Origin of the sequence: Acinetobacter wanghuae (assembly GCF_009557235.1) — a bacterium.
In the GTDB taxonomy this organism is placed as follows: Bacteria; Pseudomonadota; Gammaproteobacteria; order Pseudomonadales; family Moraxellaceae; genus Acinetobacter; species Acinetobacter wanghuae.
This window is the reverse complement of sequence record NZ_CP045650.1, coordinates 692,057-922,742: the sequence shown is the minus strand read 5'-3', so window position 1 is coordinate 922,742 and position 230,686 is coordinate 692,057. Positions and strand designations below refer to the sequence as shown.

Here is a 230,686-nt window from a genome sequence, read left to right as displayed (position 1 = left end):
ACCTGCTGCTGAATCTTCAAACACTACACATTGCTCAAGCGGGATATGAAGTAGCTTCGCCCCGTTTAAATAACCTTCGGGATTGGGTTTCCCCTGAACAATATCTTCCGCTGCGACCACATATTCTGGCATCGGTAAATCTGCTGCTTGCATACGTGCAAAAATCAACTCGCGTTCAGAAGAACTGACCACTGCCCAAGGTACATGATGTTGATTTAAAACCTGAATAAATGTTGCAGCAGCTTGAATGGCTTGCGTATGAACTGATGCTGCTAAAAATTTCTCGGTTAACTTTTGATAATGCAACGAACAAGATTCATCGTGAATAAAGTTCGCCACAATATCTTGAGTCCGCTTGCCATGCGAAAAGTTCAATACAGCGTCAGCATCTAAACCTTGCTCAACCGCCCAGTGCGATAAAATATCTCTAATGAGCCCTGTTGATTCAACCAAAGTACCATCTAAATCAAATAACACCGCTTGAAATTCAATTTTCTCAAACGGCTGATCTTGAATTAAAATCTGCATTATTCACCAATGTCTTTTAACAAGGGCAAGAGCAACTTCGCGGTATATTCTGCTTCTTCAATCAGAGGCCAGCCCGACATAATTAAGGCGCTTAAACCGGCTTCTTTATGATAAGTTTCGACTTGTGCTGCGATATTTTCAGGGCTACCGACCAAATATGCTGCTGAAGATGCAAACCCGAAAATGTCCAACGATGACCAAGCACTCATGCCGGCAAATAAATTATCTTCTAAACGTAACGATTCAAGCGGTGGCAACTGACCTTTACGGATGTAATCCACCCATTCTTGGCGCTGCGCATCGGGTGCTTTAAAGTCATGAATACTTTGCTCACCACCCGTTTTACGTTTGATGGATACATCTAATTTTTGCTTCAACAATTCAGCGCCAGTTTTTTCAAAAATTTGATAGAACTGTTTTTCAGCTTCAGCTTGTGATGTACGTACAGTGACACTGGTCAATGCACCCAAGTCACTAAATGTACGACCATTATCTTTGGCTGCCGCAACAGCACGTGAGAATTGATCTTTCACACGATGCAATTCACGAATCATCAGTAAGTATACGTTGACCACTTGCCCTGCATGTTGAATACCTGCTGCGGAATCTCCTGTGCCCCAAAGCGGAATACCATTTGGTGTTGTCGGTTCAATGGTAAAATCTGTGTTCGGGAACAGTGATTTATTGCCTTTGTTATAATGGGTTTGGAATTCTTCCCAGTAACTTTGACCGAGTGCATAACGCGTCTCAGGTGTTAAGTCGACCCCATAGGTACCAATACGCTGTGGCGTACCATTAATATGATTAAACAACAAACGGCTGCCATGGAATTTCTCAAAGGTCAGGGCTTGTTCTGCTAAAAGTTTAGCGGGGGTTAACCCTGCATATTCAGCCACCAAAAACTTCATATTTTCGGTAGAACCCGCGACAGACGATGCCGAGGTTAAAGGATCGTTCGGCCATGTTGCAACCAAAGCACCATAAAATCCGCCTTGATCAATGGTCTGAGCTAATTTTTTATAGCGCTGAAAATCAACTGGATAAAACCCTTCAGACATCCACGGGTATTGCCCATCCGCAGTGCTCAAATACCATAATGCTTTAATCGCCATAACATGTTCCTACTTTTTCACACCATTATTTGAAGGGGTAAATCGGGATCTGCACTCCACTCTGACATCGAACCATCATAAATTTTAATGGATGTTGCCTGAGCCTGACGCAAAGCCAATGCGGCTCCGCTTGCAGTAATCCCACTGCCACAATAGACAATGATTTCTCGGTTTAAATCGAGCCCAAATTGGGCAACAAAATTGAAAATTGACGCTTTAAATTTGCCGTTTTCATCTAAAAATTGGGCAAATGGAATATTGATACTTTTCGGGATATGCCCTGCACGCGAGTAGCGCAATTCATCACCACGAAAAACTTCTGCTCTTAATACATTTAAGAGTTGTACATTCGAATGCCCTACAACGACATTTTTGACATCATTAATGTCTGCAAAATAAGTCGAATCAAATGTCAACGCTGCGACATTGAAAGATGCGATTGGCTTTTTGATCTGATCAGATACGCTTAAGTTCTGTTGTTGCCATGCCTTAAATCCACCGTGTAAGACCTGAACTTGCGGATGCCCAAATGCTTTCAAAATCCAAAACAGTCGCGCTGCCCAAATATGATTTTCTCGGTCATAAATCACGATGGGCTTGTGCCAATCCACCTGAAACTTTTTCAGTGAATCCAACATCTCGGTTTTATTCGGATATTGATATTCAAGCGCTGTTCTTAAATTGCAAAAGTCTTGGTTTAAATCCACATACTGTGCGGTTGGAATATGGGCGTGTTTATACAAGGCGCTTGCCTTTTCAGCTTGAATAGGTTGCGCAGTTTTAGCACCAACTTCAAAAATCTGCACAGTATTCAGTTGTCTTAATAGCGTTTCTGGCTGGATTAAATCGTTCATGCGACATCGAGTTCTTCAATACTGAATTCTAAATACGTCTCAAAATCTTCCGCAGTCACTTTATATAATTCATTTAAAAATTCACGTTGAAAATCACCCGGTGCATCGACTTTTAAATGCGCTTTTTTACCTGCCACCGCATAGTGCGCATGGGCACTGACCACTGCATTAAATGGGTTGGTCACTGCTGTATAAGCTGCCACCAAAGCACCGAGCGAACAGCCTGATGCCGTTACTAAGGGGAAGAAGAAACTGCCGCCTTTAATCTTAGCCAGCCAATATTTTTCTTTATCATTAACTTGGGTTTTGGCAACAATATGATCGACTTCTCCCGATGCTGAAACCACATGAGTATGCTCAAGCAAAGACCGTGCTGCACCAACTGCATGGGCAGGGTCATTCGAGCTATCAAACCCTTTGCTATTCGAACCTAAGCCTGCCAAACCAATAATTTCTGAAGCATTACCACGCACAACTGTTGGCTTTGATTTTAAGAACTCTGCTGCCAACTGACCACGCCAAGACAATGCACCTGCTGCAATCGGATCAAGTACCCAAGGCTTTTGAATGCTATTGGCTTCCTGAATCGCAAGTTTCATCGCTTCTACTAAAGCACTGGTCGGTGTTCCCAAATTTACGACCACGCTATTTGCAAAATGCACAAATTCAGCTGCTTCTTCAGGATTATCGACCATTGCGGGTGACGCTCCTGCACTCAACAGTACATTCGCCATAAAATTCACAGAGACACTATTGGTAATACATTGCACCAAAGGTTTAGATTGTTTAAGTGACTGATGTGCTTGAATAATTGAGGCGATTGTCGGAATTTGATTGGTGCTCGTCATGGCAACATTACGACCCTATTAATTACTTGATTATTCACATTATTGTGCAATTCCATTTTCGACAAAAATAACTAAATCCACAATGTTTATTCTTTTTTTATATTTAACAAAAATTGCTAAGCTTTGCTGTTTATTCGCTATTCCAATAGCTACAGTCATATCATGCTAAAAGCTAATTCATCATGAATATATCATCCATGTCTAACTATCAAAATCATAAGACGAAAAAAATGGTGCATTAAGCACCATTTTTTTATTTAGCTTAAATTAATAAATAATTTGACCATTTGCAATTAACAGATTGAGAAGATCATCATTCGATGTGAATACTACATCCGCATTCTGTTTCTTAAAGTCCGTTAGAGTAACTAGATCAGTTTGTTCATATCCAGTCCCTGCACCATCTCGGTCAATAGATACAGTTACTGCATCCTTTTGATAATCATAACGTACTTCAATAAAGTCATTAATATTAGCAACTGTTTGATCAATGAGTAATTCTTGCACATTAATCGCATCAGCATCATCTTCTATGACATTACCTACTGCAAAATCAGTCCAAATATCTTGACCATTACCACCAGTTACACTTGCTTCATTCAATAATTTGTAAACTAAGGTATCTGAACCACCATTACCATGAATTACATTATTGAATTCGTTAGCTACCAACATTTCGCTATTGGCTGTACCTTCTAAAAGGATGTCAGTTTCACCAGCAGGTTTGATCACAGCACCTATACCACCAATATTAATAGTCAGTGTTGCCTCTTTCATTTGTCCTGTGAGATCTGTAAATGCATAGTCAAATTTATCTGACTGACCAATTGCATTAATGCCAATTTTGTTTACATCAGGTGTATAGATATAGTAACCATTTGACCAAAGTTGAAGTTGACCAAACTCACCTTGAACAGTTGTTACACCATCAGTAGTTGACAGCGGAACCGTGTTCACACGCTGCATTTCACCGTTCACTTCAATTTGAAGCTTAACGGTTCTTACATCGTATTTATCATTAGCGAGCAATACACCTTTGGCTTGAGTATAGGTCCCTTCTTCTTTAAGAATACTAAACTCATATTGATTAACGGCTTTACTAACAACTGATAGTGTTTGGATATCTTTATCAAATTCTAATCGATAAATACCACTACTTAGATATTCACTTTTGCCTTTGTTATCCCATTCAAAAATATTTAAACCATCTAAGTCCTTAACAACTCCAGAACTAAGTTTAGTTTCAATACCGTTGACATTCTTGTAAAGTGTCCAATTCGTTGAAGAATTAGTAAGAATTGTATCAATATCAACTTGCTGAATTTCAATTACACCATACTCGTTTGGATTTAAATCAAAATTAAAGTTAAATGATTTGTAAGATTTTAGGTCAACCTCTGAGTGAATTACTTGTGAAATTAATTCTTTATCAAAATTTACCTTGAAGTCAGGTGTTGAAGAACCATTGTACATAATGACTTCATAATCCCCACCACTTAAAATTAAATTTTTACCAAAGCTTTGTTTGTCCTCAATCACTCCTTGATCAACAATTTCAAACACAGTCTCACTTGTATTAAGTTGATTTAATTTATAAATAACGTAGCTATATGGCTTACTGTCTAGAGATGTAATTTCAAAAGTGGGATTACTTAATTTTTCAAGTGTATGATCTTTGACAGTAAATTTAAAACCATGCGCATCACTTGAGTAAGCTACTGTCGAATACTGCTTATCTTGAGTATACGATCCAATTTGTTTTTTAGATTCAAGTAAATTAGCGCTATCGTGTACATCAGTAGAATAATTATTACCTAATGCAACATCTACTTGATTTACATCATCTAGCGCATAAGTGGTTCCAACAGGAATTTCATTTTTGTTCCACTCATAGTCCATATCTGGGCTATCAATCCCCACCGTTAATTGAATACCACCTGTAATTACTTTAGTCCCATTTTGGTCAGCTTTGCCATCATGGTCACGATCATTACCATACACTAATGTAAATGGTTCATCATATAGACCTAAACCCTTCGCTTCTGCTTTCGCTTGGTAATAATAATCACCATTTGCAGCAACGAATAATGATCCGTACTGACCTACTACTTCAGTATAACCTTCTTCTGCCACTACAGTTAAATTAGGATTTTCTTTACCGAAGTAGACCTTGGTAATGGTAAGCCCGTTATTATTTGTAGGATTGAAGTTTAGATCATTCGTCTTTTCTAATAAATCAAGGAAAGCATTACCTGTATACGCTAAAGCCTCATATATATTTGACGCAGGATCTGTCCAAGTTTCTACTTCAATATTTTTCATTTCTGTAGAAATCGCACCAAGAACACTAATTCCTGCTTTACCTGTACCTGCGACTAACTTATAGGTACCCGAAGTCAAATTAGAAATGTGAAGAGTTTCTGTAGACCCAATCCATAGACCGCCACCGACAACACCGCCACCGACAGTTTCAGATACCCAAGAGATTGTTCCATCTGCATTCACTTGCTCTTTATAAAGCACAACGTTGATTGCGCTGACACCTAATAAGCTATGCAAGGTATAATCGAAGTCGAAACTCCACGTTTTACCCTCTTCGATATTGAAATCAATACCATTAAGCGTTTGAATTACATCAGCAGATAGAACACCACCCAAGGTGAGTCCAACAACTTTAGCCTCTAAGTTTTTGTATGGATTATCACCTGAAATAAAGAGTGGACTAGACTGTGGTGTGATGTCTACTCGTGCAAATATTTCATGTTCAAGAATATCTGTTGGATATGAAGATAGTATTTCATAACTTAAGTTATCTAACTGATAATCTTGTGTGCTATTTCCTGATGTTTCAGTGACTGAAATAACAACTGGCAAGCTACCATCTTGCTTCATGATCAAGTCACTTGGTAATGTAACTGTCCATTTACCATAAATATCACCGTAGTTGGTCGCCTGAACTCCACCAACAAAGACTTTAACTTGTTGAGAATCCAATGGTAAGTTAAGTAACTCAAACTCTACGACTTGATTTGCAAGCGTATCATCGTAAATAGATAAATTAGTTTCATCAACTAGTACAAACTCAACTTCATTCAAGTCTGGATCTATATTATCTGTATAGACTGCAGTATTAGTTGCTGTATTACCTTTAATATCTTCATAAGATAAAGTGATTTGATTACCGTTTAGCAATGCTTTATCTAATACAATATTAACTGTGCCATCTTTGCTCATTACACCATGACCGATAAGTTTACCCTCATGTTTAATTTCTACAGAAGCACCCGGTTCACCTTGTACTAATACTGATTTACCATCATCGGCGATAATCGTCTCTCCAACAACAACCGCACCATCTTCATAGATAAGATCTGTTGTTCCTAGAACTTCTTTACCGTTTAACTCTGTAACTATTACTTCTTGACCATCTACAAGTGGTGCGGTCAATATGATATTGAAACGACCATCATCAAGATTACTCGTTACAACTTGTGAATTGCCCTCATATTCAATGACTACTTTACTACCCGGTGTCAATTGACCAGATATTGACAATCCATCATCCGCAATGGTTACATCACCAAGATAAGGATTAGAAATATTCGATAGTAATGTTTCTAAGTTTTTAGAGGCACTTTGAATTTCTTCAACTGTTGACGAATTAGCTTCCAGTAGTTGTTGCGCTAAAGCTGTTTCAACTATTAGCTTATCTCGATCCATTTCTAATGTTGAATCATCTAAAGCTAAAACTGCTTTTGCCAATAGTTGTTGTAATTGAGCTTTTGCTAATGCTAAATCTTCCGCAGATTCAGCATTCACTGCATCTTCTACAACTTTATTTAATGTATCTGCTGCAGTTTTTAATTGCGCTGCAGTTAAAGCTTCATTTTCAAATGCCACTTCAGCTTTGGCTTTTTCAATCAACACAGCTTTAAGTTCATCGCCATCCAATTGTGGCTTAGCTGTTGTACTTAACGCATCTTCTGCAGCTTGAATTGCTTTACCCAATGCTGCTTTCGCTGCTTCTAGTGCTTCTGATTCCGCTTTTGCTGCTGCTTCAGCTTGTGCTTGTGCCTCTGCTGCATCTTCCACAGATTCAGCATTCACTGCATCTTCTACAACTTTATTTAATGTATCTGCTGCAGTTTTTAATTGCGCTGCAGTTAAAGCTTCATTTTCAAATGCCACTTCAGCTTTGGCTTTTTCAATCAACACAGCTTTAAGTTCATCACCATCCAATTGTGGCTTAGCTGTTGTACTTAACGCATCTTCTGCAGCTTGAATTGCTTTACCCAATGCTGCTTTCGCTGCTTCTAGTGCTTCTGATTCCGCTTTTGCTGCTGCTTCAGCTTGTGCTTGTGCCTCTGCTGCATCTTCCACAGATTCAGCATTCACTGCATCTTCTACAACTTTATTTAATGTATCTGCTGCAGTTTTTAATTGCGCTGCAGTTAAAGCTTCATTTTCAAATGCCACTTCAGCTTTGGCTTTTTCAATCAACACAGCTTTAAGTTCATCACCATCCAATTGTGGCTTAGCTGTTGTACTTAACGCATCTTCTGCAGCTTGAATTGCTTTACCCAATGCTGCTTTCGCTGCTTCTAGTGCTTCTGATTCCGCTTTTGCTGCTGCTTCAGCTTGTGCTGTGCCTCTGCTGCATCTTCCACAGATTCAGCATTCACTGCATCTTCTACAACTTTATTTAATGTATCTGCTGCAGTTTTTAATTGCGCTGCAGTTAAAGCTTCATTTTCAAATGCCACTTCAGCTTTGGCTTTTTCAATCAACACAGCTTTAAGTTCATCACCATCCAATTGTGGCTTAGCTGTTGTACTTAACGCATCTTCTGCAGCTTGAATTGCTTTACCCAATGCTGCTTTCGCTGCTTCTAGTGCTTCTGATTCCGCTTTTGCTGCTGCTTCAGCTTGTGCTTGTGCCTCTGCTGCATCTTCCACAGATTCAGCATTCACTGCATCTTCTACAACTTTATTTAATGTATCTGCTGCAGTTTTTAATTGCGCTGCAGTTAAAGCTTCATTTTCAAATGCCACTTCAGCTTTGGCTTTTTCAATCAACACAGCTTTAAGTTCATCGCCATCCAATTGTGGCTTAGCTGTTGTACTTAACGCATCTTCTGCAGCTTGAATTGCTTTACCCAATGCTGCTTTCGCTGCTTCTAGTGCTTCTGATTCCGCTTTTGCTGCTGCTTCAGCTTGTGCTTGTGCCTCTGCTGCATCTTCCACAGATTCAGCATTCACTGCATCTTCTACAACTTTAACTAATGTATCTGCCGCAACTTGCAATTCATCCGCAGTTAAAGACGCATTGTCTAATGCCGCTTCAGCTTTTGCTTTCTCTGCAATTACAGCTTCACGTTCTGCACCATCTAATCTTGGTAATTCTGAAGTTAATGCTGCATCTGCTTTCGCAATCGCATCAGTTAATGCTGCTTTTGCTTCAGCTAAGGCTTGTGCTTCTTCTGCTGCTAATTTATCTGCTGCTGCAGCCGCTTCTGCTGCATCTTCCACAGATTCAGCATTCACTGCATCTTCTACAACTTTAACTAATGTATCTGCCGCAACTTGCAATTCATCCGCAGTTAAAGACGCATTGTCTAATGCCGCTTCAGCTTTTGCTTTCTCTGCAATTACAGCTTCACGTTCTGCACCATCTAATCTTGGTAATTCTGAAGTTAATGCTGCATCTGCTTTCGCAATCGCATCAGTTAATGCTGCTTTTGCTTCAGCTAAGGCTTGTGCTTCTTCTGCTGCTAATTTATCTGCTGCTGCAGCCGCTTCTGCTGCATCTTCAACTTGCTCAGCTTTAACAGCATCTTCTACAACTTTAACTAATGTATCTGCCGCAACCTGCAATTCATCCGCAGTTAAAGATGCATTATCTAATGCCGCTTCAGCTTTTGCTTTCTCAACTAATACGGCTTCACGTTCTGTACCATCTAATCTTGGTAATTCTGAAGTTAATGCTGCATCTGCTTTCGCAATCGCATCAGTTAATGCTGCTTTTGCTTCAGCTAAGGCTTGTGCTTCTTCTGCTGCTAATTTATCTGCTGCTGCAGCCGCTTCTGCTGCATCTTCAACTTGCTCAGCTTTAACAGCATCTTCTACAACTTTAACTAATGTATCTGCCGCAACCTGCAATTCATCCGCAGTTAAAGACGCATTATCTAATGCCGCTTCAGCTTTTGCTTTCTCTGCAATTACAGCTTCACGTTCTGCACCATCTAATCTTGGTAATTCTGAAGTTAATGCTGCATCTGCTTTCGCAATCGCATCAGTTAATGCTGCTTTTGCTTCAGCTAAGGCTTGTGCTTCTTCTGCTGCTAATTTATCTGCTGCTGCATCTTCAACTTGCTCAGCTTTAACAGCATCTTCTACAACTTTAACTAATGTATCTGCCGCAACCTGCAATTCATCCGCAGTTAAAGACGCATTATCTAATGCCGCTTCAGCTTTTGCTTTCTCAACTAATACGGCTTCACGTTCTGCACCATCTAATCTTGGTAATTCTGAAGTTAATGCTGCATCTGCTTTCGCATCGCATCAGTTAATGCTTTTGCTTCAGCTAAGGCTTGTGCTTCTTGCTGCTAATTTATCTGTGCTGCAGCCGCTTCTGCTGCATCTTCAACTTGCTCAGCTTTAACAGCATCTTCTACAACTTTAACTAATGTATCTGCCGCAACCTGCAATTCATCCGCAGTTAAAGACGCATTATCTAATCCGCTTCAGCTTTGCTTTCTCTGCAATTACAGCTTCACGTTCTGCACCATCTAATCTTGGTAATTCTGAAGTTAATGCTGCATCTGCTTTCGCAATCGCATCAGTTAATGCTACTTTTGCTTCAGCTAAGGCTTGTGCTTCTTCTGCTGCTAATTTATCTGCTGCTGCAGCCGCTTCTGCTGCATCTTCAACTTGCTCAGCTTTAACAGCATCTTCTACAACTTAACTAATGTATCTGCCGCAACTTGCAATTCATCCGCAGTTAAAGACGCATTATCCAATGCCGCTTCAGCTTTTGCTTTCTCTGCAATTACAGCTTCACGTTCTGCACCATCTAATCTTGGTAATTCTGAAGTTAATGCTGCATCTGCTTTCGCAATCGCATCAGTTAATGCTTTGCTTCAGCTAAGGCTTGTGCTTCTTCTGCTGCTAATTTATCTGCTGCTGCATCTTCAACTTGCTCAGCTTTAACAGCATCTTCTACAACTTTAACTAATGTATCTGCCGCAACCTGCAATTCATCCGCAGTTAAAGACGCATTATCTAATGCCGCTTCAGCTTTTGCTTTCTCAACTAATACGGCTTCACGTTCTGTACCATCTAATCTTGGTAATTCTGAAGTTAATGCTGCATCTGCTTTCGCAATCGCATCAGTTAATGCTGCTTTTGCTTCAGCTAAGGCTTGTGCTTCTTCTGCTGCTAATTTATCTGCTGCTGCAGCCGCTTCTGCTGCATCTTCAACTTGCTCAGCTTTAACAGCATCTTCTACAACTTTAACTAATGTATCTGCCGCAACCTGCAATTCATCCGCAGTTAAAGACGCATTATCTAATGCCGCTTCAGCTTTTGCTTTCTCTGCAATTACAGCTTCACGTTCTGCACCATCTAATCTTGGTAATTCTGAAGTTAATGCTGCATCTGCTTTCGCAATCGCATCAGTTAATGCTGCTTTTGCTTCAGCTAAGGCTTGTGCTTCTTCTGCTGCTAATTTATCTGCTGCTGCATCTTCAACTTGCTCAGCTTTAACAGCATCTTCTACAACTTTAACTAATGTATCTGCCGCAACCTGCAATTCATCCGCAGTTAAAGACGCATTATCTAATGCCGCTTCAGCTTTTGCTTTCTCAACTAATACGGCTTCACGTTCTGCACCATCTAATCTTGGTAATTCTGAAGTTAATGCTGCATCTGCTTTCGCAATCGCATCAGTTAATGCTGCTTTTGCTTCAGCTAAGGCTGTGTCTTCTCTGCTGCTAATTTATCTGCTGCTGCAGCCGCTTCTGCTGCATCTTCAACTTGCTCAGCTTAACAGCATCTTCTACAACTTTAACTAATGTATCTGCCGCAACCTGCAATTCATCCGCAGTTAAAGACGCATTATCTAATGCGCTTCAGCTTTTGCTTCTCTGCAATTACAGCTTCACGTTCTGCACCATCTAATCTTGGTAATTCTGAAGTTAATGCTGCATCTGCTTTCGCAATCGCATCAGTTATGCTGCTTTTGCTTCAGCTAAGTGGCTTCTTCTGCTGCTAATTTATCTGCTGCTGCAGCCGCTTCTGCTGCATCTTCAACTTGCTCAGCTTAACAGCATCTTCTACAACTTTAACTAATGTATCTGCCGCAACCTGCAATTCATCCGCAGTTAAAGACGCATTATCTAATGCCGCTTCAGCTTTGCTTTCTCTGCAATTACAGCTTCACGTTCTGCACCATCTAATCTGGTAATTCTGAAGTTAATGCTGCATCTGCTTTCGCAATCGCATCAGTTAATGCTGCTTTTGCTTCAGCTAAGGCTTGTGCTTCTTCTGCTGCTAATTATCTGCTGCTGCAGCCGCTTCTGCTGCATCTTCAACTTGCTCAGCTTTAACAGCATCTTCTACAACTTAACTAATGTATCTGCCGCAACTTGCAATTCATCCGCAGTTAAAGACGCATTATCTAATGCCGCTTCAGCTTTTGCTTTCTCAACTAATACGGCTTCACGTTCTGCACCATCTAATCTTGGTAATTCTGAAGTTAATGCTGCATCTGCTTTCGCAATCGCATCAGTTAATGCTGCTTTTGCTTCAGCTAAGGCTTGTGCTTCTTCTGCTGCTAATTTATCTGCTGCTGCAGCCGCTTCTGCTGCATCTTCAACTTGCTCAGCTTTACAGCATCTTCTACAACTTTAACTAATGTATCTGCCGCAACCTGCAATTCATCCGCAGTTAAAGACGCATTATCTAACTGCCGCTTCAGCTTTTGCTTTCTCTGCAATTACAGCTTCACGTTCTGCACCATCTAATCTTGGTAATTCTGAAGTTAATGCTGCATCTGCTTTCGCAATCGATCAGTTAATGCTGCTTTTGCTTCAGCTAAGGCTTGTGCTTCTTCTGCTGCTAATTATCTGCTGCTGCAGCCGCTTCTGCTGCATCTTCAACTTGCTCAGCTTTAACAGCATCTTCTACAACTTTAACTAATGTATCTGCCGCAACCTGCAATTCATCCGCAGTTAAAGACGCATTATCTAATGCCGCTTCAGCTTTTGCTTTCTCTGCAATTACAGCTTCACGTTCTGCACCATCTAATCTTGGTAATTCTGAAGTTAATGCTGCATCTGCTTTCGCAATCGCATCAGTTAATGCTGCTTTTGCTTCAGCTAAGGCTTGTGCTTCTTCTGCTGCTAATTTATCTGCTGCTGCAGCCGCTTCTGCTGCATCTTCAACTTGCTCAGCGTTTAACAGCATCTTCTACAACTTAACTAATGTATCTGCCGCAACTTGCAATTCATCCGCAGTTAAAGACGCATTATCCAATGCCGCTTCAGCTTTTGCTTTCTCAACTAATACGGCTTCACGTTCTGTACCATCTAATCTTGGTAATTCTGAAGTTAATGCTGCATCTGCTTTCGCAATCGCATCAGTTAATGCTACTTTTGCTTCAGCTAAGGCTTGTGCTTCTTCTGCTGCTAATTTATCTGCTGCTGCAGCCGCTTCTGCTGCATCTTCAACTTGCTCAGCTTTAACAGCATCTTCTACAACTTTAACTAATGTATCTGCCGCAACTTGCAATTCATCCGCAGTTAAAGACGCATTATCCAATGCCGCTTCAGCTTTTGCTTTCTCTGCAATTACAGCTTCACGTTCTGCACCATCTAATCTTGGTAATTCTGAAGTTAATGCTGCATCTGCTTTCGCAATCGCATCAGTTAATGCTGCTTTTGCTTCAGCTAAGGCTGTGCTTCTTCTGCTGCTAATATCTGCTGCTGCATCTTCAACTTGCTCAGCTTTAACAGCATCTTCTACAACTTTAACTAATGTATCTGCCGCAACCTGCAATTCATCCGCAGTTAAAGACGCATTATCTAATGCCGCTTCAGCTTTTGCCTTTCTCAAACTAATACGGCTCACGTTGTACCATCTAATCTTGGTAATTCTGAAGTTAATGCTGCATCTGCTTTCGCAATCGTCAGTTAATGCTGCTTTTGCTTCAGCTAAGGCTTGTGTCTTCTGCTGCTAATTTATCTGCTGCTGCAGCCGCTTCTGCTGCATCTTCAACTTGCTCAGCTTAACAGCATCTTCTACAACTTTAACTAATGTATCTGCCGCAACCTGCAATTCATCCGCAGTAAAGACGCATATCTAATGCGCTTCAGCTTTTGCTTTCTCGCAATTACAGCTTCACGTTCTGCACCATCTAATCTTGGTAATTCTGAAGTTAATGCTGCATCTGCTTTCGCAATCGCATCAGTTAATGCTGCTTTTGCTTCAGCTAAGGCTTGTGCTTCTTCTGCTGCATCTTCAACTTGCTCAGCTTTAACAGCATCTTCTACAACTTTAACTAATGTATCTGCCGCAACCTGCAATTCATCCGCAGTTAAAGACGCATTATCTAATGCCGCTTCAGCTTTTGCTTTCTCTGCAATTACAGCTTCACGTTCTGCACCATCTAATCTTGGTAATTCTGAAGTTAATGCTGCATCTGCTTTCGCAATCGCTTGTTCAAGCGCGCCTTTTGCTTCTTCTTTATCAGCTTGTGCTGTTTCAGCTTCTTTGATTGCTACGTCAAGGTCTTTTTGAGCTTGTGCTAGATCTTCAGCTGTTGCTGTTTCGTCTGCCAATGCATTTTGTGCATCTTCAATCGCTTGCTCTGCTGCACCTTTTTCTGCACCAGTTAAGCTGTCAAGTGTTGATTCAGCATCGACAATCGCTTGTTCTAGCGCATCTTTTGCTTCATCTAATGCTTGTTCTGCTTCCACTTGCGCAGTGTCTTTATCAGCTTGTGCTGTTTCAGCATCTTTGATCGCTGATTCAAGCTCAGTTTGTGCTGGCTCTAGGCTATCTACGGTTGCATCTTCTGCTGTTAAGGCATCTGTTGCATCTGCAATCGCTTGCTCTGCTGCATCTTTTTCTGCACCAGTTAAGCTGTCAAGTTGTGATTCAGCATCAGTAATTGCTTGTTCTAGCGCGTCTTTTGCTTGATCAAGAGCTTGTTCTGCTTCAACTTGTGCTGCTTCTTTATCAGCTTGTGCTGTTTCAGCTTCTTTGATTGCTGATTCAAGATCAGTTGAGCTTCCTCTAGGCCATCTACCGTTGATTCATGCGTTAAGGCATCTTTTGCAATCAGCAATCGCTTGTTCTGCTGCTTCTTTTTCTGCACCAGTTAAGCTATCAAGTGTTGATTCAGCATCTTTGATGGCTTTTTCAAGTGCATCTTTTGCTTGATCAAGAGCTTGTTCTGCTTCAACTTGTGCTGCTTCTTTATCAGCTTGTGCTGTTTCAGCTTCTTTGATTGCTGATTCAAGATCAGTCTGAGCTTCCTCTAGGCCATCTACCGTTGCATCTTCTGCTGTTAAGGCCTCTTTTGCATCAGCAATCGCTTGTTCTGCTGCTTCTTTTTCTGCACCAGTTAAGCTATCAAGTGTTGATTCAGCATCTTTGATGGCTTTTTCAAGTGCATCTTTTGCTTCATCAAGGGCTTGTTCTGCTTCCACTTGCGCAGTGTCTTTGTCCTTTTGTGCTGTTTCAGCTTCTTTGATTGCTGATTCAAGATCTTGCGCTGCTTGCTCTAGGCTATCTACGGTTGCATCTTCTGCTGTTAAGGCATCTTTTGCATCAGCAATCGCTTGTTCTGCTGCATCTTTTTCTGCACCAGTTAAGCTATCAAGTGTTGATTCAGCATCGACAATCGCTTGTTCTAGCGCATCTTTTGCTTCATCAAGAGCTTGTTCTGCTTCAACTTGCGCAGCATCTTTATCAGCTTGTGCTGTTTCAGCTTCTTTGATTGCTGCGTCAAGGTCTTTTTGAGCTTGTGCTAGATCTTCAGCTGTTGCTGTTTCGTCTGCCAATGCATTTTGTGCATCTTCAATCGCTTGTTCTGCTGCTTCTTTTTCTGCACCAGTTAAGCTGTCAAGTGTTGATTCAGCATCAGTAATTGCTTGTTCTAGCGCATCTTTTGCTTCATTTAAAGCATTCTCGTTTTCTTCTTTTGAATCAGAACCTTCTTTTGCTGCTAATCCAAGTGCAATCGCTCCTAAACCCATTCCAGCCAACGGCCAAACGTCCACAAAACTTGCTGAGCTTGGAACACTTTCCATTAATAATTCTAATTTTTCTAGCGCATTATATTTTGCTGTTGGAAAATCATATAAAAATAATTCTGAATCACTTGTACGAATGACAATATCATTGAATGATGGATCAAAACTATCAACAATAATCACTTCACCATTTTTTAAAGTAATTTTAAGTTGGTTACCAACCATTTCAATTTTTTCAATTTGATCTTCTGTTACATCAATCATGACAACTGAGTTTTCAGTTAATTGAATGATGTTGTCATCCACTAATTTACTTACCCATGTACTTTTAGAAATGACTTGCTTCTGCATATCAAAAATCCGCCCAATAAACTTAAAAGTTTAGAAAATATTAAATGTATAAAATCCGATTAACTTTATACTCATGCCTTAAAATAAATAACGTGATACTTATCACACTATTAAATATGAACCACGTATAATTATCTCTTTTTCTTTTAATTGTATATCTAGCTAATTGGTGGGTTTTTCACACAATTAATACAATTAATTAGAATTTAACCAAATTGATTAAAAATGATGATGTTTTAACCATAAATATTTATTTTTCAATATTTTAATAATCATAAAAAAATGATGATATAGTTGATTTATGTAGTTATATTAATCAATATCCTATTTTTAGTATTATCTATTTGTAATATATGTATGCGATATGCGTATAAGTACTTAACCTCTAATTTCTAACTGGTGATAACTGATATTCAGGATAGAATCTGCAGGTAACAACCGAATACTTTCGCAAACTATAATTAAGATTTTCTAATTAATTTTAAGTTTTATATATAATTATTTGAGTCTAATTTTAATTTGTCAGAATTGAATTTAATCAAAGAAGCGTTACACTAAAATAAACTCCTTGTTACACCTAACTATGTCTGAAACTTTCCAAACGCTAAGAAAAAAAATACGTAAGCAACGTCGTAAATTGTCTACATTTCAGCAAAAGCAATCGGCTACAAAAGTACTTCATCAATTAAGAGAAAATGCTATTTTTAAGCAGAGTCATGCGATTGGAATCTATCTTGACGCCTTCGGAGAAATTCAAACTCAAGCGATCATCGAACATTGTTTTAAACAACATAAAAAAGTTTTTTTACCTTTAATTTGTAATATGAATCAACGTCTTGTTTGGGTGGAAATTTCAAAACAACAATACCGAAATCGACGTTTTGCCTATCATCGTTTAGGTATGCAGCAAGCCATGGCAACACGGGGTTTACACGTTTCTCATTTAGACCTGTTAATTCTACCGTTATTGGCATGTGATACTTTAGGCTCACGTATTGGAATGGGTGGTGGTTATTATGATCGTACCCTAGCAAGCGCGCCTTATCGTCCTTATCGACTCGGGATCGCACATCATTTTCAACTTGTGCAGCAAACATTTATTCGTCAACCATGGGATCAGCCATTAGATGCCTTGATTACACCCGAAACATCTTTGCGTTTTAAACGTTGATTTGCTAGTTTCTAAGAGTGCGTCATGCTTAAATTCACATAATGATTCAGTTTTTAAACAATTTACTTTGTGCTGCCCTTGTAATTTTTAAATTACCCATCACTATAAAAATATGACAAATTTTTTTGTCACTCATTAGGAGTGCCCATGTCTGAGAATATGATGAATGAACAAAGCTTAGAACTTGAGATTCCAAGCGTACTACCCCTTTTAGCGCTACGTGATGTTGTTGTTTATCCACACATGCAAATTGCGCTGTTCGTTGGTCGTGAAAAATCGATCAATGCAGTTGATGTGGCTCGTAACAGTGACAATCTGGTATTTGTAGTTGCACAAAAAGATTCCCTTACAGAAGAAATTGACCACGATAATCTTTATCAATACGGTACAGTCGCTAAGATTGTGCAAGTTGTAAATCATGAAAATGACGATACCTGTATAAAAGTTCTGATCGAAGGTTTGCATCGTGCAAAACTGACTAAAATTATTGATCAAACAGAATATTTGACTGCTGAGCATGAACTTAGCCCAATGACTGTGACTGTCGATGAAGATGCACAAGAAACACGTCTACAAGAACTTCGTGCTCTTTTCGCTCAATATGCAGAAGCAAAATTACGTAATGCACGCGAACTCATTACAGCTGCCAATAAAATTGAAGACTTATTGCAATTATTGTTCTTTGTCGCAACGCGTGTGCCGCTGAACATTGATGTAAAACAAAAGTTCCTTGAGCACGATGCATTTGAAGCGCATTTAACTGAAGTCATGACCTATTTATTGCAACAATCTGAAGAACAACAGATTGAGCAAACCTTGCATGACTCTGTGAAGCGTCAGATGGAAAAAAATCAGCGCGAATACTTCCTCAATGAAAAGATGAAAGTCATTCAACGCGAACTTTCTGACATGAATGGTGGCGCTGAAGATGATATTCAAGAAATTGAAAAACGTCTTGCTGAAGCGGATTTACCAGAACATGTGCGTAAGAAAGCCGAAGCTGAATTCCGTAAGTTAAAAGCGATGCAACCTGCTTCAAGTGAAGCGGCTGTGGTGCGTAACTATATCGAGGCGATTTTAGATACACCTTGGAATAAAGCCAGCAAAGTCAGCATCAATTTGGCGAAAGCGCAAGATATTTTAGATGCCGATCATTATGGTCTCGATGATGTGAAAGATCGCATTGTGGAATACCTAGCCGTGCAATCACGTGTGAAAAAACTGCGTGGTCCTATTCTGTGCTTGGTTGGTCCTCCGGGTGTAGGTAAAACATCGCTAGGTGAATCTGTGGCGAAAGCAACAGGTCGTGAGTTTGTGCGTATGGCGCTTGGTGGCGTACGTGATGAAGCGGAAATCCGTGGTCATCGTCGTACTTACATTGGCGCAATGCCAGGTAAAATCGTGCAATCTTTGACAAAAGTTGGTGTGAAAAACCCACTGTTCTTGCTCGATGAAATCGACAAGATGGCACAAGATTACCGTGGTGACCCAGCGTCTGCATTACTTGAAGTCTTGGATCCATCACAAAACAGTAAGTTCAGCGATCATTATCTCGATCTTGATCTCGACTTATCTGAAGTGATGTTCATTTGTACTGCAAACAGCATGAACATTCCTGAAGCATTGCTTGACCGTATGGAAGTGATTCGTCTACCGGGTTATACCGAAGATGAAAAAGTGAATATTGCAGACCGTTACTTAGTGCCAAAAGCAATTAAGAACAATGGTCTACGTGCAAAAGAATTAACTGTGCATGAAGAAGCGATTCGCGACATCGTACAGCGTTATACACGCGAAGCGGGTGTGCGTAGTCTTGAACGTGAAGTATCGAAGATTGCGCGTAAAGTGGTCAAAGAAGCCGTCAGCAAAAAAGCGAAAAATCTTCAAATTGAAGTGACCTCGAAAAATCTACCTGACTACCTTGGTCCACACAAATTCGACTTCGGTATTGCGGAAGATGAAGCGCAAGTGGGTCGTGTCAATGGTTTAGCGTGGACCTCTGTGGGTGGTGAACTGCTCACGATTGAAGTTGCAGCTGTGAAAGGTAAAGGTAAATTCATTACGACGGGTTCGCTCGGTGATGTAATGAAAGAATCGATTACCGCTGCCTTGACTGTAGTACGCACACGCGCGGATGAACTTGGTATTGAAGCATCACGTTTTGAAGAAACTGACGTGCATGTGCATTTACCTGAAGGTGCAACACCAAAAGATGGTCCGTCTGCTGGTCTTGCTCTAACGACTGCCCTTGTCTCTGCATTTACAGGAATTGCGATTCGTCCTGACATTGCAATGACCGGTGAAACCAGTCTTGGTGGTCGTGCCATGCGTATTGGTGGTTTAAAAGAGAAACTGCTCGCTGCACATCGTGGTGGTGTGAAACTTGTGTTTATTCCACAAGAGAATGTGCGTGATTTATCTGAGATTCCTGACAATGTGAAGGAAGGCTTGGAAATCAAAGCAGTGAAATCAATTGATGACATTTTACCACTTGCGTTGGTTTCGGTACCAAAACCCTTGGTGAAAGCGCCGATTGTTAAAGCTGTTGATGAAGGCAAAGCTGCTCGTCACTAAGTTTAACTCAATAAAAAAGAGTGCTTCGGCACTCTTTTTTTTATGTCAAAAATCTAAAATACTGAGTTAACAATACGTTGAGGAAATTGAAATTATGTCACCATTCCCGATTATTTGTTCACATAAGAAAATAAAGCTGGCGTACACAATTATGCAAGCGCACTCTTAATTCAAGGTATAATTCACATAAGCTTTAAAAATTTGTAAATTATGAAAATTCGTATTCTGACCATCGGTCAAAAAATGCCTGCATGGGTGCTGACAGGTTTTGAAGATTATTTCAAACGTATTCAGCCCTTTGTACAAACTCAAATCATTGAGTTACCGATGGCAAAACGTGGCAAAAATGATTCAGAAGCCGATATTTTAAAATACCGAAATATCGAAGGTGATAGCATTTTAAATGCAATGAAGCATAATGAAGTCTTAATTGCCCTTGAAGTCGGTGGTCGCGAATTTAGCACAGAAAAACTAGCTGATACTATGAAAGAGTGGATGCTAGAAGGCAATGATGTCGTGTTGGCGATTGGCGGTCCAGACGGTCACTCAGAAGCCGTTCGTAAAGCTGCGGCATGGCATTGGTCACTGTCTAAACTCACACTCCCACACCCGATGGTACGTGTAATGCTCATTGAGCAGCTATATCGTGCAATGAGTATTAATAATAATCACCCTTACCATCGTGCAGGCTAAAAAATTCTGAAGTCGTTGCTTAAATGCAACGATCTGTTGAGTTTAACCCTCTCTTATTCACGTTCTTTTTAGTGCATTATCACTAAATCTCTTCAACTGGTTTGGAATTATGAACTTACAAACACTCCCTGGCCTTTATATTTCTCACGGCTCACCAATGTTGGCATTGAACCCTGAACAAGTGGGTCCAGCCTTGGAGCGTTTGGGTGAAAACTTACCAAAGCCAAAAGCAATTATTGTCATGTCCGCACACTGGGAAAGTAACGCACTAGAAGTAAGTACAAGTATCCGCCCTGAGACTTGGCATGACTTTCGCGGCTTCCCAGAAGAACTGTATCAGATGCGCTATCCTGCACCGGGTCAACCTGAACTGGCAGAGCAGATTTTAAAACGATTTGCTGATGCCAATTTGACAGCGTATGCCAATAATTCACGCCCCCGCGATCATGGCGTATGGATGCCGTTATTGCATATGTATCCTGAAGCCGATATTCCTGTGGTTGAAATTTCGCTTCCGATTTCCATGACAGCAGATGACATCTTTAAGATTGGTCGAACGCTTAGCGTGTTACGTGAGCAGCAAATTTTATTGATTGGTTCAGGCAGCATTACACATAATCTGCGTGAACTTAATCGTCATGGTGGCGAGAGTGCTGTGCCTGAGTGGGCATCTACATTTAGAAATTATGTGGTTCAAAAACTGAGTCATCGTGATTTTGATGCCGTACTGGATTGGAAGAACATTCCTTACGTCGAGCGTAATCATCCAACCCTTGAACACTTTGCCCCACTGTTCTTCTCAATGGGCACCGGTGAACGTTTTAGCTTGGTACATAGCAGTTTCACTATGGGTTCTTTGGGCATGGATATTTACCGCTTCGATTAAGTGCTCTCGACACAGATAATTCTACCCGTCTCAACACCTGACCAAACGTTGTAAAACCTCATTGGATACATTTTGATACCTAAATCCTCAAAATGTATCCATTCTTTAATAAAAACATTCGTTTATATTTAAATCTGATCCACTCAGACGATTTTTATATCAATGAAATTCAAATACCTTATTTTAGCCCTCCTCCCTTTAGGTCTCGCTGCATGTCAAAGTTCAGATATGCAAAAATTTGGAGACAATGTTGTGACTATTCTCCAGCAACAAAATCCGTCTAAAACATTAAGCGCATATGAGTGGCATTTAGATACGGGTGCCGCGAAGCATATGATCGCGAAGTTTGATGCTGAGGGGCGTTTTAGTGTTGCAACCACGTGTAATACGCTCGGTGGCGCTTGGAAAGTAGACTCAAATCAATTGGTCATCGGTAATCTGATGTCGAGCATGATGGCGTGTAATAATGAAGCCATGAAGCAAGAACAGCTTGCTGGACAAATTTTTAACAAGACTGTGCCTTTTGTGCTAGAGACCGCTAATGCCAATGCACCGACCTTAACCCTCATGACTACCAATGGTCAGCGTTATGTCTTCACAGGTAAAATGACATCTGAAACGCAATACCAAGGTCAGGCAGACACCATTTTCCTCGAGATCTCACCTCAGACCAAGCAATGCACGGGTGTCGCACGACAAACCTGCTTGCAAGTCAAAGAAATTAAATACAATGAATCAGGCATTAAAACCCAAGTCGATAAAGACTGGACTTTATTTTACGACCAAATTCAAGGCTTCCAACATACGCCGAATGAACGTCAAATCATTCGCGTAAAACGTTTTGAAATTAAGAACCCAGCAGCAGATCAATCTAAATATGCTTATATTTATGATATGGCAGTAGAACGTGAAGCGATTAAAGGTTCACTCTAGTTAAATTATAGAAAACAACAAAACTTATCGACTGATATAAAAAAACCGATGCCTAGGCATCGGTTTTTTTATTAAATAGCTCAGGACTTAGAATACGCCTTGAGCAAGCATAGCATCAGCCACTTTTACGAAGCCTGCGATATTTGCACCATCAACATAGTTCACAGTACCATCTTCTTTTGTACCGTATTTCACACAGTTACGGTGAATCTCTTTCATGATTGCATGAAGACGTTCGTCTACTTCTTCGAAAGACCAGCCCAAACGCAATGCATTTTGAGACATTTCTAAACCAGAAGTGGCAACACCACCTGCATTCGATGCTTTACCTGGTGCATAAAGAATTTTCGCTTCAACGAATTTCTCTACAGCAGCCAATGTTGAAGGCATATTTGCGCCTTCAGCGACACAGATCACGCCATTTGCAAGAAGCGCAGCAGCATCATCCGCATCCAACTCATTTTGAGTAGCACACGGCAATGCGATATCACATTTAATACCCCAAGGACGTTGTCCTTCTAAGTACTCAAAACCATGCTTAGAGGCGAATTCAGAGATACGACCACGTTTCACGTTTTTCAGTTCCATGACTTCAGCAAGCAATGCTTCTGTAAAGCCATCTTTTACGTGAACAGTACCTGCAGAGTCAGAAAGTGAAACCACTTTCGCACCCAAATAAATCGCTTTTTCAGCAGCATATTGCGCAACGTTGCCTGAACCGGAAATGGTCACGACTTTATCTTTGAAGCTTTCGCCACGGGTCTTAAGCATTTCCTCAGCGAAATACACAGTACCGAAGCCAGTTGCTTCTGGACGAGCCAAAGAACCACCGAAAGTTAAGCCTTTACCGGTGAATACAGATGAAGTGTCATTGCTGAGCTTCTTCATCATACCCGCCATATAGCCAACTTCACGACCACCTACACCGATGTCCCCTGCAGGAATATCGGTGTTAGAGCCAAGGTGACGATAAAGCTCAATCATGAGAGCTTGGCAGAAACGCATGATTTCGCCTTCTGACTTACCTTTAGGGTCGAAGTCAGAACCACCTTTACCACCGCCCATTGGCAATGTGGTTAAAGCATTTTTAAATGTTTGTTCAAAACCTAAGAATTTTAGGATTGAAAGGTTCACTGACGGGTGGAAACGCATACCACCTTTAAATGGACCAATAGCCGAGTTGTATTGAACGCGGAAAGCACGGTTAACTTGGGTTTGACCTTGGTCATCTACCCATGCCACGCGGAACTGGATCGCACGTTCAGGCTCAACTAGACGTTCTAGTAAACCGTGAGCAGCGTATTGCGGATTTTCTTTGATGAAAGGCCACAAACTGGTCATCACTTCTTCAACAGCTTGAAGAAATTCTGGTTGATATGCATCACGTGATTTTACGTAATCTAGGAACTCATTAAGTGTGTTGTATTTCAACGCTTAATCCTCAGCAGAAAATGGATCAAAATTGGTCAAATTTACAATCAATGTTAAATTTTGGCGCAAAATATTAAATATCTTTTGTAACCAATCTACAATAGTTTTTTTAAATAATGTTAAAAATAATTTCAATAACAAATATTTATATTTATTATGAATAAAAATAATGACATCAAAAAAATCTATCTAATCAACTATTAATTGAATCTTTATGCTTACTTTTAATGCATGAAGTGTATCTTATTTGTGCACACCATTGTTCAATAAAATCATGATAAAATTAGAAATTCGACATATCCCCTAACATCTACTCGTACTACGCCTTCTGAGCGACCTTGGTTTATCATGAATTTGCACGTTTCTCTTATTCAATCCATCGATGCATTGCTGCCACAAACTCAATGTGGCTTATGTGGACATCGTGATGGCTGCTTACCTTATGCTAACGCCATTAGCCAAGGAGAGGCAGCCAATAAATGCGTGCCAGGCGGTCAACCTGTGGCGGATGCTTTAGCTGAGCTACTGAATCGGGCACCTTTACCTGCGGAGCCAAGTGTTTGGCCTATTCAAGCAGATGGGCGTCCACAACGTATGAAAGCTTTGATTCGTGAGGATGAATGTATTGGCTGCACCAAATGCATTAATGCCTGTCCTGTCGATGCCATCATTGGCTCAGGTAAACTCATGCACACCGTTCTAACAGACTTGTGTACGGGCTGTGAATTATGTATTCCACCCTGTCCAGTGGACTGTATTGATCTAGTTGAAGATACACAGCCCTTAATGACTGAAAATGCAAAAATTGAAGAACAGAATAATTTGCGCAATCGTTATTATGCACATATTCAACGCGAGGAAAAACGCCGCGTTGATCGTAAAGGTCCTGTGGTACGCGCTGAAATCAACACTGAACTTTTTGCCCAATTTTCGAATCAGATTAAACCCGTACAAGCGCTTTGAAGTAGTTGAAAAACCTGCACAAGTTATAGTTGGTTTAGATAGTAAAACCATGCTCGAACTGGCCAAATTACGTACCCAAATTAAAAAGCTTGAAAAGCAGTTATCCGTACGTGAAGATGCCAATAAACGTACTTTACTCAGCGAATTACACGCACAATTAAATAATTTACAGGCTTAAAGATATGAGCACATTAAGCACAAAACCTGTAAAAAATATGACCAAAAAACAAATTCAGACCTTTTTTGAACGCTTACGTGAGCAGCGTCCAAATCCAAAGACTGAATTAAATTATTCAAATCCATTTGAACTTTTGGTGGCAGTCACTTTATCAGCCCAAGCGACAGATGTCAGTGTCAACAAAGCCACGGATAAGCTTTTCCCAGTGGCCAATACACCAGAAGCCATTTATGCACTAGGCGTTGAAGGACTCAAAAGTTATATCAAGACCATTGGACTTTATAATTCCAAAGCTGAAAATGTGATTAAAGCCTGTCAGATGCTCATAGAGCGTCATAACAGCGTGGTCCCTAGCAATCGTGCGGATTTAGAAGCTTTACCCGGTGTAGGGCGTAAGACAGCCAATGTGGTGCTCAATACTGCCTTTGGTCAGCCTACTATGGCAGTCGACACACATATTTTCCGTTTAGGTAATCGTACAGGCTTGGCGGTCGGTAAAAATGTGCTTGAAGTTGAGCATCGTTTGGTCAAAGTCATTCCAAAAGAATTCATCATTGATTCACATCATTGGCTGATTTTACACGGTCGTTATTGTTGTATTGCCCGTAAGCCAAAATGTAATGAATGCATCGTGTCCGATGTCTGTAATTGGCCAGATCGCTTTGAATTTGGTGCAGTTAGAATTCCGACAAAAACTATTGAGGCTGAACTTTAAGTTCAGCTTTTTGCTATTACTTGTCCGATTTACGTTTTTCCATTTCTGCTTTTAATTTTGGATGCAACTGATATTCAACTGATTTTGACGGTTGTTCTTCACGACGGACTTTTTTGAGCATTTTATAGCTTAAGATAAACAAGCCGATTAAAATCGCGATAAACACCAACATCAGTATAAGCAAACCAATTTTCAAAACGTGAAATCCTTAAAAGCATAAAAAACAAAAGAGCCCCAATATGACTTAGGGCTCTTTGAATGTCAAAATAATCTGTTTGAGATTATTTTGATTGATCTAGAATCGCGAAAAGATCGGTTTGAACTTCTTCGATTGGACGTAGACCATTCAATTTATCGTAAGTTGGCGCATTTTCACCAGACGCTGCGCGACCTTGGTAGAAACCGACCAATTGCTCAGTTTCAGTGTGATAAGAACCTAAACGTTTACGAATTGTTGCTTCTTGGTCATCTGGACGTTGAACCAAATCTTCCCCAGTTTCATCATCTTTACCTTCCACTTTAGGTGGGTTGTAAACAATGTGATACACACGACCAGACGCTGGATGTTGACGACGACCAGATAAACGTTGCACGATTTCTTCGTCAGGTACATCAATTTCAATCACGTGATCGATATTAATGCCTTCATTTTCCAACGCCTCAGCTTGTGGAATCGTACGTGGGAAACCATCAAAAATACAGCCGTTTACACAATCAGGTTGTGCAATACGCTCTTTCACTAAACCAATGATTAATTCATCAGAAACCAAACCGCCATTGTCCATGACACTTTTAGCTTGTAGACCTAATTCAGTTCCTTCACGAATTGCAGCACGGAGCATATCACCGGTTGAAATTTGTGGGACATTGTAGCGCTTACAGATCAACTGAGCTTGTGTACCTTTACCTGCTCCAGGTGGTCCGAGTAAAATAATGCGCATATATAAACATCCTCATTTAAACAATTTGTATGACGCCACGACCACAATCAATGGATTGTGTCCCCCGGCATCTCATTATAAGAAAGCCACAAACAAATGGATAAGTCCTGCGATAAAGCCAGTGACACCACCAAGTAAAATCAGAATCCACTCATCTTCCTGAAATGCAGGACGCAATAGATTTTGAAATTCTCGGGGCGTAAGCTCCAAAATTCGCTCTCTAAACATTTGAAAGATTTTCTGTGCACGGCTCGCATTGAACGCTGGGTCGCATACAGGCACCATCGTAATTTCAATTGAGCGATCGATCAAGTCTGTCTTGAGTTTTGCGTACTCTTTTGGACCTAAAGATAGCTGCAAAGAGGTGCGAACCAGTGGTGTTTCCATAATTTCGTTAATATGACGTTTGACAATACGGCGTGTTTTGTCTTTTTTACCACCGTACATCATTTCAGTCATAATTGATTTTAACGTAATTAAATCTTCTGTCACCACTCTTGCGAAAACTTCAGAGACTTCTTCCTGACGTTTCATAAATGCACCTTGTATGTTATAGGTGCCAATACGAGGAATGACAGGTTTAAGCCACGGAAATTTACGACTTTCCGTACGTGCAAAGAATTGTGGAAATTTAACTGGATGTGGATCAAGTGGATTGAACACCATCCAGATCGCGATCCAGTTGGTCAAGAAGCCCCAAATAGCTGCCCAAAACGGAACTGTCCAATGCCATGGCACCACAAACCACACTATCATTTGGAATACACCAAAGAACATACCAATGAGTGCACTAATGTGCCAAATAAAATTAATTTCTTTTTGACCGACTTTTAGGAACATGCGCACCATCAGTTTACGGTCGCCTTCCATTTGACGCACAACCATGTCACGCATATCAACCAACGATTCTACGTTCATGGTCAATTCTGTCACCAATTCACGTAAAATTTCTGGCATTTGTTTATGCGCTTGACCATAAATACGGCGTTTAATGGAAAATGGTAAATTTTCCCAAAGCACCGCATTGCGATCCATCATGACTTCATCAATTAAATGCTCAAGTTCAAAACCGACTTGTTCACCAATAATCCGCGCCATATCTTGCGGATCCATCGCGTCCAAAAACTCACGCAACGATCCCAACTTAGACAAAGTGTTATCGGTAATAATTCCTGAAATGCGTCCCGCTTTACGCGGCACAATGCCCTGCCAACCCACAGGAATTGCACCGAGATGGAAACCCCAGAAATGAATAGGATAAAAGACCATCTTGAGCGCCATCCACACATGGGCCCAGGTAACAAAAGCGGTGACGGGAATAATGCTGAGCACTGCCCAAAAATCCGGGCGATTCAAAAAGATTTGCCACAACTCGTTGACATACTCAAGCATCTATCACTTCCATATTTAATTTTTTGATCACGGTATGCGTTAAAAATTCTGTCAATATTCTGTCTATAAACCGATACTTAAAGTATAGGAGAATTGTAGCCTAGGTTCAGTTTCTGCAACCACCTTCCCCTCACTATTTTTAAGCTCTTCGCCTGCACCAAGGCCGATACTAAAACTACTGATCCGTTCTGGGCTGAGTAAGACATAGGCAAGGTCAATTCCCCCACCTAAACGTGCTTCATGCTCGCCATTCACTGGCCGCGTTTCAATATGTCCTGCATATGCCCCGACATAATACCCATTTTTGTCTTTACCTGTCAGATGGACGGGATGTCTAAATCCCAATTGACCACCAATGTTATGATCGTCATTTAAGAAAACACCACCTTTCACATAAGCAATCCCATAAGGATTCACCCACTCTGCATTGGCATGCAATAATTTCTGGGTAAAGCCTGCCCCTACGTTCCACGTTTGAGCGTCATTCTTGCTTAACTTTGCCTCAAGGGGACTTTTAAAATCACCTGCGTGTGCCACACTGCTCAGCACTGCGCATGCAAGCAAAGGGTATAACTTAAACATTATTGTCACCATCATCCTTAATTTTTTGTTTTTGGACTTGCGTCCTTTTTTATTCATTTTGACTGTATCAGAAATCTAACCGACCTCATATACATGTCTTTATAATTTTAATGTCTACAAAGTCAAAGTTTAATCGGACTCCTCTGTATCGCGGTTTTTGAATATCAAAAACACAGTAGTTGCGTTAGAATATGCCACTTCAACACATCCCTACTCACAGGTCTTAAGTCGATCGCGTATGAAGCAGCATTTTCCTTTAAAAAATGGACAAGAAGAAAAGCGCATTTACCGCAATCGGGTGATTTTTTCGATCGTGACGGTGATTGTATTGATGCTGCTGTTGGTGAGTCGATATGCCTATTTGCAAATTTTCAATTATGAAACTTTTAGCACTGCATCTGATAAAAACCGCATTCGTTTGCAGCCTTTAGCGCCTGCACGTGGTTATATTTATGATCGCAATGGTATTTTACTTGCCGATAATTATCCGGTCTTCACTGCCACATTAAGCCGTGCGGATGTGCCTGATATTGATGCCACCATTAAACGCTTAACCCCGATTTTAGAGCTTACAGAAGAAGATATTGAGCGTTTTCAGACTCGCATTAAAGCATCACGTAAAACTGAGCGAGTGACAATTAAGCTCAACCTCAATGAAAATGATATTGCGCGTTTTAGCGAAGTAAAATACCAATTTCCGGGGGTCAATATTGACACCCAAATGACGCGTTATTATCCGCATGGTGAACTGTTTGCGCATGTGATTGGCTATGTGGGACGTATTAACGATAAAGAACTGAAAAGTATTGATAAAGATTTATACGCTGGTACCAACCTAATTGGTAAAATTGGCGTTGAAAAATCTTATGAAGATTTATTACATGGTATGCCCGGCAATGAATCTGTCGAAGCCGATGCCTTTGGTAATGTATTACGTAATTTAGGGCGTAAAGACCCGGTGCGTGGCAATGATTTATTCTTATCGTTAGATTATGGCTTACAAGTGGTTGCGTCTGAGCAGCTCGCAGGTCGTCGTGGTGCAATTGTAGCCATGAACCCAAAAACGGGCGAAATTTTAGCGCTTGTTTCAAGCCCAAGTTTTAATCCCAATTTGTTTGTGACGGGTATTAGCACCAAAGACTATAGCGCGTTAAGAGACAATCTCGATCAACCACTTTATAACCGTGCCGTACAAGGGGCATATCCACCCGGTTCAACTATTAAGCCCATGTTTGGTATGGGCGGCTTGCATTATGGTTATGTGGATTGGAATACTGCGATTTCCGACCCCGGTTATTTCACCCTTCCCGGTGATAGCCATCGTTTCCGTGACCATAAGAAGACCGGTCATGGCGCGGTAAACCTGCATAAAGCGCAAGTGGTGTCCTGTGACACCTTCTTCTATGTCATGTCTTATCGTATGGGCATTGATAAAATGAACACGTGGATGCGCCAATTTGGTTTTGGTGAAAAAACGGGTGTGGATTTACCAAGTGAAAGTTCAGGACTCTATCCAAATCCTGAGTGGAAAATGCGTACCCGTAATTCTAAGTGGCTACGCGGTGAAACGATTTCTGTAAGTATTGGACAAGGTGCATTCACAGCGACGCCATTGCAATTGGCGATGGCAACTGCAATTACTGCGAATCAAGGTGCACATATCACGCCACACGTGCTACGTGAGAGTAAGGGCGCCAAATTACACACCGTGCATAATGCGCCAAATGGTCATATCCAATTTAATGGCAAACCTGAAGATTGGGTCAAAATGCGTGAGGCCATGGTCGATGTGATTAACTCGGGTACCGGTCGTGGTATTCGCACCTCAATGTATTCGATTGCTGGTAAAACCGGTACTGCGCAAGTCAAAAGTATTGCACAGGGTAAACGCTATAACGAAGCACTACTCTCTGAACGCCAACTCGATCATGGCTTATTTGTAGGCTTTGCACCTTCGGAAGATCCTGAAATCTCAATTGCGGTGGTTTGGGAAAATGGGCGTCATGGTGGTTCGGCAGCACAAATTGCTAAACCTATTTTCGATTATTGGTTATTAACCCGTAAAAAGAATCCAATTAAGCCTGCTGCAGGACAAGTCAGTGGTGGTCTTATGACTGCGGGTCTTAAACCGAGTGAATTACCTAATGGGAACACGCCTATCAATCCAAATGCAACAGCGGGTAGTACAACTCAAGCCACACCAAATGCAGCATCTTCTACCACAGCAACAGCTTCACAAGCAGTGAATGACGAATAGGTCTAATACATGAAAAATCAACTTCGCATTATTGGTGGAGACTGGAAACGCCGTCAGTTGGCATTTGCAAGTATCGATGGCTTACGCCCAACGCCTGATCGTGTTCGTGAAACCTTATTTAACTGGCTCATGTGGGATGTGCAGAATGCCAATGTACTTGATCTCTGTACAGGCTCAGGTGCTTTGTCTTTTGAAGCTTTATCACGTGGCGCAGCAAAAGTGGTGATGATTGAACCTGATCGTGCACAGGCGCAATTTTTAACAGATAATTTAGAGTTATTGAAAGTCACCAAAGCACGTGCTCAACTTAAAATTACGACAGCTCAACAAGCCATCTCCACTTTAAAAGAACAGTTTGATTTGGTGTTTCTTGACCCGCCCTATAGTTTAGATTTATGGCAAACGCTCGCCGAACAGGCAGATGCACTCATCAAGCCAGATGCTTTTATTTATGTTGAAGCAGATCGTGACTTATCTACACTCAATTTACCAAATTCATGGCGATTAATTAAAAACACCAAAGCAGGTATGGTTCGTGCAGGGTTGTATCAAAAAAGTTCCAATGTATAAAAAGCAAAAAGGATTCTTTTAAAGAATCCTTTTTTAGTTCAAGACAGCAAAATTGAGCTTGGGTAAATAGAAGAATTAACGATCAGGTCGTGCATCGTGTTTAGCTCGACCGTCTTTCCAGTCACGATGATCTTTATTCTTCCAATCACGGTGGTCTTTGTTTTTCCAATCTCGATCCTTGTCATGTCGATCATAATGACCGTTGCGGTCTTGGCGATGACGAGAATCATCATCCCAAGGATCAACCATACAGCCTGTCATAGACACAGCCAATACCGAAAGTAATATCACTTTTTTCATCATTTTTATCACCTTTTGAATATCCAAGTTCAGTATTGACCGAATTAATGGTGAACGCACGAAGCCTGTGTTGCACTGTTGTTGTGATTTATTGGTGTTTTATAAAGAGTGACCATTGATTCTTGCATTTGTTTAACGCTTCTTTGGCATAGACCTGCAGAAATTCAGCTAAACTAACAGACATCTTCATCACCATATTCATTTAAAATATTGTGATTCATTTCAAGAACCTGTTTATGACTTGGTTAATCTTTATTATGGGTGCCGCTTGCGCCGGTTTCGTGCAAGGTTTAACGGGTTTTGCATTTGCCCTAGTGGCGATGTCTTTTTGGGTGTGGATTCTTTCCCCACAATTAGCTGCTCCACTTTTGGTTTTTGCATCTGTATGGAGTCATATCATCTCCTTACTTCAAGAAAAAAATCATCCGTCCCTGTCAAAAAAATTAGTCATTCCTTATATTGTCGCAGGCTTAATTGGTGTGCCACTTGGCAGCTATCTTTTACACATCATTCAAGCCGATACCTTCAAAATACTCTTAGGTCTTTTCTTACTGACTTGGTGTCCGATTATGTTGTTTAATCCTCAGCTCAATATGATTAAAAAATCTGGCAAAACAATTGACAGCATCATTGGATTTATCGGTGGGATTTTGGGTGGACTTGGCGGATTTTGTGGCGCCGTACCTTCGGCATGGGTCATGCTAAAGCAACTACCTAAAAATCAACAACGCTATATCTTAAGACATTTTAATTTTGCAATTCAGGTATTTACTTTAATTACCTATGTATTGCAAAGTACAATCAATCTATCGCATCTCTCCTATATGGCGGTGTTAATCATTTTTGTGAGTGTTCCCGCAATTTTAGGTGCAAGACTATTTTATAAAATTTCAGAAATACTCTTTAATCGCATTGTTTTAGCCTTATTGTTTAGTTCTGGCTGCTTTTTATTATTCAGCAGTTTATAAGCAATAATTGATCTAGCCACTCTGGCTAAAGGTCAAATCCACCTATATTTCCAAACAATAGACTCAAAGAAAAATATTGAACTAAATCTCTATTTTGCTATTTTTTGACCATCTGGTTTATTTTTTCGCTGAGATAAAGGTTTTTTAACATAGAATAATCACGATCTTCGAAACCACTAAAATTCTTATGAAAGCTTTGACAGTACTGTGCTTCATGCTCATTCTGACAGGTTGCTTTTCTCGTGATTTAAATCATGCCGAGCAGTTACTTTCCCAATTTCATTGTTCTAAAATCGAAAATTCACAAATGTCTCATGGTGGCGTCACTCAGTATTATCAGCAATCTTTATTTAGCAGCAAAGCCAAAGCTGAAAACTATGTGCAGCATTATAAGGATGGTGATTCTGAGCTTGAAATTTCACTCACTGAAGTGGTTGAGCAGCAATATGAATTGTACAAAGCCGCATGTCAAAGCTTAGGTGGACTGACCTCCGATCTAGATGATTAATGTTTAGATCAGAGTTTTGCGGTTTTTATATGAACGAGAATATTGGACTGATGAGCTTAAAATCTTGAGAAGATGAATAGACTCAATATGACCTAGCATGCTCAATTTTCAGCAATATTTAAATCATAAGCCAGCTCACTATAATTCCCAGTTGAAAGATAAATCCCCCTACTGATTATTTTTATGTGCTTAATGACAACATTTCACATCTTTATATTTGTATTTCATTTTCTGCTTTTTTCTAAAATTTATCTCTCTCAAAAACGATAAAGCCATTAACTCAATGTTAAACAATCTTACAAGAAGCTTCTTTTTCACAAAGACTGATCCTGTTTAAGTGAGGCATATGATAGAAAGGAACGAATCGTATGAATCAGATCTTTAAGTTTTCAGCCCTTGGTCTCGCGACTTTATTATTGATTGCGTGTTCACAAAATAATGGTTCAGCACCACTGAAAGAAAGCGAATTAGAGCAGTCAACATCAACCTCCGAGCAAAGCAAATCACTGCCCACACGCATGAATAGCACCGAAACCAATTTAAATTGGGTCGGTGAATATGAGGGTGTGTTCCCTTGTGCAGATTGCGAAGGTATTCAAATTGAATTACAGCTTAATGCCGATAAAACCTATGAATTAAATCAAGAGTATTTAGGAACGAAAGCGAAAAATGAATTTGAAGTAAAAGGCAGCTTTAGTTTTGATGCACAAAATCCCTCTATCATTAGCCTAGATGATAAAGCGGAAAATCGTAAATTCTTAGTCGGTGAAAACTTCGTAGAAGCGCGTGAACTAGAAACTGGAAATAAAATTGACTCAAATTTAAATTATAAATTGATTAAACAACCTGAATAAAAAATCCCCGCATGATGCGGGGATTTTTTATTCATTCAGAGGTAAATAATTATTTACCGCCAAATACGTATGCAACGCCTACACGACCACCAACTTCGCTGCCACCAGCAACACCAAGTGCAGCACTTACAGAGGTACGGCCATCAGCAAATACACTAGCAACACCTAAAGCACCAGCAGTTTCGCCTTCATAGTGACCTACACCACCAAATACTGCAAATTGACCCGCCCCGATATTAGGAACTTGTTGTTGAGCAGCCAACGCGATTGCGATACCACGGTACGCAGTTTTTTCAACATCATCAATACGGTTGTTTAATTGACCAACACGCGTATTGAAACCTGCAACAGCAGCATCAGTATAGTCATTTGCAGCAGCTAAAGTTTTGGCATCTTCAGATTTAGCAAAGTCCTGTGCAGATTTAAGCGTTTTAGCATCTTCAGTTTTTGCAAAGTCTTGTGCAGCAGTTAACGTTTTGGCATCTTCAGCTTTAGCAGCTGTATCTGCTGCAGCTAAAGTTTCGATCGCTTTCTTATCTGTATACTCTGTTGAGGCAGTGGCATTTGCAGCAAGTTCACGATCAATACGACCATCAAGACGCTCTACTTCTCCATCTAAACGAGCAACTTCCGTGTCAACTTTAGTATCTAAGTTCGAAACTTCAGTTTGAAGATCAGCAATGGCTGCCGTATTAGATGCAATTTGCTCACCACCGTCGATAATTGAATCCAGTTGTTCCTTACTCAATCCACCTAAAGCAGCTGCATTACCTAATGCAGAACCCACATCTACGCCGCCAACTGTTAACTTACCAGTAGTGATACCTTCAGATGTAATAACAGTCTGAGTGTTAGCAATTTCATCAGAAACAACTACGCCTGCTTGTGTAACTGCAGTATAACGATCGATTTCTGCCTTAGTTTCAGTACCATTAGTAGTAACTGTTTTAACTTCAGAAGCCACTAAACCATAAACGTTATCAGTTACTTTTGCATCTTTATCAAATAAATTACTGAAATGCTTAACGTATTTGTTAGAATTATTTAAGTGGCCTTTTTTATCAGTATTAATAATACCGTTGATTACACCACGGTCATAAGTTGTTTCAATAGTACCTGTAACAGGTGTGTTAATTGTCAACCAAACCTGAGGGTCTTGAACATCTTTATCTGTTAAATTACCAAAGTCTGATGTAATTTCAACTTTCTCTTTTGCAAGTTCAGCATATTCTAAATAAGTAGAATCTAAACGTTTCACAGTAGATAAAGTGTTTGTTTTGTCAGTCTTATTACCTGTTACACCGCCAAGGTTTGTTGGTAATAGACCTGACTCAAGCACATCACGATCTGTAAGTTTATCGTTACTAGCTAGATCCTTATTGGCGTTGTAAGCATCTTTCACTGCCTTAATTTGTTCAGCAGTATAATTTTTTAAATCTGTTTCAGGAACTGTCAGAATTTCTAAAATTTGGTTGTAATCTAAGCCAGCTATACCAGATAAGAAATTTTGATGATCTGCATCTACAGCTGTTAAACTATCAATGCTTTGCTTATTTCCATCTAACCATTTTTGACGATCAATTTGGTTTGTCACATCATAAAAATTATAAGTTTTAGAATCAGCACCTTTTGGAGTTTCAATTTTAATAATTTCTTGGATTACGTTACCGTCTTTATCAACAATTGAATACCATGATGTAAGGTTATTTTGTTGAGGATTACCTTGAGTAGACTTAGCTTCAGTACCAGTACCCACATCAACATATTGATATAAAGAAGGATCTATATTACCTACTTCTGGACCTCTAGGATCTGTCCAAATATCGTTACCTAACTCTGATGTATCTAGTGTTGCAGCAAATACTGAAGATGTAGATGCCAAAGCCAATGCTAAAGTTGAAAGTTTAAAAGCTGTATTTAGCTTCATAGATATCTCCGATTTTTTTATAAAAAGACTGGTTTACCCTAGGACCATGTAAACCAGCGAAAGCAATAAAACCTATTTTCATAGGCTTTTACGCCAACCCTCTGGTGGATGTAGAGATAATAACCAAACACAAACTTACAAATCAATCAAAATTTGATTAAAATTTAAAATAATAGTTTATTGTGCCGGGATTTTGTTCGATTGTGAAGATTAGCACACACCAGAAAGCCACCTAACGACAATAAATATCAATTTTTAATTGATATTTATGCTTTCACTTTTTATTTCTTTAATTAAATTAAAGAGAAAAATAAAAACTTATTTTTTTAAATATTTTATTTAAATTCAGTAACATGCTAAAATACCCACCCGCATTCACACAACCACAATTGTTTTTTTTGAGTAGCTTAACTAAACTTACGGAAATTCAAATTTAGTGAAATGTTCACGTGACACTTTCTAAACTGAATATTCTCCATCTATTTTTTAGTAGCTAAATATGAGCAGTGAACAAGAAAAGAAGTTATTTTCTGAGCGTTTGAAACAAGCGCTTCGGTCAGGCAGTCATCCGATAAGCCCTACTTATCTATCGAAGCACTTTAATGACCGTTATGACGGTACGCCTGTATCGGTTCAATCTGCGAATAACTGGTTATTAGGCAAGGCTATACCTAATCAGGACAAATTATCCTTACTCTCCAATTGGTTGGATGTATCCAGTCAATGGTTAAGATTCGGTGATGTGAGCCCAATTATAGAAAGTTCTCAAAATAAACAGATGACTGAAAATTTAGAATTTTTATCAAAAGTTAGCCAACTCAATACGAATCAGCGAAAATTAGTTGAACAGCTAGTGAATGAATTTATTAATCTATCTTAAATTTATTGATAACATTAGATGAAGCTAAACTCTGTTGTTTTGCTTCGTAAGATTGAATTAACTCTTCATAGTCTCTAAGTTTTCTGTATAGCCTTTGAAGTTCTTTTCTTTGTATCAAGATTAACTCACTATCTTGATACACACCTTCTTCTATTTTATTCAAACTTTTCATAATCAAAAATTATCAAGCATCTTTTGATCAAATATTATGTTATTTTTAACAAAAAACCAACATTATTTAAAACAAAATGACTCATCTTTTTTTATTTTGTTTTTTTAAGGTACTATCAATTATATAAACGTAGAATCAATAATATATTATTTATATTATTTTCAACTACTTACATGATTTTAAAAAATTATTTTTGGCACTACTTATACAGATAAGTGGAACTCTTATGATTTTTTTATATTTGAAAAGTGTAACAATTCGATCAATTAGCGCTTTATAATTATATTAATTTAACCCGAATCGCGGATAAGAAATTGACTTGAAAAACATGAGGACTAGAGCCATCAGTTGAGTTACCACACAAAACTCACAACTCTAGTCCTGATGTTTAATAGTACCGAATTATTTTGCGTAATTGATGATTTCTTTATTAAATTTGAAGCAACTTATTGGACATTTCTCAAACAGAGTTCTCATTCTGTAAGAATTCGAACTGCCCAACTGACTATCTCGGAAATTAGTTTTATCGCCATTTGGTATAAGTGTTCTCACTTCAATAATTTCAAAGCATTTTTTTCATGGCTGAAACAGGATAAAAGTCATTTATTTAAGAGCTTACCCTGTTATCAACGGATGATTCACCTGATTAATATGCATCAATTAGCACTACATGCTTTACATGTAGCTGTAATGAAAGCTCAACGTAGCCAATATTTATGGATTGATTCAACCACTTTACCTGTCTGTAAAAATCAGCGTATTCAACGCCATAAATCATTATCTAAAATTGCATCTCGTGGTAAAAGCTCAATGGGCTGGTTCTATGGCTGTAAATTACATGTTGTGATGAATCAACTTGGAGAAATAGTTTGTTCAGCATTATCCAACAGACATGTGGCTGACATAAGAATGGTTGAGCATTTAGTTGACGGCTTAGAAGCTAAGCTTTACGCGGATCGTGGCTATATCAGCCAAGATTTAAAAAGTAGGTTGAAATCTCAAGATATTGATTTAATTACTTATCATCGAAAAAACATGCAGGCTATACAACTCTCTGAATCAGACGAATATCATTTGAAACAGCGCAATAAAATAGAAACGTTATTCAGCTTATTGAAAGGTCAATACAATTTGGTGACGAGTAAAGCCAGAAGTATGGCAGGCTTTTTAAGTGGGATTTACGCATCGTTATGTGCATATCAACTCACCCATCAAAATAAGCCAAAAATTCAAATTATGAAATCATTGGCTTAAACAGGATTCGGGTTAATTTAAAATCTTAGATTCTCAAATGAAGTGCAACAGAGATTAAATTATTGGAAAGAAGCAAGATGAGCTAGCCTTTTGCTTCCGACCGACCAAAGTCAAAGTTGCATCATGAACTATACTCATCTTACTCAAGAAGAAAGATATCAGATTTCTACATTGTTACGTGAAGGATTTTCTAAACGTTATATTGCTTGGAGACTGAATCGTTCACCTTCCACTATTTCTAGAGAAATCAATCGTAATCGAGCTAGAAATGGTTATTTCGCTAAGCATGCCAGTAAACTCGCTCGAAGACGCCATTGCTCTAATCCTAAAAGAATCCCTGATAAAATATGGGCACATGTCATCTTTTATCTTGAACTTCAATGGAGTCCTGAACAGATTGCTTCTCGTGTTTCAGTCAGCCTGCATTCAATTTATCGTTTAATACGACAGGATAAAAATAAGGGCGGTACTCTCTTTCATCATCTACGGTTCAGAAATCAAAGAAAGAGGAAATACGGCTCTCCTGAAACTCGTGGTCAGCTGGCTAATCGTAAAAGCATTCATGATAGACCGATTGAGATTGAACAGCGTCATCGTTTTGGTGATCTAGAGATAGATACGATTGTGGGTAAGAATCATCAGCAATCATTGGTCTCAATTGTAGATCGCAAGACAGGTTATTTGTGGTTGAAGAAGTGTAGCTCATGCAAAGCAGAGGAAGTTTACCAAACAACGATCAGTTTACTTGAGCCAATTAAGCATCAACTCAAAACGATTACCGCAGATAATGGTAAGGAGTTTAGTCTGCATGAATATGCTGCTCAAGCATTAGAAATAGATTGGTATTTCGCAGATCCTTATAGCGCTTGGCAGCGAGGTACGAATGAAAATACTAATGGCTTAGTCAGACAATACATTAGAAAAGGAAGTGACTTAAATCAGTATACGGACGAATATATTTCAGAAATAACAGCCCGTATCAATCATCGTCCAAGAAAAAGACTCGGCTTTAAAAGTCCGAGTCAGGTATTATGGCAACAACATGGTGTTGCACTTCAAATGCTAATCTAAGAATAAAAAAATCCCCGCATGATACGGGGATTTTTTATGGTTGAGGGATGATTACATCATGCCGCCCATACCACCCATGCCGCCCATATCAGGCATTGCAGGTTTATCTTCTGGGATATCAGTAATCATACATTCAGTTGTCAACATTAATGCAGCAACAGAAGCAGCATGCTCAAGTGCAGAACGTGTTACTTTTGCAGGGTCAAGAATACCCATTTCAAGCATATCGCCATATTCGCCAGTTGCTGCGTTGTAGCCGAAGTTACCTTCACCATTTTTAACAGCATTGATCACAACTGAAGGCTCATCACCCGCATTTGATACGATTTGACGAAGTGGTGCTTCAATTGCACGACGAAGAATGTTGATACCTACATTTTGGTCATCATTCGCGCCAGTCACGTTATCAAGTACTTTTGCTGCACGTACAAGCGCAACACCACCACCTGCAACAACACCTTCTTCAACCGCAGCACGCGTCGCATGAAGCGCATCATCAACACGGTCTTTTTTCTCTTTCATTTCAACTTCAGTTGCCGCACCGATTTTAATGACCGCAACACCGCCTGCTAATTTAGCAACGCGTTCTTGAAGTTTTTCTTTGTCGTATTCAGACGTTGATTCTTCGATTTGCGCGCGAATCTGTTGAACACGTTCAGAGATTTGAGCTGCATTACCCGCACCATCAACAATCACTGTATTTTCTTTAGATACAGTCACTTTGTGTGCAGTACCTAAATGTTCAAGTGTTGTTTGATCTAACTGCATACCGATTTCTTCAGAAATCACAGTACCGCCAGTCAAGATCGCGATGTCTTGAAGCATTGCTTTACGACGGTCGCCAAAGCCAGGTGCTTTAACAGCACATACTTTGATAATACCGCGCATATTATTTACAACTAAAGTTGCAAGCGCTTCGCCTTCAACATCTTCAGCGATGATTAAAAGTGGTTTGCCTGTTTTTGCAACAGCTTCAAGCACAGTAATCAATTCACGGATGTTGCTGATTTTTTTATCTACAAGAAGAATGAATGGATTTTCAAGTTCTGCAGTCAAAGTATCTTGTTTGTTTGCGAAGTATGGTGAGATATAACCACGGTCAAACTGCATACCTTCTACAACATCAAGCGAATCTTCGAAGCCTGAACCTTCCTCAACCGTAATCACGCCTTCTTTGCCGACTTTTTCCATTGCTTGCGCAATCAATTTACCAACAGTCGTATCAGAGTTTGCAGAGATCGAACCCACTTGTTCGATTGCTTTAGAGTCAGACGCAGGTTGAGCTGTTGCTTTAATTTCAGCAACTAAAGATTTAACCGCAATATCGATACCGCGTTTCAAGTCCATTGGGTTCATACCCGCAGTCACTGACTTGATACCTTCGTTCAGAATTGCTTGCGCCAATACAGTTGCAGTTGTTGTACCATCACCTGCGATGTCATTGGTTTTTGAAGACACTTCGCGAACAAGTTGCGCACCCATGTTTTCAAATTTGTCTTTTAGCGTGATTTCTTTAGCAACAGTCACACCATCTTTAGTGATGTGTGGTGAACCGAAAGAACGGTCGATCACAACGTTACGACCTTTAGGTCCTAAAGTCACTTTTACTGCGTCTGCAAGAATGTTGACACCAGCGATCATTTTTGAACGTGCTGAATCACCAAATTTTACGTCTTTAGCTGACATTTTTGACTCCAATTTTTTTTAATATCTTTAAAACTAAGTTGAAAAAATAAGACTGATTTAGCGAAGCTTAAGCGCCCAATACGGCTAAAATGTCAGATTCTTTCATAATAAGAAGTTCTTCACCGTCAACTTTTACAGTTGTACCCGCGTATGTACCGAACAATACTTTATCGCCAACTTTCACATCTAAAGCACGTACGCCATTGTCAGTGATTTGACCATTACCTACAGCAATGATTTCACCTTGTGCTGGTTTCTCAGAAGCAGAACCCGGAAGTAAAATACCGCCAGCTGTTTTAGTTTCTTCTTCAACACGACGAATCACAACGCGGTCATGTAACGGACGAATGTTGCTCATATTAAACTCCATTAGACTAAGTCTTTTTTAGATATATGATGAGGACTTAGTAATTCCATTGGTCATCATCAAAATTGTTTGATGTCACTTTTATGGAGATGGAATAAATCGCTTCAAGGGCAAAAATTAAAAATATTCATTTTTTTTTAAATTTTTTGCACTGAAATGCCATTTCTGACTGTTATTTAAGCAAATTTTGATTGAGCTCAAAATTTTGTGAGGCTTCATTAAAAAGATATTCATCCATCCGACCATTTGCATGAATGATATTTAAGCCATTCGGCTGTCCTTTATGTAAGCGATAGGACGTTGCTGTTCCTGCATGCACATCATAAATCGGTTGCCCCAAGCCCAACTGAAACACCTGATTTAAGTCATACACGGCCGATTGATGCAAATGTCCATGTAGAAGCGCAAATAATCCATGCTTTGTCCAAGTCTCTAGGGCAATTTTTGCCATACGCGGACAATCTTTAATGGCGCGTTTGTGATGATCGGTGACATAAAAAGGTTGATGCGCCACAATAATCTTCAGTTTATCTATCGGCGCTTGTTGTAATTTAAAATCAATCTCATGAATTTGTGACAGCGATAAAGCACCTTTGGTGTGATGCCGTCTGCGAATGGTATTCACCCCGATCATATAAAAATTTTGGGTTTCTAACACTTTTTCTGTTTGACCAAACAATAAATGATACCGACTAAAAGGTTCAAAAAGCCGACTCCACACATTATAGAGTGGGATATCATGATTACCTGGCACAATCAAACAAGGCACATTTAAACTGTCTAAAAACTTTCTGCATTGATAAAATTGGTGAAATCTAGCGCGCTGGGTGAGATCTCCACTCACGACCACAGCTTCGGGTTGCTGTTCGGCACATAAGCGTTGAATTGCAACAAGGCATTCGGGCTTTTCCGTACCAAAATGTAGATCAGATAGATGTAGGATCATTCTGGCACCCTCACCATCAAACTGTTTTTAAGCACTCGAATATGCAGAGGTGTATGCATTTCCACGAGCTCACCATCTAAAGCGACAGTAAATGTGTCGCGTTTAGATCGAATTTCAACATGCGCTGCAGAAAAACTATAGACATCCTTCGCTTGGTCAATTTGACCTTTAATAAGCTGAAATAGTATACGAAACAAATTCACTTTATCACTTTTAGCGACCACTACACCCGCCACTTTGCCTTGCTCTGCTGCGTCTGCAATTCGCATGCGTAAATCTGCCAATTGCAACTGATTATTGCCAAAAAAGATTAAAGGGGTTTTTACCGGATATTTCTTGTGATCAATCCATATTTCAAGTTTAAGTTCTTTACGGTCACGAATGAGGACATCTAAAGCTGAACTATAGGCATGAAAAGCAAAGCGTCCAAAACGCTGATTGTAAACTTCTCTTCTTTTAATAAATAAAGGATATAAGCCTAAACTAGCATTATTTAAGTAAATTTCTTCATTGATTTGCGCCACATGAATACTTTTATTCTGCCCTTGAATAATCACTTGAATCGCTTGTTCGATATCAATTGGAATTTTTAAGACGCGCGCAACATAGTTAAATGTACCTAAGGGAATAATGCCCATGGCAATTTTTTGATGCAGCAAATATTTTGCCACACTATTGAGCGTTCCATCCCCACCAGCAGCAACCACAATTCCTTGATCTAGATATGCTTGATGACGTCCAATCACTTCTTGCATCAGCATTTTCATGGAGTTATAAGCATGAATTTCATAGGTTTTTGTATCAAAACCATGTTTGGTGAATTGTTGAATAATATCAGCGTCGGTCAAAGCTGAATTTTCTTGATGAAATCCAGATTGACGGTTATATATAATAGACAGTGGACGCGCTTCATTTGCCATTTTTTCTACATTTTCAAACTTCTATTGGCATTTTGTCTAATTATCAAACAAATAATAGTAGGTTTATGTAAAATACAAATCACGAGCATTTGTTTAATCGATAATAGATCCTATTTGAAATTTAAACCTAAATCACTAATTTTTATAATTATTAGTTAAAAAAATAGTAATCATCACTTAAATAAATAGAATAAAATCACAAGTATATTTATATTAATGTTATGTTTTATAACGTTTTATTATTTAAATAGCATCAAATGCCAAAATAAAACCACTACGGCTTTAGTCTTATTTTTTTTGTCATTTTATGCTTTAATACAGCCACTTTTTTTCATATTCATCTCGGCAATACTTTTATTGTCGAGATTGTACTTTGTACATCCATTTGTACACATTTGAGATAGGCCTCACCATGACCCAAGTGAACGCACCAGAATTCGTTCGTCACCCTAAGCTTATTGCTTGGGTGGAAGAGATTGCTAAATTAACAAAACCAGCAAAAATTGAATGGTGTGACGGTAGCGCAGAAGAATATCAACGTTATATCGACTTGATGATCGCTAACGGCACAATGCAAGCGCTTAACCAAGAAACTCATCCTGGTTCTTATCTTGCAAATTCTGATCCTTCTGACGTTGCTCGTGTTGAAGGTCGTACCTTTATTTGTTCAGAGAACAAAGAAGATGCTGGTGCAACAAACAACTGGGAAGCGCCTGCTGAAATGCGCGCTCGCCTAAACGGTTTGTTTGATGGTTCTATGAAAGGTCGTACTTTGTACGTTGTTCCTTTCTCTATGGGTCCTTTAGGTTCTCATATTGCTCACATTGGTATCGAATTAACAGATTCTCCTTACGTTGCTGTTAGCATGTCTAAAATGGCGCGTATGGGTAAAGCGGTTTATGACGTTCTGGGTACTGATGGCGAATATGTTCCATGTGTACACACTGTGGGCGCACCGCTTGAAGAGGGTCAAAAAGACGTTGCTTGGCCTTGCAACCCAGACAAATGGATCGTGCATTACCCAGAAACACGTGAAATCTGGTCATTCGGTTCTGGTTACGGCGGTAACGCATTGTTAGGTAAAAAATGCCTAGCGTTACGTATTGCATCTTACATGGGTCGTCAACAAGGTTGGTTAGCTGAGCACATGCTTGTTCTTGGCGTGACAAACCCACAAGGCGAAAAGCACTACATCGCAGCTGCATTCCCATCTGCTTGTGGTAAAACAAACTTCGCAATGTTGATTCCACCAGCAGGCTACGAAGGTTGGAAGATTGAAACTGTAGGTGACGATATTGCTTGGATCAAACCAGGTGAAGACGGTCGTCTATACGCAATCAACCCTGAAGCAGGTTTCTTCGGTGTAGCACCTGGTACAAATACTAAGACTAACCCGAACTGTATGGCGACACTTCACAAAGACGTGATCTATACTAACGTTGCTGTGACTGACAATGGCGAAGTTTGGTGGGAAGGCTTAACTAAAGAAGCACCTGCAAACCTAACTAACTGGAAAGGTCAACCACACACTGGCGAAGAAAAAGCAGCGCATCCAAACGCTCGCTTCACAGTATCTGCGGGTCAGTGCCCTTCTATTGATGCTGACTGGGAAAATCCAGCAGGTGTGCCAATTTCTGCGTTCATCTTCGGTGGTCGCCGTGCGGACACAGTGCCTCTTATCTCAGAAGCATTTGACTGGGTTGACGGTGTTTACAAAGCTGCGACTATGGGCTCTGAAACCACTGCTGCTGCTGTTGGTCAACAAGGTGTTGTACGTCGTGACCCGTTCGCGATGCTTCCATTTGCTGGCTACAACATGGCGGACTACTTCTCTCATTGGTTAGAAATGGGCGAGCAAGTTGCTGTTAAAGCTGAAGCTGCAGGCAACAAACTTCCTGGCATCTACAACGTAAACTGGTTCCGTCGCGATGCTGAAGGCAACTTCGTATGGCCTGGTTTCGGTCAAAACATGCGTGTTCTTGAGTGGATCATTGATCGTTGTGAAGGTCGTGCAACTGCGGTTGAAACACCAATCGGTTTAGTTCCAACTTACGAACAATTGAACTGGACAGGTTCTGATTTCACTAAAGAACAATTTGACCTTGTGACTGCTCAAGATAAAGATCAATGGATCAAAGAACTTGAAAGCCACACTGAATTGTTCAACAAACTTGGTGATCGTTTACCTGAAGCGTTGAAACAACGTCAAGCAGAATTAATCGCTGCTGTTAAATCTGCTTAATTGCAAATTTAATTCAAAAAAGGTCGCGTAAGCGGCCTTTTTTATTGAGCTTAATATTCCCAAACCCTTTTTAACCAATGATTAAAATCCTACCATTTTAAAAGAAGAATAAACCCATAGCACCATGCCCCCAGTAGTATTTCTAGCTCAAATTTTCTTTAAAAAACAGGAATTTCAACGCGCTTTATTTATACTTTTATTATCTAAGTTAACTCCAATAAACGTATATTTATTAAGCCTTATATAGACTAAAGTCTGACGATTTTTAAGACAAAAAAGCGTATAAATACTTTCAGTATTTCCTATCCGTCATCGTACAAAATATATCCATTTAAGTTTTGCAAAAAATTTAAATCCATATATTTTGCATTCATTCTTTGGAGAATGATGTGTCAAACTCATCTGAACAAGCTGCGCCACAGCAGCTTGATCGAAAAACGCGTGTCAAATCTATTTTAGGTGGCTCTGCAGGTAACCTCGTTGAATGGTACGATTGGTATGTCTATGCAGCCTTTACCTTATATTTTGCGTCTCAGTTCTTCCCAGATGGTGATGACACAGTCAAACTCCTGCAAGCCGCTGCGGTATTTGCGCTCGGCTTCTTAATGCGTCCGATTGGTGCATGGGTTATGGGGATTTACGCTGACCGTAAAGGTCGTAAAGCAGGTCTAACGGTTTCTGTGTCTTTAATGTGTGTGGGTTCGCTCATTATTGCCTGTGCACCAACTTATGATTCTGTCGGCATGCTTGCCCCTGCTTTATTGTTATTTGCACGTTTACTACAAGGCTTAAGTGTGGGTGGTGAATATGGTTCAAGCGCTACCTATTTAACCGAAATGGCGGGTAAAAATCACCGTGGCTTCTTCTCAAGCTTCCAATATGTAACCCTCATTTCAGGTCAATTGCTTGCACTCTGTGTTTTGATCGTTCTACAACGCACACTGACTGAAGGTCAATTGACTGAATGGGGCTGGCGTATTCCTTTCGCGATCGGTGCATTATTAGCGATTGTGGTGTTCTGGATTCGTCGTGGTCTTGTGGAAACCCAATCATCTAAAGATGCTCAAGAACAAGCGAAAAAAGGTGGTCCAAAATCAAGTGCTTTAGCGTTATTTACTAAATATCCTAAACAAGCATTTACCGTGATTATGCTGACCGCAGGTGGTACGCTTGCCTTCAATACTTTCACCACTTATTTGCAAAAATATCTTGTTAATACATCTGGCTTTGAAAAAACCACAGCAACTGAAATCACCACAGCAGCGATTTTTATCTTCATGTTATTACAACCTGCAGTGGGTGCATTATCAGATAAAATTGGTCGTAAACCAGTGATGATTGCCTTTGGTGTATTGGGTGTTTTATTCACGATTCCCATCTTCAATGGTTTAGGTTCAACTACAAGCCCAACCACTGCCTTCATGCTCTGTATGAGCGGTATGGTGATTGTGACAGGTTATACTGCAATTAATGCCGTGGTTAAAGCTGAGTTATTCCCTGCACATATTCGTGCCCTTGGTGTTGCGCTTCCTTATGCCATTGCTAATACATTGTTTGGTGGTACAGCAGAACTTGTAGCGCTAAGCTTTAAAAATGCAGGACATGAAAATTACTTCTTCTACTACATCACCTTTATGATTGGTATTTCATTACTGACTTATATCTTTATGAAAGACACCAAGAAACATAGTCAAATTCTTGATGATTAATCGACTATTATTTTTAAGATAAACATCTAAAAGGCGCTCATTATTGAGCGCTTTTTTTTACAATAAATTAAGCTTTTGTTTGTTTCAAAATCTGGAGTAGGCGATGAATCAGCCAAAGCTATGGCATACTAATCTCATAAGTCACTTGAGTATCTACAATAATGAAATCATCTTTTAAATTATATGTGTGTGCAGCAATTGCTTTAGGTCTGACCGCATGTCAAAGCTCGAAACCTTATAACGGTGTCGCAGGTTACCAAGTTGAAAACCAAACGTCGGACACTGCAACTTTAAGCTATACGCTAGCAGGACGTCAGGATCGTGCCCAAGATGAGCAAAAACTTCAACATGCTTGTCAAAAGGTATTAGGGGCGAACAAAACCTATCGCTTGTCAATCTTAAGCAGCAATGAAATTGTGAATCAAAATACTCAAGCAGATGAACAATATGGTCGTCAAATTGGCAATAGCCGCACCAGTTTTGGACTCAGCAATACCCCCGATTTGCATAACAATGATAATTTAGCGACACGCGAGGCACTCAATGCACGACCATCTACCCTACGCGTCATACGCTATACCTGCGCTTAATTAAAAATTTACAGTATAAAAAAGGGCAGATTATCTGCCCTTTTTTTATTTATATAGTTTTGTAGAAGCTGACATTACGAAATTCGGGTGACTCATCTAAATCAGGCCATGTCGTTGCACTACGTTCATCCAGCTTTATATATTGTGGATGGCTAAAGTTTTTCACACGACTGTCTGCGACCCATACTTCTGGGGCAAACTTTAAAAATTCGTCTAAGAAGAAACGATTGCATTGGTCATACAACACATCGGCTGCCAATAAGATATCGACTTGCTCTGCTTTATAGAGATCATCTAAATATTCAAGCTCAACATCATTCAGTTCTGCATTCGCGCGACAAGCATCAAGACTGACTTGATCGATATCACAGCAAATCACACGCTTTGCCCCTGCCATTTTTGCAGCAATGGCAACCACACCTGAACCTGCGCCAAAATCCAACACCACTTTATTTTTGACATGATGAGGTTCAGCAAGCAGCCATTGCGCCATCGCAAGCCCTGATGCCCAACAGAAAATCCAATACGGCGTATCATTCCAAATATGACGAATCACCTCATCATCGAGCTTATCCGTTGGAAAAACGGGTGGAATCAGCCATAGCGAAATCGGCGTTTCAGGCAATTGCTGCGCGTGTAATTCACAATGCGGAATCACATCATGCAAGGCCTTTAGTAAGTGCTCAGGGGCTTTGGAAAATTGAAAAGTACAGCTCATTGGAGTTTTATTTTTCGGATATGCAGAATTTTAGTTTCAAACAAGAAAACTAAATTAATAAAGAGAGTTCCCTCTCCTTTTTTAAAGGAGAGGGTTAGGGAGAGGATTTATCTAACTCAGTACCCTCACCCCGACCCTCTCCCATAGGGAGAGGGAGATAACATTAACCTAAAGCTTTCTCAGCCGCTTCAACCGTTTGACGAATCAACGTTGTGATGGTCATTGGACCCACACCGCCCGGAACTGGAGTATAAGCAGAAGCGATGTCTTCAATACCAACCAATTGAATATCACCTACACCACCACCATCACGTGGATGGAAGCCTGCATCCACAACGACTGCGCCTGGTTTAATCCAATCTTTTTGAATGAGTTCAGCTTTACCGACAGCGCCGACAATAATATCTGCTTGTTTTACAAAGCTTGCTAAATCTTGAGTACGTGAATGACAGATGGTCACAGTGGCATTTGCTTCAAGCAGCATTGCTGCCATCGGTTTACCCAAAATAGCAGAACGACCCACCACAACCGCGTGTTTACCCGCGATCTCGATGTTGTTTTCTTTCAGAATCGTCATAATGCCTGCAGGTGTTGCAGAACCATAAGCTGCTTCGCCCATTGCCATACGACCATAGCCAAGACAAGTTACGCCATCGACGTCTTTTGCAAGTGAGATCGCATCAAAACATGCACGTTCATCAATTTGTGCAGGTACTGGGTGTTGTAAAAGAATACCGTGAACATCTGGATTAGCATTCAATTTTTCAATTTCAGCCAATAACTGTTCTGTGGTGGTTTCTGTTGGCAGTTCAACTTTAATTGAATCCATACCGACACGGCGGCAAGCATTTCCCTTCATACGTACATAAGTTGCAGATGCGCCATCGTCACCTACCAAAATAGTCGCAAGAATTGGAGTACGACCTGACTTTGCTTTTAACGCTTCTACGCGTGTTAACAAATCAGCTTCAATTTTTTTCGCCAATGCACGACCATCTAAAACTAATGCCACGGCACTTCTCCCTCGTGTTGATATGAATCAATTTTGCACATTCTACATGATAAATCTAAATATTTTCCGTTATATGCTGCTTTTATGCTCATACAAATGAAAGTGCTATTGTTTTTTTTTCAGAGCTTGATAATATACGCATCAACAAGACATGGCGGGGTGGCAGAGTGGTCATGCAGCGGACTGCAACTCCGTGTACGCCGGTTCGATTCCGACCTCCGCCTCCATCTTGTTGAAAATGCCCGAGTGGTGAAATCGGTAGACACAGGGGATTTAAAATCCCCCGCCCACAAAGCGTGCCAGTTCGAGTCTGGCCTCGGGCACCATTTTCAACTTAGAGAATGGTGCAATAAAACTTCCAGCTGATGCTGGTTTTTTTATGCCTAAAATTTATAAAATATGCTTTTCTTGATCTTATTTTTGGTATTCATTAGCTTGCCAATAATTGTAAAAATTTCTTCATCCCCCGCATTTTTCGACGCTTGGGTTTGGTCAGTTGCTTCATATACAACGCCATATTTAAAGATGCTAAATAAAATAGCGCAATTTGCTCGATTGTGATTTGATTCATCACCCGTGCATGAATAACAGATGTCAAAGCATGTTGCCGATGCGCCCGATGATATGGTCCTTTTGAAATCTGCATGATCCGATCTCCTTTAATGTACATAACTATTCATCATGTACTGCAAGAAGCTGACCAACTTGTATTTAACCTTTTGATAAAATTTAGATGACTTGAGATTAAACCGTATAAATCTCCTCAATGCCTTTCATAGCAAAGCTTTCAATATTTGTATTCAATATAAATATTAGAAATGCATCCAGAATAAATCTCTTTAATTTTTCTAAGCTTTAGATCACCCAAAGTATGTTGGCGAAAAATGACAGAACGTGTCACTTTCAAACCGTTAGCGTAATGACTTATCCATCTCCATTCAAAATGTACAACATACGCTTATACCCTGTTTAATCAGCAATTAAAAAAGGATGCTCCTATTTCGAGGAACACCCTTATTTTCAAATCATTTTTGAATTAAGAAATGACTTCAACTACCACTTTACCAATATGCTCCCCTGTATCCATCGATGCATGTGCATCTTGAATTTGGTCAAACGTAAAGGTTTTATAGATCATTGGTAAGCATTCGCCTTTCGCCCAAAGTGGTGCAACGACATCTTTTAAGCCTTGGGTGATTTCCGCTTTTTCAGCTGTCGTACGCGCACGCATCGTTGAACCGGTAATGGTTAAACGCTTCATCATAATATGACCGAGATTCACTTCTTTGGCTTTACGACCGCCCAAGAACGCGATATACACTAAACGGCCATCACGACGGAGTAGATTCAAGTTTTTCTCTAAATACGGCGCACCCACCATATCCAAAATCACATCCACACCCCCATTGTCGGTAGCTTCGCTAATCACTTGTTCAAAGTCTTGGGTTTTATAGTTAATGCCAGTGGTTAAATGTGAAATGGCTTGAACCTTTTCATCTGTACCCGCAGTTGCAAAAGTTTTGATACCAAGAGATTTACACAGCATCAGTGCTGTTGTACCAATACCACTGGTACCACCATGGACAAGTACAATTTCCCCTGCTTTGGCTTTGCCCATTTGGAATACATTCGCCCATACCGTAAAGAAAGTTTCAGGAATTGCCGCAGCCTGAACAAAGCTCACATTTTCAGGAATATTTAAAGTTTGCGTTTCAGGTAATACGCAATACTCGGCATAACCACCTCCATTGGTCAGACCACAGACTTTATCACCGACTTTAAATTGGGTTACATCCGCGCCCACTGCTTCAACCACACCGGCAATTTCTAAACCCGGTACAGGCGTTACGCCTTTCGGCATTGGGTAGAGACCTTGACGCTGTAAAATATCGGGACGGTTTAAACCAAAAGCATGTACTTTCACCAACACTTCAGTATTTGCTGCTGTCGGTATATCCACCGATTCATAAGCAAGTTTTTCGACACCGCCCGGCTCAGTAATAATAATCTGTTGCATCGTTTGCGACATGGTTGCTTTCCCTATTCGTGATTTTTCATGTTTATTGGCACTATTTGAACATAGTTCAGCCAAGCTTTGAAGCCAACTCGGACTTATGTCTTAAGCGTTACCATCACATTAGAAAATAGTAAATTACACTTCATTTACTTTGGCATTTCTACAAATTTCATTAAGGTATTTCGTACCAATGGTAAAACAATAAGAATCAATGGGAATGCCATTAACCACGATAAACTCCATGCATGTAGCCAGATAGAAAAGAAGCCATCCACCCAACCCAGTTTAAGGAAAAGATTAAAGCAAGAAATCGCACCACTCATAATGCCCGATAAAATCAGTGGCATGAGCCATGTCAGATGTTTGGGATGGAATTTAAAGTTTTTCATACGTTCATCTCTTGATCTGCGAGTTGAGTAATTTCTGTGGCTGCCTGATGGATAGTTTCAGCAATGGTCGTGATCTGCTCATTGCTTAATGGTGCGTTCTGTAAGTTATGACGTAACGCTCGTTTTAGCGCCTCCATTGCAGTTTTAATTTCGAGGTATTCAGCATTGTTTTGGATGTGATGACGTGCGTTAAAGCGACACAGTACTTTTTGCAAAGCCTGTTGCTGAGTCACTAAATGCGCTAAACCTTTTTCGGTAATGTGATATTGCTTACGGTCATCTGGCGTTATTTTTGCTTCTGTAAAAGCATGTTCTTCTAGATAGTTAATGGTTGGGCAGATTGTGCCTGTACTTGGCTTATAGTCACCACCCACCAATGCAGAAATGTCTTTAATAATGTCGTAACTGTATTTGGGTTGCTGTGAAATGAAATGTAAGACCAAAAGCTTCATCTCGCCTGCTTCAAATAGGCGTTTACGTGGCTTAGATGCGCTTTCAATATCAGCAATTGGATCTGATTGAGACATAGATAAGATATATCTTATTCTTGTTTTATTTTATTGCATAGCCCCTCATTCGCTTTTGATTAGAAATAATTTTGGTTTAATTTCTATTTTGCTCGGATGCTTCACATTTCAGTCTTAAACGCTCCATAGCATCAGGTGGCATTGGCGCTGTCATCATACCTCTATAATTCATACATTCAGGCGTAGAAACATACTGCTGAGTTGACTGGGTATTACATGCCGTGATCAAGAGTGAACCTATCATAAGTATTAAAATTTTCATGTAAATAACTCGAAATAAACACCATTAAACATGATTCAACTCATAACGATGATTAACTTTGTTGCTAATTTGGTATTAAAGGTAAATTTCAAGCATAAAGAAACCACCTCTCAGCGGTTTTTTTAGACAGTGTCAACTTTGAGACAAATCAATTAACCCCTAGCCTTAAACTCTTTGACCATGCGGTCACTCACATCTTCAGGATAACAAAGTGGAGCATGTCCGCCCGCACGATTGTATGCACTCCGCTTACCACAACGACTACCATTACGCGCAGTATTGTAAGGGCATGGACAATTCCCTGAATAACTATCAATCGACTGTTGAATAATCTTCTGTTTAATAGACTCTGTATTTTGTTTAGCTTCAGCATTAAAAGCTAAACACAACCCCATAAAAATAAATAACTTTTTCATAAACCCCTCTCAATATTTCTATTGTATAGAGAAGTGATTTAAGTGAAAGTTCCATGTTTAAATGCTTGGATATTATTCATACGCTTAAAATGGACAAATAAAAAACCCGCCATTAAGACGGGTTTTATTTTAAATCAACTCAGCCTTATAGACGAACCAATTCCACAATCTTCTCTGCCAATTCTTCAGCAGATTCAACTGTAAATGTCACATCCGTGCCTTCAGCGACAGTGGTAATCACTGCAACGCCTGTTTCACGAAGTAGCGCAACTTGAGCTGCATCTAGACCCGCTTTCGCAATTGCCACGATGCCTTGTTGAAGCAATAAGTTCTCAAGCACTTGCGCATTCGCTAATGCCGCTTCAGAAACCGTAACTGATGCAGGTTTTTGACCTAAACGTGCAGCACGTGCTTCCGCTGTGACAGGGTTTGTATGTGCAGTCCATTCAACAGACTCTTCCACCATACCCGCACCAATCGTTACGTTATTTAAACGATCAATGAAGATAAACGAACCTGTATAACGGCTGTCTTGATAACGGTCAAATACGACTGGCGCATCAAACTCAACAGTCACATTGGCAATCGCATTCAGCTCAAGATTTTCGACTTGAACTTGTTCCAATGTATTGACGTTAGTACGGAAGTGAATTGCGGTGACTTTGGCAGGTACAGTTTGAGTACCAATCTTCACATTGTAAAGTTTACCAATCACAAGCGGTTGATCCGCCATCCACACCACAGTCGCTTGTACTGAGCGTGAAATACTTGGCACCGCTTGATCTGCACGAATGAGGACGTTACCACGTGAAATATCAATCTCATCGTTGAGCGTCAATGTCACCGCTTGACCTGCAACGGCACGTTCAAGGTTGCCATCAAAAGTAACAATTTCTTTAACGGTTGATGATTTACCTGATGGTAAAGCCGTTACGGTATCGCCAACATTGATATCACCCAGCGCGATCGTACCGCAGAAACCGCGGAAGTCGAGGTTTGGACGGTTCACATATTGCACAGGGAAACGGAAATCTGCTTTTGCTGAGGTACGGTTAATTTCAACAGATTCCAAAGAACCCATTAACGTCTCACCTGTGTACCACGGCGTATTGGCAGATTTATTCACCACGTTATCGCCATTTAATGCAGAAATTGGCGTAAAGATAATGTTTGACGGTTTACGGTCACCCAATTGTGCAACAAAGCCTGCATATTCGGTTTGAATTTCATTGAAGCGCGCTTCAGAGAACTCCACCAAGTCCATTTTGTTAATCGCAACAATAATATTCTTAATGCCGAGTAAACTTGCAATGTAGGTATGACGACGAGTTTGAGTTTGTACACCATAACGCGCATCAATCAAGATGATTGCAAGGTCACAAGTCGAAGCGCCTGTTGCCATGTTACGGGTGTATTGTTCATGCCCCGGTGTATCCGCAATGATGAACTTACGTTTTTCTGTTGAGAAATAACGATACGCGACATCAATGGTAATCCCTTGCTCACGCTCAGCCTGTAGACCATCAACAAGAAGCGCTAAGTCAGGTGCATCACCTGTCGTACCGACTTTTTTCGAGTCACGGGTTACCGCTTGCAATTGATCTTCATAAATCAATTTTGAATCGTAAAGTAAACGACCAATGAGCGTCGATTTACCATCATCCACGTTACCGCAGGTTAAGAAACGAAGTAAGTCTTTATTTTCATGTTGTTTTAAATAGCCCAAGATATCTTGGCTAATGAGTTCTGATTGATGAGACATTGCTCAAACTCCACATATGCTTTAGAAATCGGTTTGGTTGAATCCCCCTGTATCCCCCTTTATAAAGGGGGAAAATCTCCTCTCTTTTTTAAAGAGAGGTCGGGAGAGATTCTAGAAGTAGCCTTCTTGCTTCTTCTTCTCCATCGAACCCGCTTCATCATGATCAATCATACGACCTTGACGCTCTGAACTGGTTGCCAAGAGCATTTCTTGAATAATTTCCGGCAAAGTATCTGCAGTTGATTCAACCGCACCTGTCAGTGGGTAACAACCCAATGTACGGAAACGAACCGATTTCATTTGTGGAACTTCGCCCTCTTTTAAAGGCATACGTTCATCATCGACCATAATCAGTGTACCGCTACGCTCAACCACAGGACGTTCTGCCGCCAAGTAAAGTGGTACCAATGGAATGCTTTCTAAGTAAATGTATTGCCAAATATCTAGCTCAGTCCAGTTAGATAATGGGAACACACGAATACTTTCACCTTGGTTCACTTTACCGTTGTAAAGATTCCAAAGCTCAGGCCGTTGGTTTTTAGGATCCCAACGATGTTTGTCATCACGGAATGAATAGACACGTTCTTTGGCACGCGATTTTTCTTCATCACGGCGCGCACCACCAAAAGCAGCATCGAACTTGTATTTATTCAAGGCTTGTTTTAAACCTTGAGTTTTCATGATGTCAGTATATTTTGAGCTACCATGGTCGAATGGATTGATGCCTGCATCTTTCCCTTCTTTGTTTTGATGCACGATCAAATCAAAACCATGTTTTTTCGCCATGTTGTCACGGAAGGCGATCATGTCTTTAAATTTCCAACCCGTATCTACATGCAGTAGCGGGAACGGAAGTTTGGCAGGATAGAACGCTTTGAGCGCAAGATGCAGCATGACCGCTGAATCTTTACCGATTGAATAAAGCATGACTGGATTTTCAAATTCAGCAGCAACTTCACGGATGATATGAATACTCTCAGCTTCAAGCTGTTTCAGATGAGTAAGTCTTTCCTCATTTAACGACATGGACAACACCAGCTTAGAATGCGTGTACTTATTACACTTTTAAAGATATATATTGGCATTATAGTGATTTACTTTTCATAACGATTTCTTGTTTTATGATATTGATATGCAAAAACATCATATAAAACTTCACTGATAAGACCTATCAGTTTTAATTAATCAGCCGATTTGACTGTATAAATGAATCAAAATGAATGCGTACTCATTTAGGTTATTAATGATATTTAATCAATAACGTGATTGCAAAAAGCTCTAAAGCAAGTCTAGTCCTCACTTTGAAAAATAATTACAGTGATAGCCCCGGTTCTGCTTTTGATTCAATACACACTATGTCCTACAACTCGCTTGATCTGGAAACCATTAAAATACGTTTAGAGCAGGCGCAACTTGCTGACTATATTTATCAGCATCAGCAACATATGTTGGTCTTACAGCAACCGTTAAATGATGATGGCAGTCCATTTAGTTTTTATTTACAACACGAACTGACCGCAGATCAAATTGGTTTACAGTTTGGACTCCGCTTAACAGAACGCGGTTTAGAATTTGTTTTAGGGATGACTTACAGTAATCAAAATCCACAGCATGAAATGGGTGTCGGTCACTTAAAAGGCGATCAAAAAGCCTTTAATTTGCTCTATGCATTTTATAACTATCCAAAAGCCTTTTATCAGGTCGCTTTCGATTTATCCGTGAATAGCCAAAATTTAGAACAGGCTTTAGATGAACAGCTCTTTTGTCAGCCTGCGCTTAACTTCCTAAATACTGCACTGAAAACCAATCCAATGGGGATGCAATACCAATGGATGAAAGCCTATATCGTACAACAAGTCTTAGACATGAAAGTCCGCATACAAACCGCCTTACTGTAATCGGGAGCAACAGCCGTAAAGTTCACAATAAATTTAACCATTTGGTTAAATAAAATTTTTATATAATATTTATTTAAAATTAAATAGTTAATTTATATAAAAAAATATGGGATTTATCGTTATTTTTTGTTAAAAATTCAAATACTTAAATAAAAAAACATCATAAATTACCTTTTTTTGCTCATTCTATTGTTCAGTTTTAGATGAAAATTTATTGCAAATGATGCTGACAATGTTATCTTCATGTAAATAAGTTTACTTTTTATAAAAAAACATAATTATAGAGATGAAGAATAATGTGGGAACTTTTTACACATCCATCTAATATTGTGTTCAGTATTAGCTTAAGTTTAATGCTGATGTTTGCCGCATTAGAATTGGTCTTGTTATTTTTAGGCGGTGGCTCACAAAATTTACTCGACCATTTTTTAACTGAAAACTCCCATCAACCCGATGTCAGCATTGATGCAGATAGTGGTGTTATTGCAAAAGTTTTTGATTGGCTCTATTTAGGGCGTTTACCGCTTTTTATTTGGATTATTATTTTCCTGACCTGCTACGGTTTATCAGGCTTAATCATTCAAGGGATGTTTGAGCATTTTACTGGGCAGTTGTTTAGCCTTTGGATCATTTCCCCTGCTTGCGTTTTCTTATGCATGCCATTGGTACGCTATGGCGCCATGCTCATTTATAAAATTCTACCCCAAGATGAAAGTTCTGCCATTTTTAGCGAAGAACTGATTGGACGTACAGCAACGATTGTATTGGGTACAGCCAAACCAAATTCCCCAGCGCAAGCCAAAGTCAAAGATCAGCATGGCTATATTCACTATGTAATGGTCGAACCAGAAGATGACGATATTTTTCGACAAGGACAAGTGGTGGTTCTTACCCAAAAAACCAATATCGGTTTTCAAGCGACTGCCGCCTAATATTCAATAAAAAAACTAGCCATTTAAATGACTTAAAACACCCTTTATTTGATTCAATCATTCAGCTACAGAAGAGATAACAAGATTATGTTAGGTTTTGACCTTTATAATATTTTATTTATTGCAGGCTTTATTTTTGTAGCCTTAGTCGCATTTGGTCTAATCATTGCGCGTTTATATCGTCGTTCAAGTAAGGAAATTTCCTTTGTCCGAACTGGTTGGGGCGGTGAAAAAGTCATTTTAGGCGGTGGTGCATTGGTTTTACCGGTGCTGCATGAAATTATTCAAGTCAATATGAATACTTTACGTTTAGAAGTGCGCCGCGCTGATGATCAAGCCTTAATTACGCGCGATCGCATGCGCGTCGATGTGATGGCGGAATTTTATGTGCGAGTCAAACCCACCGCAGAATCTATTGCAACCGCCGCACAAACTTTGGGTCAGAAGACCATGTCACCGAACGAACTCAAAAACTTAGTCGAAGGTAAATTTGTTGACTCGCTGCGTGCTGTGGCTGCTGAAATGGCAATGGAAGAACTGCATGAAAAACGCGTCGATTTCGTGCAAAAAGTACAGCAAGTTGTCTCTGAAGATTTACATAAAAATGGTTTAGAACTGGAAACCGTGTCTTTGACTGGACTTGATCAAACCGGCTTTAAATACTTTAATCCCCAAAATGCCTTTGATGCTGAAGGTTTAACCAAACTCACTGAAACGATTGAAGATCGTCGTCGTAAACGTAACCATATTGAGCAAGATACCGACCTTGCGATTAAAACCAAAAACTTAGAAGCAGAACAAGCCAAACTACAAATTATTCGTGAAGAAGAATATGCCAAGCTGCAACAAGAACGCGAAATTTCAATTCGTCGTGCTGAACAGCTTGCAGAAATTGCTGCGCAAGAAGCTGCTAAAAAACGCGAAGCTGAAGAAGCACAAATTGCAGCAGAACGTGAAGTTGAATTAAAACGTATTTTGGCTGCACGTGATGTGGAAAATGAAAATATTCAAAAAGCACAGTTGATTCAAAAAGCCCAAGTCGAGCAAAAGAAAACCATCGAATTAGCGGAACAAGATCGTGCCATCGCCATTGCTGAAAAATCCCGTGCTGAATCTGAAGCCAAAGCCCATGCCGATCAAGCACGCGCTCAAGCAGTCAAAGCCGAAGAAGAAGTCGTGACGGTTCGTCAAATTCAACAAGCAGAACGTCAAAAAGCGGTTGAGTTGGTCGCAGCCAAAGAAAAAGCAGAGAAAGAAGCCATTGCAATTACCGTTGCCGCAGAAGCAGGTAAACATGCCGCAATTGATGATGCAGAGGCAGTTCGTATTGCAGCTGAAGCCGAAGCAGAAAAAGTGCGCTTAAAAGCCAAAGGTGAAGCCGACGCCAAAATCTTACTTGCTCAAGCGATGGAAAAACAATATCACGTTGACGCTGAAGGAACACGTGCCGTCAATGAAGCGAACAATGTGCTGTCATCTGAACAGGTAGAAATGCAAATTCGTTTAGCTTTATTAAAATACTTACCCGAGATTATTCGTGAAAGTGTTAAACCGATGGAAAATATTGACGATATTAAGATTTTACAAGTCAATGGTTTACATGGTGCTGCATCAGGTGGTGTGAGCGAAGGTCAAGACCCATCCAATGTTCCCCTTACAGATCAAGTAGTGAATAGTGCGCTGCGTTTCCGTAGTCAAGCCCCGCTCATTGATAGTCTGATGAATGAACTCGGCATCCAAGGTGGGGACATTAATGGTTTAACTCAGAACCTTAAACCAAAGTCTTAGTCGCACATTTAAAGACTTTAGATTTAAAAAAATGCGCCTTTATTGGCGCATTTTTTAGCAGTTTAAATTGCAACTTTTCGCGATCGAAACCTTTAGAATGATTTGCTTACGCTGAGTAATGCAGTACCTTTCGCTGTAGCATCATCGCTATCTAGATTATTATCAATCCAAGCCAGCTCAGCGGTTAAGCCTGCAATTTCAGTGTTTACACCAAGCTTATAATCCCAATAGCCTTTTTGCTTACCTTCGCCGCCAAAAGCTGCTGCAAGTTTTTCTTTATTTTCCATCAGGGTATAACCAACCGAACTCACAAGGTTAAATTGATGATTGATCGGATATTGGTACGCCGCTTCAAAATAGTATTCTTGACCTGTTTTACCGCTGTATTCTGGTGAGTAATACACGCCTGCTGATGCACTGTCATCGGCAACAACTGCATTCTCATGATTATAAATGACAGCAAATTCATCATAATCTGCGTTAGTGTCATCATTTGCGCCCGGATATTCAAAGCGGGTGTAATTTACATCGAGTGAACCATTTTCAGATGTGACAAATGCATAACCCAAAGTAAAATCAGCTTCAATAGAGGTGCCAAATTCATCACCAAAATCGACATTAGATGCCCAAACACTCGCATAAACACCGGATGCATGCTCAACACTCAAAGCACCCTGTACAGTCATGTTATTGCTACTGTTTGAAAGACCACGAAAACGGTAGTCTGTCGCCAAGGTTAAGTCACCTGTAACAGCAAGATCGGATGCTGTTGGTTCATCATGTGCCATCACGGTTGCAGATAACGTCATCATCAATAATGTTGCTGCAACTGATTTTGCGATAGTGTTCAGGTTTTGACTGGTCAAGGGCTGATCCTCATTGAAAGCATATTCAAACTTAGAAGTGACGAGATACATATAAATATTTTGGGGGAACATCGTCTGATCATACTGAGACTATTCTTCAGAAAATCAGTAAAAAATTGACCAAAAGTTATATAGCCACCCCAAATGTGGGCATATCTTACACAGAAGTTTTTTACTATTCATTCAATTTTCTAATTTTCACCCTTTAACTTTTGTCTAAGCAAGTAACGCAAATGATTCTTAGAATAATAACTGACAATAAAAAAGCCCCCATATGGGAGCTTTTTTAGCTTAAGACTTAAACTAAGCCTTTATCTTTTAAAACTTGATACATGGTTGAACCCAATTCCGCGGGACTACGCGTGTAGGCCATTCCTGCTTTTTCAAAGGCAGCGAATTTCTCTTCTGCTGTACCTTTACCACCCGAGATAATCGCACCGGCATGTCCCATACGTTTACCTTTCGGCGCAGTCACCCCTGCAATATAACCCACCACAGGCTTGGTGACATTAGATTGGATATATTCCGCGGCTTCTTCTTCTGCCGTACCACCAATTTCACCAATCATAATGATCGCTTCAGTTTGAGGGTCGTCTTGGAACAGTTTCAAGCAGTCAATTTGGTTCATACCCGGAATTGGGTCACCACCAATGCCGATACAAGTCGATTGACCAAGTCCAAGCTTCGTGGTCTGTGCCACAGCTTCATAAGTCAATGTACCTGAACGCGAGATAATCCCAATTTTACCCGGTTGATGAATATGACCCGGCATAATCCCGATCTTACATTCCCCCGGTGTGATAATACCCGGACAGTTTGGACCGATGAGACGTGCATTATTACCATAGGTTTCTAAATAACGTTTGGCTTTGAGCATATCCAACGTTGGAACACCTTCGGTAATCACGACAATCAGCTCAACACCGGCATCAATGGATTCAATAATTGAATCTAAAACAAAAGGCGCAGGCACGTAAATTGAGGTCGCTGTTGCACCTGTTTCACGCACCGCTTCTTTCATGGTGTTGAATACAGGTAAATTGAGGTGTTGTGTACCGCCTTTCCCCGGTGTTACGCCACCGACCACTTTTGTACCATAAGCAATGGATTGCTCTGAATGAAAAGTCCCGTTTTTACCAGTAAATCCTTGTACCAATACTTTTGTGTCTTTATTAACTAATACGCTCATGCTTGATCTCCTTATGCTTTCACTGCAGCGACAATTTTTTCTGCAGCATCAGCCAAGCCATTTGCAGAAATCAATTTCAAACCAGATTCATCGAGTAATTTGGCACCCAGTTCTGCGTTATTTCCTTCTAAGCGAACAACGACAGGCACAGTGACATTTACTTCTTGAACCGCTGCAATAATCGCTTCTGCGATCATGTCACAACGTACAATCCCACCAAAAATGTTAATTAATACGCCTTGTACCGAGGTATCGGCAAGAATAATTTTAAAGGCTTCAATCACGCGTTCTTTGGTTGCACCGCCACCAACATCAAGGAAGTTCGCAGGTTGACCGCCATAGAGTTTAATAATGTCCATGGTCGCCATGGCAAGTCCTGCGCCATTGACCATACAACCGATATTACCTTCTAAAGCCACATAGTTCAGATCAAATTCAGAGGCTTTTAGTTCACGCTCATTTTCTTGTGATTTATCACGAAGCGCAGCCACTTCAGGCAAACGATATAGTGCATTGGAATCAATACCCACTTTAGCATCGACACACAAAATATCGCCATTTTCACGTACAGACAGTGGATTAATTTCAAAGAGTGCAAAGTCATTTTCAATAAATGCTTGATAAGCGGCTGTCATCACTTTAACAAATTGATTGATTTGTCCATCTTTTAAACCTAAAGCAAATGCGGTTTCACGGGCTTGGAATGGCATTAAACCAACTAAAGGATCAACTTCAACTTTAATAATTTTTTCTGGGGTTTCTTCAGCCACTTTTTCAATTTCGACCCCCCCCTCAGTGGATGCCATAAAGGTAATGCGACGGCTCGAACGATCGACTACAGCACCTAAATACAATTCACGTTCTACAGGATAAACATCCTCAGACACTAAAATGCTATTAACTGGCTGACCAAGACTATCGGTTTGATAAGTGACTAAGCGTGAACCAATGATTTGATTAGCATATTCGGCAGCTTCGTCAGCAGATTTAACTACTTTCACACCGCCTGCTTTACCACGCCCCCCAGCATGCACTTGTGCTTTAAGCACTGCAAACTTTCCACCAAGCTGCTCAAACGCGGCAACGGTTTCTTCTGCATTGGTTGCCAAAATACCTTCTTGGACAGGCATACCATATTTTTTTAATAACGCTTTTGCTTGATATTCATGTAAATTCATTCATCAACCTTTTCTATTCTTACGTTGTTATGACTTCCCAAAACCCAGACATCCGTCAACGCAGCTTTGGTGCTAAAAATTAAAATTATTTCTTATCATTATTTTTAGATGATTATTCATACAAAAACAACCATCAAATGCAAAAAGAGCGGCCTAAGCCGCTCTTTTTTTCGAATTACTTACGCTTACGTTGAATCGCGTGAATGGCACGACCATCAACGGCAAGTGCAGCTTCGTGAACCACTTCAGAGAATGTTGGATGACCAAATGTCATTAACTGAAGATCTTCAACAGATGATACAAACTCAAGTGCGATCATACCTTGGTGAACGATATCAGACGCAGCAGGTCCAATCACGTGCATACCCAATAAACGGTCTGTTTTTGCATCAGCAACAAACTTCACGAAACCAGCATTTTCGCCAGCAGCCATAGCACGACCATTTGCAGCAAAACCGAATTGCCCCGTTTTCACTTCATGACCTTTGTCTTTGGCTTGCTGTTCTGTCAAACCAACCCATGCCGCTTCTGGGTGTGTATAGATCACAGAAATGATGGTGTCGTAGTTCACTTGAGCCGCATGACCGTGCATACGTTCAACTGCCATCACGCCTTCTTCCATTGCTTTATGTGCAAGCATTGGACCACGAACCAAGTCACCAATTGCATATACGCCATCAACAGAGGTCGCGCAGAAGTCATTCACTTCAACCAAACCACGTTCAGTGAGTTTGATACCGCAATCATCAGCCAATAGACCTTCAGCATATGCACGACGACCCACACAAACGATCAACTTATCAAACGTTTGTTCTTTGTCTTCGCTAGCTTGGGTGTATTTAACAGTTACTTCTGAACCATTAACTTCAGTACCCGATACTTTCGCACCAACGCGAATATCAAGACCTTGTTTAGTCAATAGTTTTTGGTAGTCTTTTGCCAAGGCTTTATCAGCCATTGGTAAGAATGCATCCATTGCTTCAAATACAACAACTTCAGCACCCAAACGACGCCAAACCGAACCAAGCTCAAGACCGATCACGCCCGCACCAATCACACCTAAACGCTTAGGTACTTCTTGGAATTCAAGTGCGCCAGTCGAATCAACAATAATGTTTTGATCTACAGGAGCAGATGGAATATTAATTGGCACAGAACCTGTCGCAAGAATCACGAATTTAGGCTCTAAAATTTGAGTTTCGCCTTCATGCGATACAAACTCAACTTTTTTACCTGCAAGTAATTTACCTGTACCTTTTAACCATTCGATACCGTTGCCTTTAAGTAGGCCATCGATACCCATCGTCAATTGGTCAACAATTTTATCTTTACGCGCAAGAAGTTTTGCAAGATCAAACTTCACGTCACCTGTGGTAATACCGTGATCATCTAAGTGATGAACCGTATCTTCATAGCGGTGAGATGAATCAAGCAATGCTTTTGATGGGATACAACCCACGTTTAAGCATGTACCACCTAAAGATGGTTTGCCTTTATGGATGCGTTTTTCAATACACGCAACTTTAAAGCCAAGTTGAGCTGCACGAATTGCCGCTTCGTAGCCACCCGGGCCACCACCAATTACAACTAAATCAAATTGAGACATGTTTATCTCCAAATAATCCCCCTAAATCCCCCTTTCACAAAGGGGGACAGCCCCTCTTTAAAAAGAGGGATTTGGGGAGATTTTAAGTGTATAAATTATAGGTCAAGGATAAGACGTGCTGGTTCTTCTAACAATTCTTTGATTGTCACAAGGAAGCCTACGGCTTCTTTACCATCGATTAAACGGTGGTCATAAGAAAGCGCTAAGTACATCATTGGCAAGATTTCAACTTGACCATTTACCGCCATTGGACGCTCTTGGATTTTATGCATACCCAAAATAGCGGTTTGTGGTGTATTTAGAATAGGTGTAGAAAGCAATGAACCGAACGTACCACCATTTGTGATGGTGAATGTACCGCCAGTCATATCTTCGATACCCAATTTGCCATCACGCGCTTTCGCAGCGTAAGCACGGATACCATTTTCAACTTCAGCATAGTTCATGCGGTCTGTATCACGAAGAACAGGAACTACAAGACCACGTTCAGATGAAACAGCTACACCGATGTCATAGAAACCGTGATACACGATGTCGTTGCCATCAATAGAAGCATTTACCGCTGGGTAGCGTTTAAGTGCTTCAGTTGCTGCTTTCACGAAGAATGACATGAAGCCTAGACGTGCACCATGGCGTTTTTCGAATGCATCTTTATATTGTGCACGCATTTCCATGATTGGTTTCATGTTCACTTCGTTAAACGTTGTGAGCATTGCAGTTTCTTGCGTTGCAGCAAGAAGACGTTCAGCAACACGCTTACGAAGACGAGTCATCGGAACACGTTTTTCGATACGTTCGCCTACAGCAACACTTAAAGGTGCAGCAGCAGGAGCAGCCGGTTTCGCTTGATGATTTGCAACGTCTTCTTTAGTGATACGACCACCACGACCAGAACCAGCAACATCGCTCGCAGCAATACCAGTTTCAGTCAATGCTTTACGTACTGCAGGCGCTTGATCTTGCACTTGTGCACGTTCAACGATTGGTGAATTACCTGCTTCAGTTTGTGCAGCAGCTTGTTCAACTTTCTCTTCAGATTGAACCGCTTGAGTTTGAGCAGCGCCAGATACAGCACCTTCTTCAAACTGAGCAATCACTTCATTTGAAAGAACAGTATCGCCTTCGCCTTTAATGATCGATGCAAGTGTGCCATCCGCAGGAGCAACAACTTCTAAAACAACTTTATCAGTTTCAATATCACAGATCACTTCATCACGTGATACTGCTTCACCTGGTTGTTTATGCCAAGTTGCAATCGTACCGTCTGCAACTGACTCTGGGAATACCGGTGCTTTAATTTCGGTTGCCATGATTTTAGAATCTCCTGGATTATTCAGCATCGATCGCTAAAGCGTCGTTAACGAGCTGAGCTTGTTGTTTTGCATGCAAATATGGTGAACCACAAGCCGGTGCAGCAGATGCTTCACGGCCAGCGTAGCTAATACGGACTTGTTTACCCGCTTTCATCACGTCGTCATATAAACGAGGTGCAATGAACAACCAAGCACCTTGGTTTTTAGGCTCTTCTTGAGCCCAAACAAGCTCTTTCACATTTGGATATTGTGCAAGAACTTCAGCAAGACGTGCTTCTGGGTATGGATACAATTGTTCAATACGAACGATCGCAGTGTTGTTTAATTCTTTTTCACGACGTTTTTCAACTAAATCGTAGTAAACCTTACCACCACAAAGCACAAGACGAGTCACGTCTGACTTGTTGATGTTATCAACTTCATCAATCACAGTTTGGAATGAACCAGTTGCAAGCTCTTCAAGCGTAGACGTTGCAAGTTTGTGACGAAGAAGCGACTTCGGTGAAGTGACGATCAATGGTTTACGGATTGGACGAAGTGCTTGACGACGCAGCGCATGATAAATCTGTGCAGGCGTAGTCGGTGTAATCACTTGCATGTTGTCTTCAGCACATAGCTGTAAGAAACGTTCTAAACGTGCAGATGAATGCTCAGGACCTTGACCTTCAAAACCGTGTGGAAGAAGCATGGTTAAGCCACACACACGTTCCCATTTGGTTTCACCAGATGAGATGAATTGGTCAATCACCACTTGTGCACAGTTTGCGAAGTCACCGAACTGCGCTTCCCAAATCACAAGGCTCTTTGGAAGCGTGGTTGCATAACCGTATTCAAATGCAAGCACTGCCATTTCTGACAATAAAGAGTCATAGATTGCAGTACGTGGTTGGTTTTCTTTCAAGTTACATAATGGAATGTAAGTTGAACCATCCACTTGGTTATGAAGTTTCGCATGGCGGTGTGAGAATGTACCACGACCTACGTCTTCACCTGTTAAACGAACCAGGAAGCCTTCATCAAGAACGGATGCATACGCTAAAGTTTCAGCAGCACCCCAGTTCAATGGCATTTCGCCAGTTTGCATTTTTAAACGGTCATCGATCACTTTCGATACTTGGCGTTGCATTACGAAGCCTTCAGGAAGCTCACGCATTTTTTGACCAAGTTCTTTTAAGCGTTCGATTGGGAATGTTGTATCCCATTCGTCTGTGTATTCATGACCTAAGTAAGGTTTCCAATCCACAAACATTTTTGTATTTGGTTCAAGCACAAGTGCATTGGCAACGTGTTTACCTGCTTCAAGATCAGAACGATACTGTTCAACCATCGCGTCAGCAGTCGCACGATCCAAAATACCTTGTTGTACAAGTTGATCTGCATAAAGCGTACGTGTTGTCGCTTTTTTCGTAATCACTTGATACATCATTGGTTGAGTTGCAGCAGGTTCGTCCGCTTCGTTATGACCACGACGACGGTAGCAGAACATGTCAATCACAACATCTTTACGGAATGTATGACGGAAATCATGTGCCAACTGTGCAACAAACAATACCGCTTCAGGATCATCACCGTTCACATGGAAGATCGGTGCTTGGATCATTTTTGCGATGTCAGTACAGTATTCTGTAGAACGCGCATCACGTGGATCAGATGTTGTGAAGCCCACTTGGTTGTTTACAACGATGTGAACTGTACCACCTACTGTAAAGCCACGTGTTTGTGACATTTGGAAGGTTTCTTGGTTAATACCTTGACCTGCAAATGCTGCATCACCGTGAACAATAATTGGTAATACGTCATCACCACCGATATCTTTACGACGAACTTGACGTGCGCGTACAGAACCTTCAACAACAGGCCCAACGATTTCTAAGTGTGATGGGTTAAATGCCAATGCCAAGTGAACTTCGCCACCTGTAGTCATGACATTTGATGAGAAACCTTGGTGATATTTAACGTCGCCAGAACCTTTTTTCGCTAAGGTTTTGCCTTCGAACTCGCCAAACAAGTCAGCTGGGTTTTTACCCATAATGTTGACAAGAAGGTTTAAACGACCACGGTGTGGCATACCAATCACAACTTCTTTACAACCCACTGCACCAGCGCGTTGAATTAAGCTGTCAACCATTGGAATGAAAGACTCACCGCCTTCTACACCAAAACGTTTTGCACCAACGAATTTGTTACCGAGGTATTTTTCAAGACCTTCAGCTGCAGTTAAACGTTCAAGGACGTGTTTTTTCTGATCTGCATTGAAGTTAAATTGACCGCGAGCACCTTCAAGGCGTTGTTGAATCCAACGTTTTTCTTTGGTATCAACAATGTGCATGTATTCAGAACCAACTGTAGAACAGTAAGTTGATTCTAATGCAGCAATAATTTCACCCAGTGTCGCTTCTTCTTTACCAATCGCAAGATTACCGGTATTGAATACAGTGTCTAGGTCAGATTGGGTTAAACCGTGAGCGCTCAATTCTAAGTCGAAAGCTTGTTCACGTTTTGCAAGACCTAATGGATCAAGTTTTGCTTTTTGGTGACCGCGGTTACGGTAGGCAGCAATCAGTTGTAATACGCCAATTTGACGACGTTCATGTTCTGAGCTTACCGCACTTTGAACCACAGGCTGAACACGACTTGAGTTACGACCTAGGAGAAGGAATTGCTCACGTACATTGCTATGAGGTTGATCACCTTTAGGGAATTTACCGAAGTATTCCTGCCAGTCAGCACCTACTGATTCTGGAGCGGTTAAATACTGCTCATAAAGTTCTTCAATATACGCTGCACTATCAGCGCTTAGTTCAGTGTCAAGACGCAGAGCGTCAGCAACTTCTTGCATTTGTGGACCCATTTCCTATTGCAAAAACATTTTCAGGATGCTTTATAAGCAAAACCCAGGATTATTAATGTCATATTTGTAAGATGACATTAGTCCCCCATAAGGCATAAGCCATGAGGCGTTATCAGCACACCAAGAACACCTCGGTATACTTAATGAATAATAACGCCCCTCAGCGGCATCATCACCCATTGGATACCCGATCGAAACCGAGCAATTTTTTGCAAATCGACTTAGAAAAAAGATCGGTCAAACCAACATTTTTGCTAAAACGACTTTTGTTTACATTTATATACCAAGCCATGCATGTCCAATGTTTGAAAAATGTACATAAATCATGGTTTTTTTAAATATAGATGTGCTGCAAATGCTATCACATACTCAACTTTTCAATTGATTTTTTTGACACATACCGCTCATAAATTGACTAAATACAACAGCGCAATTTTGCGCTAATCTATGGCGTGTTGTTTAAAATAAACATACATCATAGACTAAAGTATTAGATATTCTAAACAAACAAAAAAGAGAGTAAATTGATGAACCTACCCTCTTACTTACTGCGTTATATCATAACATCATCTGTAATAATATTCAGTTCTGTTTTAGCACTATAATGACGAATAATTCAAAAAAATAAATCCTGATTTTTGCACTTTACTTGAGCAATTTAACCCGCACATGATTACTACACTTTTAGTCCATTCTTCATCCGAGCAAATTTATAAGTTTAAATCGTATTTTGAATAGAAAAACATAAAAAAAGCACACCCAAAGGTGTGCTTTTTTTCAAACTGAACGATCAGTCAATTAGCCTGCCATATCTAAAAGCATGTTACGGATGTGACCGATTGCTTTTGTAGGGTTCAAGCCTTTTGGACATACCGATACACAGTTCATGATGCCTTTACAACGGAACAATGAGAATGGATCGTCAAGACGAGCCAAACGTTCTTGTGTTGCAGAGTCACGTGAGTCAATGATGAAACGGTATGCATTCAACAATGCTGAAGGACCCAAGAATTTATCAGGGTTCCACCAGAATGATGGGCATGATGTTGAACAACATGCACAAAGAATACATTCATACAAACCATCAAGGTGTTCACGTTCTTCAGGAGACTGTAAACGCTCTTTTGGTGGCGCAGGTTGATTGTTAATTAAGAATGGATGAATTTTGTCATATTGTGCGTAGAACTGATTCATATCCACAACTAAATCTTTAATCACTGGCAAACCAGGTAAAGGACGAATCGTGATGGTTTCTGGTAAATCGTTTAGGTTCCAAAGACACGCTAAACCATTTTTACCATTAATGTTCACACCATCAGAACCACAGATCCCTTCACGGCATGAACGACGGAAAGTCAAAGATTCGTCTTGAACTTTCAATGCAAGAAGCGCATCAAGCAACATACGATGCTTATCAGTCAATTCAAGCTTGAACGTTTGCATGTACGGTGCTGCATCCTTATCAGGATCGTAGCGGTAGATATTAAATGTACGAGTACCTCTACTCATCTCAACTCTCCTAATTAGAATGTACGTGGTTTCGGTGGAATCGCATCAACCGATAACGGTTTATAACGTACTGGTTTGTACTCAAGATGGTTATCTGTTGCGAACCATAATGTGTGTTTCATCCACTCATCATCACGACGACCGTACGGATATTCTGCATGATCAGGTGGTAACTCGTAATCAACAACCGTATGCGCACCACGACACTCTTTACGCGCAGCCGCAGAAATCAAGGTTGCTTTCGCGACTTCATACAAGTTTTCAACTTCAAGTGCTTCAATACGCGCAGTGTTGAATACTTTAGATTTGTCTTTCAAATGAATGTTACGAACGCGTGGCTCGATTGCAAGGATTTGCTTAACACCCTCTTCAAGCAATGCTGAAGTACGGAATACACCTGCATGATCTTGAACGATATCACGAATAGCATCAGCAACTTCTTGCGCATTTTCACCTGTTGTTGATTCGTCTAATTTACGAATACGTGCAACAGTTTGCTCAAGTACAGTTGTTGGAAGTGGCGCATATTCATCACCGTGATGTTTAGTCACGTAATCAACAATATGTTCACCCGCAGCTTTACCAAATACAACCAAGTCAAGCAGTGAGTTGGTACCTAAACGGTTTGCACCATGTACAGATACGCAAGAACATTCACCAATTGCATAGAAACCTTTTACAGGTTTAGTGAAGTTACGTTCACCTGCATTGTGTGAGTACACACCTGTTTCTTTGTTGTAGTTTGCAACCAATTCTTCAGTTTCGCGTGTTTCAGGAACAACCACTTGACCGTGAATATTCGTTGGAATACCACCCATTTGATAATGGATTGTCGGTACAACAGGAATTGGCTCTTTAGTGATATCAACGTTCGCGAATTTCTTACCAATCTCAAATACAGATGGAAGACGTTTCATGATTGTTTCAGCACCCAAGTGCGTCATATCAAGCAAGATGTAGTCTTTTTTCGGACCACAACCACGACCTTCTTTGATTTCTTGGTCCATAGAACGTGATACGAAGTCACGTGGTGCCAAGTCTTTCAATGTTGGTGCATAGCGCTCCATGAACGGCTCGCCAGAATCGTTACGAAGGATTGCACCCTCACCACGACAACCTTCTGTCAACAACACGCCTGCGCCCGCAACACCTGTCGGGTGGAACTGCCAGAATTCCATATCTTGCAATGGAATACCCGCACGTGCTGCCATACCAAGACCGTCACCAGTGTTGATATATGCATTTGTAGATGCACGATACACACGACCCGCACCACCAGTTGCAAACAATGTTGCTTTACCTTGGAATACCGCAATTTTACCTGTTTCTTGGTCAATTGCTGTTACGCCAAGCACATCACCTTCTTCGTTACGGATCAAATCAAGTGCGATCCATTCTACGAAGAATTGAGTACCCATTTTCACATTGCTTTGATATAGCGTGTGAAGCAGTGCATGACCAGTACGATCGGCTGCAGCACATGCACGTGGCACTGGTTTTTCACCATAGTTTGCTGCGTGACCACCGAATGGACGTTGGTAAATTGTACCATCCGCATTACGGTCAAATGGCATACCAAGGTGTTCAAGTTCATAAACCACTTGAGGCGCTTCACGCGTCATAAACTCGATCGCGTCTTGGTCACCTAACCAGTCTGAACCTTTAACTGTGTCGTAGAAGTGGTAATGCCAGTTATCTTCTTGCATATTACCAAGAGATGCACCAATACCACCCTGTGCTGCCACAGTATGTGAACGTGTTGGGAATACTTTTGTCAGTACCGCAACTTTCAAACCAGCTTGAGCAAGTTGGTAAGAAGCACGCATACCTGAACCACCACCACCAACGATGACTGCATCGAAAGTTTCGTGTGGAATATTTGTGTAATCTTCTTTAGGGGTTATAGCGCCCATGATTGTTTCCTATCAATTCGCCCAAAAAATCTGGATCGCCCAGATTGCATATGCAAATACAGCAATAATCACTGCTGAAGTCAGTACAAGGCGTAAACCTGAAGCTGAAGGACCCATTTGGCGAGTCGTCACATAGTCTGTGAATACTTGCCACATACCAATCCAAGCATGTGCAACAAGAGATAAGACTGCCAATAAAGATAAAATCTTCATTGGTAATGTCATCATAAAGCCGTACCACTGTTCAAAGTTGAATCCGCCATTTAACAGAACCCAACCAAAAACCACAACAGTGTAAACAGCAAGCACAACCGCACTCACACGTTGGATAAACCAATCGCGAGAGCCTGAACCCGAGAAACCAGTAGCACTTTTCATTAGAGTACGATCCATACAAATGACGCAACAATACCGATTGCAGACAAGATTAATGAAATAGTAGCTGCGATGCGACCGCTTTGCAGTTCTTCCGCCACGCCAACATCAGCAAGTAAATGCTTAACGCCCGCGATAAAGTGGAAAATTAAACCGGCTACAAATACCCATACAATAAAGCGCACAATAAAACTATTAAAGATTTCTTGGACTTGTGCAAAACCTTCTGGAGAAGACAATGACTTGTCTAAAATCCATAAAAGTACCGGTACGAGTAAAAATACGATCACACCTGAAAGACGGTGTAAAATTGATGCAATAGCCACAGGGGATTTTAAGTTTACTTCTAAAACTTGACCCATGGACAAATTGACAGGTCTGTTGCTTTTCACAGCGGGCATCCTGTAAGTAAAAACTCCATCCGGAGTTTGTTGGAATTAATTCGAAGGAAAGCTGGCATTATTAGACAAATGCTTGCCTAAATATAAAACGACACTGAATTATAAAACGTGAACTATCAAAATACAAACAACTGAAAATGACATTTTGAGTAAAAAAGCCTTAAATAAGAATCATTAACAACAATAAGATCCTTTCCACTCTATTCACAACACCCATTTATACACGCTATTTTATTGTTTTTGAATAGTTAAATGCGTGTATTTGAGTCAGAATCTATACTGTAGAGCACCCTGCTTCTTTAGACTAAAGGCGCACACTGTCGCAACAAATTAAATCCAACCCTTTTAAAGCATCATGCTTCAGCTACATTTCCCCTCGAAATACCATGTATTTTTTCAAATGACTTTTAATTTAATATCATTAAACGAAAGAATCACTTAGATTCGTCTTCACCATAGATTTTTTAAGAAAATCGAGTATTTTGCATTCAAAAAACCATTTATTTATTTTTAAAAACTCAAAAAATGTACATTTAGTTGCATAATTTTAGTTATTTTTTAATCAAACAAACAACAAAAGCTGACGTTTAATTGACCCTTTGCCGGATTCAGGCAACACATTATGCTCGCTCTTAAATGAAGGATTTATATGCTTTTACGCCTATATTCATGAGGCTGGCAGTATTTTTAAAGTCAATCTAAGAGTTTGAAAATTTGCAACATTCGCGCGGATGATTGCATTTTTTTATGCACCTCATTCAAAATTTAACTTATTATAGCGACTTGATACTGTGATTTTATTGATCTTTTTATAACAAGATTAATCAAGTTATACGACGTGCAAGTGCACGCTTTCATCCATAAGTATAATTGACAAAATTTCAGTACTCACTAATCTTATAGCAAATTTTGATCCATCCGTTTTGTTCACTACAAAATTGATAAACAACTCGGATAAACATTCACCAGGACAGGAGATCTATTGAATGTCTGAAGCAACTGGCAAAAAAGCCGTTTTACAACTTGATGGCAAAGAAATTGAACTACCAATTTACAGCGGTACATTGGGCCCAGATGTAATCGACGTTAAAGATGTGTTGGCTGCAGGCCACTTTACTTTTGATCCTGGTTTTATGGCGACTGCTGCGTGCGAGTCTAAAATCACGTTCATCGATGGCGGTAAAGGTGTACTTTTACACCGTGGTTACCCAATCGACCAATTAGCAACTAAAGCGGATTACTTAGAAACTTGCTACCTACTTCTTAATGGCGAGCTTCCAACTGCTGAGCAAAAAGAAGAATTCGACGCTAAAGTACGTAACCACACGATGGTTCACGACCAAGTAAGTCGTTTCTACAACGGTTTCCGTCGTGATGCGCATCCTATGGCGATCATGGTTGGTGTTGTTGGCGCGTTATCTGCGTTCTACCACAACAACTTAGACATCGAAAACGTTGATCACCGTGAAATCACAGCGATCCGTTTAATCGCTAAGATTCCTACTTTGGCGGCTTGGAGCTACAAGTACACAATCGGTCAACCGTTTGTTTACCCACGTAACGACTTGAACTACGCTGAAAACTTCCTTCACATGATGTTTGCAACACCTGCTGATCGTGATTACAAAGTTGATCCAATCCTTGCTAAAGCAATGGACCGCATCTTCACACTTCATGCTGACCACGAACAAAATGCGTCTACATCGACTGTACGTTTAGCTGGTTCTACTGGCGCGAATCCGTATGCATGTATTGCTGCTGGTATCTCTGCACTTTGGGGACCTGCGCACGGTGGCGCGAACGAAGCTGTTCTTAAGATGCTTGATGAAATCGGCTCTGTAGAAAACGTTGCTGGCTTCATGGAAAAAGTAAAAACCAAAGAAGTTAAACTTATGGGCTTCGGTCACCGAGTTTACAAAAACTTCGATCCACGTGCGAAAGTCATGAAAGAAACTTGTGATGAAGTTCTTGCTGCGCTTGGCATCAACGATCCACAACTTGCTTTGGCTATGGAACTTGAACGTATCGCGTTGTCTGATGAATACTTCATTAAACGTAACCTTTACCCGAACGTAGATTTCTACTCAGGTATCATCCTTAAAGCGATCGGTATCCCGACTGAAATGTTCACTGTAATCTTCGCGCTTGCACGTACTGTTGGTTGGATCAGCCACTGGTTAGAAATGCATAGCGGTCCTTACAAGATCGGTCGTCCACGCCAACTTTACACTGGTGAAATTCAACGTGACATCCAAGGTCGTTAATTCTCTGAGAATTTAATGATTTGAAAAAACCGCCTTTTAGGCGGTTTTTTTATTTTTACAGCAAAGTATCATTATTTAGATAGAGCACAAGTCACGCATCAGCTCATTCAATTCTTATTTAAATAACATCATAATGTTTTAAATCAAGTTGTTTTAAGCGCTGCTTTAATGTTGTCAATGACCATGGCCATGCCGCAAAGTTTCGTCCATTTTGATCCAGATAATAACTTTGACAACCACCCGTATTAAATACCGTGTTCTTCACATTGGCTTGTACTTTTACATTATGATAGCGCAGCACATCCGGCTTGATTTCAAAACGCTTGAATTGCTGCTGTTTCATCTGTAACAAACCACTCACAATATAGTCAACTTGCGCTTCAGCAATACCAATAAATGAGTCATATAACAAAATATTAGGGCCCAAAACTAAAAAAGCATTAGGCATATGCGCCAAACTCGTGCCCAAAAATGCCTCTGGCGAGCTATCTTTCCAGACATCTACAAGTTTAATGCCCTGTGCATTATGGACGTGTCGACCAATGGGTGGATGTGAAACTTCAAAACCTGTGCCCCAAATAATCACATCGACTTCTCGACGCTCACCATTGGCAGCCACCACAGTATCGCCGTCAATTTCCACCAAGCCTTGGTCAATCAGCGTTGTATTCGGTTGCTGTAGCGCTGGATAATAATGATTAGAAAATAATAAGCGCTTACAGCCGATGCTGAATTTTGCTGTCACTGCCGATCTTAATACTGGATCTTTAACCTGTAATTTTAACAATTGCCGACTTAAATAATTGACAGGCTCAAGTGCCTTAGGGTGACGTAATCCCAAATTAATCAGATTTAAAGATTGAGAAACAGCATGACGCCAACCCTTTTGAATGCTTGGATATTTTTCTAGCAACTCTTTATATTGGCTGCGAATCGCTAGATCGGGTTTGGGTAAGACCCATGGTGCTGTGCGTTGCAACACATATAAATGTTTTGCCAATGGCTGTATCTGCGGAATAAATTGAATAGCTGAAGCACCCGTACCAATCACGGCAATCCGCTTGCCCGCTAAATGAGCATCATGGTTCCATCGCGCTGAATGAAACATTTCACCTTTAAAAGTTTCAATACCTTTAATCTTTGGAATTTGTGGTTCTGTAATCGGTCCTGTGGCAAAAATGACTGTTTTAGCCACGTAGTCCCCTTGTGACGTTTGCAATTCCCACACACTTTCTTTTTCATTCCAATGCGCATTTAACAAGCTATGTTCAAATGCTATTTTCTCTTTAAGCTGAAAGGTGTCTGCAACATCATTGAGATACTTTAAAATATCGGGTTGACGGGCAAAAAGATAGTTCCACTGTTGGCTTGGCGCAAAAGAAAATGAATACAACGCAGATGGCACATCACAACCACAGCCTGGATAAGTATTATCCCGCCATGTTCCTCCTAAAGATTGCGCTTTTTCTAACACGATAAAATCATCTAAACCCGCTTCAAGCATTTTATGTGCTGCAGCAAGTCCAGAAATACCCGCACCAATAATAATCGTGTCATATATTTTAGATTTAGTTGCCTTCTGTTTAGGCGATGATGGCTCCTGTTTCGGCTGAGTTTGATGCGCTTGAAGTGGTTCTACATGAGCTTTGGTTTGAGGCTGATTTGTGTTGTTAGCTTGCTTTTTATCTGCCAGATTCTTCGCATTTGCTTGTCGATTTTTTTGTTTTTGTGCTTCCATTGTCTTACTCATTTTTTCTGTACATATTTCATAAAAATGGGATAACCCATTCCCAACACTTTGACATACATACTTGGAGAAGCACGCTTTAGCCACCAGAAAATTTTGGCATCGGGTTGTGGAATGGTATATAGCTTGCCACGGTCGAGCTGATGAAGCGCCTTTTTCACGACATCTTCAGTACTGACAAAAGCATGATTGCTGAGCAAATCATCCGCTAAAGCAGAATAATGCTGAGGTAAGCGCCCATTTTTCATAATATTGGTCGGCACTAAGGTCGGACAGACCACATTGATACGAATATTGCTACGCTTTAACTCCGATGAAAGCGTTTCAGATAAAGCCAAGACACTGGACTTGGTGACATTGTATGCACTCATTTCAGGTGCTGCCGTGTAAGCAGCCGCAGAAGCAATATTGATAATTGCACCTCCCCCCTGTTGTTTGAGTTTAGGGACGAAGTAATGGCAACCATGAATCACGCCCCATAAATTGACGTGCATACACCATTGCCAATCGGCTAAGCTGGTTTCATCAAACTTACCACCCAATCCCACGCCTGCATTATTAATGACTAAAGTTACAGCATGACCAAGCAACTGTTCTGCCTGCTCTGCAAGTTGAGCAACCTGTTCTGACACCCCTACATCACATTGGACTGCAAAAGCATGACATTGATATTGTGTTTTCAACATATCAACCGTGGCTTGTGCAGTTGATACATCAATATCAGCACACACGATTGCACCACCACGTTTCGCTAATTCAATACAAAACTCTCGTCCAATTCCACTTCCCGCACCCGTGACCACTGCATATGCATGTTGACTCGGTTGATTCTTTTTCTTCAAGATTCCCATCTTTCACCTCTTATTACCTAACTGAACAATCAAACTTTGAGCCGAGGTGTAAATTCCTTAACAAAATAAGGCGTCAAAACACCTGTTTCAGGATGCAATAAACGTTCTTTGTAATAGCTTAAAAAGTCCGACGTATCGTGATCATTGGGATGAAAGCTCGGTCGTAGATAATCAAAAATATGCGCCCATGTACTGCCGTATACACCATCTTGCAAACCAAAAATCAGTTTGAAACTACGTGGTACATCTTTCCAATATTGCATGCTAATCAAATTGGAGGGTTTACGATAAAAGGGCACCACAAGTGATGCAGCAGAAATCAGCACTAAAATCGTAATAAGTGCAGGGAAAAAGCCTGCAATCCGCAGTAAATATTGATTGGAAAGGCTTTGAAAAACATCGTAAGCAATATCTTTATGTTCTGATTCTTCAAGCATATGCCACATCCAAATCGCACGTTGCTTTTCATCACTCGATTCGAAGAAGATCTCTTCATGATTCATCATGTACTGGGCAAGGACTGCGGTAAAATGCTCAATTCCTGCCATGAGGGATAATTTCATTGGCTGCGGTAAGCGATTAAAACCATAACCAAAGACAAATTCTGCTGCATGCCTGAACAGTGTTACCGGTAAATCTGTATTACGAAAAGCATCATTTAGCTCTTCGTGTAATTTAGAATGTAAAGCTTCTTGACCGATAAGTGAGGTGACGCGCTGCTGCAATACTGGATCGGTCAAGAGATCACGGTGGTAACGCGCGGTATCAATCACTAAGTCTTCGCCATAGGTTAAAAAAATAGAGAGCGAAGCAAAATAAGCACTGGCTAATTCAGCATTTAAGAAAAAGTGGTGATCAATCTTTTCCGCTTCAAAATCAAATTTCATATGCCGTATCGGAATAATCGGTGATTGCTGTGTAGCATCGAATTCAGAAATCGGCCAACGTTTTGCAACACTGGTTTTTATACGGTGCAATATGCTCATAATCACCTCTTATTCATCTTCTTTATATGAAAAATTTTGTTGTCATTTAGGCTTAAAAGCCGAGAGATAAGAGAAATTAAGCGATAATCAGCATCAAGCCATTTGCATAAATCACCTTTAAACTGGCAAAAATTAACTTTGATCGTTCATGTCTAACAATATTCAGTGAAATTTAGCCGCATAGACCACAGCTTTATCAATTGGGGTCAGAGCCCTTATCAAGAGATTCGATTCAATATTGTTTATTGACGGTTATAATTGTATTGAGCCTTTTAAACCCTGCGGATTGTTATGAATATATTTTTCTATTGGCTGCTCAAATTGATTCGTTTTAAACAGTTTAAATGTCGCAGCTTAACCGAGGGTGAAATTCAACTTTGCCAAGGGGTTTTTGCTAATCAAATTCATTATGAAAATGTCCGCATCATGAATCACCCATTTTTACCTTGGCAAGCCAAAAATGTGCTGATGGCACCGACAGGCTATATTCATGTGCGTAATTTGCTCTATAAAAGTGACTATTCACTTGAATCGGAAAGTTATCGAGCGCTGTTTATTCATGAAATGACCCATATCTATCAGCATCAACAAGGTATTGCTGTCTTACTCAAAGGTGCGCTACTACAAAGTGCTTATTTTTTAAGCTTTAAACGTTATGATCCGTATCGTTATACTCTGCAAGCAAATAAAAGCTTCTGGGATTACAACATTGAACAGCAAGGTGATATCGCGCGCGATATTTACCTGAAGAAAATCCCAAATATCATCTTAAAAACCGACTATCAGTCATAGCTAAAATGTATATCTTCATATTTTTAACCAATCATCATGTAAGTTCATTAAACAATTGAATAAACAAGTACCTACTAATCCTGTACATTTAGACACGTTTTTCATGATTAATTCAGTGTAGATATATAAATCAATCAAAACACTGCTGGCTTCTCAGTCAAATTTCGATAAAATAAGCGCAGTCTGATATTTCTCGCTTTATAAATGAAGACTTAAATATCATACAAGCATGATGTTTTTTAAATTTTAGCCATTTGGCATATTTTAAGTCGCAAACGTACTCAGCTGAATACTTAAAATTATAAAATTCAGCACCTTAGTGCGTTTACCTATAGGAATAGGATTTAGTTGGAATGAAAAGTTTTAAAATTGCCCTTGCACAATTCTCTCCACATGTTGGCAATATTGACGCAAATACCCAAAAAATGATTGAACAAGCCAATCAGGCTAAAAAAGATGACGCGCAAATTATTATCTTCCCTGAACTTTCAACCATTGGTTATCCTGCAGAAGATCTTGTCCTACGCCCGAGCGTAACCAAACGCACGGAACAAGCATTTAAACAATTGTCTGAAGTTAAAGACATTGTCATGGTGTTTGGTTTTGTTCATCAAACTGAAGATGGTTTACGCTATAACTCCGCAGCCGTGATGAAAGATGGCGAAGTACTCGGTGTTTATAACAAACAAATTCTGCCAAACTATAGCGTTTTTGATGAAAAACGTTATTTCACCGAAGGTCATCAACACTTAGTATTTGACTATCTTGGGCATAAATTTGGCGTTCTGATTTGTGAAGATGTGTGGTCATTGCCAACGGTTCAACAATTGGCACAACTGAATATCAATACCGCTTTGGTACTGAATTCATCGCCTTATGAAGTGGGTAAACCACAGCATCGCATTGAAACCATGTCCGCTTTGGCAAAAGAGTTGAATATTAACTTGGTGTATTGCAACCAAGTCGGCGGTCAAGATGATCTTGTATTTGATGGTACAAGTTTCGTGCTGAACAAATCGGGTGAAATTGCACTTCAAGCGCCAAGCTTCCAAGAAGGTGTATACATTGCTGACTTTGATGCTACTCAACACGAATTTAGCAAAGGTTTAATTACGCCACAGCTTGATACTATGGCGGAAATCTATCAAAGCTTAGTACTTGCAACACGTGATTATGTACAACGTTCAGGTTTCCCTGGTGTCATTTTAGGTCTATCTGGCGGTATTGATTCTGCACTCACCTTAGCCATTGCTGCTGATGCCATTGGTGGCGATAAAGTACAAGCAGTCATGATGCCCTACAAATACACCGCGCAAATCAGTGTTGAAGATGCAGCTGAACAAGCGAAAAATATGGGTGTCACCTTTGGTATTGCGGAAATCAATCCAATTGTAAACGGCTTTATGCAAACGCTATTCCCATTCTTTGGCAATGCACCTGCAGATGCCACCGAAGAAAACCTGCAAGCGCGTTCACGCGGCACCTTGCTGATGGCACTTTCAAATAAATTCGGTAATCTTGTACTTTCAACAGGCAACAAGTCTGAACTGTCTGTCGGTTATTGCACCCTTTACGGTGATATGGTCGGTGGTTTCGCTGTATTGAAAGATGTTTATAAAACGATTGTGTTTGAACTCGCGAAATATCGTAATAGCATTTCAGAAACCCCAGTGATTCCTGAACGTGTTATTACACGCCCACCTTCTGCGGAACTTCGTCCAGATCAAAAGGACCAAGATTCACTACCCGCTTATGATGTACTTGATGCTATTTTGTATGCATATATCGAAGAAGACATGAGCCAAGATGACATCATTGCCAAAGGTTTTGATGCCGAAGTGGTACAGAAAGTGATTCGCTTAGTTGATGTGAATGAATACAAACGTCGTCAAGGCGCAATTGGTCCACGCATCAGTTCACGTGCTTTTAGTCGTGAACGTCGCTACCCAATTGTCAATGGATGGAAAGCGGGCATCTAATTCTGCTTTTTATTGATGAATCAAAATCGCTTAGTGAAAACTAGGCGATTTTTTTTTGCTTTAGAAGATCGCATTATCTTTAGAAAGAGATTATTGGAATTGTAAAATAATTGAATGAAAGGATTGTTTTACTTTTCATCAGACAAAAAAAGAGACCAAGCTGAGAGCTTGGTCTTTTAAAATGGTGGCTATGACGAGACTTGAACTTGTGACCCCCGCATTATGAGTGCGGTGCTCTAACCAACTGAGCTACATAGCCGTAAACTGTGTGCGCATTATCGTAATTTAAGGGTATGCCGTCAAGTCTTTTCATCCTTAAGTGTTCAGTCTTTATGCAAATGCAATAGCGCGAGCTATAATTCATACAAAAGTGTTATTTTTATAATGTTTTTCACATATTTAATCGCAAAATGACGCAAAAAATGGATGCTCTTTAAAAAATGAAATATATATTACTTCTCAGTAGCATTATCAGCTTAACGGCTTGCCAAGTCATTTCGCCTATCTTTGTAAATTATAATGGTGTGCGGCGTGATGTGGCTCAATGGATCAACCAGCAAACGCTATTAAGCATGCAACAAAAGCGCAGCTTGGTGCAGCTGAGTAAAGCGCAACAGCAGCTTTATCGTTTTAGTGAGTACGATGCAGCAAAACGATTAGCAGTGAGTCAGCAAAATCAAATTGCCTTATATTGTGCACAACAACATGTGTCACAAAAGAAGATCATGCAACTTCAACAGCGCTTATATGATGAAGAAACCCCGATGATTATTGAAAACTTTGAACGGCTTGCACCTCAAATTCGACTCGATCCGTCACAAATTCAATGTGAATAATATGCTTCAATCGAGTATTTTATCCCCCCCTAACTTTTAACGGTAAAAGAATAAAAAAAGCACATCCCCTTTTATATCCGCTCTTTTATTTTGGCATGCACTATTTGCAATAGTAAAATCACCATAAAATATTGAAAAAACGAAAACTTAAAATACATACAATTCATAGGGATTTACTTGGTTTTATTCTACTGCAAAGCGCGCTATGATCATCTAGAGAACATAAATACAGTCAAAAACTGAGCGTTTATAAGGAGAAAAATGATGGCTTTTCAACATATTTTAGTACCGATTGATGGTTCAGAAACAGCATATGCAGCCTTTGATAAAGCTGCTGAGTTTGCAAAGGCATTTAATAGCAAAATTACCTTGGTACAAGTCCTGACTCTAGACCCTTATATTGCAGCGGAATATATTACTGCGGCACAAACCAATCAGTTGATTGAGCGTGCACGTAGCTCAATTCTAAAGACACTCGCAGAAGCAACGGATCGACTTTCAGCTCAAGGTGTACACGTGGATACACAGTTATTAGAAGGTCAAGTCATTTACACTGAGATTATTAAAGCTGCTAAAAACCTAAATGCAGACCTTATTGTGATAGGTTCACATGGACGAACAGGATTGAAAAAATTCTTTTTAGGCAGTGTCGCACAAAGTATTTTAGGCGAAACGGATATTCCAGTATTGGTTGTACGCAAATAAATTTCTGAGGTTCATTTCCATCTTAATACCGTGTGCTTATCATCGCATTGAGATGGAGTGATATTATAAATATGCTGACTTAACCATAAATGCATATTTAAATCGATCTTATTGCCTTTAAAGGCGATGCCCTCTGCAATTAAACGTAGATATTGCACATTTTGCCCTAACTCATTAGATCACTTTAAGCTAATTTGGCCTTGTGCATTGATCACGCGGTGCCAAGGCAAATCACTCTCATCATCCAATTGACTCAGTACACGTCCAACCAAACGTGCATGTCGAGGTAAGCCTGCCAGTCTTGCCACCTCACCATAGGTAGCAACTTTGCCATACGGAATACAATCCACGACTGCAAAAATTAATCTTGCGAGTTCATCAGAAGTATCAGTCATGTTAAGTGCACCTTGAACCATCTCGCTGCCTACTATAAAACAAAAAAGAGAATCCGTAGATTCTCTTTTAAAGTAAAGCAATTTAACCGTGACCTTTAGAAATTATTTGGATTTTCTAAACGTTTCACTTCTTGTACTTTTTCCGGATTATGCAAAGAAGCTACACCATCTTCGGCTTTTTCATCAATCAGATTTTCAGATTTATAGACGGTAATAATTTCATTTCCATGACGATCTTCACCGACAAGATATTGGAATTTTTTACGATTCATTTTGTGGCACATGCGTTGATACCAGCCTTTGAAGCCCTCTTTCTCTTCATTCGGATTGTAATAAAAAGCATTCATCACGGCAGGCAAACCAAGACCACAGACCAAACCTGACAGAAGTACCACAATAAAGGTATAACCCACCAAGATACTGCTGTATTCCTCAAGTTCAGGAATATTGGCGACTGCTAAAATGAGTGCCAATGAAATACCACCCCGTACCCCACCCCATGACAGAATGGTCAAACTGCCGTTATAGCTTTTCTTGCGCATACTTGGGAACAGTGCGAAAGACAAATGATTGGCAGCGAATCGAGCAGCATGCAAAATGATAAAGGCAACAATACCGCCTAGAACCAAGCTGGTGCTTAAATCTAAAATAAACAGTTCAAGCCCAATGAGGGTAAACAGGAATGAATTGATAATACCTTCGACGGTATGCCAAAAATGATTCACGTCTTCAATGTCAGAACGAGCAAGAATTTCTTTCCACTTATTACCGACAATCAAACCGCCAATCACACATGCAATTGGTGCAGAGGCATGAGCAAGTAACGCGACTAAATAAGAACCACAGGCCAATAAAGCGGTAGTGAGAATCAACGATTCCATTTCATGTTTGCCACGTAAAATTCTTAGAATGGCAAAACCGAATACCAAACCAATCAAGACTGCAACGACAATTTCATAAAGTAAGGTTTGCAACACACCGATGACGGTAAAATTCTCGCCTTGCAAGACATTAAACAAGGTCATGAACAATGCAATACACATGGCATCGTTAAAGAGTGATTCACCTTCAAGCTTAACGATTAAATGATGCGGTGCACGCACGGAACTGAGTACGCCTTTAATCCCGATCGGATCCGTTGCACCTAACGCAGCACCGAGCAGTAACAAGACCAAAAGATCGACATGCTTACCAATTAAGAATTGATAGCCATACAGCACTAAACCAAAGAAGACTGCACAGAACACCAAAGCCACGCTGGCTAAAATACCAATGGGTCTCCAATGGTTGCGTAAATCAGAAACTTTAAATTTTAAAGCCGAGGAGGTTAAGATAAAGCAAATCACACCATTGATTAAAAAGTCATAGAAATCAATGGTTCTGACAGCTTTTTCAATATTAACAATATTGATATTAAAGAAAGGATTACCGTGTAATAAACTCGCACCCCATTGCAATATAAATACAAAAATTGCAGATACAATAGGAACACCAATTGCTTGCGGAAAACCAAGGACACGCTTATTGAACATCGTGGTTGCAATAGAAAGTGCAAATACGACTGACAAAACTTGTAAGAAAAAGAAACTTCCCATCGGGTTTCCTTATAGTGCGGTTTGGGGATTGGATATTCTGCTAGACAATTTAAATATCGGAATAGAATGTATCCAAATATTTGAAAAAATAATTTTACCCTCATTTTTTATCATATTGAGTTAAGTTTGTTTTCAGTTTTCCTATTTGTTGCTTTAACATACGAATTCTGATTGACGTTGCAATCGACTTTGACTTTTAAAAAGACTCTCCCATGCATCAAACTGTAAAACTGATTTACCGACTATTTTTCGCTGCTGTTATTTTTATGATTACGCTATCACTACTGATGACGTGTGTGACTAAGATCAATGACATCATTCATGCAGATGAAAAATATCAACAGGCTCAAACATTATCTCTAACAAGTTCTGCCAAAGAACAGTTTGTATTGGTTTCCAATAACCAAAAGCCAGACAATGCACTTTTCGTATTAATTGCAGGGAATGGATATATTGCCAAATCAAGTTGTGAGCACTACACCAAACTCTGCTCTAATGATGACAATCAAACGCATAGCCGCCAAATTAACACTGTTGATTTAATCAAGATCGGTCAGTCGAGCTATATTCAGCATGTCAATTATGTAGATACGCGTACAGGCCAAACGTCAGATTTCACTTTTTCAGAAAAAGAGATTCAGCAGTTCTACCAAAATGATATTCACAACTTAAAATATGTGGTGTTTGGCGTTGGTTTATTTGCACTGGCAGCACTCTTTATTAGTTTTAAAATTTTGAAGAACTTTAGACGTTTTATCGGTAAATAAAAAAGGAGCTTTACGCTCCTCTTTTATTACGATCATATGAAGTGTGATTAAACGCCTTGTTTAAACGTATCACACGCCGACATTTGACCCGATTTTAAACCCGTATTAAACCACTGTACGCGTTGTGCACTGGTCCCATGGGTAAAACTGTCTGGCACAACATGCCCCGTTGCACGTTTTTGTAAGTAGTCATCACCAATTTTATGTGCAGCATCCATGGCTTCTTGCACATCGCCTTGTTCTAAAAATTGAGTACGTTCATGGTTATGATACGCCCACACGCCTGCGAAGCAGTCAGCTTGTAATTCCTGACGCACTGACAATTGATTGCCTTGTACTTTATTGGCTTGCTGACGTGCCTGCTGAACTTGTGACGATATGCCAAGTAAAGTCTGAATATGATGCCCAACTTCATGGGCAACGACGTATGCGAGTGCAAAATCGCCCGCCTGATCATCACGGGATAACTCTGTAGCATTTTGCTCACCTGTAATCCCCATCTGATTACGCATATCTTTAAAGAACGCAGTATCAATATAAACTTTTTGATCGCCCGGACAGTAAAACGGTCCCATCGCAGACTCTGCAGCACCACAAGCTGAATTCACAGAACCATTAAAAAGGACTAATTTAGGCGCGACATATTGTTGATTCAACTGCGATTGGAAGACTTGATTCCATGTATCTTCAGTATCAGCCAAAACAGTCCCCACAAAATCAATCGATTCTTGCTGCTCAGGCGTTGGATTATCTAAACCACGCGTTTCTGTTGAACTCGATAGTCCTGAGGTGACTTGCTTGGTGGTTTGATAGGCTTGTTGTGGATCTACACCTAAAAACTTCCATGCCACAAAAGCCACAATTAGCCCCACAATACTAATCCCACCTGCTTTTGCACCGCCACCACCGCGACGATCTTCTACATTCGAACTTACTCGACGACCTTTCCAACGCATAGCCTTATCCTTTTTTCAATTTCATTTTCTATTTTAATGAATTACGCTGCATCTTTTTTTGTTTTTGGCCAAAATTTAGAAAAAACACTCACCACAATCAACACCAAGATACCTGCCAAAATACCAACTGCAAAGTTAATTAAAGTCGGTGTTAATGCACCTAAAATATTGCCAAGTGCAGGCAGCTCTTGTACATGCTCGACACTTTCTTCCGTAAAATGATGCATCCACGGCACCGCATGATTAATAATACCGCCACCGACCAAGAACATTGCAACGGTGCCCACAATCGATAACAGTTTCATTAGCACAGGTGCAAAGGCCAATAAGCCACGCCCGACCATTTGCTGAAAGTCCGATTTTTTTTGAATTAAATACAAGCCGGCATCATCAATTTTCACAATCAGGGCAACAAAGCCATAAACACCAACAGTCATGAGCAAGGCAATTAAACTGAGTACCATAATCTTGGTTGTCATGGTTGCTGCTGCGACCGTGCCCAAGGTAATCACTACAATTTCAGCTGATAAAATAAAATCGGTACGAATTGCACCTTTCACTTTATCATTTTCATATTTAACCAAGTCAACTTCTGCTTTGGCAACGCGCGCTTCCGCGGTATCTGTATCTTTAGCTTTTCGATGATGTAGGCTATGAATAATTTTTTCTGCCCCTTCATAGCATAAGAACAAACCACCAATCACCAATAATGGATTAATCAGCCAACCGGCAAAATAACTAATGAGTAATGCCAAGGGCACCAAGATACATTTATTCAGTAATGAGCCTTTGGCGACTTTCCATACCACAGGCAATTCACGGTCCGCATTGACGCCACTGACTTGCTGGGCATTTAAGGCTAAATCATCACCCAATACACCTGCGGTTTTTTTGGCTGCCATTTTACTCATGAGGGCAATATCGTCCATGAGTGTTGCGATGTCATCTAATAATAGTAATAAGCTGCCGGCCATTGTTGTTTTCTCAGGGTCTTTTCAACCATATTAATCGAATGCTTTAAAATAATTGTATTTAGTTGTTTAAATCTTATGAATTTTTTTACCCAGATTTTTAATGTGACTGACATTCGAAAAAAGAATACCGTACAATGTCTGCATTCGTTGCAATAGAAATGTCGTGAAGACGACTGATTTAGGATAGATAATGAGTAATCTAGATAATCGTCCAGTGATTTTGACTGGCGACCGTCCGACAGGACAACTTCACCTTGGTCACTTTGTGGGCTCATTACGTTCACGTGTAGGCTTACAAGATTCTCATCACCAACACCTATTGTTGGCAGATGCACAAGCTTTTACCGATAATGCCGATAACTTTGAAAAAGTACGTCGCAATATCATTGAAGTGGCAACAGATTATCTAGCAGTTGGTATCGATCCTACAAAAACAACCATTTGCGTTCAATCAGGTTTACCTGCATTAAATGAACTCACGATGTTGTATCTTAACTTTGTGACGGTTTCTCGCTTAGAACGTAACCCAACCATTAAGTCTGAAATTCAGATGCGTGGTTTTGAGCGTGATATTCCTGCGGGCTTCTTATGCTATCCAGTGGCACAAGCTGCGGATATTACGGCATTTAAAGCGACTGTCGTGCCTGTGGGCGAAGATCAAATTCCAATGATCGAACAAACCAATGAAATCGTGCGTCGTTTGAACCGTCAAATTGGTCAAGAATTACTCCCTGAATGTAAAGCATTGCTGTCTAATGTCGGTCGCTTACCGGGCTTTGATGGCAAAGCAAAAATGTCAAAATCCTTAGGCAATACCATTGTGCTTGATGCGACTGACAAAGATATTAAAAAAGCAGTCAATGCAATGTATACCGATCCAAATCACTTACGTGTAGAAGATCCAGGTCAAGTTGAAGGCAATGTGGTGTTTACTTATCTTGATGCTTTCGATCCAGACAAAGAAGCAGTCGCAGAACTGAAAGAACATTATCGTCGTGGTGGATTGGGTGATGGTACAGTGAAAAAACGCCTTGAAGGTGTTTTAAAAGAACTGATCACTCCAATTCGTGAACGTCGTCTTGAACTACAAAAAGATCCTGACTACATCATGGACATTTTAAAAGCCGGCACAGATAAATGTCGTGATATCACGCAACAAACCTTAGATGAAGTGAAGTCAGGTTTAGGTGTATTCCACTTTTAATCTAAATCTAGTTCACCTCACTTGATAAAAAAGCCTTTCAAATGAAGGGCTTTTTTCATTTCATGCCTAATTTGAATGAAATTTATGCATTATTCATCACATTTTCTTCACAATGTTTACCATAGTTAACATCTATTAACATGAAGACTGATGTTATTGGTAGTTGCAAATATTATGATAGCTACATATTCAGGAAGCAGCATCAATATCTCCACAGATGCAGTAAACAAATTTCCTTTTTCTACGCAATGAATACCCCAATCATTGCGTTTTTTTTGTCTGTCATTTTTAGCAGAAAATTTTTATCATAAAATAGCGCAATAAAAAAAACCCGCACATGACGGGTTTTTTTTGAACGTTACAACTTAAACGTTTTTATGACGCATATGCGGGAATAAAATCACATCACGAATACTTGAAGCATTCGCAAATAGCATCACAAGACGGTCAATACCAATACCTTCACCTGCTGTTGGCGGTAAGCCATATTCAAGTGCTTCAATGAAGTCAGCATCGTAATGCATTGCTTCATCATCACCTGCGTCTTTTTCAGCAACTTGAGCTTGGAAACGTTCTGCTTGATCGATTGGATCATTCAATTCCGAGAAGCCATTTGCCAATTCACGACCACCGATGAAGAATTCAAAACGATCCGTAATATGTGGATTGGTATCATTACGACGTGCCAATGGAGATGTTTCTGCTGGATATTCTGTAATGAATGTCGGTTGACGAAGTTTGGTTTCAACGGTTTCTTCAAATACGATCGTTTGAAGTTTACCTAGACCAAAGCCCGGTTTTACTTGTTCTTTCAATTCATTTTGAACGAAGTTGGCAAGGAATTCACGGTCTGCCACATTTTCAGGCGTAAATTGTGGGTTGTTTTCAAGAATCGCATCAAACATTGAGATTTTCTTGAATGGACCTTTGAAGCTATACACTTCTTCGCCATATGGCACATCGGTTGAACCCAAAATATCAATGGCTAGTTTTTCTAGCATTTGCTCAGTGAGTTCCATCAAGTCTTTATAATCTGCATAGGCTTGATAGAATTCAATCATGGTGAATTCTGGGTTATGACGTGTTGATACACCTTCGTTACGGAAGTTACGGTTAATTTCGAACACACGTTCAAAACCACCCACTACCAAACGTTTTAAGTAAAGCTCTGGGGCAATACGTAAGAACAAAGGCATGTCTAATGCGTTGTGATGTGTTTCAAATGGACGCGCTGATGCACCACCTGGAATCACATGCATCATTGGTGTTTCAACTTCCATGAAACGTTTGTTTGATAAGAATGAACGGATACCTGAAACCACTTGTGCGCGGATTTCAAACGTACGACGTGTATCTTCGTTTACGATTAAATCTAAGTAACGTTTACGATATTTCGCTTCAGTATCAGTTAAACCATGGAATTTATCTGGCAGCGGACGAAGCGATTTAGTCAACAATTCAAAATGTTCGATGTGAACGTACAAATCACCTTTGCCCGAACGACCGATATAACCTTCGATGGCAATAATATCACCAAGATCAAGGCTCTTAATGGTGTCGAGGACTTCAGGCGCAAGTTCTTTACGTGCAACATATAATTGAATACGACCTGTCATGTCTTGGATCACAATAAATGAACCACGGTTAAGCATGACACGACCGGCAACTTTTACGTGTACCTTTTCGCCAGATTCAATTTGTTCTTTCGATTGATCGGCAAATTGGTCTTGTAGATCTTGAGCATAATGCTCACGCTTAAAGGTATTTGGCCAAGGGCTCTTACCTGTTTCTTCTGCGTGCGCTTCGATTTGCTTTAACTTGGCATGACGCTGTGCAATTAAATCGTTTTCGGAAATGGTGTGTTCAGAAGTCGATTGAGCGTTATTGTGCGTCATCTCTGCCTCGAATATGGTTAGTTTAAAAACGGAAGTTGCATAGAATAGCAGAAATCCACATTAAATCGAAGTATAAGCGCTGTTCAGATTATGCAATTCTGTATAGAAATATACGTTTAAACCTAAAAATATACATGTGATCCATCTTCAGCATTGAATAGCGCTGCATGCTCGACTGTTTCACCGCGCTAATACCCTTTACAACAGCGACCTCTGTTAGACCAAATGCTAATTTTTTATCTGGCTATAACTTCTACAATAGAATGCAATTGCAATGATTCTATCTATTTATAATTACGAGTAAAAAAAGCCTGATCATGAGCGCATGTCATTCTAAAATTTTGTTTCTACATGGTTTGGACTCATCTAAAGAATCCACAAAATTCCATGCCATTGATGCCGTACAAAAATTTTGTATCGACGTTGATTATCGCAATTTGAATTTTGCCACTGTGGCTGCGTTTTATGATGATATTATTGAAAAAATGCGACCTGATATTATTGTTGGTCATAGTCTTGGTGGTTATTGGGCATTAAAAATGTCAGCGCTTCATCATATTCCTTGCGTGATTGCTAATCCAAGTTTGCAGCCCGTTTTCCGAGATGATTATCCTGCGATTGAAGATGCAGACTTACAAAATGATATTCCACAGATGGCCTATTTAGAACTTGGTGATGAAATCTTAGATATGCATGCGGTGCAATCACAACTCGAAGATTATATGCAAGTTGAAGTCATGGACGGTGGACATCATCGTTTAGCCCAACCAGAACATCTAAACCATCTCATTCAATATATTGAAAAGCACCATTTAAGTGCATAAACATGGCAAAAAAAAGCCCCGTAGACGCATCAACGGGGCTTTTGAATTAAAAATTTTGCTTATGCAACTTCTGCGGGCATGGTTTTGTCATCTAATACAGACCAAATATTAAGACCTAAATCGCCATGTAGATCAGGCAAATCAAGGAAAATACTTGCACCTAACACTTGGTGCTGACATTTTTGCGCCAATTCATGAACTGCTTTTAATGTACCGCCCGTTGCTAAAACATCATCCACAATAATCACTTTTTGCGATTTTACTTCAGCGGACATTTCTAAACGGTCCAAACCATATTCTAAGCTATAGCCTACACCCACGACTGGTGGCGGCAATTTACCTGCTTTACGAACCAATAGTAAGCCTTTGCCCGTGCGCTGTGCCAACAAACTTGCCAGTACAAAACCACGTGCTTCTACTGCAATAAAACTATCTACTTCTGCCAATTGATCAGCAGGAATACTTTCAATTAACGCATCCGTTAATGGGCCAATATTGCTCATAAACAATGGCGTTAAATCGAAGAAACAAATACCTGGTTTTGGAAAATCTTGAACCGTACGAATGTGAGACCACAATGAAGTAGACAGATTGCTCATGGGAGATATTTCAGAAAGAAAAAGAACGAATTAATTTTAAACTATTTTATAGTCATCGGACAAGATAATTTGTGCCCGATAAAATCACCAACACCAAACAAGTTATTGTTTTAATTTAATTTTAATTGTTATAAAAACGAGATTTATCATGTTTTCTTATTTTATCCCTTCAGCATTCAGTCTGCTCCATGAAGATGATACCTAAACATACAACAACATGAATAAAATAAGTCGTATGCAAGACATGATCGCAAAAACACCCATATTTCTCTCATGAAGTGATAAATAAAATTCACGTTAAATTGTGAATTTAATGATAATTATTGACCCGCACTGCTCTTCTGCTTTTAATTTCGCTGATTAAACTCTTATCCACTTTACTTTATCAACAGAACTGCGTAAAAATTTACCCAAATATGTGCACTATCAAAAGTCATATTAGAGTCTTGCCATTTATGGATTTTTAACCGCCTGTCATTTTGGTTGGTTTTTGGAGAGTTAGATGAAAAAGTATCAATGCATCGTGTGTGGATGGATTTACGATGAAGCAGAAGGTTGGCCTCAAGACGGCATCGTTGCGGGAACCAAATGGGAAGATATTCCTGATGATTGGACTTGCCCAGATTGTGGCGTCTCTAAAATCGATTTTGAAATGATCGAAATCTAATGACGTCTGTACCAAGACCATATTCTATGGTCTTTTTTTATGCCCTTATAAAATTTTAAGCATGGAGATTGTTATGCATCCTATCATCATCGTCGGTTCAGGTATGGCAGGTTATGCTGTCGCACGCGAATTCCGCAAATTAAATCCTGAACATGAATTGGTCATGATCTGTGCAGATGATGCAATTAACTATGCAAAACCTACACTTTCAAATGCCTATGTTGCGAAAAAAGCCCCTGAGCAAATTGCCCTTGGTGATGCTGCGAAAATGTCCGCACAGCTGAATATGCGTATTGAAACGCATACTTGGGTCAAAGCCATTGATGCAACTGCACATACTTTAACGCTTGAAAAAGATGGGCAAACATTACAACAAAGCTATTCAAAATTAGTACTGGCTGTCGGTGCAAATCCAATTCGTTTAGCCATTGCTGGCGATGCATCAGATGATATTCATGTGGTGAATAATTTAGATCATTACAAAGCTTTCCGTGCCAACTTAGATGCTCGTGCAGATAAACGTGTGGTGATCTTGGGTGCAGGCTTAATTGGCTGTGAGTTTGCGAATGACTTACAAAATACAGGTCATCAAGTGACTGTGGTTGATTTAGCACCTCAAGCCTTGGGTCGTCTGTTGCCACAACATGTGGCTTCTGCTTTCCAACAGAATTTAGAAGAAACAGGCATTCAATTTGTGCTGGGTACAACGGTTGAAAAAGTCTCTAAAGTTGAAAACGACGACTATTTAGTCACTTTAGCCAATGGTCAAAGTGTGCAAGCCGATGCCGTTTTATCTGCAGTCGGTTTACAGCCAAATCTTTCAGTTGCTAAAGAAGCGGGTATTCATACCTCACGTGGTGTAATCACCAATGCGCAACTTGAAACCAATTTAGCCGATATTTATGCCGTCGGTGATTGTGCAGAAGTCAACGGTACACTACTGCCTTATGTCATGCCGATCATGCAACAAGCACGCGCTTTAGCAAAAACATTAAATGGTACGGCGACTGCGGTTCACTATCCTGCAATGCCTGTTGCAGTAAAAACACCTGCTGCGCCACTGACGGTTTTACCTTCACCTGTTGACGTCGAAGTGACTTGGGAGACTGAAGAATTTGAAGATGGCATGATCGCCAAAGCATCAGACCATGAAGGGACTTTACGTGGTTTCGTGTTACTCGGTGCTACAGCATCAAAACAGCGTTTAATATTAACCAAACAAGTTCCTGACTTGATTCCTGCTACGGTTTAAGCGTTTAATAGCAAGGACATTTTTTAATCAAGATGTCCTTTTTTAAGGGAATAAATATATGCAGAGTGCGTTGCAGTTTAGTTTATCGCCATACACCACGTTTATGCGTGAAACCAAAGTTGATTTAGGCAATGGAATTCAACTACATGTTGAAATTGGCGGTCATCAAGATCATCCCACGATTTTGTTGATTATGGGCTTGGGCGCACAAATGCTGTATTGGCCTGACTTCTTTTGTCGCTCTCTCATCGATCAAGGCTATCGTATTGTACGTTTTGATAACCGTGATATTGGTTTATCGTCAAAAGTCCACAATAAGGGTCCACGCCTAAATACCTTAAAAATGATGAGTCGTTTCGTGATTGGTTTAGGCAATCAAGGTGCACCTTATGACTTATATGATATGGCGGAAGACGTTAGTCTCTTGATTGATAAATTAGCGCTTGGCAAAGTCTATGTACTTGGTGCATCGATGGGTGGCATGATTGCTCAAATTTTAGCAGCACGTTACCCCGATAAAGTCAGTAAATTGGCATTACTCTTTACCAGTAATAATCAGCCCCTCTTGCCGCCCCCATTTCCAAAACAACTGTTTAGTCTCATTGACAAACCCGCAGCAACAGATGAAGATGGCATCATTGACCATAGTTTAAAATTATTTAACATTATTGGCTCTCCAGGCTATGTCAATCAGCTGGAAGCCATGCAAACCGCCCGTAAATTGTATAAACGAAGTTATCATCCTGCAGGTGTACTTCAACAGTTTTTAGCAATATTATGTACGGGCTCACTGCTGCAACTGGACAAGCAAATTCAGCAAGAGACCTTGGTTATTCATGGTGCTCGCGATCGTTTGCTGCCACCAAGCCATGGTAAGGCCGTTGCTAAAGCAATACCGGGTGCTAAATTTGAATTAATTGATGGAATGGGGCATGATATCCCACCGCATTTTATTCCATATCTTAGCGAATTACTTGCTGATCATTTTAAATCACAAAATTAGGACACTATGGCTGCATTACCATCCCTAAGACAGCTGTCATATCTCGTAACACTGTCTGAGACGCTGCATTTTACAGAAGCTGCTCGCCGTTCATTTGTAACCCAATCGACTTTGTCTGGCGGGATTATGGAGTTAGAGCGTTTACTTGGTGGCGTACTTGTTGAACGCGATCGCCAGAATGTTCGATTAACTCCACTCGGTGAACAAGTAGTTGCTCGCGCCCGTGTTCTACTGGCAGATGCTCAAGATCTAATGCGTTTAAGCCGCGAAATGAGTGAACCTTTGACCGGAGATTTACACCTTGGTGTGATCCCGACCATCGCACCTTTCATTTTGTCGCAATTGCTTGATGAAGTGCATAAACAATTGCCTAAAATTCAATTGCATTTGCATGAAGCACAAAGTGAAAAGATTGTAGAAAAATTAGAGCACGGCAACCTAGACATGGTTGTTTTAGCGCTCCCATTTGATACACGCGGTTTAAAAGTTGCTGAAATTACAAAAGAAAATTTGTTCTTGGTCCATCACAAGTCAGATCAAAATTCAGCACAAGCTGCGTCGCTAGATGAACTTGATTTGTCTCGTCTCATGCTCCTTGAAGAAGGTCATTGCTTACGCGACCATACTTTAAGTGCGTGTCCAATTGGCGAACGTAAAAATGATCACCGTTTAAAAGCAAGTTCGTTACCGACCTTAATCGAAATGGTCTCAAGTGATCTTGGCTTTACGTTATTGCCACAGATTTCATTACACACCAACATGATCAAAGCAAATCCCGATTTGCAAGTCAAACCGATTAATGCTGCACCAAGCCGTACTTTGGCATTGGTAACACGTAAAAGTACACCGCTACAAAGTGAATTTGATGTGTTACTGCAAATTTTACAAAAGATTTGCCAGCACAAAGACTAGAATCGCATGATGAAAAAGGAGCACTCAGTTGCTCCTTTCTTTATGGCTGATATAAAGCCACTCGTGTTTTGTAATCAGCAGATTTTTCAAGCTCCATCTAAACACCATAAAATATTTAAAATAAATATTTATTTTTATAGAAGAATACCTATTTTTTGGGATACTCAAGACCTGTCAAATGCTGCAAAGTAAGCGTTATATAAAGCTCTCTTTGGATGTGCTTGACCTTGGCAATGATGTTACCCGTACCTATTCTGATTATACGCCCTTCAGCAGATCTTGATCTGAGCAAAATTGATGCGGTCATTCAAGCCTTAGGTTATCACCAAGATATGGTCTTATATGCAGATCATGAACATGATGCCGCAGCCATCATTGAACAGCATTTACCAAATTTAATTTTATATGGCGTCGCCAGTCCTGTCCACGTCGAGTTTATTTCTCGAATTAAGCAAAAACTATATAACGACCAATTTATTACCGTCGTTGCCCTCAGCTCTGCTCCGCTCATTTACTCCGCATTGTTACAGGGGATTGACAGTTATTTATTACTTGAACAACCCATTGAAGATCTTTCAGAAAGTTTAAAAATCGCGTTGCGTGGTGGTGCTTATTTGCATAGCGACGTTGCACAATATCTACTTGATCAGATACATCAAAATTCATTATTAATGAATAAGATCCATCCGCAAGAGCAACAGCTTTTAAGCTTATTCGCTCAAAACATGCCATTTGAACAGATACTGCAGCATCTTCAATCCCATGATTTTCAAGTGCATCAAATGGTTCGGCAAATTTATCGAAAAATAGCGCAATCTTAAAATTCATAAAAAAGGAGGCTGAATGATCAGCCTCTTTTTTTATTGCCGCTTGTGTTTATTTGATGATATCTAACAATTTACGCTGAGCATTATGTGGCGCTGTACCCTCTGCCACTTCAGCACGCAACCATGTTCCATCACTTTGTAACAGCCATGCTTGTTGATTGTCATTTAAATAATTGACCAAACCTTGCTGATAAATGCGTTTTTTCAAGCTTTCATCTTCAATCGGGAAACATGCTTCTACACGGTTAAATAGATTGCGATCCATCCAGTCTGCACTTGAACAATAAATTTTTGCATTGCCATTGTTGCTGAAATAATAAACCCGCGTATGTTCTAGGAAACGTCCGACAATTGAACGCACGCGAATATTTTCAGATAAGCCTGGCAAGCCCGGTCGTAAGCAACAAATCGAACGGATAATCAAATCAATTTTCACGCCTGCTTGCGAAGCTTCGTATAATTTATTAATGAGTTCACGTTCGGTCAGCGCATTCACTTTGACAATAATATGCGCAGCTTTACCGGCTTGAGCATTGCTAATCTCTTGCTCAATAAAGTGAATCAATTGGGTATGTAAAGTAAATGGTGCATGTAACAGTTTTTTCAGCTTCGCCATTTTGCCCATACCAGTCAGTTCTTGGAAAATGCGATGCACATCTTCACACAGCTCTTTGTCTGTGGTGAGTAAGCCATAATCGGTATAAATCCGTGCATTCGTTGCATGATAATTTCCTGTGCCTAAATGCACGTAACGCACCAATTTATTGTTTTCACGGCGCACCACCAAAATCATTTTGGCATGGGTTTTATAGCCAACAATGCCGTAGACCACCACAGCACCCGCTTCTTGCAAAACATTGGCAACGGCAATATTTGATTCTTCATCGAAACGTGCACGCAGTTCAATGACTGCTGTGACTTCTTTGCCATTGCGTGCGGCTTCAGCCAACAGCTGAACAATTTCCGAGTTTGCACCGCTACGATATAAGGTTTGTTTAATCGCAAGCACTTGCGGATCACGTGCAGCCTCACGTAATAGAGAAATAACAGGCGCAAAAGATTCAAACGGATGATGCAATAAAATATCTTGTTTTTGCATGGCTGAAAAAATATTTTCAGCCTTTTTTAGTGCTTTAGGAATAATCGGCGTATGTGAATCATAGCGTAAATGTGGACGCTTAAAATTCGATAATAAACGCGCTAAATTGACGGGTCCTGCAACTTTATAGAGTTGCCCTTCATGTAGATCGAACTCTTCAAGCAAATAATCATAAATATGACTTGGACAATTCTCTGTCACTTCTAAACGTACTGCACGACCAAAACGGCGTGAGTTGAGTTCACCTTTCAATGCAATGGCTAAGTCTTCAACATCTTCATTTAAAGCCAAATCGGCATTACGAGTGACACGGAACTGATAACAGCCTGTTGCGGTCATGCCAGGGAATAAATCTGAGACATGCTCATGAATAATGGCAGAGAGCATGACGTGATGCTCTTTACCCTCAGTCAATTCATCGGGTAAACGCACCACACGCGGCAATGAACGTGGCGCAGGCACAACAGCCAAATCAATTTGACGACCAAAGGCATCTTTACCTTCTAGTGTCACAATGAAATTCAGCGATTTATTGACTAAACGTGGGAATGGATGTGCAGGATCTAAACTGATGGGGGTTAGAACTGGTGCGACTTGTTCTTGGAAATATTTTTTCACCCAAGCCGATTGTGCAGGTGTAAGTTCACCACGGCGCAAGAAGCAAATATCTTCTTCACGTAATTTTGGCAAAATTTCTTCGTTTAAAATACGGTATTGGCGCTCAATCGCAGCATGTGCGGTTTTTGAAATCTGTTCTAAAACTTGTTTTGGCGTTAAGCCATCAGGACTACGGCTTTCATTGCCTAAATCAAGTTGCTCCAAAATACCAGCAACACGAATTTCAAAAAATTCATCTAAATTGCGCGAAAAAATCAGCAAGAAATTCATCCGCTCAAGCAAAGGATGCAAAGGATCGACCGCCTGCTCTAAGACCCGCAGATGAAAATCGAGTATCGAAAGTTCACGATTAATATAACGATCATTATAGCTGTATTCAATCTGTGTCGAAGGCGTGCTCGCTGCGGTATTCATATCGAACCTTACTCAATTTAAAAGCGGATGTATCTCTCTCAGTATGCTTCAACTATATGACAATTTCATAAAAAAAGCCCCAATTCGGGGCTTATTATAAATTTTTTTACATTAAGGCAATTCGGCATAACGCATATAACGTTGAATCATCTGCTTACGCACTTTTAAACCGGATGCATGACGATGTTCTTCGAAATATTTTGGATTCGTTAAAATGGCTGCTAAGAATATCGCTTGATCTTTGGTGAGGCTTTTTGACGTTTTACCAAAATAATGTTTTGCCGCAGCTTCTACCCCATAAATATTGTCGCCGAATTCAATCGAGTTTAAATATACTTCCAGAATACGTTGCTTCGACCACATGCGTTCCATCATCCATGTCGCAACGGCTTCTTGTCCCTTACGCACAAATGAGCGTTTATTAAATAAGAATAAATTTTTTACCAATTGCTGAGAGATGGTGGAGCCACCTGCCACCACTTTGCCTTCGTCTTTGTTACGATTCAAGGCAGTTTGAATGCCATCCCAATCAAAACCATGATGGCGAATAAATTTTCCATCTTCAGCGGTCACAATCGCTTTTTTTAAATTCTGGCTAATTTCATCGTAAGGACGCCATTGATGTTGAATTGGTTTATCAGGCTGTGTCCAATAGTCAATGCGCATCATCATGGTCGTTTCAACTGGATTGGTGCGCCACCACGCCAGACTCGCGAAAATCCACAGTTGAATCAATAGCACCACGCTGATTAAAAGCAAAAGGGTACGTAGCAAGAAAGCTTTCATGTCAGCGAGTTACTCCTGAAAATGTATTTTTTCGTGTTAAGCTTATTCGAAATATAAAACCACAGCAAAAGAAAAGCATGTCTGACTATTCTCCCCCACGAATTCACAAAAAACTTGAACTGCAACTTTGGTGGATCACTGCCCTATTGATTACGATCAATGTTGCGTTGTTTTCGATACAAGCGTTGACTGGTACAGATGTCAATCAACCGAGTACATCGGATGCCATTCGATGGGGAGCAGATTATGCACCCTTAACCTACTTAGTGGAACCCATGCGACTGTTTAGCAGCATGTTTTTCCATTTTGGCTTAATTCACCTCATGTTGAATATGTGGGCTTTGTATATTTTTGGCAGCGTAGCTGAACAACTTTATGGCCGTTTTTATTTCATTGGTTTGTATGTTTTAGCCGGCTTAATGGGCAGTCTATTGAGTGGCTATATGAGCATTCAAGATAGCTATAGCTTGATTGAGGGTGGCGTTGCCAATCCAAGCTTGCTCCCAAGTGTCAGTGCTGGTGCTTCAGGTGCAGTAATGGGCTTAGGTGGTGCATTGACCATTTTGTCGTTATTCCCTGTATTAGCTCAGCAAAAATTTATTTTAGATAAAAAGACACTACTAATGGTGATGGGTTTAAACCTCATGATGGGCTTTATGATCAGTGGCATTAACAACGCAGCGCATATAGGCGGCATGTTCATGGGCGGTATATTAAGTTTGGTTTGGTACTTAGGTCAAAAATGGCAACGCGCAAATATCACGAATATGATCGCACTGATTTTGGCAAGTATGCTTTGCTATGCCTTATATCAATACAATTTGCAGCTTATTGAACCAATTTCTCCTTTGTGGCAGGACATTCTTAATATGATGCAACAACAGCTAGGCGAATCCAATACATAAAAAAGAGATGCACTTGCATCTCTTTTTGCTTGAATATTGCCTATTGATTCATTTCTCGCAAGCTTTGTAAGGGTGGAATTTCACTCAAATAGCTGAGACGATAGCGCCCGATCAAAGCACAGAGTAGTGTCATCAGAAGCGGTAAAATCAGCCAAATCTCCCAATGTGGGTGCATCAATAAGTCCATTTTATAACTCGCAACAGCACTGATGATTTCAGCAAAAATACATGACACCACGCCCGCCACCAAACCAATAAAGCCAATTTCGATCGTGAGCATATGTTTAATCCGTTGTTTAGAACTCCCAAAGGATCTGAGCAACGCCACCTCGCGCTTACGTTCATCCATGAGTAAGTTTAAACAAGCAATTAGCACTAAAAAGCCTGAAACACTCACCAAAATAGCGAGAATCGTGACAATCTGCACCAATAAACTGACAATACGTTTGATTTCATCTAACAGTAAGCTGACATCAATAAACACGGTGGTGGCAAATTGTTGTATGAGATTCACCAGTTTCGGATTATCCGATTCAGGAACGTAAAAACTGCCCAAATAACTGCCTGCATTGGCATCCATCGTATTTGGTGCAAAGATAAAGAAGAAATTAGGACTGAAACTTTCCCATTCGACTGTGCGTAAATTGGTAACTTTGGCATCTAGCATCCCTTCAGGTAAGCTAAAACTTAAACGATCACCAATTTGAATGCCCAGTTCCTTAGCGGTATTCGCTTCAACAGAGACATCTCCAAGATGGTTTAAGCGCGCTTCACCGCTCACAATAACATTGTCTTTTGGATACACATTGGACTGGGTCAAATTGAGTTCACGTCGCAACGTATTACTTTTTTCAATCAAATCTGCTGAAAAGGCTTGACCATTTTTTGCGACCAAGCGCCCACGAATATTCGGATATAGGGGCGTACTCTGCCATTGATGTTGTTGCAACTGCGCTTGTAGCTCTGGCATATCGTACGGTGGCAATCCATACACAAATTGATTGGGTGTGCCAACGGGCAATTGTTGCTGCCAACGCTCCAATAAATCCGTCCTTAATACCGCAAGTACAGTCATTAAACTTAAGCCTAAAGCCAGTGCCGTCATCTGTAATGCAGTTTGATACGGTGTTCTCACATAAGCGGAAATATTTAGCTTTAAACGACGCAACACGATTAAAAACAGCCAAATACTGAGATATAAAATGCCACAGAGTGCAATGATTGAGCCCATCACCCAAGCCGTTAACACGAGATTTTCAGTCAGCACAACACTAAACAAGATCAAACTGAGTGTGCCCGTGACGAGCATCCATACAATAGAACGAGCCGATTTCTCTTGTTGACGAATCACGCGGATCGGCGCTGTGTTTAATAACTGCCAGACACTTGGCAAAATAAAACCAAGTACCACCACCGCACTGGTTAAAATGGCAATCGGTAATGGTCCAATCAACATGGACCATACTGAAAAATCAATGCTCAAATGTGGAATGAGCTGCATCATCAATTGCAATAAACCAAACCCTAAAGCAACACCAATCAGTGTACCGAGCACAATAGCAACCAGTAACACCACTGCCAAAAGTGCGATATAAGCACTCAGGATCTGTCGTTTTGTCGCACCGATACAACGCATAAGCGCAATATGATCTTGGTTTTGTTGTACATAACGTTGTGCGGTCAGGGCAATAGCGATCCCACAGAGTAAAATCGTTAAAATATTCGCCAATTGTAAAAAAGTATCTAGATTGGCGATTGGCTTCATTAAGCGCGTATTGCTCTCAGTCGCATTACGTAGCTTTAATCCATTTTGTACCTCACTCGTAGCAAGATTGGCTTGATTTTGCTTAGGCTGTTTTTTCTTAAAGTCGGCTTCAAATGCTTGCGTATTTTGCGGTGTTCCTGCCATTAATAGTCGATATTCAATGCGACTGCCGACTTGAATCGCATGGGTTCGTGCGACATCAGCTTGCGCGATCATGACTGTCGGTGAGAAACCTGAAAATCCAAGTTCCTGATTGGCATCATGTTCAATTTTCGCAGTTACTTTAAATGTCGCATCTGCAATATTGACGCGATCACCTAGCTTGACTTTCAGGAGCTCCATTGCCCTTTGACTGAGCCATATTTCTCCGCTTTGGATTGTTTTGGCCTGCGGCTGAACCTTAAGCTCACCACGTAATGGAAAAGCAGCATCAATCGCTTTGACATTGACCATGACAAAATCATCATGAGTATGCGCCATGCTACTGAAGGTCGTGACTTCAGATTGTTTTAAACCATGTTGTTTGGCTTGAGTACGCCATTCATCTTTTAACGGTTCACTGTCACTTAGCACAAGGTCTGCTGCTAGCATTTCAGCGGCTTGTAATGCGACTGCATGCTGAATCTGTTCATTACTAAATTTCAATGCGGTCGTGGCACTAATCGCCAAAGTCAGCGCAATAATTAATAGATAAATACCGGTGCTTTGAAAACTTTGCTTTAGGAGCGGACGAAACAATGTGTTCATGTCAGCCTCCTACGTTATGTTCAATTAATTGTCCCTGACTGAGTTCTAAATGGCGCTGACACTGCGCTGCAAGCGTTTGATCATGTGTGACCAAAACCAAAGTCGTGCCCATTTCCCGATTTAATTGAAATAACAGTTGTTCAATCTCTCGTGCTGTTTCTCCATCAAGATTACCCGTGGGTTCATCTGCAAAAATAATTTTCGGTTCACTCACCAATGCGCGTGCAATTGCAACCCGTTGTTGTTCCCCACCCGATAATACTTTAGGCGTTTGCTCTGCTTGCTGTGCTAAACCTACGCGGCTTAATAATGCCAAGGCTTTTTGTTCAGCTGCTGCAAATTTAAAGTTCGGTTGCAAGCGAAGTGGCAACATCACATTTTCAAGTGCGGTTAAATGCGGTAACAGTTGAAAAGACTGGAAAACAAAACCGATATTTTGCAAACGAACTTGAGCACGCTGCTCTTCATTTAATGCAGACACATCTGCACCGCACACCTGCAACTGTCCTGAACTGGCTTGATCAAGGGTAGCTAAAATACCCAACAGGGTTGATTTTCCAGAGCCTGAACGACCTGTAATGGCAACCTGTTCGCCTGCTTGAATCTCGACATTCAGCCCTTCAAAAATGGTGAACTGACTATGCGAAAGTTGTATCTTTTGTGTCAAATGTTGAGCAGAAATGATCGCGTGTGGCATGATGGTTGACTCTGGATTATTCTGAATCATACGTGTCCTTATTATGCATATTCGAATTCTGAAACAGCGGTTTTTGGCTTATTTGTTGCTGATGGGCTTTGCTTTTCTGCCTATGTTGGTGTCTGCCAAAACCATTATGATACTGGGTGATAGTATTAGTGCGGGTTATGGCATGTCTCCCAATCAAACTTGGGTACATTTATTACAACAACGTTTAGACCAACACTATCCGAAACAACATAAAGTGGTCAATGCAAGTGTCAGTGGTGAAACCACCAGTGGCGCACTCGCACGCTTACCAAAACTGTTACAGACACATCGTCCGAACCTTGTGGTGATTGAGTTAGGCGGCAATGATGGCTTACGTGGTCAACCACCGCAATTGATACAAAAAAATCTCGAATCTTTAGTAAAACACAGCCAAAATGCGAAAGCGAAAGTGATTATTTTTGGTATGAAAATGCCACCGAATTATGGTCGGGCATATAGCAAAGCGTTTGAAAATAATTATAAAGTGGTGAGTGAAAAATACCGAGTAAAACGATTGCCGTTTTTCTTGGCTGGTGTTGCGGGCAATAAAAATTTGATGCAATCCGATCAGATTCATCCGAATGCTAAAGCCCAACCGATTTTGTTAAATTTGGCTTATCCTTATATTAAAGGCGCTTTATAAAGCGCCTTTAATGATGTTTTCATATTTTAAGCTGTGATTTAGAAATCGTAGAAAGAAACTTCACCTGTTTCAAGCGAGTACTCAGCACCCACCACTTTTAATTGACCTTTAGCAATTAAGTTTTCTAACACCGCAGAACCATGACGTAATTGATTCACTGATGCAAAGACGTTTGAACGTACTGCATGTTGTGACAATTTATTCAGGTCATCTTTGAGCTCAGTTTGCAGTAAGATTTCAACGGATGGACGGACGCGGTTGACAATTGACATCAAGTTCGCAGATGGTGGGGTTTTCGGATTCATTAATGCATTAATCGTCGATTTAATCGCACCACAATGTGTGTGACCCAATACAATGACCACAGGGCAACCGAAACTTTCAGCTGCAAATTCCACACTACCCACTTGTGACGGCGCAACGATATTACCCGCGACACGAATCACAAATAAATCACCTAAGCCTTGGTCAAATACCATCTCAGCAGGGACACGTGAATCTGAACATCCTAAAACAATTGCAAATGGTTCTTGGCTTTCTGCCATTTCAGCACGCTGTTGATGTGAAAGCATTTTCACATGTGCCATTTGACCACTAACAAAACGTTGGTTACCCAATTTGAGACGTTCTAAAGCTTCTTGAGCTGTGAGCATTCTTCTATTACCACCGATGTTTTAAGTTGCAATATAGTAATACCAGCGCGTTTGCTTGTCACTTGCAAAAACTTTAGCTGATTAAAATAAATTCGGGTGTATTAATAGACAAAAACACCCCAATTTATCGTGGTCTGTCACTTTTTCCATTTAAGTTTTTAGAATACTTTGGACGTAATGAGTGACATTTGTTATAAATTATTTAGAATAGAATCAAGATGATTAGCTCATTAACGCATCCAATGCTTGGGTTATAAATAAAATAATATTGAATGATTGATGTTTTGATTTCGGGGGAGATCAGGAATGACAAAAATTAAAAAATCGTTTCGATCATTTTGCTCAACTTTAAGCCTATCTGTTTTGGTGACCCTCACCAGCAGCGTGATCAGTCACCAAAGTATGGCGGCTCAAATTGAAAAACCACAAAGTCCATTTCAACAATATTTAATACACCAACGTACTGATGCGGGTTTAGTCAGTCGCACCCTACAAGTCGGTGATGTCACATGGCGCTATAGCGAAGGTGGGATGAAAAATAAGCCGACGATTTTGCTCATTCACGGTTTAAGTGGAACCCGCGACAATTGGAATCGCGTCGCTAAATTTCTGACACCGTCCTATCATATTATTATTCCCGATTTACCAACCAATGGCGAAACCAAAACCCCTGAAAATTTTGATGTTTCTATTCCAAATGTGACCTCTCAATTACGAATGTTGGTTGAGGCTTTAAATATTGATGAAAAATTGAATATTGCGGGTCATTCACTTGGCGGTTCAATTGCAACGGTATATGCCGCTCAATACCCTTTCGATACACAAAGTTTATTTTTATTAAATAGTGCGGGTATTTATAAAGGGGCAAATACCCCCTACAGCAAAAATCCAAGCCGATTAAAAAACTTGATTGTCACCAAACCCGGTGATCTTGCTGAGGTTTCCAAACAGCTGATGCAAAATCCACCCGATATGCCCTTTCCGCTTAAACATGCACAAGAAAAATTACTGATTTCCAAGTCTGAACAAAGCTTAAAAGCCATTGATCAAGTGGTCATGCTCAGTCGTTTATATACCCCTGAATCTTTCGCACGCCTGACCAAAAGTATTGAAGCACCGACCTTAATTTTATGGGGCAAACAAGATCGAATTTTTAATGTTGAAGTCGCAAAAGAGTTGTATTCCTTATTAAAACGCCCTGAAACTCCGATTATTTTAAACAATGTCGGACATATGCCGATTTTGGAAGCAGAAGAGCAAGTCGCACAGTATTATTTACCGTTCCTTGCCAAGACACAGACCCTAAAAAACCCACTAGCTGATAAACTCATTCCTTTAAACTAAACGTTTCAGAGACCCTATGCAGAAACTCCCTTTGATCGAGCAATTGATTGATGCTCAGCTCGACTTCCTAGACCAATCATTTTCGAATGCCGAGAACGTTCAAGCCGAGTTTCAGCAATTTTATCTCTGGTTTCGTAAGCAAACTTTGCAAGATCTTTGGTCATTTGACCAGATCAATCAACTGATTCAAAAAACAGATTTTAGCCACCCCTGCCAGTGCTTTTTTTAATTGAGCAAATTGCAGAACATATTCGTTTTGCTTTGGTACATCCGAGCAATGAAAACACGAAAATTGAAGATGTTATTTCAGTTCTGACCATTGATCAAATTGCACAATATGTGGCAAGTAAAAGTGGACATCGTCAGCGTTTAATCAAAGCTGTGGTCAATAATCCTGCTTTTTCAGCCATGATCACACAACTCATTCAGCATTCGATTCAAGATTATTTAGATAATTCTGTGATTGCGAAAAGCGTTCCCGGTGTATCGCGCTTTATGAAAATGGGCAAGTCTGTATTGGAAAATGTGACCGATACCAATCTAGATGACGCGATTGCTAAATATTTGCAAAAGAACATTTTAAAACTCAGTCAAATGAGTGAAAGCGTTTTAAATCAGCATTTTGATGATGAAAAGCTCTATCATTTTCAAGCCAATCTTTGGCATAAAATTAAAAGCATGCCATTGGCTGTGTTAAAAAACTATATTGAAGTTCAGGACTTGCCAAAAACGGTTGCGATGGGACATGACATTTGGGATCACATTCGTCAAACAGATTACTTGAAGCAGCAAGTGCATGATGGCGTATATGCGTGGTATATCCGCAATCAACAGCATACGTTTGATCAATTATTGCGTGATCTGAATATTGATGCATCTTTGATTGAACATGAGTTATCTCATTTACTTAATCCCATCATTCAACAACTAATTTCTCAAGACTATTTACGTGGTCGTGCACGACTCTATTTAGAAAAATTTTACTATTCTGAGAACACGTTAAAAATTTTAAATATTGAATAAATAAAAAAGCCGCTTAACGCGGCTTTTTTTATGGCAAAAATTAAAACTTAATATTCATACCCACTGTGTATCGACGACCATCTAATACGATATCGTAGTCGCCATTGGTAATTTCTTTATTGGTAATATTATAAATACCTGCGGTCAGACTCAATTTATCAGTTGCTTTAAATACAGCACCTGCATCAAAGGTACCATACGCTGGTGTGCCTTTATCCATTTCAGTACGACTTAAATAATCGCTCGTTTTGCCACGGTAGTTATAGTCCATCCATGTGTTCCATGTGTCTGAAACATCATAGTCTAGACCTACATTCAGCATGTGCTTTGGCATTTTATTTAAAGGTTGTCCCTTAAATTCACCCGTCTTTTGCTCAGATTCTGTATAGGTATAACTGGTACTTGCATGCAAATTATCGAGTACATCATAGTCTAACGTAAACTCTAAACCTTTCATTTCAGCTTCTGAGACATTTTTCATTTGGCTGACAAAACGATAAGGCTTATCAAATGCAGAACACTTCCAATCTTCTACAGGTGAACTATTGTCTGTACCAGGCGTTTCGCATAAACGATCTTCTACGATTTTGTCTTTAAAATCAGATTTAAAGACCATTAAACTACTGCTTAAGCCAAGCTCAGGTGCCGAATAGTTAAAGCCAAATTCATAACTGGTACTTTTCTCTGGCGATAAGTCTGGATTACCAATAATGACCCCACTGCCCTTACCCGTTCTGCTACCAAAACCTTCTGAGATTTGGCTAATTGTCGGTTGTTTATAACCAGTACTTACGCCACCTTTTAGGGTAAACGTATCAGTTAAATGATAAACACCATAAATACGTGGTGTAATCTCACCACCAAAATATTCATCTTTATTATAACGCGCACCGATCGTTAGAGCGAAATCATCAGTAATGCTCCATTCATCTTCTGCATAGAGTGCAAATAACCAACGATCTAAATGAGTAAGTCCTGTAATGCTCGCTAAACCATTTGTCGTATCTGTAATTTTTTCTTGTTGATATTGTCCACCGACTGTTAAAGCGTGATTACCTACAAAGAAAGAGCCTTGTGTATTAAAGATTTTTAATTGTTCTTCTTTTTCGTCGGCAACTGCTCCGCTGTACACTTTCTTAGTGGTTTCATCTTGATAGTAAGAATCAAGGCTAAAATTATCGTAGCGCGCTTTATGGCTTAAGGTGTAGAGGTTTTTTTCATTTTCATTAATCGATGCTTGCGTTGCTATATCAACGCTTTTCCCGAGTGTTGTTGTGTATTGTTGCCCTGTAAAATCATATCGTAAACCAATGTCGTTATTTTCATCGACATTCCACACCAACTCTGTTCCTAATTTTCTAACTTTCTTTTCAGACTCGCTCGAACCCGATTTTTGTCCTTCTCCACCGACATAGTCACTTTCATCATTACCTTGGAAATTAGCATCAATACTTAACGATAATTTATCTTTAATCAGTGGACCTGCCGCATACATGCTCACGCCATAGCTATCATTAGCATAGTCGTTGTCCGATTTTGTATATTCAGGTGAAATACTGCCATACCAATGACTCTTCGATGCTTTTTTGGTAATAATGTTGATTACACCACCCATCGCATCTGAACCATATAGTGATGACATTGGACCACGAACCACTTCAATGCGTTCAATCATATCGATGGGCGGCAAATATGCTCCAATTTTGCCACCGTCTGTTCCATTGCCATTGACTGCTCGACCTGCACTGACTGGTCTGCCATCTACAAGATACTTGGTATAGCTTGCGCCCATGCCACGGATGGTAATTTCTTTATTATTACCACCGCCTTGAACAGACACACCTGGCATGTTCTTAACAGCATCAATCACATCGGTATAGGATTTTTTTTGTAATTCTTCTGCAGTAATCACTGAAATTGACGCTGGTGCATCCGCGATGTTTTGTTCAAAACCACCCGCTGTAGTGACAATAATCGTTTCTAATTTTACTTTTTCTTGTTGTTGGATCACATCTTCTGCTTGAGAATTTGCTGCCATTGCTGACAGGACAGCAAATGCTAAAGTCGATTTTAATAACGGCTTATTCATACCCTAAAAACCCTAAAAAATTTGATTGTGAACAAAACATGGCTTTAATGTTGCACATTGTAATGATTTAAAATCTAAATGCAATTACTATTGATAATTGTTCTCATTAATTTATATAAATATAAAAAAACCTCAGAAATCTGAGGTTTTTAACTGAAATCTACGCGAATTGGCGTTATTTCATATACGCACCTTCAGATTGGCTATGATCGGTTTCATCAACCACATGTGCCAATTCAGGAATATGCTGTTTCAAGGTTGTTTCTACACCTTGTTTTAAGGTGATATCAATCGCTGAACACCCTTGGCAACCACCACCGAATTTAAGCACAGCGGTTAAACCATGTTCTGCATCTTCTTTCACTTCAACAAGTGCACAGTTACCGCCATGCCCTGCTAGACCCGGATTAATTTCTGACTGTAAAACGTAAGTAATACGTTCTTCAACCGATGCATCAGGACCAACGCGTGGCACCTTAGAGTTTGGTGCACGGAAGGTTAACTGACCACCGAAACGGTCTTTATTGTAATCAATGACTGCATCAAGCAAATATGGAATTGAAGGGGCATCGATGAAGGCAGGAAACTCTGGGTATTCCTGTTTATAATCTGTAGGAACAACTTCGTCAGGCGCACTGTATGCCATACAACATTCAGCACGCGGTGTACCCGGATGCTCTACAAAAACGCGTACACCAATGCCCGGTGTATTTTGTTTTTCCAAAAGATCCTTTAAATACTCTTGAGCAGTTGGTGTAATTAATAAATTCGGAATCTCACTTACAACTGCAGTGCTGCTGTTCTCAGTCGACATAACAATTATTTCCTCAAGCTGAAGTCGCTATTTTAACTGAAGATGCGGGGTAAATTTTAAAATTCAACTAAAATTGTCGGATTTATTATAAAACAACAACGCAAACTGAATTTTAATGGCATGATGATGCATAAATCACCAAGTTTAGACTATTGAGAATGCTTGATTTACCTTTTAATCATACCGTCACATTGATCATCATTACTTGTATTATTTCGTTTATTGCTTTTTCTAAAGAGCAAGTAATGAATCGTTTAATCTTTTGGCCACCCGCGATTGAGCGCGGTCAATATGACCGTTTTATCAGTCATGGTTTTATCCATGCCGATGGCGCACATTTACTTTTCAATATGATCACCTTGTTTTTCTTTGGCAGCATCATTGAAAGTTTTTATCGTCAGTATTTATACGACTTAGGTTTTGTGTTGTTCTATTTGGGCGGTTTAATTGCGGCAATTATTCCAAGCTACCTGAGTAATAAAAACAATCCACGTTGGGCGAGCTTAGGTGCTTCAGGCGCTGTCTCTGCGGTCTTATTCGCATATATCCTGTTTCAGCCGTGGAAGTTAATATTTGTGTTCTTTATTCCTGTGCCAGCGATTATTTTCGCTGTGCTGTATGTCGCATATAGCATTTGGTCAGGTAAAAAAGGCAACTCTAATATTAACCACAGTGCCCATCTTTGGGGTGCGGCTTATGGTGTCATTGTCACCATTATTATTGAACCACGTTTGATTCCTCACTTTTTACAACAATTGGCTAAAGTTCCATTTTTATAACTATATAAGAAGGGATCATCAGATCCCTTCTTTTTAAATTTATAGATGTAAATGATTTTCATTTAATGAAATTATGTTACTCTTAGGCTATTTCGAGGGTAAGACATCGTGTTAAAAAAACTGACTATTTTAATGTTATTAGGCTTGGGAACTATAGGTGCGGCATCCGCACAAGTGGACTTTAAATATAAAGACCAAGTTGTTGCTTTAAAAGAAATACCTAAAACTTTGGCGGTATATGACCTATCTGCTTTAGATACTTTAAATGCATTAGGCATTGATGCCAAACTCGTTCCAAATTCAAGTTATCATGGTGATTTGAGTCGCTATCAGACTGCACAATACACCAAGGCAGGTTCACTTTTTGAGCCAGATTTAGCGGTCTTAAAACAAGCCAAGCCTGACTTAATTATTGTGGGTGGTCGCTCTGCCTCTAAAGCCGAAAGCTTAAAAACGATTGCACCAACATTAGATTTATCGCCTGACACCTCGAACTATATGTCAAATTTAGAAGAGCGCACGAATACGCTTGCTCATGCATTTGGTCAACAAAAAATTGCAAATGAAAAATTAGCACAGCTTGCGAAGTTACAAGCAGCGCTTAAAGCAAAAACCAAGGGGCAATCTGCTCTTATGCTGTTTGCTGTCGGTCAAAACTTTATGCCGCATGCAGAAAATGATCGTTTTGGCTTTGTTTATGATTTTGCCGGATTGAAGTCTGTTTTAGACTTATCTGAAAAATCGGATGCACCCCGTCCTGAAGCAGGTAGTCCTGAGGCTTTAAAAATCGCTGAAGCCAATCTCAAACGCCTTGAAGCGGCAATCGCAAAAAATCCAGATTACATCATTGTTTTAGATCGTGGTGCTGTCAATACTCAAAAGTACACTGCACAAGAGAATATTTTGAAGCACCCAGCCCTTAAAAATGCTCAAGCTTTAAAGGATAAAAAAGTCATCTATGTAAATGCTGATGCTTGGTACATTACCGGTGCAGGCTTAAACAATACTGCATTTATGCTTCAAGAATTGATTCAAGCAATCAAGTAAGGTTGGTTTAAAACACTCTAGAAGGAAGCTTTGCTTCCTTTTTTTAATTGAAATATCTCGTAATAAATTAACCATACAGTTGGCAGTTATTGCCAATCGAGTGCTAAAGTTAGCAGCGATAATGTATACATCTGTATATTAATTGCGATTACGCACGAGATATTTTGCATGTCAACATCGATCGATGGTCTTCAATTCCCCCTTGCTCCAAATCAACAAAAACCAAGTAGTTCTCAAGTTGGACGTTCCATTGTTGCAGCCGCTTTAGCACACGTTGACCCAAACTCATCCGCGCAAGCAAGTGCTGAAAAAAACTGGCGTAAACACTACCCACGCCATTTTAAAAATTTAGTGAAGCATGGACTGCAGTCTTCTGAGTCTGCATTAGAAATCGCAAAAGCAGGCTTGCAACACGCACATGCAATTTTTGAATTTTATCGTGATGGACAGAAATATATCCTTAAAGATGTGATGTCTTTACCAACGCAAACCTTAGAGACTTATGTGCTTCAAGGGCGTTCTACTCAAGCACCTGAATGGTACGTTCCCTATCACGGACAAAAATTACAAGGGGATGCCCTGCTTAAGCAAATTCAGCAATGGCAAGAGCGCGGTATTGTTGAAGCCTCACATGCAGATGCACTACGCCAATGTATTGCCCATCCTGAATGGTTTGACTTGTCTGATCGCACCACTGTTTTATTTGGTGCTGCCTCAGAAGCAGGTCCACTCACATGGTTAGCCAAATGGAAAGCCAATATTGTCGCGGTCGACTTACCCAATACGCGGGTGTGGGGCAAAATTCTAGACACAGTGAGTGCAGGGAATGCCACCCTTTATGCACCGTGTACAGAAAAGCTTGATGCAGACACTGCAATTGACGTATTAAAAGAAAAATTAGGTGCAAATTTACTGACACAAATTCCTGAAATTGCACAATGGCTGCTCCAGTTTGAACAAGATCTCGATTTAGCTGCAATTGCATATTTAGACGGTGAAAAACATGTGCGTGTTTCCATGGCGATGGATGCCATCATGCAGCATGTGAGTGCGGAAAAAGCCAATACCAGTCTCATGTATATGTGTACGCCAACTGATGTATATGCTGTTCCGCAAGAAGTCATTGAAGCATCCACACAAAAATACAAAGCACGTTCAAAAGCACATTCACTGATTTCAAAAGGTATTGCGACGCTCTCAAGAGAATCTTTCTTTCAGAAAAATGATCACCAGTTGATTCAAAGCGGTGAAGCATCGTACGGGATCTGTGACTGTTTAGTGGTTGAACAAGGTCCAAACTATGCTTTGGCAAAACGCATTCAACAATGGCGTGCCACTTTAGCGCGAGAAAACGGTCAACGTGTCAGTATTAATATTGCACCGTCGACCACCACACATTCAGTGACCAAAAATCCCCTGCTCAAAGCTGCATTTAGTGGTGCACGTTTATTTGATGTGGAATCGTTTGCACCAGAGACGACTAATGCGATTATGGCCGCACTTTGGATTCATGATCTGCGCAATGCTGAATCCGTTGCCAATCCAGAAGTCAAACTGAACCATCCTTTAGAATTAATGATGCACGGGGCTAATCATGGCGGTTTATGGCGTGTTGCCTATTTAGCCCGTACTGCACTGCCCTTTGCAGCCTTATATGGTTTTGCAGAAGAGAAACTGCCGAAAGGCTTAATGAAAAAGTTTGGAAAATAGTATTATTCCCTCTCCTAAGTCCTCTCCCAAATGGAGAGGACTTTTCTATGATCCAAAAAAAAACGCTGCCAAAGCAGCGTTTTTTTATAAGTGAAAGATTAGAATACTTTCAGCAATAACCAATACAAACCACCTGATAAACAGATCGTTGCAGGTAGTGTGAAGATCCAAGCTGAAAGAATAGTTTTCACCATTTGGAAGTTCAAACCTGACTTATTCGCCACCATCGTACCTGCCACTGCAGAGTTTAATACGTGTGTGGTGGAAACTGGCATACCAAAACCATCTGCCGCCGCAATCGTCGACATTGCGACAAGTTCAGCAGACATACCTTGACCATAAGTCATATGCTCTTTACCAATACGCTCACCCACAGTCACAACGATGCGCTTCCAACCCACCATTGTACCCAAGCCAAGTGCCAATGCTGTTGCCACTTTTACCCATGTTGGAATGTACTGTAAGAACGAATCAAGATTATTACGATACGCTTTAACTGTTTGCTCTTGTGTTTCCGTCATGGCTGGCAATGCATCTGCTTTATCAAGACGTTTAAAGGCCGTTGAACTTAAGTACATATCATTACGGAACTCTGAAACTTGCGCTTCAGGCACATCTTTAATGTTCTGATATGAACCTACTTTTTCACCCAAATGATCGGTGAGACTTGCCAATGCTGGCACAACATCAGGCGTGATTTCTTTGGTTTGAATGTATTTGGTAATGGTTTCGCGTGCCACTTCGTCTGGAATTTCCTCATGATTTGCATAAATCACTTGCGAAGTTTGTGCAGACAATTGCCCAAAAGACTGTAGATGTTCTTGATCTAAGTTTTTGTTTAACGAGTAAGCCAACGGCACACAACCAATCAAAATCAACATGATTAAGCCCATGCCCTTCTGACCATCATTTGAACCATGCGCAAAACTGACACCGGTACAGGTAAAAATCAAAATCGCACGAATCAGTGGCGGTGGTGGTGTATTACCCTCGGGTGGCTTGAACAATTCAAGTTGCTTACGAAAGACTTTTTTCACCAACAGGAAGAGTACGGCTGCAAAAGCAAAACCAATGAGTGGTGAAAATAACAGTGCTTTACCAACTTTCATCACCTGTTCCATATCTACACCCGAAGCACCTGTGCCTGCGTGTAAAATATAGTTCATGATGCCCACACCCAAGATTGAACCAATCAAGGTATGTGAACTTGATGCAGGAATCCCCAAGAACCAAGTCCCTAAGTTCCAAAGAATTGCAGCGATGAGCATCGCGAAGACCATCGCGAAACCAGCCCCAGAACCGACATTCATGATCAGTTCAACAGGCAATAAAGCAATAATACCGTACGCTACAGCACCGCTTGCCACCATCACCCCAAGGAAGTTACAAAATCCTGCCCACATCACAGCAACAGGTGCAGACAAGGCATTGGTATAAATGACAGTTGCTACAGCATTGGCGGTGTCATGGAAACCATTTACAAATTCAAAGCCTAAGGCAATGAATAATGCTGTTGCAAGTAACACGAGGGTATAGAGATTAAGCGCTGGAACATGCGACAAATCTGCCGACAATTGAAAGCCAATATAAATCAGCGTAGAAATAATGAGGGTTAAAAACACCGGCATAAAAAATTTCGGTGTGGGCACATGAACATTGGTCGACGACTGCGAAGAGGTCGATTGTTGTGCAGTATCTACGGGAGTTTGATTAGAATTCATTCAAGCAGGAATAAAAGATTCAGAATGACTCTATTGTTCATTTTAATTGTGACAATTATATGACAAAGCACTGTTATCGGTCGCTGATTGCAGGGGCATTTTTCTAAAAATAAAAGCCCAAAAATAATGTATTCAAACCAAATTATAGTAATAAATATCAATAATTTAATAAATATTTAAATTAAAACCATCATGACTAGGTTATCCCTTCAAGATATGTCAGTTTTGCAATAATATATTGTCATATTTATGACAAATCATTACGGCTGTGCAATCTGTCATCGAATCAATGCTTTAGGATGCGCATATCTATGTATTTTAAAAAAATGCTCAGTTCAATCTCTTATCACTTATACAAACAGACTTCCAACCCAAACATCAGTCTCATTTGAACTGAATGATATAGATTCAATGCATAAGACAATGCCCTAAATCACTAAAATAGACAAAAAGACTTATCAAATTTTCATATCATGTATATCCATCTTTCTGAGGAATGAGCCGCAGAATTCACGGTTTAATTCTGCTAAGATGACCGATGTTTTTGATTTCTGCTGAGAAAGTTTGAATGTCCACACTTGCCACACTAAAAGAACTTCTTACCAAGAGAATTTTAATTATCGATGGTGCGATGGGTACCATGATCCAACGCCATAAATTGGAAGAAGCCGATTATCGTGGTGAGCGTTTTGCAGATTGGGCATACGACCTTAAAGGTAATAACGACTTACTGGTTTTAACTCAGCCGCAGATTATTCAAGGCATTCACGAAGCTTATCTTGAAGCGGGTGCAGACATTATTGAAACCAACACCTTTAATGGTACGCGTGTTTCGATGTCTGACTACCACATGCAAGATTTAGTGCCCGAAATTAACCGTACTGCTGCGCGTCTTGCCAAAGAAGCATGTGCCAAATATTCAACGCCTGAAAAACCACGTTTTGTGGCAGGTGTGATTGGTCCGACTTCACGCACCACGTCTATTTCGCCAAACGTAAACGATCCTGCATTCCGTAATATCACTTTTGATGCACTTAAAGTCGACTATATCGAATCGACCAAAGCCTTGATTGAAGGTGGTGTCGATATCATCCTGATCGAAACGGTCTTTGATACCTTAAATGCCAAAGCTGCGATCTTTGCGGTTAAAGAAGTCTTTAAAGAATTGGGTTATGAATTACCAATTATGATTTCAGGTACGATTACCGATGCCTCAGGTCGTACTTTAACTGGTCAAACCGCAGAAGCGTTCTGGAACTCGATGCGCCATGCTGAACCAATCTCAATTGGTTTTAACTGTGCGCTTGGTGCAGATGCAATGCGTCCACATGTGAAAACGGTATCTGACGTTGCCGATACCTTTGTGTCAGCACATCCAAACGCAGGCTTACCAAATGCCTTTGGTGGTTATGATGAAACACCTGAAGAAACCGCCGCATTTATTAAAGAATTTGCAGAAAGTGGTTTAATTAATATTACCGGTGGTTGCTGTGGTACCACGCCAGACCATATTCGCGCGATTGCGCAAGCTGTTGAAGGCATTGCACCACGTCAAATTCCTGAGATTGCGCCTGCATGTCGTTTAAGTGGTTTAGAAGCATTTAACATCACGCAAGATTCACTCTTTGTGAACGTCGGTGAACGTACCAATGTCACGGGTTCTAAAAAATTCCTTCGCCTCATTAAAGAAGAAAACTTTGCCGAAGCCTTAGACGTTGCACGTCAACAAGTTGAAGCCGGTGCGCAAATCATCGATATCAATATGGATGAAGGCATGCTCGATTCACAAGGTGCAATGGTGCACTTCTTGAATTTGGTCGCGTCTGAGCCTGATATCTCACGTGTGCCGATCATGATTGACTCATCAAAATGGGACATTATTGAAGCCGGTTTAAAATGCGTGCAAGGTAAAGCCATTGTGAACTCGATTTCCTTAAAAGAAGGTTATGACGAGTTTGTAGAACGTGCGCGCCTTTGCCGTCAGTATGGTGCAGCCGTGATCGTGATGGCATTTGATGAAGATGGCCAAGCCGATACCGCAGAACGTAAAAAAGCCATTTGTAAGCGCTCTTATGATGTGCTGGTCAACGAAGTCGGCTTCCCTTCTGAAGATATTATCTTTGACCCGAACGTGTTTGCAGTGGCAACGGGGATTGAAGAACACAACAACTATGGCGTCGACTTTATTGAAGCGACCGGTTGGATTAAACAAAACCTACCGAATGCGATGATTTCAGGTGGTGTGTCTAACGTATCCTTCTCATTCCGTGGCAATGAGCCAGTACGTGAAGCGATTCACTCGGTGTTCTTATACCATGCGATTCAGCAAGGTATGACCATGGGGATTGTAAATGCCGGTCAAATGGCCATTTACGATGACATTGATGCGGAACTCAAAGAAGCGGTTGAAAATGTCGTTTTAAACCGTAACCAAGGTGAAAGCGGTCAAGATGCAACAGAAAAACTACTCACTGTTGCTGAAAAATACCGTGGTCAAGCAGGTGCACAAAAAGCCGAAGAAAACCTTGAATGGCGTAATGAGTCAGTTGCAAAACGTCTTGAATATGCGCTTGTCAAAGGTATCACCACGTATATTGATCAAGATACTGAAGAAGCTCGCTTAGAAGCAACGCGCCCATTGGATGTGATTGAAGGTCCACTGATGGCAGGTATGAACGTGGTTGGCGATTTGTTTGGTGCCGGCAAAATGTTCTTACCGCAAGTGGTTAAATCGGCACGTGTCATGAAACAAGCCGTAGCTTGGCTCAACCCGTACATCGAAGCTGAAAAAACCCAAGCCGAAGCAAAAGGTAAAATCTTGCTTGCAACGGTTAAAGGCGACGTACACGACATTGGTAAAAATATTGTTGGTGTTGTACTCGGCTGTAACGGCTATGACATCGTTGACCTTGGCGTGATGGTGCCGTGTGAAAAAATTCTACAAACTGCGATTGATGAAAAAGTCGACATCATCGGTTTGTCAGGTTTGATTACCCCGTCATTGGATGAAATGGTTTTTGTTGCCAAAGAAATGCAACGTAAAGGCTTTAATATTCCATTGATGATTGGTGGTGCGACCACTTCTAAAGCACATACTGCTGTGAAAATTTCACCACAATATCAAAATGATGGTGTGTTCTATACAGCAGATGCTTCTCGTGCTGTGGGTGTTGCAACACAATTACTTTCTGCGGAAATGAAACCGCAATTGGCAGCCGACTATGCTGCGGATTATGAAAAAATCCGTGTGCGTTTAGCCAATAAACAACCGAAAGCTGCCAAATTGGCGTATGCACAGTCGGTTGAAAATGGTTTCAAAATTGATTTTGAAAAACATGCACCTGTGAAGCCGAACTTTATTGGTTCGGAAACATTTACCAATTATCCATTAGAAACGTTGGTTGACTACTTCGACTGGACACCGTTCTTTATTTCTTGGAGCTTGGCGGGTAAATTCCCAAAAATTCTTGAAGATGAAGTCGTGGGTGAAGCGGCTCGTGATTTGTTCGAAAATGCACAAGCCATGCTAAAAGACATTATTGAGAATAAACGTTTTGATGCCCGTGCCACATTCAGTATTTACCCTGCCAACCGTGTTGCAAGCGACACTGTTGCTGTTGCAGATGAAACGGGCAATGTGACTCATACCTTCGAGCATTTACGTCAGCAGTCTGACAAAGTGACTGGTAAAGCAAATTACTCTTTGGCTGACTTTGTTGCACCGAAAGATGTCGCTCAAGACTACTTGGGTGGCTTTACAGTTTCGATCTTTGGTGCTGAAGAAATGTCGCAAGACTACAAAGCCAAAGGTGATGACTATAACGCGATCTTGGTACAAGCCTTGGGTGATCGTTTTGCTGAAGCCTTTGCCGAGCATCTTCACCAACGTATTCGTAAAGAGTTCTGGGGCTATCAAGCTTCTGAAACTTTAACGAATGATGATTTGATTAAAGAGAAGTATGTGGGTATTCGTCCTGCACCGGGCTACCCTGCTTGTCCTGAGCATTCGGAAAAAGCACCATTGTTTGATTGGTTAGGTACGACTGATAAGATCGGGACTTACTTAACGTCTAGCTTTGCAATGTGGCCACCTTCAAGTGTCAGCGGTTTCTACTATGCCAACCCTGAAACCGAATACTTTAACGTGGGTAAAATCTCTGGCGATCAGCTCGAAGATTATGCGAAGCGTAAGGGTTGGACGTTGGATGAGGCGAAACGTTGGTTAGCGCCGAATTTGGATGATTCAGTGGTTTAAGTATCTCTAAATCCTCCCTAACCCTCCTTTAATAAAGGAGGGAATAAAAAATCCCCTCGATTGAGGGGATTTTTTAATTCAGTAAAATTTAAAATTAATTCTAGATGCAACAGTCCAATTCAGAATTTAAATTATAAAATTCCTATACCTGTTTGATTTTTTAATAGAGCCGCAAGTTGAGATCCTGATTTTAATTTTTCAATATAGTTGCAACCTTGGTCATTTTGAGCCCAATGAGCACATCTTAAATAATATTGGTCTAAAAGCCCCACACCATTTCTTTTTTTCTGTAGAACCATAGGTTCTGCATGGATTGGACAGCAAACTATATCAATCCCTTTTTTCTTTGATCTCAGATCAGCTTGAAGATCATCCATTCTTTCAAGAATACTTTCAGATGTATTTGGATCATGAAGAATGATATTAAAATCTTGTGAAGATAATTCAAACTCAGGTGCAGAGACATCGGTCATCAATGAAAGGTCATCTTTAGTTAGCCTTTGAGTAAATTTACATCCTTTTATTTGATTACTTTGAAAATACCAACCTGTACATCCCCAGTAAAAATCTGTTGGACTTACATATGAAAGTTCTCTAGCCCACTGTAATTTCATAGGTCTAGAACATTTAGGGCATTTCTTTGCCATAGTATCCGCAAAGGCATTCCATTGCAGAACATGTGTTGTTTCATGTCCTATGTCAACTTTCTCAATGTTCTGCACATTTGATTGAAACTTGTCAGCAGATAAAATTTGGCGACTCTGATTAATTTCATCTCGAATATATGTTTGCTTCTCCTCCAGGTCATTTATTCTTTTTTTCTGTTGCTCCGTGATGTAACCATAGTCTTTCACCTTACGTTTTAGATAAATCAACTCATCGTTAATATCATGAATTTCATCTATTTTTTTATTCTTATTTTCGTTAACGGTTTTAGTTACAACGTCTTTAGCAGAAAAAAAGTTTTTACTGTAGAAACGACTTCCGAAACCACACTTACCGCAGCACTGAATAATGATCCAATACCCGAAAACAACATATCGAAAAAACCCATACTACTATCCCTACAAAAATTTCTAATCGTTATTTTACAAGATGAAAATCAATTAACTGTATTAATAAAAATCTTATTAAGTTGGAAAATTCTGTACTACTCCTTAAAAATATTTTTAGCGCAACTCACACAACACTTGTTTTAAGTTTTTATTGTAGGGTTTCATTTTTATTTTCCTTTATTTTAAATCTCCCCTAGCCCTGAGCCATATATGGCGCAAGGGAAAAGAGGGGAATTCCACGTAGCAAATGAATTACGTGACAGCTCCTCCCTTTATTAAAGGGAGGGATTTAATTTATCAAATTAACGCCCTTTTTCTAACCGCTCAACGTCAAATCATCTGTTTTTACATTTTTAGTTCTGCAAAAAACCTCACTTTCTAGGATAATAGCCACATTTAGAACTCTCCCAAATACACGTGAAGGTTTCCCTCCATGAAAAAACTCATCAACAACCCTGAAAACTTGGTTGTCGAAATGTGCAAAGGCTTCGTGCTGGCACATCCTGAACTTGCATTTAACGAATCTTATAAAATCGTGTCACGCAAAGAAAAACACAACAATGTGGCACTCATCAGTGGTGGTGGTTCTGGTCACGAACCTGCACATGCAGGCTTTGTCGGCACAGGCATGTTAGATGCTGCTGTGTGTGGCGATGTCTTTGCATCACCGTCACAAATTCAAATTTATAAAGCATTGACCCAAGTCGCAACCGACAAAGGCGTGCTGATGATTATCAAAAACTATTCTGGCGATATGATGAATTTCCAGAATGGTGCAGCTTTAGCAACAGACGACGGTATTAAAGTTGACTATGTCAAAGTCGCAGATGACATTGCAGTTAAAGACAGCCTATACACAGTCGGTCGTCGTGGTGTGGCAGGCACAGTATTCGTCCATAAAATTGCCGGCGCAGCAGCATCAAAAGGTTTAGACCTTGCAAAAGTGAAAACCGTTGCGCAAAAAGCCGCAGATAACGTGATTAGCCTTGGTTTTGCCTATAGCTCATGTACCGTTCCTGCCAAAGGTACGCCAACGTTTACCTTAGCAGATGACGAAATGGAATACGGCGTCGGTATTCATGGTGAACCGGGTATCCGTCGTGAAAAAATCTTACCATCGCAAGAACTGGCTCAACGCATTGTCGATGACTTGTTCCTTGACCGTCCTGACCTGAAGGAAGTTGCGGTATTGGTGAATGGTTTTGGTACAACGCCACTGCAAGAACTGTATGTATTTAACAATGATGTGTGCGAGCATTTGGCGCGTAAAGGGATCAAAATTTACCGTACATTCGTTGGCAACTACATGACCAGTATCGACATGAACGGTGCATCGGTGTCATTACTTGCGGTTGATGATGAACTTAAAGGCTACTTAGATGCCGAAGCCAATACCCCTGCATTTAAAATGGATGGCTCACCTGCGTTAGCATTTGAGTTTGCAGCCAAAGATAGCAAAGCTGCACGTAGCGCAAATATTGAAGTGGAAACACAGCCTGAACACGCGGTCATTAGCAATGAACAGTTCAGCATTGAAAATATGCGTTATGTGGTCGATGTGATGTCTGCTTGTATTATTAAAAATGAAGTACCTTTCTGCGAGTTAGATGCTCACGCAGGCGACGGCGACTTCGGTATGAGCGTGGCAAAAGGCTTTAAACAGCTAAAACGTGAATGGCAAGACTTAATCCAAGCACAGCATATGGATGAGTTTATGTTGAACTGCTCAATGATCATTATGGAACATTGTGGCGGTGCGTCAGGTCCAATTTGGGGTTCAGCATTCCGTGCTGCAAGTAAAGCCATTAAAGGCAAAACCACTCTAAGCGTGGCGGATTTTGCTGAGATGCTACAAGCGGCAGTTCAAGGCATTCAAACCACAGGTGAACGTTCATTCGGTCGCGGTGCTGTTGTGGGTGATAAAACCTTAATTGATGCTCTAGTACCATGTGCAGACTCATGGTCAGCAAACACAGACAAAAGCTTTAAAGAAAACTTTGTCCTTGGTGCTGCTGCTGCTGTTGCCGGTGCAGAGTCGACTAAAGAAATTGTCGCGCGTATGGGTCGTGCAGGTACGGTCGGTGATCGCAGCTTAGGCTATCCTGATGCAGGTGCACATGGTTTAGGTGTGATCTTTAGCGATGTTGCTGAACACATTAAATAAACCAAACGCTATATAAAATCTCTATAAAAAAGCCCTGAATATTCAGGGCTTTTTTCTTGTACTCTGCCATCGATTTATGACGTTTCTATGTATTCAATGTCGATCACATTCAAGTGATGCATCATTTCTCGTATAAAAATAAAATAGAGAAAAATAGACAACTGATCTGTATCAACTTTTCTGACATAGTATTCAGTCCGCTCAATAAATTCGTTAAACGCATGTTCGAGCATCAAGCGGTCAATTTTATGCTGATCTTGAAAAAATAAATGAAAGATTTGCTTGAGTACAAGATCATGACTCACGCCTATACGCTGCACAGCATAATCAAGGTGCAGTTGCTCTAGCATCTGCTCAATGACATCTATCGCATGTTCAATGGCTAAGGCATTCAAGTGTTGTTGCTTTAAGCTCTGCGCCGCAATATGAGACAGCCCTTTTGAGATTTCAAAGTTTTGTCCATCTATATGTAGCAAAAGCCTATCAGCACTTAAACTAAACTCAAACGCTAAGGCACTCATTTCTTTTCTTCAAATTGCGCGAGATAGTGTTCGAGTGTGTCGTTTACCACCAAACGTTTATTGCCCTTGACTTGTTCTTCGCTGAGCACTCCTTCTGAATCTACGACAATGACCTGATGCCCATCTTCTTTTAGGCGCTTTACGCCTTCAAACAGCATACGTGCACCGACATCATGAATTAAAGTCAAATTAGTCAAATCCAAGATAATCTTATTTTTAGCCTGAGGTTCATCCTGCAAGAAACGCAATAACATTTCCGATTCAGTAAATTGCAAGACACCGCGCAGTTCATAGACAATCACATTTTGTTTTTTGCCGATGCTATAACGGCTTTGCAAAATGGTCTGTGCCGAAGGTGTCCCTTCCATCAAATGTAAACCCATATCGCTCGAGAGTCGCTCAAAAATCTCGACACCGCGCACGCTGTTACCATGGCTGTCGAGCTTCGGTGAAAACACCGCAATGCCGACTTGACCGGGGAGCACCCCCATAATGCCACCGGCAACGCCACTTTTGGCAGGAATCCCGACCGTGGTCAGCCAATCGCCCGCTGCATCGTACATCCCACAGGTCATCATCACACTTAACACTTGGCGCACAATGGCACGATCTAATAAGCGCTTGCCTGTTTTTGGCTGTATCCCCCCGTTCGCAAGCACACTTGTCATGGCAGCGAGGTCTTTGACCGTGACCTTAATGGAACACTGCTGAATATAACCATTGACGATTTGTTCAGGGTCTTCATCCATCACACCGACGGTTCTGAGCATATAACCGATAGACATATTGCGAAATGCCGTTTTGACTTCCGATGCATAAACATTTTCATCAAACTGCAATTCTCGTCCTGCCAGTTCACTCAAAAAACGGCGTAAATGCTCTGCTCGAGATACGGTTTTTTTATGCGGCAGCAATGCGTGTGTGGTGATTGCCCCCGAATTAATCATCGGGTTTTTTGGCAATTGGTCTTGCCCAAGCGAGATTTGATTAAAGGCTTCCCCTGATGGCTCAACCCCGACCTTTTGAAGGACTGCGTTTAACCCTAAGGTTTTTAGGGCTAAAGCATAAGCAAAAGGTTTTGACATCGACTGAATGGTAAATTCAAGCGTGTCATCGCCTGTGGAATAGATCGTGCCATCAATAGTCGACAATGCTAATGCCAATTTATTGGGGTCAGCTTGTGCCAGCTCAGGAATATAATTTGCCAATGCCCCAGATTGATTGTTATTACACGCAGACAGCACATGCTGTAAATAATCGGGCACAGGTGTTTTCATGATGATGTACTTATTGTGATTAATCTTATCCTTACATTAAAGCGCTGTGCTAAAACTACAAGTCTTAAGTTGTTACTGCAATGCAATCCAATATTTCAGACATGCTCCCAAGATGTTGATGGCACAAGTTTTACTTCACTTTCATTTTACGAATCATTTTATACAAGGTTTTTGGCGATAACCGCGATACCCACACTCCGAGCTTTTCTTTAGAACCGCCAATCACCACATATTCTTGACCTGCCAATAGCGCTTGCACCGACTGACGCGCAAAATCATCTGCTTCTAAACCATTGGCGGTTGCGTCATTGTCATAACCTTGTGGTTTCCCTGCCCCATCTAAGGCATTGATTGAGACATTGGTTTTGACAAAACCGGGAAATAACACCGAAACATCGACACCTTGCGCTGCGACTTCGGCACGTAAACTGTTTGCCCACATGTGAATCGCGGCTTTGGCTGCCGAATAAGACGCGCGATATTGTGTGCCCAATAAACCTGCAACACTGGATACAAACACAATACGTCCTGATTTCTGCGCTAAAAATGTAGGTAATACCGTTTTGGTTAAAAAAACTTGCGAGAAATAATCGAGTTCCATAATCGCACGTTCAGTTTGCATGCTGGTGTCTGCAATTAAAGCGCGCTGGCTTAAACCTGCATTATTGATCAGCCAATCAATGCGACCTTTTGCGAGCAACACTTTTTGGTAGGCAGCTTCGACTTGTGCATCGTCGGTAATGTCTACGGCAATCGAGACATGCTGCTCAGGTTTAGGCAAACTCAGACGCACATTTTCGAGTTCTTCATAACGACGTGCAGTTAAAATGACTTGCGCGCCTTGGGCTGCACATTCATAAGCCAGTGCTTTACCAATCCCTGAAGATGCACCTGTAATCCACACCACTTTGCCTTGTAAATTGTCCATATTCTTTGTTCAATCCTTGAGATACGTCTATTGTATTAAGCCTGCTGCGGAATTTCATCATCCAAAAATGCCAAGAAATGATCGAAATAATGACTGATGGCTGCGGCATCATAGATTTGCCCGAGCTTATCAAAACGCTTATAGCCCAATTGCGTGGTCAAATTGATGACACCATTTAAGGTTTTATCGACCACGACATTAAATTTCAACATCTTTTTCGGTTCACGGATTAAGTACGTCACCCCAACATCGACAATTTGGGTAAAGGCTTTCAATGCTGGCTTGGTATATTGATTATTGCCTTGCTTCATGTGTTCAACGCAGCCAAGCAACTCGGTGACTAAGGTTTGCTCGACAGGATAATAAATATAATAATGTCCATCATTTTGTTGGGTCATGTCATATAAATAATTGACCATCGGCAATAAACGTTCATTGCCAAAAAAGGACACCGACCACGGCATATATTTACGGGTGGTCTCTACAATTTGTTGTACGATTTTTTCTGACTCATGGTCTTTAGACGAAGATAAGCGCGCAATGCGACCAAACACTTGATCAATAATTTCACAGGCAATATCTGCCAAGTTATCCCCTAACGGTTTAGACAAACTTTCAGCAGCGCCCGCATTTAATTTTCGATGGATATCTTGAAAGCGTTGAAAGGTTTCAGGTTGTATTTCTAAGTAAATGTGATGACTCATCGCGCGCTCCTATTGGTTTTATTATCGTTATCGTGGTCTACACGACATGGTCATGTAATGCTCTATCATACGAGGAGTTTTGCACGCTGCCAATCAGATAAAGTTTGCATTTGGTTAAGCTGCCGCACTACGCTATTTTTTTGCTACAATAGCTGCAATTTTTTAGCTACTTTTGAATTGTTCGAACTATGACTGATTCAGCGCAAAATATCGCGACAACCTACGATCCTACTGAGATCGAGAAAAAATGGTACCAAACTTGGGAAGAGCGTGGTTATTTCAAGCCTTCTAAAAACGGTGAATCGTTTTGTATTATGATTCCGCCGCCAAACGTCACTGGTAGCTTGCACATGGGTCATGGTTTCAACAATGCCATTATGGATGCGTTGACCCGTTATAACCGTATGTCAGGCAAAAATACGCTTTGGCAACCGGGGACTGACCACGCAGGTATTGCAACCCAAATGGTTGTGGAACGTCAGTTGGGTGCAGAAGGCATTAGCCGTCATGATCTTGGTCGTGAAAAGTTCATCGAAAAAGTTTGGGAATGGAAAGAACAATCTGGCGGTAACATTACTCGCCAAATTCGTCGTCTAGGCTCATCTGTAGACTGGTCACGTGAACGCTTTACCATGGATGATGGTTTATCAAACGCAGTGAAAGAAGTGTTTGTTAAACTGCATGAAGATGGTTTGATCTACCGTGGTAAACGCCTTGTAAACTGGGATCCGAAACTCCAAACGGCGCTTTCTGACTTAGAAGTTGAGTCTGATAAAGAAGAACAAGGTTCGCTTTGGCACTTCAAATACTTCTTTGAAGATAAATCGCTTCGTACCCACGATGGTAAAGATCACATCGTTGTTGCAACCACTCGTCCTGAAACATTATTAGGTGATACTGCGGTTGCGGTTGCGCTTGATGATGAACGCTATGCCGACTTGGTGGGTAAAAATATTATCCTGCCAATTACAGGTCGTGCGGTTCCAATCGTTAAAGACGAATATGTCGATAAAGCATTCGGTACAGGCTGTGTAAAAATTACCCCTGCACATGACTTCAATGACTATGAAGTGGGTAAACGTTGCGAATTGCCAATCATCAACATCTTCAACAAAAATGCGGAAGTGTTGAGCGATTTTGAATATATCGCAAAAGCGGGCGAACAAATTTCTAAAACCATTCCTGCACCTAGTGACTACATTGGTTTAGAGCGTTTTGAAGCACGTAAAAAACTCGTTGCTCAAGCGGAAGCTGAAGGTTGGTTAGATCAAATTCAGCCATATACGCTTAAGCCACCTCGTGGTGACCGTTCAGGTGTCATCGTTGAGCCGTTATTGACGGATCAATGGTATGTGAAGATTGCGCCACTTGCTGAACCTGCAATCAAAGCCGTGAAAGATGGCGACATCAAATTTGTACCTGAGCAATACAGCAACATGTACATGGCTTGGATGAACAACATTCAAGACTGGTGTATCTCGCGTCAATTGTGGTGGGGTCACCGTATCCCTGCTTGGTACGATGCAGAAGGTAATGTTTACGTTGGTCGTAACGAAGACGAAGTTCGTGCGAAAAACAACATTCCTGCTGATGTTCAATTAGATCAAGATGAAGACGTATTGGATACATGGTTCTCTTCAGGTCTTTGGACATTCTCAACTTTAGGTTGGACTGGCGATGCCAAAAAAGATGCTGAGAATTACTTCTTAAATACCTTCCACCCGACTGATGTGCTTGTAACAGGTTTTGACATCATCTTCTTCTGGGTTGCCCGCATGATCATGATGACCATGCACTTCATGAAAAATGAAGATGGTACACCGCAAGTGCCGTTTAAAACTGTGTATGTACACGGTTTGGTACGTGATGGCGAAGGTCAGAAGATGTCTAAATCTAAGGGTAACGTGCTTGACCCATTAGATTTGATTGACGGTGTGGATCTTGAAACTTTAGTACAAAAACGTACTACAGGTTTGATGAACCCAAAACAAGCGGCGAAGATTGAAAAATCTACTCGTAAAGAATTCCCTGAAGGTATTCAATCTTACGGTACAGATGCCGTTCGTTTCACATTCTGTGCGCTTGCTAACACCGGTCGTGACATCAAGTTCGACATGAAACGTGTTGAAGGTTACCGTAACTTTGCCAACAAAATCTGGAACGCAACCCGTTTCGTGATGATGAATTGCGAAGAGCAAGTGATTGGTCAAGAAGTACGTCAAGACCTTTGGGAATTGCCTGAACAATGGATCGTGAGCCGTTTACAAAAAGCGCAACAAGCGGTGCAAACAGCATTTGCGACCTATCGTTTAGACTTGGCTGCACAAGCGATTTACGAGTTCATTTGGAATGAATACTGTGACTGGTATGTAGAGCTGACTAAGCCTGTTCTGAATGATGAAAATGTATCGGTTGAGCGTAAAGCTGAAGTGCGTCGTGTGCTTCTTTCTGTGATGGAAGCGTCTTTACGTTTGGCTCACCCGTTAATGCCTTACTTAACAGAAGAAATCTGGCAAACACTTGCGCCGAAACTGAACATCGTTGGCGAAACAATTATGTTGGCGCAATACCCAGTTGCTGACCAAGCGCTTATCAACGACCAAGCTGAAGCAGATATGCAATGGCTTCAAGGTCTGATTGGTGCGGTACGTAACATCCGTGGTGAGATGGGTCTAGGTAATGCGCGCTTGTTGCCTGTTCTGCTTCAAAACACCACTGATGCTGAAAAAGCGCAAATCGCACGTATTGAACCGTTGTTTAAAGCATTGGCAAAAGTTGAAAGCATTACTTTCCTTGCAGATGCTGAACAACCGCCATTGTCTTCATCAAGTGTTGTTGGTCATGTGTCTGTATTCGTTCCTATGAAGGGCTTAATTGATCCTAAAGCGGAATTGGGTCGTCTACAAAAAGACCTAGACAAAGTTCAAAAGCAACATGACCAAATTGCAACTAAACTTGCCAATGAAGGTTTTGTGGCGAAAGCACCTGCTGCTGTGGTTGAAGGCGAGAAAGTGAAGCTTGCTGAGTTTGCTGATCAGTTAGCGAAGATTAAAGCGAATATGGAGCAAATTGCAGCGCTTTAAAGTGTTGTTAGTTTGATCTGATTTGTAGTATAAAGGGCTGATTATTCAGCCCTTTATTTCTCACAATGAATCATATAGATACTATTTTATTCGAAAAAAATGAAATTCCTTTACACGGTAGAAACTTAATTCTGACAGGGAATAATGGTTCAGGAAAAACATACTTTTTAAACAAAATTAGAAATCATTTAGCTAATGATAAAGTTGGTTTAGGCATAAACCTTGAAAAAGAGAACACTAATAAACTTATCGAACTATTAGAATATACTTTAGAAAAATTCCAACAGCCTCTTAAACTTAGTGAAAACAGCATTTATTTAATTGAGCAAATAATCCAAAGAAAAAAAGCATCTGATCTTTCCTCTATTTATAAATCTTAGATTAGCATTTGAAGTGCAACACCATGTTGTTGCCATAATACCTGACTCGGACTTTTAAAGCCGAGTCTTTTTCTTGGACGATGATTGATACGGGCTGTTATTTCTGAGATATATTCATCTGTATACTGATTTAAGTCACTTCCCTTTCTAATGTATTGTCTGACTAAGCCGTTGGTATTTTCATTCGTACCTCGTTGCCAAGCGCTATAAGGATCTGCGAAATACCAGTCTATTTCTAATTCTTGAGCAACACATTCATGCAGACTAAACTCCTTACCATTATCTGCGGTAATCGTCTTGAGCTGATCTTTGATTGGCTCAAGTAAACTGATCGTTGTTTGGCAAACTTCCTCTGCTTTACGTGAGCTACACTTCTTTAGCCACAAATAACCTGTCTTACGATCTACAATCGAGACCAATGATTGCTGATGATTCTTACCCACAATCGTATCTATCTCTAGATCACCGAAACGATGACGCTGTTCAATCTCAATCGGTCTATCATGAATGCTTTTACGATTAGCCAGCTGACCACGAGTTTCAGGAGAGCCGTATTTCCTCTTTCTTTGATTTCTGAAACGTAGATGATGAAAGAGAGTACCGCCCTTATTTTTATCCTGTCGTATTAAGCGATAAATTGAATGCAGACTGACTGAAACACGGGAAGCAATCTGTTCAGGACTCCATTGAAGTTCAAGATAAAAGATGACATTTGCCCATATTTCATCAGGGATTCTTTTAGGATTAGAGCAATGGCGTCTTCGAGCGAGTTTACTAGCATGCTTAGCGAAATAACCATTTCTAGCTCGATTACGATTGATTTCTCTAGAAATAGTGGAAGGTGAACGATTCAGTCTCCAAGCAATATAACGTTGAGAAAATCCTTCACGTAACAATGTAAAAATCTGATATCTTTCTTCTTGGGTAAGATGAGTATAGTTCATGATGCAACTTTGACTTTGGTCGGTCGGAAGCAAAATGCTAGCTCATCTTGCTTCTTTCCAAAATTTAATCTCTGTTGCACTTCATTTGAGAATCTAAGAATTAAATAATATCCTGAAAAATAGTTACAATATTTTTTTGATAGAAAAAGAATATTTCTTCAGAGATAATCCGATACTTAACCAACAAGACTATATTATTAAGACAATTGAAGATCCAAATTTAGAACAATATTTTCATTATTACTCACCTGAATTTTTAGAAAATCTAGTTAATAGAATTTTTGATCATATAAATAAAATTATTCAAAAAGATACAAAGTTTGCTCTTATTCCCATTCACAATAGAAAAATAGCTTTTAACTTTTTTGACTCCTCACGTGTCCCTTCCCTTGAAGGACTAAGTATGAAAGTGTTTCAAAGTTATGAGCATTTAACTAAAAATCCAGAACTTACAGATCCACCAAATCTTTTAGAGGCTTATTTAATATCTATAAAAAAGGATATCAACAATATTCTTAGCAATCGTTCCGGAGAAAAAGGACATACCATTTGGATGGTCAATGAAGTTCAGAAATGGTTTCTTAAAGTAGAAAATGACTTAAAAAATATATTTGAAAATGATTCGATCGAACTATCTTTTTCTAAAGACGGAAATGAAGTCCTTATAAATTTAAGAAATCGAAATGTTAACTATAGTTTTGAACAACTTTCTTCTGGTTTTAAGGCAATTTTTTATATTTACTCATCTCTTCTTATGAGAGCAGAACGAGAAAAAATTAGTCCAGAAGAACTCTCAGGTGTAACTATAATTGATGAAATTGATGTCCATCTACATATTTCATTACAGAAAAAGATATTACCATTCTTAATTAAGTCTTTCCCCAAAACACAATTTATTGTTAGTACTCACTCACCTTTTGTTATTACTTCAACGAACAATGATACTGTAGTTTATGATATTTCTAGTGGTGAATTTTTTGATGATGATTTGAGTCTTTATTCACATGAATCAATTATTAAAGAACTATTTCATATTAATCCAGAAAGTAATGACACCCTTTATATTTCTAAATTGATTGTCGAATTTATCGAACAGGATATGCATAGAGATAATTTGATGGAAATCAAAAATACTCTAGAAAGAATAGAAATGGATTTGCCAAAACTTTCTATTGAGTCTCAATTACAATATATTGTTGCAAAAAATAAACTCGAAAAAATTACTCAAGAAGGGTCCAAGTAATGTTTTCAGTTAGTAGACCAAATACAGTCCCACAGAGTCTGACAGGTACCAACAAAGATTATAGATCCGAGGAAGTTCTGCTTACCTTAAAAAAAATGTTTCATGGGAAATGTTATCTATGTGAAAGAGCTAATATTTCAGACATTCAGGTTGAGCATCTCGATCCACACCAAGGAGACCTAATAAAAAAATTTAATTGGAATAATTTATTCTATAGTTGTAGTCGTTGTAACAGTATTAAAAGTCATACTCATACAAACATATTAGACTGTTCTATAGCTAACCATGATATATCTCACTATCTTATACTTGAGTGTCCTCTAACAAATAATAGAGATATTAAAGTAACTGTTAGAGAAAATAGTCCTTCAACCCAACAGTCTGTCAACCTTACACTAATGCTATTAGATGAATGCTATAACAATACATCAACTGGAATCAGAGGCATTAGTCGGAGCGAACTAATCAAAGATATTCAAAGATATAGTTTTCAACTACAAAAAATCAAAAATGAATTGCTATTTCCTACAGAACCGTTAGCTCAATCCGAAATTGATTTAAAAATCGAAAAATTAAAAGCTATGTGCTCACCTCAATTTGCATATTCTGCTTTTTGGAAATGGGCTATTACTTTAGATGAAGATCTATCGGAATTGGTGGGCAATGTTTTCTAATAATCCCTCTCCCAAAGGGAAAGGGAGAAAAGTTTAAAGCACTTGATGCTCCAACAACATCTCCAACCCACTCTCTTTCCCCATAAAACTCAGCCTTTGCTTTTCCGCTTTTAACTGTTGCTTTACCGCAGATACATCCGCATCAATCTGCTTATATAACTGCTCAATATTCAGTTGACCTTTTGATTTTTGCACCGCAATTTTGGCTTTGGTTGACCAAAGAAGTGAATCAATGAGTTCCTGAATCTGCTTTTTCAAAGACTGACTTTGCGCTTCTAAAGCCTGTTGGTAAAACTTCACTTGCTCCGCACTTAAACCTTTATTTGAGCCATTCTTACTTTGCTCCACTTCAAGCTGAAGTTTAAGTAAAAAGAATAAATCTTCCTGTTCATAGGCTTCATTGGCACGTTGTAGAAGTTCAGTCTTTTCCGCTTTTTTAGATTCATCAGGCTCACGGTCAGGGTGAATGATGGATGCAATTTTTAAATAGACGGTTTTCAGCGATTGATTCACCAACTTTTCGGCTTGGGCTTGTTTAGCCTGCTGACGTTTGAGCTTGGCTTGCTCACGTTCTTGTTGATATTGATCGCTGTTCCAATCTTCAAGCTCATCACCACCTTGAACGGTTTCATTGTCAGGCTCATCAATAGTAGCTGAGTTTTTCCTCTTGGTTTTTTTCTTATCGTACTCGTTTGCCTGCACATAATACGCATGCATCTTTTCCACTTCATCGACCTGCTTTTGAGTCAACAAATGTGAACCTTGCAGTAAACGCGCTAAGGTTTGGATTTTATCTTCTACTACCACCGTATCTGATTTGCTTAAATCATAACAACTTAGGCTATTCCAAAGGGTTTGCATCTGTTCATACAAGGTACTATATAGCTCACAATATGTAGGTATGAGTGCCTTTAGACTATAGGTGCGGATCTCATCTTTAGCACTTTGCCACGCAAGCAATAATTGTTTTTGCTGTTCGATCTCATCAATTAAACGGTTTAACTTTGGATGCTGTGGTGAGACTTCAAGTATCGTAGGTGGCGTGGTTTTTAGCGCAAAAGACATCATCAAAATATCAAACAAATAAAAAGTATTTTAACGTGAGTAGTCGATGTTGATGCTGAATTTTTAAATGCTTAAACAGAACGACTTAAAGAATGATGATTTACAAATAATTTTTAGGCATCAAATCACTACATAAATACCAACATCATCATCGATCTTCACTTGATACACTCACCTTAAGATAATAATAAACGGAGCTTCTAAGTGGAGTGGTCAACCATTTTTATTCATGACACCACATGGTCATTTGCCGCAGAAATTTTGCTGCGCTGCTTGGTCATGTACATCATGATTATTTTGTTCTTGCGCCTGACAGGTAAACGCGGCGTGCGACAATTGTCGATCTTTGAAGTCGCGATTATTTTGTCTTTAGGTTCGATCGCCGGCGACCCGATGTTTGATGAAGAACTGCCGCTGTTACAAGCATTTTTGGTGATGGCAACTATTATTGTGTTGTATCGCATTACCACCTTACTCACCATGAAATACCAACCATTTGAAGATTTGTTAGAAGGCAAATCTTTATACATTGTGGAAGATGGCAAGATGGTGCTTGAACATATTAAGCGCGGCAAAATGTCGCATGACGAGTTCTTTGCCGAAATGCGCCAACAAGGAGTCGAACATTTGGGACAAGTCCGTGTGGGTCTGCTTGAAAGTGATGGCAAATTTAGTATTTTATTTTACAGCCCTGAACAGGTCGGTTATGGTCTGCCACTCTACCCCAAGGCACAGCAGTCCATTCAACACATTGAAGCGCATCAACATTATGCCTGTCTACACTGCGGCAATGTCTGTCTGCTTACAAGTGCCAACCAAGATTGCCCACGCTGCCAACATTGCCAATGGACGATAGCCATCAATACCCAACGCCAAACCTGAATAGAACTTACAAATACTGCCACAGCTCACTTAACTGTTGAATCTTACGCTCGATCGGTTGGGTGGCTGGATGAAAGCCTTCGATCCAAACGGCGCGCATACCGGCAGCACTTGCCCCTTGTATATCGTTAATGGGATGATCGCCAATATAGACACAATGTTCAGGCGCCACGCCCAATGTGTTGGCCGTCAGATGGAAAATTTCAGGATTGGGCTTACTGACGCCGACTAAGCCTGAACTGATAATTTCATCAAAATAATGCGCAAAGCCAAGCCCTTTCAGAATATTCAGGCGGGTCTCATGCCCACCGTTCGAGATAATACCAAGCTGATAGCCTTTATTTTTCAACTGCGCCAAAAGCTCTTTGCGCTTGCGGCATGGCTACGGCACATAAACCATTGTTCAAACCAAAAGGTAGACAGTTCCTCTAAACTTGGAGGATTTTTCCATTGCAGTTCTTGCAATAGTGCATAGGAAACCGATGCGCCAATGCTTGGATGGGTCAGATGTTCTTTCTTGGGATAACCCCCATTATCAATGCGACGGACAATCTGCGTCATTTTTTCAAAATCAATATGCGCTAAGTCAGCTGCATAGGATTGCCATAAATGTCGGGTAAATGCCTGCACACTTAAGTCACGGTGGGTTAAGGTATTATCGAGGTCAAACAGTACAGCAAGGATGGTCATGTGATATCCAATTTTTTGTTCTAATGTAGCATCTCTGCCTAGCTTTCCTTTTGCATTAATTCGATAAGCTATTTAAAACCATGCATAAAAAAGGCGATGTTTTCACATCGCCTTTTTATTTAGATGACAAAGTCTACATTAGAATTTGTATTCTAGACCTGTACCTACAACAGGTTGTTTAGTTTCATTTGAACCTTGTTCAAGCGTTAAATAACCTGCATAACCGTATGCTTTCACTTGTTTATTGAATGCATAGTCTGCACCTACAAAAATTTGTTCAGCGTCAAAGTCTGCTTTACCATTTGTGAATGAAGTTGTGTTTTGGCTATATTGTGCTTTCACAGTCCAAGCTTTCGCAGTTGGGATATTGTATTCAGCACCAATTAACCAACCTTGAGCATCATCGATAAACTCTGAACCATCTGCATTACCGTCTGCTTTTTCAACTTCTGATGTTTGATAAAGTGCTTTCAGTGCAAGACCACCGTCCAAATTTACACGACCAATCGCACGTAACGTATTTGCCGCAGCAAATAAACCCGCTTGACCTGCTTCTGGGTAAGTTGCGTTATCGAAACCACGACCTGCGAAGGTTGTCGGTACAGCTTTATCATAAGCAAGACCAGCAACCACAACTGGGTTGTTATAGACTAAAGAGGCTGACCAAGTATCGCCTAAACCACGACCTGCTGATTTCGACGCACCATTGCCTTTTTCAATTTTTTTGTTTTCGCCCGTAGCTAGCAAGACATTTGCTTGAACTTTACCTTCAGCAACTGCAAAAGCTGGTGATTCGTAAACTACAGCGTTAGATAAACGGGTTTCGCCTGTCATGATGCCTGTTACGTCAGCTTTGTTACCAACATAGTTATTAAACGTATCGACTGGGCTAGACAGTTGTTTTAACGGTGTATCGTGTGCACCAATTTTCAATGTACCTAATTTCGCATCTTTTAAACCAACAAAGCGGTTACGTTGTGACCAATCAGAGCCTTCGCCATCTGAGTTAAACGCCCATTCAATGGCATACACTGCATTTAAACGTTCAGTAAGTTTCTCTTCACCTTTTAAGCCAACAAATGAACTGTTCGAACTAAGTTCAACAACGTCTTTATCCTTAAATGGTGCTCGGTTATCTTCAGGTAAGTAATCAATTGATGCATCAATCTCACCATAGAATGTTGGTGCTGCAAAAGTTGACCCCGCCAAAAGGCTTAATGCAATTGCTGTCGCTAACTTAGTTTTCATCTAAAAAATTTCCTTGAATTATTTTGTAACGAATATTACACACACTGCTTATCTTACAAAATTATTAAAATATTATTTATATATTCTATTTAGTACTTTAGGCTAATAGCTGCTTTTTTAGCTCATATTCGTCGGATTAATTATTTTTTGCGGCTTTTTTCCAAATCCAAATTGGAATAAGACTTAAAAGACTGCATACCACAATGAAGTTTAAATAAAGACTATAGCCAAAATGGTCAGCAAAAATACCGCTGATACTATATAAACCACCACTTACCGTCGCCATAATTGCTACCTGAAAAGTGAAGTCTGTAGCCGCATATTGCTTACGGCTGTATTGCATGATTAATGTCAGCATCACCACCAATAACATCGCTGAGATCATGTCTTCTAAGGCATTGATGCTATAAATCACCCATTCATTCACCGTATGTTTTGCTTCATATTGCTGAGCTAACCATGCATAACCAAACATACTGATAATTTTTAGAATCGAAAAAATAAAGAGTGTATGAGCACGAGATATAAATCGCAGACACAGACCGGCAAGTCCCGCCCCCAGCAGTGCTGCAAAAGCCCCCAACATCGTGATATACACACCAATTTGGCTTAAACTTAAGCCTAAATCGACCATTAATGGCTTTAAAATGGGTCCTGAAAGACCATCAACCAGCTTAAATGTGATTAAAACCAAGAACCAACGTTTCAAGGTACGATTGTTCAGAAAATATTGAAAATAAGATCGAAGACTAAAGCGCGCTTGATCTACTTTTTCGGTAGGATTTTGGCTTTGAACCGATGATTCTTTAAACAATAAAATGGGCAGCGTATTCAAAAAAACCAAAGCAGCCAGTATTAAAAACGTGGTTTGCCATTGCAGTGCATCAATTAACCACAGAATTGCACCACCACCGACAATAAAACCTAAACGTGAACCCACAACTTGAAAAGTATTACCCCAATGTTGCTGCTCGCCTTTCAATCTTGTCACCGCCAATCCATCGGTCGCGACATCCTGAGTTGCACCAATCGTATTCATGAGCAACAAACTCATAAAGAAAGCTAGCAAATACAGTGGTTGATCTAAAGCAGTAATGGGTAAAAATGACAGTCCAATGAGTACAGCCACGGTTAATAATTGTGTCGGAATAATCCAGCTACGATAATGCCCCCATCGTTTTGATCCCACACGATCGACCAACGGCGCCCAAAAAACCTTAATGGACCAAGGCAACATCAACAGTCCAAAACCACCGATATGCGTCAGCGACACGCCTTCAGCGCGCAAAATAACTGGCAAAGCATGCGTCATAAAGCCAACGGGTAAGCCCTGCGCCCAATATAGGCTAAACAGCAACAGATATATATTTTGCATCGTGTTCGCATCAATCCTTTGATCAGTATTATCGTTTTGGTGGTTTTGAATAGATATTTTGCCAATGAAATCCTGTTTTAAACAGCTCAAAATCATGAAAACAATAAAATGAAGATGAGCTATTGCTTATGCCTACAGCCAAATTTCCACATTTACCCCCACGTGTTCCGAGTCGTGGTAGCAAGTTAAGACGTCAATTATTTAAACAACTGTTCTTAGCACAGGGTTGGACATTTCAAGGGGAGTTTCCCAATTTAGCCAAAGCGGTTGCCATTATTTCACCGCATACCTCCAATATAGATGCTTGGTATGGTTTTAATGCGCTGTTAGGACTTGGGCTAGACATTACCATCTTTGGCAAAGACAGTTTATTTCGCACCCCACTTAAGCCTCTTTTACAATGGATTGGCGTTGTTCCTGTGGTACGTGATTCTCCGCAAGGAAAAACCCAACAAATTATTCATGCCATTCAAAATAAACAGCAAATTTGGGTCGGCATGGCACCTGAAGGCTCAAGAAAAGCACCAGAGAAAATCCGTAGCGGCTTTTATCATATTGCACATAGTGCAGGGTTACCTATTGTCATGTTTGGCTTTGATTATGAGACGAAAACCATTTTGATTTTGGGTGTGTATCACACCACAGGCAATTATGAAGCTGACTTAGAGCAGATTTATGCCCATTATCATGGCAAAATTTCAGCAAAACATCCTAAACGTATCGCAAAACCGTTACAAAAGCATGCCAAAAAAAGCTAGGAAAATATGTCAATCTTTGCTCATATAAGCTTAATTTTGTTTCATTATTTGACTGATTACAATGAAATTTGCTTTTTACGCTCCGATTTTTGCTGCGGTATTTGCTTTAACTGCCTGCGATAAAGCCACCCAAATCCCCGCTAAAACCACAACCATTCAAGCACGCCAACCTGTAATTGGGGTTGCCCTTGGCGGCGGCGGTGCTAAAGGTTTTGCGCATATTGGGGTATTAAAAGTACTTGAGTCGCATGGCATCAAAGCGAAAATTGTGACAGGCACCAGTGCGGGGAGTTTCGTCGGCAGTTTATATGCCAGTGGTAAATCACCTTATCAATTACAACAAATCGCACTTAATTTTAAAGAATCTGATATTCGAGATTTGACGTTAAACCGTCAAGGCATCATTCAAGGTCAAAAGCTGCAAGACTTCATTAATAAAAATGTTGCGAATAAACCGATTGAACAATTTCCTATTCGCTTTGCTGCGGTTGCGACACGTTTAGACAATGGTCGTCGAGCTGATTTCATCAAAGGCAATGCAGGTCAAGCCGTACGTGCATCTTGCAGTATTCCAAATGTATTTGTTCCTGCCACAATTGCAGGTACTCAATATGTCGATGGTGGCTTGGTCAGCCCTATTCCGGTCAAAACTGCAAAAGCGATGGGTGCCGATATTGTGATTGCTGTCGATATTTCAGCGCGTCCGGACAGTTCTAAGGCTGTGAGTATGTTTGGTTTGCTCGATCAAACCATCAATATTATGGGACAGCAAAGTATCAATGAAGAATTGAATCAAGCGACTGTGGTGATTACACCGAAAGTTGGTCATATTGGTACTTTAGACTTAAAGGCGAGCAATGAAACCATTTTAGAAGGTGAAAAAGCAGCGCAATTAAAAATTAAATCGATTCAAAAAGCGATCACTGACTTTAAAAAATCACCCGCCGCATTTAGACCTGTACCGCAATCAAAATTTTAACTGATTCAATTGTATGTAATTTAACCCCAATCTGTTACATTGAAAAAGAGATTGATTTAACTTTTACAATACACGAGTAGATGTATGGAATTCGTTTTTGAACCATGGCATTGGTTTGTCTTGGGCGTGGTGCTGATTTTATCAGAACTGGTTTTGCCCGCATTTGCTGCACTTTGGTTTGGTGTGGGTGCCATTTTAGTCGGTGTGTTATTTTGGATGTTCCCGTCAATGGGTATCATCTTACAAGTGCTGATTTGGATTTTCTTTTCTGTGCTTTGCACCGTGGCGTGGTTTAAATACATTAAGCCACTTTCAACAGATAAAACCAAAGCAGGTTTATCTCGTGAAGCGACTATTGGTCAGGTCGGCATGGTGATTCAAGTCAATCTAGCGCATGACCAGATTAAAGTACGGTTCCCGATGCCAGTCCTTGGCTCAGATGAGTGGAACTGTCGTACGCTGAAAACTGTTCAAGTGGGTGATCGTGTCCGTGTTGTGGACATTCTCGGTAATGAACTGGTCGTTCAACCCCATACAAATAATTATGAAAATGAGAAAGGTATTTAATTATGTCTGCTGGCACTATTATTGTTATTGCGTTTTTGGCTTTTGTCGCCATCACCATTTTTAAAGGTGTACGTATTGTTCCACAAGGTTATAAGTGGATCGTGCAACGCTTGGGTAAATACCACACCACTTTGGGTCCAGGTTTAAACTTTGTTATTCCGTATATTGATGAAGTAGCCTATAAAGTCACTACCAAAGACATTGTATTGGATATTCCTTCACAAGAAGTGATTACCAAAGATAATGCGGTGCTCCTCATGAATGCCGTGGCATATATCAATCTGACTACACCTGAAAAAGCGGTGTATGGTATTGAAAACTATACATGGGCAATTCAAAACATGGTGCAAACCTCACTGCGTTCAATTGTCGGTGAAATGGATCTCGATGATGCTTTATCTTCACGTGATCATATTAAAGCAAAACTCAAAGCTGCTATTTCAGAGGATATTGCTGATTGGGGGATTACCTTAAAAACGGTTGAAATCCAAGATATTAAACCTTCACATACCATGCAAACAGCAATGGAAGAACAAGCTGCGGCTGAACGTCAACGTCGTGCGACGGTGACTAAAGCCGATGGTGAAAAACAAGCGGCTATTTTAGAAGCGGATGGTCGTCTGGAAGCCTCGCGTCGTGATGCTGAAGCACAAGTGGTTTTGGCTGAATCATCGCAACGTGCCATCGAAATGGTCACTTCTGCGGTCGGTGATAAAGAAATTCCTGTGGCTTACTTGTTGGGTGAGCAATATGTAAAAGCCATGCAGGATATGGCGAAATCGAACAATGCCAAAACAGTAGTGTTACCTGCCGATATTATGAATACCATCCGTGGTGTCATGGGGCGTAATCCATAAAATCGCATGAAGTTTCATCCAAATAGGTAGCCTTCGCGCTACCTATTGTTTTTTCCCGCAATAAAAACTCTGCAATTTGTTCGAATTTATGGTTAAATTTCGCGTTAATTTTTTGTAATCTTCTGGGCTGGGTCGCTTGTGTAATGTTGATTTTACACATGGTTGTCTAAACGTAGTCCTTATTTCGATTTACAGTCCAACTCGAAAATGGATATTGTATGAGCTCCCTCAATCCAACATTAATCACCTTTCTTTTATATATTGTGCTGATGGTCGTCGTCGGCTTGATGGCGTACCGTGCCACCACTAACTTTTCTGATTATATTTTAGGGGGTCGCCGTTTAGGTAGTTTTGTCACTGCATTATCTGCAGGCGCATCCGATATGAGTGGTTGGCTTTTAATGGGCTTACCCGGCGCAATTTATCTTTCAGGTTTATCTGAAATGTGGATTGCGATTGGTCTGATCATTGGTGCATGGCTCAACTGGCTTTTGGTTGCAGGTCGCTTACGTGTCCACACCGAAGTGCAAAACAATGCCCTGACCCTGCCCGACTATTTTTCAAATCGTTTTAATGATCAAAAGAAAGTCTTACGTATCGTGTCTGCGGTTATTATCTTAATATTCTTTGCGATTTATTGTGCTTCAGGTATGGTTGCCGGCGCGCGTTTATTCGAAAGTATGTTTGCAATGCCGTATAGCACAGCACTTTGGATCAGTGCGATTGCAACCATCAGTTACGTGTTTATCGGTGGTTTCTTGGCTGTTTCATGGACAGATACCATTCAAGCGGGCTTTATGATTTTCGCGTTATTGTTGACTCCAATCGTCGCAATCTTAAGTTTCTCCGACTTATCGCAAGTGACTTTAGCGCTTGAAGCCGCTCGTCCTCAAGCGTTCGACTTTATTGGCAATCTGAGCTTCGTTGCGATTTTATCGTTATTGGCATGGGGCTTAGGCTACTTTGGTCAACCGCATATTTTGGTACGCTTCATGGCGGCAGATTCAGTGAAATCAATTCCGAATGCACGTCGTATTGGGATGACATGGATGACGCTGTGTTTGGTCGGCGCTGTTGCAGCAGGTTTCTTCGGGATAGCTTATTTCCAACAACATCCTGAACTGGCAGCAGTTGTTAATGCCAATCCTGAAACAGTGTTTATGGAATTGACTAAAATTCTGTTTAATCCATGGATTGCGGGCGTTGTACTTGCCGCTATTTTAGCTGCCGTGATGAGTACACTTAGCTGTCAGCTTTTAGTGTGCTCGAGTACCCTGACTGAAGATTTCTATAAATCATTCTTACGTAAAAATGCCTCGCAAAAAGAATTGATTTGGATCGGTCGTTTGATGGTATTACTAATTTCGATTCTTGCGATTTGGATGGCGGGTAATCCTGAATCTAAAGTACTCGGTCTTGTGGCGTATGCATGGGCAGGTTTCGGTGCGGCATTTGGTCCACTGATTATTTTGTCTTTAATGTGGAAACGCATGACATTAAACGGTGCTTTAGCCGGTATGGTCGTTGGTGCTGTGATCGTGATTGCATGGAAAAATCTATTTGCCGCAACTGGCATTTATGAAATTATCCCCGGCTTTATCTGTTCATTCATTGCAATTATTGTGGTTAGCTTAATGGGCAAAGCCCCAAGTAAAGATGTCACTGATCGTTTTGAAGAAGCAGAACGTCTATATAATGAAAGTAAATAATCCGTAATATGCGTGATTAAAAAAGAGGACATGATGTCCTCTTTTTTTATGTCTGATTTTAAGTTGAAGTCTTAGCTTTTACGATGCAATAAAAATTGCGTGATTTGCAATAATTCATCGGCATGCGCATCCAAATGTGTCAATGCCGCAATTGCTTGCGTATGTAACGCTTGCGCATATTGCTGCGCCGCCTCTAAGCCCATGAGTGCAGGATAGGTTGATTTATCGACTTGTTCATCTTTACCGGCAGTTTTACCCAACACTTCTGTCTCAGAAATAATATCCAAAATATCATCCTGCACTTGGAATGCTAAACCAATCGCTTGAGAGAACTCACGTAATTTCGGAATGGCAATATCCGTACCTTCAAAAATCGTGACCGCTGCCATCATCACTGCTGCGGTAATCAATGCACCTGTTTTATTGCGATGAATCTTTTCTAAGGCTGCTTGATCAATGTGCTGACCTTCTGCTTGTAAATCCATGACCTGACCATTGACCATTTTCGACGAAGCCGTTGCCAAAATTTGCATTTGCTTTAATACAATCGACGCTTCAACTGCATAAGTTTGATCAAATAAGCGACTACCTAAAATCTCGAATGCCATCGATTGTAAAATATCACCAGCAAGCAACGCCGTATCTTCACCAAACGCGACATGACAGGTCGGTTGTCCACGGCGCAGTAAATCATTGTCCATACACGGTAAATCATCATGGACCAATGAATAACAATGTATAAACTCAATGGCCACTGCAGCACGACGCACAGCCGCAGTATTTTGATTGGGCTTAAGTGCCGCTGTGGCATAACAAAGTGCTGGACGAACACGTTTACCACCCAGCATCACCGCATGATGTACAGCAGACTTTAATGGTTCAGGAATGGCAAAGGCATCTAATGCTGTCAGTAAATCTTGATGAATACGATGTTGTGCTTGCGTCAATGGATGAGTTGACAGATCAGGAGTAGATGACACATTCGCCTCGAATACGTTGTCCAATGTATAAAGATCACAAGTTCAGGAAACTTGTTTCGGTTGCGCGACATTGTACCTAGTTTTGACGCGTATTTTCAGCAATAAATCTATTTCAGCCGATGTTTCAAACAGAACCTTGGCGACATATAAAAAAACCGCTGCATCTGCAACGGTTCTGATGAATTAAAAATATTTATAACGATCAATCTTAACCATTAAGCGCTTAATACATCTTCAGGAACGTGCACCCAACCTTCCATTAATACCCGAGCACTGCGGCTCATGATGGCTTTTTTTACCGTCCATTCACCATTAATTTGTTCTGCTTGTGCGCCTACCGTCAGTGTGCCTGATGGATGCCCAAAACGTACCGATTCACGTGACCCTCCACCTGCAGCCAAATTCACCAAAGTGCCCGGAATAGCTGCAGCTGTACCAATCGCCACTGCTGCCGTTCCCATCATGGCATGATGTAATTTCCCCATTGATAAAGCACGTACAGATACATCAATTTCTGTTGCAGCAATATTTTTACCACTTGAAGAGGTATAGCTTTTAGGTTCCGCCACAAAAGCAATCTTTGGCGTATGTTGGCGTGTTTCGGCTTCAGAAAGGGTTTGAATTAAACCCATCTTTTGTGCAGCATGAGCACGAATGGTTTCAAATTTCTGTAAAGCTTTAGCATCACTATTAATTGCATCTTGCAATTCTCTACCGTCATAACCCAAATCTGATGCTTTCAGAAACACTGTTGGAATCCCGGCATTGATCATGGTCACTTCAAAAGTACCGAAATCAGGCACATCTAACAAATCTGTGACATTGCCTGTCGGAAACATTGAGCCGCCATCCGCATCATCTTCGGCAGGATCAAGAAATTCAATTTTTACTTCTGCTGCAGGAAAGGTCACACCATCGAGCTCAAACTCTCCCAATTCTTGCACCTGTCCGTTAGAAATAGGCACATGTGCAATAATGGTTTTTTCAATATTGGCTTGCCAAATGCGTACCGTACATAAACCATTTTCAGGAATACGCTTGTCATCAACTAACCCATTACGAATGGCAAAAGAACCGACGGCGGCGGTGAGATTGCCACAGTTTCCGCTCCAATCGACAAAAGGTCGATCGATCGCGACTTGTCCAAATAAATAATCTACATCGTGATCGTGACGTTCAGATTTGGTAATAATTACGGTTTTACTAGTACTTGAGCTTGCTCCACCCATGCCATCAATTTGTTTAGCATAAGGGTCTGGACTCCCGATAACACGCAGTAAAATTTGATCTCTAATGGTTCCCGGCTGCTGTGCGGCAAGTGGCAAATCATCACGTTTAAAAAATACGCCTTTACTGGTCCCACCACGCATATAAGTTGCAGGAATTTTGATTTGGCTTTTAACACTCATGAATATTGTTATCCTTAGGCTATCTTTGTTTTAAGGCGTTATTGATCATTTCCATACTCAGTATAATATTTTTATTACCAAATACGCTGACTTCATGAGCTTAGTCTAAAAAAACAACATTTGTATCTAGACCAAAGGTGAAGTTCACTGTATAAAAATTATATTAATAAAATTAATAGATTGATTCATTTGTATTTTATTTGGCTTTTTTTTATAACTTCTCGTTATAAAATCACCAATAATTTTTCATCAACTGGCGCGTACTAGGCTTCTTATGCGCGATCTATTACAATCTCAAAACTTACTATTTTTCATCGTCGGGCTGAAAGAATTTGAATAACAAATCGTCACAACTTCAGCGTGGCTTAAAGAACCGTCATATCCAATTGATCGCCATGGGCGGTGCAATTGGTACAGGCTTATTCTTAGGTTCCGCACAGGTCATACAATCTGCTGGTCCTTCCATTATTTTGGGCTATGCCATTGGTGGCTTCATTGCATTTCTAATTATGCGTCAATTAGGGGAAATGATTGTTCATGAACCAGTCGCAGGTTCGTTTAGTCATTTTGCTTATAAATATTGGGGCAAGTTTCCGGGATTTCTTGCTGGTTGGAACTACTGGATTTTATATATTTTAGTAGCCATGACCGAGCTGACTGCCGTTGCCAAATATATTAACTACTGGTGGCCTTTCATTCCTGCGTGGGCATCTGTACTGTTCTTTTTCGTCGTGATTACGCTGGTCAATTTGGGCAATGTCAAATTTTATGGTGAATCAGAATTTTGGCTGTCGATCATTAAAGTGACTGCAGTCATTTCCATGATTATCTTCGGGGTTTACTTACTAGTAACTGCGGGTTCAGATTCAACTGCATCATTTAGTAATTTATGGACCGCGGGTGGCTTTTTCCCGAATGGCTTTGAAGGTCTGTTCTACATGCTAGCATTCTTAATGTTTGCTTTCGGTGGGATTGAACTGATTGGTATGGCGGCAGCTGAGGCTGAAAATCCTGAAAAAACGATTCCTAAAGCTATTAATCAAGTAGTGTTCCGGATCTTGATTTTCTATGTGGGTGCCTTGACTATTCTCTTGTCACTTGTGCCTTGGAATCAACTTGAACTCGGTGGTTTAGATAAAAGTCCGTTCGTTATGATCTTTAGCCAATTGGGTATTGATTGGGCTGCACACTTACTTAACTTTATTATTTTAACTGCTGCACTTTCTGTTTATAACAGCGGTATGTATGCCAATAGCCGTATGTTGTTTGGTTTAGCACAGCAAGGCAATGCGCCAAAAGTATTCATGAAAGTGAATAAACAAGGGACTCCGATTCCTGCTGTTTTATTCTCAGCCGTTTTAATCTTTGGTTGCGTGATCTTGAACTACTTTGTTCCTGAAGATGCGTTAAGTCATTTGATTTACGTGGTTGTGGGTGCTTTGGTCTTAAACTGGGCAATGATTAGCTTAACCCATTTCAAGTTTATTCAAGGGATGAAAAAATTAGGGCAAACGACTAAGTTCCCTGCACTTTGGTCGCCATTTAGTAATTTCTTGGTATTGGGCTTTATTGCAACCATTTTATATATCATGTGGACACAAGGCTTTAAAGAATCAGTTCTCATGATTCCGATTTGGGTTGTTGTCATGTTTATCCTGTTTAAATTATTGAACACAAAAAAAGCATAAGTTAAATTAGCTTATGATTTATAAAGTTATTACTTCGGTAATAACTTTTTTTTTGGCTCAAAATAGCGTACATTGGCAACGCTTGGTGCCCTTAGCTTAATTGGATAGAGCAGTTGCCTCCTAAGTGACCGACGTGGGTTCGACTCCCACAGGGCGCACCACCCTACTTTTAAAATGTGACATACATAACAATTTATTTAGAAAATCTTAGAATTCTTTTCCATGTTTCTTATTTTTTTGAATACTATTTTTTTATTTTGAATTACAACTACATAAACCGTAAAAACACATCAAATTTAGTACAAATACTCTATTAAGGTTATATTTTAAACTTTATATTTAATATAGAGCATTTACTCTTATTTTAATTGTGTTATTTTTGACACATGGAGTAACAAATTTGCCATTGAAGGCGAGTCAAAAACTCCAAAAACAATACTAAATATTTACCCCAAATGTTTAAACCCAATGTGTACCTCAAGGGATAATGAAGAATGAAATTAAAAACGCTTAGTACAGCAATGATTTTAGCAGCGCTACCAATGTCAGGTGCATTTGCTGCTGCAATGGATCGCTCAGGTCAATCTATCTCGGCATTTTTACAACCCGGTAACTACTTTGAAGCAGGGATTTCTGTACTAGATGCTGATGTTTCTGGTAATTCATCTAGGATTGTTACGCCTACGGGTACTGTTGTTCCATCTCAAGCAACTGGTGATATGGCAAGTTCTTATTACTTCCCTTCAGCAGCACTTAAAATTCAAGCAACAGAGAATTTTTCTGTTGGTTTACTCTACGACCAACCATTCGGTGCTAAAGCTGAATACAAAAATCAATCAGGTGCATTCAATCCAACAGGAAATGAGGGTACCGAGGCTGAAGTTCATACAGAAAACCTTTCTCTTTTGCTAGGCTTTCAACCAAATGTAAATTGGAATATTTACGCAGGTGCTGTTTATCAAGAAGCTAAAGGAGAAGTAGCGCTCCGCGGTGCAGCTTATTCAGCTTTAAGTGGTTACGATGCTAACTTAAAGAGAGATAGTGAGGTGGGTTGGCTTGCTGGTTTAGCTTATCAAATTCCGGAAATTGCGCTGAAAGCATCTCTAACCTATCGTTCTGAAATCGAACATGAACTTAATGTTAATGAAACTATTGGTGGAGTAACTCCATTCGATGCAACTGGTAATACCGTATTTGGTTTAACCTATGCTGGTGCATATGCACAGTATATTGCAGCTGGAGCAACCCCAGCACAAGCTCAGGCAGGGGCTGGTGCAGCTGCTACAGCTGCAAGAAACAACGTGGATGCATTTACTGACGGTAAAACCAAAGTAACAACACCCCAATCTGTAAATCTTGATCTTCAATCTGGCATCATGGCAGATACAGTTGCATTCTTAAATGTACGCTGGGTGGACTGGAAAGGTTTTGCGATTCGTCCTAATCAATTTGGGCAAGTATTAGATGCTCTTTCGACATTACCAGGTCAATCTGCTTTGAAAGGTGGCAATTTAGTTGAATACAATAAAGAGCAATGGACTGTTACTGGTGGTCTAGGTCGCAAATTCAGTGAAAAATGGGCTGGTAATGTCTCTGTAGGCTGGGATTCTGGTGCAGGAAATCCTGTTACAACTTTAGGACCAACTGAAGGTTATTGGAATCTTGGTCTAGGTTTGCAATTTAGTCCTGCTCCTAACTACTTTATTGCAGGTGGTGTGAAATACTTCTGGTTGGGTGATGCTGATGCATTGACTGTTGCCAACCCGAATGTTGGTAAATTTGAAGATAATAATGCGATTGGTTACGGTCTTAAAATCGGTTACAAATTCTAATCCAATTATTTTCTAGAAAACCACCTTCGGGTGGTTTTTTAATATCGTATAAATATTTTTATACACTTGTAAACTATTTGCCTAATTTTAAAACACTTAGAATATTTTAATTATTTCCGTCAATTCAGCCAATGCAATTTAATTATCAATATATAATTCATAACTTTAGTCCAATTGAATTAGTATAACTACTCTAAGCAAGCCTTAACTTTATCCGATACAGTTCATTAACAATAGAGAACTGAGCATTTACTCTTTTTGAAATTATGTTATTTTTCCACCACTTTTTAAATCTGTTTATGCGACATCAAGGATGAACCATGAAGCTTAAGCCATTATCGATTGCACTTTTTGCATGCACTTTATCTACTTCTGCCGTATTTGCGGGTGGTTTAGATCGTTCAGGTCAATCAATTCAAGCATTTTTACAACCGGGAAATTATGCTGAAGCGGGTATTTCTATCCTTGACCCCGATGTAAAAGGCACTTCAACTGTTAAGAATGATTTTGGCGATTATACCGGTGATAAAATTAGCGATATGGCTGATGATTATTACTTCATCAATACCGCAATCAAAGTTCAAGCAACCGATAAGATTTCTCTAGGCCTCATTTATGACCAGCCTTATGGTGCAGACGCAATATATTCTGTAAATGGACCTGTATCTACTTTCTCTCAAGCAGGCGAAGGTACATCTGTAGAGGTTGAAACTCAAAATTTGACAGCACTAATTGGTTTTCAACCCAATGAAAACTGGAATTTTTATGCTGGTCCGGTTTGGCAAACTGTAGAAGCGGATATTAAATTACGTGGTGCTGCATATAAAAGCTTATCTGGTTACAATATTAAAGTTGAGCAAGAAGAAGCATATGGTTGGTTAGCTGGCTTTGCCTATCAAATTCCAGAAATTGCGCTTAAGGCTGCTGTAACTTACCGTTCAGAAATCAAACATAATGCTCAAGCACATGAAACTTCGAAAATTGCTGTTCCTGGTCTCATTGATCTTCGCGAAATTGATGGAATTGTTAATGCTACAACACCGCAATCAGTCAATATTGATCTACAGTCTGGTGTTAGTGAAAATACATTAGTTTTTGCTAATCTTCGCTGGGTACATTGGGATCAATTTACTGTATCTCCGCAACTATTAAATAGCTTAGGAAAAATTCCGGGTCAAAGCTCACAAGACCTTATTTCTTATGACAAAGATCAATGGTCAGCAAATCTTGGTTTAGGACATAAGTTCTCTGAAAAATGGTCAGCCTCTACAACCGTAGGTTGGGACTCAGGTGCAGGGAATCCTGTTACGACACTTGGTCCAACTGAAGGCTACTGGAGTCTTGGTCTCGGGGCACAGTATAGCCCTGCTGCAAACTACTTTATCCAAGCGGGCGTTAAACATTTATGGTTAGGCGATGCTCATGCTCAAACAGGCGGTAACATCGTCGCCGAATTTGAAGACAACAATGCTTGGGCATACGGTATGAAAATTGGTTACCGTTTCTAAGCTCAAACTGTAAAAAAAAGGATGCTTAAGTATCCTTTTTTTACTTTGAAAGAAATATTAAAAGGTAATAGATCAAGTGTAAAAATTTCTTAGATTTATTGCCCTTGCTACTTTATTTAATTATTCTAAACAAATCTTATTTCTCAATACATTTAAAATAAGCATTACTTATTTTTATAATTTTAAAAATCATTGGATTTTCTTAAAAGACTTACCCTGAATAATTCTAAATTCTAGATAAAATCAAAGTTACAATTATTCTATTAATTATATTATTTTTAACAATAGAACAAAAAATAAACAATTAAACTCAAAGTAATGCACTTCAAATGATGATCATCATCATTAAATATATTATTAATATTCATAATGTTAAACATAAAAAAAAACCAAATAATTCGTGTCAATATCTTTAAAAACAAAAAACTTATCTTTTAGAGTCTTTACTCTTTTTTTTGTTCTGTTAGCTTTATGTACATGGTATGAAAAAAAATGTAATACATATCAGCTTTTACATAACAGAAAGATTCTCGTTATTAGTAACAAAAAATGGACATTCGTTAAGATGAAATTAAAAACATTAAGTACTGCGATTTTATTATCAAGCTTGCCAATTTCTGGAGCATTTGCTGCTGCTCTTGATCGTTCTGGTCAATCGATTCAAGCTTTCTTACAGCCTGGCAACTACTTTGAAGCAGGAATTTCTGTTTTAGACGCCAACGTTTCTGGGAAAATAAACGACGATTTTCTTATCCCAAGTAGCACTAATAACACTATTACAAAACCTTTAAAAGGTAGTGAATTAGGAGACATGGCGGAAAGTTATTATTTTCCTAGTGCTGCATTAAAAGTTCAATTGAATGATAATTTTTCATTTGGTCTAATATATGATCAGCCTTTCGGTGCTAATGCGAAATACAATCAAGCCGATACAAGACATGGTGCTCCAGGTTCAACTCTTCAAGGTAATCTAGGCACTAATCAAGTAGGGGCATTTACTTTAGGTGAAGAATCTACAGAAGTAGATGTACAAACTCAAAACCTTTCTTTCATTTTGGGTTATCAACCAACTGAAAACTGGAATATTTATGCTGGTCCTGTTTATCAAACAGTTAAAGGTAATGTTCAACTGCGTGGTACAGCCTACGGCCCACTTGCAGGTATCGTTTGCATAGCTGCATGTAATTTACAAGCCTACGAAAAAGGTTCAAAAACCCTTTATAAAGGATATGAAGCTTCTATTTCAGAAAACTCTTCAGTTGGATGGCTAGCTGGTTTAGCATATCAAATCCCTGAAATTGCACTTAAAGCTTCTTTAACTTATCGTTCTGAAATTGATCATAAAGTTAATATTGAAGAGTCTATGCCATGGAATAGCACTTTAGGAGGCAGTTTAGGCGGCATTCCTTCAATGGCTGAGAAATTTGTCTTTGAAGAAGGAAAAACTAAGATAACGACTCCTCAATCTGTAAACTTAGACTTCCAAACAGGCATTATGGCAAATACTGTTGCATTTGCTCAATTACGTTGGGTTGAGTGGTCTAATTTTGCAATTCGCCCTTATAAATTCGGTCAATTAGCTGCTGATTTAACAAATAAGAAGACTACTGAAAATCCAAACCCTTCTAAGCGTGGTTTTGATTTAATTGCATATGAAAAAGATCAAATCTCAGCAAACGTAGGTATCGGTCGTAAATTTAATGATAAATGGGCTGGTACAGTGATGGCAGGTTGGGACTCTGGTGCAGGTAATCCAGTTTCAACTCTTGGTCCAACTGAGGGTTACTGGAGCGCAGGTATTGGTGGTCAATATTCACCTACTCCTCAATCATTTATTCAAGCAGGTGTGAAATACTTCTGGCTAGGTGATGCTGATTCTCAAGTAGCAAGCTATTTTGGTACTGAAAAAACTGCAGCTAAATTTGAAGACAACGATGCTATCGGCTATAGCTTGAAAATTGGTTACCGTTTCTAATTCATTTTGATGGGGTCAAAATGGGTTAAACGAAAAAAAGGGCATCTTCGGATGCCCTTTTTTTATCGCTTAAATATTAAATTAAGCCGGAATGTCACGCACTGAAGCATTACGAATGGCTTCTTTAAGTGCTGCATAACCGTGAATTGGTGGGAATTGCGGGAACTCCGCAATCACATTTTCAGGCGCATCAAACAAGAAACCTGCGTCAGCTTCACCGAGCATCGTCGTGTCGTTATATGAATCGCCTGCTGCAATGACACGGAAATTCAAACCATGCAAAGCTTGCACCGCTTTACGTTTTTGATCAGGTTGACGCAGTTTATACGCTGAAATCATGCCCTTTTCATCTGTCTCTAACTTATGACAGAAAATCGTTGGCCAACCCAATTGCTTCATTAAAGGATGTGCAAACTCATAGAACGTGTCCGATAAAATGATTAATTGAAAATGAGTACGTACCCATTCAACAAACTCGCGTGCACCTTCAAATGGACCCATTTCAGCAATCACGTCTTGAATATCATTTAAGCCTAAACCATGCTCTTTTAAAATATTTAAACGTTGAGTCATCAGTACATCGTAATCAGGAATATCACGAGTCGTTGCTTCAAGCGCTTTAATACCGGTTTTCTTTGCAAAGTTAATCCAAATTTCAGGAACCAGAACGCCTTCTAGATCAAGACAAACAACTTCCATGAATATTCCCCTCTGTTGTATTGAAAAAATTTTGCACTATCATAGCCGAAGATCACACATTTGCATTGCTGTTTTTTAAATCTATTTTTTTCATAAGTATTTATTTTTTAGTGATAAGTCGGTGTTATCTATTCTATTAAAATAGTTCTGAATTAAACTCATATAAGCCATCTTGTTTCACGCCTATATCGCCAGGACTCCCATGACTACAATTCCAAGCATTGATCTCGTAGATGCGCTTGCATCTGAATATGCCGATAAATCTCCAAGTGAAATTTTGGCACTTGCGCTTAGCCAACAAGGTGAAATTTCCATTTCATTCTCAGGCGCTGAAGATGTTGTACTGATTGATATGGCATCACATTTGGGTAAGCCTTTTCGTGTGTTTAGTTTAGATACAGGACGCTTACATGCCGAAACTTATCAATTTATTGAAAAAGTGCGCGAGCATTACAAAATTGATATCGAGATTTGCTTCCCTGAATCTGACGCTGTACAAAAACTCGTGACTGAAAAAGGCTTATTTAGTTTCTACAAAGATGAGCATAAAGAGTGCTGTGGTATCCGTAAAGTTCAGCCATTACGTAAAAAATTGGCCACTTTAGATGGCTGGATTACGGGTCAACGTAAAGATCAAAGTCCGGGTACACGTGATGATATTCCGGTGGTTCAAGCCGATGTGGGTTTCTCAGGTCCAGGGAAACAACTGATTAAATATAACCCGCTTGCCAATTGGTCAAGTAGTGATGTTTGGAATTATATTCGTATGATGGAAATTCCATACAATTCACTGCACGAGAAAGGTTATATCTCGATTGGCTGTGAACCATGTACTCGCCCAGTTCTACCCAACCAACATGAGCGTGAAGGTCGTTGGTGGTGGGAAGAAGCAACCCATAAAGAATGCGGTCTACACGCAGGCAACTTAAAATAAAAAATATTAAAACCACCGATTAGACGGTGGTTTTTTTAACCTTTGCATACACATTAATGTGTACCTTTCTGTGTCAAAATCGCTATACTTTGTATCAGTAATATTAATAATTCTAACAAGGCTATTCCAACAAGAACAGCCGTAGAAAGTTCGATGAGGCAATCCACGCTATGCGTCCATTACATCCAATTGACTTTATTTTTCTCTCGCTCGAGAAACGGCAGCAGCCTATGCATGTGGGCGGACTTTTTTTATTTCAAATTCCTGATAATGCGCCTGCATCTTTTATTCAAGAACTCGTCAGCGATATTCGCCAATCAAAATCTGTTCCAATCCCACCTTTTAATAATTATTTAAATGGACTATTTTGGGATGAAGATGAACATTTTGATTTAGATCATCATTTCAGACATATTGCCTTACCTAAACCGGGGCGTATTCGTGAACTTTTGACGTATATTTCCCAAGAACATAGTGCCTTAATTGATCGTGCTAAACCACTTTGGACCTGTCATATTATTGAAGGGATTGAAGGCAATCGTTTTGCCATGTATTTTAAAATTCACCATGCGATGGTGGATGGCATTGCAGGTATGCGTTTGGTTGAAAAATCATTGTCACATGATCCAAATGCAAAAAGTATTGTGCCGCCTTGGTGTGTAGAAGGTCCGCGTGCAAAACGCTTAAAAGCCCCTAAAGTCAGCAAAGTAAAAGGAATTTTAGCGACCATTAAAGGTCAACTTGAATCAACGCCACGCGTGATGTACGAGTTGTCACAAACGGTATTAAAAGACATGGGACGTAACCCTGATTATGTATCGAGCTTCCAAGCACCCAGTTCAATCTTAAATCAGCGTGTCAGTGCAGCACGACGTTTTGCAGCACAATCATTTGAGTTTTCACGTTTACGCCATATCTCCAAATCACTGGGTGTGACGATTAATGACATTGTGCTCGCGATTTGTGCCGGTGCTTTACGTGAGTATTTAATTAGCCAAAATGCCCTGCCGAAAAAGCCTTTAATTGCGATGGTGCCTGCTTCTGTACGTTCAGATGATGCGGAATTCTCTAATCGAATTACCATGATTTTAGCTAATTTAGGCACACATAAAGATGATCCTTTAGAACGTTTGAAAATTGTGCGTCGTAGTGTCTTAAATGCCAAAGAACGCTTTAAACGTATGAATGCGAGCCAAATTTTAAACTATAGTGCTTTTATTTATGGTGCTGCGGGTTTGAATATTGCGTCTGGTTTAATGCCAAAACGCCAAGCTTTTAACCTTGTGATTTCCAATGTGCCGGGTCCACAAGAACCGCTATATTGGAACGGTGCGCGTTTAGAAGCGCTTTACCCTGCATCGATTGTGTTAGACGGTCAAGCATTGAACATCACCATGACCAGTTACCTCGATAAGCTCGAAGTGGGTTTAACCGCATGTCGCAATGCCCTACCAAAAATGCAAAACTTGCTTGGGCATTTAGAAGATGAAATCCAACGGTTTGAAAAAATTGTGGATGGCGAACAAACCCCAAAGTTGGTTGCAGTCAGTTAGACATCGCATTGTGTCATGAGCAACCAACAGCAATTGACTAAAAAATTACCTTGAGCATTTTTGCCACTCACATGCTCAACAAATAAAAGGGACATTTGAAGTCCCTTTTATTTATTTGTTTATTTTTAGTTCAATACGCTATTAATTTTTAACAGTACGACATTGCTTTAATAATTGGTGACATACATGACGCACCATGGAAGTGGTGATCTGAACTTCATTACCACGTTCATCTACAATATATCCAGCATGTACGGTCTTTGGTTCTAATACGTGTTTTAGACCTTTATTGATTACTGATTTACTCATACTCATCGGACACCTCTAATTGGCTAAGCCTCAAATAATGGGAGATTGGCTTTGGCTATTTGATGTATCTAGTATTCGCAATTCAGCACTCAATGTAAAATCAGAGATGTAACAAGTGTTTAGCGATATCCTGTTACAATTTCAGCTGAGAATGATATCGTATTGCTCTTGCGTGTATAAATTTTCGACTTGGAATTTTACGACACGCTGAATAAAGTGCTCCAAATCAGCAACTGCTGTAGCTTCTGCGGTCAGCAATCGATCAATCACTTGCGGATGAGCGACTACGGTAAAGCCCGTCTGCGATTCAAATGCGCGTGCATAACGCAAAATCTCACGGAATATTTCGTAACACACTGTCTCGGCAGATTTGACATAACCGCGCCCCTGACAGGTTGGACATGATTCACACAGCAAATGCTCAAGTGATTCACGGGTACGTTTACGCGTCATTTCAACCAAGCCGAGTTCAGAGACTTGAGTGATTTTGGTCTTAGCGTGATCCCCTTCTAAGGTCTTTTCAAACTGATTTAAAACCTCTTCACGGTGCTGTGCTTCTTGCATGTCAATAAAATCAATAATAATGATGCCACCTAAATTGCGTAGGCGTAATTGCCGCGCAATGACTTGGGTTGCTTCCATATTGGTTTTAAAGACTGTATCTTCAAGCGAACGACCACCGACATATGAACCAGTATTGACATCAATGGTGGTCATCGCTTCGGTCTGATCAATCATCAGGTAGCCGCCAGACTTCAGTGCAACACGTGTTTGCAGTGCTTTTTGAATATCATCTTCGACATGATACAAATCAAAAATAGGAGCTTCGCCCGGATAATGCATCAAACGTTGTTTCATGTTCGGCACAAATTCATCAACAAACTCGACTAATTTGCCGTGAATTTCACGTGAATCAACATAAATTTTGGCAGTCTGCTCATTGGCTAAATCACGAATGACACGTTGGGGTAACGGCAATTCTTCAAAAATCAGCGAAGGCACAGCGATGCTTTTTTGTTTACGTTGAATATATTCCCAAAGCTTCGCTAAATACGCCATATCTTGCGCAATGGCTTCTTCTTCAATGCCTTCTGCTGCGGTGCGCACAATGACAGAACCGGGCAGCTGATGCAGCTTTTGCACATTTTCAATAATGGAACGTAAACGTACTCGCTCTTCCTCAGACTCAATACGCTGCGACACACCGACATGATTACCATACGGCATCAGTACTAAATAACGTGAAGGAATGGACAAATCGGTGGATAGACGTGCGCCTTTGGTGCCGAGCATATCTTTCATGACCTGTACCGTCAGCACTTGCCCCGGTTGCAGTAATTCAAAGACATTCGGCATCGGTTGGTTACGTGGCCAGACCATATCATTGATATGTAAAAATGCAGTTCTCGAAAGGCCAATATCAACAAAAGCCGCTTGCATACCCGGAAGTACACGTACGACTTTTCCTTTATACACATTACCCACTAAACCACGTTTGGCACTACGCTCGACGAACAACTCGTTCACCGTACCGTTTTCAATCAACGCCACCCGACATTCGGTCGGTGTGACATTAATCAACAACTCATTAGACATAACTACACTCAAAACATTTTAAAATTAATTTTTTTAATCAGCAGTTAATTTAGTGCCTTAACTGTCTGTAATAACTGTACGGTTTCATAAAGTGGCAAACCAACAACGTTGGAATAACTGCCTTCAATTTTGGGAATATAGCGCGCTGCGATGCCTTGAATGGCATACGCCCCAGCTTTTCCAATCGGCTCACCTGTTGCCCAATAACATTCCATGTCATCTAAGCTTAATGCTTGGAAATGTACCTGCGTTCGAACTACTATACTGTATTTTTCATTTTTTGAAAGAATGCAAACACCACTATATACATCATGCTGACGACCAGAAATACGTCGCCACATAGCAAAAGCATGTTGTTTTGATTCAGGTTTGCCTAAAATCTCACCATCGACACCGAGACTGGTATCCGCCGCAATGATAATCGCATCGGGATACTGCGTTGCAACGGCATCGGCTTTAGCACGTGCGAGACGTTCAACATACGCTGCAACCGATTCACCGGCTTGAACAGATTCATCAATATCTGGACTCAGAATATCAAATTCGAGTCCAAGCTGTGCGAGCAGTTCACGTCGACGCGGTGAACTAGAGGCGAGAATTATATGCGCCATTTGCGCAACATATAATAAAGAACAGGCCAAATGGTGACACTTGTAATTAAGGGTAACCAATGGCGTGGGAATGAGAACTGAACGCCGCTAAAGACTTGTGCAAAAAATAAAATCATTAAATGCACAACCATTGCCAAAATCGTAATGATCCAAATATTAGCAAAGGTTAAAATACGGCGTTCACGGGTTAAAAAGCGCGCTGCAAAAGCAATGATGGTGAAGCTTAAGGCATTTAAGCCAAGCGGTGCATCGAGTAGTAGATCCGCAAAAATACCTGTACCAAATGCAAACCAAATACCACACCATGTTGGCTGACACAGCACCCAAAATAGCATGACCATCAGCATAAATAGCGGACGCCAACCCGACGTTGAATAGGACAAGGGATAAACCATCAACATGGATGCCAGTACGACGGAAATAATAATGGCAAATAAAGGATCACGTTGACGGTTGGATCTCATTTTAGCGATCGACATGCGGTTGCTCCATCGCTAATGAATCTGAAAATAACACCACCACATGATGACCACCGGCAAGCTGTGCTGCAGGAATAACATCAATTTGGGCAAATTCACCAGAATTATGACGCTGAACTTTCGATACAGTACCCACAAAGTAGCCCGCAGGGAAATGCTGACCTAAACCTGAGCTATAAACTTTTTCACCCACTTTAATATTGGCACTGGTTGGCACGTATTCCATTTTCAGTCGACCTAAATCACCAGTTCCCGTGACAATAGCACGCATGCCCGTATGCTCTAAACGAACCGATAAAGAATGCTCTTTGTCCGACAGCAACATGACACGGCTACTATGTGGATAGACGTTAATCACCTGCCCCATGATCCCTTTGTCATCAAGGACGGTTTGTCCAACACGCAACTGACTGTTAGAACCGCGGTTAATTACAATAATATGACGCAATGGATCGGCATCTGTCCCAATGACTTCAGCAATTTCCATACGACCATCAATAATTAAAGGCGTGTCCAATAATCCACGTAAGCGTGTGTTTTCAGCAGAAAGTTCAGAAATTTTTTGTAGACGTACCTGAGCCTGTAAAAGTTCAGCTTGCATCGCGGTATTTTCACGACGCAGTTGCGCTTCAGACTTGGTTTGTTGTGTCAGCCATTCTCGCGACAACACAGGATAACTTGCCACGGCATAAATTGGATTATATGCCGCGTACAGGACATCCCTTGCAGGTTGAATCACATGTGGCATGCGCCAATCGAAGAAGAGCACCACGAAACATGCAACCAACGCTATGATGAAGGAGCGAAAAGATGGCGGTTGTCTTGAAAACAGATGTGCTTGCACCCGCCGCGTCCTTTTCTTAGCCTACAAACAACATATCATGATTTGGGTCATCGAAGAATTCGAGGACTTTACCACCACCACGGGTTACACAAGACAGCGGATCTTCTGCAACAACCACAGGAAGCCCTGTTTCTTTCGCAAGAAGCTTGTCTAGGTTACGTAGCAATGCACCACCACCTGTGAGCACAATACCGCGTTCTGCGATGTCTGAAGACAACTCAGGTGGGGTTTGTTCAAGTGCTGATTTCACCGCTGCCACAATATATTGCAGTGGATCTGTAATAGCTTGAGTGACTTCATCAGAAGTGACTGTAATGGCACGAGGTACACCTTCAGCCAAGTTACGACCACGCACTTCAATTTCAAGTGGTTTCGCACCTTCGTCAGGTAATGCCATACCCACTTCTTTTTTAATGACTTCAGCCGTGGTTTCACCAATCACACAACCATGCGCTTTACGCACATAGTTAATGATTTGCTCATCAAAGACATCACCACCGATACGTAGCGAGTCTGCATAAACACAACCTTGTAATGAAATGATCGCGATTTCAGTGGTACCACCACCAACATCAACCACCATTGAACCACAAGCTTGCTCAACGGGCATACCTGCACCAATTGCCGCAGCCATCGGCTCTTCAATTAAACGTACTTCACGTGCACCCGCGTTATAGACCGCTTCACGGATTGCACGGCGTTCAACCAAGGTTGATTTACACGGTACACACACCACAACACGCGGTGCCGGTGGGAATAAACGTTTTTCATGCACTTTACCAATAAACTGGTTCAGCATCGTTTCAGTGACTTCAAAATCGGCAATCACACCATCTTTCATCGGGCGGATTGCAGAAATATTCGCAGGCGTACGACCTAGCATTTGTTTCGCGTCAAGACCTACGGCAGCAACAATTTTTTGTGACCCACTATGACGGATGGCAACAACCGTGGGTTCATTTAAGATAATGCCTCGTCCTGGCGCATAGATAAGTGTGTTAGCAGTCCCTAGGTCAATTGCTAGGTCCGGCGAAAACAAGCCAATTAGTCGTTTTAGAATCACGGGGAAGTTCTCAGTTAAACTTTTATATGGACGCAAGGTGGCAACTTTAACTAAATGTGATGATTTGGACAAGTCAATCGCTTATCATAAGGCATGATAATTTGAATTTTTTTTAATACTGATTAGGTAATATTATGTCTACATCGGATGCACAGCATTCTGCAGATTTAAATGCAGAAACAGTTTCAGCCATTGCTCACCTTGCAAGGTTATCTCTTGATGATACGCAATCTGCTGAATATGCTCAAAGTTTAAATAAAATTTTAGGCATGATGGAAACATTGAAAGGCATTAATACCGACGGTGTTGAGCCACTTAAGAGCCCTTTCGACAATCCACAGCCCCTACGTGAAGATGTCGTGTCTGAAACCAACCATCGTGAACAGTACCAAGCAGTTGCACCTGCAACGGAAGCAGGCTTGTACCTTGTACCACGTGTGATTGAGTAATTGTTATTCAGTTGAAACTTTTTTTAAATTAAACGTAAAGAATTATTTCTCATGACAGATTTACATCGCTTATCGATTCGTGAAATGACTGAAGGTTTGGCAAACGCTCAATTTTCTTCACGCGAATTGACTGAACACTATTTAAACCGTATTGCTAAAATTGATGCGCAAGTTAAATCATTTGTCACCGTTACGCCTGAATTGGCATTAGCAGAAGCTGATGCGGCAGACGCACTTCGTCAAGCAGGTGGCGCAAATGTACTCACAGGTGTGCCAATTGCGCATAAAGACATTTTCTGTACCCAAGGTATTAAAACGACTGCCGGTTCAAAAATGCTCGACAACTTTGTTTCACCTTATGATGCGACTGTGGTTGCCAAAGGTAAAACAGCAGGTCTTGTGACACTTGGTAAAGTGAACATGGACGAATTCGCGATGGGTTCAACGTCTGAGAACTCATATTACGGCGCAACTGCAAACCCATGGAACTTAAGCCATGTACCGGGTGGTTCATCAGGTGGTTCTGCTGCGGCTGTAGCAGCTGATTTGGCTCCCTTTGCAACAGGTACAGATACAGGTGGTTCAATCCGTCAACCTGCGTCATTCTGTGGTCTTACAGGCTTAAAACCAACATACGGTCGTGTATCGCGTTTCGGTATGATTGCTTATGCATCATCATTGGATCAAGGCGGCCCAATGGCACGCTCTGCGGAAGACTGTGCGTACCTGATGAACGTGATGGCAGGTCATGACGCGAAAGACTCAACTTCAGTCAACAAAGAAGTAGATGACTACGTTGCGAACTTGAACGGCACATCTGTAAAAGGTTTACGCATTGGTATTCCAAAACAATATTTCAACGTTGAAGGTTTATCTGCGGACGTTAAAGCGCGTGTTGAAGAATCATTGAAAAAATTGGAAGACATGGGCGCAACGTTGGTTGAGATTGACCTCAACATGACAGAAAGCTACGTTCCGACTTACTACTTGATCGCACCTGCTGAAGCATCATCTAACTTGTCACGTTTTGACGGCGTGCGTTATGGCTACCGTGCAGAAAATCCTGTGGATTTGATGGACTTGTACAAACGTTCACGTTCAGAAGGTTTCGGTAAAGAAGTGCAACGTCGTATCTTGATTGGTACATACGCATTGTCTGCGGGTTACTACGATGCGTACTATGTGAAAGCACAAAAAGTACGTCGTTTGATTCAACAAGACTTCTTAAAAGCATTTGAATCTGTAGACGTCATTGCTGCCCCTGCTGCACCAACAACAGCGTATAAGATTGGTGCCAACCTTTCTCCTGTTGAAATGTACTTGGGTGACATTTACACCATCGCGGTGAACTTGGCAGGTCTGCCTGCAATTAACGCGCCTGTTGGTTTTGACCAAGACAACTTACCGGTTGGCTTACAGTTGATTGGTAACTACTGGTCAGAATCACAATTGTTGTCTGTGGTTCATCAGTATCAACAAGCAACAGATTGGCACACCAAACGCGCTGCAATTGCTGAGGAGAATGCATAATGGCTCAAGCTCAAAACAATGCTACAAAAGCGGCTAAACCAAAATCTAACCTGATTGATGGTTGGGAAGTAGTTATTGGTATCGAGATTCACACTCAGCTTGCCACCAATACCAAAATTTTCTCAGGTTCATCGACTGTTTTTGGTAATGATCCAAATACCCAAGCAAGCCTTGTTGATTTGGCAATGCCGGGCGTGTTGCCTGTACTCAACAAAGAAGTGGTTGATCTTGCGATTCGATTTGGTTTGGGTATTGATGCGTATATCGACCAAGCTTCTGTATTTGCACGTAAAAACTATTTCTATCCTGACTCTCCAAAAGGCTATCAAATTAGCCAAATGGACAACCCAATTGTGGGCTTGGGTCATATCGACATTCAACTTGAAGATGGCATTAAACGCATTGGCGTGACACGTGCTCATTTAGAGGAAGATGCAGGTAAATCGATTCATGACCAATTTGAAGGCATGTCAGGCATCGACTTAAACCGTGCAGGCACACCGCTGTTAGAAATTGTATCTGAACCAGATATGCGTTCGGTTGAAGAAGCGGTTGCTTATATTAAAGCGATTCATACCTTGGTGCGTTGGTTAGGCATCTCTGACGGTAACATGGCGGAAGGTTCATTCCGTTGTGACTGTAACGTGTCATTGCGTCGTCCGGGTGAAGAATTCGGTACACGTTGTGAGCTTAAAAACTTGAACTCATTCCGTTTCATTGAACAGGCGATCAATGTTGAAATTGAACGTCAAATGGAAATCTTGGAAGATGGCGGTAAAATCGACCAAGAAACTCGTTTGTTCGACCCTGTGAAGATGGAAACGCGTTCAATGCGTTCGAAAGAAGAAGCGAACGATTACCGCTACTTCCCTGACCCTGATCTTTTGCCTGTCATTATTGCAGATGAGCAAATCGAAGCGATTAAAGCAACGATGCCTGAGTTACCAAAAGCACGTCGTGAACGTTTCGTGGCGGACTTTGGTGTGACTGAATACGATGCTCACGTTTTAACGTTGACTCGTGAACTTTCAGACTTCTATGAAGTTGTCGTGAAAGCTGCTGGCGGTGCTGCACAAGGTAAGATTGCGGCTAACTGGGTGATGGGTGAATTCTCAGGTGCTTTAAATAAAGCAGGCTTAGAATTGACTGATTCTCCTGTATCTGCGGAAAAACTTGGCGGTATGATTGCGCGCATTGTGGATAACACGATTAGCGGTAAGATCGCGAAACAAGTGTTTGGCTTTATGTGGGAAGAAGGTAAAACTGCGGACGAGATTATTGCGGAAAAAGGCTTGAAACAGGAAACTGATACAGGCGCAATTGAAGCAATTATTAAAGACGTGCTTGCTGCCAACGAGAAGATGGTTGAAGAGTATAAATCTGGTAAAGAGAAAGCTTTCAACGGTCTTGTAGGGCAAGTGATGAAAGCATCACGTGGTAAAGCCAACCCTGCTCAAGTGAATGAATTGATGAAGAAATTGATTGGTTGATCTGATCAATTCTGAAAAAGAAAACCCGCTTTAGAGCGGGTTTTTTATACAATATAAAAACAAATGTGATACATTTAAATTATCTAAGCATAATAAAACAGGAATATATAATTTCATGTCTTACTTGATATCAGACAGTAATTCTACAGTTAAACAAAAAACTCTATCTACACTGAATTTAGCTCTCAAAGAAGTTCAATATAATGAGCTAATTCAAGAAAAAACCAATTACTTAATAATTGTAATTGACAGAGATCTAACATCCTTTAAAGATATAATTATTAGAAATGTTAGAGCCTCTCAGTACGTAATAGGTGTTTGGTCTACAACAGCATTAACAAGTTATCTACCTAAAGATATTAAAGATCTTTTAGATTCTTTATTATGCGAAGACAATATTGTCCTTATACCTTCACTGATACAATCATACGATACAATCATACAGCTACCTGACTGCTCAGAAGAAGAAATTAAAGATATAAAGCGAGTAAACTGTAAAACAGGAAAAAGATTATAATGAATTTCTTTTCTTACATTGTAGATAGAGATTTCGGATTCGCACCAAATCCTTTTTATGGTTTTTGTACACTTGCTAATTGTAAACCTAGGACAAGAAAGTCTGCCAAAGTGGGAGATAAAATTTTTGGTCTAGCTGGTAAAAAGTACCGTGGAGATGGTGGACATAGATTGATCTATGCTATGGAAGTTACTGAAATTTTAACATTTGAAAATTATTTCAATGACAAAAGATTTAAATTAAAAAAACCTACGATAAAGTCACATCCCAAAAGACAATTTGGTGACAATATTTATTATCAAGATAGTTTAAATAGATATGTTCAACTTGATTCACACCACTCTTTCCCGAATGCAATAACTCACACAGGAAACAGAGATCATGACACTCAAGTGGATAAAGTCTTAATTAGCGATAATTTTGTTTACTATGGAAATAATGCTATCCTCTTACCTAATAATTTGCTAGATAATGTTATTGCAAATAAAAATATTACGGTAAAACGTCATCACAAGAATAGATTCCATAGCGATTTTATATCTGAATTAGAAAAATATTGGCAAACCTTACCAAGAGGTATTTATGGCAATCCTAATGAATGGAAGTGATTTTATTAGTGAATATCAAAATTTAGTCAAAAGTACATGTCAAATTAAAAAAGATAAATTTAATTATTCCTTATTGGGTCTCTATGGTGAAATTGGTGGACTACTAACTATTTCAAAAAGAAAAATAAAAGAAAAAGCTTTATCAGAAATGTCAAAGATTACGGAGTTAGAAATAGAAGAAGAACTCGGTGATATACTTTGGTATTTTACCTTATCCTGTATAGAGTTAGAGTTTGATCTCAACACATTAATACAAGAAACTAGTCAAGTTTTATACCAAAAGGAATATTTCAAAAAAATTGATCCCAAATTTCTACCCCTAATTGTTGAAAAAGAATCAATTGAAAATCACCAAGATTTTAAAAATAAATTATTATTTAATTTACACGAAAAATCCTTAACCTTAAAAAGTAAAGATAAAACAGCTTATATAAGCTTTCTCAGGACTTTTTGGAGAATTTTATTTTTTGTTAAATGTGATTTTGAAAGAATCATCAAAACAAATTCAAAAAAAATTAAAAATGATAATTTTGCATGGAATGAAATAATTTCAGACTATCCTAAAATCCAAAAACCTTTTGATAGCTCATTCCCTGAGGATGAACGGTTTCCCGATAATTTCGAAATTGTTTTTGTTAAAAGATCTTCTGGCAGAATTCATATGAAATATGGTGAAGTTTTCTTAGGTGATCCATTAACTGACAACCATAAAGACAAGGATAATTACAGATATCATGATATCTTTCATATATCATATGCTGCAATTTTACATTGGTCTCCTGTCTTTAGAGCTTTATTGAAAAGAAAGAGAAAAAGTAATCCGGATTTCGATGAGAATGAAGATTCAGGCAGAGCCATAGTTGTCGAAGAAGGGATCTCGGCTTGGATTTTCAATCAAGCTAAAGCTTATAACTACTTTAGTGAACGCAAAGATATTTCAACCAAGTTGATTAAAAATGTACAACTTTTTGTCAAGGGATATGAGGTAGAGAACTGTCCGCCTGCCCTATGGAAAGAAGCAATTTACGAAGGCTTTAGAGTTTTTACATTATTATCCAAGCATAAAACAGGTACCATTAGAGTAGACTTAAATAATAGATCAATAATATTTGAACCACCGAATGATGAAAAATAATCTAAAAAGTATAATCAGTGACTTATCTAAAAAACAATTTACCAACACTTTCAATCCCTATAAAGATATATGTGATCTCTATGATGTTCATACGGCTAATAAAATAAGATTAGAAAATTTAAAATTGTATTTAGAATATTTTTCCACTCTAGATTCGATTGATTTATGGATAGGTCGAGATCTTGGATATAAGGGTGGAAGAAGAACAGGCATTCCTTTTACCAGTGAAAATAATATTAACTCTTTAAACAGTAAGTTGAATCTTAATCTACAAATAGTTAGCAAAGAAAAGAATTTATCATCTGAGGTTTCTGCAAATACAATTTGGACAATGTATGAAAAATTACCTAAAAATATATTTTTTTGGAATATTTTCCCATTTCATCCTTATGAAAAAGACAACCAGCAAAGTAACAGAAAGTATAATCGTCTTGAAGAAGAGTTCGGTATTTATATACTTACCAAACTAATTAATAGTCTAAATATTTCTAGAATTATATGTATTGGGAATGATTCTTTTGAATCTATAAAAAAACTAGATATACCAGATCATATGATCCAACATCATGTTCGCCATCCAAGCTATGGAGGAGTTAATATATTCAAAAACAAAATTTCTGAAATTTATAATCTTACAGATAAAGCACAGTATGATTTATTTGATTTATAATGCATGTACAGTTTAGCCCACCTCTCCTGAGCAAGTTTTAAAGCATTGCTTTTAAAACGAAGCGCAAGAAAAAAAAAGGCTAAGGAGAGGTTGTTCTATTTTTAGAAAAATCTGATCCAGTTTTTGGGCTTATGTAGCTCCGTTTCCCCTGCCTATAATCCTGCCATGATTTAAAAAACCAAGGCATCAACATGAAATCAACAATACTGATTGCACACGAATATGGCGCACCTGACGTGCTTGAATATACACAACAAACATTACAACCACTTGCTTTAGGCAACGCACGAATCCAAGTCAAAGCCGCAGGCATTAACCCGATTGATGCACGTCGCATGACGGGTGAATTTAAACATGCAGCCCTGCCGCAAACCTTCGGCACTGAATATGCAGGCATCATTGTTGAGGTTGATGAAACTCAACATACATGGAAAGTGGGCGATGAAGTCCTTGGCTCAGGCGGTGCATTTACCCATGCTAGCGTGATCGATGTGCCTTTAGCCAATTTAGTGAAGAAACCACAAAATATAGATTGGGCAGTTGCAGGTTCATTGGCAGGTGCAGCACAAACCGCGATGACCATTTTTGATGAAATAGGTGATATTCAGTCTTTACTGGTGCATGGTGGTTCAGGTGGTGTCGGTTCAATCGTGGTTCAACTTGCGGTTGAAAAAGGCATTGATGTCGTCGCAACAGCATCGAGTGCCAATCAAGCTTATATTAAAAAGCTCGGTGCAACCGCAGTGGTCTATGGTGATGGTTTAATTGAGCGCCTTAAACAAATTCATCCTACTCAATTTGATGCTTCAATTGATTTAAGCGGTACAGAAGAAGCAACACAAGCAGCTTTAGCTATGGTCAAAACAAATGGCTTTATGGGCACGATTGCCGGTAAAAAAGTATCATCAACTCAGATTCGACCGGTGTGGGTCAAACGTAATCTTGCCAATTTACAGCATGTGGTAACAGGTGTGAGTGAGGGTCGTTTTCATTGGGAAGTCAGCCGCGAATATCCTTTTGAGCAAGCACAAAGCGCTTATAGCGATATTTTATCGGGGCATACCAAAGGTAAAAGTGTATTAATTTTTAATTAATCTTAGATCATTTAAAAATAGCCGAAAGCGAAGTAAAATGGATGCAAATACTGATATCTGCATCCATTTTTTATGCTATAAAATCAAAAAACCAAAGAAAAACAATAATGACATCATTTTCAATCATGTACTTTATGCTAGGGCTAGCCAGCTTATTTCTATTGATTTTAACAATTATGCTACTACATCCAAAATGGCGTAAAGGTTTATTTCAAGCATATCCCGAAACTGCCCGACGAAGTAAACTCGCCCACTTAGCAGACGGTTTAGAACTACTGATCTATCCAATCATTTGGCTATTTAAAATCATTGCGGCTATTTTTAAGTAAGTTTTAGTAAAATTACAGCCCTCGAATCGCGCCCAACTTATTCCAAATATCTGGCGTTAAAAAGGTCATGACTAATTTATTTAAATCGACATATTTCAGCACGCCTTTGAGCTGCGCTTTAATTTCAGGATTTTTTAAAATTTCGTCGCCCGTGATTTGCCCAAGCTCTTGGAAACTTGACCCAATACCTTCAACACCATCGGCTTGAATCACAGCTTTGGCTTGAGCTGAACATTGCTCCACCAAAATCCGTTGCAAAACCGCCGCAAAGTTTTTATCCAATTGTTCTTTTTGTGCAGCATTCACTTGAGCGAATGCTTGTAAATCAGGATGCGTTGACAGCGCAACAAACGTCCATTGTAAAACCGCAGTCTTATCTGCCGCAGTCGTCGCCTTCACTAAGCAACTACTGAGCTGATCTTGTGCAGTACTCGCTGCGGTCATTTGCACAGAACTCAGTAAAGCACATGCCAGAACGGCAGATTTCACTGCAGGATGAATATTTTTAATCGTTTTAAAAAGACGAAAAGACATTGTATAAACTACTCCATGCTGATGCCTTCTTTGTACCACAAAGCACCATACATAGCCTGTTATGGCTCTGTAAAAAATAAACAGCAATTCATCTATAAACGCATAAAAATGCCTATCTTAAAAGATAGACAATTCATCAAAATTTTGCTTTTACTTCATTTGGCGCAGCATATTTTTTGCACCCGAATGATTATAATTATTAGCAAGATTGGTCAAAATCCGTTTGGCTTGTCCTTTGGCATTTGGAATACGGCTGCCATATGACGGAATGTTATTTAAACAACGTGCCACCAACATCCCCGACTCCGTATAAACACGTGTTCCCTCAGTACCTTGCAATTTACCGAAGCTATAGGCTTTTTGTGCATTATTACAGGCATTGGTGATGTTTTTACCCGTGTTAATATCACGACGGGCTGCAACATATAAACGTGCCTGCTGCTGTTGTACGCTCTCGGCTGCATGGTTATTCGGTAATACCGTAGGCGTCGCCACATCAACTGTTGGCTTTAAATCTTTGCTTGGGTTTTCTTTTAAGTGCTCTTTTAAACTTGTTTCTTTTTTTGCGACCTCTTTTTGGGTATTTTTGGCACTATTTTTAGGGGATTCTATTTTTTTATCTAGAGATACTGCCCCACGATAAAACTGACGTGCTTCATGCATGCTCATGACTTTGGTCAGTAATTTAACCGAACGTGTGGCGCTATTCTTCTGCACAGCTTGCTCACTCATCGGCTCAATGGATACCAACCAATGTGTGCCATCTGCAAATTTGCACTGATACGCACCAATGCCTTGTGCCAAACTTTTATCAGCTGCTAAACGACGCTTTTGTGCCGCATTTTTCACTAAGCTCAATTGGCTTTTATACGACAGCACCAAGCGACCTGACTTCGCATGACAATACTGGCTTAGTGTGGTGCGCGGAAGTAAAGATTGTGTGCTATTGCCTTTTTGTTTTGCATCCCAAACGTAAATATATTCCTTGGCAGTCCCATCTTGATTGTTTAAATTTTTTTTGGCAATGAATTCTTGTGGGCTTGCATAATTCGGCTCAGCGCCTGATTTTAAACGCTCGACCTGTGTACAGGCGGTTAAACTTGTCATTATTATCGTAAGGGTAAATACCTTGAGCTTCACATTCTTATTCTCGAGCTATATTATGCACATAACATAACCGAATTAGACCAAAACAACAATCGCAATAGATTGATTTTATAAGCATTTATTGCCAAATCACGATGAAGCATAGATCACAAAAAAGCCTATAACAGACATTAAAAAATAAATATAAAAATATTAGTAAATCAATGATATAGCATTTTAAAAATCTCAAATCTAAGCTTAATACAGATTTATTGTGGGACATCTAAATCATTGAATACGTTCCATAAGCATTTTCAACTATCTTCTCCTTTTAATCAAAAGACAAATCGTATCTTCAACAATAAAAAATCGGATCAAGTGTTGATACCTGATCCGATCGTGATGTGCTATTTACAATTAATCAATATGCGACTCAAAGGCTTTGAGACGTTTATAAATGGAGAGTAATTCAATAATTTTTGGCCATGACATAATTAAGTACTGGAATGATTCACGGACTTTGCCAAAGACATTCAAAATCTGCATCATCAAACCAAGTGTAATGGCACCCGCAGCAATACTTGGGAATAAAATAAATAACCCGTAAATATTATCGAGTTGCAAATACCAAATACGTACCATGTTGAAATAGGCATAGTGGAAATAAAGACGGAAATAATTGAAACGTACTTTGCTAAATAATTCTTTTAAGGTTTGCGGTTGAGCACGTTCTGCATAGTCCTCGCCATACACCAATTCTTTACGATATGCCGCTTCCACTTTTTGGTTATTAAACTCAAGTCCCGGCAATTTTATACCAACGGTCATCAGTACGATCGTGCCAAATACTGCCCAGCCAAGCGATGCCCACACCAAGGCATGACTGATTTCTCCAATGATGGGTAAGGTTTTAACATGACTCGACAGCGTATACAGTACGGGTAAAAATGCCATCAGCAACATGAGCGACTCAATGAGAGATACACCCAATTCTTCTGTGGTACGTGCAAAACGCATTGTATCTTCTTGAATACGCTGTGATGCACCTTCGATATGACGTAACTGCTCCCAATGCGCCGTATAATAGTCATTCATTGCGGTACGCCAACGGAACACATAATGGCTCACAAAGAACAGGTTAAACACCGCCAAAGTGACATAAACCATCGCGATATATATGAAAGTCACCGCTCCACTGTAGAGTGACTGTACATCACCTCCACCACTGGTCAGCATTTTTTGAATTAAATCATAAAATGGGCTGTACCATTCATTCAGCACGACATTGACTTGGACACCAAACCAAATGTTAAACAGAATGAAAGAAGACCCCCAAATCGACCAACGTTGCCATGGATGATGTGCTTTAACATGCCAAAACCATGCAAATAAAACCGTTGCAACGAAATACCACAAATAGAACCAAAGAAATTGCGCTGACCAGAATCGGCTCACACCAATCGGTAATGTCACCTCGTGGTAGTCTTTAGCAAAACCTACGTAGCTGCCCCATCCTGAGCCGCCACTGTGCCAAAGCCATAAATTAATCACAAACCATAGCACCAAACTGCTAAAAAACCAGACTGGCTTTGGGAAAAACGACTTAAACATGTTCGGTGAATACTCCTTATTCTTTTATTTCAACGTAAAAAAGATAGTTTATTATTTTTTAAGGGAAATACTGCACTAATCTTCAAATTTATGGCAACGGGATCTATGCATCACAATATAGCTGAAAGATGGAAGATGACGTTGATTAATTTAATGAAAGCCAAGAAATTTAGCATTTTGAGCGAGCAATGGTATCAATACACGGTTGAATGAGTGGCGTTAAATCAGATGCAATGAAGTTCATCTAATGGGTGAAAGAACCATATTTGTATTACAAGCTGTATTAAATTTCCTGATGATGCGTGGCTGAGAACAAGTACAGAATTAATACGATATGACCAATACATTTGTCATGATTATTTTTATAATTCTTAGACTTAAGTCGCTACAATTTCACAATATCAAGCGATAAACAGGCTCATTTTTTGGGTCAAAGCATGCTATCATCTGCGAAAAATACCAACATCTATTGGGGAATGAAAAAATGGAAAGCTCGGTCATTGAATTACTCAAGCCTATCACGTTGGAAAAAGAAAATTGCGAACCATTGATCTTTGAAGCAGGTACGGTTTTAAAAGTGGTCATGCATACCCCGACTTCATTACTGGTCAGTACAGACGATTCATTTAATTTTACGGTTTCTCTAAAAGATGAAAATGATGTGTGGCGTGAGCTTTAAGTTTTAAGCGGTATCGGTCATTTTTTATTGCTGGGAACTGCATGTTCAACCTGATTTAATCTTGCCTATCTTTATCAATTTAATTTAAATGATCCGCTTTGATCGTCATATGTTAAAGATCTGAAAAAAATGCCTGAATCAATCAGGCATTTTTTATAATCAGCACAATCAAAAGGCTTAGCTTAGTCACGTTTCAGCGCTTTCGCATCTTTTAACAATACGAGAAGCTGCTCCATTTTCTCAGTGCCTAAACGGTCTTGAATATGCTGATAACGTTGTTCCATACGTACCGACATTTCGGCAAACATGCTATGTCCGGCATCACTCAACGAAATATAACTAAAGCGTTGATCTTGCTCAGAGCGACGACGAATAATTAGTCCTGTTTCTAGCAACCGATGAATAATACCAGTCAAACTTGGTTTCAAAATGCAGGCTTTATCGGCAAGTGTTGTGCTATCAAGTTCATCAAACTCTGCCAGCGTCCGAATAATTCGCCATTGTTGTTCAGTCAAACCGACATCATTTAACTCAGGGCGAAAATGCGTCATTAAGGCTTCACGCGCCTCAAGTAATGCTAAGGTTAAAGAAGGTCGTATTTTTTTCATAAATAAAAGTTGGCAATTGTATTCATATAATAAATATTCTAGCAACTTTTTGAAAAAATACTAAAAAGCTAACGGATATTCAACGATGACTCGTCATTCATCCATATCGTTACAACGATAGTCTTTGGTTGCACGATGATTCTTTGATTTAATTTAATAACCAAAGCTTTGGCAAACCAGTCGATGTTTTATAGCCGAGCGCTAAGCCACACTTCAACTGAGTAAATTGTTCAATAATGACATCAAACATGCATTCGTCATTTTTTAATAATGCCAAACACATAGATTGATTGACTGTCACAGAGCTTATCTTTTCAGAAAATTGATGAATAACTTGAATAATGATTTTTGGAGATTCAACAGGTTGCTGTTCATCTGTTTGAATAAATCATACGTAGTAATTGCGGTGATAAAGATTCGTGAAATCCTATCAATTGAATATCGCTGTGTTCGCTGTCATGTTGACTCATGGTAAAATCCTTTTACTTTTTCAGAATTACTTAATTCTGGTTATGATTTTCAAATATCTGACCGTCTCAGATAAATGTAATTTCCACGCTTTAAAGGGTATTTCTCAGCCTAGCTTGATCTACTCTATTATTCTATTAATTAACATATATTTAACGTAATGATACTTTAGTTCAACAGCCATTTTTTGAGTGCGATTCCCAAAAAGAATAGCTAAAAAAACACTGTCAAAAACACCCATGCCAATAATAGAAAATAGATCTATCTCTTCTTTTTATAATTTTATTCTTTAATTTTTCTTAAAAATATATTTTCTTATATATCAAATGGTTATATTATTAATATGATATACATATCTTTTAATCAGTTTTTTGGCATTTTTGGTTATAGTTAAAAGCTATCTTAAAATAAGAAAAAGTGACTGTCTTAGGCTCGATCGACTCTTTAAATTGTTTTAATCAGCTCGATATTAAGTGATGTGAATATGATAAATTGATTTATAGATTTGATTTCTAGACACTCAAATGAATGATTAATTCAAGAATAACGATCAAAACCACATTTGATCATCATAATTTACACCCACCTAATTAATATATTTTAAGTCTATCCTGATATATTTTATGTATTAATAGCATACCCAATCATCTCGTAGAGCTCATCAAAGAAAATAGAATATTTAGCATCTACATTATTTTTCTTTTGTAAAAACAAAAAAATAAGGACTCGAAAGTCCTTATTTTAAATGCCTGAGCGAATCTAAAGTTAGATGCCCATACACATATATTTAATCTCTAAATAATCTTCAATACCGTATTTAGAACCTTCACGACCTGAACCTGATTCTTTAATCCCACCAAATGGTGCAACTTCAGTTGAAATTAAACCTTCGTTAATCCCCACCATGCCATATTCAAGTGCTTCACCCACTTTCCACGCACGACTTAAACTTTCAGTATAAATATAAGACGCGAGACCAAACTCAGTGTCATTTGCCATGAAGATTGCTTCTTCATCTGTCTTAAATTTAAATACAGGTGCAAGCGGTGCAAACGTTTCATCTTTAGCAACCAGCATATCAGCTGTCACATCTGTCAAAAGTGTCGGCTCAAAGAAGGTTTGACCGAGTGCATGACGCTTACCACCAACAGCAATTTTCGCACCTTTTGCCACAGCATCTGCAATGTGTTCTTCAATCTTCTCAACCGATTTCTCGTTGATGAGAGGACCTTGCTCAGCGCCTGCCTCAAATGCAGGTGCAACTTTCAATGCTTGAACTGCTTTAGAGAGTTTCTCTACAAAGGCATCGTGGATGTTTTCTTGAACCAAGATTCGGTTGGTACATACACAAGTTTGACCTGAGTTACGGAATTTAGAGGCAATTGCACCTTCAACCGCTTTATCTAAGTCTGCATCTTCGAACACGATAAACGGTGCATTACCGCCCAATTCCATGCTGACTTTTTTCATTGTTGAAGAACATTGTTCCATCAACAATTTACCGACACCTGTAGAACCTGTAAACGATACTTTTTTCACGGCTGGATGTGTCGTTAATACACCACCAATTTCACGTGAACTACCTGTCACCACGTTAACTACGCCTTTCGGAATACCCGCTTGTTCAGCAAGTGTAACCAAAGCCAAAGCAGAAAGTGGAGTTTCTGAGGCTGGTTTAATAATGACAGTACAACCCGCAGCTAACGCAGGACCCACTTTACGTGTGATCATCGCATTCGGGAAGTTCCATGGTGTAATTGCAGCAACAACACCGACAGGTTGTTTGATGACTACCAAACGACGACCCTGTTTATCGTGAGGAATAACATCACCGTAAGTACGTTTTGCTTCTTCAGCAAACCATTCAATAAAGCTTGCACCGTACAGGATTTCGCCACGACTTTCAGCCAATGGTTTACCTTGTTCAGTACTTAAAATCACAGCCAAGTCTTCTTGGTTTTCAACGATTAAATTAAACCATTTACGAAGCAGTGTTGAACGCTCTTTCGCTGTTGTTAATTTCCAAGTTTTAAGTGCTGATTCAGCTGCTTGTACTGCTTGTTCAACTTGTAGTGCTGAAACACTCGGAACAGTCGCAATTTCTTGACCCGTTGCAGGATTCGTCACTGCAATGGTTTTTTGATCTGCAGCATCAAGCCATACACCATCAATGTAGACTTGTTGTTTGAGTAGATCTGGATGATTGAGTTGCATCTATATTCTCCTGAATAGACGCTAGGTGCTATGTGAACATCAAGCGCGACACTGTTTTTAATATGTGGATCGTCATTAAATGATGACAAATTAATAGAGCTTATATTTTCATCTAAAAGCCTTTAGGCTTTCTTAATTTACATTTTTTCGTTTATCAAAAAAATAGTTAACTACTTTATAAATTTTATGACAACCGGACACTGCTATAATTTAAATAATTGAATGAAATAGCTGAATATCGATTATGAAAATCATCATAGGAACATCATGTATAGATTCAAATGATCAAGCTATCGCTATATTTCATACACTTCTAAAAATTTGACTTGAAAATAATATCGTGCTGTTTACTTAAATAGTGTAGCCGTTTTGAAAAACTCTATTCTCTTCGTCATATATTTAGTTCATCAATCGGATGCCATAAGTTGCCTTGCTGTATAAATAGTTTTCGTATATTTAAAATAAAAAAGACCAAAACATTTATCATTTTGATCTACTCGTTCTCAGCACGTTTATTTGATCAATCTACAGAAAGGAAAAATTCCCAAATGATATACCCCAAACTAAAACCAATCAGAGCATAGAGTGTGATAATAAAAAATACAAAACTGGCTTTATTTTTCTTTTTCAAAAAATCAAACATCACAATAACTCTCAAATCAATTTATCTTATTCTAGCCCAAAAATAGAAGATGGGTAATCTTTTATAATTATGATTTAAATCAATATATTTTCTTAAATAGAACAGGAAAAAAACCCCAAAGCATCCTTCGGGGTTTCTGTTCAGGTCTTTAAATTGAATCGATATTCACGCTGAGGACATGTTGATTCAATGCATACATCAGGTGCTGCATTCATACAAGCGGCTAAGCTTGTCCTTTGCTGATAAAGGCGGTAATTTTTTGTGCTGTTTCCTTAAGCGTTCGAACCTTTTCATTTTCGAAATCCATCGGTAAACAGGCTTCACTGCCTAATGCTGCAATACAAAACTCAATTTCACCATGTACATTAAAAATCGGTACACAGAATGAGTTTACACCTGCCAACATATCCCCTGAAACAGTCGCTGCGCCTTTCGCTACAATGCCCTGCTTCAGTTCTAAAAATTCGTTCCAGTTTGCAGGATACACCGACAAACCTTGTTTTTGTTTCTCAAGCCATTCACGTTCTAAAATTGGACGCACAACGTTTTCAGGCATAAAGCTCGCATACGCACGACCCGTTGCCGAATTGAGCAATGGCATGATGGAACCGACACGGGTAATGACAGATACCGGTTGATCAGGTTCCATAAACTGTACAATCAATGGGCCTTGTGATGACCAACGACTGATTTGCAAACCGCACTGAATATCGCGGTGTAATGCGTAAATATAAGACTGTACTGCTTGGATCACATCGGTACGTTGAATACATTGCAACCCTAAACGCCATGCTTGATCACCCAAGCCATAACGCCCATCAGGCAATTGCTGCGCATAGTTCATACGCACCAAACTCACCACATAACGGTGCACTTTTGCAGGATGCATCTGTAATGCTTCTGCCAATTCTTTCAGCATCATCGGGTTACGATGAGCAATCAGCGCATCCAATACACCTAAGCCAACCTCAAGAGATTGCACACCACCTTGTACTTTTTCTTCAGACATTCGTCGACAACTCTCATTTCAATTGACTCGTATTCTACTCGAAGCCAGTTCATTACCAAGAATCAAAGCCAGTAGATGTGTCGAGAATACTTTAGAAACCTGATCACAATCGCATTAATTTACGAATTACGTAATCAATTTATGTATTGCGTAATTTGTGAAAATCAGTATGATGAGATTAATCCTAAAAATCAATAGGTCTTAGACACAAGATGAATGAATTTTTATAAAAATATATAAGCAACTGTTTATGCATATTTTTATTTCAAATTCATGCGCGATTTAAGCCTGATTTTGCTGAAATTTTATGACTGGGTTGACATAAAACCCACGGTTTTACATAAGGAACATGGAAATGACTAGCCAATTAAAATCGTTTATTGAGGTTGCTCAAGATTCAGATTTTCCAATTCAGAACTTACCCTTTGGTGTATTTAGCACATCAAAAGATGGCGAGCGTCGTATCGGTGTGGCATTGGGTGAATGGGTGGTTGACCTTGCAGCTTTGGAAGCAAATGGTTATTTAGCCCTGCAAGCAGGCGAAACATTTTTTAATCAAGCGATTTTGAATAAGTTTATTGATTCAGGTAAAGCCAACTGGTCGAAAGTTCGTGCGGAATTACAACGCTTACTTTCAGCGGACAATGCTGAATTACGTGACAATACTGCACTGCGTGAGCAAGTATTTTTTAAGCAAGCGGATGTAACCTTACATTTGCCTGTACACGTTCCGGGATATACCGATTTCTATTCGTCTAAAGAACACGCGACCAACGTGGGCTGCATGTTCCGTGACCCTAAAAATGCACTGCTTGCAAATTGGTCAGAACTTCCAGTGGGTTATAACGGCCGCGCAAGTTCTGTGATTGTGAGCGGTACAGACATCGTTCGCCCTTCAGGTCAGATCAAACTGCCGAATGAAGAGCGTCCGCAATTTTCAGCTTGTCGTAAACTTGATTTCGAATTAGAAACAGGTTTCATCGTGGGTAAACCCAATAAATTGGGCGAACCAATTTCGATTGAAAATGCATGGGATCATATCTTCGGTATGGTGCTATTCAATGACTGGTCGGCACGTGATTTACAACAATGGGAATACGTACCTCTTGGTCCGTTCAATGCAAAAACCTTTGCCTCTTCAATCTCACCATGGATTGTGACTTTAGAAGCGCTTGAGCCATTCAAAACAAGCTCACCTGTGCAAGAACCACAACCATTGGCTTACCTACGCGAAGATCATGCGGCAAATAGCTACGACATCAACTTATCTGTTGAGATTCAAGCTGAAAATGCGGAACAAGCAGATGTGATTTGTGAAACCAACTTCAAATACATGTATTGGTCGATGGCACAACAACTGACGCATCACACCATTGCGGGCTGTAATGTACAAGTCGGTGATTTGATGGGTTCAGGAACGATTTCAGGTCCTACACCAAATTCGTATGGCTCATTACTTGAGATCACATGGAATGCAACCAAGCCACTCACACTTTCAAATGGTGAACAACGTACCTTCATGCAAGATGGCGATACGTTGATTATGAAAGGTCATTGTGAAAAAGACGGTTTACGTATCGGCTTTGGTGAAGTGACAGGTAAAATTTTGCCTGCAGTTCAATTTGATTTCCAATCATAAGGAAATTAAAGCATGCAACTGTATACCTACTTCCGAAGTTCAGCCGCGTATCGTGTACGCATTGCACTGAACTTAAAAGGCTTAAATACAGAGCTTATTCCTGTGCATTTGGTCAATAACGGTGGCGAGCAGCACAGCGAAGCATATAAAGCAATGAATCCATCTGAGCTTGTGCCAACTTTCGTTGAAGATGATTTTAACTTAAGTCAATCACTCAGCATTCTTGAATACTTAGATGAACAATATCCTGAGGTGGCGTTATTGCCACAGGGTGCTCAGCAACGTGCGTTGGTTCGTGCATTTAGCCTTGCAATTGCTTGCGATATTCACCCTCTAAATAACTTACGTGTTTTGCAATATCTCACGGGCACATTAAACGTGACTGATGAGCAAAAGACCGAGTGGTACAAGCATTGGGTTGAAACAGGCTTTAAAACATTAGAAGCCTTACTTGCAGAATCAAATGGCAAATTCTGCTTTGGCGACCAAGCGACTATTGCCGATTGCTGCCTAATTCCCCAAGTCTACAACGCCCTACGTTTTAATATTGATTTATCAGCATATCCAAAAATTACCTCGATTTATCAACATTGCAACACCTTAGCAGCGTTCCAAAACGCTGCACCAGAAGCCCAGCAAGAAGCGAAATAATTCAAAATAAGGATATTAAAATGGCTATACAAATTGAAAAAATTCACCACGTTGCATACCGCTGTAAAGATGCAAAAGAAACAGTGGATTGGTACAAAAAGAATTTAAACATGGACTTCATTTTGGCTTTTGCTGAAGACCATGTGCCATCGACGAAAGCGTTTGATCCATACATGCATTTGTTTTTAGATGCAGGTAATGGCAATGTTTTGGCATTCTTTGAACTGCCAACCCAACCTGAAATGGGTCGTGATGAAAACACGCCAAAATGGGTACAACACATTGCGCTCAAAGTGAAAGACCGTGCCGCTTTAATCGAAGCGAAAGCGCATTTAGAAGAAAACGGTGTGGATGTATTGGGCATTACTAACCACGGCATCTTCCATTCCATTTACTTCTTCGATCCAAACGGTCACCGCTTAGAACTCGCATATGATGATGAAAAAGCACCTGAAAAAATTGCCATGATCACTGAAGAAATGAAGCATGAAATGTTGGCTGAATGGTCGAAGACCAAACGTGCCCCACATCACACGCATTTCTTACATGCGGATGAATTAGAAAACAATTCAGCAGATGCAAAAATTGATCACTAATTTAAAGGATTAAACACGTGAATAAATTGGTTGCAAGTGCAAATGAAGCACTTGAAGGCATTGTTGCCGATGGTCAAACACTCGCAGTAGGCGGTTTTGGTTTATGCGGTATTCCAGAAGCCTTGATTGACGCTCTAAAAGACACAGGCGTTAAAAACCTCACCTGTATTTCCAACAATGCCGGTGTCGATGATTTTGGTTTGGGTAAATTACTGCAAACCAAGCAAATCAAAAAAATGATTTCATCGTATGTCGGTGAAAACAAAGAATTTGAACGCCAATACTTAAGCGGTGAACTTGAAGTTGAACTGACCCCTCAAGGGACTTTGGCTGAAAAGCTTCGCTCAGGCGGTGCAGGCATTCCTGCGTTCTACACCCAAACAGGTGTGGGTACACTTATTGCCGAAGGTAAAGAAAGTCGTATTTTTGATGGTAAAGAATATATTCTCGAGAATACCTTAACCGCTGATGTGGCTTTGGTAAAAGCCTATAAAGCGGATAAAGCGGGTAATTTAGTGTTCCGTAAAACGGCACGCAACTTTAATCCTGAATGCGCTGTTGCAGGCAAGTTCACTGTGGTTGAAGTGGAGCAAGTGGTTGAAATTGGTGAGATCGATCCTGACGACATCCATTTACCCGGTATTTATGTCAATCGTATTGTCTTGAATGCAACACCTGAAAAGCGTATTGAACAAATGACGTTAAAGGCGGAGGCATAAATCATGGCTTGGACACGCAATGAAATGGCACAACGTGCCGCGCTTGAACTTGAAGATGGTTTCTATGTGAATCTCGGGATTGGTTTACCGACACTGGTTGCCAACTATATTCCGGAAAATATCAATGTATGGCTACAGTCTGAAAATGGTCTACTCGGTATTGATGAATTTCCAACGGCTGAAACTGTTGATGCTGACTTGATCAATGCAGGTAAACAAACCGTGACTGCACGTAAAGGCGCAGTATTTTTTTCGAGCTCTGAATCATTTGCCATGATCCGTGGTGGTCATGTCAATATTGCGATTTTAGGGGCGATGGAAGTGTCTGAAAAGGGCGACCTTGCCAACTGGATGATTCCAGGTAAAAAAGTCAAAGGCATGGGCGGTGCAATGGACTTGGTTGCAGGTGTGCAAAAAGTCGTGGTACTGATGGAACATGCGGCAAAAGACGGCAGTCCAAAAGTTGTGAAAAACTGTGCTCTACCACTTACAGGTCAAGGCGTCGTAAATCGTATCATTACTGAACTTGGCGTCATGGACATTACTGCCGAAGGCGTGAAAGTGATTGAGCTTGCAAAAGATGTCACTCTTGAACAAATTCAAGCGGCATCAGGTGTTGAGTTGATTACCACTGACCTTGTCGCAGTTTAATTCGTGTATTTTAAAAAGCAGCTTAGGCTGCTTTTTTACACCTTAATATTTACATCGCTACTTTTAAATATGAAATTTGACGTTTCGAACGGATCGATTAAGGCTAAAGGATAAATCATTTTTTCAGCCAAAACTGAGATAATCACTACCAATAATAATGAACATCTTAGAGGGTTAAACTATGTCACAACAAGATTTTGAAAATGGACTAAAAGTACGTAAGGAAGTCATGGGCGAAAGTTTTGTGAAACGTGCACAAGACAATACTGTGCCTTTTACTGAGCCTTTGCAAAATTGGATTAATGAACATGCTTGGGGCTCAACGTGGCAACGTGAAGGTGTATTACCACGCAAATACCGCTCACTGATTACCATTGCTTTTTTAACCGCGCAAAAAAGCCCAACAGAACTCAAGGGACATGTACGTGGTGCACTGAATAATGGTGCGACGGTTGAAGAAATTCAGGAAGTGTTACTGCATAGCCTACCGTACTGCGGTGCGCCTGCAACTCAAGAAGCGTTTCGTGCTGCGCTTGAAGTGATTCAAGATTATGAGCAAAATAAGTAAGTTGCATATATTGAAAAAGCACTGAATATTCAGTGCTTTTTTAAGACAGAGTTCTTTCATCATTCAAAAATGCTCTATCTTTCCTCAATAATTTATTCCAAAGCGTTTGAAATATTCGTGTCTTTATTTAGATAAGATTCAACACTTCAATTACTCAATAAAAATTAAAAATATGGAATTAAAAAAACGAAGAAAAGAGAGCTTAAAACGTTATTATTCAAATGTAAAAAGTTGGGCATATCGCCCAACTTTTTATGATTCATGATGCTATTTTTTCTAATTAAGACTCAGCAACTGCATAAGTCGATTGTGCGGCTTTTTGCTTCATGCGTTTAATCATGAACAGTGCAAAGGCTGCAAAAACGGCAGGGATAGCCAATAGCGACAAGATCTCAAAGGTTGATAGGTTTAATGACATTAACCAACCACCAATAATTGAACCCACCACAGAACCTGAACGACCCACAGCATTCGCCCAACTTACACCCGTCGCACGGCAATGCGTTGGATAGAAGCTAGAAGAGAATGCATTAACACCCACTTGTGAGCCACTAATCCCCACACCGACACCAAACATACCCAACAACAGTAATGGCATCATGGCATTTTCGATACCAAAACCAAGGCAGACAAGGAAAACTGCACCTAATACATAAGCAATGCTCAGTACTTTGGTTGCATCTTTCTTATCCATTAAGTAACCAATCACAATTGCACCGATCGTGCCGCCAATTTGGAAGACTGAAGTCACCCATGAGGCATTTTCAAGGTTAAAGCCGTGATTGGTCAGCATCGTTGGCATCCAGCTCGAAATGAGATAGATAATCAACAAACTCATGAAGAAAGTACACCAAATTAAGAATGTACCGAGCGCATATTGACGACTAAATAAATCACGAATCCCCGCATTATTGGTTTCATTCTGTGTTGGAACCAAATGAGGAACAGTTTTTACATGTGGTGCAATCGAGCGGACAATTTTATCAATCTTCTCTTTGGCTCTGTTTTTTAAGACCAAGAAACGTAAAGATTCAGGAAGGAATATCATCAAAAAAGGAATGGTCGCTAAGGGTGCAATACCACCAATCAGCAAAATCCCTCGCCACCCGACCGTCGGTAATAACTGTGCGGATAGAATTCCACCTAATGCCGAACCAATGGTAAAGCCACAGAACATTAACGTCACTAAATTAGAACGACGGCGTGTCGGACTATATTCAGAGGTTAATGTAATCGCATTTGGCATTGCGCCGCCTAGCCCTAACCCAGTGATAAAACGCCAAATAATCAGTGAATTCATATCTGAGCTGTAGGCTGCAATGACACTGGCAAAACCAAACACTAAAATCGAACCGATTAAAATGGTTTTTCGACCGAACTTATCTGCTAATGGACCGAAGAATAAAGCACCCGCCATTAAACCAAATAAGCCCGCACCAAACAGTGGCGCGAGCCCTGTTGCTTCAAGCGCCCATTCAGCTTTTAGCGCTGGTGCAATAAAACCAACGGCTGCGGTATCAAAACCATCAATGGCGACAATGATAAAACACAGCCACATAATCATTTTTTGAGCGCGTGAGAGTGGATTACCATCAATGAAACTCTGCACATCAACGGTATTTTGAATTTGAGACATACGATACCCTCATGAAAAAAACGTATCCCTACGTCTTTGCATTACTTAGCAATCAAAGATGGCTTATTGTTTTGATTGTTCAGCCATCTTTGATGATGTAAATGTTAGATTACATTTACAGTGATGCCTGTTAAGCCCGCGATTTCAGCACGCATAACGTCACCTTTTACCACAGCACCCACACCTTCTGGTGTACCAGTGAAGATCAAATCACCTGCTTTTAATTCAAACAATGTTGATAAGTTTGCGATAGTTTCTGACACATCCCAAATCAGGTGGCTGACGTCACTACGTTGCTCAGTTTTACCGTTTACGGTTAAGTGAATGTCAGCTTGGTTGATTTCACCTGTTGCAGCGATTGGGTGAATTGGACCAATCGGTGCAGAGTAATCAAACGCTTTACCAATTTCCCAAGGACGACCTTTTTCACGCATGCCCATTTGTAAATCACGACGTGTCATATCTAGACCAACGGCATAACCAAAGATGTAATCTTTCGCATCTTCTACCGAAATATCTTTACCGTCTTTACCAATCGCAACCACTAATTCGATTTCATAATGGTAATTATTGGTTTGTGTTGGGTAAGGAAGATCAACCGCTTGGTTTGCAGGAACAGCAACAATGGATTCTTTGTCATTTGGTTTGCAGAAGAAGAATGGCGGTTCACGATCTGGATCGAAGCCCATTTCACGTGCATGCGCTGCATAGTTACGACCGACACAGTACACACGACGAACTGGATACTGTTGCTCAGAATCTACAATCGGGAGAGCTGCTGTTTCAATGGGTTCAAAAACAAATGACATATCTATTTCCTTGTCTTAATTTCTTAGGTTAAATCTTTAAATTGCATCTGACTGTTGTGCAGGATCTGCCTGTTGGAAGGCAGGCAATTGCATACAGTGCTCATAAATCGAAACAATAGTTGGGTAAGCGGATAAATCCACATTGAAGCGTTTTGCTGAATACACTTGCGGAATGAGATATACATCCGCCAAAGTTGCTGTATTGCCGTAGCAGAAGTTTTCACGTGTTGTATCTTTGGCTAAAATTGTTTCTAAGGCTGCAAAACCTTTTGAAATCCATTCAGCACACCATGCCAATACGTGTGTTTCATCTTGCTGTAAGTTTTTACGTAAGTATTCGAGTACACGTTTGTTATTGATCGGATGAATATCACAACCCACCAATGCCGCTAAAGCACGTACTCTAGCTTTTTCAAATGCACCTTCAGGCAATAGTGCAGTTTCAGGATAAACCTCTTCTAACCACTCTAGAATTGCAGGGCTCTGCGTCAACACACCTTGTTCTGTTTCTAAAACCGGTACAAAACCTTGCGGGTTTAATGCCTTAAATACATCTTCATGATGTTGGTTTTTAGCCAAAGACACCGATACCTGTTCGTAGCTCAAACCTTTAAGATTGAGGGCAATGCGTAAACGGTGTGAGGTGCCACTACGGAAGAAACCATACATTTTCATGCGGCATCTCCTGTGTGTTCAGCTGCTGCATCAGTCGCTTGACCCGTGTAGTAATTTGCTGCGCTTAGACAGTTATTCACATTCCAGCTGTACAGCCACTCCATTGCATCGTAGAAACGTTCACTTGGACGGTTACGCCATAAGTCGTTACGCACCATGCGTTGTACGCCTTTGGCATGATAAATTTTACCCATTTCACGTGAAGACAATACGATACGAGCAGTACGTGCGACACGCGCTTTTTGGTATAAAGCAAAGGCTTTGTGAATATCTTTTTCGCATACGCGTAATGCTTCACCAAGCGTTACTGCATCTTCCATCGCCATACATGCACCTTGCGCCATATATTGCGTCGTAGGATGCGCTGCATCGCCCAATAATGTAATACGACCATAGCTCCATACATCAATAGGTTCACGATCAGCAGTTGCCCAACGACGCCATGATTTTGGCAGTTCAATGAGCTGACGTGCTTTCGGACAGATTTCTTGGAAGTAAGATAAAACTTCTTCTTTAGAGCCGTCTTTTACGCCCCATTCTTCTTGCTCACGACTGTGGAACGTCACCACCACGTTGTATTCTTCACCACCACGCAGTGGATAATGCACGAGGTGACAGTTTGGACCGACCCAAATACTTGCGGCATTCCACTGTAAATCTTCTGGGAATTCTTCGCGTGGCACAACAGCTCGGTAAACCACATGACCGGTGACCAGTGCTGGATCACCCACGTATTTCTCACGAATCACCGATTTCACACCGTCCGCACCAATTAATGCCTGACCTGTGTAGCTATTGCCTTTATGGTCGATCACAGTCACGCTGTTTTCATCCTGATCAACCGCAACAATACGACAGTCGGTAATGATTTCGATATCACCATTTTCCTGTGCACCTTCCACCAATGAGGTGTGAATGTCAGCACGATGAATTACTGCGTAAGGGTTGCCGAAGCGTTTTAGGAAGTCTTCACCCGTATCAATACGACCGACACAATATTCATCGATGGCATCATGCATGACCATATAATCGGTATAAACTGCACGACCACGTGCGCGATCACCAATACCAAGCGCATCGAAAGCGTTGAAGGCATTTGGCCCTAACTGAATACCCGCGCCAATTTCACCAATTTCAGGGGCTTGCTCTAAAACTTTAACGGTGAAACCTTGTTTCGCCAAAGCCAATGCTGCAGCAAAACCACCAATACCACCACCAGCAATTAAAATAGGACGTTGATCGATAGACATCTTGATTCCTTCCAAAACTTTAGATACGTGCACGTGTTGAATAAAGCCCTAACTTCTTCTGTAAAGGCGCTTCATCAGCAACAAAAATATAAGCGGGTTCATCACCATTATTGATTAAATCAATTTGTGCAAAACAAGGTGCACATGCGGTATCAGAACGTGATAATTCATAGGTATTTGCATTGATGTCGATGTGCATCTGACCTTCAATGACATGAAAAACTTGCGCGGCTGAACGACGTTCCAATTGAACCACTTCTTTCGGCGCTAAACGAATCGCTGAATAACCAATAATTTTTTGGCAGTCTTCACCTGTTTCAGGATTCACATAGCTAATTTGTGCAGGACCTTGGTGCGCGGCATCAGCGGCTAAAGCATCCAATACTTGTTTTGCATCTTTCCAAGAGTAACGAAGCAGTGGATAACCTGAGTTTTCACGCACAAAATGCACAGTCGGAACGATGCCCTTAGCATAGCGATGACCACGATCCGTTCCTTTGACTTCTTGGACATCTCCGCCTTCAACGAACGATGCTTCCATGTAGTAAACCAAAGGTAAATCGAGAACATCGAGCCAGATCACAGGTTCATCGCCATCATGACCATGTTCATGCCATAAGCCTGATGGCGTTAAGATCAAATCACCATGCTCCATCGTGCATTTTTGACCTTCAACTGTGGTATATGCCCCTGTGCCTTCAACAATTAAGCGAACTGCATTTGGTGTATGACGATGTGAAGGTGCCCATTCATTCGGTAGTAGCAATTGCATACCCAAATAAATAGACGATGTTGCCTTCATGTTTTCTAAACCATGACCGGGATTCGCCAGTACCAATACACGACGTTCAGCTTTTTCAATTGGTGTTAATTCGCCTGCTTGTAATAAAAGCGGCTTAATATCTTTAAAATGCCAAGCTGTTGCTTGTGTTTGCGGGATGGGCTGATTCGGCGGTAATACATTACGTAGACTCGGCCAAAGCGGGACAAGATTTGATTGCGTCAGAGTTGACACATACTCTTTCGGTAAATCTTCTAATGTTGCAAGTTGTTCCATCTTTCAGCCTCTTCCAGTTTTGTAAAAGCAATTTTTAGCTAAAAATTGCTCGTCCACCCTTCATTTGGCTCAATTTATCAACAGCAAAACCTTGTATATATAGCCCGAAATGAATAGGCTATATTGATAAAATCAATACAGTATGATGACGCAGATGGATATTGATTCACGACTTATACAAATTTTTTATGAGATTTACCGCCATAAAAGTGTCTCAAAGGCAGCAGCTTCATTAGGCACGGGACAATCCACATTAAGTATTGGCTTAAATAAATTACGTGAACATTTTAATAATCCATTATTTGTTCGTGTCGGTAATAATATGGAACCGACCGATCTTGCCAAAGCGATTTATCCTATTACGGTAGAATGCTTAAATCATCTAAAACTGATTAATCAATACAATGTCGATTTTGATCCTACAACATCAAATTACGAATTTAAGATCAGCATGACCGATATTAGTCACTTGGTGCTGCTCCCCCAATTGGTTAATTATTTACGAGAAAATGCTCCCAATATTCGTTTAAGTATTGTGCCAATTGATGCGGATACACCTACGAAAATGGCTGAAGGGAAAATTGATCTTGCGATTGGATTTATTCCTCAAATTGAAGCAGGGTTTTATCAACAAACGCTTTTCAAACAAGAATATACCGTGATTTGCAGTCCATTCCATCCAAGGCTGAATCATGAAATGCTGACCCAAGAAGATTATTGCCGTGAACTTCATATTGATATTATGGGCACTGGCGGGCATTACATTGTGAGAAATGAATTACAAAAATTAGGTGTGAGTCGCAATATTTTGATGCAGCTACCCGGTTATTTAGGGGTCGGTCCAATTATTAAAACCACCGATGCCATTGCCACTGTACCGCGTTATTTAAGTGAATTTCTTGAATCACGGGGTGATATTAAAATCTTTAAACCACCCTATACATTCCCAAGTTATAGCGTGAAACAATATTGGCATTCTCGCTCACACAATAATTCAAATGTGGAATGGTTAAGACGTATTTTTTTCGAGCTGTTTTCAGAATCTTAAAAAACATCAGCAAGATTAAAATACATTCTCCCTAGCTCAGCAATTCTTCTGCACTAGGTTTTATTATGAAGTTTTATTGATTAATTTAGACGTATTACCTATAAGAAAATCCCTGATTTCGAATCAGAACTTCATACTCTATCTCATTTAAGAATAGACTAAAGTCCATACGTTTTGTTTTAGACAATTTTCGTAATCTTAGGCAATACACATAGTCACGATAAAAAGAGGTCATACACCTTTTTGTATATTTAACTGCATGCTGAAGCAGATCATGTGATTTTATGCCCCAAATTTATCTAACAACCTCTTTATGCCGAGCTTGATCAGAACTGATCTTGTACTGTTCCTCTGCAAAATGGAAAAGCTGTATTAAGAGATGCTTAAGCTTTTTGCTCATCCAAGATTATTGTTTTTTGTGAATCCCTTAAAGACTATTAAATATTATTTCAAATAAAAATTAGAGAAATTGAAGATTTCTAAATAAAGCATGAGGAGTTCAATCTCAATTGCTTGAGATTGAACATTCTTGGAAGAAAATTTGGCAATAAAAAAACCACTTAATATTAGTGGCTGATTTGTAACAAGAATTTTGGTGGAGATGGCGTCCGGCTAACTCAAATATAAAACAATGTTTTTATTAACTTTTATTTGTTTGGAAAAAATAGATTGTACATACTGTGTACAAGGACATCCCTGCGGAAAAGGAAATTGAACTCGGGAACTTTTCTTCTTTTTATATGTAACAAAACATATTTATATGCGGATATTGTAACATAAACTACGATACCCCAGCATGCCTATGAGCCAAAGATGTTGTATTGAAATTGTCATCTGTTCAAGCTAAAGCAGCCATAGCCCTATCCAGAAATAGGATTAATACAGAACCATCAAACGTCCTATTCGATTTACATTCTCCTGCATAATCGCAATTTGGTTCGTTTTAATGTGATGAAATAGCTCTCTTAAAACTATAGGTTCTTCTTGATCAACGGCGAGATCACGACTCTGAACAATCTGCTTCATGTATTTATGTATATTGTTATCGATGTGAGTTGCTCTAATTTCCTTCCAAATATACGGTACGATCAGTGCTAAAGGGCGGATTTTATAAAAATGAGAGGCAATATTAATCCCATAAGGATCAAAATCACCATAAAAAGCTACCAAGCAACTCATCGATACTTGTTTTAGTAATTTGACTACCGTTTTAATGTTGCTGCCATGCCCACGATAAACAAACAGGCTCGACTGCCATTCAATAGGTAACTGCATATACCAATCAAATACCCGACTCATCATGGCACCATTCTCAATAATAATGATGCGCTGTATTGCCGGTATATCAAGGTTTTCAATCTGTGTAGTCGCTAACATCCCCGCAAAAGCAATCGTCGCCTTACCTGTTTTTAATGGTAAATCAGTTGATACCGATGCAAAGACCAATTGATCTGCAAATACGTTAAATCCACCAACTTTTTCATCTTTCAAATAATCCACCAAGGTCATACGATCTTGCTGAAGTGTGATATTCACTGATGGTGCAACTTTGATATGACGCTGATAAATTGCTGTGAGCATCTCATAATCACGATGACTTAAGAGCAACTCTCGTCCCTGTTTAACACCCACTTGAAAGTCCTGATTGAGCATGAGCCATGTCTGGTTCAGTTCTACCACTTTCTTTTTAGACTGAATGGCATGTTTAATTACATTTAACTGTTTACCATTCATCATGAGCGTTCCACTCTAGAAATGACCACATTGGTGACCTGACTATTACCAGTAAATACTGGATCAATCTCTTCGATAAATTCGATCTTTAAGTCTTGTGGATAATCATTACGACAGCAGGACACCAAACTACTGACCCAATAATCTAACTCACAGTCTGGTGATAATTTTTCAAAAGTCGACCTTGCATCCAAAGTTTGATACCCACCTGTCTGAGCTGGCATAAGTGCTTCAAAGAAATGATTCAGTGCAATTTCAAGCGGTGATTCTTGTTGAGTCATAATCTCTTCTTTCGTAATGACCGTCTCTAGGACTTGCTCAGCCTTTTGCTCAAGTATTTGCTGATCCTGCAATGCTTTCTTCATTACTCCAGTACTGATCTCGACTAAGTCATCCGTGAGCTGATTTAAATCAGCTCGGCAAACCAAATCTTTACGCGGAATACGATAAAAGCTATCTGGTAGGTCATAAATATCTACATCATCGCGGATAGATGCATGTTGCTGACAGTATTTCAGCCAAGCATCTATCATATTGTTTTGTCGTTGATAGACCTCTTCTTGCTTCCATTCAAAAAGTTGCTTTTCAAGTTTTCCAAGACTATCAATCAGATCAATTTTACTCTGACGAAATACTGGCATGAGATAGTGCCGAATCGAATGCTCTAAGTCTTTATCTCCCACAGCCAGTTTAATCATTTCACTATGCGATAAAACCCCATGCACGGACAATAGCTCATTGACCACTGCGATATGACGTGTAATCCGCTTGATGCGTAACTTTAGGTTATTAAATAAAGTTAAATCGCGCATTGCTAAAATTGCAAAGTTGTAAGAGCTTTCATGGATGGCATTTGACAGTGAAATGACCAAATCGATGATTTCTTGTTTAAGCAAGTCGACACTCTCAGGTGTTTCTATTTTAGCCTGTACCAAATCATAGGTCGCATGTTTAATCTCATCCAAAATTTGATTGATCATTTTGGCATTATTGATAATTTTTCTTTTTTTATAAAAGCTGACAAAATTGATAATGATGTTGTGCAACTGGAAACTGTTGTTCTCAGTGTTGTAATAGCCCAATTCAGCATTATTGAGTGCATCCAGCATTACTTTATTATTTTCATCAATGACAAAGCCAGAATTATGAAAATAGACCGCCTCACTAATCTGCTCAATGTAGTTTAATAAGACTCTTGCTGGTTTCTCTGCATAATTGATTAAGTCTGTCACAGCAATTCACCCTGCTCAGGCTCTGGTGTGTCAAAAGAGAGCTGATGATGTGAGCACATAAACTCAAGCTCATCGTAAAGAACTGACCACTTACCTGTCGCTAGATAAGCAACACCATTATTTCCCGTCGGCACTAAATATTCATGATCGACTAAATATTGTAAAACAGAACTGAGTTGATCTTTAATCGTGGTGGTATTTCGTTTAATACGTTTAATTAAATCCGCCAGCTTGGCTTTAGCAATACTCGATTCATCAGTTACACGTAATAAATCGGTATAAGAAATAATATCGCCACTTTGAATTGGCAAACTATTTTTACTTAACTCACTGCGACAAAACTCAGCCCAAGCACTTACGAACTCTAATCTAAATTTACTTTCTTCAAATTGCTTACGTACAATCTCTGCTTCTTCTTTCGTTAAATTTTCTCGTGTATACACACAGTAGTAGGCTGAATTTTGCGTACTCATGACACAACGTTTATCTAGCATGGCCAAGGCAGTATTGATTTCTTCTAAGGCATGTACTTGTCTTAAAATTGCAAAAAACTCTTTGTCCGTATACTCACTAATAATACGCCCTGCCAATAGCGCGTTCAGGATCTGACTTTTTAAATGGTGTGGAATCATCATTCAACCTCAGCAACTGGAGTTGGCTCATTATTTTGCGTGCTTTCATGTGCCAATAAGGGATTGGCTAACAGACTTTTCTGTACCACAAATCTACGGATACCGAAATTACGATCAATATCATGCTTATGTTTGAATCGCTTACTCAGCTCGGCTGTGAGTCCCGGTTGCGCACAAATCAAATGTATATTTTGATCCTGCATCAATTGGAATAAGCGCGTGGTATTTTGTGTATCAAATTGACCAATTTCATCTAAAGGCATGTGAATCGCAGTATTAAGATCAGGGCACATATCACGAGTTAAAGCAGTAAAGATGATGATAATGATGAGCCGAGATAAACCAGTACTACTGCCCTGTGCCAAATCCGAATCATTATTGACTACAACAGTACGCCCGTTTTCCTTATAACCAATACGTAGACGGACTAATGTTTGAATATCATTAGTATCCACTTTGGCACTTTCTAATGCGGTGTATGTACGCTCATAAGACTCAATAAGTCGTTCTGAAGGCAATAAAGTCGAATCTTCTAAATTGGATTCTTGCAACTCTCGGACATAGCTCTTTAACTGTTCATACACATCCAATCCATCAAGTACCGATACCAATTTCGTTTCAATTTCAGTGAGCGCTGGGAATGGGTTGGTCGAGTTTGTTTTATAATTTAAATCCTTTGAGACTTTATTCAGTTTCGCATTGAAGCTTAAGACTGCTTCAGCATAATCACGTAAGCTGTAGGCTTTTAGACAGAATTGCGCACGAATCAAGGCCTCTCGGCTTGGGATATCGTGATAGAGCATTTCTTCAATTTCAAACATACTCTGTAAATCATAGGCAACACCTGTTAAAGCACCATAACGGTCAATACGGCTCTTCCATAATTTATACAATTCAAGATCCGTATCTTGGCGAATGATCGACATGATCACATATACCGACTGTTTGAGTTCTTTGTATTGTTGTGCTCGACGTGAGATTAAATCCTCGGTATAACGACACAGCATCTCAAAGTTAACTGGTTTGGCAACATCAACAGTTGTATTGATCTCAATGGCCTCTACATCGCCAAATAATTGATCGAGCATGGAAGCAAGTGCCGTCAGTTTTTTATTTTCGGCTTCAACGCTCCGAATGGTTGCACTGATCTTCTGACTATCATGTTGAGCCAATTGATTCACAGACTCTAATTTATCTTTTAATTTTTGTTTTTGTAAATTAACTCGATACAGCTCTTTTTCATAAGCGCTGATTTGCTCTGACAAATAGTCTTTTAATCGATATTCATTTTCTAACCACTGTGCATATTTCTGTAATTCATCGCGATAGTTTTTAATACGTTCATATTCATCCCGCAGCTGTTCAAATCTTTGCTTCGCATTGCGTTGTACTTGCACATCAAAACCACGTTGTTGCAGCTCACTTTCATACATGACACTCAAGTCTTCCAGCTTACGCTGGCAATCTTCTTGAATATTAAGATTTTGCTGTTTTAAGGCGATTTGCTGTTCAGTTAAAATATTTTTTTCATCTTGAATGGCATCTTCAATCCGTTGTCGTTCTTGCAAAAACCTCACATTAATTGCCTGGCGCTCTTGCTCAACAGTCCGTTTGAATTCATCGTATTGTCTTTGCGTTGTTCTGAGAAAATCTTCTGCAACCTGTTTGCGTTCCTGAATGGCCAATTGCAGACGATCTTTAAAAGATTGATATTCAATATGTAGACTTTCAAGCTCTGATTTTAAAGCATTGAGTTCAGTATTGAACTGGATGGTATGCAATTCCGCATCATGACGCTTTTTATGCAGTTTATTAAATGCGATCTCCAAGCTTTGCACTGTTTTATGCAGTTCATCTATATTTAGCGATACTTCAGCAAGTCGTGCTGTTTGGATATCTAAAGAATCTGCTTCCTGCGGAAGAGATAACTGATCAAGATCTAAGTTGAGGCCATAGAAGCTACCAAAGCCATCTAATTCTAAATCCCAATACGGACTTAAATCCTTACGTGCGAGTAATTTAGGGTGAATGACTTTTGCAATATGTTCACGCCAATTTACATCTGGGTTTTGATTTAAAAAATGTAAAATAGTGTCATTCGACTCAATCAATTCGATCAAGGACTTTTTTTCAGCCTCGAGTTGCTGCAACCTCTGTTTTTCTAAACGCAGTTCTTCGCGAAGATGTTCATACTCATCGCGTAAAACAGATTGATTTTGATAGTACTGTTTAATTTCTTTGTCTTTGTTCTGAATTTTGATGTTCTTTAAATCAATATCAACGCGATAAGCACTGTCCTCTTGTTCTTCATTTGCCTCCATACGCATGACAGTTTCAATGCGAGTTGTACAGCGGGTAATTTTAGCCTCAAACTCCGAACGTTGTTTTTCGTGACTTTGATTAAAATCCAACTCTTCAGCATGTTTGGCTTGTAAAAGCTCATCCATTCGTTGTTTTTGCTTGATGCTGAGCTGTTCTTTTTCATTTGCGAGCTGTTCTAAAGTTTCTGTGTTACGACCAACATCACGGTCTTTTTGCTTCAGTATCTCCAGCTCTAATTGGCTGAATTTATTTTTGACATCCTGATAATTTTGTTCGAGCTCACTTAAATAGTTTTTAGCATCCAGCATGTTCTGTTCATGAGTCGCTAAATGATGAAACTCCTGTTGTTTTTTTAAAATATTATTTTGCTTATAAAATGTTTCAGTATCTACAATCCGCTTTAAATGTGCCTGTGATGCCGTTAATTTTCCTTCGATAGATGCAAGCTCAGTACTATTTACAGCAATTTTCTGATTGAGTTCAGCTACATCACGCTGTAACTTTTGCTTTAGGTCAGCTAAGTTTGTTTCAAAAAGATGAATTTGATCTTCATTGTTTATTTTCCATGTTTGCACATGTGATTGATATGCTGACAACTCTTCATAGGTATTGAGAAGTACCGTTCTACGCTCAATCCCTGCTTGAATCTTTGGCTTTTCTTTTTGTAATCGATATAAAACACGCAGCTCATTCGTCACTTCAGCAAAATCATGACTGATTTTAAATTTGGTCACAGATCTTTCACTATCTAAATATAGATCAATTAGCATCTGTTTAAAGCTGTCTAAGAGATTCAATTTATTTGAGGTAATCTGCGTTAAATCACCGACATGTTTAATTTCCAATTTTTGCCCAGCTAAGGAAAAGAGTACTGCCAACTCTCGCAATTTCGGATTTGCTTTTAATCTAAACCGTTCATTGGTAATAACAGCTTTGTAATCCTTGGTGTGTTCTATTTGCAGACTGACATTCACCCCTTGTTTATACAAGTGGGAAAATAGCTCCTTAGCACTATTATTTTCCGCATGGAATTGAAGGTTTTCTTGAGTTAATAAAGTCTTTTCTGCTGCGCCTTGGATAAATCGAGTACAGAGTCGCTCTTGGGTAGGATGGCGATAGAACACGGCACAATTGATGCCCAGCGGTGTTGCATACTCATAAATCAACAAACTACGATCATGTGGCAAATAATAATCAGTAAAATTGAGTTTATTGGCAGATCGATCCATCATCCGATCTGGTCTAGCACCATAAAATACAGGTATAAGATTGAGTGCTGAGGTTTTCCCTGCGCCATTTTGTCCTGTGAGATTGGTATGCCCCCCAAAAACTTCTAGCTTGGTTAATGAACCTTTTAAATAAGAGTCATATAGATAGATCGTTAATAAGCCATTGTTTTTTGGAGTTTGATTTTCGTTATTTAGCATAGTACTCACAACTGATTTATGTATCATTAGACAAGTAATTTTTCCTATAAGATACTAATTTTTTTAAGTTATTGGAATTTAAAATACTGATATGCCGTGTTTACATTGAAGCATGATCATAGGATCAAAAGATGTCAGTACTTCTATAAAGACGATCTAGAATTTGCCCCACAATACGCAGTAGATTTAAGCCACAAATAAAACTTTGAATATGCTCGTATATTCATGAATCTAAAAACTGCTACTTATTTATTATCAGAACTTTTGTACTCATTTTACCATTCCCCCCAAGAATATAATGTGATGCTATATCATTACATTTTTTGATATTTCTTTTTCATGTATCATTCATTAAAACACATTCAGGGATAAGATCATGTTTGAAAGTATTGATGATTTGAAAACAAAGTTAGATCAGCATCGCCCTCTTTCACCTGCAATTGTAAAAAATCTACAAGAAGACCTTATTCTACGTTGGACATATCACTCAAATGCGATCGAAGGCAATACACTTACCTTACTTGAAACAAAAGTTGTCCTAGAAGGTATCACTGTCGGTGGCAAAGCATTACGAGAACATTTTGAGGCGGTCAACCATAGAAATGCTATCTACTATGTTGAAGATATTATTCGAAAAGAAGAACCTTTCTCTGAATGGCAGATTCGAAATATTCACCAACTCATTCTAAAAAATATTGATGATGAAAATGCAGGTCGCTATCGTCAACAAAATGTTTTAATTTCAGGTGCTACAACTACGCCACCAGACTATACGCTGCTAAATGACAAGATGGCCCAGTTAATCAATTGGTATAACACGGAAGCACATAAGCTTCATCCTATAGAACGTGCTGCTAAAGTACATGCGGATTTTGTAGGTATCCATCCATTCATTGATGGCAATGGACGTACATCACGTCTATTAATGAATCTCGAATTACTTAAAGCGGGTTATCCACCATGTGTTATCACTGTTGAAAATCGCTTGGCCTACTATGAAGCTTTAGATCAATGGATGGCTTATGGCAAAACTGATGCTTTTATTCAATTGGTTTCCGAAGCTGTATTAGCAGGGTTTAAACCGTATCAGGTTGTATTAGCTATTTAGTAAAGCTTGTACCTTAGCTTGATGGCTAGCATCTCAACTGAAAATTGCATCTAGAATCATCTGCAAAATAAACTCAATAAAAAGTGCTGAATCTGAATTATCCAATTAGTTTCTGGATACTGTTTAGAAGGATTTAAGATATAGCAGACCGTTCGAAATTTTTAAAATTAAAGGGAGTATTAATATTCCATAATATTCCCTTTAATACTTTACTAAATAAAAAAATCTATAATTATCTAAAGTTCAATTTAATTATAAACTTTAAGTATTATTTAACTTCAATCAGTTCTACTTCGAAAGTTAATTCGCTATTTGGTGGGATCGTACCTGGTACTCCTTGTTTACCATATGCTAAATGAGATGGAATATATAAAGTAGCTTTACCCCCTTCTTTCATTAACTGAAGACCTTCTGTCCACCCTGGAATAACTTGATTAAGAGGGAATTCTATATATTGACCACGTTGATATGAGCTATCAAACACTGTGCCATCAATCAATTTACCCTCGTAATGTACAACTACAATAGAATCCTCTGTAGGCATCCTACCTGAACCTTCTACAATTGACTCATATCCTAATCCAGAACCCGTAACTATTTTATTTGCTTCATTATTAGTGTCCAAAGATGTACAGATATTTTTCTCTGCGATCTCCTTTAACTCTTGTTTATAGCTATTAGGGTAATAAATATCATGAATTTTACATTGTCCGTTAATACATTGGATATCAAAATCTCTGATAATATTTTCATCATCAGCTTTAAAAAGGGCACGAACGAGACCGTTACTTAATAAGGAAATATGAATATCATTAATATTTAAAGTTATATCTCCATTCCCAGGAACTAAAACACGACCAACCCAATCACACATTTCTCCTTGATTTCTATCGGAGATAGCATCACGCTGATTGAACAGTTCACGTAACTCTAAAGAGGAATTCTCCTCTATGACATGATATGAATTCTCTGAAATTTCTTTTATATAGAGTTTTTTAACAAAACTTATTTTTTCTTCCTCTAAGTCTATTTCACTTTCAGCATTAGACCACTGTAATACACCATCTAAACTATAATGCTCAATTATACCATTCGCTTTAGTCACAATATAATAAGCCTCTACATCATCTGTAGCTTCGACTTTTTGATATATGTCACCCGGCTCTAATATAAATGGTAAATCGTTTTCTGTTGTATTCACTTCTTTTGTAGATATCTGAGAAGTATTAGTTAAACCTGCTATGACCAAGCTTGGAATAGGTAATATCATGATTAAAGATAAAATAATTTTACTTATAGGATTATCTAATGGTGGTGGTGGCGGTGGTAAGCCATTCGACTTATTTATCGACAATCTGGAATTTTCATATTCGATTGCATTATAACCATATTTATTTTCACCTTTCTTTTCTCTAGTCAAACCAATAGCAATTAAAGGAACAATTAGAATTAATGCTGGTATTGACCACCATCCTGAAAAATTAAAATCATGTAATCGCTTAATGGTTAAGATAAATAATCCATAATATGCGAGTATGTATAAGCCTAACCCTAAAAATCCAAGGCTAGCATCGTTAATTACTCCCAACCCTTGCAGTATTATCAAAACAAAAAATAAACCAATAACTCCACAACAGCCTGTAAAGAATGACTTCCAAAAAAGACTACGGCTAATTCGCCCCTTAGCTGAGAAATAAAGCGTAAAAAAATTCTGCTTAAAAAGTTTGTTTGATAACATCACAACCTCATACTGCTTTTTCAAACTGAGCTGAGATTAGTTGACTAGAACCAATTTTCTTAAAATCTTCGGAGATCTTAATTAGTTTGGCTTTACGTATCTGTAAATCTTCAAGATCTTGTTTTTGTTGGTCAAGAAGTTGCTGAAAAACACCTAATTGAGGAGCAAAATTAGCAATTGCATCTTTATCATTACTTAACAAGTCGTATACCGTTTTAAAATGTTCCATTACTAGAGAGTTAATTTGGTTTTTAGCTTCATTGAACTCTTGTTCAACTTTCTGTTTTTGATATTGCTCATGAATTTGTGAAAATATTGAAATACCTATTCCAATTGGCCCAGCCCATTTTCCAATATTGGTAGCTAAATTTACTGCTCCCCAAGGTTTAAATTTCAAAGATAAACCAGTCATACTACTGAGAAGATCCCGGGCAGTAAAAACAGTTGTTTTAATAGTATTTACAGGCATTTTACCGAGTTGCTTTAATGCAAAGCTAGAAGAGCTAAAAGCAGCTTTAGATAATGAGTTTGCGTATTGTTCAGATTGATATAACTGATGCTCAACCTTAATAGTCAAATCCTGAAGAATACCAGCAGCGTAATTAAAATGTTTTTGGCAAACTAATTCAATATTCTGTCTAAGTTTATAGCCCACATCATTATTTGAATAACCAATTTCCCCATCAACAAAGATTTTTAAATCTTCAGGTGTTAATACATAAATAGCTCCCAATAAACTTTTTTCACTCAATTGTAAGTCTGTGACCAAATCAAACTTGGCATCTATAAAAGCTCTTCTAGCCTTAGCTAAATCATTTGTTATTACTTGAATTTCTTGATATGTATTACTTATATACGCATCGATAGAGGAATATTGTGATTGTGCCATTGTTAAATTTTGTACTAATATATCCTTAACAACATCTATTCCTGTCTTATTAATTAAATCTTTCTTAGTATTATTAGTAAGAATCTGATTAGTTAATTTTTTTAGATTACCTATTCTTGAACGTTTTTCATAAACATCTCTTTTTTCAAGCCAAAAATCTAAACCTCGCCCATTTGGATTTGATGCCAAACACACAATATTTATTGCTTCACATTCAGCAGCAGTAAGATCAACAAAACGTTTCAATTTTTCTAGTAGATTATCTTTTTTGATAGCAGCATGATGAGCAAATTCATCTTCATCTCTCAAATCTGCAACCTCATCCATTTTATTGATCACAAATACAGTGGAGGATAATTTATTTAGATCTCTCAAGACCCATTTAACAGTATCTTTATGACTCTCTTTTAGAGGATTCACCGCATCAACTACATAAAAAATTAGATGAGCTTCGGAAATATACTTTCGTGTGATATCACTATATTGAATTAGATTTCCGTTCCCATCTAATTGTTGCTTATCACCAAACAATCCTGGCGTATCAACAATTTCACATTTTTCAGGTAAATGATTTGGTTTATAAATTGCTAACTCATTAGAAGACTCATCACTGTCGATCTTCATGTCATCCATCACATGGCCCAGCCAACCTGCAATTACACTCGTTTTTCCATCAGAAAATGCACCTAGCAATGCAATTCTAAGCGTATCATCCCTTACGCTAGATATAGAGTTTTCAATTTTATTTAATACATCAGTTGAATCAATTCCAACATCCTCTAGCTGCTCTACTAATTTTTTTAACTGGCTAAGTTGATAGATCACATCATCTTTTTGGATATTGTATTGTTTAAATTGTTCCATAACCCTTCCCCTTAATTTGATTACTTAAATTCGATAGTTTATTTATTTGTTCATTCAAAATACGTTCAATATCACACATTTTTTCATATTCAATGTAGATTTTTTTAATAATGTTGACATCCACATAATCTCTAACGGAACTTGTCGTTTCACTCAGTGTATCTCGCAACTTGGATTTAAATCCCGATTGTTCATTTTCAACATTTCCCCTAAATTTACTTTGTGCTTTATTAATTTTTGATTTTTCACTACGAAAGAAATCTAGGCCGGCTTTAATTAATCCAAGCAATCCACCTAGTAGTCCACCAACTATATTTCCTATTACGGGGAATACTGTTCCAATACTTGCACCTAATGCCGCCATGCTACCAATTTCAATTAAGCCTTTTCCTATGGTTTTTACATCAAACGTGGATGCACTTGAAAACTTTATTGATAAATCTTGATCTTGAGAATATTCCAATTCACTATTAATTTGAACTTGTTCAATACTTCGCCCAATTCTCTGTATTATCTCTTGTAGATTATCTTGAAAATACTGACTTTCTTCTGTCTTAATTTTCTCTAATTCTTTGAAAAGATTGTGAGTTGCATAATCTACTATATCTTCAATATTTGAAGATATTTGTTCTTGGTTACCAAAGTATTTTTCAATTATCAAACATCCTTCATCTGCAATATTAATAAAAGCCGAACTCACTGCATTATTAGATTTATTCGATAACTTACTTTCAAAATCGTTTAAAGCTCGATTAATTGAATCTCGACCAACGTCAAGCTCCTTCTTAATCTTTGTTTGCAATTTCAGATGATCGTTTAGTTGTTCTTGAATAACAGCTTTAATTTGTTCTATTTTTCTAACGATTTTATTTTTATTACTTTCAATAATATCCTCTTCAAACGTAGAAAATTTTGAAATTATTTTTTGCTCTAACTCATCTATTTGACTAAATTCTTTCATTTTTTCTAATGAAGGAAAGTCACGCATAAATGACTTTTGTGTTGCAATTAAATCTTTACGACTAGATGAAATTGTAGTTTCTTCTTCACTCTGATCGTAAGCTAATGAAGAGAATGCCATTAAGCCCTGAACACACGTACCTCCGTCTATCAAATCGGCTCCTACAGCTTGATTTAATACAATTAAAGTCTGATTGTAAACATCATCCATTTCTTTATGGCTATGTTTTAATGAAACTAGTTCATCTATTTCTGAATCATATTTATCGGCTTTACCACGCAAATTACAAACTGCATATATTTTTGCATATTGATTCAGATAACTTTTGATTTTACGAGCAGTAAGTTCTTCAGGCTTCTTATTAGTCCCGTTTACATAAATTACTAAATGAGCTTTTTCTACTGCTTCTTTTACAAACTGCTCATACCGTCCTTCATTTCCTTCAATACCAGGAACATCAATCAACTGGAATGTTTTATTTTGATAAGTAAACTCATAAGGAACGTTATCCTTGGTAAAGTCAGCTTCACCAGTACCTATAATCAACCCATCTGGTTTATTTGGTGATAATCGAAAACTTTCTAACCTCTTTTGTAAAGCTAAACTTTCAGCGATTTGCTGTGTCAAACTTGTTACATTCTGTTTATGATTTTCAGATATCCAATTCACGCGATATGGAGCTGTATAATCGATATTATTTAATTCTTGCTTTTCCACAATTTTAGAATTGCTTAATTTAGAACTATTTAAATCACTTTCTTTAGTTACTGATTCAATTTGAACCTGTTGTTCTATAATCTTTAATTCTTGATTCTGAATTGATGGGCGTACATCTTTAAATCTTTTCCAGTCTTCAAAACCTTCTTTCCAAACATAACTGCGATTTGTAAGAATTTTTCTTTGATATAACTCTAATAATTGTTGTGAATTAAAATTACCTAAAGTTTCATGTTTTTTATCTAAATAGAACCATCTATCATTATTCAGATTTGTCATCTTATTTCTCCTAAATCACTGCCTGATAGATCAGTGTTAGGATGATTCCCAAGAATATCCCAGCTGCAGCAAATATCTTATTATTAAATGAAGAATTACTTTCTTTTTTGATTAAGGTAATTTGTCTTTCAATATTTCGTATTTCATTCGTATAATTTTGCAGACTTGTATTCAAGTCTGCAATTAAAGCACCCGAATTTTCAGAAAACGTTTTTTCCAACTCATCTAATGAAGCTTGACCATTTTCAATGTGTTTTTGGCGTTCTTTTTCTTTAAAAATAATCCTCAAGGACTCAATGATCGTACTTTTTCCAGCATTTGTCTCCCCAAAAAAGGCAATAGTAAATTTTTCCCATTCTGAGTTCTTTTCTAGACTATCAATCTCTTTATTGAAGCTTTGACTAATTTCACTTAATTTATCTTTGATTTGTAAGATATGTTTCTGCTCCTCCTCACTTGATAAAGATATTGAACTAATATCATTGATTGCATGATTCACACTATCTTTTACTTCGTTATATAGGCTAACAATTTCTTGCTTTGCAATTGACATCAATGCCCCCAGTGTCATTTAAAAAAATATAATTTTAATTTTCATAGATTATTGTAATTATATAATAAACTTTAATGATTACATTATCGAAGAATAGTCTTGGTGAACCAAAAATACATCTTGACTTAAGACAACTTACTTTTTTCTTTTAATAAATGAATTTAGGGAATTGATGTATTAGAAGCCAATGGCGATGGCGTCAATTGAACTAAATACCTAAATAATTGAAATATATAAATATTAATTTACTTAAAAAAGCCAATGTACAAACCAGTGTACAAATCAATCTTCCCTAAGCTCCTTTAATTCAAAGCCCCGTATAAAAAGTCTGAATAAACTTTCTTGTCTTATCCCACAGTTGGTTAAAGACATTTTCACGTTCAAACAGCTTCACTTTAAAGTTTGGCAAGTCTTTAAGTTCTTCTTTTCTCGGTAAACGCTTAGTGAACTCATAATTATCCAAAACTGTTTTCATTACTTCAGGCTTTAGATTTTCTTGTTCACACAAATGCTGGTATGCCTGTTCCTTCTGCACATCCCAATACTCTGCAAAGGCATCTTTGACACTTTGCCCATTGAGCATTTTTGGCATGTTTTCCTCGATGAACTTATTAATCAGTTCTTGCTTGTCATGTAGAGTTACGTCCCCACCAATAAGATCATGGATTTGAGCTTTATACTTCTGACGTTTTTCATCCGTATCAGCATTGACCATCATCTGGAGCAGATTCAGGATATAGCCCACATTGATACGATCACTGTGCAATAAATCAAGTTGGAAATCGACATCATCTAATACAGAGACTTTTTCTTTTTTGGTGGTCTTTCTCACCTCACGGCATAGATCACTATACTTGGATGCAAAATTTGCAAAATGCTGTTTATCTAACGCCGTAACATCTTGGTCATAATCCACAAAAGTCTGTAGCTGAGCGTTGTAACGCATTACCTCACGGAATGCCTTAATAAACTCTAATTGAGCTTCTTCTGTGATCAGCGTATCAACCGACTTATAGTCTGGTGTCAAAGCCAATAGCTTAGCGACAGCATTCTCATAATCATTTTTGATTTCATCAAAGCTCGGCACAAGGACAATTTTCTTGGCATCTTTATTTGAAAAAAGTGCCAATGCTTCATCCGTTGCTCGTTTTAGATTACGGAAACACACGATATTGCCAAAAGGTTTCTTATCATTGAATACTCGATTGGTACGTGAAAAAGCCTGAATCAGCCCATGGTATTTAAGGTTCTTGTCTACATACAGCGTATTCAACGGTTTTGAGTCAAAGCCTGTTAAGAACATATTAACTACAAGCAAAATATCAATCTGCTTTTTCTTCACTCGGTCAGCAATATCACGGTAATACGCATAGAAACGATCACCAGAGTTAAAGTTTGTGCCAAAATGCTCATTGTACTGACTGATATAGCGATCTAGCTTGTCTCTGCTCGATTGATTCACCTGTGATGGGATATCAGCACTCTCTTCATCAATCAGCCCATTCTGCCCCTCTACAGGTACAGCTTCATTGGCTGAATATGAAAAGATCGTTGCAATGGTTAAAGGCTTAAATAATCGACCTTGCTCTTCATCCTCAATTTTCTTTTCAGCTTGGACTTTTTCAAATAACTCATAGTATTGAGTCAAAGTATCTACGGAGCTGACACAGAACATTGCCGTAAATTCACGATCTTTGGTTTTCTTGTCGTGTGTATTCACGATATAACGAGCAATCATTTCCAAGCGTTGAGGATTGTCATACAGCTCTTTGGTATCAATACCTTCTACATCTTCATCGTATTGATCATTGGTCTGCATACCTTTCGCCGTGTACTTGCCACGATAATCAATCTGGAACTGCAACACGTTACGGTCACGAATCGCATCAACAATCACATACTTATGTAGGCACTCATTAAACAAGTAGTCTGTTGTGAGTTTTAAGCCTGCTTTCGATAAGCTATTTTCTTCAAAGATTGGTGTTCCTGTGAAGCCAAACATCTGAGCATTTTTAAAGAATTTTTTAATGTTCTGATGGGTTTCACCAAACTGACTACGATGGCATTCATCAAAAATAAAAACGACTTTTTTCTCTTTCAGGTAATCAATATATTCCAAGTAGCGGTCTGTACTAATTGCCTTATTCAGCTTTTGAATCGTAGTCACAATGAGCTTATCGTGACGCTGATCGAGCTGATTCACTAAGGTAGAGGTATTATCGGTGCTATCTACACTTTCGGCTTTAAAGGCATTAAATTCTCTTGCGGTTTGCGTGTCTAAATCATTACGGTCTACGACAAATAGAACTTTCTCGACATCAGGCATCTGCATGATGATTTGACTGGCTTTAAATGAAGTCAGCGTTTTACCTGAACCAGTCGTATGCCAAATATAGCCATTCTGCTTGGTATTTCTAACCTGCTCTACAATCTTCTCTACGGCGTAAATTTGATATGGACGTAAAACCATGAGTTCTTTTGAAGTCTCATGGATCACCATAAACTGTGTCAGCATTTTGGTGAGATGCTGTTTATTTAGAAATACGTCAGCAAAGTCGACCACTTCATTGATATGTTGGTTCTTGATATCCGCCCATGGGAAGGTGAAATCAATGTGTTTTGTGCCATTCGAATAGTAGCGAGTATTTGCGCCGTTGCTGATGATAAAAAGCTGAATAAAGCGGAATAAGCCCTGTCCTGCCCAATAGGCTTCTCTGGTATATCTTTGAGTCTGATTAAATGCTTCAGCAATCTCCATGCCTCGCTTTTTCAGCTCGATTTGTACGACTGGCAAGCCATTGACCAAGAGCGTGACATCAAAGCGACTGGTACGACCATTATGGTCACGATGGTCTACAGTAATTTGATTGGTGACTTGATAACTGTTCTTATTTGGATCATCCGATAAGAAATAAATATGCTTGCTTGTGCCATCATCAAATTTAATAGGAAATTGATCACGAAGCTTTTTAGCACGTTCAAATACTGTGCCGTTATTTAGGAAGCTAATGACTTGTTTCCACTCAGTGTCAGAAAGTGGTGAGAGTCTATTCGCTTTTTCAAGTTGGGATTTGAGATTAGCCAATAGCTGAACTTCATCCTTAATAATGACTCTGCTAAACCCTAAGCTTTCTAGTTGTGCTATGAGTTCATTTTCAAGTTGTTGTTCACTTTGTGCTGTCATTTAACCCTCAAATCTTATATAAAATACTTGTATAATTAATAATTTATGAAAAGATTATATCTTTAATTTTTTTTGTATAAAAGTTGAATAACACTTAAGTATAAAAGTATTTTTAGGGGAATCTCATGGATGGATACAACATCTATAATATAGGTCTATTCATAGGCTTTAGCATTATCATCATTGGTATTTTTTTGGGAGCAGGCAAAAACCGTACTATCATTGTATTCAAAGATTATGATGATCTGGGACTCACTTTTCTTATTCCTACTTCTTTTTTCGGTATTATTTTTATTTTCCACATGTTTGGCGGAAGCCCTAAGTTCAGCCTACCACTTGCTTCCATTGTATCTTTTATTCTGTTCTGTTCTGCATCATGGTTAGAAATAGTTATATCGATAATGATCGTGTCATTTGGAAATTACTCATGGCATTAGTAACCAAATTACCATTAGCCTTTTTATGGGTAATTAACCTTATCTCACTTATCAAGCCAAGTGGTCAAACTGCAAAACAACGACGTGAAAGTCGTGCAAACGCACTTCTTATTTTTAGCTATTATCACGCCCATTATTGGGCTTCTAGTTGCGGATAAATCTGGTGAATTATTTAATCCAAAACAATGGATTAAAGGCAAGCGTGTTGGAAATATTCGAAACCATATGTAAAAAAATCCCTGCTTAAGCAGGGATTTTTTTAGTAATCGTTTAAGTTACTGATATCAACCAATGGTGGCTCGGGTGAATACATTCCATTCGCAAATAATCCGAGAATCCATTTAGTGATAAAGAAGATAATAATTGCTGCAAGCCCTGACAAACCAAATATATAGTTACCTGCTTCATAGAACACAAAGTTACTGTAGTCTTTAAACAATTGAGCTGCTCCGACTTTATAGTCATTACATAAAAATTCAAATACTAAAGCCCAAGCAACAAAGCCTAGAATCCCTCCTAAGCCTTTTGCTGCCCATCCATGAAACTCTTTCCATCTACTTTGTGGTAAATACTCTAAATATTCTTTAGTCTCTTTCAGGCTTTGCCATTCAGGAACAATATCATCTAAACGATCCTGTACCTGCTTACCCACTTTACTTTTACGACTGAAGTTACCATTTGCATTAATTGAAACTCTATTTCGTCTTGCTAGGCTGTGCAATTCTTCAATTTCGTCATCATAAACAATCCAGCTTTCATAGCTTCTCAAGAACTGTTGTTTCTCTTCTTCATCAAGCCAGAAGTCTGAATAGTTTTTATTTATTTTTTGATATTTGAAATAGAACTTCAAAATGAAGAACAATCCATATAACAGTATAAATATTGGTGAAACGGAAACAACAAATAGCACAAGGATAAAACCAAAATATAAAATTGCTGCACCACCAGATTGATCATTCTTTTTACGCCGTGCCATATCTTCCCCTCAATATTTATCTATTTAATTTATCGTAAAGTCTTTTCTATCTGATCTAGTAACCTTGCTTTTTCAAGTATTAACTTTTCAATTGCTTCAAAAGTTGGTTCAGGTGAATCCCAATAAATACATAACCAACGTTCAGCTCCACCCTTATATTTTTCTATTTTCCAATTTCTTAAACGTGAATCTTCATGACAGTTTAAGATTTGAAACGCCTCTTCTTGTAACTCTTCAGATAAATTTAAAATATAGGTTGTTACCCCAAAAATTGTTTCACCTTTATGTTCGCGAATATGCAAAGTTGTATTTGTTAAATTGCCCCATGCATGATTATAAAAACGGATGCCACCCCATGACTCATATTTGGTAAAAGAGGCATAATTGTCGATCATTAGATTCAATTGCTGGCTAATTTTTTCAACAACTTCTTTAATCGTATTGGTCTTGAGCTTCTGTAATTCTTGAATCTCTTGGTAATGATCAAAAATAAATTGGACACGGTTCATATCTAAGTTCTGTATTTTGTAATAGCTTTCAAGATGAAGTAAGAATTCACGAGCAAATAGGTTCCATTTATTCATGGGTTGACTGAGCATCTGCTCCGCCAAATATGGACGTACCGCATTTACCAATTGTTGATAAGAAATACCATACCAATTAAGAGCTTCACTTTTACCCGAAATGCTCAGAATCAGCCCTAAAATCTCTTTCCCTTTTGTACGAGTCTTTGCATATTTGACATAGTCATCAAAGGGATTGTTTTGGTGATGATAGATCTTCGCTTCAACAAGCAATAGATGCGAGTCAGTTTCGAGCATCAGATCTATACGATTACCGCTATGCGTTACACATTCACGCTCTAATCGTTCAATTTGACCCATTGAAACGTCTGTATCCTGCTTTAGTTCAGCCTGAACGACATCGGCAAAGCCTTTCCAAAAGACATCTCCCAACTCGTGAGATTCTTGCGGATTTAAGAAGAACTCTAATAGCTCAGTCGTTGGATTTTCATAATGATTACGGATCGCCGTGTCAAAGAAAGTCTTTTCACGAGGCTGTTGCTTAAATTTTTTAGCAGACTCAAGTAGTGCTTCAAAATACTTCAATTTATTTTCTAACAGCATAGCTCTTACCCAAATTTCGAGGTTTTCATTCTTCAAAAGTTTGTCTAAGTGGGTTATTAAGAGAATATTTGTAAAAAACTTTTAATTTCTCTATCGTCATTGGAATACCATCTACAGTTTTATGGAGCATGGCATGACAATTTGGGCAAACAGGTCGTAAATCCTTTTGCGGATTTACTTCATACTCTTTAGCGATAGTATGTAACGGCTCGATGTGATGCACATGGATAAAATCTTTAGCAAATGCACCATAGGTATGTTCAAAGCTCATGCCACAGACATAGCAACGAGTCCCATAAAGCGCAATACATTCAGCTCTCGCTTTAGAGCATCTTTCATAACCATTTACAGTGACGGTTATTTTTTTGCCTTCAAGAAATTTGGGACTATTCACACCTGCTTCATCAGGATAGTTGGTCTCTCCAACATTCCTAAACTGCTCAGCAATATAACTAAGCAATTTTTTATGTGCTTCAACCTTATCTAGAGATTTACCTTTCACAAATTTGGTTGTTTTGTGCGACTGCAAGGTATCTTTTGCGGTGATTAGACCTTGTTCGGCTAAATATCGTCTAGAAAGTGAGGCTTTCTCAACTTTTTCAATTGGTTGAATTAGAAAGTAATCACCTTTATATGCCTCTAATTCTTTTTGATCTAACCAATATTCTCTATCTTTTTCTGGCAAGTCAGAGTGACCTATAAAACCAATAACTTGATATTGATATTGGATTTTTCCTATTGGTTCTGTCACATATAAAAATAGAATATCATTAATTTGGAATTCAAAATCGTATTTTGCCCAACATATTTGATGTGCATCATGATAAGCACGATCTATATCATAAATATCAGGATTAACAGGAAACAGCCATTCAGACATAAGATCCCTCTACACAAACATCTGCTGTAACAAGCCTTTTTTCCACTGTTTCGCTTGTTCTATTTGCTGTGCCACGACTTCAATTTTTTGGTCAATGGCAGATAGGAAATTGGCGATTTTGGCTTGTTCTTCTAGGCAAGGTACTTTAAAAATATAACCAGAATATTCCTCTGCATTAATGCCCGGTTGCCCTGATCTCATTGAGTTCGTAACTACCCATTTATCAAATTCTGATGTCAGTGTTTGAGCAAATATAAAATAAGGATTTACTAAATCTAACTTCAGTGAAAACTTTATTAAGAATCCTGCAAAATAAGCAAGTCCATCATCTACGCTGTAAAGATAACTCTTCCCAACACTTGCTCCAGTCCTAGCAAAAAGTAAATCACCATAACCTAATTTATATTTTTCTCCTAACTCAGCATTAGGAGATGTCAGATTATCCCTTTTTAATTTATGAGATATTTCACAAATATCGGTAATTCTCAGGTACTTATTTAATCCGTCATATTCGGTAGCTGACGCATTCATTCCATACATAGCTTTTTCTGATAATTCTGAGAGAGGCTTATCTTCCCACTCCCCAAACTCCCTACCATCATCCGATTTAAAACGAATCTGCTGACTAAACAGCTTTTGCATCATCCCCTGTTTATATTGGCTCAGCAGTTCATGTTTTTGAGTCAGTTGGCTAATCTTTTCATCCATAGCGGAAAGAAAAGAAGCGATTTTGATTTGTTCCTTTACTATTGGAATCGAGATACTAAGCTTTCTCTGAGTAGTAATGGGAACTTGATTTCGAGTCGATTGGCTCATAATGCCAAAATATTGCTGTACAAAAAAATCAGATTCAAAGTAATTTTTTAAATAATAATTATTCAAAAAACTACCATTGCAACGATAATAAGTAGCTGTTGTACTAAGTACAACAAAATCCAATTCCGTTTTTAAAATAGCAACAGGACCAACCGTGGCATTGTGTGCAAATAGGACATCACCATTTTTCGCAATACCCTTTTTAAATAATTTCGCTCGTTCTAAAGGGAGTCTTTTACATTTAGAAAAATCTAATGTTCCTGAACTAAAATCAGTTGCACTCACATATGGTATGCCACATGAACTAAATTCTTCGGATTTAGGATAAAGTTCTCCATGATTACCATCCATTTGATCAAGAATAAATTTCTTATCCAAAAAATGCTGAATGGTATTTGCTTCCCAATCCCCATTAAACTCTTTAAAGCGTAACTTAGGTAAAGTCATTACTTCACCTCCACAAATGGCGAATCAATACCTAGCTCTTTACAAAAATCTGCAATCACTGCATCGGTCTTTTGACTTTCCACTTCTAAAGCTTGAAGCTTTTTCGCAATCGCATCTAAATCAATCTCAGCTTCGGCTTCAAAGGTATCGACATAACGAGGAATGTTTAAATTAAAGTCGTTGTCTTTCACTTCTTGCAAAGTGGCAACTTTGGCATATTTCTCAATATTCTGACGCTTTTCAAAAGCACCAATAATATTGTCTAAATGCTCAGGCAATAATTTGTTCTGGGTCTTTTGCTTTTCAAACTCATTGCTGGCATCAATAAACAAAATATTGTCTTTATGCTCACGGTTTTTTTTCAGCACCAAAATACAGGTCGGAATAGACGTACCATAGAAAATATTGGCAGGTAGACCAATGATGGTATCAATTACATTCATCTGCTCGATCAAGTATTGACGAATCACGCCCTCACTTGAACCACGGAATAAAACGCCGTGGGGCAAGACCACTGCCATCGTCCCGTTTTCATCTAAGTGATGAAGCATGTGCTGAACAAATGCCATATCCGCTTTAGAACTTGGTGCAAGTTTGCCGTAACTGCTAAAACGCTCATCTTGTAAAAATAGCGGATCGGCTGACCATTTCGCAGAAAATGGAGGATTCGCCACCACGGCGTCAAAACGTTTATCGAGATGCTGAGGACGGATTAAAGTATCTTCTTGCTTAATGTCAAACTTGGCAAAATGCACATCATGCAGAATCATGTTCATACGTGCCAAGTTGTAGGTGGTACGATTCATCTCTTGACCGTAAATCATATCCACATCTTTCACTTCACGTTTTACACGTAAAAGCAGTGAACCTGAACCACACGTTGGGTCATAGACTGAGCGTAAACGCTCTTTGCCTTGGGTGACAATCTTCGCCAGTAAAGTCGATACGGTTTGCGGGGTATAGAATTCCCCCGCTTTTTTTGCCCGCACCTGATGCAAACTCACCAATCAGGTATTCATAAGCATCACCCAAAATATCCGCTTCTGTATTGGAGATATCAAAATCAATATCGTCTAAATGACTCAGGACTTTTGCCACTAACTCATTACGGTCACTTGCGGTATTGCCCAACTTACTTGAGTTGAGATCCATATCTTCAAACAGGTTGGCAAAGTCATCTGCTGAATCTGTGCCTAGAGTGCTTTGTTCAATCGCTTTTAATGTTGCCGCAAGATCATCTAAGATGAAATTCTCAGCCTTATCTTCACTGCGACCACGTTTAGCTAGGGTATGGAACAGTTGCTTTGGTGTTAGTGCATAGCCCACTTCGCTAATGGCATTCTTTTTAATTTCTTCAATATATGCCACATGCTCTTCGTTACTTTCATCAAGCTCTAAAAAGCTGATATCTTCACCTTCGAGAAGCTCATTAGCAAAAGTAACCGATTTTTCAGATAAATATTTAAAGAAGATGAAACCCAAAATGTAATCACGGAACTCATCCGCTCCCATCTTGCCACGCAAAGTATTTGCGATATTCCAGAGTTGTTTTTGGAGTTGTTGGAGTTGCACTTGGGTCATAAATCGGATTCCGAAAATTATTATGTATATATCAGTGGGATATAGTAACGTTTATCTATAAATGAGCAATCATGCTTTGGCTTAAGATGAATAAATAAATGTCATACTTCTCAGATAAAGCTCTCTCTAATTTGAACTCAGAATGTTCTTAAGATTTTATCTAACGTTAATCTTTAGAGTAATTCTCATTTTGAACTGATCAGACATATCAATTCAATGAAGTGCTTCATTAATTACCTTATCAATTTTTTCTTGTATTTGTTTCAACTCCTTAAATAAAGAAATGACAGCATCATCTATATCAGATTCTATCTTTTGTTGAGACTTTTCATCAGGAAACTTTAAATTTGTATAAGTGAAATAATGAACACCCTCAAATTTCATATACGGATTGTTATTGATATAAGTGTTCTCATGAAGAGCCATTTTTATGTCATTTTCATTATTAGATACACTATGCTTAGAACGCTGTTGAGAGGTATAGTTCAAGCTATGACATTCTCTGCATAGAAATATACAAACTTTAAAGTAAAGTTTAGCTACATGCTTATGACAAGATGGACATCTAAACCAATAACGTGATCCACCATAGTTGCATGATGTTTTCACAACATTCACATCATACTTAAATTTTTCATTATCTATTCTATAACCAAGCTTGAGAACTTGATGATCTGATATATACCAATATGAAATACAACATTGCATCTCCTTTGAGTCAATATCATGCCATTCCCAAGATCCAATATTTTCACATCGAAAAATACCTAGTTTAGCCATAATGCGACAATCTAAAAAAATATGATCTTCTAATTTTGTATGCGTCTTTCTCATTATTACCTCTATAAATAGCATCCCTCTTAAAAGTGATGACTTCCTAATAACAATTTGAATAGTTTGACGTGCTGATTGGCGTGTTCATCCTATTGATTTAGGTAAAGCATAAAGCCTAACAGCATCTCTGAATATAAAAGGCAACAAGGGCAACACAGGCAACATCACCACCACATAAGCCTTTGCGCCGTTGCCTGTATAAAATCGACTCGGGAAACACAGGCAACAATCCATTCAATGTTGCCCTCGTTGCATCTGTATTATTTATCAGGCAACACATAACAAGCCTTTATTCATAAGCCTGTTGCCCCCGTTGCCTGTGTTGCCTTATGAATGATCTATATTGCAACTAAAGATTGATTCTTTAATGGCATACACACGGATGGACTGACTTCTATTCGGTAATCGGACGGTCTTGGTTTTCTTCGCTGTGTCATGCTCAAGTAGATCATGCTCTATCAGTACCTTTGCCACCTTACGACTGTCATACCCCTTACAGACTTCTTTTTTAAATTGTTCAGGCAATACATAGAAAATCTTTTCATTGTTTTCGATTTTCCAATAACCGACACGATTTACGACACGTTCGATATTGTCTGCATCAGGTGTAATGGCTTCAAAACGACTGGATTCATTCGCCTCGAAAAATGCTTTCACATGAGCAATGATTTCTCGATTTTCATAGTCTCCAACATGCTCAAAACCACTTAACCAATGCTGAAATACTTTAACAACGGCGTTCAATGCTGTACCTGTTTGCCATCCTGTAATCTTGGCTTGTGTTGCCATTTCTCCAGCCACCGCCACCACTGCAAAGTAGTTTGCAACTCGACTGATATGCCCTTGCGTATGCTCACCGACTAGAATTTCACGATATTGGTTTAAAAGCTGTTTGGCTTGCCCCATGCGCTCAGATTTATCTTTGCTGAGATAATCTAACCATACTTCACTCGCCACGCCGTAGCAGCCACTCATACGCTGGCTTAATTCAATCGCTTGCTTTGCGCCATCTTCAGCAAAATTTAAGCAATCAAATACACCATATTCAGATTGATCTATATCAATATCGGCAAGTCTAATTTCCTGCCCTAGCTTGGTCTTTTGACCTTGCTCGAGCATGATTTCTTTCATGCTCTTTTCACCACTGGATAGAAAGATCACTTTCCATTGGTGCATGGGCTTGGCTGTAATTTGCTTAGTCATGCGACCTTTACCTATGCCATTGGCAAGCATATAGACAATATTGCCCAGTTCTTTTGGATTATTAATTTCTCCAATTTCATCAAGAACTAAAAAACCGTCATTGTGCATACAAGCTGTATGCTCAAGAAAATTACCTGTTGCTCTCCACGTACGATAAAATTGTTCAGGATTACCCCATACAGAACAGGCAAGATTTAAAGCTGTACTTTTTCCCTTGGATGATCCACCTTTTAGGTGAAAACCACCCCCCTGTTGGTTCAATGGTCTAAGTAACTGCCCTGTAAACGCAGTACACAAGGAAAAAACTAGAAAGCTATGTTGCTCTACCAATTGTGCTACTTGGTTTCGCCATTGCTCTAACGTGCCTTTGCTTTTATAGCGATTGTCTAAGCCTGTCACTGCCTGATAAACAATGTGTTCATTCATCTGTCCATAGTGTTGGTGAGGCAATACAAATACATCGCCATGCCAACCGACACGATCAACACACAAGGCATATTGCTCGATTGGATAATTCATCAAGTAACACTGGAATAAGTTTCTGCATCGCTGATCAGAGGAAATCCTCACGCCCTGATTAGCTAATGTGGTGCGAAGTTCTTTTCCATCTGTTTGGAAGAGTTCCATTGATACTGCTTGAGTATGTTTAACCTGTTTGTCATCGTGCCACTCCAACAACACCCCCCAATTGTTACTAGCCTCATCTCGCGTTTTTGCTTTAACTAAAATAGGACTGCAAATGAAACGGCTTTGCATATCCCCTTTAACATTTTTATTCACGTAAAATATGCCATCTTGGCGGATACAGAAGTATCCCATCCCCCATTTCATAAGTTTGGCTAGATGTCCTTTAGGCAACAATAACGCTATCGCCATCTTTAGAAATGCTTCGACTTCCAAAGGATCTTCATCCTGAGATATTTCCGTGTAATATTCATTTCCCTCTATGACTTGAAATTGATTAAGCAGTCTAAGTTCTGTGTGTTGTTCCAGCTTTTGAAATGGCTCAAGCTGTATATGTTCGGCTCTGACTGGCATGTATAAGCGTTTATATCCAGCTTTGGATAATTGATTCACCACAGATTGAATCTGCTCAAAATCGAATGCTTTGAGTTCTTTTAATGGCTGTCTGCATAAGTCTTGTAAGATCACCAATACAACGGCGTAACTCGTTTGAGCGATTTTGAAAAATGCTTCCAAACTATATGTGATGATGACAGGATGATCTTTTCGCAATTCGCCGTAGTAAGCGAATCCTTTTTCCATGCCATCAGGAATGACTTTTACAGGCTGTTGATTCTGTAATACGGCACATTGCACCAGTTCAAGCTGTGCATTATGTACAGGTAAAATCAAAGGCTGTTCATATTTAACACCATATAAACTGACGGTCATTTCATCCATATAAATGCTTTGTTCAGGACTGCCAAAACGGTTTATCACAGGATGACGCAAATAAGCGTTATCTTGTGGATTATATTTTCGGCAATTTGCTAGAATGTCTAAAGGCTGTTCTAAGCTCGGGGCTTCTTGAATTGCAGTCATGTCGCCCCCTATTTAGTTCCAGCATCTTGAAATAAATCGAGCTGTAAGTGCTTTTCCAATGTTGCAAGAATATTTAAAAGGACTGGCTTTTCTTGCTTCCAAAAAACCATGCTTCTAGCACAATCACTGATTCCATCTTTTTTGACATTAAAATAAAAATTCACTTGGTTATATTGTTGCTGAGTACTTTGCAAATACTTTTCCATTTTGTTGAATGCCTCAATGTATTGGATTTTAAACCCAGTGGCATACTTCCCTGTAAATCCCATGACCAGCAAAACAAAGCCATCTTTTGTGATGAGATAACTCGGTTGTTTCTTTCCTTGTTGGTCAACATAGTAGGTGTGTGCAAAATTGTGCAGTCTAAATTCTTCTGAGCAGTTTAAGTTTTTAATTGCTCGTCTAACTGAGCTTGGACGTTTATTAAATGCTTTGGCAATCAGAATATCCGTTGTCACTGCCTGACCATTTTGAATAGTGATGAGTTCTTGCATGATTAAGCCTCCTCTTTAGCAGAAGATTTTTGGCTTTCATGCCACTGCATAAGCTCAACATAGTCAAAGTAAACTGGACTCTGTTTTGCTTTTCCCTGCTTCATTGCTTTAGGAAAAGTTTTATCTGTACGAACGATATGCCGTAAAGTTTCACGGCTAATATCTAACAACTCACAAGTTGTTTTAAATTGGATTCTGATTGGTTTAATTGTCATAAAAAAGCCTATACATGAAAGAATATAGGTATTTTTTAAATTAATAGGTTTCTAAGAAAAAGATAGCAAGTGGTACTTAATAACCATTTACCTTTAGTTGCTCACCTTTTTAGTTCTCCCTGGTTTTCTAGAATGTGGATATTTTTCAGCTATCTCTCTTATCCATACTTCTAAACTTTCCACACTCTCTGGCAATTCCTTGTGATGATGTGTTTGAGTTAATTCAGCATATACATTCAGAGCCATTTCAGCGATTCTGATGGATTCTCCTACATCCTTTCGCCATAAGTAATCTGCTAAAGTTTGAGCAGCTAATTGAGCATTTACTTTTGCAAGACTTTTTCCTCTTTGACTATCGCTACTTGAAGTAAGTAAATTGGTATTATCAATTGGAGCTTGCTGTTTAATTGTAAGTTGATTATTTATAATTTTAGATAATTCGAATGCTGTTATTACAACATCATTGATATCAACTAATGGTCTAATATATTTTGAATCATCTTTTATTTCTTTAAAATCATCATCTATTCTTGGCAACAAAAAAATATCGTCACCCTCAAACGATAAGTAAATATCAATGCTATGAATACAAATATCATATATTACAGAAAGTCCTATAGCACCTTCCATAAAACTAATTTTATGATTTTTAGGCTCTCCAGTAATAGCATGTTTTAGGCTTAAAATATCGACAAAAGCCTTATCATTATTACACCACCTCCAACAGCCATAATTATATAATTTTAATATCACATCTTCACCCAGCTGTAATAAACACCCTGAATTCAGCTCAATCTCGATATATCTTTTAAAAAAATCATCAGCTTTTTTTAAAATAATATCAGAATTAAAATCCTCATTTTCAATATCAACTTTCAAAAATGAAGAAATATGATCCCCCTCCCAGTTCTTGGCTATCACATATAATTTGAGATCATATAAAAGTGCTATAGCTAATATATTTTCTCTGGTATATATTCTCGTTTTCAATTTATTATTTAGTATCTCTACAGCTGATTCTAATTTATAGAATGGAATCATTAAATCAATTGACATTATTTACCCCTAATTCAATTTAAAAATTACAATATTTTATTTTTATCTAAAAACTAGTTACGTAATCCGCATACCACTGCATCATCTGTTTACGATCTTGTAAATATTGCGCCTTGTTGTATACACCAGCCACGCCATCTTTTACGTGTGCCAAAGCTGACTCAATATGCCTTTCATCAAAACCACGATTGTTTAACAAGGTACTGGCAATATGCCTAAAACCGTGTGGCGTTTGTCTGCCCTCATAACCCATTCGGCGAAGTGCCATAATAAAAACGGTGTCTGACTTTGGCTTGTTCTTGTCTGATCGACTTGGAAATAAATAATCAGAATTGGTCTGATAGCTCTTTAACTCATTTAACAAGGCAATGGCTTGAGTCGGTAAAGGAATCACATGCTCACGGCGTTTTTTCATCCGATGCTCAGGAATATTCCATAAACCTTGATCTAAATCGAACTCGTCCCATGTTGCACCTCTTAACTCACTCGGACGGCAAAACAACATTGCCAAAAGCTGCAAACCGATTTTCACATCATGAGTCGGATAGTTATTAATGGCTCTGATCAAGGCTGGAAGTTCTTGCTCACTAACGTGAGCCATGTTTTCTTTTTTGCCCTGTTGAAGATACTTTTGCAGTCCTTCTAAAGGATTGTAATCAATGCGCCCTGTCACCTTTGCAAAATCATAAATATCACGGCACATGGCACGAATACGATTGACCTGTTCAAAGATGCCTTTTTCTTGCTGAATACCTTTTAAATGATTCATCCATTCGATCGGTCTGATTTCTGTATATAAGCGTTTACCAAACACAGGGAAGATATGCTTTTCTAATGCCCCTTTGTTTCTCACCATTGTGTCACTCACCCAATGATGAAGTTTAGTATCCAACCATTCACGGGCTAAGGATTCAAAGGTGGCATTATTCTGCTCAAGTTCCTGTTGCTTTCTTTGTTGCTTGGTAATGATGGGATTGTCACCGCCTGAAATATCATTCATGACCTCTTTAGCTTTTTTTCGGGCATTCGCCCCTGAGATTTCAGGATAAGTGCCAATGCCTAACCATGACCATTTGCCATCAGGTTTTTTATAACGGAATAACCAGCCTTTTTTGCCATCGGGCTTCACACGGAAATACAAGCCTTCGCCGTCGAGTTCTCGGTATTCTTTTGATTCAGGTTCGAGATTGGCTAAGACAGTATCGGATAAAGGACGGCGTTTAATATCTTTTCTTTTCATACCTTGTACACCCGTGAGTTCAATAAAACCTACAATGTACATGACAGTGTACATACTAGGTGTACACTATAGCTAGTTATATTTTGTTATGTATAGGCATAAAAAAAGGCTTGATCCCTTTAGAATCAAGCCTTTCAGTTCTAAAACTTGGCATGTAATGCCATGTTTTGAGAGGTATTTGGTGGAGATGGCGGGAGTTGAACCCGCGTCCGCCAGCATTACGCTCGAGAATACTACATGCTTAGATATCGTCAATTAGTTTAACCCGTTGCGACCCGACGAACAGGGTGCTAGGGCGATCCTCTAAATTTAGTACAAAGCCCCGAGGCGTGGCTTTAATACGGACTTGTGTGCGTGCGCTTCAGTCGGACTCTCTAACCACAAGTATTCGGAGAGGCGGACAAGCTGCCCTTAGGCAGCTAGAGCGTATGATTCGTCGTTTGCGACTAAAAAATGCAAATTTGATTTACGAGAGAAAATGCGCTCTCGGCATGCATCTATGAGTTTCATCACCAGCGTCGAAGCCAGAAACATCCCCAAAGTACAAATGAATCATAGCACAAATGAAAGAAAAATCAGTGTATTTTTTACACATTCACACAAGTTAATGCGTTTAATTGAAAAATTGCGTTAATATTTTGTTTTTAAAGTCTTATAACCAAAGCATATGAGTTACTTATTGGCTCTCGATCAGGGCACAACCTCAAGCCGCGCTATTATTTTCGATGAATGCGGACATATTCACGCCAGCGCACAGCGAGAAATCCAAATTCAAACCCCACATTCAGGTTGGGTGGAACAAGATGCTTTAGAAATTTGGTCAACCCAAATTGCGGTGGTGCAACAAGCCCTTGCGAATGCCAATATTTTAGCCAAAGACATTAAAGCCATTGGTTTGACCAATCAGCGTGAAACAACTGTTGTTTGGGATAAACGCACAGGAAAACCGCTCGCACCTGCTATTATTTGGCAAGACCGTCGTGCAACCGATTGGTGCAATCAACTTATTCAAAATAATTTACAAGACAAAATTCAACAGCTCACAGGCTTACGCATCGACCCTTATTTTAGTGCAGGGAAATTGGTGTGGTTACTCGACCATATTGACGGTTTGCGTGCCCTCGCCCAACAAGGACATATAGCTTTTGGCACAGTCGACAGTTGGCTCATTTGGAATTTAACCCAAGGTGCAGAGCATGTCATTGAAGCCACTAATGCCTCTCGTACCATGCTTATGAATCTAAAAACACAACAATGGGATGAAGAACTGCTGGCGCTATTCGATATTCCACGCGCTGTTTTACCCAAAATTATTGCTTCAGACAGTTATGTCGCTGATACCGCGACGGGTTTGCTCGGGGCAGACATTCCGATTACTGGCATTTTAGGCGATCAACAATCAGCGCTCTTTGGTCAGTCTTGCTTTGAAGTCGGTACAGCAAAAAACACCTACGGCACAGGCTGCTTTATGCTGTTTAACACTGGAAGTGACGTACAACTAAGTCAAAATAAATTACTTTCGACTTTAGCGTGGCAAGCCCAAGAGCAAGCGACCTATGCATTAGAAGGCAGCGTCTTTATGGCGGGTGCTGTAGTCCAATGGCTGCGTGATGGTTTAAGCATTATTCAAAAAAGCGCAGATGTAGAAAAACTTGCCTGTAAAGTCTCGAATAGTGATGGTGTGGTACTGGTACCTGCTTTTACTGGACTTGGGGCACCGCACTGGGACAGTGAAGCCCGCGCCATCATGTGTGGCATGTCACGCGGCACAAACAAAGCGCATATTGCACGTGCTGCGTTGGAATCCATTGCATTTCAAGTCTCTGACGTGCTGACCGCTATGCAATCGGATATTACTCAGCCATTAAAAGAATTACGTGTTGATGGTGGCGCAAGTCAAAACGATATGCTGATGCAATTCCAAGCAGATCTATTAAATGTACCTGTCCTCCGCCCCAAAATGCTTGAATCAACGGCATGGGGTGCAGCAGCGATGGCAGGCTTAAAGGCAGGGGTATTTTCTAACTTAGATGATATTGCACAATCTTGGCAACTTGAACGCGCTTTTGAACCTAAAATGCAAGATGATGAACGCCAGCAGCATTTAGATAAATGGCAAACCGCATTACGACGCGCTCGATCTGATATCTAAATGTTGATGTAAAAAACCGCTGAATGATCAGCGGTTTTTTCTACTCTTTTTAAATTAATGAGATGGCATATCCCCCATACCTGATTTGGGTCGCGGACAGAGCCAAATCATCAGCCCTGCAAAAATGAACACCGCAGCAAGCACTAAAAAGACATGATTGGCGGCTAATGTAGAGGCTTCTCGATCGACCAAGTTGGAGATATACGCCAAAGCACTGCTGTCACTCATCCCCTGCTGCATCAAAGTATTTTGCGATTCAGTCACATGCAAGTTGCCCACCAATTCGCTACGCGCAACCTTGCTATGATCATCCCAAATGGTGACCGCAAGCGATGCACCAATCGCACCTGCCATCGTTCGCAGGAAATTCATTAAACCCGCAGCCGATGCCATTTCCTGTGGTAATACCGATGCCAATGCCATATTTGATAAAGGAATAAAGAAGAATGGCACAGCAAAGCCCTGCAAAATTTGGGGCAAAGCCAATGCCATAAAGTCGGCATCCGTCACCCAAAAGGCACGCATTAAGGTCACGCCACCGAGTAGACATAAACCAAAACAGGCTAAAGCACGCTGATCATATTTGGTTGCCATTTTCGCGACGATGGGTGACATCAGCAAACTACCAAAGCCCATCGTTGCAGTTAAATACCCCGCCCATGTCGCGGTATAGCCCAAGTTAATTTGTAGCCACTGCGGGATCAACACAATACTGCCAAAGAATGCGCCAAAACCAAATGCCAACGCTAAAACAGAAATGGTGAAACTTCGATATTTAAAGATATGAATATTCACCATAGGATTGCGTTCTGTCAGCTCCCAAATGGTAAATATAATCAAACCAAGCAATGCAATAATGGCAAGAATCACAATAGATGGATGATTAAACCAATCACGCTCATGACCCAAGTCGAGCATTAACTGTAAAGCACCAATCCATAACACCAATAAAAATAGACCACCCATATCAATTTTAAGACGATGAATGGGGGTTTCTACTGATTTTAATAAGCGCATTGCCGCATAGGCACAAACTAAACCTACAGGAATATTGATAAAGAAAATCCAATGCCACGACCAATTATCACTAATCGAGCCGCCTAAAATGGGTCCAAGAATCGGACCTACTACTGTGGTCATTGCCCACATACCCATCGCTTGCGATTGCTTTTCAGGTGGGAAAATACGCATAAGCAAGGTTTGACTGAGTGGCATAATTGGACCACCAAACAAACCCTGACCAATTCGGCAAATCACCAACATCTCTAAACTGGTCGAAAGTCCACAGAGTATGGAGAACAATGTAAAACCAAATAAACTGACGCTAAAGGTACGCACTGCACCAAATCGACCGGCTAACCAGCCCGTTAAAGGCACACAAATCGCTTCGGCAACAGCATAAGAGGTAATCACCCATGTGCCCTGCGATGCAGACACTGCGAGGCTCCCCGTAATATGCGGTACAGAAACATTGGCAATGGTCATATCTAAGACGACCATAAAATTGGCAAGCGCCAAAACAAAGGCAGCCAGAATCAGCTTGCCACCTTTGAGCTGAGGGATCACTTCTGTCGGATTCATCAGCGCTTACTTCTTGCTTAAATCAACAGTCGCTTCCATGGATAAACCCACACGTAGCGGATGCTCAGCCAATTGCTTCGGGTCGAGTTGAATACGGACAGGTAAACGCTGAACCACTTTAATCCAGTTACCTGTCGCATTTTGGGCAGGAATTAAAGCGAACGCTGAACCTGTACCGCCAGAAAAGCCAACCACCGTACCGGTATATTCCACATCATCGCCATACAAGTCAGAAATCAATGTCACTTTTTGTCCGGGACGAACTTGTTTCAATTGGCTTTCTTTAAAGTTGGCATCCACATACAGTTGGCTCACAGGCACAACCATCATCAACACATTGCCCGGTGCAACACGCTGCCCCACTTGAATACTACGGCGTGAAATCACACCATCAAAAGGTGCTTTAATTTCGGTACGTTCTAAATCTAATAGTGCTTGTTTAAGTTTGGCTTGCGCAATTTGAACATCTGGTGTTGAGTTTTCATTGCTGCCTTGAATTAAAGCGTCATTGGCCGCTAAGGTACTTTGTGCCGCTTTTTGGCTTGAACGTGCCTGAGCTAAACCAGCTTGAGCTAAGTCATAACCTGCTTTTGCATTATTCAAGACACTTTGCGCGGTACTCAATTCTTCTCTCGAAATCGCACCACTAGCCGTTAATTTTTCACGACGCGCCAATTCATCTTGGGCTTTATCTAAAGCGGCTTTGGCTTGTGCGACTTGCGCTTCGGCACTGTGAATCGTATCATCACTGACACCGACTTGTGAGTTTAAAGCACCACTATTTGCAGAGGTCTGTTTATATTGACGCTTGGCTTTCATGAGTTCTGCTTGGGCTTGATTGACGGCAATCTCAGTATCACGCGCATCAATTCTTAGTAAAACTTCGCCTTTTTTGACCGTTTGCGTATCACTGACCAGTACTTCTGCCACTTGTCCACTCACCATAGAAGTGACAGACGCTGTTTCAGCACCGACATAGGCATTGTCTGTGGTCACCGAACTATTGAAAAATACCCGCCAAATGGCAAATATAATCAGCGCAGTCAGTACGAGCATTGCCACAATACTCAAGGCTTTTTTACGTTTCGATTTGAGCTGTTGCTCTTGCTGTAGATCTGCTACTGCATGTGGTAGCGGTTGTTGAACATCTGTCATTGATTTTGTCCTAAATCAAACAGACTTGGTCACGCGGCATGATCCGATTTTACTGACACTCTTTTTTTTGCAAAAAGGTCATATCAATGGTGTCGATGAGAAAGTCATTTTTACTTTAAAATTGTCGGCATTTTAAAGGCAAAAAATCATCATTTGAGAATAAAAAATGTAACTATCCAGTCGGATGTTTTATTTAGCAGGAAAAATCTTATATTTTGAATATTAAACAAACGTTTTAGATATTTTTTGGACTTGTATTGATACTTAAGGAAGAGACCTTCTGTTGAAAATCATCTCCCTAACAAGACGAAACAAACTGTCAATTAATAAGCATAAGAGGCAATTGCAGTTGCAATCGGTTTCGCTTCATCATTAATTAAAGTCATACGCATGGTGCAGCCTTTACGCCCTAAACGTAGGGTTTCAGCCCGTGCAGTAAAGTATTGACCACGCCCCGGTGCTAAATAATCGACCCGCATATCCACGGTGGCTAAGCGTGATGCTTTTTTTCCAACGTCATCAATATCATCCAAAGTCGCTTTTTTATAAAGCTCGCCCATTGCCGTGATGCCGCCAATACTGTCTAAAATTGTGGCAGCCACACCGCCATGCAAAATCTGATAAGCCACATTGCCAATCATAAAATCTTGCATATCAATATAAGCTTCAATCTGACCGTCCACCACACGCATTTGCATACCCGCATGTTGAAAGAAGGGAGAGGTGTTAAATGCTTGAGTTAATTTGTCAAAAATGCGGTCAATATTGATCTCTGAACCGTCTTGAACACTACCGGTCCAACTTTTCTCTGCTTGCGTCATTGTTTGCTCGAATCAAGGTCATTAAATAAAATAATGCAACCATTTGCCCTAAAAGCAAATTAAGGCACTACAATAACCATAGTTTAATATTGATCAATGAGATTTTTATGACCTATACGTTCAATCGTCCAGCGTTTCCTGCAACTCGCATGCGTCGTATTCGTAAAAATGAACATTTACGTTCGATGGTACGCGAAACTCATTTATCGACGGATCATCTCATTTATCCGGTATTTGTGTTGCCTGGGCAAAATCAGGTTGAAGATATTCCCAGTATGCCAAACGTTCAGCGCTTATCTGCTGACTTGTTGGTGAAAAAAGCAGAACGTTTACTTAGCCTTGGCGTGAGTAAATTAGCGCTATTTCCTGTCACACCACAAGAAGACAAAAGTCTGACAGCCGAAGCGGCTTGGCGTGAAGATGGTTTAGTGCAAACGACCGTTCGCCTACTGAAAAAAGAATTACCAGAAATGGTGCTCATTACCGATGGTGCACTTGATCCATATACCACACATGGTCAAGACGGCATTCTCGATGACAGCGGTTATGTACTGAATGATGAAACTGTTGAAGCTTTGATTAAACAAGGTTTAAGTCATGCCGAAGCAGGTGCTGATATTTTCGCACCCAGTGACATGATGGATGGTCGAATCGCCGCCATTCGCCAAGCCTTTGAAGCCAATGGTCATATTTATACTAACATCATGGCGTATTCTGCGAAATATGCCTCAAGCTTCTACGGTCCATTCCGTGATGCAGTCGGTTCATCTAGCAACCTAAAAGGCGGCAATAAATATACCTATCAAATGGATATTGGTAACCGTGCTGAAGCTTTACATGAAATCGCGCTTGATATTCAAGAAGGCGCAGACATGGTGATTGTTAAACCAGGTATGCCGTATTTAGATATCGTACGTGAAGTCAAAGATACCTTCGGTGTGCCAACCTTTGTTTATCAAGTGAGTGGCGAGTACGCGATGCTTGCAGGTGCAATCCAAAATGGATGGCTCTCAGACAATGTGATTATTGAGTCACTTATGTCATGTCGTCGTGCAGGTGCCGATGGTATTTGGACGTATTTTGCTGAAGAAGCAGCACTTAAGCTAAAAGAAATGGCTTAAGTTCGCCGATAAAAATTGAGTATAAAAAAAAGCAGATATTGTCGTGATATCTGCTTTTTTAACGCTTTCAATTTCATTTAAGATGAAGAAAACATTTTTTGTGCCATACGTTTGGCTTGTGGACCATAAAACCAATAGGTTAATACATACATTGGAATCGCAATCAGCAAGCACATTGTCAGAACCATCGTCATGAATTGTGGCTCTTGGAGGTACAATTGAAAATCACTCCATGCATTTGGATTTGAAAATGTCGCCACCCAAATACCTAATAATAAAAACGTAAGGTTGTATAACCAATAAATCAGGCTAAATCCCCACGTTATTTTCTTACGCTCGGCTTGGGTGGGAGCGCGTTGTTCACGTTTTAAAAACTTGAATAACACCCAAATCATCGGAATAAGATAAGGAAAAATGGTTAATACTGCGCCCATTCCCTGTGGCATCAGCGCTGCAAGCACGCCACAAACACAGGTAAAAATAAAGCACAGACAGAAAAACCAAATAAAATAACGAGTTAATGACACAGTAGTTGTGACCTTCAGTATATTTAAGCCCTAGTATAAAAAAAATTGAGTTTTTTTTCATTTTATTGTCAACCAATCGTCTTATAGCAACGTTATAGAGAGTACAAGGTTGGTACATTTGTACTGGCATCCACAATTTACACTGACCTTGGCTAAAGCAATAAGTCTCGTGACCGTGAAAATTTTGAATAGCAGCCAGAATTTTCATCCTCCACGATTTTGACCGACGATTTACCATCACTCGAATCGTCGGTCTTTATTTTTTCAAATCTTGTAAAATGTTGTTGTATGCTGATTCTAAAAATAACGTTGCATGCGTCCAAACACTCCTATTTATATTGTCTCTTTATATTGGCCCTTCATTTTTATTCGTTCTATTTCTTCAATTATCAACTGGCTTCGCGACATATGCAGACGCGAAAATAAAACTTTCAGTAGATTTTAACGGCTTATCTTTTCTATAGTAAGCAAGCAATTGAGGTTTTGGGGCATTAGGACATGGCGGTTCATTTTTTACATACATCCGATTGGCATTTGGGTCAGTTCTTTCACAATCATGATCGTGAATTTGAACACGCTCAGTTTTTAAGCTGGTTACTTGAGCAAATTAAACAAAAACAACCCCATGCGCTGCTGATTGCAGGTGATATTTTTTGATGTGATTAATCCTGCATCGAGCGCACAGAAACAACTGTACCAATTTTTAGCCGATGTACATGATATTGCGCCGCATATGCAAACCTTGATGATCGCGGGTAATCATGACTCGGGTTATCGCATTGAACAAGTTGAACCTTTACTGGAAAAATTTAATGCCAAAGCGGTGGGCGTGATTGGTCGCAACAGTGAAAACACCTTAGATTTGGATCGTCTGCTTGTCCCGATTTATGATCAGCAACATCAAATCATTGCTTGGTGTCTCACCCTACCCTATTTACGTAGTGCCGAAATTACTGGGCTGAATGAACATACAAACAATAGCCAAAATGCCATCGCCTATTTGCACCAACAACTTATTGCAGAAGCTAAAGCCCGTAAACAGCCCGATCAAGCCTTAATTTTGATGTCACATGCGCATATGCAAGGTGGTGAAACCTCAGATTCTGAGCGCCCGATTATTGTCGGAAATGAAGAAGCCTTATCCACAGCGTTATTTGACGAGGTGATTGATTATGTCGCGCTTGGACATTTACATAAACCGCAGCAAGTGGGAAAGCCGCATATTCGCTATAGCGGTTCACCGATTCCACTGTCGTTTAGTGAAATTAACTATAAACACCAAGTGGTTGAAGTCAAAATTAATCCGATGCTTAAAGATGAGCAACGCTTTCAATTTGAAGCGTTACACATTCCTCGTACAGTCGGATTAGTACGTATCCGAGAAGAACTCCCTGAGCTCATTGAAAAAATCAAAGCTTTACCGAATGGGGAAATTGATCAACTTAATGCGCGTGATTTTTTAGAAATTGAATACACGACAGATGCCCCGCCACCCGTCGATTTACGCCAACAAGTAGAACTTGCTCTGCCCCCCAATCGTTATCGTTTATTACGCATGATTCGGATCTATCAAAAACAAGCGAGTGATGCTGCTCAAGCTACAAAAATTGATTTAGCCCCACCTACACCGGAATCTTTATTTGACACGATTTGGGCAAAAATGGGCTATGAAGCGGATAATTCAGTGCAACGTGATTTTCAGCAACTGCTGGCTGAAGCACAACATGATCTTGATGAAAAACAGGCTTAAGGATTTGCCATGAAAATTTTACGACTTAGTTTAAATAATTTGGCATCTTTGGCAGGCACACATCATATTCATTTTGACCATCAACCGCTTGCTCATGCAGGTTTAATTGCGATTACAGGTAAAACGGGCGCAGGTAAATCGACTTTACTCGATGCGATGTGCTTAGCGCTGTATAACGAAGTACCACGCCTGAAAGGTGCCGCAGGAAGTTTAAAAGATACCGGTGGACAAGATATTTCAATTAAAGATTCTAAAAATATTCTGCGTCGTGGCACCACATCGGGTTTTGCTGAGCTTGAATTTATCGCCCTTGATGGTAAGCGTTACCAAGCCCGTTGGGAGATTCGCCGCGCACGCAACAAAGTAGATGGTAATTTAAAAGTCGAACGTGCCATCACCTGTCTGGATGATCAACGTGTATTGAATCAAAAAATTTCTGAAGCGACACCGATCATCGAAAAATTGATTGGTTTGAGTTTCGAACAATTCACTCGTGCAGTGCTGCTTGCTCAATCTGAAGTCGGCGCTTTTTTAAAAGCCAAAGACAACGAACGTGCAGACTTGCTCGAGTATTTAACTAACTCGCATATTTTTAGTTTGGTCAGTATCAAAGCCGCAGAAAAATACAGTCAGGTCAAACAGCAACGTGCTGAACTTGAAAACCTGATTGGGCATATTGAAATTTTATCTCCAGACAACATCGAGCAGTTAATTCAACAACAAAAACAATTCGGATTAACCTTACAGAATTTACAGCAGTCAGAAAAGCTGCTTGAAAATGAAAGAAAATGGCATCTGGATCGGCATAAAATGTATGCCGATGTACATGCAAAAAAAGAAGTGTATGACGTTCAGCTTGATGCTGTCACAAAATCAGCACCACAACAAATCTTGTTAGAACAACTTGATACGTTCCAATCCATTCGTGAGCAATTTGTGCAACATGCGAAATTAGCCCCGCAAAAAGTACAGATTCAACAACAGCAAAGCCAATTTAGCCAAGCATTTGAAGCGCTTAAAACACAAGTCGCGAGTGAACAAAGCCAATTCAATGCGCTACAACACAAACTGCAACAATTTTCAGAGCACCGAGAAGTACTTAAACCGCATTTAGAACTCGGGCTTAAACTTGACCATGAAATCAATACCGTTTCTGAACAGTATAAAAAGTTAAATGCTGAACAAATCAACTTTCAGCGGGATCGTTTACAACCTTTAGAACAAAATATTCAACAGCAGCAATTGAATCTAAATCACATTCGTTCCAAACAACAGCAGCTGACTCAACAACTCAATGAAACTCAGGCATTCAGCAGTTTTGATCAAGAACCTCAAAGCATTTTGCAGCGTTTAAATGACTATGCAATACAGTATCAACAGCTTGAGCAAGACAATGCCGAGATGCTCCAGCTGCCCTTGAATGAGATTCAGCAACGCTCGCAGGAGTATTGCAATCAAATTACCCAATTGACTGAACAATATCAGTCTTTAGCGCATTTAGAACAGCAACTCAGTACGGTTCAACAACAACGCCAACAGCAACAATCGACTCAAGTCAAAATTGAGCATATACAGCAACGTCTACAACAACTTGTGCAACAATCAAAAGACAATAAAAAGCTGCAAACCGAGATTCTGGCTCAAGAGCAGCAATTACAACAGCGACAACATGCTGAACGACAATTACAGCAGCAACTTGAAGCTGAACAAAAAGCGTTTACACAACTTGAAACTGTGCTCATAGAGCAACGTCTTTTACATACCCAAAGCGTGCAAGAATTAAGGGCGCAGCTCAAAACCGATGAGCCGTGTATGGTCTGTGGCAGCCTTGACCATCCTTTTATAACGGGTCATGAATTGCTTGAACAAGGCTTGCAACAACTGCAAGAACAGCAATTACAACAGGCCAAACAAAAGCTTGAGCATTTGCTTGAACAGAAACAGCAAGAAAATATTGAAACCTCAAAACAACACGCGGTGCTTGAACAACAGCAGCAACGTTTCAATTCACAGACAGCGGATTTAACACGTCAAAAAAATGAGTTGATTGGACAGATCAAGCACTTTGCGATTGATGTTAATCATCAGGATTTATCTGTTTTAGCAACAGATATTCATCGCTATCATGCTCAGTTAAATAGCCAAATCCAAGCCGCTCTAGAACAAGAACAACATTTGCAACAACACTTAAATCAATGGCGTGAATCACAGCAGCAACGACATCAACTGCAATTATTACAACAGCAGCGCGAACAGCTTGAACAGCTGATCTCGCCCGTTGTTGAGCGATTGCCGAGCCAATATCAGACCGTGCCGCCCATGACATGGCTACATCAAGTGAAGCAACAGTTAGCGCAGCGTATTCAGTATTTAACAGAACAAAAAAATATTGAACATGATTTAAATACACATCAACAGTCGCTCGAAAAAAGCCAATATCAGCTTCAACTTGAACAGCAAAACTATGCAGATTTAGATCAAAAATTGCAGCAATTGATTCAACAAGGCAAAGATTTACGTCATCAACTGGCAGAACTGACCGAACACTATGCAGGCAAAACCTATCGTATCGCGCTAGATTGGCAAACGGATCTCGATCAGGAACATGCAGCCTTAGCACAGGCACTTGAGCAACAACGTCAAAAAGTACAACAGGCAGATGCCGAATTACATCAAGCCAATTTAAAAGTGCAAGAATTTATCACTCGCTTGCATGAACTAGAACAACAGCTTCATCAAGCGGAACAAGCGATTCAGTCTTGGCAATTGACCCATCCACACGTCACCCAATCGATGATTGAACAGTGGTTAG

The 230,686-nt window shown here is 39.7% G+C and carries 189 protein-coding genes, 4 tRNA genes, 1 other RNA gene and 10 pseudogenes (2 of these 204 cut by a window edge); 86 read left to right on the top strand and 118 right to left on the bottom strand.

What is annotated here, in order from left to right:
• The 6 genes from GFH30_RS04185 to GFH30_RS04160 all read right to left on the bottom strand — a co-directional run.
• A protein-coding gene (locus GFH30_RS04185) for an HAD-IA family hydrolase (protein WP_153371048.1) crosses the window boundary here: on the bottom strand, positions 1-528 show its 5' portion. It extends 105 nt beyond the left edge of the window; 528 of the gene's 633 nt are visible here — the first part of the coding sequence; it begins with the start codon at positions 526-528; its stop codon lies off the left edge, out of view.
• Positions 528-1,640, bottom strand: a complete 1,113-nt coding sequence (locus tag GFH30_RS04180; RefSeq protein WP_153371047.1) for an LLM class flavin-dependent oxidoreductase — start codon at positions 1,638-1,640, stop codon at positions 528-530. Before GFH30_RS04180 ends, GFH30_RS04185 begins: the two co-directional genes overlap by 1 nt.
• 17 nt (positions 1,641-1,657) lie before the next feature.
• On the bottom strand, positions 1,658-2,494 hold the full coding sequence (locus GFH30_RS04175; protein ID WP_153371046.1) for a sulfurtransferase: 837 nt from the start codon (positions 2,492-2,494) through the stop codon (positions 1,658-1,660).
• Positions 2,491-3,342 (bottom strand): hydroxyethylthiazole kinase, encoded by an 852-nt coding sequence (gene thiM, locus GFH30_RS04170; protein WP_153371045.1) that lies wholly within the window; start codon positions 3,340-3,342, stop codon positions 2,491-2,493. The genes GFH30_RS04175 and thiM overlap by 4 nt, the downstream gene beginning before the upstream one ends.
• A 267-nt stretch (positions 3,343-3,609) precedes the next feature.
• Positions 3,610-7,926: an Ig-like domain-containing protein gene (locus GFH30_RS04165; RefSeq protein ID WP_153371044.1), complete on the bottom strand. Its 4,317-nt coding sequence runs from the start codon at positions 7,924-7,926 to the stop codon at positions 3,610-3,612.
• 17 nt (positions 7,927-7,943) lie between these two features.
• A complete protein-coding gene (locus tag GFH30_RS04160) occupies positions 7,944-9,770 on the bottom strand; it encodes a hypothetical protein (RefSeq protein ID WP_153371043.1) in 1,827 nt (608 codons plus the stop codon).
• Between the two features lie 256 nt (positions 9,771-10,026).
• On the opposite strand from GFH30_RS04160, the gene GFH30_RS04155 reads away from it, so the two are divergent.
• Positions 10,027-10,305, top strand: coding sequence for a hypothetical protein (locus GFH30_RS04155; protein ID WP_153371042.1), 279 nt, complete (start codon positions 10,027-10,029; stop codon positions 10,303-10,305).
• 162 nt (positions 10,306-10,467) lie between these two features.
• Here GFH30_RS04155 and GFH30_RS04150 read toward each other — a convergent pair whose 3' ends face one another.
• Entirely contained in the window at positions 10,468-11,151 is a 684-nt protein-coding gene (locus GFH30_RS04150) for a hypothetical protein (RefSeq protein ID WP_153371041.1), read from the bottom strand.
• Positions 11,152-11,816: 665 nt separating this feature from the next.
• Between GFH30_RS04150 and GFH30_RS04145 the strand changes: the two genes are divergently transcribed.
• Positions 11,817-12,251: a hypothetical protein gene (locus GFH30_RS04145; protein WP_153371040.1), complete on the top strand. Its 435-nt coding sequence runs from the start codon at positions 11,817-11,819 to the stop codon at positions 12,249-12,251.
• A gap of 207 nt (positions 12,252-12,458) precedes the next feature.
• Here GFH30_RS04145 and GFH30_RS04140 read toward each other — a convergent pair whose 3' ends face one another.
• The 4 genes from GFH30_RS04140 to GFH30_RS04125 all read right to left on the bottom strand — a co-directional run bounded on the left by GFH30_RS04140 (position 12,459) and on the right by GFH30_RS04125 (position 15,949).
• Positions 12,459-12,806 (bottom strand): hypothetical protein, encoded by a 348-nt coding sequence (locus GFH30_RS04140; RefSeq protein WP_153371039.1) that lies wholly within the window; start codon positions 12,804-12,806, stop codon positions 12,459-12,461.
• A gap of 3 nt (positions 12,807-12,809) precedes the next feature.
• Positions 12,810-13,469, bottom strand: coding sequence for a hypothetical protein (locus tag GFH30_RS04135; protein WP_153371038.1), 660 nt, complete (start codon positions 13,467-13,469; stop codon positions 12,810-12,812).
• Positions 13,470-13,651: 182 nt separating this feature from the next.
• The gene (locus GFH30_RS04130) at positions 13,652-14,317 is read right to left on the bottom strand and encodes a hypothetical protein (protein WP_153371037.1); all 666 of its coding nucleotides are present in this window, start codon (positions 14,315-14,317) and stop codon (positions 13,652-13,654) included.
• Positions 14,318-14,656: 339 nt separating this feature from the next.
• Positions 14,657-15,949, bottom strand: coding sequence for a BapA/Bap/LapF family prefix-like domain-containing protein (locus tag GFH30_RS04125; protein ID WP_153371036.1), 1,293 nt, complete (start codon positions 15,947-15,949; stop codon positions 14,657-14,659).
• A gap of 583 nt (positions 15,950-16,532) precedes the next feature.
• On the opposite strand from GFH30_RS04125, the gene GFH30_RS04120 reads away from it, so the two are divergent.
• The 5 genes from GFH30_RS04120 (at position 16,533) to GFH30_RS04100 (ending at position 22,206) form a co-directional block, all read left to right on the top strand.
• On the top strand, positions 16,533-17,120 hold the full coding sequence (locus GFH30_RS04120; RefSeq protein WP_153371035.1) for a 5-formyltetrahydrofolate cyclo-ligase: 588 nt from the start codon (positions 16,533-16,535) through the stop codon (positions 17,118-17,120).
• A 147-nt stretch (positions 17,121-17,267) separates the two neighbouring features.
• Positions 17,268-19,694, top strand: coding sequence for an endopeptidase La (lon, locus tag GFH30_RS04115; RefSeq protein WP_153371034.1), 2,427 nt, complete (start codon positions 17,268-17,270; stop codon positions 19,692-19,694).
• Positions 19,695-19,904: 210 nt separating this feature from the next.
• Positions 19,905-20,387: a 23S rRNA (pseudouridine(1915)-N(3))-methyltransferase RlmH gene (rlmH, locus tag GFH30_RS04110; protein WP_153371033.1), complete on the top strand. Its 483-nt coding sequence runs from the start codon at positions 19,905-19,907 to the stop codon at positions 20,385-20,387.
• 109 nt (positions 20,388-20,496) lie between these two features.
• On the top strand, positions 20,497-21,273 hold the full coding sequence (locus tag GFH30_RS04105; RefSeq protein ID WP_153371032.1) for a dioxygenase family protein: 777 nt from the start codon (positions 20,497-20,499) through the stop codon (positions 21,271-21,273).
• Positions 21,274-21,435: 162 nt separating this feature from the next.
• Entirely contained in the window at positions 21,436-22,206 is a 771-nt protein-coding gene (locus GFH30_RS04100; RefSeq protein ID WP_153371031.1) for an META and DUF4377 domain-containing protein, read from the top strand.
• 87 nt (positions 22,207-22,293) lie between these two features.
• Here GFH30_RS04100 and gdhA read toward each other — a convergent pair whose 3' ends face one another.
• Entirely contained in the window at positions 22,294-23,637 is a 1,344-nt protein-coding gene (gene gdhA, locus GFH30_RS04095; protein WP_153371030.1) for an NADP-specific glutamate dehydrogenase, read from the bottom strand.
• A 348-nt stretch (positions 23,638-23,985) separates the two neighbouring features.
• Here gdhA and GFH30_RS04090 point away from each other — a divergent pair.
• Both GFH30_RS04090 and nth read left to right on the top strand, forming a co-directional pair.
• Positions 23,986-24,778, top strand: a pseudogene (locus GFH30_RS04090) (RnfABCDGE type electron transport complex subunit B).
• A 4-nt stretch (positions 24,779-24,782) separates the two neighbouring features.
• Positions 24,783-25,493, top strand: coding sequence for an endonuclease III (nth, locus tag GFH30_RS04085; protein ID WP_153371029.1), 711 nt, complete (start codon positions 24,783-24,785; stop codon positions 25,491-25,493).
• Positions 25,494-25,509: 16 nt separating this feature from the next.
• Here the strand turns inward: nth and GFH30_RS04080 are convergent, their stop codons facing one another.
• The 4 genes from GFH30_RS04080 to GFH30_RS04065 all read right to left on the bottom strand — a co-directional run bounded on the left by GFH30_RS04080 (position 25,510) and on the right by GFH30_RS04065 (position 28,408).
• The gene (locus GFH30_RS04080; RefSeq protein ID WP_153371028.1) at positions 25,510-25,689 is read right to left on the bottom strand and encodes a hypothetical protein; all 180 of its coding nucleotides are present in this window, start codon (positions 25,687-25,689) and stop codon (positions 25,510-25,512) included.
• Between the two features lie 85 nt (positions 25,690-25,774).
• Entirely contained in the window at positions 25,775-26,434 is a 660-nt protein-coding gene (adk, locus tag GFH30_RS04075; protein ID WP_153371027.1) for an adenylate kinase, read from the bottom strand.
• A 75-nt stretch (positions 26,435-26,509) separates the two neighbouring features.
• The gene (locus GFH30_RS04070) at positions 26,510-27,826 is read right to left on the bottom strand and encodes a hypothetical protein (RefSeq protein WP_153371026.1); all 1,317 of its coding nucleotides are present in this window, start codon (positions 27,824-27,826) and stop codon (positions 26,510-26,512) included.
• A 63-nt stretch (positions 27,827-27,889) separates the two neighbouring features.
• Positions 27,890-28,408, bottom strand: a complete 519-nt coding sequence (locus GFH30_RS04065) for a hypothetical protein (protein ID WP_153371025.1) — start codon at positions 28,406-28,408, stop codon at positions 27,890-27,892.
• Positions 28,409-28,646: 238 nt separating this feature from the next.
• Between GFH30_RS04065 and mrdA the strand changes: the two genes are divergently transcribed.
• Both mrdA and rsmD read left to right on the top strand, forming a co-directional pair.
• Entirely contained in the window at positions 28,647-30,665 is a 2,019-nt protein-coding gene (mrdA, locus tag GFH30_RS04060; RefSeq protein WP_153371024.1) for a penicillin-binding protein 2, read from the top strand.
• 9 nt (positions 30,666-30,674) lie between these two features.
• Complete coding sequence (rsmD, locus tag GFH30_RS04055) at positions 30,675-31,235, top strand: 16S rRNA (guanine(966)-N(2))-methyltransferase RsmD (protein WP_153371023.1); 561 nt, start codon at positions 30,675-30,677, stop codon at positions 31,233-31,235.
• 75 nt (positions 31,236-31,310) lie between these two features.
• Here rsmD and GFH30_RS04050 read toward each other — a convergent pair whose 3' ends face one another.
• Positions 31,311-31,538, bottom strand: coding sequence for a hypothetical protein (locus tag GFH30_RS04050; protein ID WP_153371022.1), 228 nt, complete (start codon positions 31,536-31,538; stop codon positions 31,311-31,313).
• Positions 31,539-31,771: 233 nt separating this feature from the next.
• On the opposite strand from GFH30_RS04050, the gene GFH30_RS04045 reads away from it, so the two are divergent.
• From GFH30_RS04045 to GFH30_RS04035, 3 genes are all read left to right on the top strand, one after another.
• Positions 31,772-32,503: a sulfite exporter TauE/SafE family protein gene (locus tag GFH30_RS04045; RefSeq protein WP_153371021.1), complete on the top strand. Its 732-nt coding sequence runs from the start codon at positions 31,772-31,774 to the stop codon at positions 32,501-32,503.
• Between the two features lie 187 nt (positions 32,504-32,690).
• On the top strand, positions 32,691-33,011 hold the full coding sequence (locus tag GFH30_RS04040; RefSeq protein WP_153371020.1) for a hypothetical protein: 321 nt from the start codon (positions 32,691-32,693) through the stop codon (positions 33,009-33,011).
• A 368-nt stretch (positions 33,012-33,379) separates the two neighbouring features.
• Positions 33,380-33,865 (top strand): copper resistance protein NlpE, encoded by a 486-nt coding sequence (locus tag GFH30_RS04035; protein WP_153371019.1) that lies wholly within the window; start codon positions 33,380-33,382, stop codon positions 33,863-33,865.
• Positions 33,866-33,914: 49 nt separating this feature from the next.
• On the opposite strand, the gene GFH30_RS04030 is transcribed toward GFH30_RS04035, so the two are convergent.
• A complete protein-coding gene (locus tag GFH30_RS04030) occupies positions 33,915-35,792 on the bottom strand; it encodes a YadA C-terminal domain-containing protein (RefSeq protein WP_153371018.1) in 1,878 nt (625 codons plus the stop codon).
• A 499-nt stretch (positions 35,793-36,291) separates the two neighbouring features.
• On the opposite strand from GFH30_RS04030, the gene GFH30_RS04025 reads away from it, so the two are divergent.
• The 3 genes from GFH30_RS04025 (at position 36,292) to GFH30_RS04015 (ending at position 39,169) form a co-directional block, all read left to right on the top strand.
• Positions 36,292-36,672 (top strand): hypothetical protein, encoded by a 381-nt coding sequence (locus tag GFH30_RS04025; RefSeq protein WP_153371017.1) that lies wholly within the window; start codon positions 36,292-36,294, stop codon positions 36,670-36,672.
• 556 nt (positions 36,673-37,228) lie between these two features.
• Positions 37,229-38,098, top strand: a complete 870-nt coding sequence (locus tag GFH30_RS04020; protein WP_153371016.1) for an IS982 family transposase — start codon at positions 37,229-37,231, stop codon at positions 38,096-38,098.
• A 123-nt stretch (positions 38,099-38,221) separates the two neighbouring features.
• Positions 38,222-39,169, top strand: coding sequence for an IS30 family transposase (locus GFH30_RS04015; protein ID WP_153371015.1), 948 nt, complete (start codon positions 38,222-38,224; stop codon positions 39,167-39,169).
• A gap of 51 nt (positions 39,170-39,220) precedes the next feature.
• On the opposite strand, the gene groL is transcribed toward GFH30_RS04015, so the two are convergent.
• The 4 genes from groL to GFH30_RS03995 form a co-directional block, all read right to left on the bottom strand.
• Positions 39,221-40,855: a chaperonin GroEL gene (groL, locus tag GFH30_RS04010; protein ID WP_153371014.1), complete on the bottom strand. Its 1,635-nt coding sequence runs from the start codon at positions 40,853-40,855 to the stop codon at positions 39,221-39,223.
• Positions 40,856-40,922: 67 nt separating this feature from the next.
• The gene (locus GFH30_RS04005) at positions 40,923-41,213 is read right to left on the bottom strand and encodes a co-chaperone GroES (protein ID WP_153371013.1); all 291 of its coding nucleotides are present in this window, start codon (positions 41,211-41,213) and stop codon (positions 40,923-40,925) included.
• 181 nt (positions 41,214-41,394) lie between these two features.
• Positions 41,395-42,168: a metallophosphoesterase family protein gene (locus GFH30_RS04000; RefSeq protein WP_153371012.1), complete on the bottom strand. Its 774-nt coding sequence runs from the start codon at positions 42,166-42,168 to the stop codon at positions 41,395-41,397.
• Positions 42,165-43,088 carry a diacylglycerol/lipid kinase family protein gene (locus GFH30_RS03995; protein WP_153371011.1) on the bottom strand — a complete coding sequence of 308 codons (924 nt, stop codon included), beginning with the start codon at positions 43,086-43,088 and terminating at the stop codon, positions 42,165-42,167. The genes GFH30_RS04000 and GFH30_RS03995 overlap by 4 nt, the downstream gene beginning before the upstream one ends.
• Positions 43,089-43,500: 412 nt before the next feature.
• Here GFH30_RS03995 and GFH30_RS03990 point away from each other — a divergent pair, with 412 nt between their 5' ends.
• From GFH30_RS03990 to GFH30_RS03980, 3 genes are all read left to right on the top strand, one after another.
• Positions 43,501-45,330 carry a phosphoenolpyruvate carboxykinase (GTP) gene (locus tag GFH30_RS03990; RefSeq protein WP_153371010.1) on the top strand — a complete coding sequence of 610 codons (1,830 nt, stop codon included), beginning with the start codon at positions 43,501-43,503 and terminating at the stop codon, positions 45,328-45,330.
• Positions 45,331-45,719: 389 nt separating this feature from the next.
• On the top strand, positions 45,720-47,039 hold the full coding sequence (locus GFH30_RS03985) for an MFS transporter (RefSeq protein ID WP_153371009.1): 1,320 nt from the start codon (positions 45,720-45,722) through the stop codon (positions 47,037-47,039).
• A gap of 161 nt (positions 47,040-47,200) precedes the next feature.
• On the top strand, positions 47,201-47,629 hold the full coding sequence (locus tag GFH30_RS03980; RefSeq protein WP_153371008.1) for a hypothetical protein: 429 nt from the start codon (positions 47,201-47,203) through the stop codon (positions 47,627-47,629).
• Positions 47,630-47,678: 49 nt separating this feature from the next.
• On the opposite strand, the gene GFH30_RS03975 is transcribed toward GFH30_RS03980, so the two are convergent.
• Positions 47,679-48,347 carry a class I SAM-dependent methyltransferase gene (locus GFH30_RS03975; RefSeq protein ID WP_153371007.1) on the bottom strand — a complete coding sequence of 223 codons (669 nt, stop codon included), beginning with the start codon at positions 48,345-48,347 and terminating at the stop codon, positions 47,679-47,681.
• A gap of 163 nt (positions 48,348-48,510) precedes the next feature.
• The gene (gene folD / locus GFH30_RS03970) at positions 48,511-49,359 is read right to left on the bottom strand and encodes a bifunctional methylenetetrahydrofolate dehydrogenase/methenyltetrahydrofolate cyclohydrolase FolD (RefSeq protein ID WP_153371006.1); all 849 of its coding nucleotides are present in this window, start codon (positions 49,357-49,359) and stop codon (positions 48,511-48,513) included.
• A 153-nt stretch (positions 49,360-49,512) separates the two neighbouring features.
• Between folD and GFH30_RS03965 the strand changes: the two genes are divergently transcribed.
• Both GFH30_RS03965 and GFH30_RS03960 read left to right on the top strand, forming a co-directional pair.
• Positions 49,513-49,586: transfer RNA gene (locus tag GFH30_RS03965), tRNA-Cys, on the top strand.
• 13 nt (positions 49,587-49,599) lie between these two features.
• Positions 49,600-49,685, top strand: a tRNA-Leu gene (locus GFH30_RS03960).
• Positions 49,686-49,789: 104 nt separating this feature from the next.
• Here the strand turns inward: GFH30_RS03960 and GFH30_RS03955 are convergent.
• The 7 genes from GFH30_RS03955 to cysD form a co-directional block, all read right to left on the bottom strand.
• Positions 49,790-50,005 carry a hypothetical protein gene (locus tag GFH30_RS03955; RefSeq protein ID WP_153371005.1) on the bottom strand — a complete coding sequence of 72 codons (216 nt, stop codon included), beginning with the start codon at positions 50,003-50,005 and terminating at the stop codon, positions 49,790-49,792.
• A 390-nt stretch (positions 50,006-50,395) separates the two neighbouring features.
• On the bottom strand, positions 50,396-51,388 hold the full coding sequence (locus GFH30_RS03950) for an NAD(P)H-quinone oxidoreductase (RefSeq protein WP_153371004.1): 993 nt from the start codon (positions 51,386-51,388) through the stop codon (positions 50,396-50,398).
• Between the two features lie 134 nt (positions 51,389-51,522).
• Positions 51,523-51,765 (bottom strand): DUF2798 domain-containing protein, encoded by a 243-nt coding sequence (locus GFH30_RS03945; protein ID WP_153371003.1) that lies wholly within the window; start codon positions 51,763-51,765, stop codon positions 51,523-51,525.
• Positions 51,762-52,292, bottom strand: coding sequence for a PadR family transcriptional regulator (locus GFH30_RS03940; RefSeq protein WP_153371002.1), 531 nt, complete (start codon positions 52,290-52,292; stop codon positions 51,762-51,764). The genes GFH30_RS03945 and GFH30_RS03940 overlap by 4 nt, the downstream gene beginning before the upstream one ends.
• Positions 52,293-52,706: 414 nt before the next feature.
• On the bottom strand, positions 52,707-52,970 hold the full coding sequence (locus tag GFH30_RS03935; RefSeq protein ID WP_153371001.1) for a hypothetical protein: 264 nt from the start codon (positions 52,968-52,970) through the stop codon (positions 52,707-52,709).
• Between the two features lie 145 nt (positions 52,971-53,115).
• Positions 53,116-54,732: a sulfate adenylyltransferase subunit CysN gene (cysN, locus tag GFH30_RS03930; RefSeq protein WP_153371000.1), complete on the bottom strand. Its 1,617-nt coding sequence runs from the start codon at positions 54,730-54,732 to the stop codon at positions 53,116-53,118.
• A gap of 111 nt (positions 54,733-54,843) precedes the next feature.
• Positions 54,844-55,758, bottom strand: coding sequence for a sulfate adenylyltransferase subunit CysD (gene cysD / locus GFH30_RS03925; RefSeq protein WP_153370999.1), 915 nt, complete (start codon positions 55,756-55,758; stop codon positions 54,844-54,846).
• Between the two features lie 329 nt (positions 55,759-56,087).
• Between cysD and GFH30_RS03920 the strand changes: the two genes are divergently transcribed.
• The 3 genes from GFH30_RS03920 to GFH30_RS03910 all read left to right on the top strand — a co-directional run bounded on the left by GFH30_RS03920 (position 56,088) and on the right by GFH30_RS03910 (position 59,350).
• Positions 56,088-56,630, top strand: a complete 543-nt coding sequence (locus GFH30_RS03920) for a hypothetical protein (protein WP_153370998.1) — start codon at positions 56,088-56,090, stop codon at positions 56,628-56,630.
• 296 nt (positions 56,631-56,926) lie between these two features.
• Positions 56,927-57,562 carry a YqiJ family protein gene (locus GFH30_RS03915; RefSeq protein ID WP_153370997.1) on the top strand — a complete coding sequence of 212 codons (636 nt, stop codon included), beginning with the start codon at positions 56,927-56,929 and terminating at the stop codon, positions 57,560-57,562.
• A gap of 87 nt (positions 57,563-57,649) precedes the next feature.
• Positions 57,650-59,350, top strand: a complete 1,701-nt coding sequence (locus tag GFH30_RS03910; RefSeq protein ID WP_153370996.1) for a flotillin family protein — start codon at positions 57,650-57,652, stop codon at positions 59,348-59,350.
• Between the two features lie 92 nt (positions 59,351-59,442).
• Here the strand turns inward: GFH30_RS03910 and GFH30_RS03905 are convergent, their stop codons facing one another.
• The 10 genes from GFH30_RS03905 to sdhC all read right to left on the bottom strand — a co-directional run bounded on the left by GFH30_RS03905 (position 59,443) and on the right by sdhC (position 72,551).
• Complete coding sequence (locus GFH30_RS03905; protein ID WP_171501044.1) at positions 59,443-60,216, bottom strand: TorF family putative porin; 774 nt, start codon at positions 60,214-60,216, stop codon at positions 59,443-59,445.
• A gap of 298 nt (positions 60,217-60,514) precedes the next feature.
• Entirely contained in the window at positions 60,515-61,405 is an 891-nt protein-coding gene (gene sucD, locus GFH30_RS03900; RefSeq protein WP_153370994.1) for a succinate--CoA ligase subunit alpha, read from the bottom strand.
• An 11-nt stretch (positions 61,406-61,416) separates the two neighbouring features.
• On the bottom strand, positions 61,417-62,583 hold the full coding sequence (sucC, locus tag GFH30_RS03895) for an ADP-forming succinate--CoA ligase subunit beta (RefSeq protein ID WP_153370993.1): 1,167 nt from the start codon (positions 62,581-62,583) through the stop codon (positions 61,417-61,419).
• A gap of 175 nt (positions 62,584-62,758) precedes the next feature.
• Complete coding sequence (gene lpdA, locus GFH30_RS03890) at positions 62,759-64,189, bottom strand: dihydrolipoyl dehydrogenase (protein WP_153370992.1); 1,431 nt, start codon at positions 64,187-64,189, stop codon at positions 62,759-62,761.
• 95 nt (positions 64,190-64,284) lie between these two features.
• Positions 64,285-65,499, bottom strand: coding sequence for a 2-oxoglutarate dehydrogenase complex dihydrolipoyllysine-residue succinyltransferase (gene odhB / locus GFH30_RS03885; protein WP_153370991.1), 1,215 nt, complete (start codon positions 65,497-65,499; stop codon positions 64,285-64,287).
• A 19-nt stretch (positions 65,500-65,518) separates the two neighbouring features.
• Positions 65,519-68,341, bottom strand: coding sequence for a 2-oxoglutarate dehydrogenase E1 component (locus tag GFH30_RS03880; protein ID WP_153370990.1), 2,823 nt, complete (start codon positions 68,339-68,341; stop codon positions 65,519-65,521).
• 810 nt (positions 68,342-69,151) lie between these two features.
• Positions 69,152-69,862 (bottom strand): succinate dehydrogenase iron-sulfur subunit, encoded by a 711-nt coding sequence (locus GFH30_RS03875; RefSeq protein ID WP_153370989.1) that lies wholly within the window; start codon positions 69,860-69,862, stop codon positions 69,152-69,154.
• 14 nt (positions 69,863-69,876) lie between these two features.
• On the bottom strand, positions 69,877-71,775 hold the full coding sequence (locus tag GFH30_RS03870) for an FAD-binding protein (protein WP_153370988.1): 1,899 nt from the start codon (positions 71,773-71,775) through the stop codon (positions 69,877-69,879).
• Between the two features lie 12 nt (positions 71,776-71,787).
• Positions 71,788-72,153, bottom strand: a complete 366-nt coding sequence (sdhD, locus tag GFH30_RS03865) for a succinate dehydrogenase, hydrophobic membrane anchor protein (protein WP_153370987.1) — start codon at positions 72,151-72,153, stop codon at positions 71,788-71,790.
• Positions 72,153-72,551: a succinate dehydrogenase, cytochrome b556 subunit gene (gene sdhC / locus GFH30_RS03860; RefSeq protein ID WP_153370986.1), complete on the bottom strand. Its 399-nt coding sequence runs from the start codon at positions 72,549-72,551 to the stop codon at positions 72,153-72,155. The genes sdhD and sdhC overlap by 1 nt, the downstream gene beginning before the upstream one ends.
• 986 nt (positions 72,552-73,537) lie before the next feature.
• Here sdhC and gltA point away from each other — a divergent pair.
• Positions 73,538-74,815, top strand: a complete 1,278-nt coding sequence (gltA, locus tag GFH30_RS03855) for a citrate synthase (protein ID WP_153370985.1) — start codon at positions 73,538-73,540, stop codon at positions 74,813-74,815.
• 118 nt (positions 74,816-74,933) lie between these two features.
• Here gltA and GFH30_RS03850 read toward each other — a convergent pair whose 3' ends face one another.
• From GFH30_RS03850 to GFH30_RS03840, 3 genes are read right to left on the bottom strand one after another with little or no spacing between them, the layout of a single operon-like run.
• Complete coding sequence (locus tag GFH30_RS03850; protein ID WP_153370984.1) at positions 74,934-76,553, bottom strand: flavin-containing monooxygenase; 1,620 nt, start codon at positions 76,551-76,553, stop codon at positions 74,934-74,936.
• Positions 76,554-76,561: 8 nt separating this feature from the next.
• On the bottom strand, positions 76,562-77,413 hold the full coding sequence (locus tag GFH30_RS03845; RefSeq protein WP_153370983.1) for an SDR family NAD(P)-dependent oxidoreductase: 852 nt from the start codon (positions 77,411-77,413) through the stop codon (positions 76,562-76,564).
• Between the two features lie 29 nt (positions 77,414-77,442).
• Positions 77,443-78,399, bottom strand: a complete 957-nt coding sequence (locus GFH30_RS03840; RefSeq protein WP_153370982.1) for a metal-dependent hydrolase — start codon at positions 78,397-78,399, stop codon at positions 77,443-77,445.
• Positions 78,400-78,690: 291 nt separating this feature from the next.
• On the opposite strand from GFH30_RS03840, the gene GFH30_RS03835 reads away from it, so the two are divergent.
• Complete coding sequence (locus GFH30_RS03835) at positions 78,691-79,191, top strand: hypothetical protein (RefSeq protein ID WP_153370981.1); 501 nt, start codon at positions 78,691-78,693, stop codon at positions 79,189-79,191.
• Between the two features lie 353 nt (positions 79,192-79,544).
• Positions 79,545-81,170 carry an NAD+ synthase gene (locus tag GFH30_RS03830; protein ID WP_153370980.1) on the top strand — a complete coding sequence of 542 codons (1,626 nt, stop codon included), beginning with the start codon at positions 79,545-79,547 and terminating at the stop codon, positions 81,168-81,170.
• 182 nt (positions 81,171-81,352) lie between these two features.
• Here GFH30_RS03830 and GFH30_RS03825 read toward each other — a convergent pair.
• Positions 81,353-81,429: transfer RNA gene (locus tag GFH30_RS03825), tRNA-Met, on the bottom strand.
• A 181-nt stretch (positions 81,430-81,610) separates the two neighbouring features.
• On the opposite strand from GFH30_RS03825, the gene GFH30_RS03820 reads away from it, so the two are divergent.
• Together GFH30_RS03820 and GFH30_RS03815 are read left to right on the top strand one after the other, a co-directional pair.
• Positions 81,611-82,006: a hypothetical protein gene (locus tag GFH30_RS03820; protein ID WP_153370979.1), complete on the top strand. Its 396-nt coding sequence runs from the start codon at positions 81,611-81,613 to the stop codon at positions 82,004-82,006.
• Positions 82,007-82,270: 264 nt separating this feature from the next.
• Entirely contained in the window at positions 82,271-82,711 is a 441-nt protein-coding gene (locus tag GFH30_RS03815) for a universal stress protein (protein ID WP_153370978.1), read from the top strand.
• A gap of 11 nt (positions 82,712-82,722) precedes the next feature.
• Here GFH30_RS03815 and GFH30_RS13515 read toward each other — a convergent pair.
• Both GFH30_RS13515 and GFH30_RS03805 read right to left on the bottom strand, forming a co-directional pair.
• A pseudogene (locus GFH30_RS13515) lies at positions 82,723-83,106 on the bottom strand (MGMT family protein).
• Positions 83,107-83,201: 95 nt separating this feature from the next.
• Positions 83,202-84,701: a cation:proton antiporter gene (locus tag GFH30_RS03805; RefSeq protein ID WP_153370976.1), complete on the bottom strand. Its 1,500-nt coding sequence runs from the start codon at positions 84,699-84,701 to the stop codon at positions 83,202-83,204.
• A gap of 212 nt (positions 84,702-84,913) precedes the next feature.
• Between GFH30_RS03805 and GFH30_RS03800 the strand changes: the two genes are divergently transcribed.
• Positions 84,914-85,468, top strand: coding sequence for a hypothetical protein (locus GFH30_RS03800; RefSeq protein WP_153370975.1), 555 nt, complete (start codon positions 84,914-84,916; stop codon positions 85,466-85,468).
• A gap of 47 nt (positions 85,469-85,515) precedes the next feature.
• On the opposite strand, the gene ypfJ is transcribed toward GFH30_RS03800, so the two are convergent.
• Together ypfJ and GFH30_RS03790 are read right to left on the bottom strand one after the other, a co-directional pair.
• Positions 85,516-86,424 carry a KPN_02809 family neutral zinc metallopeptidase gene (gene ypfJ / locus GFH30_RS03795; RefSeq protein ID WP_153370974.1) on the bottom strand — a complete coding sequence of 303 codons (909 nt, stop codon included), beginning with the start codon at positions 86,422-86,424 and terminating at the stop codon, positions 85,516-85,518.
• Between the two features lie 41 nt (positions 86,425-86,465).
• On the bottom strand, positions 86,466-87,398 hold the full coding sequence (locus tag GFH30_RS03790; RefSeq protein ID WP_153370973.1) for a DUF808 domain-containing protein: 933 nt from the start codon (positions 87,396-87,398) through the stop codon (positions 86,466-86,468).
• A 190-nt stretch (positions 87,399-87,588) separates the two neighbouring features.
• Here GFH30_RS03790 and trpS point away from each other — a divergent pair, with 190 nt between their 5' ends.
• The gene (gene trpS, locus GFH30_RS03785; RefSeq protein WP_153370972.1) at positions 87,589-88,602 is read left to right on the top strand and encodes a tryptophan--tRNA ligase; all 1,014 of its coding nucleotides are present in this window, start codon (positions 87,589-87,591) and stop codon (positions 88,600-88,602) included.
• Positions 88,603-88,967: 365 nt separating this feature from the next.
• Here the strand turns inward: trpS and lysS are convergent, their stop codons facing one another.
• On the bottom strand, positions 88,968-90,497 hold the full coding sequence (lysS, locus tag GFH30_RS03780; protein ID WP_153370971.1) for a lysine--tRNA ligase: 1,530 nt from the start codon (positions 90,495-90,497) through the stop codon (positions 88,968-88,970).
• Between the two features lie 317 nt (positions 90,498-90,814).
• Between lysS and GFH30_RS03775 the strand changes: the two genes are divergently transcribed.
• Positions 90,815-91,321: a YqiA/YcfP family alpha/beta fold hydrolase gene (locus tag GFH30_RS03775; protein ID WP_153370970.1), complete on the top strand. Its 507-nt coding sequence runs from the start codon at positions 90,815-90,817 to the stop codon at positions 91,319-91,321.
• Positions 91,322-91,380: 59 nt separating this feature from the next.
• Here GFH30_RS03775 and GFH30_RS03770 read toward each other — a convergent pair whose 3' ends face one another.
• Complete coding sequence (locus GFH30_RS03770) at positions 91,381-91,920, bottom strand: adenine phosphoribosyltransferase (RefSeq protein ID WP_153370969.1); 540 nt, start codon at positions 91,918-91,920, stop codon at positions 91,381-91,383.
• A 502-nt stretch (positions 91,921-92,422) separates the two neighbouring features.
• Here GFH30_RS03770 and rubA point away from each other — a divergent pair.
• From rubA to GFH30_RS03745, 5 genes are all read left to right on the top strand, one after another.
• Positions 92,423-92,587 (top strand): rubredoxin RubA, encoded by a 165-nt coding sequence (gene rubA / locus GFH30_RS03765; protein ID WP_153370968.1) that lies wholly within the window; start codon positions 92,423-92,425, stop codon positions 92,585-92,587.
• Positions 92,588-92,660: 73 nt separating this feature from the next.
• Positions 92,661-93,839, top strand: coding sequence for an NAD(P)/FAD-dependent oxidoreductase (locus GFH30_RS03760; RefSeq protein ID WP_153370967.1), 1,179 nt, complete (start codon positions 92,661-92,663; stop codon positions 93,837-93,839).
• 58 nt (positions 93,840-93,897) lie between these two features.
• Entirely contained in the window at positions 93,898-94,842 is a 945-nt protein-coding gene (gene estB / locus GFH30_RS03755; protein ID WP_153370966.1) for an esterase EstB, read from the top strand.
• Positions 94,843-94,848: 6 nt separating this feature from the next.
• On the top strand, positions 94,849-95,754 hold the full coding sequence (oxyR, locus tag GFH30_RS03750; protein WP_153370965.1) for a LysR family transcriptional regulator OxyR: 906 nt from the start codon (positions 94,849-94,851) through the stop codon (positions 95,752-95,754).
• A 227-nt stretch (positions 95,755-95,981) separates the two neighbouring features.
• Positions 95,982-96,575 (top strand): transcriptional regulator, encoded by a 594-nt coding sequence (locus GFH30_RS03745; protein ID WP_153370964.1) that lies wholly within the window; start codon positions 95,982-95,984, stop codon positions 96,573-96,575.
• Between the two features lie 55 nt (positions 96,576-96,630).
• Here the strand turns inward: GFH30_RS03745 and ppk1 are convergent, their stop codons facing one another.
• The gene (ppk1, locus tag GFH30_RS03740; protein WP_153370963.1) at positions 96,631-98,712 is read right to left on the bottom strand and encodes a polyphosphate kinase 1; all 2,082 of its coding nucleotides are present in this window, start codon (positions 98,710-98,712) and stop codon (positions 96,631-96,633) included.
• A gap of 111 nt (positions 98,713-98,823) precedes the next feature.
• A complete protein-coding gene (gene mtgA / locus GFH30_RS03735; protein WP_153370962.1) occupies positions 98,824-99,498 on the bottom strand; it encodes a monofunctional biosynthetic peptidoglycan transglycosylase in 675 nt (224 codons plus the stop codon).
• Between the two features lie 77 nt (positions 99,499-99,575).
• Between mtgA and GFH30_RS03730 the strand changes: the two genes are divergently transcribed.
• Positions 99,576-100,403 carry a rhomboid family intramembrane serine protease gene (locus GFH30_RS03730; protein WP_153370961.1) on the top strand — a complete coding sequence of 276 codons (828 nt, stop codon included), beginning with the start codon at positions 99,576-99,578 and terminating at the stop codon, positions 100,401-100,403.
• Between the two features lie 40 nt (positions 100,404-100,443).
• Here GFH30_RS03730 and GFH30_RS03725 read toward each other — a convergent pair whose 3' ends face one another.
• Together GFH30_RS03725 and GFH30_RS03720 are read right to left on the bottom strand one after the other, a co-directional pair.
• Positions 100,444-102,915 (bottom strand): ABC transporter permease, encoded by a 2,472-nt coding sequence (locus tag GFH30_RS03725; protein ID WP_153370960.1) that lies wholly within the window; start codon positions 102,913-102,915, stop codon positions 100,444-100,446.
• A gap of 1 nt (position 102,916) precedes the next feature.
• Positions 102,917-103,642, bottom strand: a complete 726-nt coding sequence (locus tag GFH30_RS03720; RefSeq protein WP_153370959.1) for an ABC transporter ATP-binding protein — start codon at positions 103,640-103,642, stop codon at positions 102,917-102,919.
• Between the two features lie 61 nt (positions 103,643-103,703).
• On the opposite strand from GFH30_RS03720, the gene GFH30_RS03715 reads away from it, so the two are divergent.
• A complete protein-coding gene (locus GFH30_RS03715; protein ID WP_406565744.1) occupies positions 103,704-104,285 on the top strand; it encodes an arylesterase in 582 nt (193 codons plus the stop codon).
• A gap of 38 nt (positions 104,286-104,323) precedes the next feature.
• On the opposite strand, the gene GFH30_RS03710 is transcribed toward GFH30_RS03715, so the two are convergent.
• A complete protein-coding gene (locus GFH30_RS03710) occupies positions 104,324-104,938 on the bottom strand; it encodes a carbonic anhydrase (RefSeq protein ID WP_153370957.1) in 615 nt (204 codons plus the stop codon).
• Positions 104,939-105,340: 402 nt separating this feature from the next.
• Here GFH30_RS03710 and GFH30_RS03705 point away from each other — a divergent pair, with 402 nt between their 5' ends.
• A complete protein-coding gene (locus GFH30_RS03705) occupies positions 105,341-106,282 on the top strand; it encodes an alpha/beta fold hydrolase (RefSeq protein WP_227551607.1) in 942 nt (313 codons plus the stop codon).
• Between the two features lie 16 nt (positions 106,283-106,298).
• A pseudogene (locus tag GFH30_RS03700) lies at positions 106,299-107,305 on the top strand (hypothetical protein).
• A 40-nt stretch (positions 107,306-107,345) separates the two neighbouring features.
• On the opposite strand, the gene GFH30_RS03695 reads toward GFH30_RS03700, so the two are convergent.
• Positions 107,346-109,394 carry a TonB-dependent receptor domain-containing protein gene (locus GFH30_RS03695; RefSeq protein ID WP_153370955.1) on the bottom strand — a complete coding sequence of 683 codons (2,049 nt, stop codon included), beginning with the start codon at positions 109,392-109,394 and terminating at the stop codon, positions 107,346-107,348.
• Positions 109,395-109,569: 175 nt separating this feature from the next.
• On the bottom strand, positions 109,570-110,208 hold the full coding sequence (gene nfuA, locus GFH30_RS03690) for a Fe-S biogenesis protein NfuA (RefSeq protein ID WP_153370954.1): 639 nt from the start codon (positions 110,206-110,208) through the stop codon (positions 109,570-109,572).
• A 158-nt stretch (positions 110,209-110,366) separates the two neighbouring features.
• On the opposite strand from nfuA, the gene GFH30_RS03685 reads away from it, so the two are divergent.
• The 3 genes from GFH30_RS03685 (at position 110,367) to GFH30_RS03675 (ending at position 113,744) form a co-directional block, all read left to right on the top strand.
• Complete coding sequence (locus GFH30_RS03685) at positions 110,367-110,987, top strand: rhomboid family intramembrane serine protease (RefSeq protein ID WP_153370953.1); 621 nt, start codon at positions 110,367-110,369, stop codon at positions 110,985-110,987.
• 108 nt (positions 110,988-111,095) lie between these two features.
• Entirely contained in the window at positions 111,096-112,034 is a 939-nt protein-coding gene (locus tag GFH30_RS03680; protein ID WP_227551559.1) for an ABC transporter substrate-binding protein, read from the top strand.
• A 168-nt stretch (positions 112,035-112,202) separates the two neighbouring features.
• Complete coding sequence (locus GFH30_RS03675; protein WP_153370952.1) at positions 112,203-113,744, top strand: hypothetical protein; 1,542 nt, start codon at positions 112,203-112,205, stop codon at positions 113,742-113,744.
• Positions 113,745-113,842: 98 nt separating this feature from the next.
• On the opposite strand, the gene GFH30_RS03670 is transcribed toward GFH30_RS03675, so the two are convergent.
• Positions 113,843-115,465: an inorganic phosphate transporter gene (locus tag GFH30_RS03670; protein WP_153370951.1), complete on the bottom strand. Its 1,623-nt coding sequence runs from the start codon at positions 115,463-115,465 to the stop codon at positions 113,843-113,845.
• Between the two features lie 568 nt (positions 115,466-116,033).
• Here GFH30_RS03670 and metH point away from each other — a divergent pair.
• On the top strand, positions 116,034-119,720 hold the full coding sequence (gene metH, locus GFH30_RS03665) for a methionine synthase (RefSeq protein ID WP_153370950.1): 3,687 nt from the start codon (positions 116,034-116,036) through the stop codon (positions 119,718-119,720).
• A gap of 131 nt (positions 119,721-119,851) precedes the next feature.
• Here the strand turns inward: metH and GFH30_RS03660 are convergent, their stop codons facing one another.
• Entirely contained in the window at positions 119,852-120,574 is a 723-nt protein-coding gene (locus GFH30_RS03660) for a hypothetical protein (RefSeq protein ID WP_227551557.1), read from the bottom strand.
• A gap of 634 nt (positions 120,575-121,208) precedes the next feature.
• On the opposite strand from GFH30_RS03660, the gene dhaK reads away from it, so the two are divergent.
• Entirely contained in the window at positions 121,209-122,939 is a 1,731-nt protein-coding gene (dhaK, locus tag GFH30_RS03655; RefSeq protein ID WP_153370949.1) for a dihydroxyacetone kinase subunit DhaK, read from the top strand.
• A gap of 74 nt (positions 122,940-123,013) precedes the next feature.
• Here the strand turns inward: dhaK and GFH30_RS03650 are convergent, their stop codons facing one another.
• From GFH30_RS03650 to GFH30_RS03635, 4 genes are all read right to left on the bottom strand, one after another.
• Positions 123,014-123,460, bottom strand: a complete 447-nt coding sequence (locus GFH30_RS03650) for a hypothetical protein (RefSeq protein ID WP_153370948.1) — start codon at positions 123,458-123,460, stop codon at positions 123,014-123,016.
• Entirely contained in the window at positions 123,457-124,737 is a 1,281-nt protein-coding gene (locus tag GFH30_RS03645; RefSeq protein WP_153370947.1) for a glutaminase, read from the bottom strand. Before GFH30_RS03645 ends, GFH30_RS03650 begins: the two co-directional genes overlap by 4 nt.
• 130 nt (positions 124,738-124,867) lie before the next feature.
• On the bottom strand, positions 124,868-125,665 hold the full coding sequence (locus tag GFH30_RS03640; protein ID WP_153370946.1) for an SDR family NAD(P)-dependent oxidoreductase: 798 nt from the start codon (positions 125,663-125,665) through the stop codon (positions 124,868-124,870).
• Positions 125,666-125,700: 35 nt separating this feature from the next.
• Positions 125,701-126,369 carry a hypothetical protein gene (locus GFH30_RS03635; protein ID WP_153370945.1) on the bottom strand — a complete coding sequence of 223 codons (669 nt, stop codon included), beginning with the start codon at positions 126,367-126,369 and terminating at the stop codon, positions 125,701-125,703.
• Positions 126,370-126,557: 188 nt separating this feature from the next.
• On the opposite strand from GFH30_RS03635, the gene GFH30_RS03630 reads away from it, so the two are divergent.
• A complete protein-coding gene (locus GFH30_RS03630) occupies positions 126,558-129,452 on the top strand; it encodes a valine--tRNA ligase (protein WP_153370944.1) in 2,895 nt (964 codons plus the stop codon).
• Positions 129,453-129,517: 65 nt separating this feature from the next.
• Positions 129,518-129,832: a P-loop NTPase family protein gene (locus GFH30_RS03625; RefSeq protein ID WP_153370943.1), complete on the top strand. Its 315-nt coding sequence runs from the start codon at positions 129,518-129,520 to the stop codon at positions 129,830-129,832.
• Here the strand turns inward: GFH30_RS03625 and GFH30_RS03620 are convergent.
• Positions 129,829-130,776 (bottom strand): IS30 family transposase, encoded by a 948-nt coding sequence (locus tag GFH30_RS03620; RefSeq protein ID WP_153370942.1) that lies wholly within the window; start codon positions 130,774-130,776, stop codon positions 129,829-129,831. The two genes, GFH30_RS03625 and GFH30_RS03620, sit on opposite strands and share 4 nt — an antisense overlap.
• A gap of 136 nt (positions 130,777-130,912) precedes the next feature.
• On the opposite strand from GFH30_RS03620, the gene GFH30_RS03615 reads away from it, so the two are divergent.
• Both GFH30_RS03615 and GFH30_RS03610 read left to right on the top strand, forming a co-directional pair.
• Complete coding sequence (locus GFH30_RS03615) at positions 130,913-132,019, top strand: AAA family ATPase (protein WP_171501030.1); 1,107 nt, start codon at positions 130,913-130,915, stop codon at positions 132,017-132,019.
• Positions 132,019-132,693, top strand: coding sequence for an HNH endonuclease family protein (locus GFH30_RS03610; protein WP_153370940.1), 675 nt, complete (start codon positions 132,019-132,021; stop codon positions 132,691-132,693). Before GFH30_RS03615 ends, GFH30_RS03610 begins: the two co-directional genes overlap by 1 nt.
• 33 nt (positions 132,694-132,726) lie before the next feature.
• Here the strand turns inward: GFH30_RS03610 and GFH30_RS03605 are convergent, their stop codons facing one another.
• Positions 132,727-133,758 (bottom strand): phage tail tape measure protein, encoded by a 1,032-nt coding sequence (locus tag GFH30_RS03605; RefSeq protein WP_153373349.1) that lies wholly within the window; start codon positions 133,756-133,758, stop codon positions 132,727-132,729.
• Between the two features lie 204 nt (positions 133,759-133,962).
• On the opposite strand from GFH30_RS03605, the gene GFH30_RS03600 reads away from it, so the two are divergent.
• Positions 133,963-134,640, top strand: a complete 678-nt coding sequence (locus GFH30_RS03600; RefSeq protein WP_153370939.1) for a DUF421 domain-containing protein — start codon at positions 133,963-133,965, stop codon at positions 134,638-134,640.
• A gap of 7 nt (positions 134,641-134,647) precedes the next feature.
• Here the strand turns inward: GFH30_RS03600 and GFH30_RS03595 are convergent.
• From GFH30_RS03595 to GFH30_RS03585, 3 genes and pseudogenes are all read right to left on the bottom strand, one after another.
• Positions 134,648-135,330 (bottom strand): annotated as a pseudogene (locus GFH30_RS03595) (HAD family hydrolase).
• A gap of 138 nt (positions 135,331-135,468) precedes the next feature.
• On the bottom strand, positions 135,469-136,578 hold the full coding sequence (locus GFH30_RS03590) for a porin (RefSeq protein WP_153370938.1): 1,110 nt from the start codon (positions 136,576-136,578) through the stop codon (positions 135,469-135,471).
• 136 nt (positions 136,579-136,714) lie between these two features.
• On the bottom strand, positions 136,715-137,953 hold the full coding sequence (locus tag GFH30_RS03585) for an MFS transporter (protein WP_153370937.1): 1,239 nt from the start codon (positions 137,951-137,953) through the stop codon (positions 136,715-136,717).
• 128 nt (positions 137,954-138,081) lie between these two features.
• On the opposite strand from GFH30_RS03585, the gene GFH30_RS03580 reads away from it, so the two are divergent.
• From GFH30_RS03580 to putP, 5 genes are all read left to right on the top strand, one after another.
• The gene (locus GFH30_RS03580) at positions 138,082-138,711 is read left to right on the top strand and encodes a 1-acyl-sn-glycerol-3-phosphate acyltransferase (RefSeq protein ID WP_153370936.1); all 630 of its coding nucleotides are present in this window, start codon (positions 138,082-138,084) and stop codon (positions 138,709-138,711) included.
• 61 nt (positions 138,712-138,772) lie between these two features.
• Positions 138,773-139,690: a patatin-like phospholipase family protein gene (locus GFH30_RS03575; protein WP_153370935.1), complete on the top strand. Its 918-nt coding sequence runs from the start codon at positions 138,773-138,775 to the stop codon at positions 139,688-139,690.
• Between the two features lie 84 nt (positions 139,691-139,774).
• On the top strand, positions 139,775-140,257 hold the full coding sequence (locus GFH30_RS03570; RefSeq protein WP_153370934.1) for an NfeD family protein: 483 nt from the start codon (positions 139,775-139,777) through the stop codon (positions 140,255-140,257).
• A gap of 2 nt (positions 140,258-140,259) precedes the next feature.
• Positions 140,260-141,114: an SPFH domain-containing protein gene (locus GFH30_RS03565; RefSeq protein ID WP_153370933.1), complete on the top strand. Its 855-nt coding sequence runs from the start codon at positions 140,260-140,262 to the stop codon at positions 141,112-141,114.
• 218 nt (positions 141,115-141,332) lie between these two features.
• The gene (gene putP / locus GFH30_RS03560) at positions 141,333-142,823 is read left to right on the top strand and encodes a sodium/proline symporter PutP (protein WP_153370932.1); all 1,491 of its coding nucleotides are present in this window, start codon (positions 141,333-141,335) and stop codon (positions 142,821-142,823) included.
• Between the two features lie 71 nt (positions 142,824-142,894).
• Here the strand turns inward: putP and GFH30_RS03555 are convergent, their stop codons facing one another.
• Entirely contained in the window at positions 142,895-143,803 is a 909-nt protein-coding gene (locus GFH30_RS03555; protein WP_153370931.1) for a polyprenyl synthetase family protein, read from the bottom strand.
• Between the two features lie 215 nt (positions 143,804-144,018).
• Positions 144,019-145,212: a 2-methylaconitate cis-trans isomerase PrpF gene (gene prpF / locus GFH30_RS03550; protein WP_153370930.1), complete on the bottom strand. Its 1,194-nt coding sequence runs from the start codon at positions 145,210-145,212 to the stop codon at positions 144,019-144,021.
• A 332-nt stretch (positions 145,213-145,544) separates the two neighbouring features.
• Between prpF and GFH30_RS03545 the strand changes: the two genes are divergently transcribed.
• From GFH30_RS03545 to GFH30_RS03525, 5 genes are all read left to right on the top strand, one after another.
• Entirely contained in the window at positions 145,545-146,900 is a 1,356-nt protein-coding gene (locus tag GFH30_RS03545) for an amino acid permease (RefSeq protein ID WP_153370929.1), read from the top strand.
• A gap of 85 nt (positions 146,901-146,985) precedes the next feature.
• Positions 146,986-147,061 (top strand) — tRNA-Arg (locus GFH30_RS03540).
• Positions 147,062-147,394: 333 nt separating this feature from the next.
• Entirely contained in the window at positions 147,395-148,732 is a 1,338-nt protein-coding gene (locus GFH30_RS03535) for an outer membrane protein transport protein (RefSeq protein WP_153370928.1), read from the top strand.
• A gap of 320 nt (positions 148,733-149,052) precedes the next feature.
• The gene (locus tag GFH30_RS03530) at positions 149,053-150,240 is read left to right on the top strand and encodes an OmpP1/FadL family transporter (protein ID WP_153370927.1); all 1,188 of its coding nucleotides are present in this window, start codon (positions 149,053-149,055) and stop codon (positions 150,238-150,240) included.
• 565 nt (positions 150,241-150,805) lie between these two features.
• Positions 150,806-152,215: an OmpP1/FadL family transporter gene (locus GFH30_RS03525; protein ID WP_153370926.1), complete on the top strand. Its 1,410-nt coding sequence runs from the start codon at positions 150,806-150,808 to the stop codon at positions 152,213-152,215.
• An 81-nt stretch (positions 152,216-152,296) separates the two neighbouring features.
• Here the strand turns inward: GFH30_RS03525 and thrH are convergent, their stop codons facing one another.
• Positions 152,297-152,914 (bottom strand): bifunctional phosphoserine phosphatase/homoserine phosphotransferase ThrH, encoded by a 618-nt coding sequence (gene thrH / locus GFH30_RS03520; protein ID WP_153370925.1) that lies wholly within the window; start codon positions 152,912-152,914, stop codon positions 152,297-152,299.
• A 202-nt stretch (positions 152,915-153,116) separates the two neighbouring features.
• On the opposite strand from thrH, the gene GFH30_RS03515 reads away from it, so the two are divergent.
• Both GFH30_RS03515 and GFH30_RS03510 read left to right on the top strand, forming a co-directional pair.
• The gene (locus GFH30_RS03515; RefSeq protein WP_153370924.1) at positions 153,117-153,848 is read left to right on the top strand and encodes a phosphoadenylyl-sulfate reductase; all 732 of its coding nucleotides are present in this window, start codon (positions 153,117-153,119) and stop codon (positions 153,846-153,848) included.
• A gap of 170 nt (positions 153,849-154,018) precedes the next feature.
• The gene (locus GFH30_RS03510) at positions 154,019-155,401 is read left to right on the top strand and encodes a WS/DGAT/MGAT family O-acyltransferase (RefSeq protein ID WP_153370923.1); all 1,383 of its coding nucleotides are present in this window, start codon (positions 154,019-154,021) and stop codon (positions 155,399-155,401) included.
• Positions 155,402-155,542: 141 nt separating this feature from the next.
• On the opposite strand, the gene GFH30_RS13285 is transcribed toward GFH30_RS03510, so the two are convergent.
• The 6 genes from GFH30_RS13285 to GFH30_RS03485 form a co-directional block, all read right to left on the bottom strand.
• Entirely contained in the window at positions 155,543-155,716 is a 174-nt protein-coding gene (locus GFH30_RS13285; RefSeq protein ID WP_353934014.1) for a PA1571 family protein, read from the bottom strand.
• Positions 155,717-155,851: 135 nt separating this feature from the next.
• Positions 155,852-157,306 carry a ribonuclease G gene (rng, locus tag GFH30_RS03505; protein ID WP_153370922.1) on the bottom strand — a complete coding sequence of 485 codons (1,455 nt, stop codon included), beginning with the start codon at positions 157,304-157,306 and terminating at the stop codon, positions 155,852-155,854.
• A gap of 44 nt (positions 157,307-157,350) precedes the next feature.
• Positions 157,351-157,917 (bottom strand): Maf family nucleotide pyrophosphatase, encoded by a 567-nt coding sequence (locus GFH30_RS03500; protein ID WP_153370921.1) that lies wholly within the window; start codon positions 157,915-157,917, stop codon positions 157,351-157,353.
• On the bottom strand, positions 157,905-158,396 hold the full coding sequence (gene mreD / locus GFH30_RS03495; protein ID WP_153370920.1) for a rod shape-determining protein MreD: 492 nt from the start codon (positions 158,394-158,396) through the stop codon (positions 157,905-157,907). Before mreD ends, GFH30_RS03500 begins: the two co-directional genes overlap by 13 nt.
• A complete protein-coding gene (mreC, locus tag GFH30_RS03490) occupies positions 158,383-159,240 on the bottom strand; it encodes a rod shape-determining protein MreC (protein WP_153370919.1) in 858 nt (285 codons plus the stop codon). Before mreC ends, mreD begins: the two co-directional genes overlap by 14 nt.
• A gap of 16 nt (positions 159,241-159,256) precedes the next feature.
• Positions 159,257-160,303, bottom strand: a complete 1,047-nt coding sequence (locus tag GFH30_RS03485) for a rod shape-determining protein (RefSeq protein WP_153373347.1) — start codon at positions 160,301-160,303, stop codon at positions 159,257-159,259.
• Between the two features lie 134 nt (positions 160,304-160,437).
• Between GFH30_RS03485 and gatC the strand changes: the two genes are divergently transcribed.
• From gatC to GFH30_RS03445, 8 genes are all read left to right on the top strand, one after another.
• Positions 160,438-160,752 carry an Asp-tRNA(Asn)/Glu-tRNA(Gln) amidotransferase subunit GatC gene (gene gatC, locus GFH30_RS03480; protein ID WP_153370918.1) on the top strand — a complete coding sequence of 105 codons (315 nt, stop codon included), beginning with the start codon at positions 160,438-160,440 and terminating at the stop codon, positions 160,750-160,752.
• Positions 160,753-160,803: 51 nt separating this feature from the next.
• Positions 160,804-162,282 (top strand): Asp-tRNA(Asn)/Glu-tRNA(Gln) amidotransferase subunit GatA, encoded by a 1,479-nt coding sequence (gene gatA, locus GFH30_RS03475; protein WP_153370917.1) that lies wholly within the window; start codon positions 160,804-160,806, stop codon positions 162,280-162,282.
• Positions 162,282-163,772 (top strand): Asp-tRNA(Asn)/Glu-tRNA(Gln) amidotransferase subunit GatB, encoded by a 1,491-nt coding sequence (gene gatB / locus GFH30_RS03470; protein ID WP_153370916.1) that lies wholly within the window; start codon positions 162,282-162,284, stop codon positions 163,770-163,772. The genes gatA and gatB overlap by 1 nt, the downstream gene beginning before the upstream one ends.
• Before the next feature lie 115 nt (positions 163,773-163,887).
• Positions 163,888-164,289 carry a hypothetical protein gene (locus GFH30_RS03465; protein ID WP_153370915.1) on the top strand — a complete coding sequence of 134 codons (402 nt, stop codon included), beginning with the start codon at positions 163,888-163,890 and terminating at the stop codon, positions 164,287-164,289.
• Positions 164,289-164,897 (top strand): Nmad2 family putative nucleotide modification protein, encoded by a 609-nt coding sequence (locus GFH30_RS03460; RefSeq protein WP_153370914.1) that lies wholly within the window; start codon positions 164,289-164,291, stop codon positions 164,895-164,897. The genes GFH30_RS03465 and GFH30_RS03460 overlap by 1 nt, the downstream gene beginning before the upstream one ends.
• On the top strand, positions 164,872-166,032 hold the full coding sequence (locus GFH30_RS03455; RefSeq protein ID WP_153370913.1) for a hypothetical protein: 1,161 nt from the start codon (positions 164,872-164,874) through the stop codon (positions 166,030-166,032). Before GFH30_RS03460 ends, GFH30_RS03455 begins: the two co-directional genes overlap by 26 nt.
• Positions 166,019-166,702 carry a uracil-DNA glycosylase gene (locus GFH30_RS03450; protein WP_153370912.1) on the top strand — a complete coding sequence of 228 codons (684 nt, stop codon included), beginning with the start codon at positions 166,019-166,021 and terminating at the stop codon, positions 166,700-166,702. The genes GFH30_RS03455 and GFH30_RS03450 overlap by 14 nt, the downstream gene beginning before the upstream one ends.
• Positions 166,703-166,893: 191 nt before the next feature.
• Positions 166,894-167,796, top strand: coding sequence for an NADP-dependent oxidoreductase (locus tag GFH30_RS03445; RefSeq protein WP_153370911.1), 903 nt, complete (start codon positions 166,894-166,896; stop codon positions 167,794-167,796).
• Positions 167,797-168,137: 341 nt separating this feature from the next.
• On the opposite strand, the gene GFH30_RS03440 is transcribed toward GFH30_RS03445, so the two are convergent.
• The 3 genes from GFH30_RS03440 to sbmA form a co-directional block, all read right to left on the bottom strand.
• Complete coding sequence (locus GFH30_RS03440; protein WP_153370910.1) at positions 168,138-168,659, bottom strand: hypothetical protein; 522 nt, start codon at positions 168,657-168,659, stop codon at positions 168,138-168,140.
• A gap of 150 nt (positions 168,660-168,809) precedes the next feature.
• Positions 168,810-169,766, bottom strand: coding sequence for a hypothetical protein (locus GFH30_RS03435; RefSeq protein ID WP_153389359.1), 957 nt, complete (start codon positions 169,764-169,766; stop codon positions 168,810-168,812).
• A 396-nt stretch (positions 169,767-170,162) separates the two neighbouring features.
• On the bottom strand, positions 170,163-171,356 hold the full coding sequence (sbmA, locus tag GFH30_RS03430; protein WP_153370908.1) for a peptide antibiotic transporter SbmA: 1,194 nt from the start codon (positions 171,354-171,356) through the stop codon (positions 170,163-170,165).
• A gap of 484 nt (positions 171,357-171,840) precedes the next feature.
• Between sbmA and GFH30_RS03425 the strand changes: the two genes are divergently transcribed.
• Positions 171,841-172,035, top strand: a complete 195-nt coding sequence (locus GFH30_RS03425; RefSeq protein ID WP_153370907.1) for a hypothetical protein — start codon at positions 171,841-171,843, stop codon at positions 172,033-172,035.
• Positions 172,036-172,217: 182 nt separating this feature from the next.
• Here the strand turns inward: GFH30_RS03425 and hpaR are convergent, their stop codons facing one another.
• From hpaR to GFH30_RS03400, 5 genes are all read right to left on the bottom strand, one after another.
• Positions 172,218-172,643: a homoprotocatechuate degradation operon regulator HpaR gene (gene hpaR / locus GFH30_RS03420; RefSeq protein WP_153370906.1), complete on the bottom strand. Its 426-nt coding sequence runs from the start codon at positions 172,641-172,643 to the stop codon at positions 172,218-172,220.
• Between the two features lie 148 nt (positions 172,644-172,791).
• Entirely contained in the window at positions 172,792-172,944 is a 153-nt protein-coding gene (locus GFH30_RS03415) for a hypothetical protein (protein ID WP_153370905.1), read from the bottom strand.
• Between the two features lie 932 nt (positions 172,945-173,876).
• Complete coding sequence (locus tag GFH30_RS03410; RefSeq protein WP_153370904.1) at positions 173,877-175,325, bottom strand: NAD-dependent succinate-semialdehyde dehydrogenase; 1,449 nt, start codon at positions 175,323-175,325, stop codon at positions 173,877-173,879.
• A gap of 520 nt (positions 175,326-175,845) precedes the next feature.
• Positions 175,846-175,968 (bottom strand): hypothetical protein, encoded by a 123-nt coding sequence (locus GFH30_RS03405; RefSeq protein ID WP_153373345.1) that lies wholly within the window; start codon positions 175,966-175,968, stop codon positions 175,846-175,848.
• 223 nt (positions 175,969-176,191) lie between these two features.
• Entirely contained in the window at positions 176,192-176,977 is a 786-nt protein-coding gene (locus GFH30_RS03400) for an IclR family transcriptional regulator (protein ID WP_153370903.1), read from the bottom strand.
• 355 nt (positions 176,978-177,332) lie between these two features.
• Between GFH30_RS03400 and fahA the strand changes: the two genes are divergently transcribed.
• The 6 genes from fahA (at position 177,333) to GFH30_RS03370 (ending at position 181,801) form a co-directional block, all read left to right on the top strand.
• Positions 177,333-178,616: a fumarylacetoacetase gene (gene fahA, locus GFH30_RS03395; RefSeq protein ID WP_153370902.1), complete on the top strand. Its 1,284-nt coding sequence runs from the start codon at positions 177,333-177,335 to the stop codon at positions 178,614-178,616.
• Between the two features lie 12 nt (positions 178,617-178,628).
• Positions 178,629-179,267 (top strand): maleylacetoacetate isomerase, encoded by a 639-nt coding sequence (maiA, locus tag GFH30_RS03390; protein WP_153370901.1) that lies wholly within the window; start codon positions 178,629-178,631, stop codon positions 179,265-179,267.
• A 20-nt stretch (positions 179,268-179,287) separates the two neighbouring features.
• Positions 179,288-179,863: a VOC family protein gene (locus tag GFH30_RS03385; RefSeq protein ID WP_153370900.1), complete on the top strand. Its 576-nt coding sequence runs from the start codon at positions 179,288-179,290 to the stop codon at positions 179,861-179,863.
• Between the two features lie 17 nt (positions 179,864-179,880).
• A complete protein-coding gene (locus GFH30_RS03380) occupies positions 179,881-180,582 on the top strand; it encodes a CoA transferase subunit A (protein ID WP_153370899.1) in 702 nt (233 codons plus the stop codon).
• A gap of 3 nt (positions 180,583-180,585) precedes the next feature.
• Positions 180,586-181,233 carry a 3-oxoacid CoA-transferase subunit B gene (locus GFH30_RS03375; protein WP_153370898.1) on the top strand — a complete coding sequence of 216 codons (648 nt, stop codon included), beginning with the start codon at positions 180,586-180,588 and terminating at the stop codon, positions 181,231-181,233.
• A 181-nt stretch (positions 181,234-181,414) separates the two neighbouring features.
• Positions 181,415-181,801 carry a carboxymuconolactone decarboxylase family protein gene (locus GFH30_RS03370; protein ID WP_153370897.1) on the top strand — a complete coding sequence of 129 codons (387 nt, stop codon included), beginning with the start codon at positions 181,415-181,417 and terminating at the stop codon, positions 181,799-181,801.
• A gap of 280 nt (positions 181,802-182,081) precedes the next feature.
• On the opposite strand, the gene GFH30_RS03365 is transcribed toward GFH30_RS03370, so the two are convergent.
• The 5 genes from GFH30_RS03365 to GFH30_RS03345 form a co-directional block, all read right to left on the bottom strand.
• The gene (locus tag GFH30_RS03365) at positions 182,082-183,437 is read right to left on the bottom strand and encodes an MFS transporter (protein WP_153370896.1); all 1,356 of its coding nucleotides are present in this window, start codon (positions 183,435-183,437) and stop codon (positions 182,082-182,084) included.
• A 104-nt stretch (positions 183,438-183,541) separates the two neighbouring features.
• Complete coding sequence (locus tag GFH30_RS03360) at positions 183,542-184,246, bottom strand: fumarylacetoacetate hydrolase family protein (protein WP_153370895.1); 705 nt, start codon at positions 184,244-184,246, stop codon at positions 183,542-183,544.
• A gap of 36 nt (positions 184,247-184,282) precedes the next feature.
• A complete protein-coding gene (maiA, locus tag GFH30_RS03355; protein WP_153370894.1) occupies positions 184,283-184,921 on the bottom strand; it encodes a maleylacetoacetate isomerase in 639 nt (212 codons plus the stop codon).
• The gene (locus tag GFH30_RS03350) at positions 184,918-186,171 is read right to left on the bottom strand and encodes a 3-hydroxybenzoate 6-monooxygenase (protein WP_153370893.1); all 1,254 of its coding nucleotides are present in this window, start codon (positions 186,169-186,171) and stop codon (positions 184,918-184,920) included. Before GFH30_RS03350 ends, maiA (GFH30_RS03355) begins: the two co-directional genes overlap by 4 nt.
• 19 nt (positions 186,172-186,190) lie before the next feature.
• Positions 186,191-187,228: a cupin domain-containing protein gene (locus GFH30_RS03345; protein WP_153370892.1), complete on the bottom strand. Its 1,038-nt coding sequence runs from the start codon at positions 187,226-187,228 to the stop codon at positions 186,191-186,193.
• A 154-nt stretch (positions 187,229-187,382) separates the two neighbouring features.
• Here GFH30_RS03345 and GFH30_RS03340 point away from each other — a divergent pair, with 154 nt between their 5' ends.
• Positions 187,383-188,276 carry a LysR family transcriptional regulator gene (locus GFH30_RS03340; RefSeq protein ID WP_153370891.1) on the top strand — a complete coding sequence of 298 codons (894 nt, stop codon included), beginning with the start codon at positions 187,383-187,385 and terminating at the stop codon, positions 188,274-188,276.
• 876 nt (positions 188,277-189,152) lie between these two features.
• Here GFH30_RS03340 and GFH30_RS03335 read toward each other — a convergent pair.
• From GFH30_RS03335 to GFH30_RS03320, 4 genes are read right to left on the bottom strand one after another with little or no spacing between them, the layout of a single operon-like run.
• The gene (locus GFH30_RS03335; protein WP_153370890.1) at positions 189,153-190,013 is read right to left on the bottom strand and encodes a DUF7281 domain-containing protein; all 861 of its coding nucleotides are present in this window, start codon (positions 190,011-190,013) and stop codon (positions 189,153-189,155) included.
• A complete protein-coding gene (locus GFH30_RS03330; protein WP_067728755.1) occupies positions 190,010-191,242 on the bottom strand; it encodes a hypothetical protein in 1,233 nt (410 codons plus the stop codon). The genes GFH30_RS03335 and GFH30_RS03330 overlap by 4 nt, the downstream gene beginning before the upstream one ends.
• Complete coding sequence (locus tag GFH30_RS03325) at positions 191,239-191,877, bottom strand: hypothetical protein (RefSeq protein WP_153370889.1); 639 nt, start codon at positions 191,875-191,877, stop codon at positions 191,239-191,241. The genes GFH30_RS03330 and GFH30_RS03325 overlap by 4 nt, the downstream gene beginning before the upstream one ends.
• Entirely contained in the window at positions 191,874-195,623 is a 3,750-nt protein-coding gene (locus GFH30_RS03320; protein ID WP_171501028.1) for an ATP-binding protein, read from the bottom strand. The genes GFH30_RS03325 and GFH30_RS03320 overlap by 4 nt, the downstream gene beginning before the upstream one ends.
• A 376-nt stretch (positions 195,624-195,999) precedes the next feature.
• Here GFH30_RS03320 and GFH30_RS03315 point away from each other — a divergent pair, with 376 nt between their 5' ends.
• Positions 196,000-196,731, top strand: a complete 732-nt coding sequence (locus GFH30_RS03315; protein ID WP_067728749.1) for a Fic family protein — start codon at positions 196,000-196,002, stop codon at positions 196,729-196,731.
• 268 nt (positions 196,732-196,999) lie between these two features.
• Here the strand turns inward: GFH30_RS03315 and GFH30_RS13405 are convergent.
• The 6 genes and pseudogenes from GFH30_RS13405 to GFH30_RS03285 form a co-directional block, all read right to left on the bottom strand.
• Positions 197,000-197,323 (bottom strand): annotated as a pseudogene (locus tag GFH30_RS13405) (FKBP-type peptidyl-prolyl cis-trans isomerase); the annotation flags it as partial.
• Between the two features lie 804 nt (positions 197,324-198,127).
• Positions 198,128-198,469, bottom strand: a pseudogene (locus tag GFH30_RS13400) (DUF805 domain-containing protein); the annotation flags it as partial.
• A 7-nt stretch (positions 198,470-198,476) separates the two neighbouring features.
• On the bottom strand, positions 198,477-200,222 hold the full coding sequence (locus tag GFH30_RS03300; protein WP_153370886.1) for a LeoA/HP0731 family dynamin-like GTPase: 1,746 nt from the start codon (positions 200,220-200,222) through the stop codon (positions 198,477-198,479).
• Positions 200,209-202,179: a GYF domain-containing protein gene (locus GFH30_RS03295; protein ID WP_153370885.1), complete on the bottom strand. Its 1,971-nt coding sequence runs from the start codon at positions 202,177-202,179 to the stop codon at positions 200,209-200,211. The genes GFH30_RS03300 and GFH30_RS03295 overlap by 14 nt, the downstream gene beginning before the upstream one ends.
• 10 nt (positions 202,180-202,189) lie before the next feature.
• Entirely contained in the window at positions 202,190-202,732 is a 543-nt protein-coding gene (locus GFH30_RS03290; protein ID WP_153370884.1) for a kinetochore Spc7 family protein, read from the bottom strand.
• A gap of 307 nt (positions 202,733-203,039) precedes the next feature.
• Entirely contained in the window at positions 203,040-205,916 is a 2,877-nt protein-coding gene (locus tag GFH30_RS03285; protein ID WP_153370883.1) for a type I restriction endonuclease subunit R, read from the bottom strand.
• Positions 205,917-206,413: 497 nt separating this feature from the next.
• On the opposite strand from GFH30_RS03285, the gene GFH30_RS13395 reads away from it, so the two are divergent.
• Positions 206,414-206,584 carry a hypothetical protein gene (locus GFH30_RS13395; RefSeq protein WP_227551554.1) on the top strand — a complete coding sequence of 57 codons (171 nt, stop codon included), beginning with the start codon at positions 206,414-206,416 and terminating at the stop codon, positions 206,582-206,584.
• 28 nt (positions 206,585-206,612) lie between these two features.
• Here GFH30_RS13395 and GFH30_RS03275 read toward each other — a convergent pair whose 3' ends face one another.
• The 13 genes and pseudogenes from GFH30_RS03275 to ssrA all read right to left on the bottom strand — a co-directional run bounded on the left by GFH30_RS03275 (position 206,613) and on the right by ssrA (position 219,305).
• On the bottom strand, positions 206,613-207,329 hold the full coding sequence (locus GFH30_RS03275; protein WP_153370882.1) for a hypothetical protein: 717 nt from the start codon (positions 207,327-207,329) through the stop codon (positions 206,613-206,615).
• Positions 207,330-207,358: 29 nt separating this feature from the next.
• Positions 207,359-208,456 carry a PD-(D/E)XK nuclease family protein gene (locus GFH30_RS03270; RefSeq protein ID WP_153370881.1) on the bottom strand — a complete coding sequence of 366 codons (1,098 nt, stop codon included), beginning with the start codon at positions 208,454-208,456 and terminating at the stop codon, positions 207,359-207,361.
• A gap of 25 nt (positions 208,457-208,481) precedes the next feature.
• Entirely contained in the window at positions 208,482-209,336 is an 855-nt protein-coding gene (locus tag GFH30_RS03265; protein WP_153370880.1) for an HNH endonuclease, read from the bottom strand.
• A gap of 9 nt (positions 209,337-209,345) precedes the next feature.
• Positions 209,346-210,077, bottom strand: a pseudogene (locus tag GFH30_RS13525) (restriction endonuclease subunit S); the annotation flags it as partial.
• Positions 210,072-210,503, bottom strand: a pseudogene (locus GFH30_RS13520) (restriction endonuclease subunit S); the annotation flags it as partial. The pseudogenes GFH30_RS13525 and GFH30_RS13520, both read right to left, overlap by 6 nt.
• 95 nt (positions 210,504-210,598) lie before the next feature.
• Positions 210,599-212,180, bottom strand: a pseudogene (locus tag GFH30_RS03255) (type I restriction-modification system subunit M).
• Positions 212,181-212,393: 213 nt separating this feature from the next.
• On the bottom strand, positions 212,394-213,014 hold the full coding sequence (locus GFH30_RS03250) for a hypothetical protein (RefSeq protein WP_153370878.1): 621 nt from the start codon (positions 213,012-213,014) through the stop codon (positions 212,394-212,396).
• Between the two features lie 327 nt (positions 213,015-213,341).
• Positions 213,342-215,762, bottom strand: a complete 2,421-nt coding sequence (locus GFH30_RS03245; protein WP_153370877.1) for a DUF927 domain-containing protein — start codon at positions 215,760-215,762, stop codon at positions 213,342-213,344.
• Between the two features lie 8 nt (positions 215,763-215,770).
• Entirely contained in the window at positions 215,771-216,256 is a 486-nt protein-coding gene (locus GFH30_RS03240) for a Rha family transcriptional regulator (RefSeq protein ID WP_153370876.1), read from the bottom strand.
• A 2-nt stretch (positions 216,257-216,258) separates the two neighbouring features.
• Positions 216,259-216,471 (bottom strand): transcriptional regulator, encoded by a 213-nt coding sequence (locus GFH30_RS03235; protein WP_153370875.1) that lies wholly within the window; start codon positions 216,469-216,471, stop codon positions 216,259-216,261.
• A 93-nt stretch (positions 216,472-216,564) separates the two neighbouring features.
• Positions 216,565-217,527, bottom strand: coding sequence for a hypothetical protein (locus GFH30_RS03230; RefSeq protein ID WP_153370874.1), 963 nt, complete (start codon positions 217,525-217,527; stop codon positions 216,565-216,567).
• Between the two features lie 46 nt (positions 217,528-217,573).
• On the bottom strand, positions 217,574-218,767 hold the full coding sequence (locus GFH30_RS03225; protein WP_153373344.1) for a tyrosine-type recombinase/integrase: 1,194 nt from the start codon (positions 218,765-218,767) through the stop codon (positions 217,574-217,576).
• A 179-nt stretch (positions 218,768-218,946) separates the two neighbouring features.
• Positions 218,947-219,305, bottom strand: a transfer-messenger RNA (tmRNA) gene (gene ssrA / locus GFH30_RS03220).
• A 129-nt stretch (positions 219,306-219,434) separates the two neighbouring features.
• Here ssrA and glpK point away from each other — a divergent pair.
• Positions 219,435-220,919 (top strand): glycerol kinase GlpK, encoded by a 1,485-nt coding sequence (glpK, locus tag GFH30_RS03215; RefSeq protein ID WP_153370873.1) that lies wholly within the window; start codon positions 219,435-219,437, stop codon positions 220,917-220,919.
• A gap of 54 nt (positions 220,920-220,973) precedes the next feature.
• Here glpK and GFH30_RS03210 read toward each other — a convergent pair whose 3' ends face one another.
• The 3 genes from GFH30_RS03210 to GFH30_RS03200 form a co-directional block, all read right to left on the bottom strand.
• Positions 220,974-222,500 carry a DHA2 family efflux MFS transporter permease subunit gene (locus GFH30_RS03210; protein WP_153370872.1) on the bottom strand — a complete coding sequence of 509 codons (1,527 nt, stop codon included), beginning with the start codon at positions 222,498-222,500 and terminating at the stop codon, positions 220,974-220,976.
• 6 nt (positions 222,501-222,506) lie between these two features.
• Positions 222,507-223,655, bottom strand: coding sequence for an HlyD family secretion protein (locus GFH30_RS03205; RefSeq protein WP_153370871.1), 1,149 nt, complete (start codon positions 223,653-223,655; stop codon positions 222,507-222,509).
• A gap of 323 nt (positions 223,656-223,978) precedes the next feature.
• The gene (locus GFH30_RS03200; protein ID WP_153370870.1) at positions 223,979-224,476 is read right to left on the bottom strand and encodes a thioesterase family protein; all 498 of its coding nucleotides are present in this window, start codon (positions 224,474-224,476) and stop codon (positions 223,979-223,981) included.
• A gap of 107 nt (positions 224,477-224,583) precedes the next feature.
• On the opposite strand from GFH30_RS03200, the gene hemB reads away from it, so the two are divergent.
• A complete protein-coding gene (gene hemB / locus GFH30_RS03195; protein ID WP_153370869.1) occupies positions 224,584-225,597 on the top strand; it encodes a porphobilinogen synthase in 1,014 nt (337 codons plus the stop codon).
• A gap of 77 nt (positions 225,598-225,674) precedes the next feature.
• Here the strand turns inward: hemB and GFH30_RS03190 are convergent, their stop codons facing one another.
• Positions 225,675-226,124, bottom strand: coding sequence for an ABZJ_00895 family protein (locus GFH30_RS03190; protein WP_153370868.1), 450 nt, complete (start codon positions 226,122-226,124; stop codon positions 225,675-225,677).
• Positions 226,125-226,622: 498 nt separating this feature from the next.
• Between GFH30_RS03190 and GFH30_RS03185 the strand changes: the two are divergent.
• Together GFH30_RS03185 and GFH30_RS03180 are read left to right on the top strand one after the other, a co-directional pair.
• Positions 226,623-227,874: pseudogene (locus GFH30_RS03185) on the top strand (exonuclease SbcCD subunit D).
• A gap of 9 nt (positions 227,875-227,883) precedes the next feature.
• Positions 227,884-230,686, top strand: the 5' portion of a protein-coding gene (locus GFH30_RS03180) for an AAA family ATPase (RefSeq protein WP_153370867.1). It continues 797 nt past the right edge of the window; the window shows 2,803 of its 3,600 coding nt (coding positions 1-2,803); it begins with the start codon at positions 227,884-227,886; its stop codon lies off the right edge, out of view.

Bases quoted from the DNA above. Each gene is read 5' to 3' on its own strand.
- GFH30_RS04180 (WP_153371047.1), bottom strand. From the start codon at position 1,640: ATGGCGATTAAAGCATTATGGTATTTGAGCACTGCGGATGGGCAATAC.
- GFH30_RS04175 (WP_153371046.1), bottom strand. From the start codon at position 2,494: ATGAACGATTTAATCCAGCCAGAAACGCTATTAAGACAACTGAATACT.
- thiM (WP_153371045.1), bottom strand. From the start codon at position 3,342: ATGACGAGCACCAATCAAATTCCGACAATCGCCTCAATTATTCAAGCA.
- GFH30_RS04155 (WP_153371042.1), top strand. From the start codon at position 10,027: ATGTATCTGCCGCAACCTGCAATTCATCCGCAGTTAAAGACGCATTAT.
- GFH30_RS04145 (WP_153371040.1), top strand. From the start codon at position 11,817: ATGCTGCATCTGCTTTCGCAATCGCATCAGTTAATGCTGCTTTTGCTT.
- GFH30_RS04140 (WP_153371039.1), bottom strand. From the start codon at position 12,806: ATGCTGTTAAACGCTGAGCAAGTTGAAGATGCAGCAGAAGCGGCTGCA.
- GFH30_RS04125 (WP_153371036.1), bottom strand. From the start codon at position 15,949: ATGCAGAAGCAAGTCATTTCTAAAAGTACATGGGTAAGTAAATTAGTG.
- GFH30_RS04120 (WP_153371035.1), top strand. From the start codon at position 16,533: ATGTCTGAAACTTTCCAAACGCTAAGAAAAAAAATACGTAAGCAACGT.
- lon (WP_153371034.1), top strand. From the start codon at position 17,268: ATGTCTGAGAATATGATGAATGAACAAAGCTTAGAACTTGAGATTCCA.
- rlmH (WP_153371033.1), top strand. From the start codon at position 19,905: ATGAAAATTCGTATTCTGACCATCGGTCAAAAAATGCCTGCATGGGTG.
- GFH30_RS04105 (WP_153371032.1), top strand. From the start codon at position 20,497: ATGAACTTACAAACACTCCCTGGCCTTTATATTTCTCACGGCTCACCA.
- GFH30_RS04100 (WP_153371031.1), top strand. From the start codon at position 21,436: ATGAAATTCAAATACCTTATTTTAGCCCTCCTCCCTTTAGGTCTCGCT.
- nth (WP_153371029.1), top strand. From the start codon at position 24,783: ATGAGCACATTAAGCACAAAACCTGTAAAAAATATGACCAAAAAACAA.
- adk (WP_153371027.1), bottom strand. From the start codon at position 26,434: ATGCGCATTATTTTACTCGGACCACCTGGAGCAGGTAAAGGTACACAA.
- GFH30_RS04070 (WP_153371026.1), bottom strand. From the start codon at position 27,826: ATGCTTGAGTATGTCAACGAGTTGTGGCAAATCTTTTTGAATCGCCCG.
- GFH30_RS04065 (WP_153371025.1), bottom strand. From the start codon at position 28,408: ATGTTTAAGTTATACCCTTTGCTTGCATGCGCAGTGCTGAGCAGTGTG.
- mrdA (WP_153371024.1), top strand. From the start codon at position 28,647: ATGAAGCAGCATTTTCCTTTAAAAAATGGACAAGAAGAAAAGCGCATT.
- rsmD (WP_153371023.1), top strand. From the start codon at position 30,675: ATGAAAAATCAACTTCGCATTATTGGTGGAGACTGGAAACGCCGTCAG.
- GFH30_RS04050 (WP_153371022.1), bottom strand. From the start codon at position 31,538: ATGATGAAAAAAGTGATATTACTTTCGGTATTGGCTGTGTCTATGACA.
- GFH30_RS04045 (WP_153371021.1), top strand. From the start codon at position 31,772: ATGACTTGGTTAATCTTTATTATGGGTGCCGCTTGCGCCGGTTTCGTG.
- GFH30_RS04040 (WP_153371020.1), top strand. From the start codon at position 32,691: ATGAAAGCTTTGACAGTACTGTGCTTCATGCTCATTCTGACAGGTTGC.
- GFH30_RS04035 (WP_153371019.1), top strand. From the start codon at position 33,380: ATGAATCAGATCTTTAAGTTTTCAGCCCTTGGTCTCGCGACTTTATTA.
- GFH30_RS04030 (WP_153371018.1), bottom strand. From the start codon at position 35,792: ATGAAGCTAAATACAGCTTTTAAACTTTCAACTTTAGCATTGGCTTTG.
- GFH30_RS04025 (WP_153371017.1), top strand. From the start codon at position 36,292: ATGAGCAGTGAACAAGAAAAGAAGTTATTTTCTGAGCGTTTGAAACAA.
- GFH30_RS04020 (WP_153371016.1), top strand. From the start codon at position 37,229: ATGTTTAATAGTACCGAATTATTTTGCGTAATTGATGATTTCTTTATT.
- GFH30_RS04015 (WP_153371015.1), top strand. From the start codon at position 38,222: ATGAACTATACTCATCTTACTCAAGAAGAAAGATATCAGATTTCTACA.
- groL (WP_153371014.1), bottom strand. From the start codon at position 40,855: ATGTCAGCTAAAGACGTAAAATTTGGTGATTCAGCACGTTCAAAAATG.
- GFH30_RS04005 (WP_153371013.1), bottom strand. From the start codon at position 41,213: ATGAGCAACATTCGTCCGTTACATGACCGCGTTGTGATTCGTCGTGTT.
- GFH30_RS04000 (WP_153371012.1), bottom strand. From the start codon at position 42,168: ATGATCCTACATCTATCTGATCTACATTTTGGTACGGAAAAGCCCGAA.
- GFH30_RS03995 (WP_153371011.1), bottom strand. From the start codon at position 43,088: ATGGCAAATGAAGCGCGTCCACTGTCTATTATATATAACCGTCAATCT.
- GFH30_RS03990 (WP_153371010.1), top strand. From the start codon at position 43,501: ATGACCCAAGTGAACGCACCAGAATTCGTTCGTCACCCTAAGCTTATT.
- GFH30_RS03980 (WP_153371008.1), top strand. From the start codon at position 47,201: ATGAAATCATCTTTTAAATTATATGTGTGTGCAGCAATTGCTTTAGGT.
- GFH30_RS03975 (WP_153371007.1), bottom strand. From the start codon at position 48,347: ATGAGCTGTACTTTTCAATTTTCCAAAGCCCCTGAGCACTTACTAAAG.
- GFH30_RS03955 (WP_153371005.1), bottom strand. From the start codon at position 50,005: ATGCAGATTTCAAAAGGACCATATCATCGGGCGCATCGGCAACATGCT.
- GFH30_RS03950 (WP_153371004.1), bottom strand. From the start codon at position 51,388: ATGTCGCAAACGATGCAACAGATTATTATTACTGAGCCGGGCGGTGTC.
- GFH30_RS03945 (WP_153371003.1), bottom strand. From the start codon at position 51,765: ATGAAAAACTTTAAATTCCATCCCAAACATCTGACATGGCTCATGCCA.
- GFH30_RS03940 (WP_153371002.1), bottom strand. From the start codon at position 52,292: ATGTCTCAATCAGATCCAATTGCTGATATTGAAAGCGCATCTAAGCCA.
- GFH30_RS03935 (WP_153371001.1), bottom strand. From the start codon at position 52,970: ATGAAAAAGTTATTTATTTTTATGGGGTTGTGTTTAGCTTTTAATGCT.
- cysN (WP_153371000.1), bottom strand. From the start codon at position 54,732: ATGTCTCATCAATCAGAACTCATTAGCCAAGATATCTTGGGCTATTTA.
- cysD (WP_153370999.1), bottom strand. From the start codon at position 55,758: ATGTCGTTAAATGAGGAAAGACTTACTCATCTGAAACAGCTTGAAGCT.
- GFH30_RS03920 (WP_153370998.1), top strand. From the start codon at position 56,088: ATGTCCTACAACTCGCTTGATCTGGAAACCATTAAAATACGTTTAGAG.
- GFH30_RS03915 (WP_153370997.1), top strand. From the start codon at position 56,927: ATGTGGGAACTTTTTACACATCCATCTAATATTGTGTTCAGTATTAGC.
- GFH30_RS03910 (WP_153370996.1), top strand. From the start codon at position 57,650: ATGTTAGGTTTTGACCTTTATAATATTTTATTTATTGCAGGCTTTATT.
- sucD (WP_153370994.1), bottom strand. From the start codon at position 61,405: ATGAGCGTATTAGTTAATAAAGACACAAAAGTATTGGTACAAGGATTT.
- sucC (WP_153370993.1), bottom strand. From the start codon at position 62,583: ATGAATTTACATGAATATCAAGCAAAAGCGTTATTAAAAAAATATGGT.
- lpdA (WP_153370992.1), bottom strand. From the start codon at position 64,189: ATGTCTCAATTTGATTTAGTTGTAATTGGTGGTGGCCCGGGTGGCTAC.
- odhB (WP_153370991.1), bottom strand. From the start codon at position 65,499: ATGGCAACCGAAATTAAAGCACCGGTATTCCCAGAGTCAGTTGCAGAC.
- GFH30_RS03880 (WP_153370990.1), bottom strand. From the start codon at position 68,341: ATGCAAGAAGTTGCTGACGCTCTGCGTCTTGACACTGAACTAAGCGCT.
- GFH30_RS03875 (WP_153370989.1), bottom strand. From the start codon at position 69,862: ATGAGTAGAGGTACTCGTACATTTAATATCTACCGCTACGATCCTGAT.
- GFH30_RS03870 (WP_153370988.1), bottom strand. From the start codon at position 71,775: ATGGGCGCTATAACCCCTAAAGAAGATTACACAAATATTCCACACGAA.
- sdhD (WP_153370987.1), bottom strand. From the start codon at position 72,153: ATGAAAAGTGCTACTGGTTTCTCGGGTTCAGGCTCTCGCGATTGGTTT.
- sdhC (WP_153370986.1), bottom strand. From the start codon at position 72,551: ATGCCCGCTGTGAAAAGCAACAGACCTGTCAATTTGTCCATGGGTCAA.
- gltA (WP_153370985.1), top strand. From the start codon at position 73,538: ATGTCTGAAGCAACTGGCAAAAAAGCCGTTTTACAACTTGATGGCAAA.
- GFH30_RS03850 (WP_153370984.1), bottom strand. From the start codon at position 76,553: ATGGAAGCACAAAAACAAAAAAATCGACAAGCAAATGCGAAGAATCTG.
- GFH30_RS03845 (WP_153370983.1), bottom strand. From the start codon at position 77,413: ATGGGAATCTTGAAGAAAAAGAATCAACCGAGTCAACATGCATATGCA.
- GFH30_RS03840 (WP_153370982.1), bottom strand. From the start codon at position 78,399: ATGAGCATATTGCACCGTATAAAAACCAGTGTTGCAAAACGTTGGCCG.
- GFH30_RS03835 (WP_153370981.1), top strand. From the start codon at position 78,691: ATGAATATATTTTTCTATTGGCTGCTCAAATTGATTCGTTTTAAACAG.
- GFH30_RS03830 (WP_153370980.1), top strand. From the start codon at position 79,545: ATGAAAAGTTTTAAAATTGCCCTTGCACAATTCTCTCCACATGTTGGC.
- GFH30_RS03820 (WP_153370979.1), top strand. From the start codon at position 81,611: ATGAAATATATATTACTTCTCAGTAGCATTATCAGCTTAACGGCTTGC.
- GFH30_RS03815 (WP_153370978.1), top strand. From the start codon at position 82,271: ATGGCTTTTCAACATATTTTAGTACCGATTGATGGTTCAGAAACAGCA.
- GFH30_RS03805 (WP_153370976.1), bottom strand. From the start codon at position 84,701: ATGGGAAGTTTCTTTTTCTTACAAGTTTTGTCAGTCGTATTTGCACTT.
- GFH30_RS03800 (WP_153370975.1), top strand. From the start codon at position 84,914: ATGCATCAAACTGTAAAACTGATTTACCGACTATTTTTCGCTGCTGTT.
- ypfJ (WP_153370974.1), bottom strand. From the start codon at position 86,424: ATGCGTTGGAAAGGTCGTCGAGTAAGTTCGAATGTAGAAGATCGTCGC.
- GFH30_RS03790 (WP_153370973.1), bottom strand. From the start codon at position 87,398: ATGGCCGGCAGCTTATTACTATTATTAGATGACATCGCAACACTCATG.
- trpS (WP_153370972.1), top strand. From the start codon at position 87,589: ATGAGTAATCTAGATAATCGTCCAGTGATTTTGACTGGCGACCGTCCG.
- lysS (WP_153370971.1), bottom strand. From the start codon at position 90,497: ATGACGCACAATAACGCTCAATCGACTTCTGAACACACCATTTCCGAA.
- GFH30_RS03775 (WP_153370970.1), top strand. From the start codon at position 90,815: ATGAGCGCATGTCATTCTAAAATTTTGTTTCTACATGGTTTGGACTCA.
- GFH30_RS03770 (WP_153370969.1), bottom strand. From the start codon at position 91,920: ATGAGCAATCTGTCTACTTCATTGTGGTCTCACATTCGTACGGTTCAA.
- rubA (WP_153370968.1), top strand. From the start codon at position 92,423: ATGAAAAAGTATCAATGCATCGTGTGTGGATGGATTTACGATGAAGCA.
- GFH30_RS03760 (WP_153370967.1), top strand. From the start codon at position 92,661: ATGCATCCTATCATCATCGTCGGTTCAGGTATGGCAGGTTATGCTGTC.
- estB (WP_153370966.1), top strand. From the start codon at position 93,898: ATGCAGAGTGCGTTGCAGTTTAGTTTATCGCCATACACCACGTTTATG.
- oxyR (WP_153370965.1), top strand. From the start codon at position 94,849: ATGGCTGCATTACCATCCCTAAGACAGCTGTCATATCTCGTAACACTG.
- ppk1 (WP_153370963.1), bottom strand. From the start codon at position 98,712: ATGAATACCGCAGCGAGCACGCCTTCGACACAGATTGAATACAGCTAT.
- mtgA (WP_153370962.1), bottom strand. From the start codon at position 99,498: ATGAAAGCTTTCTTGCTACGTACCCTTTTGCTTTTAATCAGCGTGGTG.
- GFH30_RS03730 (WP_153370961.1), top strand. From the start codon at position 99,576: ATGTCTGACTATTCTCCCCCACGAATTCACAAAAAACTTGAACTGCAA.
- GFH30_RS03725 (WP_153370960.1), bottom strand. From the start codon at position 102,915: ATGAACACATTGTTTCGTCCGCTCCTAAAGCAAAGTTTTCAAAGCACC.
- GFH30_RS03720 (WP_153370959.1), bottom strand. From the start codon at position 103,642: ATGATTCAGAATAATCCAGAGTCAACCATCATGCCACACGCGATCATT.
- GFH30_RS03715 (WP_406565744.1), top strand. From the start codon at position 103,704: ATGGGCTTTGCTTTTCTGCCTATGTTGGTGTCTGCCAAAACCATTATG.
- GFH30_RS03710 (WP_153370957.1), bottom strand. From the start codon at position 104,938: ATGCTCACAGCTCAAGAAGCTTTAGAACGTCTCAAATTGGGTAACCAA.
- GFH30_RS03705 (WP_227551607.1), top strand. From the start codon at position 105,341: ATGGCGGCTCAAATTGAAAAACCACAAAGTCCATTTCAACAATATTTA.
- GFH30_RS03695 (WP_153370955.1), bottom strand. From the start codon at position 109,394: ATGAATAAGCCGTTATTAAAATCGACTTTAGCATTTGCTGTCCTGTCA.
- nfuA (WP_153370954.1), bottom strand. From the start codon at position 110,208: ATGTCGACTGAGAACAGCAGCACTGCAGTTGTAAGTGAGATTCCGAAT.
- GFH30_RS03685 (WP_153370953.1), top strand. From the start codon at position 110,367: ATGCTTGATTTACCTTTTAATCATACCGTCACATTGATCATCATTACT.
- GFH30_RS03675 (WP_153370952.1), top strand. From the start codon at position 112,203: ATGTCAACATCGATCGATGGTCTTCAATTCCCCCTTGCTCCAAATCAA.
- GFH30_RS03670 (WP_153370951.1), bottom strand. From the start codon at position 115,465: ATGAATTCTAATCAAACTCCCGTAGATACTGCACAACAATCGACCTCT.
- metH (WP_153370950.1), top strand. From the start codon at position 116,034: ATGTCCACACTTGCCACACTAAAAGAACTTCTTACCAAGAGAATTTTA.
- dhaK (WP_153370949.1), top strand. From the start codon at position 121,209: ATGAAAAAACTCATCAACAACCCTGAAAACTTGGTTGTCGAAATGTGC.
- GFH30_RS03650 (WP_153370948.1), bottom strand. From the start codon at position 123,460: ATGAGTGCCTTAGCGTTTGAGTTTAGTTTAAGTGCTGATAGGCTTTTG.
- GFH30_RS03645 (WP_153370947.1), bottom strand. From the start codon at position 124,737: ATGAAAACACCTGTGCCCGATTATTTACAGCATGTGCTGTCTGCGTGT.
- GFH30_RS03640 (WP_153370946.1), bottom strand. From the start codon at position 125,665: ATGGACAATTTACAAGGCAAAGTGGTGTGGATTACAGGTGCATCTTCA.
- GFH30_RS03635 (WP_153370945.1), bottom strand. From the start codon at position 126,369: ATGAGTCATCACATTTACTTAGAAATACAACCTGAAACCTTTCAACGC.
- GFH30_RS03630 (WP_153370944.1), top strand. From the start codon at position 126,558: ATGACTGATTCAGCGCAAAATATCGCGACAACCTACGATCCTACTGAG.
- GFH30_RS03625 (WP_153370943.1), top strand. From the start codon at position 129,518: ATGAATCATATAGATACTATTTTATTCGAAAAAAATGAAATTCCTTTA.
- GFH30_RS03620 (WP_153370942.1), bottom strand. From the start codon at position 130,776: ATGAACTATACTCATCTTACCCAAGAAGAAAGATATCAGATTTTTACA.
- GFH30_RS03610 (WP_153370940.1), top strand. From the start codon at position 132,019: ATGTTTTCAGTTAGTAGACCAAATACAGTCCCACAGAGTCTGACAGGT.
- GFH30_RS03605 (WP_153373349.1), bottom strand. From the start codon at position 133,758: ATGTCTTTTGCGCTAAAAACCACGCCACCTACGATACTTGAAGTCTCA.
- GFH30_RS03590 (WP_153370938.1), bottom strand. From the start codon at position 136,578: ATGAAAACTAAGTTAGCGACAGCAATTGCATTAAGCCTTTTGGCGGGG.
- GFH30_RS03585 (WP_153370937.1), bottom strand. From the start codon at position 137,953: ATGCAAAATATATATCTGTTGCTGTTTAGCCTATATTGGGCGCAGGGC.
- GFH30_RS03580 (WP_153370936.1), top strand. From the start codon at position 138,082: ATGCCTACAGCCAAATTTCCACATTTACCCCCACGTGTTCCGAGTCGT.
- GFH30_RS03575 (WP_153370935.1), top strand. From the start codon at position 138,773: ATGAAATTTGCTTTTTACGCTCCGATTTTTGCTGCGGTATTTGCTTTA.
- GFH30_RS03570 (WP_153370934.1), top strand. From the start codon at position 139,775: ATGGAATTCGTTTTTGAACCATGGCATTGGTTTGTCTTGGGCGTGGTG.
- GFH30_RS03565 (WP_153370933.1), top strand. From the start codon at position 140,260: ATGTCTGCTGGCACTATTATTGTTATTGCGTTTTTGGCTTTTGTCGCC.
- putP (WP_153370932.1), top strand. From the start codon at position 141,333: ATGAGCTCCCTCAATCCAACATTAATCACCTTTCTTTTATATATTGTG.
- prpF (WP_153370930.1), bottom strand. From the start codon at position 145,212: ATGAGTGTTAAAAGCCAAATCAAAATTCCTGCAACTTATATGCGTGGT.
- GFH30_RS03535 (WP_153370928.1), top strand. From the start codon at position 147,395: ATGAAATTAAAAACGCTTAGTACAGCAATGATTTTAGCAGCGCTACCA.
- GFH30_RS03530 (WP_153370927.1), top strand. From the start codon at position 149,053: ATGAAGCTTAAGCCATTATCGATTGCACTTTTTGCATGCACTTTATCT.
- GFH30_RS03525 (WP_153370926.1), top strand. From the start codon at position 150,806: ATGAAATTAAAAACATTAAGTACTGCGATTTTATTATCAAGCTTGCCA.
- thrH (WP_153370925.1), bottom strand. From the start codon at position 152,914: ATGGAAGTTGTTTGTCTTGATCTAGAAGGCGTTCTGGTTCCTGAAATT.
- GFH30_RS03515 (WP_153370924.1), top strand. From the start codon at position 153,117: ATGACTACAATTCCAAGCATTGATCTCGTAGATGCGCTTGCATCTGAA.
- GFH30_RS03510 (WP_153370923.1), top strand. From the start codon at position 154,019: ATGCGTCCATTACATCCAATTGACTTTATTTTTCTCTCGCTCGAGAAA.
- GFH30_RS13285 (WP_353934014.1), bottom strand. From the start codon at position 155,716: ATGAGTATGAGTAAATCAGTAATCAATAAAGGTCTAAAACACGTATTA.
- rng (WP_153370922.1), bottom strand. From the start codon at position 157,306: ATGTCTAATGAGTTGTTGATTAATGTCACACCGACCGAATGTCGGGTG.
- GFH30_RS03500 (WP_153370921.1), bottom strand. From the start codon at position 157,917: ATGGCGCATATAATTCTCGCCTCTAGTTCACCGCGTCGACGTGAACTG.
- mreD (WP_153370920.1), bottom strand. From the start codon at position 158,396: ATGTCGATCGCTAAAATGAGATCCAACCGTCAACGTGATCCTTTATTT.
- gatC (WP_153370918.1), top strand. From the start codon at position 160,438: ATGTCTACATCGGATGCACAGCATTCTGCAGATTTAAATGCAGAAACA.
- gatA (WP_153370917.1), top strand. From the start codon at position 160,804: ATGACAGATTTACATCGCTTATCGATTCGTGAAATGACTGAAGGTTTG.
- gatB (WP_153370916.1), top strand. From the start codon at position 162,282: ATGGCTCAAGCTCAAAACAATGCTACAAAAGCGGCTAAACCAAAATCT.
- GFH30_RS03465 (WP_153370915.1), top strand. From the start codon at position 163,888: ATGTCTTACTTGATATCAGACAGTAATTCTACAGTTAAACAAAAAACT.
- GFH30_RS03460 (WP_153370914.1), top strand. From the start codon at position 164,289: ATGAATTTCTTTTCTTACATTGTAGATAGAGATTTCGGATTCGCACCA.
- GFH30_RS03455 (WP_153370913.1), top strand. From the start codon at position 164,872: ATGGCAATCCTAATGAATGGAAGTGATTTTATTAGTGAATATCAAAAT.
- GFH30_RS03450 (WP_153370912.1), top strand. From the start codon at position 166,019: ATGATGAAAAATAATCTAAAAAGTATAATCAGTGACTTATCTAAAAAA.
- GFH30_RS03445 (WP_153370911.1), top strand. From the start codon at position 166,894: ATGAAATCAACAATACTGATTGCACACGAATATGGCGCACCTGACGTG.
- GFH30_RS03440 (WP_153370910.1), bottom strand. From the start codon at position 168,659: ATGTCTTTTCGTCTTTTTAAAACGATTAAAAATATTCATCCTGCAGTG.
- GFH30_RS03435 (WP_153389359.1), bottom strand. From the start codon at position 169,766: ATGACAAGTTTAACCGCCTGTACACAGGTCGAGCGTTTAAAATCAGGC.
- sbmA (WP_153370908.1), bottom strand. From the start codon at position 171,356: ATGTTTAAGTCGTTTTTCCCAAAGCCAGTCTGGTTTTTTAGCAGTTTG.
- GFH30_RS03425 (WP_153370907.1), top strand. From the start codon at position 171,841: ATGGAAAGCTCGGTCATTGAATTACTCAAGCCTATCACGTTGGAAAAA.
- hpaR (WP_153370906.1), bottom strand. From the start codon at position 172,643: ATGAAAAAAATACGACCTTCTTTAACCTTAGCATTACTTGAGGCGCGT.
- GFH30_RS03410 (WP_153370904.1), bottom strand. From the start codon at position 175,325: ATGCAACTCAATCATCCAGATCTACTCAAACAACAAGTCTACATTGAT.
- GFH30_RS03405 (WP_153373345.1), bottom strand. From the start codon at position 175,968: ATGTTTGATTTTTTGAAAAAGAAAAATAAAGCCAGTTTTGTATTTTTT.
- GFH30_RS03400 (WP_153370903.1), bottom strand. From the start codon at position 176,977: ATGTCTGAAGAAAAAGTACAAGGTGGTGTGCAATCTCTTGAGGTTGGC.
- fahA (WP_153370902.1), top strand. From the start codon at position 177,333: ATGACTAGCCAATTAAAATCGTTTATTGAGGTTGCTCAAGATTCAGAT.
- maiA (WP_153370901.1), top strand. From the start codon at position 178,629: ATGCAACTGTATACCTACTTCCGAAGTTCAGCCGCGTATCGTGTACGC.
- GFH30_RS03385 (WP_153370900.1), top strand. From the start codon at position 179,288: ATGGCTATACAAATTGAAAAAATTCACCACGTTGCATACCGCTGTAAA.
- GFH30_RS03375 (WP_153370898.1), top strand. From the start codon at position 180,586: ATGGCTTGGACACGCAATGAAATGGCACAACGTGCCGCGCTTGAACTT.
- GFH30_RS03370 (WP_153370897.1), top strand. From the start codon at position 181,415: ATGTCACAACAAGATTTTGAAAATGGACTAAAAGTACGTAAGGAAGTC.
- GFH30_RS03365 (WP_153370896.1), bottom strand. From the start codon at position 183,437: ATGTCTCAAATTCAAAATACCGTTGATGTGCAGAGTTTCATTGATGGT.
- GFH30_RS03360 (WP_153370895.1), bottom strand. From the start codon at position 184,246: ATGTCATTTGTTTTTGAACCCATTGAAACAGCAGCTCTCCCGATTGTA.
- maiA (WP_153370894.1), bottom strand. From the start codon at position 184,921: ATGAAAATGTATGGTTTCTTCCGTAGTGGCACCTCACACCGTTTACGC.
- GFH30_RS03350 (WP_153370893.1), bottom strand. From the start codon at position 186,171: ATGTCTATCGATCAACGTCCTATTTTAATTGCTGGTGGTGGTATTGGT.
- GFH30_RS03345 (WP_153370892.1), bottom strand. From the start codon at position 187,228: ATGGAACAACTTGCAACATTAGAAGATTTACCGAAAGAGTATGTGTCA.
- GFH30_RS03340 (WP_153370891.1), top strand. From the start codon at position 187,383: ATGGATATTGATTCACGACTTATACAAATTTTTTATGAGATTTACCGC.
- GFH30_RS03335 (WP_153370890.1), bottom strand. From the start codon at position 190,013: ATGATGAATGGTAAACAGTTAAATGTAATTAAACATGCCATTCAGTCT.
- GFH30_RS03325 (WP_153370889.1), bottom strand. From the start codon at position 191,877: ATGATGATTCCACACCATTTAAAAAGTCAGATCCTGAACGCGCTATTG.
- GFH30_RS03320 (WP_171501028.1), bottom strand. From the start codon at position 195,623: ATGCTAAATAACGAAAATCAAACTCCAAAAAACAATGGCTTATTAACG.
- GFH30_RS03315 (WP_067728749.1), top strand. From the start codon at position 196,000: ATGTTTGAAAGTATTGATGATTTGAAAACAAAGTTAGATCAGCATCGC.
- GFH30_RS03300 (WP_153370886.1), bottom strand. From the start codon at position 200,222: ATGGAACAATTTAAACAATACAATATCCAAAAAGATGATGTGATCTAT.
- GFH30_RS03295 (WP_153370885.1), bottom strand. From the start codon at position 202,179: ATGACAAATCTGAATAATGATAGATGGTTCTATTTAGATAAAAAACAT.
- GFH30_RS03290 (WP_153370884.1), bottom strand. From the start codon at position 202,732: ATGTCAATTGCAAAGCAAGAAATTGTTAGCCTATATAACGAAGTAAAA.
- GFH30_RS03285 (WP_153370883.1), bottom strand. From the start codon at position 205,916: ATGACAGCACAAAGTGAACAACAACTTGAAAATGAACTCATAGCACAA.
- GFH30_RS03275 (WP_153370882.1), bottom strand. From the start codon at position 207,329: ATGGCACGGCGTAAAAAGAATGATCAATCTGGTGGTGCAGCAATTTTA.
- GFH30_RS03270 (WP_153370881.1), bottom strand. From the start codon at position 208,456: ATGCTGTTAGAAAATAAATTGAAGTATTTTGAAGCACTACTTGAGTCT.
- GFH30_RS03265 (WP_153370880.1), bottom strand. From the start codon at position 209,336: ATGTCTGAATGGCTGTTTCCTGTTAATCCTGATATTTATGATATAGAT.
- GFH30_RS03250 (WP_153370878.1), bottom strand. From the start codon at position 213,014: ATGAGAAAGACGCATACAAAATTAGAAGATCATATTTTTTTAGATTGT.
- GFH30_RS03245 (WP_153370877.1), bottom strand. From the start codon at position 215,762: ATGACTGCAATTCAAGAAGCCCCGAGCTTAGAACAGCCTTTAGACATT.
- GFH30_RS03240 (WP_153370876.1), bottom strand. From the start codon at position 216,256: ATGCAAGAACTCATCACTATTCAAAATGGTCAGGCAGTGACAACGGAT.
- GFH30_RS03235 (WP_153370875.1), bottom strand. From the start codon at position 216,471: ATGACAATTAAACCAATCAGAATCCAATTTAAAACAACTTGTGAGTTG.
- GFH30_RS03230 (WP_153370874.1), bottom strand. From the start codon at position 217,527: ATGTCAATTGATTTAATGATTCCATTCTATAAATTAGAATCAGCTGTA.
- GFH30_RS03225 (WP_153373344.1), bottom strand. From the start codon at position 218,767: ATGAAAAGAAAAGATATTAAACGCCGTCCTTTATCCGATACTGTCTTA.
- glpK (WP_153370873.1), top strand. From the start codon at position 219,435: ATGAGTTACTTATTGGCTCTCGATCAGGGCACAACCTCAAGCCGCGCT.
- GFH30_RS03210 (WP_153370872.1), bottom strand. From the start codon at position 222,500: ATGAATCCGACAGAAGTGATCCCTCAGCTCAAAGGTGGCAAGCTGATT.
- GFH30_RS03205 (WP_153370871.1), bottom strand. From the start codon at position 223,655: ATGACAGATGTTCAACAACCGCTACCACATGCAGTAGCAGATCTACAG.
- GFH30_RS03200 (WP_153370870.1), bottom strand. From the start codon at position 224,476: ATGACGCAAGCAGAGAAAAGTTGGACCGGTAGTGTTCAAGACGGTTCA.
- hemB (WP_153370869.1), top strand. From the start codon at position 224,584: ATGACCTATACGTTCAATCGTCCAGCGTTTCCTGCAACTCGCATGCGT.